This window comes from Spirosoma lituiforme (genome assembly GCF_054776635.1).
In genome coordinates, this window is the sequence record NZ_BAAHBO010000007.1 from 173,015 (window position 1) to 381,710 (window position 208,696).

Annotated in this window: 167 protein-coding genes (1 of these 167 only partly in view); 88 read left to right on the top strand and 79 right to left on the bottom strand. The window is 50.4% G+C overall.

The annotated features are described in order from the left end of the window. The 7 genes from ACYU87_RS21570 to ACYU87_RS21600 all read left to right on the top strand — a co-directional run. On the top strand, positions 1-87 hold the final stretch of the coding sequence (locus ACYU87_RS21570; protein ID WP_461136174.1) for an amino acid adenylation domain-containing protein. Its footprint begins 5,103 nt before the window's first position; the window shows 87 of its 5,190 coding nt (coding positions 5,104-5,190); its start codon lies beyond the left edge, outside the window; it ends in the stop codon at positions 85-87. A gap of 1,270 nt (positions 88-1,357) precedes the next feature. Continuing rightward, positions 1,358-3,943: a glycosyl hydrolase family 28-related protein gene (locus ACYU87_RS21575; protein ID WP_461136175.1), complete on the top strand. Its 2,586-nt coding sequence runs from the start codon at positions 1,358-1,360 to the stop codon at positions 3,941-3,943. 473 nt (positions 3,944-4,416) lie between these two features. Continuing rightward, on the top strand, positions 4,417-6,984 hold the full coding sequence (locus ACYU87_RS21580; protein WP_461136176.1) for a glycosyl hydrolase family 28-related protein: 2,568 nt from the start codon (positions 4,417-4,419) through the stop codon (positions 6,982-6,984). A gap of 682 nt (positions 6,985-7,666) precedes the next feature. Next, positions 7,667-8,143 (top strand): response regulator, encoded by a 477-nt coding sequence (locus tag ACYU87_RS21585; protein ID WP_461136177.1) that lies wholly within the window; start codon positions 7,667-7,669, stop codon positions 8,141-8,143. Between the two features lie 171 nt (positions 8,144-8,314). Continuing rightward, the gene (locus ACYU87_RS21590) at positions 8,315-9,451 is read left to right on the top strand and encodes a redoxin domain-containing protein (RefSeq protein ID WP_461136178.1); all 1,137 of its coding nucleotides are present in this window, start codon (positions 8,315-8,317) and stop codon (positions 9,449-9,451) included. Next, complete coding sequence (locus ACYU87_RS21595) at positions 9,448-10,530, top strand: PLP-dependent cysteine synthase family protein (RefSeq protein ID WP_461136179.1); 1,083 nt, start codon at positions 9,448-9,450, stop codon at positions 10,528-10,530. The genes ACYU87_RS21590 and ACYU87_RS21595 overlap by 4 nt, the downstream gene beginning before the upstream one ends. A gap of 155 nt (positions 10,531-10,685) precedes the next feature. Continuing rightward, positions 10,686-13,064, top strand: a complete 2,379-nt coding sequence (locus ACYU87_RS21600) for a GH92 family glycosyl hydrolase (protein ID WP_461136180.1) — start codon at positions 10,686-10,688, stop codon at positions 13,062-13,064. A 211-nt stretch (positions 13,065-13,275) separates the two neighbouring features. Here ACYU87_RS21600 and ACYU87_RS21605 read toward each other — a convergent pair whose 3' ends face one another. Continuing rightward, positions 13,276-13,674 carry a hypothetical protein gene (locus ACYU87_RS21605; protein WP_461136181.1) on the bottom strand — a complete coding sequence of 133 codons (399 nt, stop codon included), beginning with the start codon at positions 13,672-13,674 and terminating at the stop codon, positions 13,276-13,278. 260 nt (positions 13,675-13,934) lie between these two features. On the opposite strand from ACYU87_RS21605, the gene ACYU87_RS21610 reads away from it, so the two are divergent. Both ACYU87_RS21610 and ACYU87_RS21615 read left to right on the top strand, forming a co-directional pair. After that, positions 13,935-15,539 carry a DUF1800 domain-containing protein gene (locus tag ACYU87_RS21610; protein ID WP_461136182.1) on the top strand — a complete coding sequence of 535 codons (1,605 nt, stop codon included), beginning with the start codon at positions 13,935-13,937 and terminating at the stop codon, positions 15,537-15,539. 154 nt (positions 15,540-15,693) lie between these two features. Further along, on the top strand, positions 15,694-16,980 hold the full coding sequence (locus ACYU87_RS21615) for a DUF1501 domain-containing protein (RefSeq protein WP_461136183.1): 1,287 nt from the start codon (positions 15,694-15,696) through the stop codon (positions 16,978-16,980). Positions 16,981-17,132: 152 nt separating this feature from the next. Here the strand turns inward: ACYU87_RS21615 and ACYU87_RS21620 are convergent, their stop codons facing one another. From ACYU87_RS21620 to ACYU87_RS21635, 4 genes are all read right to left on the bottom strand, one after another. Continuing rightward, the gene (locus tag ACYU87_RS21620; protein WP_461136184.1) at positions 17,133-18,365 is read right to left on the bottom strand and encodes a methionine aminotransferase; all 1,233 of its coding nucleotides are present in this window, start codon (positions 18,363-18,365) and stop codon (positions 17,133-17,135) included. A gap of 37 nt (positions 18,366-18,402) precedes the next feature. After that, the gene (locus tag ACYU87_RS21625) at positions 18,403-19,023 is read right to left on the bottom strand and encodes a redoxin domain-containing protein (RefSeq protein ID WP_461136185.1); all 621 of its coding nucleotides are present in this window, start codon (positions 19,021-19,023) and stop codon (positions 18,403-18,405) included. Between the two features lie 66 nt (positions 19,024-19,089). Further along, a complete protein-coding gene (locus ACYU87_RS21630; protein WP_461136186.1) occupies positions 19,090-20,316 on the bottom strand; it encodes a sterol desaturase family protein in 1,227 nt (408 codons plus the stop codon). Positions 20,317-20,393: 77 nt separating this feature from the next. Further along, positions 20,394-21,215, bottom strand: a complete 822-nt coding sequence (locus tag ACYU87_RS21635) for a phytanoyl-CoA dioxygenase family protein (protein ID WP_461136187.1) — start codon at positions 21,213-21,215, stop codon at positions 20,394-20,396. A gap of 474 nt (positions 21,216-21,689) precedes the next feature. Here ACYU87_RS21635 and ACYU87_RS21640 point away from each other — a divergent pair, with 474 nt between their 5' ends. Continuing rightward, positions 21,690-24,911, top strand: coding sequence for a SusC/RagA family TonB-linked outer membrane protein (locus ACYU87_RS21640; RefSeq protein ID WP_461136188.1), 3,222 nt, complete (start codon positions 21,690-21,692; stop codon positions 24,909-24,911). A gap of 13 nt (positions 24,912-24,924) precedes the next feature. Continuing rightward, the gene (locus ACYU87_RS21645; protein WP_461136189.1) at positions 24,925-26,457 is read left to right on the top strand and encodes a SusD/RagB family nutrient-binding outer membrane lipoprotein; all 1,533 of its coding nucleotides are present in this window, start codon (positions 24,925-24,927) and stop codon (positions 26,455-26,457) included. A gap of 60 nt (positions 26,458-26,517) precedes the next feature. On the opposite strand, the gene ACYU87_RS21650 is transcribed toward ACYU87_RS21645, so the two are convergent. The 6 genes from ACYU87_RS21650 to ACYU87_RS21675 form a co-directional block, all read right to left on the bottom strand. Next, positions 26,518-27,471 carry a phytanoyl-CoA dioxygenase family protein gene (locus ACYU87_RS21650; RefSeq protein ID WP_461136190.1) on the bottom strand — a complete coding sequence of 318 codons (954 nt, stop codon included), beginning with the start codon at positions 27,469-27,471 and terminating at the stop codon, positions 26,518-26,520. A gap of 513 nt (positions 27,472-27,984) precedes the next feature. Continuing rightward, complete coding sequence (gene egtD, locus ACYU87_RS21655) at positions 27,985-29,049, bottom strand: L-histidine N(alpha)-methyltransferase (RefSeq protein WP_461136191.1); 1,065 nt, start codon at positions 29,047-29,049, stop codon at positions 27,985-27,987. Next, complete coding sequence (egtB, locus tag ACYU87_RS21660) at positions 29,013-30,182, bottom strand: ergothioneine biosynthesis protein EgtB (RefSeq protein ID WP_461136192.1); 1,170 nt, start codon at positions 30,180-30,182, stop codon at positions 29,013-29,015. The genes egtD and egtB overlap by 37 nt, the downstream gene beginning before the upstream one ends. A gap of 74 nt (positions 30,183-30,256) precedes the next feature. After that, positions 30,257-30,529 carry a UBP-type zinc finger domain-containing protein gene (locus tag ACYU87_RS21665; protein ID WP_461136193.1) on the bottom strand — a complete coding sequence of 91 codons (273 nt, stop codon included), beginning with the start codon at positions 30,527-30,529 and terminating at the stop codon, positions 30,257-30,259. Positions 30,530-30,654: 125 nt separating this feature from the next. Then, positions 30,655-32,316 (bottom strand): FAD-dependent oxidoreductase, encoded by a 1,662-nt coding sequence (locus tag ACYU87_RS21670; protein ID WP_461136194.1) that lies wholly within the window; start codon positions 32,314-32,316, stop codon positions 30,655-30,657. Positions 32,317-32,415: 99 nt separating this feature from the next. After that, a complete protein-coding gene (locus tag ACYU87_RS21675) occupies positions 32,416-33,822 on the bottom strand; it encodes an ATP-binding protein (protein WP_461136195.1) in 1,407 nt (468 codons plus the stop codon). Between the two features lie 86 nt (positions 33,823-33,908). Between ACYU87_RS21675 and ACYU87_RS21680 the strand changes: the two genes are divergently transcribed. Beyond that, positions 33,909-34,805 (top strand): ChaN family lipoprotein, encoded by an 897-nt coding sequence (locus ACYU87_RS21680; RefSeq protein ID WP_461136196.1) that lies wholly within the window; start codon positions 33,909-33,911, stop codon positions 34,803-34,805. A 72-nt stretch (positions 34,806-34,877) separates the two neighbouring features. Here the strand turns inward: ACYU87_RS21680 and ACYU87_RS21685 are convergent, their stop codons facing one another. After that, positions 34,878-35,951, bottom strand: coding sequence for a hypothetical protein (locus ACYU87_RS21685; protein ID WP_461136336.1), 1,074 nt, complete (start codon positions 35,949-35,951; stop codon positions 34,878-34,880). Positions 35,952-36,035: 84 nt separating this feature from the next. On the opposite strand from ACYU87_RS21685, the gene ACYU87_RS21690 reads away from it, so the two are divergent. The 8 genes from ACYU87_RS21690 to ACYU87_RS21725 all read left to right on the top strand — a co-directional run bounded on the left by ACYU87_RS21690 (position 36,036) and on the right by ACYU87_RS21725 (position 42,335). Beyond that, complete coding sequence (locus ACYU87_RS21690; protein WP_461136197.1) at positions 36,036-37,223, top strand: putative sugar nucleotidyl transferase; 1,188 nt, start codon at positions 36,036-36,038, stop codon at positions 37,221-37,223. A 202-nt stretch (positions 37,224-37,425) separates the two neighbouring features. Next, positions 37,426-38,547 carry a DNA polymerase III subunit delta' gene (gene holB / locus ACYU87_RS21695; protein ID WP_461136198.1) on the top strand — a complete coding sequence of 374 codons (1,122 nt, stop codon included), beginning with the start codon at positions 37,426-37,428 and terminating at the stop codon, positions 38,545-38,547. 82 nt (positions 38,548-38,629) lie between these two features. Beyond that, entirely contained in the window at positions 38,630-39,103 is a 474-nt protein-coding gene (locus tag ACYU87_RS21700; protein ID WP_461136199.1) for an ATP-dependent zinc protease family protein, read from the top strand. Positions 39,104-39,155: 52 nt separating this feature from the next. Further along, complete coding sequence (rimK, locus tag ACYU87_RS21705; RefSeq protein WP_461136200.1) at positions 39,156-40,064, top strand: 30S ribosomal protein S6--L-glutamate ligase; 909 nt, start codon at positions 39,156-39,158, stop codon at positions 40,062-40,064. Between the two features lie 128 nt (positions 40,065-40,192). After that, the gene (locus ACYU87_RS21710; RefSeq protein ID WP_461136201.1) at positions 40,193-40,747 is read left to right on the top strand and encodes a hypothetical protein; all 555 of its coding nucleotides are present in this window, start codon (positions 40,193-40,195) and stop codon (positions 40,745-40,747) included. Positions 40,748-40,783: 36 nt separating this feature from the next. After that, entirely contained in the window at positions 40,784-41,023 is a 240-nt protein-coding gene (locus tag ACYU87_RS21715; protein WP_461136202.1) for a hypothetical protein, read from the top strand. After that, positions 41,008-41,295 (top strand): type II toxin-antitoxin system RelE/ParE family toxin, encoded by a 288-nt coding sequence (locus ACYU87_RS21720; protein ID WP_461136203.1) that lies wholly within the window; start codon positions 41,008-41,010, stop codon positions 41,293-41,295. Before ACYU87_RS21715 ends, ACYU87_RS21720 begins: the two co-directional genes overlap by 16 nt. Positions 41,296-41,423: 128 nt before the next feature. Continuing rightward, entirely contained in the window at positions 41,424-42,335 is a 912-nt protein-coding gene (locus tag ACYU87_RS21725) for a TIGR01777 family oxidoreductase (protein WP_461136204.1), read from the top strand. Between the two features lie 107 nt (positions 42,336-42,442). Here the strand turns inward: ACYU87_RS21725 and ACYU87_RS21730 are convergent, their stop codons facing one another. Then, complete coding sequence (locus tag ACYU87_RS21730; protein WP_461136205.1) at positions 42,443-43,879, bottom strand: mandelate racemase/muconate lactonizing enzyme family protein; 1,437 nt, start codon at positions 43,877-43,879, stop codon at positions 42,443-42,445. Between the two features lie 268 nt (positions 43,880-44,147). Between ACYU87_RS21730 and ACYU87_RS21735 the strand changes: the two genes are divergently transcribed. The 10 genes from ACYU87_RS21735 to ACYU87_RS21780 all read left to right on the top strand — a co-directional run bounded on the left by ACYU87_RS21735 (position 44,148) and on the right by ACYU87_RS21780 (position 56,268). Next, complete coding sequence (locus tag ACYU87_RS21735; RefSeq protein ID WP_461136206.1) at positions 44,148-45,086, top strand: RraA family protein; 939 nt, start codon at positions 44,148-44,150, stop codon at positions 45,084-45,086. 112 nt (positions 45,087-45,198) lie between these two features. Further along, positions 45,199-46,131 (top strand): RraA family protein, encoded by a 933-nt coding sequence (locus ACYU87_RS21740; RefSeq protein WP_461136207.1) that lies wholly within the window; start codon positions 45,199-45,201, stop codon positions 46,129-46,131. A gap of 1,266 nt (positions 46,132-47,397) precedes the next feature. Continuing rightward, positions 47,398-48,147 carry a hypothetical protein gene (locus tag ACYU87_RS21745; protein WP_461136208.1) on the top strand — a complete coding sequence of 250 codons (750 nt, stop codon included), beginning with the start codon at positions 47,398-47,400 and terminating at the stop codon, positions 48,145-48,147. A 183-nt stretch (positions 48,148-48,330) separates the two neighbouring features. Next, positions 48,331-50,946, top strand: coding sequence for a beta strand repeat-containing protein (locus ACYU87_RS21750; RefSeq protein WP_461136209.1), 2,616 nt, complete (start codon positions 48,331-48,333; stop codon positions 50,944-50,946). A 74-nt stretch (positions 50,947-51,020) separates the two neighbouring features. Next, positions 51,021-51,416, top strand: coding sequence for a hypothetical protein (locus tag ACYU87_RS21755; RefSeq protein WP_461136210.1), 396 nt, complete (start codon positions 51,021-51,023; stop codon positions 51,414-51,416). 184 nt (positions 51,417-51,600) lie between these two features. Further along, complete coding sequence (locus ACYU87_RS21760; RefSeq protein WP_461136211.1) at positions 51,601-52,206, top strand: hypothetical protein; 606 nt, start codon at positions 51,601-51,603, stop codon at positions 52,204-52,206. A gap of 46 nt (positions 52,207-52,252) precedes the next feature. After that, positions 52,253-52,735 carry a CsgE family curli-type amyloid fiber assembly protein gene (locus tag ACYU87_RS21765; protein ID WP_461136212.1) on the top strand — a complete coding sequence of 161 codons (483 nt, stop codon included), beginning with the start codon at positions 52,253-52,255 and terminating at the stop codon, positions 52,733-52,735. Between the two features lie 32 nt (positions 52,736-52,767). Further along, positions 52,768-53,190, top strand: coding sequence for a curli production assembly/transport component CsgF (locus ACYU87_RS21770; protein WP_461136213.1), 423 nt, complete (start codon positions 52,768-52,770; stop codon positions 53,188-53,190). A 78-nt stretch (positions 53,191-53,268) separates the two neighbouring features. Further along, complete coding sequence (locus ACYU87_RS21775; protein WP_461136214.1) at positions 53,269-54,687, top strand: CsgG/HfaB family protein; 1,419 nt, start codon at positions 53,269-53,271, stop codon at positions 54,685-54,687. A gap of 42 nt (positions 54,688-54,729) precedes the next feature. Further along, entirely contained in the window at positions 54,730-56,268 is a 1,539-nt protein-coding gene (locus tag ACYU87_RS21780) for a carboxypeptidase regulatory-like domain-containing protein (protein ID WP_461136215.1), read from the top strand. A gap of 85 nt (positions 56,269-56,353) precedes the next feature. Here the strand turns inward: ACYU87_RS21780 and ACYU87_RS21785 are convergent, their stop codons facing one another. From ACYU87_RS21785 to treF, 3 genes are all read right to left on the bottom strand, one after another. Further along, positions 56,354-58,006 (bottom strand): glycerol-3-phosphate dehydrogenase/oxidase, encoded by a 1,653-nt coding sequence (locus ACYU87_RS21785; protein WP_461136216.1) that lies wholly within the window; start codon positions 58,004-58,006, stop codon positions 56,354-56,356. Between the two features lie 132 nt (positions 58,007-58,138). Next, entirely contained in the window at positions 58,139-58,756 is a 618-nt protein-coding gene (locus tag ACYU87_RS21790) for a hypothetical protein (protein WP_461136217.1), read from the bottom strand. Between the two features lie 180 nt (positions 58,757-58,936). Then, on the bottom strand, positions 58,937-60,472 hold the full coding sequence (gene treF, locus ACYU87_RS21795) for an alpha,alpha-trehalase TreF (protein WP_461136218.1): 1,536 nt from the start codon (positions 60,470-60,472) through the stop codon (positions 58,937-58,939). Between the two features lie 411 nt (positions 60,473-60,883). Here treF and mscL point away from each other — a divergent pair, with 411 nt between their 5' ends. From mscL to ACYU87_RS21815, 4 genes are all read left to right on the top strand, one after another. Then, positions 60,884-61,363, top strand: a complete 480-nt coding sequence (gene mscL, locus ACYU87_RS21800) for a large conductance mechanosensitive channel protein MscL (protein WP_461136219.1) — start codon at positions 60,884-60,886, stop codon at positions 61,361-61,363. A gap of 143 nt (positions 61,364-61,506) precedes the next feature. Continuing rightward, on the top strand, positions 61,507-63,501 hold the full coding sequence (locus ACYU87_RS21805; RefSeq protein WP_461136220.1) for a M1 family metallopeptidase: 1,995 nt from the start codon (positions 61,507-61,509) through the stop codon (positions 63,499-63,501). Between the two features lie 27 nt (positions 63,502-63,528). Further along, on the top strand, positions 63,529-64,023 hold the full coding sequence (locus tag ACYU87_RS21810; RefSeq protein WP_461136221.1) for an NADH-quinone oxidoreductase subunit C: 495 nt from the start codon (positions 63,529-63,531) through the stop codon (positions 64,021-64,023). Positions 64,024-64,099: 76 nt separating this feature from the next. After that, a complete protein-coding gene (locus ACYU87_RS21815; RefSeq protein WP_461136222.1) occupies positions 64,100-65,770 on the top strand; it encodes a hypothetical protein in 1,671 nt (556 codons plus the stop codon). A 7-nt stretch (positions 65,771-65,777) separates the two neighbouring features. On the opposite strand, the gene ACYU87_RS21820 is transcribed toward ACYU87_RS21815, so the two are convergent. The 6 genes from ACYU87_RS21820 to lpdA form a co-directional block, all read right to left on the bottom strand. Next, a complete protein-coding gene (locus ACYU87_RS21820; protein ID WP_461136223.1) occupies positions 65,778-67,229 on the bottom strand; it encodes a SusD/RagB family nutrient-binding outer membrane lipoprotein in 1,452 nt (483 codons plus the stop codon). A 71-nt stretch (positions 67,230-67,300) separates the two neighbouring features. Next, positions 67,301-70,480 (bottom strand): SusC/RagA family TonB-linked outer membrane protein, encoded by a 3,180-nt coding sequence (locus ACYU87_RS21825; RefSeq protein WP_461136224.1) that lies wholly within the window; start codon positions 70,478-70,480, stop codon positions 67,301-67,303. Between the two features lie 267 nt (positions 70,481-70,747). Beyond that, on the bottom strand, positions 70,748-72,112 hold the full coding sequence (locus ACYU87_RS21830) for a M28 family peptidase (protein WP_461136225.1): 1,365 nt from the start codon (positions 72,110-72,112) through the stop codon (positions 70,748-70,750). Positions 72,113-72,213: 101 nt separating this feature from the next. Further along, positions 72,214-72,459 (bottom strand): DUF2442 domain-containing protein, encoded by a 246-nt coding sequence (locus tag ACYU87_RS21835; RefSeq protein ID WP_461136226.1) that lies wholly within the window; start codon positions 72,457-72,459, stop codon positions 72,214-72,216. A gap of 6 nt (positions 72,460-72,465) precedes the next feature. Next, positions 72,466-72,735 carry a DUF4160 domain-containing protein gene (locus tag ACYU87_RS21840; protein WP_461136227.1) on the bottom strand — a complete coding sequence of 90 codons (270 nt, stop codon included), beginning with the start codon at positions 72,733-72,735 and terminating at the stop codon, positions 72,466-72,468. Positions 72,736-72,836: 101 nt separating this feature from the next. Beyond that, on the bottom strand, positions 72,837-74,258 hold the full coding sequence (lpdA, locus tag ACYU87_RS21845) for a dihydrolipoyl dehydrogenase (protein ID WP_461136337.1): 1,422 nt from the start codon (positions 74,256-74,258) through the stop codon (positions 72,837-72,839). A 211-nt stretch (positions 74,259-74,469) separates the two neighbouring features. Here lpdA and ACYU87_RS21850 point away from each other — a divergent pair, with 211 nt between their 5' ends. Then, on the top strand, positions 74,470-75,039 hold the full coding sequence (locus ACYU87_RS21850) for a hypothetical protein (RefSeq protein ID WP_461136228.1): 570 nt from the start codon (positions 74,470-74,472) through the stop codon (positions 75,037-75,039). Between the two features lie 15 nt (positions 75,040-75,054). Here the strand turns inward: ACYU87_RS21850 and ACYU87_RS21855 are convergent, their stop codons facing one another. Then, on the bottom strand, positions 75,055-77,019 hold the full coding sequence (locus ACYU87_RS21855) for a sensor histidine kinase (RefSeq protein ID WP_461136229.1): 1,965 nt from the start codon (positions 77,017-77,019) through the stop codon (positions 75,055-75,057). Positions 77,020-77,744: 725 nt separating this feature from the next. On the opposite strand from ACYU87_RS21855, the gene ACYU87_RS21860 reads away from it, so the two are divergent. The 3 genes from ACYU87_RS21860 (at position 77,745) to nth (ending at position 79,292) form a co-directional block, all read left to right on the top strand. Continuing rightward, the gene (locus ACYU87_RS21860; RefSeq protein WP_046577036.1) at positions 77,745-78,344 is read left to right on the top strand and encodes an RNA polymerase sigma factor; all 600 of its coding nucleotides are present in this window, start codon (positions 77,745-77,747) and stop codon (positions 78,342-78,344) included. Continuing rightward, positions 78,319-78,570 carry a hypothetical protein gene (locus ACYU87_RS21865; protein ID WP_461136230.1) on the top strand — a complete coding sequence of 84 codons (252 nt, stop codon included), beginning with the start codon at positions 78,319-78,321 and terminating at the stop codon, positions 78,568-78,570. The genes ACYU87_RS21860 and ACYU87_RS21865 overlap by 26 nt, the downstream gene beginning before the upstream one ends. A gap of 77 nt (positions 78,571-78,647) precedes the next feature. Further along, complete coding sequence (gene nth / locus ACYU87_RS21870; RefSeq protein ID WP_461136231.1) at positions 78,648-79,292, top strand: endonuclease III; 645 nt, start codon at positions 78,648-78,650, stop codon at positions 79,290-79,292. Between the two features lie 81 nt (positions 79,293-79,373). Here the strand turns inward: nth and ACYU87_RS21875 are convergent, their stop codons facing one another. Next, positions 79,374-79,793 carry a nucleoside-diphosphate kinase gene (locus ACYU87_RS21875; protein WP_461136232.1) on the bottom strand — a complete coding sequence of 140 codons (420 nt, stop codon included), beginning with the start codon at positions 79,791-79,793 and terminating at the stop codon, positions 79,374-79,376. A gap of 218 nt (positions 79,794-80,011) precedes the next feature. On the opposite strand from ACYU87_RS21875, the gene ACYU87_RS21880 reads away from it, so the two are divergent. From ACYU87_RS21880 to rdgB, 3 genes are all read left to right on the top strand, one after another. After that, complete coding sequence (locus ACYU87_RS21880) at positions 80,012-81,028, top strand: DHH family phosphoesterase (RefSeq protein WP_461136233.1); 1,017 nt, start codon at positions 80,012-80,014, stop codon at positions 81,026-81,028. A gap of 24 nt (positions 81,029-81,052) precedes the next feature. Beyond that, a complete protein-coding gene (locus ACYU87_RS21885) occupies positions 81,053-81,970 on the top strand; it encodes an FKBP-type peptidyl-prolyl cis-trans isomerase (protein ID WP_461136234.1) in 918 nt (305 codons plus the stop codon). A 66-nt stretch (positions 81,971-82,036) separates the two neighbouring features. Beyond that, positions 82,037-82,615, top strand: a complete 579-nt coding sequence (rdgB, locus tag ACYU87_RS21890; protein ID WP_461136235.1) for an RdgB/HAM1 family non-canonical purine NTP pyrophosphatase — start codon at positions 82,037-82,039, stop codon at positions 82,613-82,615. Between the two features lie 97 nt (positions 82,616-82,712). Here rdgB and ACYU87_RS21895 read toward each other — a convergent pair whose 3' ends face one another. The 3 genes from ACYU87_RS21895 to ACYU87_RS21905 all read right to left on the bottom strand — a co-directional run bounded on the left by ACYU87_RS21895 (position 82,713) and on the right by ACYU87_RS21905 (position 86,304). Further along, positions 82,713-84,833, bottom strand: coding sequence for a peptidylprolyl isomerase (locus ACYU87_RS21895; RefSeq protein WP_461136236.1), 2,121 nt, complete (start codon positions 84,831-84,833; stop codon positions 82,713-82,715). Positions 84,834-85,017: 184 nt separating this feature from the next. Beyond that, the gene (locus ACYU87_RS21900; RefSeq protein ID WP_461136237.1) at positions 85,018-85,569 is read right to left on the bottom strand and encodes a sll1863 family stress response protein; all 552 of its coding nucleotides are present in this window, start codon (positions 85,567-85,569) and stop codon (positions 85,018-85,020) included. Positions 85,570-85,686: 117 nt separating this feature from the next. Further along, entirely contained in the window at positions 85,687-86,304 is a 618-nt protein-coding gene (locus ACYU87_RS21905; RefSeq protein ID WP_461136238.1) for a thioredoxin family protein, read from the bottom strand. A 460-nt stretch (positions 86,305-86,764) separates the two neighbouring features. Here ACYU87_RS21905 and ACYU87_RS21910 point away from each other — a divergent pair, with 460 nt between their 5' ends. Then, positions 86,765-90,151, top strand: a complete 3,387-nt coding sequence (locus ACYU87_RS21910; RefSeq protein WP_461136239.1) for a lamin tail domain-containing protein — start codon at positions 86,765-86,767, stop codon at positions 90,149-90,151. A gap of 147 nt (positions 90,152-90,298) precedes the next feature. On the opposite strand, the gene ACYU87_RS21915 is transcribed toward ACYU87_RS21910, so the two are convergent. The 3 genes from ACYU87_RS21915 to ACYU87_RS21925 all read right to left on the bottom strand — a co-directional run bounded on the left by ACYU87_RS21915 (position 90,299) and on the right by ACYU87_RS21925 (position 93,709). Beyond that, positions 90,299-91,396: a T9SS type A sorting domain-containing protein gene (locus ACYU87_RS21915; protein WP_461136240.1), complete on the bottom strand. Its 1,098-nt coding sequence runs from the start codon at positions 91,394-91,396 to the stop codon at positions 90,299-90,301. Between the two features lie 61 nt (positions 91,397-91,457). Next, positions 91,458-92,639, bottom strand: coding sequence for an AIR synthase related protein (locus tag ACYU87_RS21920; protein WP_461136241.1), 1,182 nt, complete (start codon positions 92,637-92,639; stop codon positions 91,458-91,460). Between the two features lie 101 nt (positions 92,640-92,740). Next, the gene (locus tag ACYU87_RS21925) at positions 92,741-93,709 is read right to left on the bottom strand and encodes a Gfo/Idh/MocA family protein (RefSeq protein WP_461136242.1); all 969 of its coding nucleotides are present in this window, start codon (positions 93,707-93,709) and stop codon (positions 92,741-92,743) included. Between the two features lie 104 nt (positions 93,710-93,813). Between ACYU87_RS21925 and ACYU87_RS21930 the strand changes: the two genes are divergently transcribed. Beyond that, positions 93,814-94,677 (top strand): DUF481 domain-containing protein, encoded by an 864-nt coding sequence (locus tag ACYU87_RS21930; protein ID WP_461136243.1) that lies wholly within the window; start codon positions 93,814-93,816, stop codon positions 94,675-94,677. A gap of 67 nt (positions 94,678-94,744) precedes the next feature. On the opposite strand, the gene ACYU87_RS21935 is transcribed toward ACYU87_RS21930, so the two are convergent. Further along, complete coding sequence (locus ACYU87_RS21935) at positions 94,745-95,554, bottom strand: LysM peptidoglycan-binding domain-containing protein (RefSeq protein ID WP_461136244.1); 810 nt, start codon at positions 95,552-95,554, stop codon at positions 94,745-94,747. Between the two features lie 29 nt (positions 95,555-95,583). Continuing rightward, positions 95,584-96,057, bottom strand: coding sequence for a 5-(carboxyamino)imidazole ribonucleotide mutase (gene purE / locus ACYU87_RS21940; RefSeq protein WP_461136245.1), 474 nt, complete (start codon positions 96,055-96,057; stop codon positions 95,584-95,586). A 552-nt stretch (positions 96,058-96,609) separates the two neighbouring features. Here purE and ACYU87_RS21945 point away from each other — a divergent pair. Next, positions 96,610-100,665, top strand: a complete 4,056-nt coding sequence (locus ACYU87_RS21945; protein ID WP_461136246.1) for a GEVED domain-containing protein — start codon at positions 96,610-96,612, stop codon at positions 100,663-100,665. A 313-nt stretch (positions 100,666-100,978) separates the two neighbouring features. Here the strand turns inward: ACYU87_RS21945 and ACYU87_RS21950 are convergent, their stop codons facing one another. Both ACYU87_RS21950 and ACYU87_RS21955 read right to left on the bottom strand, forming a co-directional pair. Next, positions 100,979-102,583, bottom strand: a complete 1,605-nt coding sequence (locus ACYU87_RS21950) for a S8 family peptidase (protein WP_461136247.1) — start codon at positions 102,581-102,583, stop codon at positions 100,979-100,981. Between the two features lie 87 nt (positions 102,584-102,670). Further along, entirely contained in the window at positions 102,671-103,786 is a 1,116-nt protein-coding gene (locus ACYU87_RS21955) for a DUF3500 domain-containing protein (protein WP_461136248.1), read from the bottom strand. A gap of 167 nt (positions 103,787-103,953) precedes the next feature. On the opposite strand from ACYU87_RS21955, the gene ACYU87_RS21960 reads away from it, so the two are divergent. Next, the gene (locus ACYU87_RS21960) at positions 103,954-105,063 is read left to right on the top strand and encodes an LBF_2804 family protein (RefSeq protein ID WP_461136249.1); all 1,110 of its coding nucleotides are present in this window, start codon (positions 103,954-103,956) and stop codon (positions 105,061-105,063) included. A 32-nt stretch (positions 105,064-105,095) separates the two neighbouring features. On the opposite strand, the gene ACYU87_RS21965 is transcribed toward ACYU87_RS21960, so the two are convergent. The 4 genes from ACYU87_RS21965 to mutY form a co-directional block, all read right to left on the bottom strand. Beyond that, entirely contained in the window at positions 105,096-106,130 is a 1,035-nt protein-coding gene (locus ACYU87_RS21965; protein ID WP_461136250.1) for a phytanoyl-CoA dioxygenase family protein, read from the bottom strand. 101 nt (positions 106,131-106,231) lie between these two features. After that, complete coding sequence (gene gldE / locus ACYU87_RS21970; RefSeq protein WP_461136251.1) at positions 106,232-107,575, bottom strand: gliding motility-associated protein GldE; 1,344 nt, start codon at positions 107,573-107,575, stop codon at positions 106,232-106,234. A 41-nt stretch (positions 107,576-107,616) separates the two neighbouring features. Continuing rightward, complete coding sequence (locus ACYU87_RS21975) at positions 107,617-108,141, bottom strand: single-stranded DNA-binding protein (protein WP_461136252.1); 525 nt, start codon at positions 108,139-108,141, stop codon at positions 107,617-107,619. Positions 108,142-108,214: 73 nt separating this feature from the next. Next, a complete protein-coding gene (gene mutY / locus ACYU87_RS21980) occupies positions 108,215-109,303 on the bottom strand; it encodes an A/G-specific adenine glycosylase (RefSeq protein ID WP_461136253.1) in 1,089 nt (362 codons plus the stop codon). Positions 109,304-109,443: 140 nt separating this feature from the next. Here mutY and ACYU87_RS21985 point away from each other — a divergent pair, with 140 nt between their 5' ends. The 3 genes from ACYU87_RS21985 (at position 109,444) to ACYU87_RS21995 (ending at position 112,651) form a co-directional block, all read left to right on the top strand. Then, a complete protein-coding gene (locus ACYU87_RS21985) occupies positions 109,444-109,746 on the top strand; it encodes an HU family DNA-binding protein (RefSeq protein ID WP_046577075.1) in 303 nt (100 codons plus the stop codon). A gap of 56 nt (positions 109,747-109,802) precedes the next feature. Next, on the top strand, positions 109,803-110,687 hold the full coding sequence (locus ACYU87_RS21990; RefSeq protein ID WP_461136254.1) for a tetratricopeptide repeat protein: 885 nt from the start codon (positions 109,803-109,805) through the stop codon (positions 110,685-110,687). A gap of 401 nt (positions 110,688-111,088) precedes the next feature. After that, positions 111,089-112,651 (top strand): Rne/Rng family ribonuclease, encoded by a 1,563-nt coding sequence (locus ACYU87_RS21995; RefSeq protein WP_461136255.1) that lies wholly within the window; start codon positions 111,089-111,091, stop codon positions 112,649-112,651. A 92-nt stretch (positions 112,652-112,743) separates the two neighbouring features. Here the strand turns inward: ACYU87_RS21995 and ACYU87_RS22000 are convergent, their stop codons facing one another. The 3 genes from ACYU87_RS22000 to ACYU87_RS22010 form a co-directional block, all read right to left on the bottom strand. Beyond that, positions 112,744-113,859, bottom strand: coding sequence for a lysophospholipid acyltransferase family protein (locus ACYU87_RS22000; RefSeq protein WP_461136256.1), 1,116 nt, complete (start codon positions 113,857-113,859; stop codon positions 112,744-112,746). Between the two features lie 12 nt (positions 113,860-113,871). Further along, positions 113,872-114,027 (bottom strand): hypothetical protein, encoded by a 156-nt coding sequence (locus ACYU87_RS22005; protein WP_461136257.1) that lies wholly within the window; start codon positions 114,025-114,027, stop codon positions 113,872-113,874. 67 nt (positions 114,028-114,094) lie between these two features. Then, complete coding sequence (locus ACYU87_RS22010; RefSeq protein ID WP_461136257.1) at positions 114,095-114,250, bottom strand: hypothetical protein; 156 nt, start codon at positions 114,248-114,250, stop codon at positions 114,095-114,097. A gap of 188 nt (positions 114,251-114,438) precedes the next feature. Here ACYU87_RS22010 and ACYU87_RS22015 point away from each other — a divergent pair, with 188 nt between their 5' ends. Next, positions 114,439-115,449 carry a LytTR family DNA-binding domain-containing protein gene (locus tag ACYU87_RS22015; protein WP_461136258.1) on the top strand — a complete coding sequence of 337 codons (1,011 nt, stop codon included), beginning with the start codon at positions 114,439-114,441 and terminating at the stop codon, positions 115,447-115,449. A 7-nt stretch (positions 115,450-115,456) separates the two neighbouring features. On the opposite strand, the gene ACYU87_RS22020 is transcribed toward ACYU87_RS22015, so the two are convergent. After that, a complete protein-coding gene (locus tag ACYU87_RS22020; protein ID WP_461136259.1) occupies positions 115,457-116,152 on the bottom strand; it encodes a LuxR C-terminal-related transcriptional regulator in 696 nt (231 codons plus the stop codon). Between the two features lie 228 nt (positions 116,153-116,380). Between ACYU87_RS22020 and ACYU87_RS22025 the strand changes: the two genes are divergently transcribed. After that, positions 116,381-116,767, top strand: a complete 387-nt coding sequence (locus ACYU87_RS22025; protein WP_461136260.1) for a hypothetical protein — start codon at positions 116,381-116,383, stop codon at positions 116,765-116,767. A gap of 73 nt (positions 116,768-116,840) precedes the next feature. On the opposite strand, the gene dnaG is transcribed toward ACYU87_RS22025, so the two are convergent. The 4 genes from dnaG to ACYU87_RS22045 all read right to left on the bottom strand — a co-directional run bounded on the left by dnaG (position 116,841) and on the right by ACYU87_RS22045 (position 122,249). Next, a complete protein-coding gene (gene dnaG, locus ACYU87_RS22030; protein WP_461136261.1) occupies positions 116,841-118,949 on the bottom strand; it encodes a DNA primase in 2,109 nt (702 codons plus the stop codon). A gap of 165 nt (positions 118,950-119,114) precedes the next feature. Next, entirely contained in the window at positions 119,115-121,007 is a 1,893-nt protein-coding gene (locus ACYU87_RS22035; RefSeq protein WP_461136262.1) for an amidophosphoribosyltransferase, read from the bottom strand. A gap of 105 nt (positions 121,008-121,112) precedes the next feature. Next, positions 121,113-121,754 (bottom strand): phosphatase PAP2 family protein, encoded by a 642-nt coding sequence (locus tag ACYU87_RS22040; protein ID WP_461136263.1) that lies wholly within the window; start codon positions 121,752-121,754, stop codon positions 121,113-121,115. An 18-nt stretch (positions 121,755-121,772) separates the two neighbouring features. Then, positions 121,773-122,249 (bottom strand): gliding motility lipoprotein GldH, encoded by a 477-nt coding sequence (locus ACYU87_RS22045; protein WP_461136264.1) that lies wholly within the window; start codon positions 122,247-122,249, stop codon positions 121,773-121,775. A gap of 107 nt (positions 122,250-122,356) precedes the next feature. On the opposite strand from ACYU87_RS22045, the gene ACYU87_RS22050 reads away from it, so the two are divergent. From ACYU87_RS22050 to ACYU87_RS22060, 3 genes are read left to right on the top strand one after another with little or no spacing between them, the layout of a single operon-like run. Then, positions 122,357-122,716, top strand: coding sequence for a BlaI/MecI/CopY family transcriptional regulator (locus ACYU87_RS22050; RefSeq protein WP_461136265.1), 360 nt, complete (start codon positions 122,357-122,359; stop codon positions 122,714-122,716). A gap of 28 nt (positions 122,717-122,744) precedes the next feature. After that, the gene (locus tag ACYU87_RS22055) at positions 122,745-124,238 is read left to right on the top strand and encodes a M56 family metallopeptidase (RefSeq protein ID WP_461136266.1); all 1,494 of its coding nucleotides are present in this window, start codon (positions 122,745-122,747) and stop codon (positions 124,236-124,238) included. A 2-nt stretch (positions 124,239-124,240) separates the two neighbouring features. Then, a complete protein-coding gene (locus ACYU87_RS22060) occupies positions 124,241-125,200 on the top strand; it encodes a hypothetical protein (RefSeq protein ID WP_461136267.1) in 960 nt (319 codons plus the stop codon). Positions 125,201-125,409: 209 nt separating this feature from the next. On the opposite strand, the gene ACYU87_RS22065 is transcribed toward ACYU87_RS22060, so the two are convergent. The 3 genes from ACYU87_RS22065 to recQ form a co-directional block, all read right to left on the bottom strand. Continuing rightward, positions 125,410-126,606 (bottom strand): PSP1 domain-containing protein, encoded by a 1,197-nt coding sequence (locus ACYU87_RS22065; protein ID WP_461136268.1) that lies wholly within the window; start codon positions 126,604-126,606, stop codon positions 125,410-125,412. Between the two features lie 75 nt (positions 126,607-126,681). Then, positions 126,682-127,968 carry a phosphoribosylamine--glycine ligase gene (gene purD, locus ACYU87_RS22070; protein WP_461136269.1) on the bottom strand — a complete coding sequence of 429 codons (1,287 nt, stop codon included), beginning with the start codon at positions 127,966-127,968 and terminating at the stop codon, positions 126,682-126,684. 111 nt (positions 127,969-128,079) lie between these two features. After that, positions 128,080-130,290, bottom strand: a complete 2,211-nt coding sequence (gene recQ / locus ACYU87_RS22075) for a DNA helicase RecQ (protein ID WP_461136270.1) — start codon at positions 130,288-130,290, stop codon at positions 128,080-128,082. A gap of 107 nt (positions 130,291-130,397) precedes the next feature. Between recQ and ACYU87_RS22080 the strand changes: the two genes are divergently transcribed. The 4 genes from ACYU87_RS22080 to ACYU87_RS22095 all read left to right on the top strand — a co-directional run bounded on the left by ACYU87_RS22080 (position 130,398) and on the right by ACYU87_RS22095 (position 135,042). Beyond that, on the top strand, positions 130,398-131,366 hold the full coding sequence (locus ACYU87_RS22080; protein ID WP_461136271.1) for a KpsF/GutQ family sugar-phosphate isomerase: 969 nt from the start codon (positions 130,398-130,400) through the stop codon (positions 131,364-131,366). A 353-nt stretch (positions 131,367-131,719) separates the two neighbouring features. Further along, positions 131,720-132,235, top strand: coding sequence for an RNA polymerase sigma factor (locus ACYU87_RS22085; RefSeq protein ID WP_046577103.1), 516 nt, complete (start codon positions 131,720-131,722; stop codon positions 132,233-132,235). 362 nt (positions 132,236-132,597) lie between these two features. Further along, positions 132,598-134,070 (top strand): phytoene desaturase family protein, encoded by a 1,473-nt coding sequence (locus ACYU87_RS22090; RefSeq protein ID WP_461136272.1) that lies wholly within the window; start codon positions 132,598-132,600, stop codon positions 134,068-134,070. A gap of 135 nt (positions 134,071-134,205) precedes the next feature. Beyond that, a complete protein-coding gene (locus ACYU87_RS22095; protein WP_461136273.1) occupies positions 134,206-135,042 on the top strand; it encodes a phytoene/squalene synthase family protein in 837 nt (278 codons plus the stop codon). A gap of 32 nt (positions 135,043-135,074) precedes the next feature. On the opposite strand, the gene ACYU87_RS22100 is transcribed toward ACYU87_RS22095, so the two are convergent. Continuing rightward, positions 135,075-135,956 (bottom strand): cupin-like domain-containing protein, encoded by an 882-nt coding sequence (locus tag ACYU87_RS22100; RefSeq protein ID WP_461136274.1) that lies wholly within the window; start codon positions 135,954-135,956, stop codon positions 135,075-135,077. A gap of 174 nt (positions 135,957-136,130) precedes the next feature. Here ACYU87_RS22100 and gatB point away from each other — a divergent pair, with 174 nt between their 5' ends. From gatB to proC, 3 genes are read left to right on the top strand one after another with little or no spacing between them, the layout of a single operon-like run. Then, on the top strand, positions 136,131-137,621 hold the full coding sequence (gene gatB / locus ACYU87_RS22105; RefSeq protein ID WP_461136275.1) for an Asp-tRNA(Asn)/Glu-tRNA(Gln) amidotransferase subunit GatB: 1,491 nt from the start codon (positions 136,131-136,133) through the stop codon (positions 137,619-137,621). Then, a complete protein-coding gene (locus ACYU87_RS22110; protein ID WP_461136276.1) occupies positions 137,618-138,754 on the top strand; it encodes a redoxin domain-containing protein in 1,137 nt (378 codons plus the stop codon). Before gatB ends, ACYU87_RS22110 begins: the two co-directional genes overlap by 4 nt. Positions 138,755-138,777: 23 nt before the next feature. Further along, positions 138,778-139,581, top strand: a complete 804-nt coding sequence (proC, locus tag ACYU87_RS22115; RefSeq protein WP_461136277.1) for a pyrroline-5-carboxylate reductase — start codon at positions 138,778-138,780, stop codon at positions 139,579-139,581. Between the two features lie 73 nt (positions 139,582-139,654). Here the strand turns inward: proC and purB are convergent, their stop codons facing one another. From purB to nuoK, 14 genes are all read right to left on the bottom strand, one after another. After that, positions 139,655-140,995: an adenylosuccinate lyase gene (gene purB / locus ACYU87_RS22120; RefSeq protein ID WP_461136278.1), complete on the bottom strand. Its 1,341-nt coding sequence runs from the start codon at positions 140,993-140,995 to the stop codon at positions 139,655-139,657. 109 nt (positions 140,996-141,104) lie between these two features. After that, the gene (locus tag ACYU87_RS22125; RefSeq protein WP_461136279.1) at positions 141,105-142,421 is read right to left on the bottom strand and encodes a DUF1207 domain-containing protein; all 1,317 of its coding nucleotides are present in this window, start codon (positions 142,419-142,421) and stop codon (positions 141,105-141,107) included. 51 nt (positions 142,422-142,472) lie between these two features. Then, entirely contained in the window at positions 142,473-143,834 is a 1,362-nt protein-coding gene (locus tag ACYU87_RS22130; RefSeq protein ID WP_461136280.1) for a dipeptidase, read from the bottom strand. Positions 143,835-143,978: 144 nt separating this feature from the next. Then, positions 143,979-144,629 carry a glycerol-3-phosphate 1-O-acyltransferase PlsY gene (plsY, locus tag ACYU87_RS22135; RefSeq protein ID WP_461136281.1) on the bottom strand — a complete coding sequence of 217 codons (651 nt, stop codon included), beginning with the start codon at positions 144,627-144,629 and terminating at the stop codon, positions 143,979-143,981. A 171-nt stretch (positions 144,630-144,800) separates the two neighbouring features. Beyond that, complete coding sequence (locus tag ACYU87_RS22140; RefSeq protein ID WP_461136282.1) at positions 144,801-146,081, bottom strand: M16 family metallopeptidase; 1,281 nt, start codon at positions 146,079-146,081, stop codon at positions 144,801-144,803. Between the two features lie 96 nt (positions 146,082-146,177). Beyond that, the gene (gene porV / locus ACYU87_RS22145) at positions 146,178-147,383 is read right to left on the bottom strand and encodes a type IX secretion system outer membrane channel protein PorV (protein WP_461136283.1); all 1,206 of its coding nucleotides are present in this window, start codon (positions 147,381-147,383) and stop codon (positions 146,178-146,180) included. Between the two features lie 117 nt (positions 147,384-147,500). Then, positions 147,501-150,941 carry a type IX secretion system sortase PorU gene (gene porU, locus ACYU87_RS22150; RefSeq protein ID WP_461136284.1) on the bottom strand — a complete coding sequence of 1,147 codons (3,441 nt, stop codon included), beginning with the start codon at positions 150,939-150,941 and terminating at the stop codon, positions 147,501-147,503. Positions 150,942-150,955: 14 nt separating this feature from the next. Then, entirely contained in the window at positions 150,956-151,570 is a 615-nt protein-coding gene (locus tag ACYU87_RS22155; RefSeq protein ID WP_461136285.1) for a sprT domain-containing protein, read from the bottom strand. A 65-nt stretch (positions 151,571-151,635) separates the two neighbouring features. Continuing rightward, positions 151,636-151,833: a hypothetical protein gene (locus tag ACYU87_RS22160; protein WP_461136286.1), complete on the bottom strand. Its 198-nt coding sequence runs from the start codon at positions 151,831-151,833 to the stop codon at positions 151,636-151,638. A gap of 145 nt (positions 151,834-151,978) precedes the next feature. Continuing rightward, a complete protein-coding gene (locus tag ACYU87_RS22165) occupies positions 151,979-152,488 on the bottom strand; it encodes a GtrA family protein (RefSeq protein WP_461136287.1) in 510 nt (169 codons plus the stop codon). Between the two features lie 109 nt (positions 152,489-152,597). Continuing rightward, entirely contained in the window at positions 152,598-154,004 is a 1,407-nt protein-coding gene (locus tag ACYU87_RS22170; RefSeq protein ID WP_461136288.1) for an NADH-quinone oxidoreductase subunit N, read from the bottom strand. 95 nt (positions 154,005-154,099) lie between these two features. Further along, on the bottom strand, positions 154,100-155,578 hold the full coding sequence (locus ACYU87_RS22175) for a complex I subunit 4 family protein (RefSeq protein WP_461136289.1): 1,479 nt from the start codon (positions 155,576-155,578) through the stop codon (positions 154,100-154,102). A gap of 70 nt (positions 155,579-155,648) precedes the next feature. Next, on the bottom strand, positions 155,649-157,559 hold the full coding sequence (gene nuoL / locus ACYU87_RS22180; RefSeq protein ID WP_461136290.1) for an NADH-quinone oxidoreductase subunit L: 1,911 nt from the start codon (positions 157,557-157,559) through the stop codon (positions 155,649-155,651). 127 nt (positions 157,560-157,686) lie between these two features. Further along, positions 157,687-158,031, bottom strand: coding sequence for an NADH-quinone oxidoreductase subunit NuoK (nuoK, locus tag ACYU87_RS22185; RefSeq protein ID WP_046577146.1), 345 nt, complete (start codon positions 158,029-158,031; stop codon positions 157,687-157,689). A gap of 298 nt (positions 158,032-158,329) precedes the next feature. Between nuoK and ACYU87_RS22190 the strand changes: the two genes are divergently transcribed. Then, positions 158,330-159,259 carry a Kelch repeat-containing protein gene (locus ACYU87_RS22190; RefSeq protein WP_461136291.1) on the top strand — a complete coding sequence of 310 codons (930 nt, stop codon included), beginning with the start codon at positions 158,330-158,332 and terminating at the stop codon, positions 159,257-159,259. Between the two features lie 2 nt (positions 159,260-159,261). Here the strand turns inward: ACYU87_RS22190 and ACYU87_RS22195 are convergent, their stop codons facing one another. After that, positions 159,262-160,083, bottom strand: a complete 822-nt coding sequence (locus ACYU87_RS22195) for an exonuclease domain-containing protein (protein ID WP_461136292.1) — start codon at positions 160,081-160,083, stop codon at positions 159,262-159,264. A gap of 91 nt (positions 160,084-160,174) precedes the next feature. After that, positions 160,175-161,755 carry an FAD-dependent oxidoreductase gene (locus ACYU87_RS22200; RefSeq protein WP_461136293.1) on the bottom strand — a complete coding sequence of 527 codons (1,581 nt, stop codon included), beginning with the start codon at positions 161,753-161,755 and terminating at the stop codon, positions 160,175-160,177. Between the two features lie 297 nt (positions 161,756-162,052). Between ACYU87_RS22200 and ACYU87_RS22205 the strand changes: the two genes are divergently transcribed. After that, entirely contained in the window at positions 162,053-164,620 is a 2,568-nt protein-coding gene (locus tag ACYU87_RS22205) for a TonB-dependent receptor (RefSeq protein WP_461136294.1), read from the top strand. 173 nt (positions 164,621-164,793) lie between these two features. Here ACYU87_RS22205 and ACYU87_RS22210 read toward each other — a convergent pair whose 3' ends face one another. Continuing rightward, entirely contained in the window at positions 164,794-165,186 is a 393-nt protein-coding gene (locus tag ACYU87_RS22210; protein ID WP_461136295.1) for an ExbD/TolR family protein, read from the bottom strand. A 21-nt stretch (positions 165,187-165,207) separates the two neighbouring features. Next, complete coding sequence (locus ACYU87_RS22215) at positions 165,208-165,918, bottom strand: MotA/TolQ/ExbB proton channel family protein (protein ID WP_461136296.1); 711 nt, start codon at positions 165,916-165,918, stop codon at positions 165,208-165,210. 486 nt (positions 165,919-166,404) lie between these two features. On the opposite strand from ACYU87_RS22215, the gene ACYU87_RS22220 reads away from it, so the two are divergent. Both ACYU87_RS22220 and glpK read left to right on the top strand, forming a co-directional pair. Then, a complete protein-coding gene (locus tag ACYU87_RS22220; protein WP_461136297.1) occupies positions 166,405-167,130 on the top strand; it encodes an MIP/aquaporin family protein in 726 nt (241 codons plus the stop codon). A 26-nt stretch (positions 167,131-167,156) separates the two neighbouring features. After that, complete coding sequence (gene glpK / locus ACYU87_RS22225) at positions 167,157-168,674, top strand: glycerol kinase GlpK (protein WP_461136298.1); 1,518 nt, start codon at positions 167,157-167,159, stop codon at positions 168,672-168,674. A 41-nt stretch (positions 168,675-168,715) separates the two neighbouring features. On the opposite strand, the gene ACYU87_RS22230 is transcribed toward glpK, so the two are convergent. From ACYU87_RS22230 to ACYU87_RS22275, 10 genes are all read right to left on the bottom strand, one after another. Beyond that, a complete protein-coding gene (locus ACYU87_RS22230) occupies positions 168,716-169,825 on the bottom strand; it encodes a mechanosensitive ion channel family protein (protein WP_461136299.1) in 1,110 nt (369 codons plus the stop codon). Between the two features lie 87 nt (positions 169,826-169,912). Continuing rightward, a complete protein-coding gene (locus ACYU87_RS22235) occupies positions 169,913-171,370 on the bottom strand; it encodes a DUF1501 domain-containing protein (RefSeq protein WP_461136300.1) in 1,458 nt (485 codons plus the stop codon). 11 nt (positions 171,371-171,381) lie between these two features. Beyond that, complete coding sequence (locus ACYU87_RS22240; RefSeq protein ID WP_461136301.1) at positions 171,382-174,876, bottom strand: DUF1553 domain-containing protein; 3,495 nt, start codon at positions 174,874-174,876, stop codon at positions 171,382-171,384. 116 nt (positions 174,877-174,992) lie between these two features. After that, on the bottom strand, positions 174,993-176,522 hold the full coding sequence (locus ACYU87_RS22245) for a c-type cytochrome domain-containing protein (protein WP_461136302.1): 1,530 nt from the start codon (positions 176,520-176,522) through the stop codon (positions 174,993-174,995). Between the two features lie 14 nt (positions 176,523-176,536). Continuing rightward, positions 176,537-177,544: an NHL repeat-containing protein gene (locus tag ACYU87_RS22250; RefSeq protein ID WP_461136303.1), complete on the bottom strand. Its 1,008-nt coding sequence runs from the start codon at positions 177,542-177,544 to the stop codon at positions 176,537-176,539. A gap of 221 nt (positions 177,545-177,765) precedes the next feature. Continuing rightward, complete coding sequence (locus tag ACYU87_RS22255; protein ID WP_461136304.1) at positions 177,766-178,224, bottom strand: DUF4890 domain-containing protein; 459 nt, start codon at positions 178,222-178,224, stop codon at positions 177,766-177,768. A 119-nt stretch (positions 178,225-178,343) separates the two neighbouring features. Beyond that, on the bottom strand, positions 178,344-178,826 hold the full coding sequence (locus tag ACYU87_RS22260) for a GAF domain-containing protein (RefSeq protein WP_461136305.1): 483 nt from the start codon (positions 178,824-178,826) through the stop codon (positions 178,344-178,346). Positions 178,827-178,848: 22 nt separating this feature from the next. Continuing rightward, complete coding sequence (locus tag ACYU87_RS22265; protein ID WP_461136306.1) at positions 178,849-179,355, bottom strand: hypothetical protein; 507 nt, start codon at positions 179,353-179,355, stop codon at positions 178,849-178,851. Positions 179,356-179,430: 75 nt separating this feature from the next. Next, complete coding sequence (mreC, locus tag ACYU87_RS22270) at positions 179,431-180,267, bottom strand: rod shape-determining protein MreC (RefSeq protein ID WP_461136307.1); 837 nt, start codon at positions 180,265-180,267, stop codon at positions 179,431-179,433. Positions 180,268-180,341: 74 nt separating this feature from the next. Then, the gene (locus tag ACYU87_RS22275; protein WP_018619308.1) at positions 180,342-181,367 is read right to left on the bottom strand and encodes a rod shape-determining protein; all 1,026 of its coding nucleotides are present in this window, start codon (positions 181,365-181,367) and stop codon (positions 180,342-180,344) included. A 187-nt stretch (positions 181,368-181,554) separates the two neighbouring features. On the opposite strand from ACYU87_RS22275, the gene ACYU87_RS22280 reads away from it, so the two are divergent. The 8 genes from ACYU87_RS22280 (at position 181,555) to ACYU87_RS22315 (ending at position 191,079) form a co-directional block, all read left to right on the top strand. Beyond that, complete coding sequence (locus ACYU87_RS22280; protein ID WP_461136308.1) at positions 181,555-183,057, top strand: GH3 auxin-responsive promoter family protein; 1,503 nt, start codon at positions 181,555-181,557, stop codon at positions 183,055-183,057. Between the two features lie 3 nt (positions 183,058-183,060). Further along, the gene (locus ACYU87_RS22285) at positions 183,061-183,372 is read left to right on the top strand and encodes a nucleotidyltransferase family protein (protein WP_461136309.1); all 312 of its coding nucleotides are present in this window, start codon (positions 183,061-183,063) and stop codon (positions 183,370-183,372) included. Continuing rightward, positions 183,365-183,799, top strand: coding sequence for a HepT-like ribonuclease domain-containing protein (locus ACYU87_RS22290; RefSeq protein WP_461136310.1), 435 nt, complete (start codon positions 183,365-183,367; stop codon positions 183,797-183,799). The genes ACYU87_RS22285 and ACYU87_RS22290 overlap by 8 nt, the downstream gene beginning before the upstream one ends. Further along, a complete protein-coding gene (locus tag ACYU87_RS22295; protein ID WP_461136311.1) occupies positions 183,792-184,964 on the top strand; it encodes a 1-deoxy-D-xylulose-5-phosphate reductoisomerase in 1,173 nt (390 codons plus the stop codon). The genes ACYU87_RS22290 and ACYU87_RS22295 overlap by 8 nt, the downstream gene beginning before the upstream one ends. A gap of 200 nt (positions 184,965-185,164) precedes the next feature. Next, positions 185,165-186,481 (top strand): RIP metalloprotease RseP, encoded by a 1,317-nt coding sequence (gene rseP, locus ACYU87_RS22300; RefSeq protein ID WP_461136338.1) that lies wholly within the window; start codon positions 185,165-185,167, stop codon positions 186,479-186,481. Between the two features lie 82 nt (positions 186,482-186,563). Then, positions 186,564-187,058 carry a DUF6702 family protein gene (locus ACYU87_RS22305; protein ID WP_461136312.1) on the top strand — a complete coding sequence of 165 codons (495 nt, stop codon included), beginning with the start codon at positions 186,564-186,566 and terminating at the stop codon, positions 187,056-187,058. Between the two features lie 174 nt (positions 187,059-187,232). Next, positions 187,233-189,722: an endopeptidase La gene (gene lon / locus ACYU87_RS22310; RefSeq protein ID WP_461136313.1), complete on the top strand. Its 2,490-nt coding sequence runs from the start codon at positions 187,233-187,235 to the stop codon at positions 189,720-189,722. A 94-nt stretch (positions 189,723-189,816) separates the two neighbouring features. Then, the gene (locus ACYU87_RS22315; protein ID WP_461136314.1) at positions 189,817-191,079 is read left to right on the top strand and encodes an AGE family epimerase/isomerase; all 1,263 of its coding nucleotides are present in this window, start codon (positions 189,817-189,819) and stop codon (positions 191,077-191,079) included. Between the two features lie 40 nt (positions 191,080-191,119). On the opposite strand, the gene murQ is transcribed toward ACYU87_RS22315, so the two are convergent. Further along, entirely contained in the window at positions 191,120-191,929 is an 810-nt protein-coding gene (murQ, locus tag ACYU87_RS22320) for an N-acetylmuramic acid 6-phosphate etherase (RefSeq protein ID WP_461136315.1), read from the bottom strand. A gap of 125 nt (positions 191,930-192,054) precedes the next feature. Between murQ and ilvD the strand changes: the two genes are divergently transcribed. The 16 genes from ilvD to ACYU87_RS22400 all read left to right on the top strand — a co-directional run bounded on the left by ilvD (position 192,055) and on the right by ACYU87_RS22400 (position 208,501). After that, positions 192,055-193,755, top strand: coding sequence for a dihydroxy-acid dehydratase (gene ilvD / locus ACYU87_RS22325; RefSeq protein WP_461136316.1), 1,701 nt, complete (start codon positions 192,055-192,057; stop codon positions 193,753-193,755). Between the two features lie 172 nt (positions 193,756-193,927). Next, positions 193,928-194,224 carry a GIY-YIG nuclease family protein gene (locus ACYU87_RS22330; protein ID WP_461136317.1) on the top strand — a complete coding sequence of 99 codons (297 nt, stop codon included), beginning with the start codon at positions 193,928-193,930 and terminating at the stop codon, positions 194,222-194,224. Positions 194,225-194,329: 105 nt separating this feature from the next. Further along, positions 194,330-196,126 (top strand): biosynthetic-type acetolactate synthase large subunit, encoded by a 1,797-nt coding sequence (ilvB, locus tag ACYU87_RS22335; RefSeq protein ID WP_461136318.1) that lies wholly within the window; start codon positions 194,330-194,332, stop codon positions 196,124-196,126. A gap of 1 nt (position 196,127) precedes the next feature. Continuing rightward, positions 196,128-196,661: an acetolactate synthase small subunit gene (ilvN, locus tag ACYU87_RS22340; protein WP_461136319.1), complete on the top strand. Its 534-nt coding sequence runs from the start codon at positions 196,128-196,130 to the stop codon at positions 196,659-196,661. Between the two features lie 41 nt (positions 196,662-196,702). Continuing rightward, entirely contained in the window at positions 196,703-197,746 is a 1,044-nt protein-coding gene (gene ilvC / locus ACYU87_RS22345) for a ketol-acid reductoisomerase (protein WP_461136320.1), read from the top strand. A 135-nt stretch (positions 197,747-197,881) separates the two neighbouring features. Beyond that, on the top strand, positions 197,882-199,153 hold the full coding sequence (gene ilvA / locus ACYU87_RS22350) for a threonine ammonia-lyase (protein ID WP_461136321.1): 1,272 nt from the start codon (positions 197,882-197,884) through the stop codon (positions 199,151-199,153). 18 nt (positions 199,154-199,171) lie between these two features. Next, a complete protein-coding gene (locus tag ACYU87_RS22355; protein ID WP_461136322.1) occupies positions 199,172-199,483 on the top strand; it encodes a nucleotidyltransferase family protein in 312 nt (103 codons plus the stop codon). Between the two features lie 41 nt (positions 199,484-199,524). Then, positions 199,525-199,857 carry a hypothetical protein gene (locus tag ACYU87_RS22360; RefSeq protein WP_461136323.1) on the top strand — a complete coding sequence of 111 codons (333 nt, stop codon included), beginning with the start codon at positions 199,525-199,527 and terminating at the stop codon, positions 199,855-199,857. A gap of 25 nt (positions 199,858-199,882) precedes the next feature. Further along, the gene (locus ACYU87_RS22365; RefSeq protein WP_461136324.1) at positions 199,883-200,743 is read left to right on the top strand and encodes a helix-turn-helix transcriptional regulator; all 861 of its coding nucleotides are present in this window, start codon (positions 199,883-199,885) and stop codon (positions 200,741-200,743) included. Positions 200,744-200,881: 138 nt separating this feature from the next. Then, entirely contained in the window at positions 200,882-202,282 is a 1,401-nt protein-coding gene (gene leuC / locus ACYU87_RS22370) for a 3-isopropylmalate dehydratase large subunit (protein ID WP_461136325.1), read from the top strand. 84 nt (positions 202,283-202,366) lie between these two features. Further along, complete coding sequence (gene leuD / locus ACYU87_RS22375) at positions 202,367-202,963, top strand: 3-isopropylmalate dehydratase small subunit (protein ID WP_461136326.1); 597 nt, start codon at positions 202,367-202,369, stop codon at positions 202,961-202,963. Positions 202,964-203,045: 82 nt separating this feature from the next. Continuing rightward, entirely contained in the window at positions 203,046-204,566 is a 1,521-nt protein-coding gene (locus tag ACYU87_RS22380) for an alpha-isopropylmalate synthase regulatory domain-containing protein (protein ID WP_461136327.1), read from the top strand. Between the two features lie 71 nt (positions 204,567-204,637). Then, positions 204,638-205,333 carry a class I SAM-dependent methyltransferase gene (locus ACYU87_RS22385; RefSeq protein WP_461136328.1) on the top strand — a complete coding sequence of 232 codons (696 nt, stop codon included), beginning with the start codon at positions 204,638-204,640 and terminating at the stop codon, positions 205,331-205,333. A gap of 109 nt (positions 205,334-205,442) precedes the next feature. Further along, complete coding sequence (gene leuB, locus ACYU87_RS22390; protein ID WP_461136329.1) at positions 205,443-206,519, top strand: 3-isopropylmalate dehydrogenase; 1,077 nt, start codon at positions 205,443-205,445, stop codon at positions 206,517-206,519. A gap of 257 nt (positions 206,520-206,776) precedes the next feature. Beyond that, complete coding sequence (locus ACYU87_RS22395; RefSeq protein WP_461136330.1) at positions 206,777-207,916, top strand: 2-isopropylmalate synthase; 1,140 nt, start codon at positions 206,777-206,779, stop codon at positions 207,914-207,916. A 114-nt stretch (positions 207,917-208,030) separates the two neighbouring features. Further along, positions 208,031-208,501, top strand: a complete 471-nt coding sequence (locus ACYU87_RS22400) for a hypothetical protein (RefSeq protein WP_461136331.1) — start codon at positions 208,031-208,033, stop codon at positions 208,499-208,501. Positions 208,502-208,696 lie beyond the last annotated feature (195 nt).

Below are 208,696 nucleotides of genomic sequence, written 5' to 3' on the forward strand. Positions count from 1 at the left end.
CCCGGTGATCACGTTAGCTTGTTTAATCCACCCAACGATAAAGAATTTGCTCTTGCTCTTCAGAATCTATTAAATAGTAAATTATAAATTGCCCTTTCATTATTCCTGTGCGGAGGCATCTTCGGATGACGATACTCGTATAGCATACGAACTCCCCACCTGCACCGGGATGACAAAAGGGCTTTGACAGTTAAGCCTTTTATTAACAGCAAGGTGGTGTATCTGATAAATCGATTTATCAGATACACCACCTTGCTGTTAATAAAAGGCTTAACCCAATATCTACTTTAGCTTCTTATTTTTCTTTATTATACAAAGTGTATTTATGTATATATACCTACGAAGAAAATTTGATACTAAACATGCATAGTTAACTAGTGGAAGGCAATACGTAAAATTCTTCCTAAGCTGCTAAAACACTACCATTAGTAATCTATTTTTTATTTTTATAAAATTTAATGTTACCGATATATATTATTTTTAAAATAAATAATTAGCTTTGGAAGACGAGTACCCGGCGCTTTGAAACGGTTTGAATCACCCAATCAGCAAACTGCTGTTGAAACTTTGCCAAGATATTATCTCCATACTATGATCAAAATTGACTTAACCAATCCATCGAATCTGCCACAGCTAAAGCCTGTTCAATACCCTTAATTACCACATAGTGTAAGCCATCGTTTTACGCGCAAAAAAGAGGGTTCACTAGTTATGTAAAAACGTAGACAAAATTTAATGTACCATTTTTCACCTTTATCAGGTCTATATTTAGAATAGTCACATGCACAAATTGTCATAATTGAAGAAAAGTAAACGAGTCAAGAAAAAAGATTCTTAATTGATTAATTGTTTACACCTCGCAGAGTAATGCATACAGACAATACTAAATGAGTTAGTCTTTGATTTATATCTAAAGAACTAATGATGCTCGCTAATTATACATTTATAAATAAGAAATCAGCCATACTGCATAGGCTAGGAATCAGAATTTTTATAGGAAATTTCTCACCCACAAAAAACATTATTTATTGAACGGTAATTTTCCTTTATGTTTGTACAAGTTCCACGAAAAACTACTCTATATATGTAAACAAAATCGTGTACACCGCTCACTATTTATTATTAATTACAGTGAGAACTAGTTTGTTTATTCTCGTCTTCAATGCGTAAGCATACCGAGCTTGCTTAAGCTCTCTGCTTCATCTGCGACTACCCATGCCTCCTGACCTTATTCACTGATTGATGGATAGGGTCGAACTCACCAAACTATACATAGTCCTGTATATAAAATTTCGCAAAGATTTTATAGCTGGTAGAACTATGCTCATTAAGTAACCAGTGTGCCTAACATTTTCTTATGACTCATCTTCTCTCTCGTTTATTTTCGTTTCTGTTTTTGCTGTTGACGCTGGCCCTTCACTTGCCCGCCCGGGCCCAGCAACCCGTCATCCTCAACGTCAGCCCATCCATCCAGCCCGGCGAAGCCCTCAGCCTGCAGGGAAACTTCTCCAGCTCCGCCAAAGCCTTCTTCCTGGCCGGAAACGCCACCACCCCCGCCCCCCTGCCCATCCTGGTCCAGACCGCCGGACAGGCCACCGTCCAGATCCCCCCCGACACCCCCCTGGACCGATACCTGATCTGGGTGCAGGACCAGGGACTCAACAGCCCCCGGGTCAATCTCAACCAGGCCTGGCCCATGCACACCGACTCGCCCGACATCACCCCCGGGGGTAGTCTGCGCATCTTCGGGCGAAACCTGCTGCTCAAACGGGGCACCCCCCTGGTCAGGCTGGTGGAGGGTAACAACGTGCTGGAGGCCCCCGTCAACGCCAGCCAGAGCGACGCCTTCACCCTCTCGGTCCAGATCCCGCCCACCGTCCAGCCCGGACGAACCTACACCTTGCTGGTCACCAATGGACTGGGCCGCGATACGTACATCCAACTCGAACAGCCTTTGACGGCCATCGCCAGCGGTACTGACTACTTCCAGCTGGGGGTGCCCTGGGCGGCCAAACTCACCTTCTACGGCAACGTTTACAACGTCAAGACTGACCCCCGACTGTCGACCAAAGCCGTGGGCAACGGGGTAGCCAATGATCAGCCCGCCATCCAGGCCGCCATCGACCGGGCCAGCGCCGACGGAGGGGGCGTCGTTTACCTGCCCGCAGGAACCTATAAGCTACTGTACGACCACTTCGAGTACATTCACATGCGCGACCGGGTGGTCCTGCAGGGGGCGGGCAAAGACGCCACCCTGCTCAAGTTCGGCTACCAGCTCGACGCCCAGCACATGGCCCTCTACTGGCCCCCCGTCACCAGCCTGGCCGGGCTGGCCGACCTGGCCCTGATCAACGTCGACAATACGGGCAATCCGTTTGTAGGTACCATGCGGGGACAGGGGAAAGAGGTCTTTTTCCAGCGGGTGCGCTTCGAGCTCAACCAGGGCGACTGGCTCTGGTGGGCCGACTCCCAGAAAATCCTCATCGCCAACTCCGAATTTACCCAGGGCGTCGACCACCGAACCAATTACCACGGACCCCTGATGCTCAACAACTGCGCCAACTTCATCGTCCGCGACAACAAGTTCACCTACGCCGTCGATGGACTCAACCTCAACTTCGCCCACGACGGCGTCTTCCAGAACAACCAGGTCTACCGAGACGGAGCCGCCCGCTACCCCGCCACCACCGTCAACCACGTGCTGGTGGTCAACTTCACCTACAACCTGGCCGTGCTCAACAACGCCTTCAAGGTCATCAACGGGCCCACCCAGAACCGCAACGACGGGGAAACCATCATCAGCGAAGGGGGCGGGGCCGACCGCATCGACGAGGAGACGGGGACCGTCAGCTGGGCGGGCGGCACCAGCCTACGCGATGAGCGCAAGAACTGGGGGCCCTACCGACTCAACCCCGTGGTGGCCATCGTCAGCGGCAAGGGCATGGGCCAGTGGCGCCGGATCACTGGCCGCAGCGGCAACACGCTGAGTCTGGATCGGGCCTGGGAGGTGGCCCCCGAAGCGGGCAGCCGCTACACGATCTTCAACTGGGGCTCGCGCAACTGGCTGGTGCAGGGCAACTACATGGAGGGCAACCGGCGGGGCATCACCCTGTATCACAACGCCACCACCCAGGTGGCCCTGGTGAAGAACACGCTGGTCAACAGCGGCTCGATTGACCTGACGCCCATCCAGGTCGACAACGGGGGGCAGAAGTTCATCCCCATGTACACCAATCAGATCATCGACAATATGGTCAGTAATACAAATGGCTCGAACGGGGTGTTCATTGGCGTACATACCGTGCAGCATGCGCAGGAGCGCACATTTGGCACCTCCGTAATTGGCCTGGAGGTGCGTGGCAACAATGTCGTCGCCGGAAAGCCCAATACGCCCGCTATCGTGGATGATGCCTTTCCCGAGGGATACCTGAATTACCTGGAGTATCACCCCATTACGTTCTTTAACGACGAACGGGTTCCGGCCATACTGGGAAGCGTTTTTCAGAACAACACGGCAACCAACTGCACCAATGCGCTTTACCTAAATTCCGGCTCCTATAACACATACATCTGCAATATGAATCTGCAGAATACGACCAACTTGCTTAAAGACACCAACTTTGACAAGGTTACCCACGCAGCCATTGCCACTGCTTCCTGCTCACCGCTTCCATCACGGTCGGCTCGTGTGGCGGAGGCCGAAGAACTGATCATAAAAGCTTACCCAAACCCGGCTACCTCCGAACTGTACGTCAGCCTGTCCAGTGCGGGTGCCCGGATACTCGTTTATTCAGAAATGGGAATAATGCTTATGGACAGCCGCACCGACACGGTAGAGGCCAGGCTGAACATAGCGCGTTTAACGCCGGGCAATTATACACTACTGATCATACCGGATAAAGGTCCCCAATCCAGTCAGCATTTTATCAAACAAGATAGTTAAGAAGAAGCCTCTTTCTAACAGATTAATCGTCTTTGTAAACGGTCATCGGGGTGATGGCTTACCAACAGTTGGTAAGCCATCACCCCGATGACCGTTTTTAGATCGGGAGAAAACCGGGAAGGTTAAACCGGACTACCAATCGCTATCTAATCAACTGACTAACAGACTTAAACCTCAACTACCGTATAATATCTTTAGGCATTAATTATAACAATCCGTTAGCCATGAACGTGTACATTTACCTTATATTCCTCGCTTTTAGGAAACAAAAATTGGCCCGACCGAATACACGTATTCATTTTATAAACTTCGAAAACAAACTCTTGCCGGTGGTTTACCAGACCCTCTTTTCAAGATACATAAACCTGATAAGAGGAACCACGAGATGTTCGTTTCAAGTCCTTGTCCAGTAGTCGCCCTGGAGTATTTATTTGTCAGTTTCGGGGGCATTTTTCCTGCCAAAACATTTCTTTATGACTCGTTGTACGTTACGTCCTTTTCTGGTGCTCCTGTTTTTGGCCCTGGCCACTTACTTGCCCGCCCGGGCCCAGCAACCCGTCATCCTCAACGTCAGCCCATCCATCCAGCCCGGCGAAGCCCTCAGCCTGCAGGGAAACTTCTCCAGCTCCGCCAAAGCCTTCTTCCTGGCCGGAAACGCCACCACCCCCGCCCCCCTGCCCATCCTGGTCCAGACCGCCGGACAGGCCACCGTCCAGATCCCCCCCGACACCCCCCTGGACCGATACCTGATCTGGGTGCAGGACCAGGGACTCAACAGCCCCCGGGTCAATCTCAACCAGGCCTGGCCCATGCACACCGACTCGCCCGACATCACCCCCGGGGGTAGTCTGCGCATCTTCGGGCGAAACCTGCTGCTCAAACGGGGCACCCCCCTGGTCAGGCTGGTGGAGGGTAACAACGTGCTGGAGGCCCCCGTCAACGCCAGCCAGAGCGACGCCTTCACCCTCTCGGTCCAGATCCCGCCCACCGTCCAGCCCGGACGAACCTACACCTTGCTGGTCACCAATGGACTGGGCCGCGATACGTACATCCAACTCGAACAGCCTTTGACGGCCATCGCCAGCGGTACTGACTACTTCCAGCTGGGGGTGCCCTGGGCGGCCAAACTCACCTTCTACGGCAACGTTTACAACGTCAAGACTGACCCCCGACTGTCGACCAAAGCCGTGGGCAACGGGGTAGCCAATGATCAGCCCGCCATCCAGGCCGCCATCGACCGGGCCAGCGCCGACGGAGGGGGCGTCGTTTACCTGCCCGCAGGAACCTATAAGCTACTGTACGACCACTTCGAGTACATTCACATGCGCGACCGGGTGGTCCTGCAGGGGGCGGGCAAAGACGCCACCCTGCTCAAGTTCGGCTACCAGCTCGACGCCCAGCACATGGCCCTCTACTGGCCCCCCGTCACCAGCCTGGCCGGGCTGGCCGACCTGGCCCTGATCAACGTCGACAATACGGGCAATCCGTTTGTAGGTACCATGCGGGGACAGGGGAAAGAGGTCTTTTTCCAGCGGGTGCGCTTCGAGCTCAACCAGGGCGACTGGCTCTGGTGGGCCGACTCCCAGAAAATCCTCATCGCCAACTCCGAATTTACCCAGGGCGTCGACCACCGAACCAATTACCACGGACCCCTGATGCTCAACAACTGCGCCAACTTCATCGTCCGCGACAACAAGTTCACCTACGCCGTCGATGGACTCAACCTCAACTTCGCCCACGACGGCGTCTTCCAGAACAACCAGGTCTACCGAGACGGAGCCGCCCGCTACCCCGCCACCACCGTCAACCACGTGCTGGTGGTCAACTTCACCTACAACCTGGCCGTGCTCAACAACGCCTTCAAGGTCATCAACGGGCCCACCCAGAACCGCAACGACGGGGAAACCATCATCAGCGAAGGGGGCGGGGCCGACCGCATCGACGAGGAGACGGGGACCGTCAGCTGGGCGGGCGGCACCAGCCTACGCGATGAGCGCAAGAACTGGGGGCCCTACCGACTCAACCCCGTGGTGGCCATCGTCAGCGGCAAGGGCATGGGCCAGTGGCGCCGGATCACTGGCCGCAGCGGCAACACGCTGAGTCTGGATCGGGCCTGGGAGGTGGCCCCCGAAGCGGGCAGCCGCTACACGATCTTCAACTGGGGCTCGCGCAACTGGCTGGTGCAGGGCAACTACATGGAGGGCAACCGGCGGGGCATCACCCTGTATCACAACGCCACCACCCAGGTGGCCCTGGTGAAGAACACGCTGGTCAACAGCGGCTCGATTGACCTGACGCCCATCCAGGTCGACAACGGGGGGCAGAAGTTCATCCCCATGTACACCAATCAGATCATCAATAATTCGGTCTCGAACACGGACGGCTCGAACGGGGTATTCATTGGCGTGCACACTGTGCAGGCTATACAAGAGCGCACATTTGGCACCTCCGTCGTTGGCCTGGAGGTGCGCGATAATAACTTGCTCACAGCTTTACCAAACATTCCGGCTGTTGTGGATGCCCCTTTTCCCGAAGGTTATCTGAATTATCTGCAGTTTCAACCACTGAACAAGACTTACGTCGATGAGAATATTCCGGCCATACTGGGCAGCGTTTTTCAGAACAACACAGCCGCCAATTGCGACAACGCCCTGTACGTAAATTCAGGCTCGCACAATACGCTCGTCTGCGGTATGGGTTTGCAAAACACGACCAATTTACTCAAAGATGACCGGCTTGACGGAACCAGTCAAACCTCTATCGGAACAACGTTTTGCCTGAACAACCCGATTAGTACGCCCCGCACCGACATACGAATTTATCCGAACCCGGCCAGCACCGAATTACACGTGCGGCTATCTACCATCGGTGCCCGATTCATGGTCTATTCGATGGCGGGTGTGCTGGTTATTGATACCCGCTCAGCAACGAATACGATTGATCTGGACGTGAAGAGCTTACCGACCGGAGCTTATGTTCTGCTGGTTGAGTCCGACGAAGGTGGGCGGATGAGCCAAACCTTCATTAAGCATAGACTTTAACCAGCGATTGCTTATTGGGTGCGTGCCATCCTGATTACCAACTTTTTACTGAATGGAAGTTTAACCTGATTACCAACAGGTTGATGAGCGAAAGAAGGGATTATGGGCCCTACATACCTACGAATAGTATAGCTGTTAATTAGCTAACCCATAACACTGACCTGGTACACTCTAGTATAGCACTTACGATTTTTAAGAGTCCTACTTATTTACGGAATCGTACTATTGATAATATTCTATAAGCCTTGCTCCTCCGGCTTCCTCAAAACACCCGCCATCTGGCAACTAAAGTTTATTAGTTTTTACTAACAGTAACTATCTGACTTACAGTTAGTTCTCTTGTTTTATATGATCAAAATAAGTAGTCTTGTAGTACGACTTTTTATCCCTCGTTTATACTTTACCAAAGCAGACTGACTAGCTGCGGTGGAAAGCTATATAAATCCTTTTGCTCGTTATGAAACAGCCCTTTTCGGACTTCCCGCCTACTCGATCACCACTTCTAGCAAACATCCCAAGAACAGACAATCGATCAGTTCACCCTCCGCGATACTGCACCGCAGTCAGATCGTATTATACTCCCGCAACGCAATAACGCGCCGGTAGCCAGCTTTTCGTAGTAATACGCTTACCTCTCCTCAACCTACCTACCAATTAATAAACAATTTAACAGCACCAACGTATGACTAACGCCATCAACCCAAAACGTAGAAAGGCAAACCGGACACCGATTTTAGTTGTAGAAAATAACGCCGACCACTGGCTTATTATCCGCTCGGCACTAGCGCAGTGCTTTCCCGAAGTAGAGCCAATCTGGATGAATCATAGCACCCAGACCCTATCTTATCTGGACAAATGTTCGTCTGACAACACTAAATTACCCCGACTGATCTTACTGGAGCCTTACCTGCCGAGCCAGGAAGACGGGTGGGCACTGTTGAAATCGATTAAAGCCCATCCGCAGTACCAGCACATTCCGATTATTACCCTGAGTCATTCCCAGGATTACAGAGACATCGTAAAATCGTACAGTTTCAGCGTGGCCGCTTACATCACCAAACCTACGGTTTACCATAAATGGCTTTCATGCTTTTATACCTTACGGCGCTACTGGTGGGAACTGGCCATTCTGCCCACTCCTACCTTGCTGCCTGATTGATGCTGCCGGGTTCTATTGACGCCCATCCGGGCCAGCCAGCCAATGAGTATACATGACACCAATCTGCGGGTGTATGTATACTCATTGGCGTGTAAAAGAGCTTGTGCCAGTAGCTTACCGCGTCTTTTTCAGCTATGTTTGGGCATAACAACCAACAAACGTAACATTCGTATGAGACACTCTATTCTGACGGCGCTACTCGTGACCCCTTCGGTGCTTTGGGCGCAAAGCGGTTCGTTTACGCTGACCGGGAAACTACCGGCCTACAAGGCCCCCGCTAAAGCGTACTTGCGGTATATGGAAAGTGGTACGGCTCAACTGGACTCGGCCCAGATCAAAAACGGTCTGTTTTCCTTTAAGGGAACGCTGGAAAACCCAACACAGGCCACAGTATTCGTTGACAAACTGGGCACGGGTTTTAGTCGGAGCCGCCCTATAGCGACTAATAGCCTTTACCTGGAACCAGGCACAATCACATTAAGCAGCGCCGATTCGCTTGATAATGCCGTGGCGAGTGGTACCCCGCTGAACGCTGATTATCAGAAGCTGAACGCGATGATGAAGCCCACATCCGACAAGATGGCGCAACTCATGAAAGAATATCGGGCCATGACACCGGATCAGAAGAAGTCAAAAGAGGTCGAAGAAGCGCTGGACAAGCGTTACGAAGCTATTGAAGCCGACCAGAAGAAAATCCGGGCGACGTTCATCAAAGAAAATCCATCCACACTGGTTAGTCTGGACGCCCTGCAACGGTACTCCTACACGCCCGAATACGCTGAAGTAGGTCCCCTGTACGATGGCTTGTCTGCTAAAATAAAGAACAGTAAAGGCGGTCAGGACTACGCGAAGACGCTGGCGTCGATTAAAGCCACCTCCATTGGGGCAATGGCTCCCGAGTTCACCCAGGCCGACACATCGGGCAAGCGTGTAGCGCTGAACAGTTTCCGCGGAAAGTACGTACTGGTCGACTTCTGGGCAAGCTGGTGCGGTCCCTGCCGGGCGGAAAACCCCAACGTAGTGAAGAACTTTCACCAGTATAAAGACAAGAACTTTACCGTGCTGGGAGTCTCGCTGGACCGGCCGAACGCCAAAGAAGCGTGGTTGAAAGCCATTCACAAGGATGGGCTGGACTGGACGCAGGTATCGGACCTTAAATTCTGGGATAACGAAGTTGCCAAACAGTATGGTATCCGGTCTATTCCCCAGAATTTTCTGATTGGCCCCGACGGAAAGATTGTTGCCAAAAACGTTCGGGGTGAAGAGCTGGGTAAGAAATTAGAGGAAATTCTGGTGGCCAAACCATGATGACTACTCCGGTAACGTTACCGATCGAACCGGCCATAAAACCTGCCGTTCAGGAAAAATTTGAGCACCTCTGGCATTTAGTGGGCAACACGCCCATGCTGGAATTATTCTATACCGACCGGGGCCAGCCACGCTCCATCTACGTGAAGTGCGAGCACTATAACCTGACCGGTAGTATGAAAGACCGCATGGCGCTGCATGTGCTGCATCAGGCCTATCGGGAAGGCAACATCCAGCCCGGCGATCGCATCGTTGAAGCGACCAGCGGTAGTTCGGGCATTGCGTTTTCGGCGGTTGGACGCGCCCTGGGGCATCCCGTTACGATTATTATGCCAGCGGGCATCAGCCAGGAGCGAATCGACATTATTCGGAGCCTGGGGGCGGACATTGTCTTGTTTACCAAGGAAGAAGGCGGCTTTATGGGAGCTATCCAGCGGTCGGAAGACCTGGCCGCCAGCGATCCGCACGTGTTTCTGCCCCGTCAGTTTGCCAACAAGTACAATGCTGAAGCACACCGACTCACAACGGGCAAAGAAATCTGGCTGCAACTCCAGGGCGTGGACATTACACCCGACGCGTTTGTGGCGGGGGTGGGCACGGGTGGCACAGTGATGGGCGTAGGGCGTTACCTCAAATCCCGCAAACCCGACATTCGTATTCACCCGCTCGAACCAGCCGAATCACCAACGCTGTCGGTAGGACACAAAACCGGAACGCACCGCATTCAGGGCTTTTTTGACGAATTCATTCCGGACATTCTGAAACTGGACGAGCTGGATCATGTCGTGCAGGCCAACGACGGTGATTCGATTCTGGTGGCGCAGAAACTGGCTCTTCAGCTGGGCGTAGCGGTGGGCATTTCATCGGGAGCCAATCTGATCGGAGCCATCAACCTCCAGCGCGAGATGGGTCCCGACGCCCGGATCGTCACTATTCTCTGCGATAGCAACAAGAAATACCTGAGCACGGACCTGGTTCGGGAAGAACCCATAAAAGCGGGCTACGTTGCCCCCGATATCGATTTTACCGACTACCGTCCCATCAGTCGATTACTGGTAGGCCGACCAGGGGTTTTTTAACCGCAGACAACGTCCATTTTCCGATAAAGTATGGCGTGCAATAGGGTCGTTCTACCAATACCGGCTAATCCAGGGGTAGAATGACCCTATCGCATGCGTTTTAGTACCATTTCTGAAATCGGGTAAACGAAAGAATAGGGATGGTTTTGCAGGTCATGACTAAGACGATAGTTTATTTTTTATGGGTACTCGGATTCACCAGTTCGCTCCTTAGTAATCGGGGGGCGTTGGCCCAGAAACAACCCGTCGATCTGGTGAATCCGCTGGTGGATGCGTCCAATTCGCGCTGGTTCTTTTTCAACTCGGCCACCCGCCCGTTCGGCATGGTTAATCTGAGTCCCGATAATGCCGTCAACGCCGATTGGGGCGCTGGTTATCGCTACCACCTGGACAGCATCAAGTGTTTCAGTCATGTTCACGGCTGGCAGTTGTCGGGCATTCCCGTTATGCCTACCACCGGGCCGTTCAACGGCCATTTAGGAGCCAGCCAGTACGGTTCCAGGTTTTCGCACAGCAAAGAGGTTATTAAAGCTGGCTACCATAAAGTGGTCCTGGATAGCTACAACATCACTGCCGAACTGACCTCGACCACGCGCGTCGGCTTTCATAAATACACGTTTCCGGCGGCCGATCAGAGCCATATTTTGTTCGACTTTGCTACGTTTCTGGGTCCATCGGATACCCAGAAAGGACACGTAAAAAAAGTCAGCAATCAGGAAATTGAAGGGTATGCCGTCATGGCTCCTACTATCCGTCGCCCTAAAACGCTTACGGTTTTCTTCGTGGCTGTTTTCGACAAACCCTTTGCCTCATTTAACGGCTGGCGCAACGGAAAACTGGAATCCCTAGATGATCGTATCGACGGCGAGCGGACGGGGGCGTACATCAGCTTCAAAACCAAATCGGGTGACGTCCGAAAGATGAAAGTAGCGATTTCGTATGTCAGCGAAGCCCAGGCCCGCCTTAACCTCACCACCGAACTGCCCCACTGGGATTTTGACCGAACCGTACGGGAAAGTCGTACCGACTGGAACAACTGGTTGAGTCGCGTGGAGGTGCAGGGCGGCACCGATACCGAGCGCAGCCGGTTCTATACCGATTTGTGGCATGCGTTGCAGGGACGCCGGATCATCTCGGACGCCAATGGCAAGTATAGCGACATGACCGGCCCCGAGCGCCGGGTTAAACAGATTCCTCTCGATGCCGCCGGAAAGCCCAGGTTCAACCACCATAATTTCGATGCGATGTGGGGCGCACAGTGGTCGATCAACACGCTATGGCATCTGGTTTATCCTGAAGTAACGGAGTCATTTGTTAATTCGATGCTGCTCATGTACGACGACGGCGGGCTCATTCCAAGGGGCCCCGCGGGCGGCAATTACACCTTTGTCATGACCGGGGCCTCCTCAACACCGTTCATTGTTAGTGCCTACCTGAAAGGAATCCGGGGTTTCGATCAGCAGAAAGCATACGAAGGCATGCGCAAGAATCACTTCCCCGGTGGCCTGATGAGCAAGGCCGGTTACGAGCACAAAACGAGTAAAGGCGGTGGCATCGAGTACTACATGGAACGCGGCTATATTCCCCACCCGATGAGCAAAACCCAGTACGGTTTTCACCAGGATGGCTCTACCCAGACACTGGAGTATGCCTATCAGGATTACACGCTGGCGCAGATGGCGAAAAAACTGGGCAAGACGGATGACTACGGTCTGTTTATGAAGCGGGCCGAAAACTATAAAAACATCTGGAATCCCGAACTGGGCTGGATGTGGAACCGTACTCTGGACGGCAAATGGGCGGAACCCGTCGATATTCTTCGGTACGACAATGGCTGGGAAGAAGGCAATGCGGCTCAGTATTCCTGGTTTGTTCCCCACGACGTGCAGGGTCTGATCAAGCTGATGGGCGGACGGGAAGCCTTCACCAGCAAGCTGAACGCATCGTTTGAAAAAGCTCAGAAGCATGACTTCGTCGCGGGCAAATCGCACGACCACGAAACGCTCGAAGACCTGCGCCGGATATACATCAACTACGGCAATCAGCCCTGTATGCAAACGGCGTTTCTGTTCAACTATGCGGGTTCGCCCTGGCTTACCCAGTACTGGACCCGGCAGGTAATCAAGAACGTGTACAGCGGTCTGTCGACCGAGTATGGCTACAGTGGCGATGAGGATCAGGGGTTAATGGGAAGTTTGTCGGTGCTGCTCAAAACGGGCCTGTTCTCAACCAATGGAGGAACCACACCGGAGCCGTTCTACGAAATCAGCAGCCCCATTTTCAGCAAAATAACGATTCACCTGAACCCCCGCTATTACAAAGGCAAGCAGTTCGTTATCGATGCCACGAACAACTCCGCTCAGAACCTGTATATCCAGTCAGCACAGCTGAACGGCAAACCCTTGAACCGGCCCTGGATGACCCACGAAATGGTTGTTAATGGCGGAACCTTAACCTTACAGATGGGCCTCAAACCGAACAAGGCATGGGGCGCGGCTCCCGATCAGGCACCCGTATCAATGTCATCGAACTAGCGGTCTGCCCAACCTGATCTTGCCGTGATGGCAGTTAAAGTAACCGATCAACGAGGTTTTAAGAAACCTCGTTAATCGACCAATAGCGTAAAGTTGTCAGGCACCTCCCGTGTCAGATGTAAGCATCTGATACCACATCAGCTTTCCGCCCAACCAAAAACAGCCGCCCCTGTTCAGTTAGGGGCGGCTGTTTACGTTTATGTATTGTTCGTTAGTTGATGGCAACCAGACGAACGGGGGCTTCGGGTTGTTTAGTCGCCAGGGTTACCTGATGCTTTGTCGTTTCAACCCCATTCGTGATTTCTATGACATAAACGCCGTCGGGTAGTTCGTTCACATTCAAACGACCACGGTAGATTTTTTCGTTCTTGCCCAGATGCTGGCTGTAGAAAATTCTACCGTCAGCCCCTTTGAGCATCACATCGACGGGTCCGCCTTTCTCTTTATCGAGCCCAATGTTAAGCTTTCCATCAACCGATGTGTAAATGCCCGCCTTGTAGGCAGCCACCGTTGATGAACGAGTGCCGGGTTTACCTTCGGCAAAAGAAGCAACGGATGTTAGAACACCCAGTGAAAGGGCAACGACGAATGTTTTGACGAGCGTTTTCATGTTTGTATGTGTTTATTTTTTAGGAGTAAATGCTGGCCGGGTTCTTCCCGATTGGTGAAACAAAGATATAGGCTACAGACAGTACTATGCATTGCAAACTACCGGAACGGTTTATTAAGATGATGAATGGAAAAAAGCCTGTCTGGTTGAGCCAACGGCACCCGTAACATCGGTTAAACTTCTGTTAAAGGGGAGCCAGTCAGGCGCTGTTCGTGTTAATTTAGGCACTGTAAAGCCATTATCCACAACCAATGGACCCTATGGAAATGACCGAAACTGCCAATCTGCTGGAGCCATTTCGGGGCAAATGGACCGACGAAGACATAAAGCATTTACTGAAACGGACTATGTTCGGCGCTAAACCCGAGGACATAAGCCACCTGCGCACGCTTTCGATTCGCAAAGCCCTCAACGAACTTCTGTCCGACGAACCGGCTCCTTTGCCCCCCGTCAACAATTACGACGACGATAAATATACCGACGACGAGATACTACCCGGCGAAACCTGGACAACGTCCATCAACTACAATGGGATGAACAATGGTCGGCGCAGGAACTCGTTTAAAGCCTGGTGGCTGGGCCTGATGCTGAACCAGAACCGAAGCCTACGTGAAAAAATGGTCGTTTTCTGGCACAACCATTTTGTTACAGAAACCAACATGGTCGACAATGCGCTGATGTCTTATCGGCACAACGCCCTGCTGCGCCAGCATGCACTGGGCAACTTCAGGGCGTTGGTCAAGGCCGTTACGAAAGACCCGGCCATGCTCAAATACCTGAATGGTACGGCCAGTAACAAAAAAGCCCCCGACGAGAACTACGGACGCGAATTACAGGAACTATTCACGGTGGGCAAAGGCCCTGGCTCGCACTATACCGAGGCCGATGTGAAAGAAGCGGCCAAGGTGCTGACGGGCTTTCGAAACGATACCACCACGTATGTCAGCCTCTTCGATCCGGGTCGGCACGACAGCAGCGACAAGACGTTTTCGGCTTTCTACGGAAATGCGACTATAAAAGGGCGACGGGGCCCCGAAGGCGAGCAGGAACTGGATGATCTGCTCACAATGATTTTTGCGCAGGAGGAGGTAGCGAAGTTCATCTGCCGAAAGCTTTACCGCTTTTTTGTCTACCACCAGATCGACGCCAATACCGAAGCAACGGTCATTACGCCCCTGGCCGATGTTTTCCGGGCCAATAAATATGAGATCAAACCGGTATTGCGCGAGCTATTGGGGAGCCGTCATTTCTTTGACGCCAACAACCGCGGGGCCATCATTAAGAGTCCGCTCGACTACACCGTGGGGCTTTGCCGGGAGTTTGGCATCACGTTTCCCGATTCCACGAACTACGCCGACCAGTATGCTCTCTGGCTGTCCATTCAGAACCAAACGGCCGCCATGCAGCAGAATATCGGTGATCCGCCCAACGTGGCCGGCTGGCCGGCTTACTACCAGGAACCCATGTTCGACAAGATCTGGGTCAACTCCGATACACTGCCCAAACGCAACGTCTTTTCGGACGGGATGACAACCGGCAGTATTGGTCGCAACGGCAAAAAACTGCTCATTGACGTCATTGCTTTTACCCAGGCACTACCCAACCCCGCCGACCCGGTTGCCCTCATTGACGACGCCGTTCGGCGATTGTACATGCTGGAACTGCCCGGCAAAGACAAACAGTACATCAAAACCAGCATTTTGCTCTCGGGTCTGCAGGACATGATGTCGGACCATTACTGGACACAGGCCTGGCAAAACCTAACGGCTAAACCCGACGACACGGTCAACAAAACGAACGTAATCCGCAAGCTCAGGAGCCTATACAAGTACCTCATGAACTTACCTCAGTATCAACTCACTTGATGGCGAAAGAGTGAATGAGTGAAAGAGCGGATCAGCATCAGAAACCTTGCGCATCTGTATTCTTTCACTCTTTCGCTCATTCATTCTTTCGCTCTTTGTCTACCGCGCCTATTCACTCTTTCGTTCGTTCATTCATTCTTTCGCGCTTTGTCTTATGCAACGTCGAGACTTCATTAAACATACAGCCATTGCCGGGGTGATGCTGCCCCAGTTTATGAGCGGACTTTCCCTGAAAGCGATGGCGCAGACGTCGCTGATGCCTGCCAGTGGGCATGATCTGACGAATGATCGAGTGCTGGTCCTGATTCAACTGAACGGTGGCAACGACGGGCTTAATACCGTTATTCCGGTCGATCAATATGGTGCCTACCAGGCGGCTCGCCCCAACATTGCCCTGCCGCAAAACAAACTCCTGAAGCTGACCGGCACCGACGCAACGGCACTACACCCGGCACTGACGGGCATCCAGCAACTGGTCAATGAAGGGAAAGCGGGTGTTGTGCAGGCGGTGAGTTACCCAAAGCCAAATTTCTCGCACTTTCGAGCTACTGATATCTGGATGACAGGTTCTGACGCCGACAAAGTCTTGAATACGGGTTGGGCGGGGCGTTACCTGAACGACGTATTTCCGGGCTTCCCGGATAGATACCCCAGCGAAACCATGCCCGATCCGCTGGCCATCCAGGTCGGGTCGGTGGTAGCTTCTGCTTTTCAGGGACCGTCGTTTACCATGGGGCTGGCGATCAGCAACCCCGGGAATTTTTACAACCTGATTGAAGACAAGACCGATGCGACTAGTAGTGCCCGCTGGGGCGAACAACTGGCCTACCTCGAAACGGTAGCGCAGAAAACGGATCAGTACGCCGGAGTCATTAAAAAAGCGGCCCTGAGTGTCACCAGGCAATCCGACAGGTATCCGGCAGCGGGCAAGAACGCCCTAGCCGACCAACTGAAGATCGTGGCCCGGCTGGTAGCGGGGGGGCTTCGAACGAAAGTGTATCTGGTAAGCACCGGCAGCTTCGATACGCACGCCAAACAGGCCGAACCCGACGACACCACAACGGGTACCCACGCCCAATTGCTGGGTCGGGTATCCGAAGCCGTCAGCGCCTTTATGGATGATCTGAAAGGGCTTAACGTAGCCGATCGGGTCATGGGAATGACCTTCTCCGAGTTTGGTCGGCGGATAAAATCCAACGCCAGCGGGGGTACGGATCATGGCGCAGCAGCCCCGGTTTTCTACTTTGGAAACGCCGTTAAAGCGGGTATCATTGGCACCAATCCGCAGCTACCGGCCAACGCCACCGTAAACGACAACATCGCCATGCAGCACGACTTCCGATCGGTTTATGCGACCGTGTTACAGCAATGGCTCAACCTGCCCCCTAACGACGTACAGAACGTACTAATGAGCCAGTTTCCTTTACTGCCAATGGTGTAATAAGCCATCTTGCCCGCGTTACACATCAACAGACCAACAAGCCGGCGAACAGGTAGTAAGCGCTATACCAGAACTAACGCCATTCCCGGTACGTCTTCCGCGGTCCGTGAAGACACGGGCCGCATAGCCACCATGTTAAGCTGATCTATACATTATAACCTGCTCAACCGGTCGGCGGCTTCCTGCAAAACGGCATCCTCTTTGGCAAAACAGAAACGCAGTATCTTGTAGTCGTTTTTCTGATGATAAAACACCGACACGGGAATGGAAGCCACACCAATTTCTTTGGTGAGCCGTACGGCCAGATCGTAATCGGGTTCGTTGGAGATGGCCGCGTACGAAACGGTCTGAAAAAAACTACCCTCCGCCGGTCTGATCGTGAATCGTGAACCGCGTAGCCCATCCAGAAACAGATCGCGTTTACGCTGGTAAAAGGCGGATAATTCCCGGTAATGCGCTGGTTGTTTCAGGTAATCAGCCAGTGCGTATTGAATGGGCGTGACCGTGCTGAAGGTCAGATACTGGTGAATTTTACGAAACTCAGTACTGAGACTTTTGGGTGCCAGACAATATCCTGTTTTCCAGCCGGTTATGTGGTATGTTTTTCCGAATGAACCAACTACGAATGTCCGTTCCTGCAATACCGGATGCATCATGAGCGACTGGTGACTCCGGCCATCGAACAGAATGTGTTCATACACCTCATCGCTCACAATCCAGATGGTACGGTCGTAGATCAGATCCGCCAGTTGATTCAAATCATCGACCGTCCAGACGTAGCCCGTTGGGTTGTGGGGCGTATTCACTAAAATGAGCCTTGTCTTATCCGTAATCTTCCCGCGCACAACCTGCCAGTCAATGCTGTAATCAGGCGCATCCACGCCGGGCGCATCCACCGCACCGGCGGACCGGCCGGGCGAGTCCACGCTGGCGGGAGTTAGGGTAACATAGACAGGAATACCGCCATTGAGTTCGATGGCGGGGACATAACTGTCATAAGCGGGTTCAAAAACCAGTACTTCGTCACCGGGGCGCACAACCGCTGATACAGCCGCAAAAATGGCCTCCGTCGCACCCGACGTAACCGTTACTTCCGTTTCCGGATCGTAGGCGACCCCGTACTGTTCAAACGTTTTCTGGGCCAGGGCTTCGCGCAGAGCGGGCACACCGGTCATCGGTGCGTACTGATTGAAACCTTTCCGCATGTACTGCTCAACCAGCCCAACCAGTTCGGGCGAGCAGTCGAAACCCGGAAATCCCTGCGACAAATTGATAGCACCCGTTTCGGTAGCCAGCCTGGACATAACGGTAAAAATCGTTGTGCCCACATTAGGTAGTTTGGTGGTCAGCCGATCCCCTACCCTTTCTAGTTTTTGTGTACTCATTCTCCCCTGATTTAGCAGCGCACGGGCTGCCTGCTTACTACGCTACCTGATGAACAGGCTTGAGGCTCTCAATAACGGAAGAAATCGCTTCCGAGTCGAGCGTACGGTCAAAGTTTTCGTCCAGAAAATGGTAGGCAATCCGTCGATCCTGATCAATTACGTACAGGGCAGGCGTAAAGGCTTCTTCCGAAATACCCGACACCCGTTCCCAAACGGGATAATCTTCACTGTAAACGCCAAACCGCTGCGCCACCGTCGATTCGGCATCGTAGGCTACCCGAAAATCGAAGCTACCCATCTGTCGCGCCAGCGTGCCGGGCGACTCATTGGAAAATACCACTAACTCAGCGTCAACCGCCAGCAACGCCTGGTTGAGCTGGATGAGCGACTCCAGATATGGCCGAGCGTAGCGTCCCCAGCAAGGGCAGTAGAAACTAACTACCAATGGCCGTTCGTTGACCAGATCGAGCAGAGACGTTTCACCACCCGACAGCTTTTTACCAAAAACCGACGCCCGCCAGTTGTTCGGCGCGCCCGACAGACTAAAAAACGGAGCCAGATCGCCCGTTTTTAGCGGATGGACAGGTGTCGTTTTTGAACGCGGCTGGGTGCTAACGGAACGGATATCCCCTAATTCATTTTCAAATTCGAGCGTCATAGTCGTTTGTGTTTACCAGTTTTTATGTTTGTGGTGTTTCTTTTCACTTTCGGAAGCGGGATAAGATCAGTGTACGCCGTACACTAACTGGAAATAGCGTTTTTGAACGAGCGAGAAATACGCCCAGATCGACAGGCTACCGATGTACCCCAGAATAATCAGCATAGGGTCGCCTAAGGCTACATATAGCGCCATCCATAGCACGGCCAGCCGACCAAACTCCAGGTAGAGCACCCAGCGACGTTGCTCAAGCAAAGCCCCGCAGTTGATGACCGTCAGCAGGATAAACAGGCTGGTTAGTAGTTGCAGATAGGCCGGTACGGAGCGTTCAATCAGCAGAAAGACGAACAGAATGACGAGCGCACCAGCCAGTTGCCCCCCCACGTAGCCCCGAAACCGTCGGCTATTGTTATGGACCGCCGAGCGTTCCGCAGCACTGGCCGACAAAAACTGCTGTTCCAGCTTTACCCGGATAGCTGGGTCAACGGTATCCGGCCGACCAAACAACACCGCCAGTTTCGCGCGCAGACCGGGTGTCTGCCGGATAGCTACGAAAACCTCCAGCCATCCGTGAAAATGCTGCCATAGGAAACTGTGACTATCCAGTTGTTTGGTCAGGCCATATACGGGCTCCTCCTGCTCTTCAGCAAACGTTCCAAACAGTTTATCCCAGATGATGAACATATCGCCGTAGTTCTTATCCAGGTATTGCGGATTGCTGGCGTGGTGAACCCGGTGGTGCGACGGCGTCACAAACACATATTCGAGCCAGCCTAACTTGCCAACCGTGCGGGTATGGATAAAGAATGGATACAGCCCGTGAAGCAGCAGCACCCCGGTAATCATCTCGGCGGGAAACCCCACAATGGGTAGAATGGCCCAGAATCCGGTACGCACCACCGCCTGAAATACCGTGATACGGGCCGAAACGGTGTAATTGAAATCTTCGCTCTGGTGATGCACCACATGCACAGCCCAGAACACATTGATCTCATGCGCCAGCCGATGATACCAATACCAGACAAAATCGGTGGCAATCAGCAACGCCAGCCATCCCCAACCCGTCGCTCGAATGTCGAGCAGAGCATAGTGCCGATGCAGGTAGTCGTACACGAAGTAGAACGCCCCGGTTGTAAACGTATCCAGCAGTCGTTCAGCAATGCCGACGTTGATATTGGCTACCGAATTATTGAACCGAAAGAAGGATTTCCCCTGCCGTTTTGCTATGAGGTATTCCAGTCCCATAAAGAACAGAAACAACGGAACCGCGAAAGCCAGCCAGTTATAGTGCATAAATCAGTGCATCGTAGAGACGCAACCCTTTGCGTCTTCTGTTATAATCTCCTGCGCCTTTGGTTATCACAACCTGTTTACCGCAGAATTTTAGCGCCCAGCCGGTGGTAGAACGGCGTTTTGCTGGCTGCATTCTTGGGCTGATACTCGCCCGTAACCAGCGGAATGTACATAACCCGACGGCGGCTCTCTGCCCCGATACTGGGCGACTGTTCGACGCGGTGCCACAGGCTTCCGTTGTGAATAGTCAGGTCACCGGCTTCAATATCGAAGCCAACTTCGCGGGGGTCGGGCCGGTGGTCGATAAACTGACGTTTGCGGAACAGCGTTAACAGCGTGTTCTGCTTATGGGTACCGGGCAATACGCGCAGCCCCCCATTGCTCATTGGGCAATCGTCGAGATGAAGACCCACGTTGAGCATAGGCCGGATGCGCTGCCCCAGAAACAGGTCGCGCGGGCTATCGGTATGCCAGCCCATCCGGGAGAAATTGCTTTCGGGGGTGCGGACGTAATGATTTACCACCAGACCATCTTTTTCTTCTTCGCCAATGCGGCCACTGTAAGGCTGTAGCAAACCAGTCAGCCCTTTCAGGCGGTCATCCTGCAAAAACTCGTGCAATAATGGACTGAAGAGCGAGGTGAACGCAAACCGCTGAACGATACGCTGTCCGTTTTCATCGCGACCATATTTGATGGGAATCCCATTTATCTTGTCTACGTCTTCGGCAATCCAGTTTGCTTCAACACGCTGTAATTCACGAAGAAAACCTTGTACGACGTCACGACTAACAAAGTTTTTAATATGTAGAAAGCCATTTTTATCAAAGAAAGCGGTTTCCTCGGCGGTCAGGGTTTGTACAGGAAGAACAGCGGCTAATTTACCAGATAATGCTACCATTGGTTTGATCGTTAGTGTTGTTAAAAACTGAATTAATATATTTACTATACAGATTAAGTATAGTATTACAGGGAATAAAAAGTGAATTGGTGTTCACGATTAAAAAAAAGGATTTGATGGGCCCTACTGGCCCTACACAGACGGAGAGGAGTAGTCTAGCAACAACACATACCCATCATCATCATAGCTGGACGATTGGCTACCGGATGGGTCATTGAGCATAAATAGGCTGGTTGTTGGTCAAATTTCATAAGCTGACGGGCTATACCGAGCAATAGCCGCTTAGTTTGATAGACAAAGGTGAATAATGATTTTTCTTTTTCCAAATTTTTATGGGATGATCGTAAAATTGATGCCTCTCTATATCCCATCAAAGTAGATACGTCCATTAATACTCTTTGCTTCACTATCACTTAAGAAAGATAATCTTGCATTTATTTGAACAAATAATCCTCAAACCAACTAACCAATTCAATGAAGCACTTTTTACAAAAGAGGCTTATTGCCTCACTCCTATACATCTGGGTCACCTTCCTGATGAGTCAGGCAACCTTTGCCCAGGATCACCGCCTGACGGGCCGGGTACTTTCCGGTAAAGACCAGCAACCGATACCGGGCGTAACTATTCTGGTGAGAAATACGCAGCTGGGCACCACAACGGATGGCAATGGGAATTTTACACTGAACGTTCCTGCTAATGCTACGCTCGTTTTCAGCGCCATTGGGTATGCGGGAAAGACCGTCGACGTAGGAAACCAGACGCAGCTGACCGTTACGCTTCAGGAAGCCGAGCAAAGCCTGGGTGAGGTCGTTGTTACGGCATTGGGGATAAAGAAAGAAGCCAAACGGTTGGGTTATGCCACGGCCATTGTGAACCCGGAGCAAGTGACAACCAACCGTACTGTCAACTTCATGAACGCGCTGCAAGGCAAAATTGCCGGGGTCAACATTTCCAGTTTGGGCACGGGGGCGGCCGGTACCAGTAAAATCCGGATTCGGGGGCAGTCGTCATTCTCGGGGCAGAATAGTCCGCTCATCGTTGTCAACGGCGTCCCCATCGACAATACGAACTTTGGGCAAAATACGGGCAACGCAGGCAGCGACAATTCCATTGCGAACCGGGGGTCCAACTACTCGGACGGGGGCGATGGGCTTTCGTCGATCAACCCGGATGATATTGAGGGAATGACCGTGCTGAAAGGGGGTACGGCGGCTGCGCTCTACGGCTCACGGGCTAAAGACGGCGTAATTATGATTACTACCAAAACCAAAGGCACGAGTCAGGGGATCGGGGTTACCTACAACAGCAACTTCACCACCGACCACCCACTGGATTACACAGACTATCAATACGAGTATGGCCAGGGAGAATACGGCGTCCGGCCAACGGCCCCCAACCCAACATCGGGGGTCTGGAGCTTCGGCGAAAAATTTGCCGGCCAAACGCAGGTGCTTTTCGGAGGCATAACGCTGCCGTATGCGCCCGTTCGCAACCGGATCAATACCTTTTATCGGGATGGCTCAACCTGGACAAACTCGGTCGCTGTTTCGTCGGGCAGCGATAAAGGTGGCTTCAACCTGTCTATTGCCAACCTGGACAACAAAGGCATTACGCGGAATAACACCTTCAACCGGAAAACCATTAACCTCGGCTTCAGCTACAACCTCTCGCCAAGATTGACGGTTACGGGCACGATCAACTACTCCAACGAGCTGAACAAAAATCCGCCCCAGATTGCGCAACAGGACAATAGCACGCCTACCGTACTGTACACCCTGGCGAACTCGATGCCGCTGGATGTACTGGAAGCCAACCAGATCAATCCGGCCACGGGCAATGAGTTCATTTACTCCCGGTTTATGAACCGGACGAACCCCTATTTTACCCTGAATTACAAGTTCGAAAACATTCGGCGGGATCGGCTGTTCGGCAATATTTCGGCCCGGTACAACGTAACGGACTGGCTCTATGTTCAGGCCCGGGTCGGGCAGGATTACTGGTCGCGGGATCAGGACTATAACTTCCCGACCGGGCAAGCGTCGCTGGCGGCCGCTCCAGCCGGTTTTGTGAACGGCAATTACGTTCAGGAATCGCGTCGGTTCCGCGAGCTCAACACCGACTTTCTGATTGGGGCCAACCGTAAGTTCGGCGTATTTGGCATCGACATCACGGCGGGGGGTAACCAGCTCTACCGGCGCAGCGATCTGAACAGCGTTCTGGCAACCGACTTCATTGTACGGGGCCTGTATGTGCCGCAGAACGGCCGGGTTAAAGACCCTATTTACGGTGTCAGCGAACGGAAAGTAAACTCGCTCTACGCAGCGGCTGAGTTCTCTTTCCGGGATTTTCTTTACCTGAACGCCACGGCCCGCAACGACTGGTTCTCGACGCTGGCCCCTGCCAACCGGAGCATTCTGTACCCTTCCCTAACCGGTAGTTTCGTGTTCTCGCAGGCCTTCGACAAGATGCCCTCCTGGCTGAATTTCGGTAAGTTCCGGGCAGCTTATGCCGAAGTCGGCAGCGACGGCGATGTTGGACCTTATTCCAATAACCTGTTCTACTCGGTTGGGGCCAACCTCTTTCCCAATCCGGCGGGGTCAGGCCAGCCCGTTGGCAACATCACCTCCAATACTGTTCCGAGCGCCACGCTCAAACCCAGCCGTACGGCCGAAACCGAGTTAGGGCTGGAGTTAAAACTGTTCAACAACCGGGTTGGCGTAGACCTGGCGGTTTACAGCAAAATTACGAGCGACCAGATTGTGGCCGCCCAGTCCTCAGACGCATCCGGTTACACAAGCACCCTGATTAACAATGGACAGAGCCGCAACCGGGGTATCGAGGTATTGCTCAATTTATCGCCCCTTCGGACCAAAGATTTCTTCTGGGATGTAACCCTGAACGGCGCTTACAACGAAACGAAATTACTCCGGCTGCTGACGGATGACGACGGCACACCGGGGAAAGACTACAACGGCGACAAACAAGCCGAGCAAATTGTAGTCGGTACGGGTGTTTACGTTGGTGAACTTCGGCAGGTAGTTGGTCAGCCCTTGGGCCAGTTGTATACCTACGGGTATCAGCGAAATGCCCAGGGACAAATCATTCACGGAAGCGACGGCCTGCCCGTGCGTTCAACGGCTCCGATTTCGCTGGGTTCGGCCTTACCTAAATACACGGGCGGCATCACGAATACCTTTAATTACAAGGGCATCAACCTGTCGTTTCTAATCGACTTCAAACTGGGCGGCAAAATGATCTCGGGGACCAACCTGAACGCATTCCGGCACGGCCTTCAAAAAGAAACCCTGGTGGGTCGGGGCGATGCCGATAACAAGATGGTTGGCGCTGGCGTAAACAGCAACGGCGAAGTCAACACCGTACGGGCGTTTGTGCAGGACTATTATTCGGTGGGGCGCTCCAAGAGCCTTGGTGAGCAGGTCATCTACGATGCGGGCTTGTGGAAACTCCGCCAGATCAGCATCGGCTATGACTTCACCAAGTTGTTGCCCAAAACCTTGTTTATCAAAGGCGTTCGCCTGAGTGCGGTAGCTAACAACGTAGCGATCATTAAGAAATGGGTGCCCAACATCGACCCCGAACAATTCGGATTCAGTTCTGACAACCTGATTGGACTCGAATCGACGGGGTTACCCATAACCCGCAGCATTGGCTTCAACCTGAATGTTAAATTCTAAACAGCTATCCACCATGAAAAAGACAATGATTTATATTCCCCTGGTTGCTCTACTGGTCAGCCTGAGTAGCTGCGACAAAGGATTCGACCAGCTTAACGTTAACCCGACGGCGGCAACCAGTCTGAATCCGGTTTTTACGTTCAACAACGCGATTATCAATACCTCGTTTCCGGCGTCGATTCTTATTTTTGAGGAACCCATTGTCCAGCAGATGTTTTCGCCTAACTCCGGTATTCTGGCCGGTGGCAATTACAACATTGATAACCGGGGCTCGGCGGGTGCCAATGCCCAGCTCTGGCAGCGCTACTATCGAGATAACATGCGCTACTTGGTGGATGGCCTGGCCAAAACAAAGACCGACGCCAGCCGCACGAATCTGTACAACATGCTGCGGATCTGGAAAGCCTATGTGGCTATGGTGCTGACCGATACCTACGGCGACGTTCCTTACTCGGAGGCCGGGCTGGGTTTCCTGGGCGGCAACGTAACGCCCAGATATGACGCTCAGGAGAGTATTTACACCGACATCCTCAAAGAACTTCCGGAAGCTGCGGCCGCCCTGGACGCCAGTAAACCAACCGAAGCGGGTGAGGTGATGTACGGGGGTGATATCAGCAAGTGGAAAAAACTGGCGTATTCAATTCTGCTCCGGGCGGGTATGCGTTTGTCTAAAGTCAATCCTACCCTGGCCCAGTCAACGGTACAGAAAGCCGTAGCGGGTGGTGTGATGCAGTCTAACGCCGATAACTGCGCCGTTCGGAACAACGCCAATTATCAGAATTCAGTCGGAACGACCCTCAATGCGACAGAGGCCGCCAACTACTACCTCACGAGTTTCTTCGTTAACTACCTGAAATCGACCGCAGACCCTCGCCTGTCGTCCATTGCGGTTCGGTACGTCGGGGCCAAAAGCGGGCCGGAACAAACGGCAGCCAGAGCCGTTCGAACCTCGGACGTTCAGATCGGGATGCCCCTTGGGTACGACAACGGTACCATTCCGGCACGAGCCACAACCGACGGACTGGCCAGCTTTTATGATTACTCACAACTGGATCGCACGCGTATGGGTAAGTTCGATGCGCCCTGCTACCTGGTCACCTACGCCCAGACTCAGCTATTACTGGCCGAAGCCGCTCAGCGTGGCTGGACAACGGGCAGTGTGGCCGATTTTTACAACGCGGGGGTTACGGCACACATGAAGCAACTGGGCGACTACGATGCGACCTCACTTGTCTCCGATGCCAATGTCAGCGCTTATCTGCAACGCAATCCATACGTGGCCGCCAAAGGTTTGGAGTTGATCAACACCCAGTACTGGATCGCGTCTTTCCTGAACGGCCCGGAGGTATTTGCCAACTTCCGCCGGAGTGGCTTCCCGACGCTGACACCGAACCCCTATCCGGGAAAAGAAATCACAGGCAACTTTATCAATCGCCTGTCATACCCTGATTCGGAGCAGTCGGTGAACCAGGCCAAACGGCAGGAAGCCGTAACCCGACAGGGTGCCGATAACCTGGACACCCGCGTCTGGTGGGATAAACAGTAGCTCATTGTCTGTCTGATGCTTATGAACAAGCCCGACCGCAAATGGCCGGGCTTGTTTATATCAGTAAACCCGGTTTCTGATCCGGTTCAGCATTGCGTTTGGGATCAGGCTCTTAGCGACCGAAATCATCAACCCCCGAAACGCCTGAGGGAGAATATTTTTCTGCATCAGTAACAAATCCTGCGGCAGTAACGTAGACACCGACGTTTGCGGCAGCGTGACATAATCGGATGGCGAACCGAACCCCAGGTAATTCAGAATTTCCGGGTTTGTATCGTTCACAAAAGATGGGTTGATTAACAGCCGCTCCCCGTGTCCCACGTAGTTTTCCGAAACCTCATCTACCTGAAAAATAAAGGTGTATCGCCTGAACCCGGCGCACTTGAACGGTTCGGCCCGATGAACTAGGTGCGAGTTAGACAAAATCAGTGTTCCTTTTGGCGCACGAACAGACACGATCTGGTCCGCGTAATTCTCGTCGATGTACTCATCCGAAAAATAACGGTCCGTGCTCCTGTCGGCCCATGTGTAGGAATCCGGAATCAATTGAAATGGGTTAATGGCGGATACGTCGTTTAAATAAAACAGAAAGACGAGTCCAGGGAGGCTGTGCTTGGCCTTGAATTTATTCTCCGATAACAGGTTATTATCAGTATGCCACGGCAGGTGTGACTGGGTATGCGTTTCGTACAAACGCTGGCTACTTAACTTAAATGATCCATCGAAATAGTTTCGGCAGATAGCCCTTACCTGTTCGGACGTAATGATGTCATAACATTGCTGGGATACGGCTAATGTATGAGAGAGAAAATTACTCCACGACGATCGGACAACACCGACAGTATTGTTGTTTATCAAATAATCGTTTCGCTCAATTTTGTCAAGAATAGCCGATAAGGTGTCTGGTGCTATAGCGCCGTGAAATACGCGATACCCTGTTTTCCGTCTAAGCTCATTAGCGATTTCCTTAGGGTCAGCTTCATCAAAAGTTGGGGTGAATAGTTGTTGAACCATGGTAGTTAGCAGTAAAATAGAGTGAACGAGGAGCGCATTCACCAGACGCATTTTTTTACACTATCAGCCTGATGAGTAGCACTTTAGTTTCGTCAATTTTTATATTGAAAGTACCATTATTATTTAAGACTTGAGATGAACCAATTAACCGCTAAATATATTTACCGTGCGAAAAACACCCAATTAAGAGACTACTAGTGAGTTAAATAAGACACAAGTTTTTTTACCGAAAATCGCTAATTTGAATACAAAAATTTAACCTTTCTTATCTTCTTTACACTGTTACTCATTCCTATTCTCAAGCGATCTTTCTTCACGCGCTGGTAGCACAATTTCTATTTACGCACTAGCCAATTTTATTAATATATATGCAACAAATTTTAAATAAGTTATAAGTTGCTTCTTTATAAACGGTATCATAAAAAATGTCGCCTGAATCATCGCCTTTTCAGCAATGGCCCAAGCGACCTATCAGTTGTAAAAAGTAATCGATCGAATCCGGTTATTACCCGATCAACGTTCAAAGACTACGTCGGCGAAGTAGCCTTTACTATCCGTGAACCAGCCCGAAATGGAGAAACCGGTTTGCTGAGCCAGCTGCTCGATTTGCACCCGGCTGAATTTCCGGGAAATCTCGGTATGGATTATTTCACCCGGTTGAAAAGGCACCTGCATAGCCAGCGCGTTGATCGTCACTGTCTGCGCTTTCTGACTCACCAGATAGGACCGCGCTTCGCCGTTTTCAGGATTGTAGGTTTCGTAATGGTCAAACGCGTTCAGATCGAACGTGGCATCCAGTTCGCGATTGATTCGCCGGAGCAGATTCAGGTTAAAAGCCCTCGTTAAGCCTTCCCGGTCGTTGTAGGCCGTGTGGATAATTGCCGGATTTTTTTGCAGGTCGAAGCCCGTCAGTACCAGGTCGCCGGGTTGCAATCGGTCATACAGTTGCTGGTAAAAATCAATGGCATCATCGGGGGCAAAGTTACCAATGTTCGAGCCCAGAAATAAGACAACTTTACGGGTATTCGTCTCCTGAGAAAGAAGCTCCAGCGCGCTGAAGTAATCGTCGTGACGTGGGTTAAGCTGCAAGTCAGGCCACTGCTTCTGCACATCACGAACTAATCCGTCAAGTGCATCGGCCGAAATATCAATGGGTGCGTAGGCAAAATCAGCGTTCTGGCTACCAAAAAATCCAAGCAGAATTTTTGTTTTCAGGCCATCACCAGCGCCCAGTTCCACCAGCTCGAATGGCCGGTTGTCTGGCGAAAACTGCCGCAGCATATCCGCTTTGTGCGTTTCCAGAATTTCGTACTCCGACCGGGTCAGGTAGTAATCCGGCGAGTGCATGATTTCGGCAAATAACCGGCTCCCTTCGGCATCGTAAAAAAAACGCGACGATACCTGTTTGGGCATTTTCTGTAAACCAGTCCGTACTTCTTCGGCCAGAGCCGCCGACTCGGCTAGCTGCTCATCTGCCACCAGCTCCATTTCTCCGCTACGCTGCTCCGCTTCACCGGCCTTAGGCCGCGCACTTACTGCCGTTAGTTCTTCACTAAACGTATCCCCGTATACTGCCATCGCTTGTCTGGTTGAAAAAAATTGCGGTACGTAGCCCTGGAATGACCCTCGGGTGTCGCCACAGATGCCCCGCGCAAAACCATCTGTCCACTCATAAATTTACCGTTGTATTCGCCCACGGCTCCTTCGGCAGTCATGAAGCCGGGATAGGGCAGGTAAGCGGAGTTTGTCCACTCCCACCGCGCGCCCCAGCTGAGTTTCGGGGCACCTGCTTCCCACTCAAATTCGGTTGGTAACCGCTGCCCGGCCCAGCGGGCGTATGCGTCGGCTTCGTAGTGACTTACGTGGCAAACCGGCGCATCCAGGTCGATGAGCCGCAGTCCGTCGACGGTGTAATACCACCACTCGCCGTCAATCCGGTGCCAGTACAAAGGCGCCTGAATATCATTTGCTTTTACCCACGCCCAGCCATCGGAAAGCCAGTGCCGAAAATTCTGGTAACCGCCAGCCTCGATAAAAGCCAGGTAGTCTTCATTAGTTACCAGACTTCCGCTCAGCGTTGTTTTGTTGAGGTATACCTTGTGCGGCCCTACTTCATTGTCGAAATAGAAAGACCCGTCTGTCGGCGGATGGCCAATCGTATAGATTCCTTCGGCAAGCTCAACATCCGGCCCTGGCAACTGAAGCTGATGCTCCCGAAAAGGCATCTCAATGGCTGGCAACAGCGGGTTATGCCCCAGGATATATTTAATGTCTGTAATAAGCAGTTCCTGATGCTGCTGTTCGTGATTGAGCCCGAGATCAAGTAAGGCGTACAAATCGGGCGATAGCTCGGCTTTATCCAGAAACCGGCTCATCTGTTCGTCTACGTAAGCCCGGTACGCGTACACACCTGCTACCGTCGGGCGACTCAGATTCCCACGGTCAGTACGCAGGACGCGTTTCCCGACCGTTTCGTAATAACTATTAAAAACGTAGCTGAAATCGTCGTGAAAAATACGGTAGCCGGGTACATTGGGCTTCAACACGAATGTTTCCCAGAACCAGGTTGTATGACCCAGATGCCATTTTGGCGGACTAACGTCAGCGACCGGCTGCACGACATAATCTTCGGTTTCGAGGCCCCGGCATATAGCCTCAGAATGCAACCGTACGCGAAAATAGTATTCAGTAAGCGTTTGTTCGGCAATCATTCAGATTCGTCGTTATAGTTCTCCAGAAGTCTATAGAGAATGCTATTTCTTTAACGATAAATGAAGCACCTTGTTTAGTATTCAGCCATCTGTTCATCGACATAGCACCAAAGCCATTGTTCACCGGGTTCGGCGGAAGCGACAACCGGATGATTACTTGCCCGGAAATGCTTTGTTGCGTGCTTGTTGGGCGACGAATCGCAGCAGAGTGTTGTGCCGCAGGTCTGGCAGGTACGCAGATGCACCCACGAGTCACCCGTTTTCATACATTCCTCACAAACATAATCACTGGCCACACGGAGTTCCGTAAGCGAAGACAAATGGGAGCAGATAACTGGCTTGATCATGGTAGTAATATTAGGATGTATGATATACAGACAAAAGACATCGTTCGAGGTCCTTGGCTTGTGAAGACACAAACCAAGGCTACAGAAACAGCGGTGTATGCTATACAATACGCCATACCTCTCTCCTAGTTTTCTGCCAGGTACTTATGAACGAAGCTTACAGCCATAGCCCCTTCGCCAACAGCCGACGCAACCCGGTTCATGGCTCCGGCCCGGACATCGCCAGCGGCAAAAATGCCCGCACTGCAGGTTTCGAGTGAAAACGGCTCCCGGTTGTAGCGCCAGACTTGTTTAAAATCGGCGTACTTAGCCAGGTCACGCCCGGTGGCAATGAACCCTTTGGTATCTTTAATAATATCCATTTCGATCCAGTCCGTCAGGGGTTTGGTTCCGATGAAGATAAAGAGGCCACCCGACTGCACGGTCCGGCGTTCTTTTGTGTCCATGTTTTCCAGCACCAGGCATTCCAGTCGCTCATTGCCCAAGCCCTCCACCACTTCGGTACAACCAAGTACGGTAATGTTGGGCGTCTTGTCAATTTGATCGATCAAATACTGCGACATAGTTTCCGACAGATCGGGCCGACGGACACAGATATACACGTCGGAAGCCGTACGGGAGAGGTACATGGCTCCCTGCCCGGCCGAATTGCCCCCGCCAACAATGTAAACGGGCTGTCCTTTAAAGGCAAAGGCTTCGGTGGTCGCAGCTCCGTAGTACACACCCGCCCCCGTATATCTATGGAGACTCTCGTTGTCCAGCTGGTGATACGAAACGCCGGTGCTCAGGATAATCGACCGGGCTACAACTTCGTTACCCCCGCCCAGCGCGATGTGCTTGTACTGCCCCTGCGATTTAATCGATACCACTTCCTGCGGGGCCAGAAACTCGACCCCAAACCGTTGTGCCTGCGTAATGGCCCGCCGGGTCAGGTCGGCTCCGCTCAGGCCACTGGGAAAGCCCAGGTAATTTTCAATCCGTGAGCTGGTTCCTGCCTGCCCGCCCGGTGCCCGTTTATCGATCAAAATTGTTTTCAGCCCCTCTGAGCCGCCATATACCGCGGCTGCCAGCCCGGCCGGGCCCGCGCCAATGATGGCCAGGTCATAGAGCCCTTCCGATGCTTTGGGCTGCAGACCCAGTTTTTCGCCCAGTTCGGCCAGCGTCGGCTGTTTCAGCGCCGTTCCGCCATCGAGAATCACGACGGGTAAATCACTGACGCTCAACCCATGCAGATCGAGCAATTCGTGCGCCTGCGGATTCTCCTCAATATCAAGCCATTGGTACGGAAATAAATTACCCGCCAGAAAGTCTTTCAATTCATGCGAGCGGGGCGAAAATTGATATCCGACCAGTTTTAAGCCCGCGGAAGGTGGTCTGTAATCCGAAAACCAATCGCTTAGCAGATCGTCCAGTACGGGGTACAGTTTCTCTTCGGGCGGGTCCCACGGCTTGGCGATGTAATAATCCAGTTGCACCTCGTTAATGGCCCGCACAGCCGCGTCGATGTCCGAGTAAGCGGTTAGCAACACCCGTTTGGCGTTCGGGAACACCTTCCGGGCCTGGGTCAGGAACTCGACGCCCGTCATGCCCGGCATCCGCTGATCGGATAGAAAAAGGGCAACTTCTTCACCTTTTTTCTTTAGTTCGGCCAGCGAATCAATGGCTTCCTGCGCCGAACTGGTGCAAAGGATCCGGTATTTTTTTCGGTATTGCTGCCGCAAGTCATGCTGTATCGCTTGCAATACCTGCGGATCATCGTCGATGGAGAAAATTATAGGTAGTTTCATAGGAATGAGTGAATGAGTGCAAGAGCGAAAGAGTGGCCGGCGTATATCAAACTTACCGCTAAAACGGTCCGCTCTTGCGCTCTTTCACTCATTCGCTCTTTAAACTGGTAAGCAAACACGAAATTCGGTATGACCGGGTTCAGATTGTACATTGATGGAGCCGTTGTGGTGGCGCATAATACCCTGCACGATGTCGAGGCCGAGCCCGGTACCTTTGCCAATTTCTTTGGTGGTAAAAAACGGCTCGAATATTTTGTCCCGTATGTCTTCCGGAATACCGGCTCCATTGTCGGTAATTTTTGTCAGTACAAACGTCTCCCCTTCCGCCCGCCGGTCGGGTTGGCTGCTGATGTCGAGTTTACCACCGGTCGGCATGGCATCGATGGCATTGTCGATCAGGTTTGTCCACACCTGATTCAACTCGCCGGGCCAGCCACAAACCACGGGCAGGTCGTCGGCAATCGTCAGGGTCAGGTTGATTTGCTTGCTTTTGATTTTGTGGTCCAGCAGCGTAATCGTATTCCGAAGTCCGTCTGCCAGTTGAACCTCCTGCTTACCCGCGCCCCGATCCATCTGGGTGTAATTCTTGATGGAGTCGATCAGAGAAGCAATGCGCTTGGAAGCCTCCCCGATGTCGGATACCAGCTTCTCAGTCACTAAATTATTGACCAGCCAGTTGGCTACGCCCGCCAGATTTTCGTCGCCAATTTTTTCGAGTATCCAATCCAGATCATCGACCGTAAACCCATAATCGACCAATGGGCCCGCCAGATCCATATGGTCTTCAACGCCATGATCGTCCAGCCAGTCGGTTACGTCGTCTTCCAGAGTCGTCCGTTCGAGCAGGGTTAACCGACGCACATCAGCGGTTGATTGCTGGTCCAGTTTTTTGAAAAATACTTCGGCCACGCAATCCACTTGGTCACTGGTCAAATCGAGATTCATAACGACTTTAAACGCTTCGGGCGTGGCGCGCAGGTGCGTATTGAGGGTGCCCACCGATCGCACAACGGCCGCCACGGGGTTGTTGAGTTCGTGCGCCAGCCCCGCCGACAAGCGCCCCAGCGAAGCCATTTTCTCATTCTGCTGGGTCAGCTTCGTATAATCCCGAACCCGGGTCGTCATCTGGTGGACCAGAGCCTCCGTCAATTCGTAGCAATTTTTCGCCAGCCCCGGCAAGTCATCCCGATGAAGCCGAAGCAGTGTGGTTGGCCGTTCGGCTACTAACCGGTTCGGAATGCTTTTCATCCGGGAAAACGGCAATACACCCAGAATAGAGTGATCGCCATAGACAACCAGTTCATCATCGGCTCCGTTAGCCCCGGCATCAATGCGAATCCGGCCCTCCAGCAGCAGCAGTAGATAGTCGACTGGCTCATGGGGTTTGTACAGTACGGTTTCTTTTGGATAAGACACCTCTTCTCCCCGGTCAATAATCCATTGCAATTGCTCGTCCGGCACGTTGACGAAGGCGGGAAAGGCGTGTAGCGTTTCTAACAGATTCATAAAAAGGAGGGCATTAACCAACAGACTGGTAACCAATTATAAAACAGATTGGTTACAGCAGTACCCACGAACGGCCTACTTATCCGATGCGTCTTACTCTTCTGCTGCTCCTTTGTTTGTTTGCTTTCGCTTTCCGGGCTGATAAACCGGCCTACCGCATTTACACGACCGGCCTGAAAACGACCAGCTACGCCAAATTACTGCGTCAGGCCACCGAGGCCGATGTCGTTTTATTCGGTGAGCTGCACAACAACCCGATCTGCCACTGGCTGGAATTTCAACTGACAAAAGACTTACAGGCTGCCAAAAAAGGTAATCTTGTGCTGGGTGCCGAAATGTTCGAAACCGACAATCAACTGGCGCTCAGCGATTACGTACAAGGCAAAACGACCAGTAAGGAACTCGCTACCCAGGCTCGTTTGTGGCCCAACTTCGATACAGATTACAAGCCCATTGCCGATTTTGCCCGTGAGCAGCACATTCCGTTCGTGGCCACCAACATACCCCGCCGGTATGCCCGGCTTGTCTCCCGACAGGGCTTGTCGGCGCTGGATACGGTATCTGCCGATGCCAAACGCCAGATGGCGCCACTACCCATATCCGTCGACCTGACCCTACCCGGCTACAAAGCCATGATGGAGATGATGAGCGGGCACGACGATAAATCCAGCAACAGCCCACACGGAGCCCAACCCGATATGACCGCTAATTTTGCGCGGGCTCAGGCGGTTAAAGATGCGACCATGGCTTATTTTATTTTGCAGAATCGGAAACCCGGCCAAACGCTGCTGCACTTTAACGGCGACTATCATTCCAAGAATTTCGATGGTATCGTCTGGTATCTCCGTCAGCAACAACCCAATCTAAAAATCCTGACGCTCTCTTCCATCGAATTAATCGACATTGAGAAGCCCGACAACGACAACCGTAACCTGGCAGACTTCATTCTGGTCATTCCCGCCGATATGACGAAGACCTATTGAGTAGTGGTAGCGTATCAGACAATGTGTACTAGACAGGTCTATTTTAGCCTTGAAACCCTAGTAGCGGTTAGCTTACACATCCAACGGCCCCTGCGTCTTTACACTCAGGTACTCCGCTACCAGCGCCCAGCAATGGGCCTCGCACTGCCAGCGCATTTGCATGAGCGATCGGTTGGCAAACTGGCGTAGCCAGGGCTGTTCATAAGCCGTCAGTAAGCCCGCAATGAAGAAATGAAACGTGGCAAAGTCCCGCTCGATACCATCCAGATTAATTTCAGGAGTTGCCTCGCCCAATCGGTAGAGAGAGGTTGCCAGTAACAGGCGCTCCAGCCGGTTTTGGGAGGTCGTCATTAGCCAACGGGCGTCGGCAATCAGGCGTAAACGAACGGGCTCCAGTTCGGCAATCCGGAAAGCCGCCATGAGTCTCGACAGATGGTAAATAATAAGAGACGTTCGGGCGTAGTGGGGCGCGCACCGAAATGGGTCTGCCAGATACCGGCCCGACTCTACGATAGATCGCAGGTAGGTCAGTGAATCCGCATCATGCTCGTTGCGGGGTAAGTCATACTGATAGATGCAGTACAACATATTGCTCAGCGCGCAGGCGTCAAAATCAACGCCCATATGCTTGCCAAACCAAGTTGAATAGGCACGCAACTGCCGGTAGTCAGGATAGGTGTTTCGGATGCGTTGCGGCTGACTTCCGTTGGCGTGCTGCCCCAGCTTATCTTTCAGCCAAAGACGATCAACAAGGTCAGGCGGGGCGGTCAGGTACACCATGGCGGTATCGTCGATGTCGTCAGGAATCCGAAAGTGCTCGAAATGGCGAAACACGTAGCCATTGGAAAAATGTTGTGATGGACGCGTCGGCCAGAAATTATAGGTATTCAAACCGTCTTTATTCCGAAAGAGAGGGTAAGCTGTTGTGGCTAGGCTTGCCATACGGTCGATCAACTGCTGACTTTCAGATGATACGGCAGAGCGGAGCGGCTGTACCGTAAACACTGTTACAGCCGTAAAGAAAACATTGGTATCCGGACGACGGTAGAATACCGCAGGGTTATGCCGAAAAGAGGGGAACAGGCCCGTTTTGCCCTGCAAATCAGCCATTCGCCGGATAATACTGTCGATAGAAAGGACCGCCATATTTTCGCAAAAGTACCCTTTCATTCGTTCTCTTTTTCCAGATTAAGGTTGGATATTTGCCGCCTGATTACCCTGATGCCATCAATGCCAACTTTGATTTTATTCGACGACCCGGTTATTCGGACGGCTTTGTTACCGCTTACGTTTACGAGGCCAGTGGCGGGCATCCGCATCGGTGCACTCACGCTGGCCGAGAAATGGGCAAGCGCAACGGGACAAACGCCGTCGTACCTGACCGAAGCCTATTTACAGACTAAATTCCCGTTACTCGTTGATGCCGATCATTGGTACATCAACGGAGCCGTCTGCCCGACAGATGCCCTGGTCGAAACGATATCGGCGCTCCCCCCCGATACCGGCCTGATCACCCACGATGGGTTGGTTCTAGCGGTGCGGACAAGCCAGATACGAACGGCCGCCCCGACGGTAAACGACGGCTGTCCGTTCCGGACGTTCATGGAGCCGCTAACGATTGTTCGCAACCTGTGGGACATTTTTCTGCACAATGGCGATCAACTCCGGGCCGACTTTACCCGGCTAACTGCCGGGCGAACATCCGAGCCCATTATAGACCCATTCACCCGGTGTTATGCGCCGGAAAATATCTTCGTTGAACCGGGCGCTACCATTCGGGCGGCTATTCTGAACGCCGAGGGAGGCCCCATTTATATTGGTCGCGATGCGACCATCAGTGAAGGCTCCATCGTCATCGGGCCGTTCTCGCTCGGGGAAGGATCGACCGTGAACTGGGGCGGCAAGATGCGCAGTAACACCACCATAGGCCCCTTCTGCAAAGTAGGTGGCGAGGTCGGAAACTCCGTATTGATGGGGTACAGCAACAAAGGGCACGATGGTTTTCTGGGCAATTCGGTTATTGGCGAATGGTGCAACCTGGGTGCCAACGTTAATAACTCGAACATGAAAAACGACTACAGCAACGTAAAACTTCACTCCTACGCCACTGACCGGCTGGAAGATACCGGACGGATTTTCTGCGGCCTGATGATGGGCGATTTTACCAAAGCGGGCATCAGCACCATGTTCAACACCGGTACCGTGGTAGGCGTTAGCGCCAACGTATTTGGCGCGGGTTTTCAACACAAGCATGTTCCTTCGTTCTCGTGGGGTGGTGCCGCCGAAGGCATTACGCCCTACCGCATCGAGAAGGCGCTACAAGTGGCGAAAGAAGCATTTACCCGGCGCAACAAAGCTTTTGACGATGTGGAAGAATCCATTCTTCGTTTCATCTTTTCGATGATTCACGGGAAGTAGCAACTATGTATTGTCTGGTCGCTCGTTATTTTTTGTGGCATCAGATACTCATACCTGACGCGATGAGGTCTCTGGAACACCAGTCCGGTCAAAACCGACATTAACATAAACGAGGTTTCAATAAACCTCACCGTATCAGGTTTAAGGGCCTGACACCACCAGAAGTATTGGTTGTTACCGATCATTCATCACTCAAACTGACGTGCAATTCTCTGAGATTATAGGCCTTGACGAAACCAAGCAGATGCTGCTGCGGGCGGTGCAGTCCAATCACCTGGCCCACGCATTGCTGTTCGATGGGCCAACGGGTAGTGCCAATCTGGCGCTGGCGCTGGCCCTGGCGCAGTATGTCAACTGCGAGGATAAACAACGGGAAGATTCCTGCGGCCGGTGTGCTTCCTGCATAAAAGTCCAGAAACTCGTGCATCCCGACCTGCACATGGTTTTTCCCGTCACAAACCAGGGGAAAGGAAAAACATCTGAAACGTACCTGACTGACTGGCGGAAATTTCTGCTCAGTTCACCGTACCGTACCCTGCCCGACTGGCTCGAATCGGTCGGTGCCGACAACAAACAGGGCAACATTTCGGCCGAAGAAGCCCGGAATATTCTGCAAACGTTGTCGCTCAAGGCTTACGAAGGAGCGTACAAAATCATGCTCATCTGGCTACCCGAACTCATGAACGTGACCTCGGCCAATGCCCTGTTGAAAGTACTGGAAGAACCCCCGGCGCAAACGCTGTTTCTGCTGGTGACCAACCAGTCGGACAAGCTGCTGATCACGATCCTGTCCAGAACCCAGCGCGTAGCGATTCGGGCTTTCACCGACGAGGAAGTAGCTACCTATTTGCGCCAGCACCTGAATCTGGACGAAACCACGGCCCGACGAATGGCCTACCTCGCCGATGGGAACCTGGCAGAAGCCCTGCACGATGCCAGCTCAACCCAGAGCGCCGGACCCGATCAGCATGTCTGGTTTGCCGAATGGATGCGTACCTGCTACCGTCAGGATTTGATCGCAATCGTTAAACAGGCCGACCAGTTTGACGGTTTCAGCAAAGAAAAGCAGAAAGGCCTGCTCGATTACAGCATTCGCCTGTACCGGGATTTATTTCTGTGGCAACAGGGAGCGGCCGAACTGTTGAGACTACCCGATGATGAAATGGCATTCGTCAAGAACTTCGCTAAAATTCTGACCATCAACCACATCGAGCATATAGTACATGACCTCAACGAAGCTGCTTATCACCTCGAACGAAACGCCCGAGCCAAAATGATCATGCTGGATATGTCACTCACCTTCAGCAGGTTAATACGTACGTAGCCCCATTTGTGCCTACGGTTTGTGGATGCGCGTCAATTACGTTCCCGCCCGCAACAAATCGTAAGCCGAATAGCGAATCTCTATGAAAACCCGAAAGCCCAAGCAACTTATTGGCATGACCGATCTGGTCGATTTCCCGGATCTGGGCTTGTTCGATATACAGGCAAAAGTTGATACGGGAGCCTTTACATCGGCCTTGCATTGCAAAGATGTGCGGCTGGTCAAATCGCGGTTAACGACAAAATTAAGTTTTTGGCTGATCGACAAGACGGGGCTGCCAGCCCGAAAATTCCGCAGTGATCACTTCAGCCAGCGCATGATTCGCAACTCGTTTGGGGTGGCCGAGCTACGGTACGTCATTACAACCCGTATCGTTTTATTCGGGCGAACCATTCGGGCGGAGTTTACCCTGGCTGACCGTGAACAACTGAAAAACCCCGTACTTTTAGGCCGAAAACTGCTTCGGAATCGGTTTATCGTCGATGTATCCGAAAAGAATCTGTCTTACGAAGCTAAGATCGCCCGCGCATCAACTCAGCAAGCCAGCGACCAATAGCACCCACCCCTGCGTGTCGACAACCACTCACGACTAACTGATCACTGACTCAATGCGAATTGCCATTTTATCGGCCAATCCGAACTTATACTCGACGCAACGACTGCTCGAAGCGGCCAACCGACGCGGCCACGAGGGCGTTGTTGTGAACCACCTGAACTGCCATGTCATGATTGAAGGAGGTAAACCTTCGGTCCTGTACGAAGGCCAGGAATTAACCTCATTCGATGCGATTGTACCCCGCATTGGAGCCTCGGTGACCGATTACGGATGCGCTGTGGTTCGGCAGTTCGAGATGATGAACGTCTTCACCACGGGCAAATCGCAGGCTATTATGCGGTCCCGCAACAAGCTCCGCAGTTTGCAGGTACTCTCGAAAGCGGGCGTCGGCCTGCCCAAAACCATGTTTGCCAATCACCCCAAAAATGGCGACATCACGCAGCTTATTCACCTCGTTGGTGGCCCGCCTGTCGTGATCAAATTACTGGAAGGCACCCAGGGCATTGGCGTCGTACTGGCCGAGACAACCAAAGCGGCCAAGTCGACCATCGAAGCGTTTTATGGCCTGAAAAAAAATGTGCTGATTCAGGAGTTCATCGCCGAAGCCAAAGGATCGGATATTCGGGCGTTTGTGGTGGGTGGCCGCGTGGTTGGGGCCATAAAACGGCAGGGGCTGGAGGGCGACTTTCGTTCGAACCTTCACCGGGGCGGCAACGCCGTTGCGGTTGACCTCACCCCCCACGAAGAACAAACGGCCATTGCCGCAGCCCGCGCCTTGGGCCTGAAAGTGGCCGGTGTCGATATGCTTCCCTCCGACCGGGGTCTTCTGGTGCTGGAAGTCAACTCATCGCCGGGGCTGGAGGGAGTCGAAAATGCGACCGGCATCGACGTGGCCGCCCACATTATTGCTTATATCGAAGATAAAATCCGCACCGACGAAGGCGATACGGTAGGCGTATAAGTATGAATTTTGACTGAGTGACTGAGTGACTAAGCCAGAATAAACCTATTTACTCTGTATCCTTATACCTTAGCAGGCCGAGAAGCCATTCACTCATTGATGCATTCACTCATTCAACAGTAAGAAACATGCCTGCTCTCGATCCCGATCTCAAAAAAGCCATCGTTCGCATGCCGGGCGGTGAGAAAGATAAACTACTGCTTCGGCTGATTGCGAAAGATGCGGTGCTGACAGAAAAACTTCAGTTTGAGCTGGTTGAAGAAGGCCGAACCATTGACGAACGGCGCAGCCTGATCCGGGAGTTCATTGATAGAACATCCCGATTGCATGCCGACACGCCGGGCTGGCTGATGATGGATATGCGGACCGTAAGCGGGTACATCAGTCGTCACCTGAAAGTAACGAAAGATAAGTACGGCGAAGTGGAGCTAATGCTGTGTATGCTCAACACTTTTTATGAACACAACGCCCACCTGTTGCAGAAGTATAACTCCCGCTCCGACAAAGCCGCCGAGTACATCGCCAAACGGACTGACCAGGTGTTAAAAAAAGCAACCAAACTCGACCCCGATTACCACATTGAGTTTGCCGACGAGATCAATAAGCTGCTCAGTTGGGTGTCTCATACGGCCCCGGCGCACTACGCCCGGCAGCTGGGTTTGCCGAAGGAGTGGCAGGTGTAACGTTTATGTTTTATATTTGATTAAAACATCAGGACTATGATTACTGCCGATCTGAAGTCAATTTTACATGAGCAAATCGATCGCCTTGACGATCCACAAGACGTTCAGGACCTGCTCCTGACAGTGAGCGAGTTTGTTAGCCAGCGAACCAATATCTTTATTGAAACGCCAGCATTGCTTGCGCAACTGAAACAGGCATTAGCCTCAGCAGAGTCAACTAATTTAATAGCACACAACCAAGTAGCCAGCGAAGCAAAGCAATGGATTACGCAGTAGTTTGGGCAGAAGCGGCCAAAGAAAACTACCGAAACATTGCGCTGTATTTGCTGGATGCATTTGGCTTTACCATTGCTGACCGATTCACGGACACCGTCAATAACAAACTGCGCATTCTGGAAACAATGCCTTTCATTGGCCGACAACTTGACACGTTGACGGCTGTCCGGAAACTTCCTCTTCAACCTTATAATATAATCTATTACACTGTGGTTGAACGGCAGGTAATCATCCTCAATATACTCGATAGCCGATCGAGTAGCGTGTCCTAGCGGCTTCTTTTCACTACGCCCGGCAGTTGGGTTTTCCCAGAGAGTGGCAGGTATAGTCAGCCATTCTACGAACACCAGCCACCGTTGGTGTGTTATGTCGCTATACCCACCAACTAATCTGCTGACGTATGAATCAAACAGTTTTAATCACGGGTGGCACCGGCTCCATTGGCCGTCGCCTGACACAACTGCTCAAACAGGAAGGCTATCAGGTATCATTATTGAGTCGGTCACCCAAGACTATTCCCGATGTACGGGTTTATCAATGGGATATCAAAAAGGGCCATATCGACCCGCAGGCCATTGCTACAGCCGATCATATTATTCATCTGGCGGGCGAAGGCATTGCCGATGAGCGCTGGTCAGACCAGCGGAAAGACGACATTCTAAATAGCCGTACTCAATCGACCGACTTGCTGGCGCAGGCACTGGCAAAGAACCCGCACCAGGTAAAATCATTTATAGCAGCTTCGGCGATTGGCTACTATGGGGGCGACACGGCCGACCGGCCACTCACGGAAAACAGCCAGGGCGGTTCGGATTTTCTGGCTCAGGTCGTGCGGGCCTGGGAGCGTTCGGAAGAGCAGGTAGCCGCACTCGGTATTCGTACGGTAAAACTCCGCATTGGTGTCGTACTCATGTCGGAGGGGGGCGCGTTGCCCAAACTAGTACAGCCCATCAAACTGGGCGCGGGTGCCCCCATCGGCTCGGGTCAGCAATACATTTCCTGGATTCACCTCGACGATCTTTGCCGCCTGTTTATTCAGGGGCTTTCTGACGGGCAATGGCAGGGCGTTTACAATGCGGTCGCCCCGAATCCGGTTACGAACGAAACCCTGACACGAGCCATTGCCGATGTTCTTCACCGGCCTATCCTGTTGCCCAACATTCCTAACTTCGCCATCAAGCTGCTGTATGGTGAAATGGCAATCGTAGTTACCGGTGGCAACTACGTGCTCAACAAGCGCATCGCCGACGAAACGAATTTCTCCTACCAGCATTCTGATCTGAAAACGGCGTTGCAGGATTTGTTAACGTAACGTGGTGGTGCAGCATTCCGACTTCTGGTCCGCACAGTCGATAAGTTACGTTTGTCTTACGGCTATGTGAACCACAAATCGGAATGCCGAACCACCACGTTGCACAGTTAACTCCATTCGCGGTCGGCGGAGTCTTTTGTGTTCCAGGTATCGGTGGGGGCAAACCAGGTGGCGCCTTTCTTGAGGAATTTCTTGGCGACATCCTCATTCAGTTCAACACCCAGGCCGGGTTTATCGGGTACTTTAACGAAGCCTTTCTCCACAATGGGTTTCATGCCCGTAATCAGGTCTTCCCAACCAGCCACGTCTACGCCGTGGTGCTCAAGAGCAACGAAATTCTCGGTAGCCGCGGCACAGTGTACGTTTGCCATCATCGAAATAGGCGAACCGGCAAAGTGCATGGCCATCGGAATCCCTTTTTCCTCGGCATAATCACCAATCTTCTTCGTTTCGAGCAGGCCACCCGATGATGCCAGATCGGGGTGGATCATGTCAATGGCTTTTGCGTCGATGAGTTTAATGAACCCTTCTTTCAGGTAAATATCTTCACCCGTCAGCGTTGGCGTGTCGATGGCGTCGGTAATCTGTTTCCATTGGTCGGTATAAAACCAGGGCACGAGGTCTTCGAGCCAGGCCAGCCGGAAGGGTTCCATCGCCTTACCGATCTGGATGGCGGTGTTCACATCGAAATGGCCAAAGTGATCGGCGGCCAGCGGGGTGTCATACCCAACGATATCACGCACTTTACCAACGTGTTCAACCAATCTGTCGAGGCCTTTCTTCGTGACCTGTATTCGGGTAAACGGGTGCTTCGTGTTGGCATAGTTCCCTAGTTTGCCCGACTCCCGGTCGTTCCATTGCTGCTTTACACTCCAGTTGTTGGCGTTCACCAGCATACCCGGCTGATCGGCCAGCATCCCGATTCCGAAGTCCATTTTCAGGAAGGTGTATCCCTGATCCCGGCGCTTTTTCATGTTCTCGGCAAACCCTTCGTAGCTATTGGCTTCGGGCGTATCGGCATACAGCCGAATAAAGTCGCGGTATTTCCCCCCCAGCAGTTGGTAAGCCGGTACATTGTAGGCTTTCCCGGCCAAATCCCAAAGAGCCATTTCAACGCCACAGACCCCGCCAGCCGCCCGGCTCTGCCCACCAAACTGCTTGATCTGCTTGAAAATCTGCTCTACGTTGCAGGGATTCTTGCCCAGCAAACGGCTTTTCAGCATCAGCGCATAATTGGCACTGGCTCCGTCGCGTACCTCACCCCAGCCCACCAGACCCTGGTTGGTATCAATCCGGATAATAGGGCTACTGAAAGGGACACCGTTCAGAACGGCAACCCGCATATCCGTAATTTTCAGATCGGCGGGTTTCGAGTCGCGGGGTACTTTCTGGGTGATATACTCCATTTCCTGTTCGGCAGCGTATGCGGTCTGCTTATCGAACATAAAACCAAGCGATAGACCGCCCAGGCCGGCATTCCGCAAGAAGTCTCGGCGGTCAGAAGGATTGCCGGAGGACGACAATCGGGAGAAAATGTTCTTCATTGTAAAAAAAGGTTCAGTGGTTCAGGGCACTTCTGGACAGTATCTTCTCCGGGCTGATTCCCTATCGGGCGCTATGGATTATGTACCCTTGTCCAATAATTGCATAAGTATGTTCATACCAGTATTTTACTTATACCTTCGTCTTTTCGAGTGGAATTCTCTCGAAATCATCCATTTAACAACGCAACATGCGATGGCGCATTCGCCGAACGTACGGCTCAATCAAGCACTTACTCATTCCTTCAACCCGTTAACCTTTGCCAGAATTATGTTAAAGAGAACGTTGCTAGTTGCCGCAGCCATCACCCTTATGGGTAGCCTGACAGCCCGGGCTCAGCGGGTGGGTTCATCGCCCGAATACGTCAAAGCGCTGACCGCCGACTGGAAAGGCGACCGTTTACCCGACGGTCGACCCAAGATTCCGGATATTGTACTGGAGCGGCTGGCCAACTGCACCCTGGAGCAGATCTGGGGCTATCTGGGTAAAAAAGGCTACCGTAACCAGGTCGAGAAAAACTGGATTATCCTCAAACCCGGCGAAACCATGACCGGTCGGGCTGTAACGGCGCAGTTTATGCCTACCCGCCCGGACCTCGATAGTTTGGTGCGGGCGCAGGGTAAAGCCGAAGGCCGCTCCCAGAAAGGGGGTATTAACATCTGGCCCATTGATATACTGACGAAAGGAGATGTTTACGTAGCCGATGGTTTCGGCAAGATCAAAGATGGAACGCTCATCGGATCGAGTCTGGGCAATGCCATTTACGGCAAAACGGGCAAGGGGGTCATCTTCTACGGGTCTGTGCGAGATATGCAGGAACTCAAAGACACAAAAGGCTTCAACGCCTGGGTAAAAGGGCATGACCCGTCTTACATCAAAGACATGACGCCCACCTCCATCAATGCGCCGATCCGGATCGGCGAGGTGACGGTTATTCCCGGCGATGCGGTGTTTGCGAATGAGTACGGTACTGTTTTTATTCCGGCTCACCTGGTCGAAGGACTGGTCTCTGCCTCTGAAATGACGGCCCTCCGGGACGAGTTTGAGCGAGTACTATTGCAGCAGGGCAAGTATCCATCAGGCGAAATTCACGGCGACTGGTCCGATAAAATCAAGGGTGAGTTCAGGACCTGGGTTGGTAAATACCCCAAGAAATTGGCGATAACCAATAACGATATAGAGGCCTATCTGGCCAAAGAAGGGCATTAACATTTTTTGACAGGATTTACAGGATAAAACAGGCTTACTGCATCGAATCCTGTTTTATCCTGTAAATCCTGTCAAAAAAATCTGTTCTTTATCGCATTAATTAATTACACGAATGAGATTTCGAATTACTGCTTTCGCATCGCTTATGACGGCCTTTTGTGCCGCTGGTCCTCTAGTAGCACAAACCATCCCGAAGGATGAGCTGGTATTTTTAACCTCGGACTGGAAAGGAGATCGGTTTCCGGATGGGCGCCCGAAACTTTCAGATGACCTGGTCGAGCGGGCCAAGCATATCGGCATTGACGACGCCTGGACCGTTTTGAAAAACGAAGGGTATACCAATCAGTTTGAAGGAAACTGGAAACTGATTCATGACGACGTACCCGTTACGGGCCGGGCCGTAACGGCTATGTTCATGCCCAGCCGACCAGACGTTGAGAAAACGATCAAAGAACGGGGCATTACTAAACAGGGGCGTAAAGGCAACACGAATACCTGGCCCATTGAGGTACTGACCAAAGGGGATGTCTATGTAGCCGACGCTTTTGGCAAAATCGGTGGAGGAACCCTCATGGGCGCTACCCTGGGCAATGCCATTTTCAGCAAAACCGGGAACGGCGTCGTTTTTAACGGGGCCGCCCGCGATTTGCAGGAGTTACAGAACATCAAAGGGTTCAACGCCTTCGTGCGCGATTTTCACCCGTCTTTCCTGGAAGAAATGGTTCTGATGGGCCTTAACGCTCCCATTCGTATCGGCAACGTGATGGTGCTACCCGGCGATCTGGTCATTGCTCAGCGCGAAGGGGTTCTGTTCGTACCCGCTCACCTGGCCGAACAGGTGGTGAGCACGGCTGAATTCGTTACGCGTAAGGACCAGTTTGGTTTTGAGATGGTCAAATCGGGGAAGTATACCACAGGGCAGATCGACAGCCAATGGACCGATGAACTGAAAACGAACTTTCTCGCATGGCTTGGTAAACATCCGGAATTAGGCACAATGACCAAACCAGAGTTGGATAAAGTAATGAGCAAACGCACCTGGTAAGATCAAAAGTCTGAAGTAATCAAGCCAAGTCATTCACCGTAGTTGATTACTTCAGACTGATTATAGTTTATGAGGAATATTCACGAATACGCCCTTAATTATTGAGTTTACTATTTTCAATTTTCATAAATAATAAATGAGCAATGTTTCCATAAAAGGAAGCCTGTAAAAATACCTGCCTTGCCTTTGTTACTGATAATACATTTTATATCAAACGATATTTAAATAATACACAGTAATCATATAATTTTTGTTTCCATATTACCTATATCAAGTCAAAATACACACTTAAATAATTATATAAATTATTCATAAAATAGATGTGCGCAAAACCTACCGCTTGCTAAATATGAGTAGCAAAAAAGCGCAAAGAATAGGGTGTATAAGCTATACCAACTTATTAGATAAATACAAAAAGCAACTAACGATGCTCTTTATAGAAAATATGTTTAGTACTGATTATTAACTATTTATACCTTAAAAAAGAAATAATTTAGATTATTTAAAAGAAAATATTGTACAATTTAATGATTTTTTAATGTTAGTCGTCTATAGCTTCGGCAGATGACCCGCGTATTGATTTTCTGATTTACCAATCTACCTTTGATACGTCCAAACGGGAAAGCTTTTGTACTCAGTTCAGAAGGTTGATTTGACGGCAAGTATTTCCAGCACCCGCTTAACTATCCACTTTACTATGACAACACATTTTCCTTTCTCCTTCGTCAGCCAACAGCAAGGCAAAATTTCGGTTCACAGTTTCTCTGTGTTGCCACCAATAATCACCTAATTCTACGGGTGTCATTCTCAGCGTTTTTCTTCTGAAGTATTTTTGATAAGGGGGTTTCCTGCCCTTTGTTACGGATGATATATTGACCAGAAAGTCAATAACCTTCGCATGGTTATTCAGATAGAAAATCATTTAGACGACTTGTTCTTTAGACCAAGTATATAAAATCTTTCATTACGATTACGCCAAACGAGGGTTGTCAGCCAATCGACGACCTCGGGGACAGAAATGTTTCCAAACGATGATTCGAGTACCTGGCCTGCCCAACCTGGTTCAGGCCAATGCCACCGAATCTGCCCACTGCGGTTTAATACACAATGCTGGGTAACGCACACATGACACGGTGAAAACGCTCGCTGGCCAGGAGACAATCACCCACCGGAACCGCCCTGACGATACACAACGGCGTATGAATCAAATCGCCAAAAGACCTTACGTTTCAATTCATTCTTTTTAATTTTTATCGTTCAAAAACCATGAAAAAAGTAATTCTTTCTCTTGCTGCTGCATGTGCCATCACCACTGCTTTTGCTCAAAACAGCGCTTCCCTTGATCAATCTGGAAACAGCCAACAGGCTATGATCACCCAGTCTGGCCAAAACCAGGCTTTAGTTACGCAGAATAACGGCTCTGGATCGGGCGGTAACTCTTTGACATCGAGTCAGGTAGGAAGCGCCAACTACCTGGAGGCTACACAGTCTGGAACAACAAACTCGGCCAATTTTAAGCAGTATTTACAGGGTAGTTCGGCTGCCTACTCAACTCAGACAGGTACATCAAACATAATTACGTCTGAGCAGGCAAGTAACAGCGGTACATCTACTTATGCGAATTTTACCCAAAACGGCAACAGCAATCAGGCTACACTCAGCCAGGTTGACAATGTTAATGGCTATGGTGGTACGTCCGCTTATTTTAACCAACAGGGTAATAGCAATATAGCGTCTATTAAACAAGGGGACGCTAACGTTGGCGACGCGAATTACGCTAGCATTACACAACAAGGTAATTCGAACACAGCTAAACTCGAGCAACTAGGGGTTCTGAATTCAGCCAACTTAACTCAAGTTGGTGATGGCAACGTGATCAAGGGATTAAATGGCGATGTCGCTTTACAAAGCGGCATGTCGAACAGCCTGACGATCTTTCAAAACTCTAACTCCAACGTGGCTGCTGTTGGTCAGAGCGGCACAGGAAACATGGGCAATATTCAACAAGGCAACTAATACTTGGCTTGCCTAAGGCTTAAGTCCATATGATTATCATACAAGCCGCTCTCCTAGTAGGGCGGCTTGTATCTATTTCACCAAACAGGTCTTTACAACCAATCTATACCGTTTATTCCCGATCAACGTATACAACCTACTGTAAATCTGAGTACTACTAGTCATTCTTTTTAATTTATTCACATGAAGAAAAGGATCCTCACCGGCGTTGCGCTCATGGTCTTTGCCGCAGCAAGCTTCGCCCAATCGAACCAGGCTACGCTCAATCAGGTCGGTAATCAGCAGACGGGCAACGTCACTCAGCAAGGTAGTTCGCTACAATCGAACATCCAGCAAACGAGCGCTTCCGGGATTACCAATACCGGAAACTACGCCAATACATCGCAGGCACCTAATTACTATTCGTCATCGTCTAACCAGGCCAACATAAATCAGTTGGGCAACAAGTCTGGCTTTGCCAACATAGGTCAGGAAGGATCTGGGAACACGTCTACCATCAATCAAAATAACAACGCGGGGGGCAACGGCAACCAAAGTACAGCCGCCAGCGCACCGGGTGCTGTAGCCAACGCCAACAACGTTCCGAACCAGGCGGGTATCAATGCCGTAACGGGCAATGGCGGAAACTACGCCAATACCTACCAGCGGGGATTCAATGAGGTCGTTACCGTCAATCAAAACAACAATTCGACCAGCAACTACACCGATTCCCGGCAGGATGGGGGCGGTGGGCAAACGGTAACCGTAAACCAGAACAATACCAGCTCCGGCAACAAAACAACCGCCAACCAGTTCGGGCAATCCAACAACCTGTCGGTTAGTCAGTCCAGCAATTCGTCGGGTAATACGGCCGCTGTTCGGCAGGGCTTCTCGGCTGCGGTAGGCGGCCCGAACACAAACGGAGCCCTAGCTACTGTTGAGCAAAATGGTATTGTCGGTGGGGCAGCCAGCAGTGGTAACCAGTCGACAATCAACCAGATAGCAACGGGTGGTGGCACCACAGCCTTGAGTCAGCAGAACGCCGGGGCCCTGGGGGCGTCGTCGGGCAATACAGCGCAGATTGACCAAAACAACGGCGTTCAGCAGGCTACCGTTCAGCAGAACAACCGAAGTACAGGCAATAAAGGCACCGTGTCGCAACAGGGTTCGGGGAATGGCGCTACGGTGGTTCAATCCATGAACAGTGCCGGCAACCAGTCGGCTGTTACACAAACCGGTACGAATGGCCGGGCCTTTACCAATCAGTTGGGCACAGCGGGTTTCACCAGCTCTGAAAATAGAATTTCGGTTGATCAGGCGGGCAACCAGCAAACGGCAACGATCAATCAGAATTCAGGAGTTGATGGCAACAGTAGTGGCAACCGCAGCACCACCACCCAACGGGGAAGCCTCAATACGACGACCGTTAACCAAAATAACCGAAGCCTGGGTAACCAGTCGACGGTAACGCAATACGGAGCCGGTACTGCGGCTAATACGGTTTTGGTGAACCAGTCGGGTACTTCTGCTCGCCCCACTACGAACAACAAAGCGACTATTTCGCAGGGAACAGCGGCATCGGCCTGGAACAGCAATACGTCAACGACGTCGCAACTGGGCAACCTCAACGAGGTCGCGGTGACCCAGATCGGCGGCAATAGCAATGCGGTAACATCCGAACAGACCGGCGACAGAAACCTGTCTACGCACAGTCAGAACGGGGCGTCGAACTCGATTGTCGAGTTCACGTATGGCAACAACAACCGGCTGGACGTAACGCAGACCGGAACGGCCAACGGAGCCCGGATTCAGATGCTGCCAAACGGCACGGTGGGTGGTAATGATAACAACCACAGCAAGATTGCTCAATCGGGTGCGGCCAACTACGCTGAACTGAACCTGAGAGCCGCGAATTCGTCGCTGCCGGGCTCTCCCAACTTCCTGATTGATCAGACAGGCCGAAGCAATTTTGCCAAGCTGGAAGTTCGCGGTAGTTCGGGCGCCGGTTCAGGCGCTCCTGGCCTGAATAACTCGGTTCAGATCGTTCAAACGGCATCGTCGGCAGGGGGAACGTTGGGACAAACAGCCAACGGGCTGGTCTGGGGCGATCAGAACGCGGTGACCATCAATCAGTCGGGTATTGACGACAATACCATTGGCGGTACGACAACCGGCCAGTATGGTTTCGAGGTAAAAGGCAACAGCAACACGGTTGGCCTGACGCAGAACGGCAACAAGAACAGCATCAACATGGGTATTACCGGTGGTGTTGCGGGCAATGGAAACCAAGTGGCCATCAATCAGACCAACAGCAACAACCAGGTGGGTACCGGGTTCGGTGGCGGTTCGACCGTTACGGATGCGTCTCCCAGAGGGTTGTACATTACCGGCAATGGCAACTCTGTTACCATCAGCCAGGATGGTGGCGACGAAGTAAAAGCCCTTCAGGATGGCAATGACAAACTGGTCGTCAGACAGCAGAATGGTGTATCGGGCATTGCTCAGTCGAACCGGGTACTTATTGATCAGGGAGCAGGTCATCAGGACGCTGACATTACCCAGAATGGCATGGGCAATTTCGTGTACGGGCTGGGCGGAGCAGGCACATTTGCCGTACAGGCCGGTGGCTCACCCAACAAAGCCGTTGTCAACCAGAGTGCATCCAATGGCTTTACCAACGAATTGCGCCTTAGCCAGATCAGCACAGGGGCCATGAACATGGCTACTGTAACCCAGAGTGCAACCGGAGCCAGCAACCTGGCCGAAGTTAAACAAAATGGCTCAGGTAACATGGCTACCATCAATCAGGCAGGTAATTAATTCACCGAAAGGAAGGTTGGCCTATTTGGTCCAGCCTTCCTTTCTTATAACGCTTACGCATCAACTTTATCATCATGAAAAACTTCATTCTCTTAGGTCTGGCGGCTCTGGGTGCCACATCGGCTACGGCCCAAAATTCAGCCGTTGTCACGCAGCAGGGCAGTCCACACGAAGTATCCATTGTGCAACAGGGGTCGGGCAACACATCGGTCGTTAACCAGACAGGGTCAGGGTTGTCAAACAATGTCGTTATTTCTCAGTCGGGCGGCAGTAATGTTGCCACCATCAATCAGGGAGGTGAACCCACCAGCGACACCAGCGCGCCCAACACAGTTACCACAACGCAGGCGGGCGAAGGGGAAACGATCATCAACCAGACTAACGGAGGCAATACAATAAGTGTCTACCAATCGGGCCTGGCTCCCACTGGTAAAAAAAAGAAGACCACTACGAAACGGGCGACAAACTAGTTACGGCTTACCGGGCTCTGCTGCCAATCTGGTGGTACTGGGGAGAGACTGATTCCGAAAACAATACGATCCAACTATAGAGGTGCGACCCCTGTTAACCGCCCTGTCGGTTAGCAGGAATCGTACCCGTCGTACCAGCGCTACACCGAACTTAATCAGTACTATTTTGATGTCAGGTTTACCCATGAAACGTCTCTTCGTCTTACTGGTTGGCATGATCAGTAGGGCGGCCAGTGCCCAGGTAAATTCAGTTCCCGTAAACACACTGGATGCTTACTGGAATTTGACTTCGGTACCGAACCAGGCGCAGGTTCGTTTACAGCCTGGCCTGACCAGTATGGCTGGACCGGGAAGTTCCATCAACGAGGTTATTACCACCCAGAATGGCCTCAACAATACAGCGCAGCTATCCATCACGGCGGGTTTCCAAAATCAACTGGTGCTTAGTCAGTCCAGCAATGCCAATTACGCAGAGGCTACGTTATCGGGAGTGAACAATAGCGTTATGCTAAACCAGACGGGTGGAAGCAACAGTCTCTCGTTTGGGCTGGATGGAGCCAATAACCGACTGGCGCTCACGCAGGATGGCGGTGATCGTCTTCAGATGGTAGGTCTTCAGCAGACCAACACCCGCCTTGAGGTAAATCAGGGCGCTGGCACGAACTCACTGACCATTGACAACACGACGTTATTCAAAGACATCAATGGCACCGGAATTCCCAACCTACGCATTGAACAAACGGGGGGAGCTACGGCCACCATTCAGAACGGGCGGATTTTTGGCAACTAAACGAATGAATCATTTACGCAACTTAGTCCTCATTTGTCTGATGTTGATGCGTTCAATCAGCTGGGCACAAGACCCCGACCTGGAGGGTCAACTCGTGGAGGAGACAATGAACGAAGCGGTTATCACCGAAGAAGGAACCGAGACATTACTGCTCGACAACACCCGGTCAAAAATCGGGCGGGATTTTTACGAGGCTTTCTTCCGGTATTATGCCGAGTTGCCCAAAGCAGCATCGCCGTCTCTGATGCCTACTGATAGTACCGTGAAAGTAACGCCCAACCTTGAACTGGACATCAACGCGTTCATTGTTACCATTGAGGAGTTACCCGCTTTTGGCGTTGGCACAAGCATCATATCCATATCGCTGAACGACCAGCTCATCTGGCAGAATTACATCCAGGCCCGGCAGGAAGTCCTGGAAACATACGCCCTCAACGCAGCGGAAACGATCAATCAGTACGTCGTTAATTACCAGGAAGTACAACGATCACTGGAGAGCGACGACCAGAAGGGCAGTGGCATGTTCTAATTACCGAAATCCCTCTTGTACTTGAATTCACTATGAAAAAAATTTTACTGACAGCCTTTTTATTGATTGGTTTAGCCGCGTACTCATTCGCCCAATCGTTCGTTTACCACCCGAACAACCCCAACTTCGGCGGTAATACGTTCAACTATTCCTGGATGCTCAGCCAGGCTCAGGCTCAGGACCGTAACGTCGATCCAACATCCAGACGAACAACAGCCAGCAGTGGTTCGACGACTAATACGCTCACCACGTTCGCCCAGAATTTACAGAATCAACTTTTGAGCCGTATCACCAGCAACCTGTTGAGCAAGCAATTTGGGGAAACGTCTCTGCAGCCCGGCACGTACAAATTCGGCGATTTTCAAGTCGAGATTTCTAACGGTACCGATGGCATAATTCTGCGGATCGTGGATGGGAAAGGGGGCGAAACGTCCATCACGATTCCCTATTTCTGATCAACCAATGACGGTTGAATAGCCTTCTCTCTCCGCCAACAAGCTTCACCCACACGTAATTTTCTTCGTACTATTTCCATGAATGCACGCGTACCCAGAACTGTCCAGATACTCTTTCTGAGCAGTTTAGCTGGTCTTATGACCGGCTGCACCGCTTTTTTTCATCAACCGACACACGCCCGACGCGCTCGTCTGGGTGAAGAGACACCCGTAACCAGCGATCTGCGTCAACTTCCTCCCGCTAAAGAAAAGCTGGTAGCGGCCGTCTACAAGTTCCGGGATCTGACGGGTCAGTATAAGCAAACCGAAACAGGAACCGGCTTTTCAACCGCCGTTACCCAGGGAACAACCAACATTCTGCTGAAAGCACTCGAAGAAAGCGGTTGGTTTGTTCCTATCGAGCGGGAAAATGTCAGTAACCTGCTCAACGAGCGAAAGATCGTCCGCTCCAGCGTGGCGCAATTTAAAGACGGCGAAAACCTACCCCCGCTCCTGTTTGCCGGTATTATTCTGGAGGGTGGCGTCGTTTCGTACGACGCCAATATCATTACGGGGGGCGGTGGTCTACAGTACTTTGGGGCCGGTGGCGCCACCCAGTATCGTCAGGATCGGGTAACGGTCTACCTGCGGGCTGTATCCACAAAGTCCGGAAAAATTCTGAAGACTATTTACACGTCCAAAACTATCCTGTCGCAGACGGTCAACGCCAGTTTGTTTCGCTACGTCACTTTCAAACGGCTTCTCGAAACAGAAACCGGCTTTACGACCACCGAGCCAGGCCAGCTAGCCGTTACCGAAGCCATCGAGAAAGCGGTTCAGGGCCTGATCATCGAAGGCGTTCGGGATGGATTATGGTCTGCCGCTGACAAATCCGTAGGAACGATGAAAACGGTAGTCGATGCGTACGAGAAAGAAAAAACGGTGATGAGCGAAACGGATGTTTTCGGTATGCGCAACGAGATGGCCCCGCCTTTTCTCAGCCTGCATCCCTACGCTGGCGTGATGCGGTACTACGGCGACTACGCCCGACACACGATGAAAGGCAGCTACGGGGCGTCGCTGGACTTTCATATTACGCCTGCTTTTGGCATACAGGTCAACGGGGCAACCGGTGTGCTGGCCAGTGAAGGCGCTTTTTCGAGCAACATCACGTCGCTGGAAGGTAACCTGATTGTTCGCCCAACGCCCTATCAGCGCTGGACAACCCTGCTATTTGCCGGGGCCGGTGTAGTTTCCCAAAGTGGTTCATCGGCATTTCAGTTGCGCGGGGCCAGTTACCTGCAGGCGCAGGGCGGAGTCGGTGTTCAGTTTTCAGCCAGTAAGGCCATTGGTTTCCGCTCTACATTTTCGTACAACCAGCCGTTTACCGATGCGCTGGATGGACGTGTGGCAGGTAGCCGAAATGATTATTACCTGCGGGGTACGCTTGGTCTGGTTTTACACATCGGCCGATTCCAGATGAAGAGCCGTTCCGTAACGCCAGCTGCGAAAAAATAGCACCACCACACCAGAAACCAAGTCAATTGACGTCAGTAACTCATGAAATCGCTTGTTTATTTTTTTCTTTTCTCGATTGGCATCGTAAGCTTATGGAGTTGTAACGAAGACCTTTTCGTCGACCCCGTTCAGCTTACTTCCGTACGCGGACGCGTGCTCTACAATGCCAGCCAGCAACCCGCCCGCAATGCGCTGGTAACCCTTTCGCCAACCAGCCGGGTTGTGGGCACCGACTCATCCGGTTTCTTCCGATTCGATAGTGTTCTGGTGGGTGGCTATACCATCCAGGCAGCTAAAGCCGGTTATGTTACGCAGGTGGCTACCGTTTCGGCAACGGCGGAGTCGTCGCCCCTGGTTACCATTCTGCTGGTTGACGACAAAACCCAGAACCGGCCACCCACGGCCCCGACGCTGGTATCGCCAGCCACGAATACCGTGGTTCAATCAACGACGGTTACCCTCAAATGGAGCGCCACCGATCCGAACCGGGACTCCCTGACGTATGATGTGCTTTTGTTTAAATCGGGCACCTCCACGCCTACCTTTTCGTATACGGGCATTCGGATCGATTCACTGGTTGTGCCCGGCCTCGATTACAACACAACATATTTATGGCAAGTGATAGTAAAAGACGGAATTAATACCGTGAACGGGTCTATATGGTCGTTTACGACGGGAACCGTACCCGACTATGGCTATTTGTTTGCCCGCCGGATTAACGGACAATTCCAGATTTTTGCGTCCACGGCAACGGGAACCATGGTTCAGCTCACCCGCAATGGCAGCAACTGGCGACCCATTGCCAGCCCCAACCGACAGCAGATTGCGTTTATCTCTAACATAACCACCGACCTGCAACTGTACGTCATGAACGCAGATGGCAGTGCTACCCGGCAAGTTACAACGGTACCCATTGCGGGTTTGTATTCAACCGATTTATCGTTTAGCTGGTCACCGGATGGTACGCAGCTCCTTTACCCGAACAATGATCGACTCTACGCCGTTCGGACGGACGGAACGGGCCTGCGCGTGGTTAGCCAGGCGCCCAGCGGCCGTATTTTTGCGGGTTGCGACTGGACCCCGCAGGGTAACCGCATTGCAGCCCGAACAACAGGCACCAGCGTTTATGACAATGAGATCACGACATTCCTGGCTGATGGCTCAAACACCAGATCTGTTTATGTTCGTCGAGACAGCCGCGTGGGCAACCCTGTCTTTTCGGTTGATGGTCGCCGGCTGGTTTTCTCGGCCGACTCCAGCAGTTTCATGAACGAACAGGGGAGGCAACTCGATGCCCGTCTTTATTTGCTCGACCTGACCACAAACGGAATTACCAGTCTATCTTCGTTTCAGGCAGTAACTGGTTCGGGCCAGAACTCAACCAATAAACCAGCGGGTACCAACGACTTGGACCCGCGCTTTTCACCCAATGGCGCGCAGGTTATTTTCACGAACACCGACAATACCGGCACGGGTGTCCGCTATATTTATACGTTGGATTTAACGACGTCGGGGCAGAATAATACGAACAACCGCAAACTCCTGTTCACCTCGGCCGAGATGCCCTACTGGCGACAATAGCGGCAGGTAATCAGACAGGCGGGGTCTTTGTTGACCATACATCAACTGATCATCAGGGACCCCGCTTTTACGGACAAGCCGGTTATTACTTCGATGCAACTGCGGTCTGGCTTACTAATCCGGCTTGTTTACTGAACGATTCCAACAGGCGTTGGTAGGTCTGTGTCTGTTCAACCCGATGAGCGTCATCCCACTCAAGTTCAGTGGCCATCAGACTGGCTACCTGTGGGGTTAGCTCAGCGGTTAGCTGCCAGTTAGACAGTTCAAGCCGCCACCGGCGAGCCAGTACATCGCGGAGGGTAACGGCCATTTCTTCCCGCACCTGGTATACCACTTCGGCCTTGATAAAGGGCTGACTATCGGTTAGTTTTTCGGCCAGAAAAGGCTGAATTTTGATGAATTGAGCGACGCGTTCAGCCCGGTTTCCATACGTTCGCATTAAGTGCTGGCAAACATCAGCCGGCAAGCTATACTGAGTTTGCAGAGTCTGCCAATCCTCGAATCGGTATCCTTCACCACCAATCAGGTAGTGCGTTTCTGTGCGGCCAGGAACCGTTTTCTTCAGCAATTCACCCGCCCGGTCAATGGCGTCCTGGGCCATGAGCCGGTAGGTTGTCCATTTGCCACCCAGCAGGCTTAGCAAACCCGACGCTGAGTCATGCTCGACTTCGTGGTCGCGAAGCAGTGTTTTGGTATCGGCACGGCTGCTGACAATCAATGGGCGAATACCCCCAAAGCCAGCCTGCACCTCCGCCCGAAGCGGCATCTTCGCCAAATAAGGCTTTACGGTTTCCAGCAGATAATCGACTTCGTCCGGCTCCAGCACCGGTTCCTGCGCCAAATCCGAATAGTCGTTATCAGTTGTACCCACAAACACGTTATCACCGAATGGAATGGCAAAAACCACCCGGCCATCTTCCGTTTTCGGAATCAGTATGGCGTAGTCGCTCTGCAGTGTTTCGCGGGGCAGTACAATATGCACGCCCTTACTGGGCCGAATGCGCGATTCCAGGGCGGGGTTGGCCAGCAATCGAATCCCATCGGCGTAAGGACCGGTGCAATTTAAGAAGACCGTAGCTCGAACGTTTATGCGCTCGCCCGTCAGTTGATCCTGAACAACCGCCCTGTTGAGCTGGCCTTTCTCCCGCCCGAAATCGGTAACGGCGGCATAGTTAACCACCGCAGCGCTGGCTTCATCGGCCGAGTGCGCCAGGGCCAGCGCGTAACGGGCATCGTCGAACTGCCCATCGTAATAAAGTACCGCGCTGTGCATCTGACGCGTTAGCATCGGGCTTTTTGCCAATGCTTGCGCCTGGTTAAGCCAACGTCCTTTGGGAAAGGCATCATGACCAGCAATGAAATCGTATAGCGACAGGCCGATGGTCATGTACATACCCTCAAACCAGCTGAATACGGGCGTTAAAATAGCCAGCGGATGCGCCAGATGAGGAGCATTCCGGATAACGGTCCGGCGCTCGGCCAGGCCATGCCGAACCTGCCGTAGTTGCGCCAGATCGAGCTTTTTAATGGCCTGTTCCAGATACCGAACTCCGCCGTGAATCAATTTTGTGGATCGGGAGGAGGTTTCTCCGGCAAAATCACCCCGGTCAATCAGAGCCACGCGATAGCCGCGAAGAGCTGCGTCCAGAGCGGCACCTGCCCCACTGGCACCTGCCCCGATGATGCAAATGTCAAATGTTTCCTGCTGCAGCCGCTCCCAGTTTTTTTTCCGATTCATACGTAAAGGTACACGGTTAGTGGCGATGTTACTCAACGAGATACATCATCCGGCCCTCTATCTAATTAGGTATAAAACAGGGCATTTAGTTCATTAGCCATGCGAATTGAACCACATCACGCAGCTGATTCATTAACCCGAAAAACTTCGGCTACGGCCCCCAAAGAAACCACTTCGGCCACCCGATGGCCGGACAGTACGGGTTACGCGCGATGTACGAACGTTCTCGCCAACCTGCGTTGACCGCTGGTACAGACCCGGATTTGCATACACACCGGAGCCGTAACGGCGCTGATCGTCGCGGTACTGGGGCGAGTTAGACCGGCCCAGCATATAGCCTAAGCTACCCCAGAGTAACACGTTGGCCAGGCCGCTGTGGTGTTGCGACTGGTACGCATTGGGATTATTGAGGTAGGTGCTGGTCGATTTATCGGTTTCGACCAGTTTTTTGGCAGCGTCAACGCTAAGCGTATCCCGATGGCCGTCAAAATAGCTAACGATGGCTCCGGCCTTGTCTGGCCCCGTTTGCACTTCATCGGTAATCTTGAAGTTGCCGGGAGCCGTCTCGGTGATATAGGTTCGGACGCCTTGTTTGAAGCTTGTTTCGGTTCGCTCACCCGCTTCGTCGGCGTTATCGCTGCCGCAACTCTGCAGCATAGCAGCTCCGTTAAGAAGTGCCAGCGTGAGGGTGGCGCTGAGGGTAATGTCTTTCACGCGCCGAAGAACGGTATGCTGACGAAGGGGGGTCATAGCCTGAATAATATGATGTTCAGCCACTAAACTACGGCACTGGGCCGAGGGTTACAACCAGATGTGGATGAACCGTCGGCCTGACCGACCAACGGTCGATGGAAGGGACGAGAATCAATGGTAAATAAGCGAACGAGTGAATGAGCGAAAAGGCGGGTGTTCGAGCGAGCACTCGTTCGCTCATTCACTCGTTACATCCTTATCCATCGCCAGGTACACGCCGTTCGTCCAGCCGAAGCCGTCCTGGTTAGGGTATTCGCCACCGCCCGTGGTAAGGGACGCCTGGACAACGTTGTATTTTTCCATCATCTTTCCTGTTGCCCGGAATACTTTATCATTCAAACTCATCCAGCGATTCCGGCCTTCGCGTGCCGTTTCGACAAAGCCGTAATTGATCAACGCCTGATAAACAACCCATTGCAGGGGAGCCCAGCCATTGGGCCAGTCCCACTGCTGTCCTGTCTGATGAAGCGTGGTAACCCAGCCGCCCGGTTGCAGGAAGTCCGCTTTGAGCAAGTCGTGAACACGGGCTGCCTGCTCGGGTGTAGCCAGTTTGAAGAACAAGGGAAACACACCACTCAGGGTCAACGCGTCCGTTTGCCGCCCCGCCACAACGTCATAATCATGGAAAAATCCCGTGTCTTCGTTCCAGAACAGCTCCTGAATGGCCCGCGCGCGCTGGCGGCTCAGAGCAGTAAATTTTTCGTCTGGAGAGACGTCTGAATCGGGCTCGCCGGTTACGTTATGCAGGGCGCTTTCCAGAGAATAGAGCAGGCAATTCAGGTCGACGGATACAATGTCGGACGCGTGAATACTGGTCATTGTGTGCTGATCGCGGAGCCAGCGGCTGCTAAAATCCCAGCCTGATTCACAGGCCGCCCGAATATGATTGTACAGTTCGGCGGGAACAACGCCGAGGGGTTCGGCCATGTGCGCTAACTCAATTTCCTCCCGGTAAGATTCAGGCCGTGGCTCCGACGATTCGTCCCAGTACCGATTCAATACGTATTTGCCCGCCACTTTCGCGACGCGGCTGTGCAGGGTTATTTCATCTGTTAAAGCCTCCTGGTTTTGCATCCAGAAGTCATACTCCCGCAGCAGCTGCGGTTTGTAGATGGCCCACGTTTCGGGCCCGGCAATGTCCGCGAGCAATTCCACCATCAACGTGAAGAAAGGCGGCTGCGACCGGCTCATGAAATAGGTTCGGTTTCCGTTCGGAATGAAGCCGAACTCGTCGATCAGAAACGCGAAATTATTGAGCATATCCCGGATTAGATCGACCCGATTGGCTTCTTTCAGACCAAGCATGGTAAAGTACGTGTCCCAGTAGAAAATCTCCCGAAAACGGCCTCCCGGCACAACATAGGGGTACGGCAACGGTATGCGCGAATTCCCAGTTATCGGGTCTCCATCGGCCGGATGGGTGAGGTGTTCCCACAGCCGGTTAATGTGCTCCGCCGTATTAATGGACGTATCGCTCACGTACTTATCGGCTACTTTCTCGGGCTCATTAAAGTAAGCATGCACAAAGGCGCTCAGATCAAAGTCAGGCTGGTTTTTCTGGCGTTGATACTGCGCCATGATTTCGGCTGGATCGCATTTGGGCGTACAGTCGACAAATGTTTTTGAGTCGGCGAAAACATGGGCAAGCTGTACATCCGTAAACAGATCACCGAATAGCTGATCGGAGGATTGGGGGAGTGCGGAATTTATCAAAATGCAATAAAATCAGTTCAGATGCTTTCCCCTAAAAGAGTAAGCAGGCCTTTTGTGTTCAATCGGCAGAGAAAAAGGCAGGATGGCAGGACGCACTATGTATGTCTATACTGTATTAGGCCAGGGGTTGTAAGGACACAGTCCCTCTGCCGGATGGATGTACTGTAGCTTGATTGGGCTGTGAGGACATAGCCCTCGGAGTAGGCGTAATGGCCTGTATCTTACATCTATCAGCCAATACATCTTCTTCATTTTACACAACCCGACTACCCTGCGCAACGTTGAGTTGTACGAACAGACGCAGTAATGGGTCCATAGAATAAGTTATTAACAAACAGACAATTATCTATCTGTCAGATCACTACCTTTTCGTAGTACTCCCATTCTTTAAATCAATAACCTCATACGTGTATGTTGAAGGAATTCAAAGAGTTTGCCATGCGTGGCAATGTCATGGACCTGGCGGTTGGCGTCATTATCGGAGCCGCTTTCGGCAAAATCGTTGATTCGGTTGTCAACGACCTGATCATGCCCCTGGTAGGTCGGGCTATCGGCAATGTCGATTTCAGCAATTTGTACATCCCGCTCTCCGATAAAATTACGGATGGTCTTTCATTGACCGATGCCAGGAAACTGGGGCCAGTTTTCGCTTACGGCAATTTTCTAACTATTCTGATCGACTTCCTCATTCTGGCCTTCATCATTTTCCTACTTATTCGGGGTATGAATCGCCTGATGCGGGTCAAAGCCGAGGTTGAATCCGTACCCCTGGCACCTACGAAGGAGGAAGTCTTGCTGACCGAAATTCGGGATGCGCTACGGGCGAACCCACTTACGGCGCGGTCATCCACTGTAAACACGCTGGACGTGGGCGATAAACAAATTCCCTAGTCATTACGTACTTTCTATAGTAGGACTATAGGAGCCTGGGTACGGGATTTCAGCCGACTGACGGGGTTTCCGACGAAATTCATCCGGTTGCAATCCCGCCCGCTTTTTCGGTACTTAGCCGCTTGTATCGACCGACCGCGGCCATGAATCAACTTGTATCCCTGCTCCTGCTGGGTATGTCGTTAAGCAGCTTTGCTCAGCCAGCAAAGCCGATATTCCCTGTGCCCCTGAGTCCGCGTCTGGCTAATTACCAGATTGATGTGACGCTGGATCCCGTTTCGAAAAAGATCAAAGGACAGGAAACGCTGACCTGGCGTAATCCGTCCGGCGATGTTATTCGGGAGCTGCGGTTTCACCTCTACTTAAACGCTTTTCGCAATGACAAATCGACCTTTATGCGGGAGTCGGGGGGGCAGTTGCGGGGTGATGCCATTGACCGGAATGCGAAAGAAAATCCCTACGGCTCCATTGAGATAGTGTCGATGAGCAGGCGCGGTGACCAGTCGGCAGGACGCACGCTGGCGGCATCGGAACCGCTGGTCTACCAGTTCATTCAACCCGACGATCAGGCGGCCGGTACCCAAAACAAAGACGACCATACGGTTATTCGGGTGCCATTGAGCAAGCCCATTGGGCCGGGTGAGACCGTTGTCCTCGACATTGCGTTCCGGGCTAAGCTGCCCAAAATTTTTGCCCGTACGGGATTCAGCCGCGACTTTTTCCTGGTGGGGCAATGGTTTCCAAAAATCGGCGTGTATGAGCCAGCCGGAACGCGCTATGCAAAAGCAGGTCAGTGGAATTGCCACCAGTTCCATGCCCATTCTGAGTTCTATGCCGATTACGGCGTCTACGATGTGGCGATCACCACCCCGAAGGCGTATTGGGTGAGTGCTACGGGCTTGTACCAGTCCGAAAAACTGCACCGCAACGGCACAAAGACCCTTCGTTACCATGCCGAAGACGTCGTTGATTTTGCCTGGACAACCTCCCCCCATTTTAAGGTCATTGAAGACAAATGGAAACGCCCGACCGGTGGTTTTGTCAGCCTGGAGCTGGTGATGCAGCCCGAGCACGTTCATCAGGCAAAACGCCATCTTGATGCGATCAAAGCGGCTCTGGCGTACTTTGACAAACACCTCGGCCGGTATCCATTTCCCAACCTGACTATCGTTGATCCGCCCCTTCATGCCCAGGGCTCGTTCGGGATGGAATACCCTACATTTATTACGGCCGGCAGCGCCTGGTTTCTCCCCCCCGGAGCCCGGTTTCCGGAGATAGTGACCACGCATGAGTTTGGCCACCAGTACTTTATGCAGTTACTGGCCACGAACGAGTTTGAGGAGGCCTGGCTCGATGAAGGTTTCAATCAGTATTACGAAGGCCGGATAATGGATGCGACTTACGGGCCTCGTTCGTCGCAGATCGACTTACTCGGCTTCGGAATGGGCGATCTGGAAAGCTCGCGTGACAGTTATGTGCACCAGGATAACCCAGCCATCGGGTCGTCGTTTGGCAACACCTGGCAATTGGCCGAAGGGCAATACAGCGTGCTGACTTACTCCAAAACGGCAACCTGGCTGCGAACACTGGAAGGTCTGGTCGGTCGGCGGGTCATGGACGAAATCATGCAGACGTATTTTACCCGCTGGAAGTTCAGGCACCCCAGCGGTCAGAACTTCATCGACATTGTCAATGAGCTTGTGCCCAGACGACTCGGTACCAAATACGGGCCCGACATGAACTGGTTTTTCGATCAGGTCCTCTATGGCGACAACGTAATCGACTATGAACTGATCTCGCTGAAAAACAAGACACAGGCGGGGCTAAAACAGAGCATTATCACGGTTCAGCGGAACGGCGACGGGATAATGCCCGTTGATGTGCTGGTGCATTTCGACGACGGTCACGAGCTGATGCTGTTCTGGGACGGCAAGGGACGCCAGCGTCGGTTCACCGTGGCAGAAAATGCAAAAGCCATCTGGGCCCATGTTGATCCGAAGCAGAAAATATACATGGATACCAACCTGAACAACAACAGTTTAACCTTAGCACCTTCTGCTGCCCCGGCGGCCAAGTTTGCCACTAAATTTTTGTTCTGGATCGAAAACTGGATGCAGTGGCTGGCCTGGCTGGCATAGTACAACAAGTTCTATTTTTGAAAGACAATGACCTTTACCGAAATAACCACTCTTCTCCAGCATCAATTCGGCCCGGATTCCATCCAGGCCAATACCCAGAATCCACAGCCTTACCTGACGGTTCCGGTAGGTCAACTGGTTGACATTTGCCAGGTTCTGCGCAATGATGAACGACTATTTTTCGACTTGCTGGCCTGCCTTACAGCCATTGATAATGGGGTGCAGGTTAATACCATGGAGGTTATCTACAACCTTACATCCATTCCCTACGAGCACAACCTGATGCTTAAGGTTATGGTGCCCCGCATGGCTGGTAACGCAAAACTGCCCGTAGTACCGAGCATCGCCCACGTCTGGCGAACCGCCGACTGGCACGAGCGGGAAGCGTTCGACCTGGTTGGTATTCATTTTGAAGGCCACCCTGATCTGCGCCGAATTTTACTGCCCACCGATTGGGTTGGTTATCCACTCCGCACCGACTATCAGGAAGAAGAGCAATACCACGGCATAAAAACAAAGTAAGCTGTCGACATTTTAACGCAATTGTTGACTGTTTATCGATTTCGTTTGTTATTGCTTTATCTGTACGCTTAAACAAATGAAAAACAGTTTCCGGCTCTTTTGTAGTGGATTGCTCAGTACCCTTCTTTTCATCGCTTTACCAGCGCAGGCCCAAACCGACTCGGTTGTCGTTACGGGCCGTATTCGCCACCTGTCGGCCCGGCTGTACCGGGAGTCGCCTACGGTTCTAGTGAGCCGCAATAATATTCTGCAGGCCAGCCGCGAACTGGTTCGTCAGGCTCCTCTTGCGGTCGATGGTACGTTCCGGGTAGCCTTGCCATTGATCTATCCGCAGGAGGAAATGTACTTCAACTACGGGCGCATTTCAACGGCGTTTCTGGCAGCACCCGGCACCCTGACCATTGACCTGGATGCCGACTCGCTGTTCACGGCAGCCGTTCCATTTCGGTTCGGGGGCGTCAATGCGCAGGTGAATGGCCAATTTGCCCGGTATAAAGCATTCGAAGCCTCGTTTCCCGATAAACCGGATGGCAAGAAGTTAACGACACAAATAGCTGATCTATCCAGCGAACGGGCATTCGGGACACTCGCCAGAGCCTATCAAGCACCTTTTGTTGCCTTCAACCGAAAAGAGAAAGCGTTTCCGCTGGTTGGCCGCTGGATCACGTCCAGCAATCGCTACAATGCAGCCGCTTTTCTGTACGATAAAGCGACGTACGAGGCCGAACAGATTCCAGCTTCGCTGACCGATTCCCTCCGCCCGGCCAACGATAATATTCTTACGGCGGCCCGTGCCTCGGCCATGAATCGCTTCGCCAGTTATGCCACACAGCGCGTGATGACGGAGTCGTCAACTAGCCGGTCCAATGGGCTTACGGTGCGGGCATTATCTATTTTACTGGAGCGGTATGGCAAAAACCTGACCGCCGACGAGCGCCTTCGACTCAGCGATTATGCGCTGGCAAACTCAGCGCGCGCATCGGACTTGAGATTTTTCGATGGCCTGGTCAAGCGAAGTCCCGATACGCTTCAGCGACTGGTCAACTACGAAACGTTGATTCAACGCAGCATTCGTCAATTCGATAGTCTGTCCGTAAACTACATCGCAGCCTACTGGCTGGCATCGTCCCTGCCCGGCCTGACGCTCAATTTCGCCGAATTGTTGTACGACTATGGGCGTTCGCAGGTGAAAGATCCGTCGCTGGGCCAATCACTCGATGAGCTGTACCGGCTTGAGGTGAAAGACAGCACCCGTATTCGGGCGGCTATTAAAACGCTGAGAAATGCAGGAAATCTGGCGTCTTCACTGGAAATATCGCCCGGTGTATTTGTCACGAAAGCTACATCTGGTGCTGGCTTTTCGCTATTTGATCAGGTGGTCAATGCAAACCGGGGTAAGGTCATTTACCTGCTTTTCTTCTCCCCCACCGATGAAGCTGGTCGGCAGGCAGCCATCGACGCCCAGCGCCTGCGGAACGCCTACAGCTCGCGCGATTTCTCGCTCGTCTATTTACCCTTACCGGGTACCGATCAGTCGCTATGGCCCGAAATGGCTAGCCGGTACAATCTCGCGGGCGATCATCTTTTGCTGACGGATAACCAACTGATTGATGCCGTTGAACGGTTGCGTTCGGATGATGACCTCTCCGGGACAGTCATTAATCGGACGGGGAAGATCGTAAAACGAAACGCGCCCTTGCCGGGCGCGTTCGAAGAAGTCAGGAAATTGATCAATAAAAACCTCTAGGTCGTCTTTATTTTGCCCACCAGAGTCTGGTTTGCATGGTATTGGTACCTCCCATTGCGGTTAGAGCCGCTTTCAGATTGGCATTATTCAGGTTTTCTTCCGAGGAAGGGTAAGGCAGACGCGTTGGAATCAGTCCCGCGTTGTAGTTGACTTTAGGAACCGTCAGGGCAGGAATTCCTGTCCGGCGGTATTCAGTCCAGGCTTCAACTCCCTGGCCGAACAACGCAATCCATTTTTGTTCCAGCACTTGCGTCAGCGCAGCATCACCCGTTTTGAGGGCGTTTTTGGTCAGGTAATCCGTCGGTACCGTTAGTTTATAGTAAGCGATAGATGCTTTGATGCCTTCCTCGTAAGCTTTGGCAGCATCACCAGCGGCCGTAACCCCTTTTAAGGCGGCTTCAGCCTTGATAAAATTCAGTTCGGCATAGCTCATGATGACACCCGGTGTAGTTTCCTGCACAAAATAATCGCCCACTTTGGATGTGTTGGTGAAACCTAATGCCCCGGCATCGGAGTTAGGCAATCCATTCGGCACGCCTTTGTACAGACCCGTGGCAGCCGCCTTATTGGCGTAAACGGCCAGCCGGGGATCGCCCAGCGACACGAGTTTATCAACCATAGCGGCACTTACCCGGTGATCATCACGGGTGCGCCGGTTCTCATTGGTCGGGTTATTATTCGGCCGGGCCAGATAGACCAGTTGAGCCGCATCCGTATTCGACGTCATCACGGGATATTTCGTCGGATCGCTCAGGATACGGGTCATTTCCGCCTTTGGATCCATGGACAGACCCGTTTTACCAACCATCCGATTCAGTAACCGCAAGCTCAGTGAGTTGGCAAACTTTTTCCACTTGGTCATATCGCCGGCGAAGAGAATATCGGCGTCTTTGTCGACAGTACGGGTACTGATCAGGTCGCTGGCCGTTTTAAGATCATTGATCAAGCCGGCATACACATCTTTCTGCGCATCGAATTTAGGCGATACAATGCCGCCTGTTGTTCCTTTCAGCGCTTCCGAGTAAGGAATGTCGCCGTACACATCGGTTAGTACCGAGTATGTCCAGGAACGCATAATCAGACCGATTGCCTGAATATTTTCATTATTAGCCGACTTGCCAAGTTCGTATATCTTCTGAAAATCGGCCTGTGCTTCGTTGTACAAATAGCGCCAGGGCAGATCCTGTAAATCGCTGGTGTAGCTGAACTGATCGATTTCCGTGTACTGGATCCGGGCCGTGTGCTGTGCCCAGCCGTTGCCCGCATCCAGCCCTAACGAGACCGTGCTCGACGGCCCAATGATGTTGCTCACGGCGGAGTAAATGCCGTGGGGCAACAGCCGCTCGGCGGGTACGCTCGTCGGATCGTTCGGGTTGGCATTGGTCTCATCAAACTTATTTTCACAGCCACTCAACATCAGGAGAGAAAGCGTGAAGGAGAGAAAGAATATTTTTTTCATGACTGATCGTCTTTGTGTATCGCGGTGTTATATCGGTACTTTTCTGTTTAACAGCTATTTACACAAATTTTTTAAAGGCCAAAGTTGAGGTTGAAGCCCATGCTACGCGCCGAGGGCGTGTTCCCATTTTCGAACCCCTGTACGTTCCCGTCGCCGTAGTAGCTGGTCTCGGGATCAATGTGCGGCAGATTTTTGTAGAGCAGCGCCAGATTGCGGCCCACCAGCGCAAACGTAGCATTGCGGAATGGAGTCTTGCCCAACCAGCGTTGCGGAATAGCAAAGCCCAGTCGCACTTCGCGCAGCTTGACGTAGCTCGCATCGAAGATATAGTTCTCGTTAACGTTCCGATTGTAGTAGTTGTGATAATAATCATCGGCAGAGGCCACCGCTGTCGTATTCGGGGTGTACGTGAACGTGCCATCGGCGTTGGCCTTCTCCACCACGCCCTGCCCGACAATATTCCCCTCGCGACCGGGTAGTGTTTCGGCCAGCACACCCGTATAACGGCCAATGTTGATGCCCTGCGAGAACACATTGCCCCCGTATCGCACATCAATCAGCGAACTGAGCGACACCCATTTGTAGGTAAACGTGTTCTGAAAACCACCCGTCCATTTCGGCATGATGTTACCAACCACCTTCCGATCCGACGCCATAATTGGATAGCCCTGGCTATTGAAAATCAGGCTACCGCTTGGATCGCGCCGGTAATAGGTACCGTAGAAATTCCCGTAAGGATCGCCCGGACGCGCTTCCAGAATTACATTCCGCAGCAGCGAACCCGTGTTGATCTGGTACGTAGACAGGCCTCCCAGGTCGACCACTTTTGAGCGGTTCAGGGCAAAGTTGACGCCTACATCCCAGCGAAAACCACCCGCACGCTTAATGGGTGCTCCCGATAATTCAATCTCGAAACCGCTGTTCCGAATCCGTCCGGCATTGATGACCGAGTTATAATAGCCTGAACTCTGGGCTACGTTAGCTTGCAGAATCTGATTGCTCGTGTTTTTGTCGTAGTACGTAAATTCGAAATTCAGGGCATTCCGGAACAACCGCGTTTCAACGCCAAACTCAATGGCCGTTGTTAGTTCAGGCTTCAGGTCCCGATTGTAAATCAGGTTGTTCTCCGAGAAAGTCGTGGTGTTCCCCCAGGCCGTTTCGTTCGAAAAAACCTGCGTCAGGTTATACGGATCGGTATCGTTACCCACCTGCGCGTAGCCACCCCGCAACTTGGCATACGACAGAACGTTGGACGTCATTCCGAGCATATCCGTCAGAATTGCGCTGGCCGAGATGGATGGATAGAAATAGCTGCGGTTGCCAGCGGGCAACGTGCTGGACCAGTCGTTACGGGCTGTGAGATCAACGAACAAATAATCCCGGAACGACAGCGAAGCCGAGCCGTAGAGACTATTCACGCGTTTATCAGTCATCCGATTATAGACCGTCGGGCGTGACTTGGCATTCCCAATATTATAGAGATTCGGAATCGTCAGCTCTGAGGCATACATATAATCCCGCTGCGTAAAATTCCGGCGCATGTTACCCCCTACCGATGCCACAACGTGAAATTCGCTAACCCGCTTGTCGGCCGTCAACAGGAAATCACTGTTTGTTTCGCTTACATAAACGACATCTTCGGCATAGCTTCCGTTGGGCAGGCCCACCGCTTTAGCCTGTTTGGTCATTCTCCGGTCATTCGAGAAATCGGTTCCCGTGCGCCCCGTCAGCGTTAGCCAGTCGGTTAATTTATAGGTAGCGGTTATGTTGCCAATAATGCGGTCTTTATCGTTTGCGTATTTAAAGTTACTCAGTGCGTACGCCGGGTTGTTCCAGTAATTCGAATTCCAGTTCCGCTGAACCGGCCACTGGCTTGGATCGGTGCCCGTTTCGACGGGATTTGCCTTGAGGTCTTCCAGATCAACCTGACGGCCAAACCAGATCCAGTAAAGGTTTAGATTCTGTCGATTGTCGGAGCCATCCTTAATGTAATTAATGCTGGTCCGAACCGTGAACTTCGGGGTGAAATTCCAGCCGGCATTGAACGATAGATTTTGCCGTTTGTAATTCGTGTTCGGCAACATCCCCTTCTGATACAGGTTGGTATAGCCCAACCGAAAATCGCCTTTTTCAGTACCACCCGTGAGCGCAATGCTGTTGCTCGTGGTAACACCCGTATCGTAAAAATTCTTCACGTTGTCGGGTCGGGCAATCCAGGGGGTGGCGGTCCGTTTGCCATCAGCCCCGATGGGCGAGTTGTACTGCGGAATCAGTCGACCATCCAGCCGGGGTCCCCAGCTTTCATCCACGCCATCGTTAACCCCACCACCCAGGCCATCTACGTACGAAAACTGACCCTTAAGCCCCTGTCCGTATTCATTCTGGAAGTCGGGGAGCCGTAGCGGGTTGTCAAAGGTCGTATTTGTGTTCACCGTTACCCCGATGTTCTTGCTGCTCGCCCCCCGTTTGGTGGTGATCAGAATAACTCCATTGGCCGCCCGGGAGCCATAAAGTGCGGCTGCGTTGGCTCCTTTCAGAACCGAAATATTATCAATATCGTCGGGGTTGATGGACGAAGCGCCATTACCATAATCGGTCGTTACATTGTTTACGTTTCCGCCGGTGCTGCCGGGCGTTACGTTGTAGCTGCCGTTATCGATCGGAATCCCGTCGACCACGAACAGCGGCTGGTTATTGCCTCCAATGGAGTTGGCCCCCCGAATCAAGATTCGTGACGAAGCACCGGGTAAACCGTTTGTTGCCGTCACCTGAACACCCGCAATCTTACCCGACAGCGCGTTAACCAGGTTTGTCGGACGAGCCTGCGTCAGTTCATTCCCTTTCAGTTCCTGAAGGCTATAGCCCAGCGCTTTTTTATCGCGCGAAATTCCCAGAGCCGTCACCACTACTTCGCTTAACTGCGAGGCATCTTCTGTCAGAGAAATGGTCAGTTCAGTCTGATTGCCAATAGCCGTTTCCTGCGAGATGAAGCCAATGTACGAAACAGTCAGCGTGGCACTAGGCTGGGCACTAATCGAGAAGTTTCCGTCGGCATCGGTTACGGCCCCTGCGGTAGACCCTTTAACCAGTACGTTAGCACCCGGAAGGCCTTTCCCGTCGGTTTTTGAGAGGACTTTTCCCGTGATCGTGCGGCTTGTGTTTTGCGCCCAACCGACCGCCGATGTGAGCAGCCAGAAGGCAATCATCAGGCAATAATAACGTCCTGATACATTTGTTAAACGGTGTTTCATAAGCTGTTAGGAAAAAAAAGAAACAGGTATACACGCCAATCTTTCCCTAAATCTACGCAACAACCAATGGCCTTTCAATTAAAAAATAATACAATATTCTATCTTTAACATTAAATACAAAATAATATTACGTTAATACTATTTTAATAGATACCTTGCTATTGGTTGAATATTGCCGTAAATGGCCACAAAAAAAGTCTGAAGAAGCAGGTGTGTAGCCCTGTCTCTCCAGACGTATCCATTACTCGTTATCGACTTATTACCCTGCTACAATCCGTGTTGATCCAGTAAGTACACCAGAGCCGCCATCGAGGCAGCACCCAGTTCCAGTTCGCGCTGGCTAACCGTTTCAAACTTATCTATCGTGGTATGGTGGTAATCGAAATACCGTTGAGAATCGGGCTTGAAGCCAAACAAAACCGTTCCCGACTGCGCTAGTGGGCCAATATCAGCCCCACCCCCGCCAGCCCCGATTTCCAGAAGGCCGTACGGGGCCAGCAGTGGTTTCCAGGGGGTTACTTTTGCCCGTTGATCAGGCGTACCGACAATACCGAAGCCGCGTGGGGTAAACCCTCCATTGTCGGATTCGACGGCGGCAATGTGCTTTTCATTATTCTTTTTGGCTAAGTCAGCATACTGAACACCACCCCGAAGGCCGTTTTCCTCGTTCATGAACATCACCGCCCGGATGGTACGCTTAGGCTTGATACCCAGCGCTTTCATGATTCGCAGTACCTCAATGGATTGCACACAGCCCGCGCCATCATCGTGTGCGCCTTCGGCCAAATCCCAGGAATCCAGATGACCGCCCACCACAATGATTTCGTCGGGTTTCTCGCTGCCCCTGATTTCACCGACGACGTTGTATGACTTGGCGTCGGGCAATGACTCACAGCTTTGCTTGAAGTAAAAAGTCAGGCCTGGGTTCTCGGCCAGGGACTTGCTCAGCAGATCGGCTCCATTGGTACTGATGGCCGCCGTCGGAATTAGTGGAACGCCAGTGCCGTAGCGCATACCACCCACGTGTGGATTGTCGTCGTGTATGTTGGTCATGGAGCGCACAATGGCCCCAACAGCGCCCAGTTTAGCGGCTTCCGTAGCGCCATTGGCCCGCTGATCGACGGCTCCGCCGTACGCTTCGAAGGTATTGATTTTAGTGGGGTCCATGGGGCGGTTAAAAAAGACAATCTTGCCCTTTACCTTGTCCGGTCCCAATGCCCGTAATTCGGGAAAGCTTTTCACCTCAATAACGCCAGCCTCAACACCCTTGGGACCCGTAGCCACCGAACCGCCCAGGGCCGCAATGGGTACCGTAGTCTTCTGTTTACCCGTACGGATATAGGCTTCTTCTTTCGCGCCCCGCACCCAGTAGGGTACCATCACATCCTGCAGAAACACCCGATCGAACCCCTCTTTTTCCATCACCTGTTTCGTCCAGTCAACGGCTTTCTGCGCACCTGCCGATCCGCTCAGGCGCGGCCCGACCTGCTTGGTGAGGTAGCGCAGCCATTCGTAGGATTTACCATGGGCGAGGGCTTCGTTATAGATGCTCCGGATGGCGACTGAATCCGCATTTTGTGCCTGGGCATAGCCGACCAGCACGGTAAAGAGGAGAGTAATTGTTTTTTTCATTGTAAAGGCTGTATTGGTTAAGAAAGCAATATACAGAAAAGCCCGGCCGCTTTGCAGCAACCGGGCCCGTGTATTTCTGAAGCGAAGTCGTTTAAAACAAGCTAGGCGTTCTGTAAGCCTGTGCCTATATGCCATAATGTATCAGCACTTAAATCGATGTCTCCACCCAGCCATTCTACGTAGTACTGCTTGTTCTCCACTTCGCTGAATAGCTCAGGTTTTTGTAGAGGTCTGAATGCTTCAGACTGCAAATAAGGAGTAAGGTCGGCGACTTTTTTAACACCATTGTCAAACGTACAGACCAATCTATAATCGCTGAGAGGCTTTATGTATGTTAGAAACCGCATAACAGTTTATTTTAATGCATCAATTTTAAAGACGGTATTACCCTCCGTTGCTAACTGCCAGTTTGCCATCAGTTCATCTTCATGTATCTCAACCCAAGCCTGCACCAACTTCAGTTTCCCGGCCGGAAAACTACCTGTTAGTAAACTACCTTCAGGTATAGAAACAACTGCCTTTTGGCCGGAATATTCTATATGAATATGGGGTAGATGGTGTTCTTTATTATCAAAATAAAACATTCGTATAATAATACCGTAAAACATTGATAGTACAGGCATAAGCAAACGATTACAAGTTACTAGTAAATACACTATTTTTATCAAAAACAGGCCCGGCCGCTTTGCAGCAACCGGGCCCGTGTACGTTTATGTCTAGGCAATTACATATTGATTGCCCGGTTGTCGGTAGCGGCCAGACAGGCTTCTTTGAAGGCTTCTGTGTAGGTCGGGTGCGCGTGCGACATGCGCGATACGTCTTCGGCAGATGCCCGGAATTCCATGGCAACAACCGCTTCGGCAATCATATCGGCGGTGCGGGCACCAATCATGTGAACGCCCAGAATCTCATCGGTTTCTTTATGCGCCAGCACTTTCACCAGCCCGTCAACGTCCATACTCGCCCGTGCCCGACCCAGTGCCTTGAACGGGAACGAGCCGACTTTATACGGGATGCCTTCCTGCTTCACTTCCTCTTCCGTGTAGCCTACCGATGCTACTTCCGGCCAGGTATACACCACACCCGGAATCAGTTTATAGTGAATATGTGGCTTTTGGCCCACGATAGTTTCGGCAATAAACGTTCCTTCTTCTTCGGCTTTGTGCGCCAGCATAGCACCCCGAATCACGTCGCCAAGAGCATAAATGTGCGGAACGCTCGTACGCAGGTGATTGTCTACCTCAACTTTGCCCCGCGCATCAGTTTTCAGCCCGGCCGCTTCCAGGTTCAGTCCATCGGTGTAGGGGCGACGGCCAACCGATACCAGGCAGTAATCGCCGGTAAGGGTAATCTGTTCGCCTTTTGGCGTGTCGATGCTGACAACAACTTCGTCGCCCGTGTTTTCTACTTTGGTCACTTTATGGCTGAAGTAGAAATCGGCACCGAGCTTTTTAACGGACTTCTGAAGTTCTTTACCCATCGTTTTATCCATCGTCGGAATCATCGAATCGGCAAACTCCACAAACGACACTTTCGAACCAATCCGGGCGTATACCGAGCCTAGTTCCGCACCAATGACGCCCGCGCCAATGACGATCAGGTGTTTTGGGATTTCGGGAAGCTGAAGCGCTTCGGTAGACGTAATGACCCGTTTTTTATCAATGGGCATCGATGGAAACGACATCGGTTTCGAGCCCGTAGCAATCACAATGTTTTTGCCTTTGATAACCTGCTCCGACCCGTCGTCTTTCGTAATTTTAATGGTATGCGGATCAACGAACGAAGCAAAACCATGCAGTTCGTCGATCTTGTTTTTCTTCATCAGAAACGTAATCCCTTTCGTTGTCTGATCGACTACACTGGCTTTGCGGGCAATCATTTGAGCCAGATCAACCTGCAAATCGGCCAGCTTAATGCCATGCTCGGCAAACGTGTGCGCGGCATTGTAGTAATGCTCTGACGAGTCGAGCAGCGCTTTCGACGGAATGCAACCTACATTCAGGCAGGTGCCACCAAGCGACTGATATTTTTCAATAATGGCCGTTTTTAATCCGAGCTGAGCACAGCGGATTGCGCCCGTATAGCCACCCGGCCCCGAACCAATGAAAATCACATCGTATTCCATAAATGACATTAATTTTTTGATGTTTGTGGCTTGAGGTTTGTTGCTAGCTCACGGATAGATCAGTTGCCAGCTGGCGACCGAAAACCTCAAACCATACACATCAACCTGTTTACCAAGAAAGCATTCTGACTGCAAATTTGGTTCAGAATTTGATTACCCAAACCGATTTGTTAAAAATCGTGTTGGTTCTCCCGTAAGGCTCTCTTCATCAACGCCCGTTTTGTCCTGATTTATGCGTTTTGTTTATCCCGTTCTCCTCTCATTCTCCCTGTTAATCAGTAGCTGCAATGATCCCGCCCAGCAAACCCAGCCGAATGTTTATTACGACGTATTAAGCTACGTGAAAGGCCAGATTACGGACTTATCAGCCCAAAAACCACTCATCAGCAAGACGGTCGCCATTAACGAAAAGCGAAACCAGCAAACCACTCGTGACATTAACTGGACGCGCGAACTGGAGCTGTTCACGCAGGCCGATATCAACAAGCCCGCTCTTCGTAGCAGCTATCAGATCATCCGGCCAGATTCGCTGACGTATCAGTACACCCTGAAAAATTCGGAAGAGCGGTTGACGGTTCGGTCGCTTACCGTACGACTCGATTCGGCAACCCATAAGCCAAGCCGGATTGACGCTGTTTTGCAGACCAGAAATCCGCTCTATTCATCGGAGCGTCGCCTATCGCTCAATAGTGGACCTGGCACCAGCAAAGGCTGGGGCATCCGGCATTATACCGTATCGGGTTTCCAGAAACTACCGTATTTCGACAAGAATGAATTTCTGGTTGACGGGCAGATCAAGTAATCGCTGACTCAGCGCTCAGGCAATGGCCAGATTTGGCGAAACAGGAAGGATAAAGATAAACGTGGTGCCCTCGCCTTTACCAGAGTGAATTTCATAGCGCCCCTGGATCAGGTCCATCCGGGCCTGAATATTATGCAGACCCATGCCAGTGGCATCGGTAGGGTCCATACCACAGCCGTTGTCCTTCACGATCATGTTCAGTTCGTTGTTGAAACGGCGGAACAGAATGTCGGCCTCCGTCGCTTCCGAATGCCGGAGAATGTTACTGCAAAGCTCGATACAGATTGAATACAGATTGAACTCCGCCGTTTTGCCCAGACGGGGCAGCTCTTTGTTATTGAGCCGAAAGGTTATTTTCTGGGTCAGATTGAGTTTGGTGACCAGCCGGGTCAAAGCTTCCGACAAGCCTTGTTTTTCCAGTTCGTCGGGTTGCAGATTGTGCGACAGGTAGCGAATTTCAGCAAAGGCCTCTTTGGCCATATTCAGCAGATTGTGGTAAATCTTCTGTTCACCCTCCGCCATGTGTGCCGGATTCAGGGCCGACATGCTGGTTTTGATTGCAGCCAGCAAGCCACCCAGACTATCGTGCAGATCGGCCGCCATTCGCTTCCGTTCGAGTGTTTGCCCACGCAGGAGGGCTTCTTCAATCTCCCGGTTCTTGGCCCGTAACTGGTCATTGGCTAACTTCAGCTCAACGGTGCGGGCAAACACTTTGTCTTCCAGATCCCTGTTCAGTTCCTCTATTTCCCGTTTCTGCCGATTGATCAGCCGATTCTTTCGATAATAAAGTATTAGAAAGCAGAGGAGCATAGCCAGCCCACCGAACATAACAACCCGCATCAGATTCGCCTGCCGGATGTCGTGACTCAACTTATTGATGTGTGCCCGGTGTTCCAACCGGCTCTTCTGCGATTCGGCGCGCAAACGTTCCGTTTCAATTCGTTGCTGAAGCTGGCTCATGCGGGTTTGTCCGGCTAGCTGCTCGTGTTCGGCTTCCGCCCGTAGCCGGGCAATTTCTGCTTGTCGACGAATGTTGATCAGCTGTTGGCGCTGAATGACCCGCTCCCTGTCTGCAGCCAGGCGAACCTGGTTTATATCATACTTTTTTTGCACAGCCGACAGTTCTTCTATCCGATTAAGATTTGCCAGGCTATCCCGGAGCATGCTGTACTCTTCGTACATAGCCAGTGCCTGAGCGGGCTGGTTAGCCAACCGATAAGCCTGGTACAGCGATTGAGTAGCCAGTTGCTGCACCTGAATAAATTTTGACTCGCGGGCAACGGCAGCGGCTTTCTCCCCAAATTCAATGGCCAACTCAGGCTTGCTGACTAACGTATAGGCCTCCGACAGCCGGGCCCACACAACTGCCTGTCCGGCCCGATCCTTAAGTTTGGTCCAAACAGCCAGTGCGTCGTTAAAGTGATTGATGGCCTCCAGAGGCCGGTGCCGGCTAATAAAAAAATCGCCCAGGCGTTCGTTTGTATAGGCTACATTTATTTGGGAGTGCACCTCCTGGGCAATCGTTAAGCTGGTCTCAAATTGCTGGCGCGCCAGGTCATGCTGACCGCGGATTTCATACACCTCGCCCTGCTGGGTCACGGCCTGGCTAATGAGTAATTTCCTGTTTCTGGGCGTCAGCGATGTATTGTACCCCAGCAAAGTCTGGGAGAGCTGGTAGCTGCGCAGGGCATGGTCATACTCTTTCAGAAGCAGGTATATATCGCCCATGTTCATCTGAACCTGCCAGCGCGGAGAGCTTTCCTGGGGTAGCTTCACACACAGTTCAGAAGCCCGTTGATTGATTCGAAGCGCCTGGGAGAAATCACCTTTGATGGTTCGAATGTAATGTTCCTGCAACATCATAGCCCGAACCGTATACAGCCTGTTGTGATAACGCAGCGCCTGCTCTTCCAGCTGCCTGGCATACAGAAAGCTACTATCCCGTTGGCTACCCCGCATCTGCTTAAATACCAATGCCATGAACCGTATACCCTCCAACCGTAATGTGTCGTTGGACGAAGTTCGGGGTAGTTGGCTTGAAATTTGTCTATGCACACGGCCCAGACTGAGTAAACTATCCATGTAAGCGGAGTCGCTCCGTCGATCGAAGTCCAATTCCGGCAATACAGGACACGATTGCCCGAAGCAGGCCGTATAGCAGCCAAGCATTATGATTCCAGACCAACGTGATTTCATAGAATACCTATTAGTCAAACTAATAGCTTGCGAAGACTCTAAAGTAGGTATTTGCCACAGTAAATCAATAGGTTGACTAAAAAATAGAACTGACTTGGGAATTGATAGCAGCCGACTAGTAAGCACCCCCAACGGCTATGGTTGACGTACCAGACTAGTCTGACGGAATGGATACCGAACGACTTACAGAAGGCTCAAAAAAATTTTAATTTAATTTTAAACGAATAGCCTGCCAAGTGAATCTATAGGAATGTATCAAACGTAAGTACAATTAATTCTCTGAATAAGCTAGATTTGGCAAATTCCGCCCAACTCAGTAGTCTTCGAGAACAAAAAATAAGTTTTTAATCGAAATGCTACCGTTTGGCAGATTTTTTGCAACATTAATTTGCAGTTAAGCCTATTTTTTTCTTACTTTTAAGGCTGGAAAAATTAAAATATCAAAAAAACACAACTCTCCCATACACTATCGAAACACTGCTCTACGTTACATAATTGTCTTACTGAAAATGGAAAAAGCCCAGGTAAACGACAGTGAGTTGATTTCCCTGTATATCCGTGGTAATGAAAAAGCCTTTGCTAAATTAGTGCAACGGCACAAATCGAAGATTTACACGACAATCTACCTGATCGTTAAAGATCAGTACATTGCAGAAGACTTAATGCAGGACACGTTCATCAAAGCCGTGGACACCATTAAGTCGGGTAGATACAACGAGGAGGGAAAATTTCTACCCTGGATTATCCGAATTGCTCACAACTTGGCCATTGACTATTTCCGAAAAGATAAACGCTACCCCAGTGTGGTGTTTGAGGACGGAAGCAGTGTTTTCAATACGCTCGAGTTTGCGGAGGATTCAGTCGAATCTCTCCAGATTCGGCAGGAAACACACGAGCATTTGCGCGAATTGATTCAGCGATTGCCGGAACAACAGCGTCAGGTGCTTATCATGCGGCACTACGAGGAAATGAGTTTCCAAGAGATTGCCGATGCAACCGGCGTCAGCATTAACACGGCTTTGGGGCGTATGCGTTATGCGTTAATAAATTTACGCAAACAACTAAGCAAACGTTCGCCGAGTTATGATAAAAACCTTTACCCAAGATGATGTGATCCGGTATGTCTATGAGGAGACCTCGCCAGAGGAAAATCTGCTCATTGAAGACTCCCTAATGTCGGAGCCGGAATTGATGACGTTCTTTCTCGAAGCGCTCGAATTACGAGCGTTGATGAACAAGATTGAACGTGAACCCCGTCGAAATACAGTCCAGTCTATCCTAACGTATTCTAAAAACCATCCAGCCAATCCACCTGCCCGCCTGCGACAAACGTAGCGACCAGTTGAATTGGCCGGTTTTAGTGCTTTGTCCACAGTCTAATTACATAGACTGTGGACAAAGCACGTATTACTATGCAAAAAAAAGAACGGTTCAAACGCTTCATTGACTACTTTACCCAACATTACCCGGAACCTAAAACAGAGTTGACTTTTAGCAACCCGTATGAGTTGCTGGTAGCGGTCATTTTATCGGCGCAGTGCACAGACAAACGAATCAACCAGATTTCACCCGCGCTCTTTGCCCGGTTTCCCGAGCCAGAATCGCTGGCTGCCGCTTCCGCCGACGAGGTGTTCACCTATATCCGCAGTGTTTCCTATCCGAATAACAAGGCCAAGCATCTGGTTGGAATGGCCAGAACATTAATGGATACGTTTGGGGGAGAAATTCCGGCGACGGTTGAGGAATTACAGACGCTACCGGGTGTAGGCCGTAAAACGGCTCATGTGATTCTGTCGGTGGTGTACAATGAACCGACAATGGCGGTCGATACGCACGTCTTTCGGGTGTCTCATCGTCTGGGACTGGCTCCGCTCACGGCCACGACCCCCCTGGCTGTGGAAAAAGCGCTGATGGCCCACATCCCGAAACAATACGTTCCTAAAGCGCACCACTGGCTCATTCTACACGGCCGCTACATCTGCCTCGCCCGATCGCCCAAATGTACTGTGTGCGCGCTGAGGGAATTTTGCAAGTATTATGAGAAAGTAAGTAGTTAGGAGTGAGAAGCCAGGAGCAAAAAAGCGCCACCGGATACGTGCAGTAGCTATTCTCACTCCTCGCTACTCACTTCTGACTACTTAATACTGCTCCGTACCGGCGAAGAAAAAATTACCCTCTATAGCGGCATTTTCGTCTGAGTCCGAGCCGTGAATCGCGTTTGCTTCCAGTGACTGGGCATATAACTTACGAATGGTTCCTTCTTCGGCCTGGGCGGGATTTGTCGCGCCAATAAGCTTACGGAAATCAGCAACGGCGTTTTCTTTTTCCAGAATCATCGGAACGATCGCTCCCGAAGACATGTAGGTGCGCAGGCCATCATAAAAAGGACGTTCACTATGAACCGCATAAAATTGACCAGCCCGCTCGGTCGTTAACTGTGTTTTTTTGATTGCTACGATCCGGAAACCCGCTTCTTCAATCATTTTGATAATTGCTCCCGTATGCCCGGCTTCGACAGCATCAGGCTTAATCATAGTGAATGTTCGGTTCGTTGCCATTTTATATGTTTATATCCAAATATTATTTCCCTACGCGGGCTGACCGCAAATGTAAGGGTTTACCCCGTAAATGCCACTTCGTGATTCTCTCAAGCCCATCTACACAGCAACCATCGGAGCAAAGGAATCAAAGTTATTGGCAACGATGGCCAAATCATCAATAGGAATTAGTATTATTCGTACTTTTGGGTTTCGATTATGGCCAAGGCCATTTCTATATGCAAGACATTGAAGCAATTGGTGCAGTTATCGCGCAAGCCCAAACTGTACTGATTACGACTCACCAGAACCCGGATGCCGACGCGATGGGGTCATCGCTGGGGCTGGCGGGCTACCTTCGCAAAAAAGGCCATCACGTAACGGTTATTACACCGACCGAATATTCTCAGAACCTTCATTGGATGGCGGGTAACGACGGCGTAATCGCGTTCGAAGAAAAGCTGCGGGTATCCGTCAGTCAGCAAATTGCCGAAGCCGATGTTATCTTCTGCCTCGATTTTTCGAGCCTCGACCGTATTCGTGAATTAGCCCCGCTTGTGCGCCAGTCTCGTGCCCGCAAAATTCTGATTGATCACCATCTTGAACCGGAGTCCTTTGCCGACCTTGCCCTCTGGGACCCAACGGCTGCCGCCACCGCAGAATTGGTATTCCAACTGATTGTAACGCTGGGTGACAAGGACCTGATTGATGTTCCCATTGCCGAGTGTCTATACTCGGGCCTGATGACGGACACCGGTTCGTTCCGGCATCCGAACACAACGGGAAATGTTCACCGCATGGCGGCCGAACTGGTAGACCTCAACATTGATGTCAGCAGCATTCACCGGCGCATCTTCGATAACGTAACCATTGACAAATTTCGATTGCTGGGCTACGTTTTAAATGAAAAGCTGCGGGTTTTGCCGGAATACAAGTTCGCTTACATTACGCTCACCGACGCCGAACTGAAACAGTACCGCTCCAAAACGGGCGATACGGAGGGGATGGTCAACTACGCTCTGGCGGTAGAAGGTGTCGTGATGGCCGCAATTTTAATTGACCGGAACGACGAGATCCGCATCTCATTTCGTTCTATAGGAAACTTTTCCGTGCGTGATCTGGCCAATAAGTACTTTGATGGTGGTGGTCATCGCAATGCTTCCGGTGGGCGGTCCAAACTATCCCTGGCTGAAACAGAGCAAAAGTTATTAGCCGTATTGCCCGAATACCAGCAGTTACTGCTGGCAACAGTGTAGAAAAATTAAACCAAGTAATCTCTCATGTCTCTTAAAAATTTCGGGAAAGCCGCCCTACTCGTCGCTGTTGTTGCGGCCTGCGGTAAGAACCGCCAACAGGTTACGGAAAACGGCCTGAAGTACACAATTCACGAACAAACCGAAGGCAGCCGTAAAGGCAAAGTTGGGGATATTCTTACGCTCCATCTTACCCTGATGAATAATAAGGATTCTGTTCTGCGCGATACGCACAAAGAAGGGGTTCCCTTCCAGATGCTGTTGCAGGTGCCTCCTTTCAAGGGTTCGTATGAAGAAGGCCTGACTATGCTTGGCAAGGGTGATAGTGCTACGTTCTACGTAAGCGCTGATTCGCTCTTCACGCGGGCTATGCAACCCTTACCTCCGGGTGTGCAGAAAGGTACCGACATCGGTATTGCCGTGAAGCTGTTGAACGTACAGACGGAAGATGAGTACAAAAAAGCTCAGGCCGTCGATATGGAGAAGCAGAAAGGTATCGACGCTAAGGTTATTGAAAACTACGTTGCCAAAAATGGCCTGACAGGCAAAGTTCAAAAAACCGAATCGGGCGTGTACTACGTTGTTACGCAACCGGGCAGTGGGCCAACGCCAAACAAAGGCGACGTTGTGCAGGTGCATTACACGGGCAAACTGCTGGATGGTAAAGTGTTCGACAGTTCGCGCACAAACCCACAGGCAGGTGGCAAACCCGCTCAGTTCCAGATTGGGGTTGGTATGGTGATTCCAGGTTGGGAAGAAGGCGTCAGCAAGATGCACAAAGGCGAAAAGGCTACGCTGATTATTCCCTCGACGCTGGCCTATGGCCCACGTGGCAACCAGGGTATTGCACCAAACTCGGTTTTGCTATTTGATATTGACCTGATTGACATCCAGAAAGGACAGCCTGGTCAGGGGCAGCCAGGCATGCCACAGCCGGGCCGGTAAACCAGTACGCTACTTTTAGTAGAAGCCGTTTGCAGTTGCGACTGTAAACGGCTTTTTTTGTCCTCTATGGAACTCTGTTTTGCGACAAATAACGAACATAAGCTAGCGGAAGTCACGGCCAGACTGGGTGGTGCCTTCACGCTGAAAACTCTACTCGACATCGGCTGTACCGACGAGCTACCCGAAACATCAGGGACCATTCCGGGCAACTCCCGCCAAAAAGCCGATTACGTCTGGACTCACTTCGGCGTTTCCTGTTTTGCCGATGATTCCGGTCTGGAAGTCGATGCATTGCATGGTGAGCCGGGCGTCGATTCGGCCTATTACTCGGGTAGTCGAAACCATGAGCAGAACATTCAGAAATTACTGACTAATCTGGCCAGCGAGAAAAACCGGACGGCTCGCTTTATTACTGTCTTCACGCTGGTACTCCACGGGGTCGAACATCAGTTCGAGGGCATTGTTAACGGTCAAATACTGAACGCCCCTCAGGGTACAGGTGGTTTTGGTTACGACCCGGTTTTTCTTCCAGACGGCTACGACCGCACATTTGCTCAAATGACAATGGACGAGAAAGGCCTTATTAGTCACAGAGCGCAGGCCCTTACCAAGATGATTGCGTATCTGACAGCACAGATAAAGTAACGCGGACCAAAGGGAGGGATGTTGTGCCACCTCGCTACATAAAAAAGCCCCCATCTACTTTAGACGGGGGCTTTTTTATGAACGTATCGGCTGGAGACTAATAGAACTTAGCCCGACGATCTTCAACGTTGGCGGCTTCTTTAATAGCTTCATTGATGTAGAAACCGATCCGCGATGTATTATTCTGCTGAATTTGCGTTTTGTACATGGTGTAATCAGCAATGGCCGGGGCTGGCGTCAGCGCCATCGTTTCCATCACCAACACTCCTCCTTCGCCAATAAATGGCTTGGAATGCTTGCCGGGTTTCTGCCCGAACGCTTTACCCAGCGCTACCGGATCAACACCGGCACTGCGCAGGAAGCCCGTTGCCAGGTTCACATCGTCAACAACTTCTACCAGCGCACCGGCACCGAATTTCTGCGCGATGCTTTCCAGCGATCCGCTCGTATTACCCAACTTAGCAATGATCTGCTCGCCTTTCAGTTCGTTCCGAACTTTAGCGGTCAGTTCATTCCGGTAGTCATTGACTTCAACTTTGTCTTTGGATGTTTTGTTGGTCAGTACAGCGATAACGTACTGGTCACCAACTTCAAATGGTTCCGAAACCGAATTAACATCCGTTTTGTCATTAAAGGCCCACCGGACAATTTGCCGCACTTCTGTACCCGCCAATGCATTGATTTGATTGGCGCCTTCGGGAATACGATCAGCCGTCGCAACAACGAGTGATTTGTCCTCTTTCACTTTGGCATCGAACTCTTCTTTCGTATTTACGTCCGATGCGAATTGGTCGGCTTTGCGCAGTGCTTCATCACGAGTGGTCTGGCTTGGCGTAATAGACTTACCAATGGCCGCGATGCGATACAATACGTTTGTTTTGGGTTGCGTAACCTTAATGATGTGGTAACCGAATTCGGTTTCAACCAGACGGGGAATCAACCCCGCTGACGTTGCTCCGAAGATAGCTGTTTCAAAAGGTTTCACCATCTGGCCATTGTTCTTGAAATAGCCCAGGTCACCCCCTACCGAACGCGATCCATCGTCGCTGTTGGTTTGGGCCAGCGCTTCAAAACTAGCCCCTCCCTGAATCTGCTTCAGGATACCTTCTGCCCGGCGACGAGCATCGGCTTTGGCCGAGTCAGCAAGACCTTTTGTCTGAATCAGAATATGACTGGCCCGAGCCGTAAAGTTGGTATCTTTTTTGGTTCCGCTGTACTTGTAAATAAAATACGTGTTGCCTTCACGGAAAGGACCGTAGATGCCACCGGGCGCGAAGGTCGGGATAGCCGCCCGAAGTTGCTCGGGCATTTCACCGGCTGTCAGGTACAGAGGCACCCGAACATCGCTGTTCTGCTGAGCAAAGGTCGAATCGTTGGTAGCCCCACCCAATCCGCGAGCCAGCGATTTAATCTGGCCGTAGAGTGCTGCGCTATCTTCTTTAGAAGGCGCTACGGAGAAAGTCACGTACTGAATTGACCGGCTGTCGGTACCCGGAAATTCGTCTTTGTGCTTCGACAGGTAGTCCTGCAACTGAGAGTCCGTTACTTTTACCGTCGTATCATTGATCGTGTAATACGGTACGAACAGCATTTTCACATTTGCTTTCGAATTCTGAGCCTGGTATTCCTTCTGTGCTTCGGCAGTAGTGGCAAATACCGACAGGCGCATGAGGCCTTCGTATTTATCCCGGAGCCGGTTGGACGCCAGGTTCTTCTCAAAACTAGCCCAGGCAGCCTGCTGCTGAGGAGGAAGGTTTTTCAACCCTTTGAGGTAGCTGATAATGGAGCTTTTGTCGAAAATGCCGGTTTGCGGATTCGTGAAGGCCTGCCGAACAGCAGGGCTGATGTTGTTTCCCTGTACCATATCAACAAGTTCTTCAGAGGAAACCATAAGGCCCAGCTTATCGAACTCTTTCTGATAGGCAATGTCAAATAACATCTGATTCCAGGCCTGCTCACGAATTTGAGCCAGATCCTGATCCGCGGGAGCCCGTCCAGCCTGTTGCTCAAATTGTGCCCGCAGTTCATCTACCTTAGCATTGAACTCTTGATAATCAATGGATTGACCCGCAATCTCACCAACTTCCTGCTGGTTACCGCCAAACAGCAAACTACGGCCGCCCAGCAAATCACCACCCACAATGAACAGAATCAAACTGACGGCAATGATACCGACAGCTAGTCCCGAACGTTCTCTGATCTTATTAATGACAGACATTTCGCTTTTAACAGTCAATTTAGCCCGCAAAATAACAATTTTCCCTGTTGGAATACAAGTGATAACTGTATATCTATCCTCAAAACTGAGGAAAAGGCTCCACAGTATTTAAAAACAAAAAAAGTGCCGACCTCACGGGAGAGTCGGCACTTTTCGGATGATTTATGAGAGAAGCCTATCGGTACTAGTTATCGTCACGCTTGAGTTTGTCGCCTGCTTTGTCAAAAGCATCGCCTATCTCATGACCTGCTTGTTTGAAGCCAGCTTTAACGTCTTTCCAAGCATCAGCCGTTGCGTTTTGGGCGTGGTCAATGTCTTCGCCTAACTCCTTGCGCTCTACCTCAAGCTTGGCTTTCTGGCGTTCGGTTTCTGCTTTGGCCTTATCGCTCTGTTTATCGGCTTTCACCTTCAATTCTTCGATTTTAGCGTCCAGTTTATCTTTTTGGATATTCATTTTGGCAACCGCTTCGTCGCGTTCCCGTTTGAAATCAGCCGCTAACTCATCCGTTTTAGCCTCTGCTTTATCACCCGCTTCACGCATATCTTCTTTAGCATCGGCGGTCGCATCTTTCGTGTCGGCAGAGATCGCGTCACCTGTTTTTTCAAGGGCGTCTTCGGTCCGCGACTCGTTTTTGTTGTCGGAACCACAAGCTTGCAGGAGCGCCAGCGATGACACCAGCATGAGTGTACCAGCCACGTGTTTAATACGGGTCAAAAGCAATGGATGTTTTTTCATGATCATTGTGTAGTTTGATTTCACAATAGTGAATGGACAAACGATATGCCAAAAAAGGCCGAGCCCCGAAAAGAAAAAAGTCGAAAACATTTTCCTGACGGAATCAGTTGGGCCGTCTCACTTCCATTTTATGGCGCAGCCAATTGGTTTTGTAATCGGGGATTGCACTGGCCGACCGTTGAGAAGGCTGCTGACCGCTTCATCTACATACCGACGCTGTGCACTGGAGCCATCCTGTGGACTATCGTCGATTGCGCCCATGTATTCGAGGATAAACTGACCGCCTGCCTGCTTTAAGACATATACTTCGGGCGTACGGGTCGAGCCAAAAGCACGAGCGGTGGTCTGGGTTTCATCAATGGCATACGCAAACGAATAACCTTTTTCGCGCGAGCGGATTTGCATATTCTCAAACGAGTCGTCTTCGTAAGCTTTTGGATCGTTGGGCATAACAGCCAATACCGGGTAGCCTTGCGGTGCGAATTTTCGATCCAGTGCAACGAGACGGTCTTCATACGCTTTCGAGAAGGGGCAGTGATTACTCATGAAAGCAACTATTAATCCTCGCTGCGACCGGAATTCAGTCAGGGTAATCTGGCGCCCGTCTACATTCTTTAATCGAAAATCGGCGACAGCATCGCCGAGGCTGTATCCTTTTGTATTTTGAGCACGACCAGATTGAGTTAGTATCAGAACCAGCAACCCAGCCAATGACCAACTCGCGAAAGATTTCATTCCTAGTTTTTTAAATGTTCACAGATTAGATGAGTAACGACCGCGAAAGATTAATCCGGTTACCCGTTGATCTGTATCTGATCAATCTTTGCTGAACTGCCTATAAATATAGACGTTTCAATTTGTTTACAAATTTTCTATTTAGATAATTTAAGTGGATCTAAGCTTCTCTTGTGCTCTATTTTGCGTCAAATAGCTACTTGATTGTCAAGGTTCACTGAAGTCCGAACGGTTACTACTTGGTGAATACAACTGCTGTACTTTGTACACGGCTACTTCTGAGCCGAAAAAGAGATGGATTCTTGTCTACCAACTAATCATAACGTGCCGTAATAGTAAACAGAAAGCAACCTTATGTGAGCAAACGTAAAATATTTGATAACATAACAATTTGATAAGACCGAATGAAAGGAGACTAGTTTAGTTTTGTGATAGAAGAGAAACAAACTAACTCTATTTCATGAAACAAACTGTACGAACCCAAGTTGCCCGAGGACTACTCTTGTGTGCAGCTTTAGCATCGAATGTTGGCGGCTTCCTGAAAGTCCCACTTTTTGCCGGTGATAAAGTTGGCGTCAGTGGCAGCAACTTGTCTGAATCAACTCCGGTTAGTAGCAAGCCTGGTTGGTTGCGCATCACCAAATCTACCGTTTCGGATAAAGTCGGCAATCAACCCATAAGCGGAGCTAATTTTACTTCAGGTAAGTCTGGAGCATCTGTCAGCAAAGTGCGTTTAGCTAACCCGGGCGATATTGTTATTAGCCAAATATATGGCGGTGGGGGTAATAGTGGCAGCACGTATAAAAATGACTTTATTGAGTTATTCAATCGCAGCGGCTCACCAATTGACGTAACAGGTTGGACTGTACAGTACGCATCAACGACAGGTACATCGTGGGTAACTACCCCATTGAGCGGAACTATTCTAGCAGGCGGTTACTATTTGATTCAGGAACAAGCTGGTGCCGGCGGAACAACAAATCTTCCGACGGTAGATGCTACGGGAGCCATAGGCATGAGTGCGACTACCGGCAAAGTTGCGCTGGCGAATATAGCTACACCACTCAGCGGAAGCTGCCCAACCGGAGCTACCGTCATTGACTTTGTTGGGTATGGCACAACGGCGAACTGTTTCGAAGGGTCAGGGCCAACCGCAAATCTTACCAATGCAACCGCTGCCTTACGGGGCAGCAACGGTTGCACTGATGCAAACAACAATGCATCTGATTTCACAACGGGTGCTGCAAATCCTCGAAACTCATCATCGCCCGTTAGTGTATGTGGTACGCTTAGCCCGTCGATTTCGGTTACACCCAACCCCGTTGCACTAACGTACAACCTAGGTAGTGGCCCGTTGTCGCAAACAGTAACCGTCAATGCCAGTAATCTGAATCCGGCAGCCGGTAACGTCACGGTGACTTCATCGAACACCGCCGTTACTCTGTCTAATGGTGGCAATTTCGGTAGTTCGGTCACACTACCTTACACCAATGCGGGACTTACCAGCACCACGCTTGTTGCGCAATTAACGAGCGGTTTGAGTGCAGGTACTTATTCGACAACGCTGGTTTTCGCTGGTGGGGGCGCTACGTTCAACCTACCCGTTAACGGAACCGTTGTCGATAATAGTGCAGTCACGCTTATTCGCTCTATCCAGGGAACAACCCATATCTCCCCGCTCAATGGCCAGGCCGTCAACAACGTGCAGGGTATCGTAACAGGTCTGCGAAACAACGGCTTCTACATGCAGGACCCCAACCCGGACAGCGACGACCGTACATCGGAGGGTATTTTCGTCTTTCAAAATGCGACACCAACTGTTCCTGTCGGTGCATCGGTAACGGTGGGTGGTACGGTAAGCGAATTCCGTTCGGGTGGTAGCAGTGGAGGAAATAACCTCACAACGACCCAGATCAATACGCCAACGGTTACAGTTCTCTCTACTGGTAACGCATTACCCGCTGCGACGATACTCGGCAACGGCGGACGGACCATTCCAACGCAGATCATTGAAGATCAGACAGGTGACGTAGAAACGAGCGGGTTGACGTTTGATCCGGCCAGTGACGGTATCGATTTTTACGAAAGTCTGGAAGGTATGCTGGTGGCCATCAACAATCCCGTAACGGTCAGCCCCACACTCTCAGCCAATACGATTTGGGTACTGGCCGACAACGGTGCCAACGCCACGGGTCGTACGCCACGCGGTGGTGTGGCCATCAGTGCCAGTGATTTCAACCCGGAGCGGATATTGCTGTACACGGGTGGTGGTGGCAGTTTCCCGGCCACATCGCTTACGGCTATCAATGTCAATGCGGGCATCAGTTCCCTGACGGGGGTTATGGATTACTTTGGCGGAGACTACGAAGTGCTGCCCAGCACGGCCCTTACCATTACGCCCAGTACGCTGACTCGCGAAGCATCGACGTTGGTACCAACCGCCAATCAGTTAACAGTTGCCACGTTCAACGTCGAAAATCTGGATCCGAATGATGGAGCAACCAAATTTGGTAACCTGGCCAGTCGTATCGTCAACAACCTGAAATCACCCGATATCATAAACCTGGAAGAAATTCAGGATAATAACGGTGCCACAAACAACGGCACGGTCGATGCCTCAACGACGTTCCAGACGCTTATCAACGCCATTACTGCCGCTGGTGGTCCAACCTATTCGTACAAGCAGATCGATCCGGTCAACGGACAAGACGGTGGTGAGCCAGGCGGTAACATCCGTGTCGGTTTTCTCTTTAACGCAGCGCGTGTCACCTTCATTGACCGGGCGGGCGGCACCTCGACGGCAGCTGTCACGGTAACGAACGTGGGTGGTCAGCCTCAGCTTTCGTTTAGCCCCGGCCGCATTGACCCAACCAATTCGGCATTCTCGAGCAGCCGTAAACCGCTGGTTGGTGAGTTTGTGTTCAATGGTCAGAAGATCTTCGTCATCGCCAATCACTTTAACTCCAAAGGGGGTGATCAGGGTCTGTTCGGGAAGACGCAACCACCGGTATTGAGCAGCGAAGCCCAACGCAACCAGCAGGCAACCATCGTGCGGAATTTTGTATCCAGCATCCAGGCAATCGACCCAAACGCCAGCATCGTTGTCGCGGGCGATCTGAATGATTTCCAGTTCTCCAATCCACTTAATATTTTGAAGGGCAGCGGCCCAACCTCGCTAACGACACTGGTTGAGACCCTGCCAGCGAACGAGCAGTACACCTATAATTTCGGTGGAAATGCGCAGGTAATTGACCACATTATGGTTAGCAGTGGATTGAGAAGCCGATTGGATGCCTATGACGTTGTTCATATAAATTCGGAATTCTTCGATCAGGATAGCGACCATGATCCCAGCGTAGCGCGGTTTACGATAAACGGCCCTGATTTATCCCCAATTATCCGGCTTCCTCAGGCAAATTTCACCGCATCTGGCGACGATGCTGTACGCAACTTTATTGTGGAGCTGACCGAGTACGGTGGACAGGCAACCTCCAGCGGAAACATTGTCATTACCATCACGGCACCCTTGGGCTATTCGCTCGATTATGACAATAGCCGCACAACGATTAATGTCAGTGGCGGTACCACCAATCCGGTACCTGTAACTAACACAAATTGGTCGATTACATCCGGGGCGTCGGGTAGTCGGCAACTGAGCCTAACCATAAAGGCTGGTCAGGCAATTTCGGCGCTGAGCACGGCTACGCTTGGCTTTACCATTACCCGCACCTCGGCAAGCTCAGCCAGTACATCGAATCTTACGATCAATGTAAATGATGATGCCACCAAAACGTACGATGGGAATTCGACCAATAATATTTTCGTTCGAAATATCAATGCCCTGTAAGCAGCACGTGACCGTTGGCCTGATCGAATTTCGGTCAGCTGACAACTACTAGTTGATCCATACATACCGCAGCCTGGCTATCCCAATGGTCAGGCTGCGGTATTTTTATGCAGAGCCGTTACTGTCACTTATCAGGCTCTAAGCCGGCTACTGAATCAAGACAGCCACCACCTGTTTACGCCCTTTTATGTCTGCCTCGAGCCAGTATACCCCCGGCGACAGAGGTTGCTCAAACATCAGATCAGCCTCTCCTGGTCTTCTGTCGATGCGCCCGCGTAGAAGCTGACCTGTGGATGATAGCAGCCGCACGATAGCGTCGTCGGCGTTCCAAAGGCGCACATGAACCCGGTTGGGACTCGCCGGATTGGGGTATACACTGACTACGGGTTCGTCGGCTCGTATGATGGTTGATATAACGTCATACGTGTGCGCAGTTCCACTAATGTCAATCTGCGTTAATCGATAATAGTTAGCACCAGAGCAGGGATTAAGATCGGTTATGCCATAGTACTGGCGCTCGTTGGTGGTGCCGGTGGCCCTCATTTCGCCAACCAGTGTGTACCCCTCTAGATTGTCACTCCGTTCGACCCTAAAGTGGTCGGCCTTGTACTCGGTCGCGGTTGACCAGGCGAGTTGAACACGGTCACCTTCGGCCTTGGCGGTGAACGAAAGTAATGTAATGGGCAGTACGGCTGCGTTGATCTGGATCTCGTCCAGCCGGAGTGTACCATTCGATTGCGAGGCATTACAGGCGTACAGGCGAAAGGTGATGGTCGATGACTGGTTGGTAAAGTAGCCCCCATTCAGCGCAATAGATGCTGTCTGATAATTTTCGGTTGTTCCTGCCGAGAATAAATCACTACTAAAGCCATCAGCATTCGACCGGACCATGATCTGCTGAGGGCCTTCCGCAGAGCGGGAGAAAGCAAAGGAAAGTGTAGTAAGCGTAATTTGGGCCGTACCCTGAGGCTGAACCGAAAATTCGACGTATTCGCTGTTGTTGCAACCCGTAGTTGACCAGTGCTGGATGCTGTTTCCCAAACCAGCATACCCGGCAAAATACTTATTCAGTGTTTTATTAACGCCCGAATACGTAAACGAAGAAGCGTTTACCAAGCTGCTCGATGAATTTCCATTGTCCGTTCCTTCAAACGTCCAGCTGGCCGTGAAAGGGGTTGTCTGCGCGATGGCTGTAGACAACCCCAGTAAACACATCAATACCGAAGCAAGGGAAACTTTCTTCATAGGCAGGCGGATCTGTGCAAAAACACAGATTCTACCTGCAATCTAACTATTAACAAGTAACCTAGTATACGAAATTACCTACTTCACTTTGTATAGTCACTTGCTTACCATCAAATGGCTCTACGCGACCTATTATCTGCGCGTCGATGTCAAACGTTTTCGCGATGTCGATAACCCGTTGGGCATGCGCTTCGGGCAGATAGATCTCCAGCCGATGGCCCATGTTAAAGACCTTGTACATCTCCTGCCAACTGGTACCACTCTCGGCCTGAATCAGCCGGAACAGGGGTGGAATCGGAAATAGGTTATCCTTGATGATGTGCAGGTTATCTACGAAATGCAAAACCTTGGTCTGCGCTCCACCCGAGCAGTGGACCATTCCATGAATTTGGGGCCGCAGTTCGTCCAGCAACACTTTGGCGACGGGTGCATACGTCCGCGTGGGCGACAAAACAAGTTGCCCTACGGTTACGTCGGCGGGAACGCCTGGGGTTCCGGGTGAGGTAACCTCCGTTAACTTTTTCGATCCGCTATAAATCAGCGATTTATCAATGGCCGGATCGAAGCTTTCTGGATATTGATCAGCCAGATAGTGCGCCAGTACATCGTGCCGGGCCGATGTCAGGCCGTTACTACCCATACCACCGTTGTAGGCGGTTTCGTAGGATGCCTGCCCGAACGAAGCCAGACCAACAACAACATCGCCAGCCTGAATGTGGTCGTTGCTGATTACCTGATCGCGTCGCATCCGGGCAATAACGGTGCTGTCTACGATAACCGTTCTCACCAGATCACCCACATCGGCGGTTTCGCCCCCGGTGCTGTAGATTTCGATGCCATGATCACGCAGCATCTGTAATACCTCTTCGGTGCCGTTGATGATTTCGGCAATGACTTCACCCGGAATCAGGTTTTTGTTCCGGCCAATCGTCGACGATAATAGCATTGGGCCCGTTGCTCCGGCACAGATCAGGTCGTCGGTATTCATGACAACTGCATCCTGGGCAATGCCCTTCCAGACACGCAGATCGCCGGTTTCGCGCCAATAAAGATACGCCAAGGCCGATTTCGTTCCGGCCCCGTCGGCGTGCATAATGGTGCAGTATGCCGGATCACCGGCCAGCGTATCGGGTACGATTTTGCAGAATGCTTTCGGAAACAGGCCTTTGTCGAGTTGGGCAATCGCGTTGTGAACGTCTTCTTTACTGGCGGAAACTCCGCGCTGAGCATACCGGTCTGTCATCCTACTGGTAAATAATGAATAATAAATGATGACAAAGGTAAGAAAGTGTGCCTAAACCAGCGTTTACCCGTGGCTTATGGTTAAAGACAATCTGGGTTTGATCAGGCATAAACGATTCCTGCTTCTGCCCGAACAGCATCCAGCAAGGCCATCAGGTTCAGGCTATCGTCGAGTGACCAGAGCGGACTTTCAGTCTGTTTCTCGCTCAAACACTGCATTACGTGCCGGGCTTCGTAGTCGTAACCGTGCGTGGCTCGGGTGAAATCAAACTCGGTTGACGCTCCCTCTTCCGTGATGAGCGTAACCCCCATCGTTTCGTGGAAACGGCTGTGAATCCTGATCTGCCCGGTTTCGCCCTGAATCAGGCCTATGCAATCCGTTTTCGCCTGCAACGTACTGTCCAGCAGGGCGATCTGGCCATCGGCATAGGTCAGCACCATGCCACATTGCTCATCAACACCGGTCGATCCAAAAATAGCCGATGCCTTTATGGCCGTTGGCTTACCCAGAATGAGGTACGATAAAAACAACGGATAAATACCAATATCGAGCAACGACCCGCCCCCCAGTGCTTTGTCGAAAAGCCGACCGTCGGGCGAGAATGGGGCTTTGAAGCCAAAGTCGGCCTTTACCGAGACGACCTTCCCAATGGCCCCGGATTGCACAAGTTCCAGCGCTTTTTCGATGCCCGGCATGAATCGACTCCAGAGGGCTTCCATCAGAAAAACACCCTTCGTACGGGCCAAGTCCACCATTTCCCGAACCTGTTCGCTATTCATGGCAAACGGTTTCTCGCCCAATACGGCAATGCCTCCGTTGAGCAGCATCAGGGCATTCTCGTGGTGCTTGATGTGCGGAGTTGCCACATAAACAACGTCCAGATCGGGCAACGTGAGCAGGTCTTCGTAAGACCCAAGCGCATGCGGAGCGTTGTAAGTCGCAGCAAACTCTTCAGCCCGTTGCAGATCGGTTGACGCCACGGCATACAGCTGAGCATCAGGCAGGGTCACTAAGTCCTGCGCAAATTTGTGGGCAATACGGCCCGGCCCTAGAATTCCCCAGCGAGTCATGGTAAAGGGTTAAGAGAGGTTAGCTGTTGGATAAATTGACCATCTGGTCAGCCGTCAAATGTATCTTTTTTTTCTAAGTTGCGCCCTCAACAACTCAACATTCAGTGAAAAGCGGTCCATTCTTCTTTTTGTCCTTTATTTTCCTTCTTACGCATACGGCTTCGTTGGCCCAGATTGTCGAGCAACCCGATCCCTTACGTCCATCGACAGTAACCCCTGATAGCACAACGTCAAAAACCCCGGCAGACTCCAGCAAAAGGGCAACCGACAGTACGAGAACCGTCAGGAAAGACACAACGGTCTCCAGGCAGACGCATATTTTTCGTTACCGCTTTACGGCCGATGGCACCATTACGTCGGGTAACGTAAACCGGACGCTCCTGCAACTGACCAGTGCGCTTGACTATGAATTAAGTCATTATTTCAAGCTATCGAGCAGCCCGTCGTTTGTGTATGGCCAGCAGAGTGGTATACTGGCCGAGCGGGAATGGTTTGGTGATTTCCGGACAACGTATCGATATGAAAAAAAACTGTATTACCTGGCCTTCGGCTCCTACGAGCGCAGTAATCTCCGACAGATCAATAACCGCTGGACAGTAGCGGGCGGACTGGGCTATAAACTTCTCAATCGCAAACGGGCATACATCTCGGTTACCAATGTGCTCATGAATGAAAATACCGACTTTATTGAATTGCAGGACATTTATATTATTCGTAACTCCCTGCGTGTCTTCGGCGAGTACACCCTGGCGAATGATCGCGTTACTGTTACGCATACGGCTTTTTATCAGCCTGCTTTGGGGCAGTACAACATCCGCTGGAATGCCAGTTTGAGCGTTCAGGTGAAGCTGACCTCGGCCACCAGTCTGCGCACAACGCTGGCCAATGCTTACGAGAGCCTGGTGGTGCCTGGCCGTCAGAACAATGACCTTCGGTTCACGGTAGGTCTGGTGTACGAGCGAAAATAATGAGGGGTGGCAAACACGCTATCCTTCGCGTATCGGCCACCCCTCGCTCTGATTAAGTACCCAAAAGCTAGTGCTTTTCCGGGTACGGAATGATCAGCCTTTCGCCACGCAGGGCAATGTCCTTGTCTTTTTTATTGGCTCGCATGATAGCCTCCTTGCTGACACCGTATTTCTGCGCTACAACGCGCAGCACATCGCCCGGACCGACGGTATGAACGGCCATTGCTTTCACGTTCAACCTGGTAACTCCGGCTTTAATGTCGCTCTCCGTTACACCCGGATTGAGTTGTTTGAGCGTATTGATTTTCATGTTGTAGCGGTTTGCCACGCCATAAAAAGTCTCCCCTGCCCCAACCGTATATTTGCTGGCTACACCACCCGGGTTGATCTTTGGTCGGGCAAGATCGGGTTTTACAGCCGCAACCTCCGTTTTCGGTTTTTCTTTGGGTTTTGCCTCAACGGGCTTCTCCTTTGGCTTTTCCGCAGCCGGCTTCTCTTTCGGTTTTTCGTCGGGACCGGGTTTGCCATCGGTCGTTTCGCGATTATCTTCGGCTACTTCTTCGGCTTTGGCATTAGCTTCGAGTGCATCGGCGGGCGGTGTGGCCTGCGATAGATCGACGGGAGCCGGTTGAGATGAGGTATCTTTCTCTTCGGGTGCCATCAGCATTTCGGGGTCATTCTGCGAGATGGGCTGTTGCGAAGCCGTATCGAGCGCCACATTGGTCAGTTCGTCGGAACCATTGGTATCATCGGTAACATAGCCATAACCAATGTACAACAGAGCCGCAATAAGCCCCACCAAAACCACGAGCGTGATGGCCGGAAGACTGGAATTACCAGAAGGACGCGAATTAGATGGTTGATTATCAGTCGCCATAACGTAAACTATAGTGAATTGGGATGTAGTTATAACTGGCGACTCATTTCGGCCACTTTGTCTTTCAAACTCTCTTTGAATCGGGTCAGATTTGCCGCTACAGTTTCATCGAATGTACCCACGATCTGCGCAGCCAGAATGCCGGCATTTTTTGCCCCATCCAGCGCCATTGTAGCGACCGGAACGCCACCGGGCATCTGAAGAATGGATAATACCGAATCCCAGCCATCAATCGAATTACTGGATTTTACCGGCACACCAATAACCGGCAGTATTGTCAGGGAGGCTACCATACCGGGCAAGTGCGCGGCTCCGCCCGCTCCTGCCACAATGACCCGAATGCCCCGCTCGCGGGCTGATTTTGCGTACTCGACCATTTTCTCGGGTGTTCGATGGGCCGACACAATATCCATTTCCCACATTACGCCCAACTCTGTTAAGATGTCGGCGGCCTCCTGCATGACCCGTCGGTCGGAGAGGCTACCCATTATTATACCTACCATTAAGAAGACTATGAATTTGACTCTCTGCGAAATAACGCAGTTTACGGCAGATTCTGGCCGTATACCAACTAATTTTTTCTCCCGGCCCTGAATCTGATTATTTTCCTATAAAACGGTACTACGCTTCCCAGCTTTAGCGCACATACCAGCCCGGCGGCAAGAAGAATTAGCTACGTTCCGGGCGGATATTTTTCATCAATGTGCTGGACAACATCCGCTATCGTCATCGCAATGCGTTATCCGGGCATTGGCAGGATGAAACCCACGAACACAGCGTTGATTGATCGACTGGTTGACGGCACCGGATCAATTAGCGGTTGCTCTACCATCTGTTCTAGTCCCTCTATCGGACAACAGCATCTTTCATCCGGCTCACCGAGTTGATTCCCCCAGTACTTCGAGTCATTACGAAACGATCGTGCTTAACCCAGGAAACATTAAAAGTGCATAAAAGGGTTGACAAAGTCGCGTCAAAACGCAACAGAGAACACCCTTTTTCCGTATTGGATGTATGCATTCATCTCGGGTCGAGATTCGCTCTTTTTCAAGTATATGATTCAACCTTTATGGTCTCGCAGAGGCTGGCTAATCGCTTTCTTAAGTATAACGGCCAGCACGCTTCTACCCGCCCAAACACTACCGCAGTACAGCAGCCTCCAGCGTTCACAGCAAAAAGAACTGCAACGGACAATTGAGCAGGTTCAAACCGAAAATTACCGCCAGGCCGTTGCCAAAGCTCAACAGCTTAATCGCCCCGTGCGACAAATATCGCCCACGGGGCGGGTGGTTATGCTGCGCGGTATCAGCTCCACGGGCGAACTTCTCTACGACGCTACCTATAGCACCACCAAAGCGGGCATTAGTACCCATACCAACGCGCTATATGCTGGAGGGAGCCTAGGCGTTTCGCTCTCGGGCAGTACACTGACGAACAAGCTTGCCATGTGGGATGGCGGCAAAGTGCGGGATACGCACGTCGAATTTCGCAATGGTACGGGCAGCCGGGTAGCTCAGGTCGATAACTCGGCCACGCTGGTTAGCCATTCCACCCATGTGGCCGGCATTATGATGGCGGCCGGTGTCAACCCTGATGTGAAAGGCATGGCGTTCGGTACGAACCTGCGCGCTTATGATTTCAATAGCGATGTAACGGAGATGAGTGCCGCAGCCGCCAATCTGCTCGTCTCAAACCACTCCTATGGCACCAATGCGGGCTGGGTCTACAACGATACGCGAACTACAACAACGAAGTGGGAATGGTGGGGCGACACAACCATCAGCAAAACCGAAGATTACAAGTTTGGTTTCTACGATGCCACAACGGTTTCGTGGGATCGAATTGCGCAGAACGCCCCCTACTACCTGATTGTCAAATCGGGCGGAAACAGCCACGGCTCCGACGGCCCCGGTACCGGTCAGCCCTACTACCTCGGCTCAAGCAACCGGACCAGCACGGCAGCACGGAAAGATCAGGAAGGCTATGATCAGATCAGTACCTATGGAAATGCCAAAAATATTCTGGCCGTGGGTGCCGTCGGCAATCTGAATTATGGATACAACCAGGCCGGAGACGTGCCCCTGAGTGACTTTACCAGTTGGGGACCCACCGACGACGGGCGCATCAAGCCCGATATTGCGGGGATAGGCGTCGGCATTCTTTCGTCAAGTTCGGAGAGCGACAGCGCCTATGTGGTGTATGATGGCACTTCTATGTCGTCGCCCAACGTGGCCGGAACCCTCCTCCTTTTGCAGGAATTGTATTCGCAGCGCAACAGCGGCAAGTTTATGCGGTCATCGACGCTGAAAGGGCTGGCGCTTCACACCGCCGATGAAGCGGGTACCACGCTTGGCCCCGATTACCAGTTTGGCTGGGGATTACTGAATGCCGAGAAGGCCGGGCGGGTCATTCTGAACAGCAATCAGAACTACGTACTCGATGAACGAACCCTGAACCAGGCCGAAACCTATTCGCTCACGGTGGTAGCGTCGGGACTGGGGCCGCTCGTGTCCACCATTTGCTGGACGGACCCCGCCGGAACCGCATCTCCGGCATCGGTGTCTGCGTTGAACGACCGGACGCCCAAACTCGTCAACGATCTCGACATCCGCATCAGCGACGGTCAGGCCACTACCCTGCCCTGGATTTTGGACCCGAATAATCCATCGGCAGCCGCCACGCGGGGCGATAACATCCGCGACAACGTGGAACAGGTTCTGCTGGCCAATCCGATTCCGGGAAGGTCCTATACGATTACGGTGACCAATAAAGGAACCTTAAGTGGCAATAAACAGGATTACGCCCTGTTCGTTAGCGGGGTTGGTGGCAAAGCGTACTGCGCATCGGGAGCTACCTCCACCGCCGATACGAAGATCAATCAGGTTCAGTTCAGTACGATCAATCAGGCCGGCGCCAGCGGGTGCACCTCGTATAATGATTTTTCGCAGGCGGTTGCCACGGTGCAGGCAGGCCAGCAGATTCCGCTGACGGTATCGCTTGGCACCTGTGGAGCTGTTAAAAATGTGATTGTCAAAGCCTTTGCCGACTGGAATCAGAACGGCAGTTTCGACGATGCCGGTGAAACAGTAGCGACTTCGGGTGTATTGCCCAATTCGGCTCAGTTCACCGCAACGGTTACGGTTCCGGGAACGGTTCAAACGGCGCAGAATGTTCGGTTCCGGATCGTGGCTGTGGAAACCAGCGACCCCGCAGCCGTGGTTTCATGTGGCAGTTACGGCAACGGCGAAACTCAGGATTATGTCCTGAATGTGGTTCAAACGACAAACGACGTGGGGGCCACTGCGCTTCTCTCGCCCGATGCGAACTTTTGCGGCCAAACGGGCACTGATATAACGGTTTCTGTACGAGTCCACAACTACGGCACCGCCAACCAGGCCAATGTACCTGTCAGCGTTAAAATCACCGATGCCAATAACAACAACGTGACGACATTGACCGGTACTGTGCCACGGATTGCTGCCTTTCGGGATGGTACCCTTTCGCTGAGCCTACCCGCGAGTATTTCCCTGACGGCGGCACAGACGTACCAGTTTACCGTCGCAACAAGCCTTAGTAGCGATCAGAATTCGGCGAATAATTCTGTCGTTGTAGCCCGCACCACGGCACCGACCCCAGCCAACGGCATTTTCTCTGTAACCCGTTGCGGCAGCGATACCGCCATCTCGTTACGAAACATTGGCGGGGGGGTCGCCTTCTGGTACGATTCGCCAACGGGCGGCAATTTACTGGCCGCCGGTAATCAGGTTGGCATAAAGGCGCTGCCTGCCAGTGGCCAGTTATACGCGACGCTGAACGACTTCTCAGGATCAATCGGCCCAGTCGACAAAACCGTGTTTGGCGGAGGATCTTACGGAACGGGTTTTCAGCCCGCACCCCTCATTTCAACCCAGGTTCCGTTGTTGATCGAAAGTGCCCGCCTGTATATTGGCTCGGCCGGCACGCTGACCTTCACCGTTCGCAGGTACGACAACACGGCCGTATCGAGCGTAACCCTGGATGTTACACCCACGCGCACCCAAAGCACCACCACATCGACCGGCGGTACCTACCCCGATGACCCCGACGATCAGGGCGCCATCTACCCCCTGAATTTGCGCATTCCGGCAGCGGGCGACTATAAAATCACGATTGACTATGGCGACGGAGCGTCTATTTTCCGCAGTAATGCCTCGGTTACGGGTTTTCCTTATCAGTTGAAAACGCAGACGGGGCAGCCGGTCGTTACCATCAAAGGCTCGCTCTTTAACAGCGGTACGACTACCGATACGTTAAAAACGGCATGGTACTACTTTTACAACATGCGTGTCCGGGCACTTGATTGCCCCAGTCCGCAGCGAATAGCCGTTACTCCAACCACGGGCGTCGGGGCCACGGCCAGCATCACGCCGAATGGATCGACGAGTATCTGTCAAGGGTCAAGCATTACGCTTCGGGCCAACACCGGCACTGACTTTACTTACCAATGGTATCGGAATGGACAGGTCATCAGCGGGGCTACGTCAAGTACGCTGGCAACGGCTACCGCCGGGAGTTACATTGTTCGGATAGCTAACACCTGCCTGCCGGTGAACTCGACGGCCGTTACGGTAACGGTAAACGCAGCACAAGTTCCACAGATCAGCGCCAACGGCTTTACGCTTAGTTCGAACGCTACCACCAACATTCAATGGCTGGTTGATGGAGTAGCTATTGCGGGAGCGACATCGCCAACGTATACCGTTGTTAAAACGGGACGTTACTCGGTAAAAGGTAGTGTTAACGGCTGTGGAGAAGCCATTTCAAATGATGTTTATCTGACGATTCTGGCAACGGAGCCTGTTACCGACGATGGCAGCCTGAGTGTATATCCTAATCCAGTGACGCGACAGATGACGGTATCACTGGCTGCTTCGCTGGCGTTGCCAAAATCGCCCGTTGTTCGTCTGACAAATCTGAACGGCCAGACAGTACGTACGGGCACCCTCCTGCGGGATGGGAAAAATTATTCAATCCTCTTCGATGTGGCTGATCTGCCCGGCGGTACCTTTTTTGTCGTTGTTGAGGATGACCAGACGCAGAGCGTCCGAGTAAAACGGATTCGTAAGCAATAATCGGCTACGCATCTGCACCAATTATAACGGGGCATTTTACGTGTAAAAGACGGAATATCAGGCAATACATAGGACTTTCTTATCGTGGCCTGGTATTCCGTTTTTGCCTTTTGGGTGCCGTCGAGCCTACCTACGCCCAATTCTCGGATAACGACTCTTCTCCAGCCTAGCCAGTACTTACGTTTTCGCTTTTCCGACGGTCAGTGGGCGCAACAATGTGGTTTATAAAAAGACAGAACCGGTTCTTGAGGTATGACTACTCTCAAAAACCGGTTCTATGCGCCTGGCATCCCTATGGGAGACGGTCTGTTTTCTATTTTGCCTTACCGGCAGCGGCTTCTTGGGTTAATGCCAGTTTAACCGCGTCGTACAAGTTGATCACGCCACCCGTTTTCGACAAAGAAGCAAACGCTACCGTATCTGTCGATTCTGGCTTTGTGACCTTCGTTGTGTAAGGCGTTGCGGATTGCATGATAATGCGCTTAATGTCCGCGTACGTCAGCTTCGGAAAATACGATTTCAGAACAGCAGCTACTCCGGCGACAACGGGCGAGGCCATGCTGGTACCGCTGTTGTTTTCGTATTTGCTGCCTGGTACTGTCGAATAAATGTCTTTACCGGGCGCAAAAACATCGACATTCTGTTTCCCATAATTTGAGAAACTAGCTACCAGATCGGCGGTATTGGGCTCAGCGCTGGCTCCCACCGTAATGACGTTCGGAATGGCAGATCCATCTATAAACCGGGGAGATGGGTAGTTGGCAGCCGTATCGATATCTTTACCATCGTTGCCCGCAGCATGGATCATCAGAACCCCCTTCGACAAGGCGTATCGCTCAGCCTCTTCAACCGTTTTGCGCTGGGGTGAATAATCTTTACCAAAACTCATGTTAATGATCTGGGCCCCGTTGTCGACCGCGTACCGAATGGCGTTCGCAATGTCTTTATCGCGCTCATCGCCATCGGGTACCGCCCGAACACCCATAATCTGTACGGCATCGGCAATGCCCATTACACCCAGGTTATTGGTGCGGTCGGCGCCAATGATACCGGCAACGTGCGTACCGTGGTCGGGGCGTGGCCCGGCAATATCGGGGTTACCATAATCGCGCTGATTTACATCATTCGGATTGTCACCTACGATAGACCGGCTGTTGAAGTCCGGGTTATAATTGTACTCGGCGCGCGATTTGAGTTGCTCATTGGCTTTTTCGAGTTCGCTCATCACCACATCCGTATCGGCCGCTTTTTGTTGACGCAACAACCGCAATATACCCGTTACAGGACGCTTCAAAGCCGCGTCGCTGAGTGTATCGGCCGCTTTACTGAGCGTAATAGTATCGAGTTTCGTCACATTCAGCGCTTTTTTGAGGGAAGCAACCGCGCTTGAATACTGCGTGTAAAACTGACTGATACCCTGATACTGCTGCTTATACTGCGCCTGATTTTTCTCGACCTCCGCTTTCGTTTTCACATACAGGTCATATTCCTTCTGCTGATCCGGTTTGAGCGTTTTGCGATCTTTGCCTTCATACGTTGGCTTCAGCTGGGCATAAAGCCGGGTTACCTCGGCGGTTTCGTAGTCTACATTACGACCATCTTTCCCACCAATAAAATTCCAGCCATGAATGTCATCTACATAGCCGTTCTTATCATCGTCCTTGCCGTTTCCGGCTACTTCTTTCGGATTTACCCAGAGCACCCGGCGAAGATCCTCGTGAGTTGTGTCAATACCCCCGTCGATAACGGCAACGATGACCGGTGTTGGTTTACGCCCTTTGAGCAGTTCGCTGTACGTACGCTCAACGCTGATACCGGCTGTTTTATCGGTTTTGTCTCGCAGATACCACTGCGTTTCCTGCGCCGATGCTGCTACGGTGAACAGGCAAACAGACGCACTAATAAGGAGTTTCTTCATGAATTAAGAACAAAAATTCTCCACAAATTACGAAGAAACCAACTTAAGTTTACCTTAAAATTTGTTAAACCCGCCTGGTTTTCGTCTTTAGGGCTTCGCAGCGTGGCTATTTTTATAATGCTCCTGGAGCAGATCTTCACCAAAATCATTCGTCAAATCCCGGACTACGGTGTGGATGTGATTGGCATTGGTTTGGGTGTTATCGTATTCGATCAAAATAGTGGGGCCATGAATGCGGTAATACCAGCCTTTTCCTTCGCCCAGTTCCGGCGTAAGATCACCCGCCCAGGCAAACCGGAGGCTATCCAAACCCGCTTTTTCCAGTTTCCCCATTTGTTGCTTTGCCAGAGTAATCCGATAGTTGGTCATGTATATCTGCAACAAGTCTAAAAACAGTTTGCGCTGATCAGCATTCATGTCGGAAAGCATCAGGCCATCCATCTTTTCCAGTGACACTTTCCGCTTGTTGGTCGTCACGATTTCAGGGTAAGCGACGGCGGCAATAACGGCTTTCTTCCGCTGGTCGGCATCGAGCGTTTTTAGTAGAGCAAACGCCTGTTCCGTTTCTTTCTTCAATATCTGTCTCCCCTTCTGCGGCAAGTTGTTCACGCGTGGATCGGCCATGCGTTTGTCGGCCATGTGCGTATCGTAGGTAAGGATACCGGGGTTACTACCAAAGAACGTAGGCGTTTGTGCCAGCACCTGCCCCGTGAGGGATAGAAACTGGAGTGACAGGTGGTGGCCTTCAATTCGCCAGCTCCACGGATTTTTGTCCGATGGTTCGCCGAAGATCGTAAACGCGTAATTTTCGGGATCGCGGTACGTATCGTTGGGGGGGCGGTTGTCAATCACACGCAGCACATTTTCCATATCCATGATGGACATTGCTTTTTCATACCCCTGATCACTCAGCCCTGTTTTGAGCATGGCCATAGCCGCCCGGCGCTGGTCGGGTGTCATTTGTTTAAGGGGTAGCCCTTTGCGTTCTCGGGGAACGTAGTGCCAGTTAAACCGCTCCTCATCATTGATCGGATACGTAAGGAGTTTGCGCTGATCGGCCGTGAGCGTACCCATAAATGTGGTAACGGCATCGAGCATTTCATCCTTGATTCGTTGTTGGGCCGCCGTCGGTTTTTGGGCGGGAGCCGTTTGTTGAGCCAATACGGGAATGGCCAGTATCCAGCAGAAAAGAAATGATTTCATGAACGTGTTTTATGATCGGTAAAATCACAAAGCGGCTTCTACATTACATTTACCTATTTGACTGTAATCGCCGTACAATCAAACGATTTACCCAATAAACGAGCCTTTTGCCAACAACACTTGCCATTTAGCAGTTTACAGAGCAGCTCACTGTTAACATTAAGATAATGTCCACTCGGCCACCCAATGAAAGCACAGGTCCATTTGACCACTTGGCGCTTCGTTATTTGCGTCAGTCACTTGACACATCACACCCAGCCGATGAGCCCTATGTACTGAATCCAGTTGAAAGCCGTGTTATCCGGCGGACAAAAATAGTTACGCTGAGTACCGCAGCGCTGCTCGGTGTCATGGGCGTTTTGCTGCTCTACGGCCCTCAGTACATGTGGCCGGACTTGTTTTCTACCACAGCCGTTTCTCTTTTTGGTACTACCTACCAGTTACCGCTTATTACAATGCTCTACGGGGTATTGCTGGTTTATCTGGAAGTAAATGTACTGGTTATGCTAAACCTCCGGGGGGTAAAGGCCATCATGCGTGTTTGCCAGTTTCCCAATGCACACGATGCCCAGTACGACCGGCACTTACAGGCATTGGCCGATGCTGCACTCGAGAAAACGAATAGGGGCATTATGCGTTTTGGCATTGATCCCTACATGAATATGCCACGCTGGGGACTCACGATTTACTTTCTGCTGAACACGATGAAAGCAGCGCTGAGTAACCTGGCTCTCAAGTTTTTGGTGAGACGGTTTTTGGGTCGTTACGTACTTCGTCAGGTAACAGATCTGGCTGGTATGCCTATTTACGCCCTCTGGAATGCCTGGGCTTCCTGGCAGGTTCTTCACGAAGCCCAGATTCGGGTTATGGCACCGACAACCATTCGTGAGTTTGTTCAGGAGCTACACGAAGAATGGGGAAAAAACGATCAGCTGCGACCGCTGTTGTTAGAGGCACTGCAATACGTAGCCATTCTCAAGCGTCAGTACAATTACGCTCACTTCCTGCTCACTGAAACGCTCGTTGATCGTTTCGATCTGAAGGCCGATGCTGCTTTAACCGGCAACTTTCTGGAACAGGTAGCCCAGGCCCCGGTCGAGGTGCGCCAGAGCCTGGAACGACTTATCGTATTTGGCGTTTTAGTCGATGGTAAATTATCATTTATCGAAAAGAAACGGCTTCGTCAATTGCGCAAACAGGGTTTCTTGACGTATTCGGCCAGCGAGATTCAACGCATTGGCGAAGAGTATAACAAGGGTCAGGGGCTTTGGGTGTAGCCCTTTGCTTTAGTTGCATTGTAGGTCATGCCTTACATCGTTTTGCCCTTATCGAATATATCTTCTTGATCAGGCATTGTTGGATTAACGAATACATCGGCCCCGTTTATCGTGCGCCGTACCGGCTCGGTAGTAGGGCTCTGGCGGTGGTGCCTGTATGCCCTGTCCGATGAGTAATGACACACATACGACTTCCGGGTCTGTGCTGGATTACGAATCTCTTCGCCCCCGTGCGCTAGTGCAGCATGCCAGATCAATACTTCCCCTTTTTCGATAAGCAGCGTTTTCTTTTCCAGTCCAGCCTTCTGACAAGCAGCCTCGAGGTATTTAGCAAAATCAGTCGGATCCAGGGTTGACTTACTGTTGAAGAAAATACCGTTGCCAAAATTGAACTTATCGATCTTATGTGACCCAGGATAATAGGATAACGGTCCTGAATCAATGTGTACGTCTTCGAGGGCTATCCAGGCAGCCGCCAGATGGCTGGGCACTTCAGAAACAACGTACGCAAAGTCCTGGTGGGTGGGCTGTTGACTGCCGTATTTGAATAACAGGCTTTGCATGGCAATTACTTTATCCCCAAAGACAGCCTCCAGAAAAGTGACGATGTTTCTGTGAAGCATTATTTTTTTCCCAATTACCGAGTTATCGTGAAAATCGTTGAATTTGAGAAACGGCCCGTTCAACACAGACCTGGGCACATCTTTTACGGGCTGAACTGGTTTCGACTGGTATTCCGGCAGGTCAATCCGTACGTGAGTCTGGTATTTTTCGTGGTGCTCGACCAGTTCCTCAATTTCACTCCAGAGCTGATCGAGCCACCCGTGGGGAATGGCCTGCCCCAAAATGACGTACCCATTCTCGCGCCAGAATGCCAGCTTTTCGGCTAAATCATAGGGCAGACTTTTAGCGGCTGGAAACTGGTCAACGAAAGCGGCAATGTCGGCGTTGCTCTTATCGATCCAGGGCAACGTGTCATACGCAAATTCTGTTACGGGTTCCGCTTTGTGTTCTGGATGCAGTACCCGCCTGGCAACAGAGGTCAATTTTGTAAAAATGGTGGACATGGTTTGTATAGATAGATTTGACTAAAATTAAGCAAATCCACCTATTCCAAAAACCGTGACTTACTAAACGGTAGGTAATGTATACAAACGAGCCATTTTTCTTAACTGGGCTCTACAATTTCCTCACCCTTTTTGACCCGCACCTCATTGATCCGCTTATCGTCTGCCGCTAAAACATGGAAGACAAATCCGGCGTGTCTAATTTCTTCGTCCGGTTTAGGAAGCCGGTTAAACAGTTCCAGCAACAACCCGCCAAGTGATTCACTATCGCCCTGAACGGCTTCGAAGGTCGTTGCATCGACATTCAGGATACGACAGACATCCGTGAGCGGCATCTTCCCTTCAAACACCACAGTCTGATCATCTTCACGTCTGTAACCAACGGGCGTTTCGTCATCGAATTCGTCGTTGATCTCGCCAAATATCTCTTCAATAATATCCTCAAGCGTAACCAGCCCTCGTGTTCCACCGTATTCGTCAACCACCATCGCTATATGCACACGGCGTTTCTGAAAGTCCTGTAGCAGGTCATCTACCTTTTTATTTTCAGGGATGAAGAAAGCGGGCCGCAATAACGATTGCCAGTTGAACGAATCATCCTGATGAATGTGTGCCAGCAAATCCTTGATGTACAGAATACCTTCAATCTGATCGAGCGATTCATGGAAAACGGGCACCCGCGAATAGCCCGATGCGTTGATCTGCTCCATCAGTTCACTGAATACCAGATCGTCTTCTACCGCAGAAATGTCCAGTCGGGCCCGCATCACCTGACGAGCCGTCAGATTACTGAAATTAACGATCCCCTTGAGGATTTCCTTCTCTTCAACCGTTGCGTTGGTCCCTGTCAGTTCAACGGCCTGGCTAAGTTCCTCGACGGATAATTTATAGCCTTTACGCTCAATCCGCTTATCAACCTGATTACTCAAATTGACCAGCACCATGGCCAGAGGACGAAATACGGCCAAACCAATTTTCGCCAGAGCCGCTGTTTTGCGGGCTACGGTCAGATTGTTCTGACTGGCATATACTTTGGGGACTATTTCGCCAAAAAGCACAATGGCAATGGTTGTTGCCAATGTTACCAGGGGTAACATCCAGCCCAGGCCCTGCGATGCATGGGAGAACTCCCAGGTCAGATAGGTGACAATAACAACGATCGCTATGTTAAGCAAGTTGTTAAAGATCACTAAGGAAGCCAGCAGTCTTTTTGGCCGTTCGAGAAGAGTTGCAATACGCTGATCATCAGCCAGGTTACTATCTCGACAAAGAGCCCGATCATCGGGCGACAAAGAGAAGAAAGCGGCCTCGGAAGCCGACACTAAACCCGCCAGCGTAAGTAATAGGAGAATAAGCGCCGTATAGGGGCCGTATAAATCAAGATAGGTGCCCCAGCCATCTGTGGCCAGGAGCACCTGTCGGGGAAGAGGATCACTAAGGTCCATGTATATCAAATCTCGTTCAACAAATGAGCGCGTTGTGCAGATTAGAACGGTAAATCGTCATCACTACTATTGCTCTCAAAGGGTACTGGTTCTGGCTCCCGGCGCGGGGCAGCCTGTTGCCGTAGGGGTTGAGCAGCCTGTGGAGCCGGTTGCGTCCGGGGAGCGCTGGCTGGTTGTACGGGAGCGGCCTGCTGACGGGGAGCTTCGTAAGCAGGCTCATCCTGACGCCCTTCGCTTGGGCTGCTCAATAATTGCATTGTGTTGGCCCGCACGCGTAAGGAAGTCCGTTCTTTTCCTTCCTTGTCCGTCCACAATTCCGTTCGCAAACGGCCTTCAACGTATACTGAATTTCCTTTCTTTAAATATTTCTCGGCGACTTTAGCCTGTTCATTCCACAATTCAACGCGAAACCACTCCGTCTGCTCAACTTTTTCGCCGTTCCGATTCGTATATTTTTCGGTAGTTGCTACATTGAACGTCGCGACTACAGCCCCGCCATCCAGGTAACGTACTTCAGGGTCAGCGCCTAAGTTGCCGATAATTGTCATCTTATTCAGACTTGCCATACTCTTTGTTGTGTTGGTTACTTTTTAAAAATAGGTGGTGCTTATATACTTAAAGATACTGAATCAGACGGACTTATCCAAATTGCTGATCTAAATAATTTGTTATCAGGACGGGCTTTGGCAAATTACCTACTCCTGTCAGCGAGTACCACTGTAACTCGATCGGCAAGCTGTTTGTCAACTCATCCGGCACATCAATCAGATAGAATTTGGCCCGTATTCGCTGATGAGACAATAATTGTACCGATTCTACAGGAGGGGCCATCAAAACGCTCCCCTGAACAGTCTGGCTGACAAGATCAGCTAACGGTATGTCTCGCAACGCAGTTTTCGGCTCATCGGTTTCCTGCAAATAAAAATCATACAGATTTTGCCAGATATCACGGGTGGTCCGCTCCCGAAGCGCCAGGCGGTCGTTATTCCTGAATACAAAGTAGTTAAAAAACCGCTCGCGCACAGGCGCTTTCTTCGATTTGACCGGTAATAAATGCTGACGTCCGGTGAGGAACGCTGCACACTGTTGCTGAACCGGGCACAAGAGGCAATCGGGAGCAACGGGCGTACAATGAATAGCCCCGAATTCCATAATAGCCTGGTTGTAGGTTGCCGGGTCGTTGGCCGCTTGAATTAGCCGCATAGCCAGCGCTGCGAATGTTTTCTTGGCCGTGGTTGTGGTAATGTCGTCAGCGACGCCGAACACCCGCGCCAGCACTCTATACACGTTTCCATCGACGACGGGCACACGCTCGCCGAAAGCAAATGAGGCTACGGCGGCTGCGGTATACGTACCTATGCCCTTCATTTTCAATAGATCATGATAGGTATCTGGAAACTTACCCGCCAGTTTGTCCGTTACATAACGAGCTGTTTGATGAAGATTTCGAGCCCGTGAGTAGTACCCCAGTCCCTGCCACAAGCGGAGTAGTTCCCGTTCTTCGGCCTGGGCCATGCTGATCACGGTTGGGTAGGCTTCAACAAAGCGTTCGTAGTACGGTTTCCCCTGCGCCACGCGGGTTTGCTGGAGAATTATTTCCGACAGCCAGATGCGATAGGGATCTATGGTATGGCGCCACGGAAGGTCTCGTTTGTGCAATGCATACCACTGTTCCAGAATTGGAGCGAAGGTGTTTTGTATACCGTTAGAGTCTGATTGCCAATTCAAAATAAAACAAAAAATAAAGTCGTTACTTATAAAAACGGGAGTTCAGGGTTTTATAATTTATGGGAAACCCCTACCTTTGTGCTCCCATTTTTGAGACCCCAATTTTCAACAATACAGTAAACGTTAAAGTTTAAGAAGTCGTGACGAAAGCAGATGTAATTGCCGAGATCTCCGATAAGACCGGAATTGACAAGGCAGAGGTGACAAACACGCTGGAAACTTTCTTTTCAGTAGTTAAGGACTCGCTGGCCGAGGGAGAGAACATTTATGTGAGAGGGTTCGGCAGCTTCATCAATAAGAAAAGAGCCAAGAAAGTAGCTAGGAATATTTCGAAAAATACCGCTATGGTTATTGACGAGCACTTCATTCCTAGCTTTAAACCCGCCAAAGTATTTGTTGAGCAGGTGAAAACCAGCGACAAAGCCAAGGTGACGGCGGAGTAAGACAAGTAATCTGAATTGAACAGGTCCGGGCGTTTGCCTTGTAATTCGAATCTCCTATGAACAAATCTGTGTTGTTTGTTATCATAATCGCAGCGGCTCTGACGGTTGGGTTGTACACCCGTCCGAAAGTGGTTGTGCGTAATGAAGACAAGCAGCTTGCTACAGCGACGTCTGGAGGTCATGCAATGCAAGCGCCCAACACTGTTCAGTCAGGATCGGATTCTCTCAACGCACAATTGTCTAAAAATGGGGCCGACGCGTCGACGATCCATGAAAAACCGGTATCGCCTGCTCAACGGAAGCAACTAGCAGCATTGGAAACAGAATTTGTTTCCGCCAGCCCGGTCCAGAAAGAAGCACTTGGTTTGAAGCTGATCAACGTGTTCCGCGAGGCCACTCGCTATGACAGCGCTGCGCATTATGCGGAACTGGTTGCGCTGGCACAACCAAACGAGCGTACACTGCTTCGGGCTGGAGATGAGTATTTTGAAGCGTACACATTTGCCGTGGACGAGAAAAAGACAGCTGCATTAGGTCAGAAAACCCGACAGTTCTACCAACAGGCGTTGGCTAAAAACCCGAATCTGTTGTCGGCAAAAGCCAATATGGCTATGACCTATGTAAATACCGACACGCCGATGCAGGGTATTATGTTGCTGCGCGAGGTATTAAAACAGGAACCAACAAACGAATTAGCCCTGTTCAATTTAGGCCTGCTATCTATGCGGTCGAACCAATACGAGCGGGCAATTGAGCGGTTCCGGCAAATTTTGGTGAATAACCCAACGAGCCGGAAAGCGCAATTTTATCTGGGCATCAGTTTAGCGGAAGCCGGTCAGAAAGCGGAAGCAAAGCAAGTACTTGCTCAGGTGAAGCAGCAGGAGAAAGACCCGCAGATTCTAGCCGCTGTACGTGAGTACGAAGAGCGGCTATCCCATTGAGTTCTAACGTTATACGCTACTAAATGCATCGGCCTGTTCGTTTATTTTGTAGCTAAATAACGTAAAGACTCTACATTATTTAGGTCGTCCGGGTGGGTGATTCTTATTATTAACCATTAAACATTAGTTCATTATGCCTTGCGGTAAAAAACGGAAACGGCACAAGATTGCCACTCACAAGCGGAAGAAACGGCTAAGAAAAAATCGGCATAAGAAAAAGTAGGTTATAGTTTGTCGTTTACAGTTTATGAGTAGCTGACGCGCTGTATTTTTTGCGTTGATGAATGATAAGCCGTAAACGATAAACGATAAACTATTTTTGTAGAAGCCTCGGCCGGTCTGCAAAGTCCGAACGTGGCTTCTTTCTTTTTATACAGCCATTCTAACCGTACATTCATCTTGTGAGTAATGAATTAGTTATCAGTTCGACTCAGAAAGGTGATCGGATTGCGCTCTTGCAGAACAAGAGATTGCTGGAGTATCACGAAGAAGAGTTAGACAGCAGCTTCACCGTTGGCGATCTATATTTAGGAACAGTCAAAAAACTGTCATCAGGGCTCAACGCTGCTTTTGTGGATGTTGGGCACGAGAAAGATGGCTTTTTGCACTACCAGGATTTGGGCCCGAATATTAATTCGCTCAATAAACTGGTCAAAGACGTAATTGCCAAACGCATCACTACCGGCCGGCTCAGTGATGGTCAGCTAGAACCCGCTATCGAGAAAATTGGGAAAATCGATAAGGTACTGACAAAAAACACGCCCATTCTGGTTCAGATAGTTAAAGAACCTATCTCAACAAAAGGCCCACGCCTTTCCTGCGACATTTCTATTGCCGGACGCTATCTGGTCCTAGTCCCTTTCTCAGATGGGGTAAACTTATCTAAAAAAATTACAGACCGTGCCGAACGGTCGCGGTTGATGCGGCTGATGTCGTCGCTTAAACCCAAAAACTTTGGCGTCATTGTTCGGACTGTTGCACAGGACAAAGACGTTGAAGAGCTCGATCGAGACCTGCAAAACTCACTAGCCAAGTGGGACCAGGCCATTAAATCCCTTGCTGATGCCAAGCCCCGCGATAGAATCCTGGGCGAAATGAACCGTGCTTCGTCCATTTTACGGGACATGCTCAACGAATCGTTTGAGAGTATCACCGTCGATACGCGCGAGTCATTTGACGAAATTAGAGATTACATTCATACGATTGCTCCCGATAAGGAGAAGATAGTCAAGCTTCATACGGGCAAAACGAAGGTTTTCGAAGCTTTGGGGTTGGAAAAACAGCTGAAGTCGTTATTTGGGCGATCAGTTAGTTTGCCGGGCGGTGGTTACCTGATCATCGAACACACCGAAGCCCTGCACGTTATCGATGTAAACAGCGGAAACAAGTCCAATTCTGAGGAAGATCAGGAAGCAACGGCAGTAAGCGTTAACCGCGAAGCCGCCAAAGAGATAGCCCGCCAGCTTCGATTGCGCGACATGGGCGGAATTATCGTTATCGATTTCATCGATATGAAGAAAGCAGAAAATAAGAAACTTCTGCAAGACATCATGCGCGATGAAATGAAACCCGAGCGATCTAAGTTTACGATTCTTCCTCTGACAAAATTCGGCCTAATGCAGATCACGCGCCAGCGTGTCAGGCCAGAAATGAACATTGTTACCCGAGAGGTTTGCCCAACCTGTGGGGGTACGGGAACTATTCAAGCCAGCGTTCTGGTAACCGACGTCATTGAAAGTAACCTGGATTACATGCTCACGAAACAAAACGAGCGTGGTATTTCCATCTCTCTGAACCCCTTTCTCTACGCTTATTATACAAAAGGAATCTACTCAAAGCAGGTTCAGTGGTACATGAAGTATAAAGTATGGGTAAAGCTGGTACAAGACACATCACTTGGTATCGTCAACTTCAAATTTTTCAATAAATCAGGCGAGGAAATCGAGGTAGGTAACAATACGTAGTAAGTAGTAATTTTTTACTATACTCTTAGTATAAACGCGGCCATAATCATGTACATGATTATGGCCGCGTTTATGTTGAACCAGGACGCTGATTAGCGAAGTACTCCCATTTCCAGTAATTCTCCAAAAATTTCTTCTCCAACAACCTCTCTTACCGACTCAATTCCGTTCAGGTTGAGTAATAAATCACGTAAGTCTTCGGTTATCTCATACGTCTGGTAGAGCTGTCGATCAAAAAGGATGGGCGCCTGCTGAAGATCACACAGTGAATATCGCTCCTCATTAAAGGATGGCCGCATCGCTTCTTTCCGGGAAAGTCCAGTTTTAAGGACCTCAGGCTCCAGGAATGAATGTATATAGTTCCAGCCTTCCCACTGCTCGGGATATTTACTCAGGTAAGGCCAGAAAGCATCGTATAACTGCTGCATGGCTTCCTGACAATAGATCTCCCGGTCACTCTGCACAATTGGCCGAATTGGCTCCAGGCAGTGTAAGATGTTTATCATATCTGGTTGTCGGTAACTCACGACAGGTACAATTGGAATACCCGTTGCGTGAGAGAGATAACCAACTCCTTTGCGCGTTTTAACTCGCCGACCACCGAACCGCACGGACAGAAACTGTGCTTCATCGCCCGCTTCAGGCGCCGTTTCCGGGCTACCATCAACGTAAACAATCAACGATCGTCCGGCTTTTAACTCCCTCAGAACCGTCAGTCCGGCCGAGGGGCTTCCTGCCTCCACAATACGAAAAACGTTTGTGAGTCCATGTTTTTCGCGTAATCCCTGAATGTGTTCTGCCATGCCATCGCCCTGGGTCCGGTTCGTGTTACTCCCCACCAACAGTACACAATCTACACCTTGCCTAAACAGCACACTGGTAAGTAAACGGTATGATCCGAGGTGATATGTACAGTAAATACGAGGACCGGCTTCTTTCTTCAGCATTTTCTGCGCCCCGCGCATTTTCACCAAATCGCCAGCAGCTAAGCATTGCTGATCGAAAGTGGTAAAAACCTGCTGCAACAATAATTGACTGAACATCGTTGCATGGGTATCGCGGGGGATTTCGGGCAGGAGATTCCCAACGGTCGCTGAGAATGTCGTAAATTTCATCAGGTAACCTTGTTCTTTCTCGAGGTTTACCCGCTCGAAGTGATTACGGCAGTTCTCCAGCTCTTGCTTATAAAGTTGCTTTGCGGTTAGCATGGCATTTATGAATTAGCGGGTGGCTACCATTCTTGACAGATCCCACTCGCTGCAGCAAGGAGGTCCTTCGGCAAGAAATTTCAGCAGGTTGGCCGATTCTGACTTGGCAACTGATTTCGAGATTGCTTTTACAACTTGAGCTGGCTTGATAGAAAATTGCTTTTTCATGATTAATATTTTGTCAGATGATTGTTAGAAGTTGCGTTACAGTTGATGTACTAGGTCTATCTGTGAACTAGCGGGTAGCCACCATTCTTGACAGATCCCACTCGCTGCAGCAAGGAGGTCCTTCGGCAAGAAATTTCAGCAGGTTGGCCGATTCTGACTTGGCAACTGATTTCGAGATTGCTTTTACAACTTGAGCTGGCTTGATAGAAAATTGCTTTTTCATGATTAGTTATTATGTCAAATGATTGTTAGAAATTGCTTTGTTTGATCAGCGCCCGAATAGCGCCTTTTTGTTGATACAAAGCTACCAGCTGAATCAAGGGTCATCAATCACGAAAAAGTCACTATCCGCACTTGGAATTAGTTAAATATTACCAGTATATTAGTATGAGATTTGAATAAGAGGACAGCATGAAGGAAATTCGACTAACCCGGGGCTTCCTGAAAAAACCGATAAACAGTGTCTTGATATTGCTGAGCATCGTCCTATTGATCGAGGCTCTGTCATGGTCTATTGGCTATGACATCAAAGCGCACAAGGTGCAGCAACAGGGTGGCTCGGTACACTATGTTGGCATATTGCTACGCTCGCTCATTTTGCCGGAAATAGTTACCCTTTTTATTACAATCACGCTTCTCAATTACTTTCACAAGTGGCTTAAACTAAATGCCGTGGAGAATGATTGGCGATCGATTGGCCGTTACGAGGTGCGCTTTTTCCCGGTTCTGCTAATCTCATTCTGGGTTTTCAATCCGGTTACGCAGACCATTCGGTTTCTATTATCCCGATTTCCTGACTATTCGATCGGCGATTACTGGAACCAGTACATCGTTGACACGTACGCGTGGTCTGTTTATTTTACTTACTTGTTTCCCGTAGTCCTTATCGGATATACGGCGCTTAACATCTCCCTCCTCCAGGACTTTTTACATCAGCGCCGGGAAGCGCAGGAAACTGCCGAAGCAGAAGCCGCCAAGGCCGCTCAGGAAGCTCTGGCTCTGTCTGCTACCTTTCTTCCGAAACCTACGGTACCCTCTTCATTTCTGACGTACCTGAAAGGAAAGGATGCCCTTGGCGAACTTGACTTTCCGGTGAATGATGCCTACTACTTCACCATCGAAGAGCGGTTCTACTACGCCGAGTTGACTAAGGGGCGGTACATGATCAGCAAGACGCTCAATGAACTGGAAGCTGAACTGGACCCGTCTCAATTTTTTCGCATAAAACGAGATTATATTGTTAACCGGCAGGCTGTATTGAACTACGCCTACTGGGAGAATGGAAAGTACATTGTCCGCGTCAACACGCCCGAAGGGCACGACATTATTGTTCCCCGCGCACGAATGCAGGAATTTCGGGAATGGCTTCAGAACGGTCAGGGACCTTACGCCACAACCGACTCATTTATGCTAGCTACTTAAGCATCGTTTATAGGTAGTTTTTAACCGCTATCCCGTATTTTGGTAGTTGGCGACAACTGTTCAAGTCAAGTTTCTTAGCTATATGCGCTTTATGGTTTACAGCCGTTCGGTAGCTGATGTTCAATTTGTCAGCAATCTCAGTAGCGGTATATCCATTGGCAATCATTCGTAATACTTCACGCTCACGCTGGGTCAGGCGACTGAGTTCGTCGCGGGTAGAGTCGGATATAACATCCACGCCGTAGCCTTTGAGCAGGTTCATAAAACCATTGCTGTAATAGCAGCCTCCATTGCTAACCGTTTGAAAGCAGCGGTACAATTCATCCAGGCCGTCCGTAGCGTAGAGAAATCCAAAAAAACCAATCTGCATAGCGCTGGCAACCAGCTTTAAATCCGAGTTGCGCGTATACAGAATAAACTTTGTTTGCTGATTCGACTGGCGCATCTGCTCAACGATCTCAAAACTCTGCTGCCCTGAAATCTCGGCTTCCAGAATGACACACTGTGGGCGTTTCACTCTGATCTGCTGGAGGGTGTCTTCCATCTCAACCGCCCGACCGACAACATTGTAACCCTGCTCTTTCAGAAGTTGACTCAACACTTCGCAGTTGAACAGTTCTGACTGGGCAACCAGGATCGAAAAGTCCCGCCGTCGAATCGCAAATTTTTTTTTGAGTTCTTCACGATCGTCTGATTGATTCATGACCATTTGACATTTATAAGTAGAACAAGGTAACAACGCTAGAACCCCCTCAGCAACCATGCATGAATGAAATCACCATTTTCCCGGACGAAATCACCCATTTAGTCCTAACTATTTGGGTGATTTCGTCCGGGAAAATGGTGATTTCACGCAAGGCGACTTGTTTTGGGCTTAAATGAAAGCCTATTTTGATCATCCAATTCGCACAACACATATTTTGACCATCGGATGATTAATCAGGAAGAATCAGCAATATCGTTCGGATACGAAGCCTCAGAAGAGGAGATCCAAAAAGTCATTTTAGCATGGGCGCAGGCAACGGAAGCTTTTCATAATCGCTTTGCTAAATTGGATCGTCTTATCAGTGCACTGCAAGCATCGTCTCGTCGGCAACCTTCTGCAAACCGTGCTCGTTTGAAACGGCTTGTTGACTTGCGCCAACATATGGGTGATGTTCTTATGACCCTGTTACTTGATATGTCAGGTCAAAAATCAGGTCAGTCGGCTCAACTTTCTAAACCTGGTCAACTCTCTTCACACGCTAGTTTGCTGGACGAGTTGAACAGACAAATCGATGTCGAACTGATAAGCGTTACGACAATCGCTCAAGCGTAGTGTTCACCCTCCCCTCCTATAAAGGTTAGCCCCGGCATTTGCCGGGGCTTTTTTTTTCGCTACTCGCTGTACTTTATCCTGAGATTACAGTCCCGAGAAGACTGGAGATCTCAATATCAATTCGTTTAAAGTGCATGAACTCGGCTAGCAACTGATCAGCCTCTTCGGGTGGTTTATTTCTTGCTTCGCGAAGGAGCTGCTGTAAGTTTGCCATTCGCTGTTCGGCCAGCATCTTTTTTATTCGCAGGATATTTCGGTAAGCCGCATCGGCCAGAATTCCAACCTCTTCTTCTGAAGGCACCAGAATTTCATGCTTCAGCCATCCACCACTGATCTCATAACGGGGAGTGGTCAGGTGAATCGCCTGGCTCTGAAGCGCAGTGTCGTCCGATTGTCCGGTCGTGTCAGAACGATGATTCAAAAAGTCATTTGCCGTCAGAATATCACCGCGACCATAAGCTTCCCTGAACAGGGTCAGAATCAGGTCGTAAGGCGGTGTCTGAAAATCAATCTCGTGCAACTCACTCAGTACATACTGACAGAGCGTTATACCAGGCTCCAGTTCGCGTGCGCCGTAGTTAATTAACAGTCTGACACATTCCTCCTCTTGGTAGGATATGGGGGTTCTGACGGCCTTTGTACGCTCATCGGTGAAGAACTTGCCGGGTGCTGCCGGTTGGGGCGCCGATGCTGGCTCAAATGGATTATCAGTAAATCCATCAAGCAACGAATTTATGTCGTCGAAGGAGGGTTCGGACGAATCGGATGGCGTTGCGGAGGCCGTTTTTTTTCCGCCATCGCTAACCCGTTGCTGCCGTTCAGAGTCTTTTTTTGTTTGGTCCTGCTGCTTACGAAGCAACCTGTTTATTTCAGAAATAACCGATTGTTCGCTGACGTGAAACACCTGGGCTACCCGCTGAGAAAGTGTCTGACGCTTGAGTGGATCGGGTATTCTCGTAATACTGGCACAGACATCCGATATACCTTCTGCACGCTTGAGCGGGTTATCGCCAGCTTCGGTCAGCCACTGACTGGCTTTGAAGTCAATAAAGTCCTGTGAATGTTCCTGAATATACTTCCTGAATTCTTCGGCTCCTACCTTGTGTACGTAGCTATCGGGGTCTTCACCATCCGGAAGTAGTAATAGTTTTAGGTTAAGCCCTTCTTCGAGAACCATGTCCAGACCACGCAGCGCGGCTTTGATGCCAGCTGCGTCACCATCATACAAGATAGTAACATTGGGCGTGAAACGGGAGATCAACCGGATTTGCTCCGTTGTGAGCGATGTACCCGACGAGGCCACCACATTTTTGATACCAGCCTGGTGCAGCGATATGACGTCGGTGTAGCCTTCTGTCAAGTAACAGACATCTTCCTGGCGAATGGACTGCTTAGCCTGAAATATCCCGTATAAAACCTGGCTTTTGTGGTAAACAGTTGTTTCGGGCGAATTAAGATACTTAGGGGACGCCCCACCGGGCTGGCTCTTATCGACTTTCAGTATTCTGGCCCCGAAAGCAATCACCCGGCCCGATACATTATGAATCGGAAACATAACCCGGCCCCGGAACCGGTCAAATACCTTTTTATCGTTCCCCGTAGCACCATCCTTAATGAGAACCAGTCCGGCCTTTTCGAGCAAGTCACGGCTATACCCCCGGCGCTGGCCTTCTTTCAGTAGGGCATCCCACTGGTCCAGCGTATAGCCTAATTCAAAAGCGTCGATCGTGGGATTTGTAAACCCCCTTTCCCGAAAATAGCTCAGGCCAATGCTCTTTCCTTCCTCAGTGGTGCGCATGGTTTCCTGAAAAAAGGTTTTCGCGAAGTTGAGAACGATTAGCAGACTCTCCCGTTCGTTCTGACGAAGAAGGTCTTCCGGCGTTTGCTCCTGCTCCTCAATCTCGACACCGTATTTTTTAGCCAGGTAACGCAACGCTTCCCCATAGCCAATATTTTCGATGTCCATAATAAAACGAACCGCATCCCCTGCTTTCCCGCAACCAAAGCATTTGTAAATCTGCCGGGTGGGATTCACATTGAATGACGGTGTTTTCTCATTATGAAACGGGCAGCAGGCAATGTAGTTACTACCCCGTTTTTTGAGGGATACAAAATCGTTTATGACCTCCAGAATGTCGGCTGACTGACGGATTCGTTCAACTGTTTCCTCAGGAATTCGCATGGGTCAAGTACTGGTTATATCAAGTATCAAATGTACAGGAAAGTTACGTCACGTACACCGGTGCCAACAACTCAAAAGTTGGCCTAAAAACAATAGGCAGTCACAAACAAAACGGGGATGCCAAAGCTAGCTTCGGCATCCCCGTTTTGTTCTGTTCGTTATGACTTAATAGGCTCTTACCAGTTTGCCTTCCATAAAATTCACAAATGCCTTGTTAACGACCACGTTACCACCGGGAGTTGGATAATCGCCCGTAAAGTACCAGTCGCCCGAGTGATTAGGGCAGGCTTTATGCAGATTACCGACTGTCTGATACACAACTGCCACTTCGGCCTTGAGATCAGGGGGAGTGATAATCTGGGCTACTTTCTTGGATAGTTCTTCGTGGGTGAACGGTTCGAAAAGAGCCTTCACGTAATTCTGGCTCGACGCATTGCCCGTTTCTATAGCGGCTACGCATTGTCCATACACTTCATCCAGCAGTTCTTCCTGGCCTCTATCCCGAAGTAGTTCGAGGGCAGCCCGGAAACCAACGAATTCTCTGAACTTCGACATGTCGATGCCGTAGCAGTCAGGGAAACGAATTTGCGGAGCCGACGAAACAATGATAATTTTCTTGGGCCCCAGCCGGTCCAGCATACGCAGAATACTCTTTTCCAGCGTTGTGCCCCGCACAATCGAGTCGTCGACGACCACCACGTTGTCTTTTCCCTTTTTAATAACTTCGTACGTCGTGTCATACACGTGCGCCACCATATCGTCGCGCTGGGAATCGTCCGTAATGAACGTTCGTACCTTTACGTCTTTGGCAACCAGCTTTTCGATACGCGGCCGGAAAGAAAGCACGCGGTCCAGCTCCTCTTCGAAGAGGATGCCGTCCATAATCGCTTTTTTACGCTGCTTGGCCAGGTGGTCCTCTAACCCTTCAACCATTCCGAAGAAGGCCGTTTCAGCCGTGTTTGGAATGTAGGAGAAAACGGTATTTTCGAGGTCGTAATCTATTTCTTTTAGAATCTGCGGGATCAACAGTTTCCCTAATGTCTTGCGTTCGTTGTAAATATCGGGATCCGTAGCCCGCGAGAAGTAAATACGCTCGAAGCTGCATGACTTCTTTTCGATTGGCTTCACAAACTCCTGCTCCGCGTATTCACCGTATTTGTCGATGATGAGTGCATGGCCTGGTTTTACCTCCTGAATGGCACTGTAATCGACATTGAACGCCGTTTTGATCGCCGGTTTCTCCGAGGCCACGACCACTACTTCATCGTCCGCGTAGTAATAAGCCGGCCGAATACCCGCGGGATCACGCGCTACAAAAGAGGCACCGTAACCCGTCATACCAACCATGGCGTAACCACCATCGAAATCGCGGCACGACCGGTGTAAAACCCGCTGCATATCGAGGTTATCCTCAATAATATCTGACAGATCAGGATTTTCGTAGATACCCTTGAACCGTTCGAATACGCGCTGATTTTCTTCGTCCAGGAAATGGCCGATTTTCTCCATCACCGTCACCGTATCAACCTTATCTTTCGGGTGCTGGCCCAGCGAGACGAGTTTATTGAACAACTCGTCTACATTGGTCATGTTGAAGTTACCCGCTACCACCAGGTTTCGGCTGCGCCAGTTGCTCTGACGAAGCATGGGGTGGCAGTTCTCAATTTCATTGGCTCCATGCGTCCCATAGCGCAGGTGACCCATCCATACCTCGCCCGTGAAGGCAATATTTTCCTGGAGCCATTTGGCGTCTTTGGCTTTGTCTTTGTTGCCTTTGAGTGCCTTCCGGAATTTCTTGTTGACTTTTTCGAAGATGTCCGTTACGGGGCGCTGATCAACGGACCGATAGCGGCTAATGTAGCGGTGACCGGCGGGGACATCGAGTTTAATGTTGGCAATTCCGGCTCCGTCCTGTCCCCGGTTAACCTGCTTTTCCATAAGCAGGTAGAGTTTGTTGGCTCCGTAGAGCGCTGTTCCGTACTTATCAATGTAATACTGGTACGGTTTGCGTAGCCTGATTAGGGCAATACCGCACTCATGTTTGATGGCGTCACTCATGAGAGAGATTGTCGAAGCTCGTTGATTTATGTAGTACTGGGGTAACGGCACTGCACAGGCAATGGTTCGGCAGTGCTTTGAACAAATGTAATCAAAAATGGAAAGTTAATTTGCTTTTAACGGGCTCGTTTGCGTGGCCCAGCGGCTCATTAACCCGTAAATAAGGATGGAGGAGAGGGTACCAACCAGCGATCCGGCAAAGACATCTTCGACGAAATGCTGAAATAAATACACCCGCGAATACCCAGCCAGAAGCCCTAGCAACAGCCATACCCAGCCCCGACTCTTCTTCTGGTCCAGAAAAGCCAGCAGCCCAAACATGGCAAAAGCAGTAGTTGTGTGACCTGATGGAAAGCTGTTGTAGCTATGGATATCCAGGCCTTCGATGACGTGGTATTGAAAGGTCGAATGCTCGAAATATTTAAGTGGCCGGGGTGACCCATTAAAAACTACTTTCTTTAAAAATTCAGACACTAGCGACGACAGCGCAAAACTGGCCAGTGCCATCAGCCCGACCCGCCAGCTGACAAAGGCGATCAGTAACAGACAAACAGCGACAAAAAAAGCCCCATCACCTACGTACGTGATGTAAGGAAAAATCAAATCGGCCAACGGGCTATTGCGGCTGTTGACCCATTGCATAAGCTGCTCCTGCGAGTACACGGCCTGCAAGGCGCCAAACACCAGCAAAACAAACGCGTAAGGGAGAAAAAAGAGCCGGTTTTTTCGGAACAAATCGAAGACCATTAGAAACACAAAGTCGGGTTAATGGGCGGGTGTAGTCTTCTCAACGGTGATACCTACACTCATAATGTTCAGCAACGGGTCTTGCCGCATGTACTGCTTAAGCTGCATGGTGTATTTACCCGGCTTCGGAAAATGGTAGTTGCGCTTCATCAGAAACTTGTGGTCGAAGAGGTCGCCGAGGCCATCGCCGTTGGGTTTGCCGGTTTTAGGGTCCATCAGAATCAGCTCGTCCAGTCGGGATTCGATTTCTTTCCCGTTCGCATCGCGCAGGTACCGCGTCAGATAGAGGTTGTAATAGCCATAGGACAGGCTATTCCGGAGGTTATAATAAATATTGTAGGGCTGCGATGCATCCGTAATCTCGAAGGTAAACGATGGTGTATTTTTTATATACCACTTTCCGTCTTCAATATCGGTGTACTCTTTATAGACCGCATTTGTGTCGCAGCTACCAATAAACAGTGCCAGGCCCAGCAATAACCCCAATCGTTTCATATACCTCAAAAATAGTCTGCAAAGCTACAACGGTGCGACTGGCTTTTCAAGCGGCAAAAAACTACTTAACTAGTTTGCAAACGAAACAAATAGTTTTAAATTTGTTTATGGAAAAGTTAACCGCCAAGGAAGAAGAAGTAATGCAGGTACTCTGGAAAATGGAACAAGCCTATGTCAAAGACATGGTTCCCCAATTTACCAATCCACCCCTGCATTACAATACCGTTTCAACCATTGTCCGCAATCTCGAAGAGAAAGGATACATAGGCCACAAAGCGTACGGTAATACCCACGAATACTACCCAATTATCAGCAAAGAGGCTTATCAAAACCGGTTTGTGCTGACCAAAGTAGTCGATGAGTATTTCGATAACTCGTATAAGAATCTGGTCAGCTACTTCGCCAAAAACGAAAAAATTTCGGCCGATGAGCTACGGGAGATTCTGGCAATGATCGAGAAAAAATAGGCCGTTTTGTTCCGGACAGACGTCATTCATGATGGAAACTTTACGCTATATCGTGTTCGTCAACGGGCTACTCGCCGTGATTAGTGTTGCCTATTATGCATTACTCCGGCGCGAAACATTCTTTAACGCCAACCGGCTGGCTTTGTGGCTGGGGGTAGCCGGGAGTTTACTGCTGCCCCTGCTGAACCTACCCGACTGGCGTCCCCAGCCTATACGCACAGCAATGCAACAGACGGCGCGGGCTATTGTACCAAAATTAATAACTGAGCCAACGGACTCGCCATCAGGCGTTACGATTACCTTCCCAAACAAACGAACATTTGAGGCTTTTCAGGCACGGCAGAAACGCGTTGTCTGGTCATGGCAAACGCATCTTCTAGCGCTTTATACGGCTGTCGTTCTCTTTTTGCTGATCCGCTTTGGCAGCCAGCTTTTGTCCCTCAAAAAACTCATTCACCAATCGGTGTACGATCCTTACGATGACTTTATTCTGGTTCGTAATGAGACGGTTACATCACCCTTTTCCTTTTTCCACTGGGTCGTATTGAACCCCAACCAGCATACATCCGATGAACTGGACCAAATTCTGCGGCACGAGCGTGTTCATGTGCGCGATCGTCACAGCGTTGACATGCTATTCGCAGAAATGATTTGCATTGTTTTCTGGTTCAACCCCGCTATTTATCTATTCCGCAATTTACTTCATCAAACGCTCGAATTCAGTGCCGACCGGGCCGTTCTCGCCGAGGGCGTTGAGGCAAAAGCGTATCAATACAACCTGCTGAAAGTGAGTCTATCGGCGGGGCAATCGGCTATCACCAATCATTTCAGCAAGACACAACTCAAACTACGGATTGCTATGATCAACCAACCGAACTCATCCAAAGCAGCCTGGCTCAACTACCCGATTTTCTTTATTGCAGTCCTGACGGTAGCCTCAGCTTTTGCCCGGTCAAAGCCTGTAATATACTTTCCTAATCCAGTGGTAGAACCGGTGGCGGGACTAAAAGTATCCGTTAAAAAATTCGTAAAACCTGTTTTAAAAACTAAACGGATAGAGCCAGCCAAACTTAAGAACGTATATAACGATAAGAGTGCTCCACACGCACAAGACGTAGTTTACGAAGAGCTTCCTGAAGCGTCATATGACGTTGCGGTTGATTATCTGCCAATTACGGCTGATTCAACTGACGATAAAAAGATGGAAGCTATGATCTTAGAGGGCCAGCGTAAGTACGGTCATTTGGGTATTGGTCCCCGAAGGTTTGATAAGGAAGAAATAAAAAGACTATCCACTCCTGGGAGCTATTTGAAAATTAATCCTGATGGCTCTCTTTCGGTCGATGAAACTGCAAGCTATGCCAGGGTTTTTATCAATAATGAACCCGTTGCACCCCAGGCAGTCCGATCATTGACGATAAATCAACTGTACGCACTTACTGTCATATATGGACATAAGCCGGAGGGTCAAGAAAAAGTTGGGACGAGGTACATACTTTTTTACGCTGATAAGGGCAACTAACTATGTATAGCTTCACCACCCGTTTCAGCGGTCCTACCTTGCACCAGCGCGTCAGCATGATCAACAGCCAGCCTTCCGGACCGCGAGCCTGGTGGCGGTATGCTCTGTGGGTATGCTCAATGGGTATTGTGGTGCTGGCCTGCCAACATGAGACCCGGCAGCACGTTCATCTTCCGGATGATGGTTTCGTTGATAATGCCCTGCCCGCCACCAGCCCAACACGAGCTATGGTTGGCGACTTGGAGGAAAAAGGCACCTGGTATCGCCACATGGCCCTTTATCAGGATAAATTTGCGACACAGTTAGTCGAAAGCAAACCCGTTATACTACAGTTAAACGGAGACAGATTCGTATTACACGACGATTATAAGTATGAGTCGGCACTGTACATCAACGGAAAAGAGGCTTCGGTTGATGAATTAGCCAGGTTATCCCCCGAGTTTGTCCGTGAATTATTCGTGATGCACCAGTGGGAAAATTTGGCCAACGCCGATAGACAGGCCAAACCTTATCAACTATTCATTGAAACGAGTCAGAAGCCGATTCGATTTAATGGCAAGCGGAAACAGTTCTTCACGCTATTACAGGCGGCTGCTTTATCGAAATACCCACTGGGCGAATCGTTCTCCTTCAACATGAACCAACTGCTCGAAGCGACTTTTTTCCATAACAGAAATGCGCTTGTCGAGCGGACTAAAGACGAACACCTGAGCGTATATGATGACTACGCCAACGCAGTAGAAGTCGAGATCAATAACCTGCCCGCAACGCTTGCTGATGTAAAAACGATTCATGTACGGGAAGTTGCCCGTCTTTATACCAAAGAGCGGCATTACCTTGACTGGTTTCGGGCTGACAATCCCCTCCCCCGATTTCGATTGTCTATTGAAACATCCCCCAAACGAGCTAAGCGAGATAGTAGCTATTACGTTTTTAGTCCATTTTATACGGGCGACTTTTGAGGTGTCTTATGATGTTTTTGTGCTATCAGATGTAAGCATCTGACACGCAAGGTTTCTCAAAACCTTATTTATTGATTCGGTTTTGAAAACCCATCTGTCGGTTACGTATAACCGACAGCGCATATCTGTTCTGTGAGTACCTGACAGCACATATCTGTAGTACCGCATTACAACAAAACGCCCCGACCTAATTAGGTCGGGGCGTTTTGCTAAGTTTTACTATTAGGTGCAGGCCGGGGAGAACTACCCTCCGCCCCCCGCGACTTCTTTTTCTTCTTTTTATTCGCGCCCGTTCGAGCGGTGTACTTGGCATCCAGCTTTTGTAAATCACTGTTCAGCGCGGCTGCCGTAACGGGCTCTTTGGCTCCAATGGGCGTTAATACGTCGAACGATTCGGGAATGATGCCGTTTTTGTTCAACTCAACAATTTCCAGAACACGGCCAATGGGTAGTGGATACCAGGTACTTTCGGCTCCGTATCCAAACCACATAAGCTTGCGGAAGATGTCCGTCTTTTGCAGATAAGCGCGCCCCTTCTGTGTTTCCAGCGGTTTTTCAATCGTTGGAATGTCGCGCAGCGCGTCTATGTACGTATCCAGTTCGTAATTCAGGCAACATTTCAATCGTCCACACTGACCCGATAGCTTGGCCGGATTTAGTGATAGATTCTGATATCGGGCCGCTGATGTGGCAATATTTTTGAAGTCAGTTAGCCAGGTTGAACAACAAAGTTCGCGACCACAGGAACCGATGCCACCCAGCCGACCGGCTTCCTGCCGAAGGCTAATCTGGCGCATCTCGATTCGCGCTTTGAACTCACTCGCCAGCATTTTGATTAACTCCCGAAAATCGACCCGCTCCTCAGATGAGTAATAGAAGGTTGCTTTGGTATTATCCGACTGAAACTCAACGTCGGATAGCTTCATGTTGAGTTTTAACTCGCGTGAAATTTCGCGGGAACGGTAGAGGGCAGGGAGATCGCGCAGAACAGCCTGTTCGTGGCGTTCCATATCTTTCGGCGTTGCCATGCGGTGAATAACCTTCGTGTCGTCGTTAATTTTGACCGCCCGTTTTTTCACCTGTAGCCGTACCAGCTCGCCTTGCAGCGATACAGAACCAATGTGAAAACCCGATTGCATCTCAACAACCACATAGTCGCCCGTAGTAAGATCTAACTGGTGAACGTTGCGGTAATACTCTTTACGTCCCCCTTTAAATTTCACCTCAACTACGTCATATCGCAGACCTGGCATCGCAATGTCGCTCAGCCAGTCGAAAGAATTCAATTTGTTGCAGCCTCCACTGCTACACCCTCCGCTACCACATCCGGTGGTGGCTGTTTTCTCACCGTCGGATGCACCTCGCTGGGTTCCACACCCACCGGTTGCACAAGATTTGCAGGACATATATATAGGTGTTTACAGCCTGACGTTCGTGGTTCGACGTTTTGTGCCAACCAACAGCAAACCACACGCATCAAACTAGTCTGAGTACCGGATCAGGTCAAGCCCAATGTCTTTTCGGTACTGTTTTCCATCAAATTGTACTATCCGGGCCGCTTCCTGCGACTTCCGAACAGCGTTTTCAAGCGAATTGGCCTGGGCTGTAATAGCCAGTACCCGCCCGCCATTGGTCAACACGTGACCGTCTTTTTCCAGCGTTCCGGCATGAAACGCCATCACATCGTCTAAACGCTCCAGATCTGAAATCAGTTTGCCCGTTTCGTACTCAGCGGGGTAGCCACCAGAAACCAGCATTGTTGTAACGGCGGTCTGTGGCGATACCTGAATAGCAACGCTGTCCAGTGTTCCTTCGGCGGTTGCCATCATCAACTCCGCAAAATCGCTCTGAATGCGGGGCAATACAACTTCCGTTTCAGGATCACCCATCCGTGCATTGTATTCAATAACATAAGGCTCACTGTTAACTTTCATCAAGCCTATGAAAATGAATCCCTTATACACTATACCCTCCTTTTGAAGACCAGCCAGTGTAGGTTTGACAACTTTATCCTCAACTTTTTGCAGAAACGACTTATTGGCAAACACAACGGGAGAAACGGCACCCATGCCCCCCGTATTTGGCCCCTTGTCGCCATCACCGATACGCTTGTAGTCTTTGGCTTCGGGTAGAATTTTATATCCCGTTCCATCGGCCAGCACGAAAACCGATAACTCAATTCCCCGCAAAAATTGTTCGACAACAACCTTACTGCCCGCTTCCCCAAACGCCTGCCCAGCGAGCATATCCTGAAGAGCTGCCTGCGCATCCGCTACTGTTTCGGCAATAATAACTCCTTTACCGGCGGCCAGCCCATCCGCTTTAATGACAATCGGCAATGCGTGATTTTCCAGATAGCTAAGCCCCTCCTGCAATGTATCCACGGTAAACGTCTGGGACGTGGCCGTTGGAATGCCATACCGAAGCATGAATTGCTTGGAGAAATCTTTACTCCCCTCTAACTGCGCACCTTCAGCATCAGGGCCCACAATTCGCAAATCCGACAAATCGGTCTGCTTATGCAGATAATCGACAATTCCCTTCACCAGCGGCTCTTCGGGGCCAACAACAACCAGATCAATTTTTTTGTCCCGGATAGCATCAGCAACTTCCGGGAAGTTATTGTAACTAATGGGCAAATTGGTAGCTACCTGTGCAGTTCCGGCATTGCCTGGTGCAACAAACAACGCATCACACAATGGGCTTTGCGCTAATTTCCAGGCAAAGGCATGTTCGCGCCCACCCGACCCAAGTATTAGTATATTCATTTTGTTTGAGTAATGAGGAGCCAGGAGTAGGGACAGAGCATACCAATGCGTAAACCACTATGCATCAGTATGCTTACTCCCCGCTCCCCACTCCTCATTACTTTTTACTTATTAATTTGCTACTTCCGACAGGAATTTTATGCGCATCAGGCGCAAATCTTGTTCAGTGAAATCATCGCCCCCAAATTCGCGCAACGCCACGGCGATGTTATCGCTTTCGGCCCGCATGAAATACTCGAAGATTTCGTCCTGCCGGTCTTCATCCATCACCTGGTTTATGTAGTAATCGAGGTTTAGTCGCGTACCCGAGTAACAGATGTGTTCAATTTCTTCCATCAGGTCTTCCATAGTCAGCGACTTCGATTCGGCAATCTCATCGAGGTCCACTTTCCGGTCAATCTGCTGGATAATGAATATTTTGACTTTCGATTTGTTGACAGTAGACTTGATAACGACGTCTTTAGCCGTTTCTATCTCGTTGTCTTCGACGTACTTCGTAATAAGATCGATAAACTGTCGGCCAAATTTCTGAACCTTACCCATCCCAACCCCATTGATCTGCGCCATTTCTTCGCGCGTAGTCGGGTAGGTTGTCGCCATCTCTTCCATGGATGTTTCCTGGAAAATAACGTAGGGCGGCAGGTTTTTTTCTTTAGCGATCCGTTTCCGGAGGGCTTTCAGCAAGCCGAGCAGTTCTTCATCATAAGCAACCCCACCCGATGCCAGCGACGAATCTTTATCATCGTCCTCCTTGGTCTCTACACTTTGCTGTTCGTAGTCATGATCTCTGGTCAGCGAAATTGGATACGGGTCTTCAATGTAGTTCAGACCCCGCTGGGATACTTTCAGAATACCATAATTATCAACATCCTTTTCGAGGTAGCCGTAAATTGTGATCTGCTTGATGAGTGAGCACCAGAAATTACAATCGTCGTTGAATTCCAGCCCTTTCCCATACACAGCCAGGCGGTCGTGTTCGTAGCTGGTCACGTACTGGTTTCCCGTTGCCGTTAGCACGTCGGCCAGGTGGGCTACGTCGAACCGCTGATCTGTCTGTAAAACAGTTTGCAGAGCCAGCACCACTTCGTTCTGTGCTTTAAACTTCTCCGGCGATTTCAGACAGTTGTCGCAGAAACCGCAGTCTTTCTCCATGTACTCGCCAAAATAGCCAAGCAACTGCCGACGACGACATACGCCAAGGTTCGCGTAGGAGACCATTTCAGACAGTAAATGTTTGGCATTGTCGCGCTCGGTAACGGGCTTGTCTTTATTGAATTTTTCGAGCTTGACAATATCGTCGTAGCTGTAGAACATCAGGCAGTTACCCTCCAGACCATCGCGACCAGCCCGGCCTGTTTCCTGATAATAACCTTCGAGCGACTTTGGCGCATCGTAATGAATAACGAACCGAACGTCGGGCTTATCGATACCCATACCAAACGCAATGGTTGCACAGATAACGTCGGCGTCTTCATTCAGGAACGCGTCTTGGTTGTGCATCCGAGTCTGGGGGTCCAGGCCAGCGTGATAAGGCAATGCTTTTACATCATTGACGCGCAGGAGTTCCGCAATCTCTTCAACCGTTTTACGACTAAGGCAATAGATGATTCCTGACTTCCCCTTGTTTTGTTTGATGTACTTGATCAGTTGCTTTTTGGCGTCGACCTTCGGCTTGATTTCGTAGTATAGGTTTTTCCGATTGAATGATGTCTTATATAGGTTGGCATCTTCCATTTGCAGGTTTTTCTGAATATCCTGCTGCACTTTGGGTGTTGCCGTCGCCGTGAGGGCGATGACCGGTAAGTTGCCAATATTATCAACGATCCCACGAATTTTACGGTACTCAGGTCTGAAATCGTGGCCCCATTCTGAAATACAGTGTGCTTCGTCAATGGCAACGAATGAAATATTGGCTTTCTTTAAAAAATCCAAATTCTCTTCTTTCGTTAACGACTCGGGAGCAATGTATAAAAGCTTGAGCGAACTGTTGAGCGTATCTTTTTTAACCTTGTTCATCTCCGCCTTGGAGAGCGTCGAGTTAAGGAATTGCGCGTTGATACCAAACGCATTTAACTGATCGACCTGATTCTTCATCAGGGCAATAAGGGGTGAAATAACCACGGCGGTACCCTCACTGACGATAGCAGGGAGCTGATAACATAACGACTTACCGGCTCCAGTGGGCATAATAACAAAGGTATTTCGCCCCGCCAGGATGCTATAAATAATGGCTTCCTGTTCGCCCCGAAACTGGCTATACCCAAAAATTTCTTTTAGCCGCTCTTTAAGAGTTGAATGGACCGACTGATCAACCTGCATCATTCTACAAATCGTACAAAAGTTACTTTACTCAATATGCTTGCCGTATCTTTGCTATATAAAGTTAGCGAATATACGTACCAATCACTTCCTGATTACCAAACCTGACGTTGAAAGTAATAAAAAATCCTAAGACTATCGCCCGTGCGGTTTTGTTGGCCGAAGCGGAAGCAATCCGGAATGCGGTTGATTTACTCGATGATCAATTCGATGCTGCTGTTGAGACTATACTCAAAAGTTCAGGTAGATTGGTCGTTACGGGGGTGGGTAAAAGCGCGCTCATCGGTCAGAAAATTGTGGCCACGATGAACTCAACGGGAACACCATCCCTGTTCATGCATGCAGCCGATGCTATCCACGGTGACCTCGGTATGATTCAGGCGAATGACGTAGTGCTGTTGATCTCGAAAAGCGGTAACACCGCTGAAATAAAAGTACTGCTGCCGCTATTGAAGCGAACAGGCGTCCGGCTGATTGCCCTCGTGAGCGCCCGCGATTCCTATCTGGCCCAGCACGCCGATCATGTTCTTCATGCCTACGCCGAAATGGAAGCCGATCCGCTTAACTTGGCTCCGACAACGAGTACGACAGTAGCTTTAGCCATTGGCGATGCGTTGGCTGTTAGTTTGCTGGAAGTTCGCGGATTTACGCGGCAAGATTTTGCCCGCTACCATCCGGGCGGGTCACTTGGCAAGCGATTGTATCTGCGCGTAGCGGATATTTTTCCCCATAACCAATGCCCACAGGTTTTGCTCACTACGCCTGTGCGAGAAGTAATCTTTACTATCTCGGCTAACAGACTGGGAGCCACGGCTGTTACCGACGAAACTGGTCTACTGAAAGGTATCGTTACTGATGGTGATATTCGGCGTATGGCGTACGACCACGCTTCTTTCTGGGAACTCAGCGCGCAGGATGTGATGACCCCCGCCCCCGTTTGTGTAGACCCGGATGAGTACGCGGCTGCCGCCTTGCAGTTGATGCAGGAGCGTGATGTTTCGCAACTGGTTGTGTCTGAAGCCAATCAGGTGTTGGGCTTCGTGCACCTGCATGATTTGCTCAGAGAGGGTCTTGTTTGACCTTTTATCGATTTATATAGGATTTGGATGAGCCCAAAAGACTAATGCCTGTGAGCCAGCATCGGCGGAGCAATTTGCTTCGCCGATTTTTGTTTAAGACCACCCCATAATCGCTAAACAAAATCCACAGTGTGGATTCCCCACTATGGGGGAAATATTCCACACTCCACAGCTAATAATGTTCGTTCATACGTGTATCAACACAATTTTAATTGACACCAAATCGCTCATATACAGACGTTTACGCCGACGCCTAAAATGTTTAACCTTTAGCAAAAAAAGACTGGTTTTGTTTTTGTCTAAGGGTTAATTGTATTTGATTCAATAGATTCAACAGAAAAACTTAAACAGCCATGACCGCTCTCGAATTTACTAACCATATTGGCAAAGTGTCTAAATCGTTGCGTCCGTTTGCTCTGCGTTTGACCAAAGACGTTGAAGACGCAAACGACCTTTTGCAAGATACATTACTAAAGGCATTTACTAATCGTGACAAGTACACGGACGGAACGAATTTGAAAGCTTGGTTATATACAATCATGAAGAATACGTTCATCACCAACTACCAACGTATGGTGCGGAAAAACACCTTCATCGACACGACTGACAATTTACATTACATTAACTCCATCGAGAGCAGCACAGACAACATAGCCTATTCGTCTTTTGCACAGGACGATATAAACCGGGCGGTTAATGGTCTGGACGATACATACAAGACTCCTTTCATGATGCATTTTCGGGGCTTTAAATACCACGAAATCGCGGCAAAATTGAATATCCCCATTGGAACCGTGAAAAACCGGATTCACATTGCCCGCAAGGAATTGAAAGGACAACTAAAAGTTTACGCATATTTTAACGCATAAATGAGACTTTTTACGAGTTTTGCGTCTAAGGCTTATTGATTGAGTAGTTTTTGGTTAAAAAAGAGGAAGGTTCGAAAGGTTGAGTAGTTTCTACTCAACCTTTTTTTTGTTTATAACACCCTGTTTATCAGGAAAATAACTCAAGATTTCTTCGTAACGACTTGTAATAGTCTAAAAAATACGATTGAGTAGATTTCTGTAGTGCTTCCGCGCCAGTTACATGCCATTCATGCACGTCTGAAAAACCGTCTGGTGTCGTTGCATAGATAAGAGCCCATTGATCGGAAATTTTAGATAGTTTAGCCTAAACAAATTTCTTCATCAATACCTTTTTTTATCTCTTACCTACTCTTTATCCATCAATGCCCAAACGAGTTCTTGTCATAGGTGCCGGGTTTGCTGGGCTGGCAGCAGCCACAAGTCTGGCCGACAAAGGTTACGACGTTACTATCCTCGAAAAAAATGACATACCCGGTGGGCGGGCTCGCGTTTTTGAGGCCGAAGGGTTCACATTCGATATGGGACCAAGCTGGTACTGGATGCCTGATGTATTTGAAACATATTTCGCCCGATTTGGCAAGAAGCCTGCCGACTATTATAATCTCGTTCGCCTTGACCCTTCCTACACCGTTGTTTTTAGTACGACTGAAGCTGTTCATCTCCCTGCCGGACTCGATAATCTGGAAGCGCTGTTCGAACAAATAGAACCTGGCAGCGGTCCCAAGCTGCGGGAATTTTTGAAGCAGGCGGCCTACAAATATGAAGTGGGTATGAACAAATTCGTCTGGAAACCGAGCCGGTCCGTTTCCGAATTTGTCAGTCTGAAATTACTCATTGATGTTGCCCGGCTGGATGTGTTTAAATCGTTTTCCAGCCACGCCCGCAAGTTTTTTACCCATCCGCGCTTACTCGAAATTGTTGAGTTTCCGGTTTTGTTTTTGGGAGCCACCCCAGAAAACACACCTGCGATGTATAGCCTGATGAACTACGCCGAGATGGCACTGGGAACCTGGTATCCCATGGGCGGTATGCATGAAATTGTGAAAGCAATGGTTAGTCTGGCCGAAGAAAAAGGCGTCAAGATTTTGCTCAATCAGACCGTCCGCAAAATTGACATACTCAGAAACAAGGCCCAGCGTATAGTAACAACCGATGGTATTTTTGAGGCAGATGCCATTGTGGCCGGGGCCGATTATAACCACGTTGAAACCAATTTGGTCGCTCCGGAAAACAGAAACTACGACGATACCTACTGGAATACCCGCGTTATGGCTCCCTCCTCCCTGTTATTTTATCTGGGAATCAACAAACGTGTGCCAAAATTGCAGCATCACACCCTGTTCTTCGACGAAGATTTTAAGCTCCACGCCCAGGAAATTTACGAAACGCCCCGCTGGCCGTCCAAACCGTTGTTTTACGTATCGGCACCCTCAAAGACGGATCCTGGCGTAGCACCGGAAGGGTCCGAAAATCTGTTCCTGCTTATACCCGTTGCCCCTGATCTTAATGACGATGATGCTACTCGGGAACACTACTTCAACATGATTATGGATCGGCTCGAAGCCTATGTTGGTGAAGACATTCGTAGCCACATTGTTTTTAAGCGGAGTTATGCGCACAGCGATTTCAAGCAGGATTACAATGCGTTCCGGGGAAATGCCTATGGCCTGGCGAACACCCTCCGACAAACAGCCTTGCTCAAGCCATCCCTCAAGAACAAACGAGTTAATAACCTGTTTTATACCGGACAACTTACCGTGCCCGGACCCGGTGTGCCGCCTTCCCTGATCTCGGGATTAGTGGTGGCCGATGAAGTTGCTAAAGAAATTACCTAATTGCAGTAAGGTGTGTAATCAGGTTCGCCGATGTGCGTAAACCCACAATTTGCCTGGCTTCTCGTAACTTACACGCATTCCGGGCTCGTTCTCATTTGTTTCTTACCCTACTACAAATCCATACGCTTAACTTTTATGATGGCATTGTTCAATAAAACCGCACTGGAGTGCAGTAAGCTGATTACTGAGCATTACAGTACGTCATTTACGCTGGGCATCAAAACGCTCGATCGTAGATTCCATTTGCCCATTTATGCCATCTATGGATTTGTACGGTACGCTGATGAGATTGTGGATACCTTCCACGATTACGATAAGAAAACACTGCTTCTACGCTTCAAACACGATACGTATCAGGCCATCGAAGAAGGAATTAGTTTAAACCCCGTATTGCAGTCATTCCAGTTGGTCGTTGGTCAGTATAAAATTGAACATGAACTAATTGAAGCATTTCTTAAAAGCATGGAAATGGATTTGTACTGTCAGGATTATGACGCCGATGGGTACAACGAATACATCTACGGCTCGGCAGAAGTGGTTGGACTCATGTGCCTGCGGGTCTTCTGCGAGGGCGATTTAGCCGAATTTGATCGTCTGCGGGCATCGGCCCGTAAGCTCGGTGCCGCCTTTCAGAAAGTTAACTTCCTCCGCGATTTGAAAAGTGATTTTGTTGACCGGGGCCGTACCTACTTCCCTGGTGTCGATTTCAACGATTTTGGTCGTGATGCCAAACAACTCATCGAAGCGGATATTCAGCGCGACTTCGACGAAGCGTATGTTGGCATCATGAACCTGCCGCGTGGGGCCAGAATGGGTGTGTATCTGGCCTACATCTATTACCAGACCTTGTTCAACAAAATCAAGCAGTTATCCGCTACGCGCATCCAGAACGAACGGGTGAGGGTACCTAACCCGCAGAAATTCGCGCTTCTGGCTCAAACGTACCTTAAGTACCGACTGAATGTACTTTGATGCATGGATTTTGCTGAATCCATGCATCCTGTTTACCGTTCGAAGGTTCCCAGCATACCACCCAAGACTGACAAATAGGTTTGAACAGCTTTGGCTAGCACAGGTCGGCGCTGGCTCATATTCGTGTCGACTTCCTGCATAAAATTCTTCCAGTTAGACGCATTCAAGCAGTCCAGCGCTACCGATATGGTTGGCGTAAGCGAGCGCGCCGTGTGCCACCATCCGCAGGGAATGAACAGCGTTTCTCCGGGGCCGACCACAAACTTGACCGGTGTCGCTTTGGCAAATAAGGGGTATTTTTCCAGATCAGGATTCCAGATATCGTTTACTTCCGATACCCACGCATTATCCGGTTTAGGGTACACATAAGCCGTTTGGTCGGGCGGAATAACGGTAAATTCCTTATAGCCATACAACTGGGTGATGTACGCGTGCAGGCTCATGTAATCGTAATGCACGTATGGGAACTGGGCCCCCGGACTACCGAAAAACAGTTCCAGCGTATTGGCACCCGACAGCAACCGATTGGGTAACAGCCTGCTCTGAATGCGGTCAGGCTGGGCGTACTTCAGTCGGGGCAATACATCAGGCAGCAATTCTGGATAGTCACGTTCAATCTGTAATGTGCAGGGATAAGGCGCCGGATTTTCCTCGTTGCCGGTCAGCATCCAGTCAATGTATTCACCGAAATTATAGGTCTTCCCCGCTATGATTACTTCCCGATCGCTATACCTCTCCCGGAAGAACTGCGGAGTGAATTTGTTTTTGGCTGCCCATGCTTCGCAAGCATCCCCAATAACAACGGGGTAGTTGGCAAAGAGATGGTCTTTGGCAAATTCATCATAACTCATGCGGTACTTTTTCTCCACAACGATGTTATTCTCGCGTACTAATTCGACTGTTTGGCTAGCCATGGGGTTGGTGGGTTGATGTTACTGGATTTTAGACTACAGGTTTATCCGATTGGCCACTTACTATCCTGTCTATTTATTGTTTGGTAGTTTTGGCTCGTTAGGCTAAAGCTGGCTATCGTCAAGGCTCTGTTTAATTTCTGCCTATCTTTGCCTAAACTTATTTAGGTCTTGTCAATGGTGAACCAAGTGCTTATTTCGCCGGAGGTTCTGTCTCAATACGAAGCGGTTATTGGGCTGGAAGTACACTGTCAGTTGCTCACGCAGAGCAAAATTTTTGCGGCCGATGCCAACGCGTTCGGAGCCGAGCCGAACACCAACATCAGTGTCATCACGTTAGGGCACCCCGGCACATTGCCCAAACTAAATCGCAAGGCCATTGATTATGCCATTCGGATGGGCCTGGCCTGCGGCAGCTCAATCACGCGTCATAACGTATTTGCCCGTAAAAATTATTTTTATCCCGACCTGCCGAAAGGATACCAACTGTCGCAGGACAAGGGGCCGATCTGCGTTGGCGGGGGGATTCTGGTTCATGTAAAAGATCCCGTTACGGGTGAACCGTACCAGACCACAATTCAGATTCACCACATCCATCTCGAAGAGGACGCTGGCAAATCCATCCACGACGGCAACGACTGGGCAACGCAGTTGGACTACAACCGCGCCGGAACGCCCCTCATCGAAATGGTAACCGACCCCTGCATTCACACTGCCGACGAAGCGGGCCAATACTTGACCGAAGTCCGCCGATTGGTTCGGTACCTGGACATTTGCGATGGCAACATGGAAGAAGGCTCGCTGCGCTGCGACGTAAATGTGTCCATTCGGCCGAAGGGGGCTACGCATTTAGGCACGAAGGTTGAAGTAAAAAACCTGAACTCGATCCGAAATGTGATGCGGGCAGTGGACAGTGAATTTTTGCGGCAGGTCGAACTAACCGAAACGAACGGGCGCATTGTGCAGGAAACACGTACGTTCGATGCAGCCACTGGCCTGAGTTACGCCATGCGCGAAAAAGAAACGATGAATGACTATCGGTATTTTCCTGATCCGGATTTAACGCCTGTCGTTATTTCGGATGCGTGGCTGGCTGACGTTCAGGCAGCTATGCCGATGCTGCCAGCCGCAGTCTATCACAAATTTACAACCGTGTATGGTCTTCCGGACTACGATGCGGCTCTGTTGACTGATGCCCGGGAACTGGCCGATTATTATGAAGCTGTTTGCGGCCATACGACCAACTATAAAGCAGCCTCGAACTGGATCATGGGTCCGGTGAAAGGTCAGCTTACGGAAAAGAATATGCGTGATCGTCAGTTTCCGGTTTCAGCCGAACAATTGGCCGATCTGATCAACCTGGTCGACAAAGGTACGATTAGTCAAACGGCTGCCCAACAGGTATTTGCCCTGATGATTGGCCAGCCGGACGCAGAGCCTGCGGCTATTGCCAAAGCAAATGGTCTGGAACAAAATCGCAATACAGACGCGCTGCAAACGTTGGTAGAAGAGGTACTGGCGGCCTGGCCCGACAAGGTAGAGCAATACCGAAAAGGCAAAAAGAACCTGCTGGGCTTGTTTGTTGGTGAAGTGATGAAAAAATCGAAAGGATCGGCTGACCCCAAACTGGTGAATGAGTTATTAGCAAAGACCTTACAAAAAATATGAAAAATTTATTGTTTAGTGTAGCCAGTTTGGTTGCGTTGAGCCTGACCGCTAACGCCCAGACCACCAAGCCATTTACGGTAACGGGCAAAGTCAATAAAGCTACGCCGGGCAGCTACGTTTATCTGGAAACGAACTCGCAGCCGACGCACAAAATTGACTCGGCCAAAGTGACGGCGGGTAATATGTTTACGCTGAACAGTAAGGTGGCTGATGGTGGCGAAGTCTTCGTGCTGAACGTGGGCGGCAATCAGAAAATGGCCCTGCTGGTAGAGGGGGGCGAAACGTTGAATGTAGTTGCTGATGGCTTCGTGATGGACGCTAAAACTGGCCAGATCGGTAAAGCAACCGTTACGGGTTCCAAAAACGTAGAATATTACGAAAAGCTAATGGCGCTTCGTACCGGGATGGAAGAGAAAGTAAAAAAATGGAACAAAGAAGTAGCCGCAGCCACCGAGAAAAAAGACAATAAGCGCATCACGCAAATTGAACAGGCTTACCAGGCCGCTGAGCAGGATGTTGTCAGTAAAGTAAAAGCGATGCTCCCCGAAATGGGAACGTCGCTGGTTTCTTTGTTTGCGCTGAATTTTATCAACATCGAAAGCGATTTCGCTACGTACGAATCTTTGGCACAACGGTTCGAGAAAGAGAATCCCAATAGCCCACACGCCAAATCATTAATTGGTCGGGTTGCCCGGATCAAAGGGGTATCCGTTGGAGCGTCGGCGCCCGAAATTGCTCTGAACGACACAACGGGAAAACCGGTTCCGCTATCATCGTTACGCGGCAAATACGTCCTGATCGACTTTTGGGCATCCTGGTGTGGTCCTTGCCGGGCCGAGAACCCAAACGTGGTTCGGATGTACAATAAGTTCAAAGACAAGGGTTTCGCCATTTACAGCGTCTCGCTCGATCAGGCAAAAGCCAACTGGACAAAAGCCATTCGGAATGACAACCTCACCTGGACGCACGTTTCAGACTTGAAATTCTGGCAATCGGCTGCTGCGCAGCAATACGGCGTTCAGGCTATTCCGGCTACCTTTCTGCTTGACAAAGACGGGAAAATTATTGCCAAAAACCTGCGGGGGGAGGCCCTGGAACAGAAGTTAGAAGAAATTTTGAAAGGTGGTCAATAGGTTAACGGCAAGTTAGTTCACACATGAAAATTGCTATTGTTGGTTGTGGGAATATGGGCATGGCTTTCGCTAAATCGTTTTTGCAATACGATCTGGTAAAGAAAGAAAACCTGCTTCTGATTGAAAAAAGCGCCGATCGCTCGGAAGCGCTTAAAAATGAAAAAGCGGGCGTCGTTGTCGATACCATTGGCCCCCATATCGGTGAAACGGATCTGATCATTCTATCGGTTAAGCCGCAGGATTTCAACAGCGTTCATGAAGCCCTCCGAAACGTTATTCAGCCCTCACAGATTGTGCTGTCGATTATGGCGGGTATCCCCATTGCGCAGATCCAGGAGAAACTAGGGCATCCGCTGGTTATTCGGGCCATGCCCAATACGCCCGCTATGCTGGGTATGGGAATCACCGGATTTACGGCTGCCAAAGAGGTTGATTCGAGTAGTTTGCGCCGGGTTGAAAACCTGATTAATGCAACTGGCCGGTCTATATTTCTGGAAGATGAATCCATGCTCGACGCCGTAACGGCGCTCAGCGGCAGTGGTCCCGCTTATTTCTATTTCGTGGTGAAAGCCATGATTGATGCGGGTAAGCAAATGGGTTTCGATGATGCCGTATCGGCTTTGCTGGTCAAACAGACCATGCTGGGTGCTTATCACCTCATCAACACTGCCGATAAATCGCTTGATGAACTCATTAAGGCAGTAGCCTCGAAGGGGGGCACGACCGAAGCGGCTTTACGCGAGTTCGAAAGCGGTGGTTTAGCCGATACCCTCGTTGCCGGTATAAAAGCGGCACAAACCCGCTCAACGGAGCTATCGAAAGGGTAATAGTCTAAAGATGATGTATGTCCAGGCTGACCGATACAGTAGCCGCTTTATCGGTAGCCTGGACATACGTATTTTACACCCCTGTGTAAGTGAACGGTGTAATGGCACGCAACTCGGCTTTTACCGAATTAGATACGTTCAATTCATCAATAAACTGGCTGATCGTTTGGGCCGTAATCTTCTGGTTTGTACGGGTCAGGGCTTTGAGTGCTTCGTAAGGCTTGGGATACCCTTCACGACGAAGAATAGTCTGAATGCCTTCAGCAACAACAGCCCAGTTTTCTTCGAGGTCAGCCGCAATGGCGTCAGGATTTAACTCCAGTTTGTTTAGTCCTTTCAACAACGATTTCAGAGCGATAACCGAATGAGCAAACGGAACCCCAATGCTTCGCAATACCGTCGAATCAGTCAGGTCGCGCTGAAGTCGGGAGATGGGGAGCTTGCCCGACAGGTGTTCGAACAACGCGTTGGCAATACCCAGATTCCCTTCTGAATTCTCAAAATCAATGGGATTGACCTTGTGTGGCATCGCCGATGAACCGACCTCTCCTTCCTTCAGCTTCTGTTTGAAGTAGTTCATGGATACATACGTCCAAACGTCACGATCGAGGTCGATTAGGATCGTATTCAGGCGCTTGAATGCATCGAGCGTAGCTGCCAGCATGTCGTAATGCTCAATCTGGGTCGTAAACTGACTACGAACCATTCCCAGGCTTTCAACGAATGTATCCCCGAATTTCTTCCAGTCATCGTTGGGATACGCCACCGTATGGGCGTTGAAATTGCCCGTTGCCCCCCCAAACTTAGCGGCCGTCGGGATGCCGGACAAAAGCTGAAGTTGCTTCTCGATCCGCTCCACAAAGACAAGAAGTTCTTTTCCCAGACGGGTTGGTGATGCGGGTTGCCCGTGGGTACGGGCCAGCATCGGAATGTCTTTCCACTGCTCGGCCAATACCTGCAAGCGCATGAACACATCTCGGTAAAGCGGAACGATCTCATTATCAAGCGCATCGCTCAGCAGCAATGGAATGGCGGTATTGTTAATATCCTGCGATGTCAGGCCAAAGTGGACAAACTCCAGAAAGGGCTCAACGGGTGAGCCTTCCAGCTTTTCCTTTATAAAGTATTCAACCGCTTTAACATCGTGGTTCGTCGTTTTCTCGATTTCCTTGATACGCAATGCATCAGTCTCCGTGAAGTTTTCGTAGAGCGACCGTAAGGCGGGAAACTGCGACGAATCGACACCCGCCAGTTGTGGAACCTGCCACTCACAAAGCGCAATGAAATACTCGATCTCAATACGAACACGGTAATGAATCAAGCCTAGTTCAGAAAAATAGGGAGCCAGCGCGTCTACTTGTGACCGGTAGCGACCATCGACTGGCGAAATCGCCGTTAATGCAGATAAACTCATGTATTTATGTTTAATAGATAAGGTATAATGCACGACGTAGGATGTACGATATATCCAGACGGACTGTATCATACCTTATATACCATACATTATACGTCATGTATCCTTATTAAAACGGGTTCAGGTAAAGACCAATGCCTATCCACGACGTTTGTTGTTGCTCAAACTGGCTGTAAGGTCGAAAACCCGAGTAGCCTTCCAACAAAAAGGTCAGGTTGTTTTGTGTTCGACCTAACTCAATGCCAATGCCGCCATGAATACCGGGCCGGAAATCCGTTTGTTGCCAGAACTTAATATCTACTCCACCTACCAGACGAGCTGCGCTAGCCGATGGCCTCTTGTAGAATGCACCGAACTGCGCACTCAACAGCTTACGTTCCTCCGATTTCCGAAGTACGACACCCAACCCGCCATACAAACGCCAGTTGTTAACCATGCGGCTGTAAGTTGCATCCAACTGCTCATAGTTGACCGAATTAGGTGAAGGAGCTGTTATTCTGTTCCGGTAGATGTAGTCGTCGCCCAAGTGCGAAGATATGTGGTAAACCCGAAACCGGTAATTGTTTTCACCCCGGCGAACGTTGTATATGATACTGATCTTATAATCCGTATTCATGATTTGCCGACGTGCTTTATCAGCAGCATCGTCGTGATAAGCCTCAAATTGGGTGAAAGACGCTAAGTCAAGTACCCATTCTTCAGCGTGTGTGGCGTCGGTTGAGCGACGGTAGAATGGCTTGGCAAACCCAAACGCAAACGGAACGATACTTCCTTTGTATTTCTTCCCCTCCGTCCAGTAGCCGGGCAACACGCTCCCGTAGGTCTGCGCTTCCAAGGGGTCTAGCAAGATTGGGTCGAACAGGTGTCCTTTAGGCAGAAATTCCCGCCCTGGCCGAACAACACTTGCGTCACGATTATTTTCCACGGCTAATGTCTCTACGCTGACCGGCTTAGGCTTTTTCTCCCGTTTAACCCGTTCTGGACGAGGGGCAGCCGCGGGCGCTTCGGCAGGCGGTGTTGGCGAAGTGACGGGATCGACAGCGGGCACGTTGGCGGGGGCAGAAGCAGCCTCTCGCTTACGCTGTTCGCGCTTTTCCTTTCGTGTCGGCTCGGCTACAGTTGGTGCCGGGGCGCTCGTTGTTGGCTGATTGGCAGCTGGTGCAGCAGCGGGCGGATCAACAACCTTACCTGCTTTTTTGGCGGCCCGCTGACGTTCTTTCTCCGCTTGTCTGGCTTCGTATTCGCGTTGCTTTTGCAACCACTCAGCCCGAATCTGGCGTTCGCGCTGAACTTCCCGATCTATTTTTTCCTTTTGCCGCTGCTCGGCAGGTGTCAGAACGCGGGCAGGGGGCGTGGTGGGCGTTTGCGCCAGCGCTCCTGCGCCAAACAGGGTACTCAGTAAAAGAACCGACAGCGTTTGTCTCATAAAGAAAAAATCGGAGTTAATGGGTAAGCTAAAGCTAGCCAAGGAAATAGATTACTGTTTGAGTTGAGCGTAATGTTTGTAGAAGTAAGGGATGGTTTCGATACCCTTATAAAAATTGAACAGTCCGTAGCTTTCATTCGGTGAATGCAGGGCATCACTGTCCAGTCCGAAGCCCATCAGGATTGATTTAATCCCGAGTTCCTGCTCGAAAAGAGCCATAATCGGAATACTGCCACCACCCCGCGTTGGAATTGGCTTTTTCCCCCAGGCATCTTCAAACGCCTTACTAGCCGCTTCGAATTCAATGGAATCAACGGGCGTAACGTAAGGCATGCCACCGTGGTGCGGGGTAACAGTAACGGTAACACCGGCTGGCGCGATAGAAGTGAAGTGTCTCGTGAACAACTCCGTGATCTCGTCGGGGGTTTGGTTGGGTACCAGGCGCATACTGATTTTGGCCGATGCTTTGGAGGGCAATACGGTCTTGGCACCCTCGCCGATGTAGCCTCCCCAAATACCATTTACGTCGAGCGTTGGTCGAATAGAGGTTCGCTCATTGGTCGAATAACCCGCTTCGCCCATCACATCGTTAATGCCCAGATCGCGCTGGTACTCAGCTAGGTCAAAGGGCGCTTTCGCCAGTTCAGCCCGTTCGGCATCACTCAGGTCGGCCACGTTATCGTAAAAGCCGGGAATGGTTATTTTGCCGTTTTCATCGTGGAGGGACGCAATCATATCGCACAACACGTTGATCGGATTCGCAACTCCGCCCCCGTACACGCCCGAATGCAGGTCGCGGTTAGCGCCTGTTACCTGCACTTCTACGTAGGAAAGGCCGCGCAGGCCCGTTTCCAGCGAAGGGGTATCGTTCGATATTATGCTCGTATCCGACACCAGAATGACGTCCGCTTTCAGCATATCCCGATGCTGGGCAACAAAAATACCCAGATGATCTGAGCCAACTTCTTCTTCACCTTCGATCATCACTTTCACATTGCACGGCAGCCCATCCGTTGCAACCATAGCCTCAATGGCCTTCACGTGCATGTAAAACTGACCCTTGTCATCGCAGGCTCCGCGGGCGTAAATCCGCCCATCCCGAATTGTCGGTTCAAAAGGGGGCGTATGCCAGAGTTCGTAAGGGTCGGCAGGCTGGACATCGTAATGTCCATACACCAGCACCGTAGGCTTGGCAGGGTCGACAAGCTTCTCCGCGTAAACAATTGGGTGACCCGGTGTTTCAAAAAGTTGAGCGTTATCCAGACCAGCAGCCTGTAATTTCTCTTTCACAAATTCGGCCGCCCGGCGAACATCGCCTTTAAAGGTAGAGTCGGCCGAGACCGATGGAATGCGGAGCAGTTCCAGCAATTCGTCCAAAAACCGCTGTTTGTTGGCTTCAAGGTATGTCGTCATGCGAAGTAAGCTGTAGAATACAGGATGTATGATTTATGCGCGATAAGCGTATCTCCGCTCATGCATCGCAAAAAGTTCGCCCCGAAGTTACGCACTTTTTGCGCAACGTCGGGGCGTCGATGTTGTTGGAAATCGTTTTGCTGTTTACCGCTTTTTGCGTAACCGAATCAGGACAGTACGGGTCTCCTGACCACGCAGCAACCGGCCAATGTTTTTCTGGTGCGTGAGTACAACCAGTAAGAAAACAACAAAGCCGAAAACGATAAGCAAAGGGCTTTCCTTCTGACCAAAGATGCGGAGCAACAGCAGAACCGGAAAAGCCAGAGCGGCCAGAATCGACCCCAGCGATACGTATTGGGATGCGATAACGACCAGTAAGAAGATACCAATGCAGACAACCGCCATTTCGGGGTGGGTAGCCAGTATCATTCCCAGCAAAGTAGCTACGCCTTTTCCGCCTTTGAAACCGGCAAAAACGGGGTATAAATGGCCAATTACAGCGACCAGACCGAAAACAATTTTAAATGTCAGAATTTCAGTATCGGTGATCACATCCGCATACCACAATAGGGATGAGAGAACGGCAGCAGTGTATCCTTTCAGAACGTCAACGAGCATAACGATTGTACCTGCCCGTTTACCAAGTACCCTAAAGGTATTCGTAGCACCCGCATTACCGCTGCCAAACTTACGAATATCAATGCCAAAGAATCCCTGTCCATACCAAACAGCCGTAGGTATTGAGCCCAGCAGGTAGGCCACGATCACTGTAATGCTAATGATAAGGATGTTCATCAACAAATGAATAAGTTATTGCTGGATAAATGGATTGACCGATTTGTCACAACCGCCCCGCAACTGAAAGGCGAGGCCAAAATTAACATATTGTTATTAGACGGTCAATGTTTTTAACCTATGAAACAACTGTGGTAGTAAATAAATTTCAGTAAATCAGGACATAAGGCCTTATTTACCACCAACTATCACCTCGCGCAGATCATCAGGGGCTAAATAACGACTGGCCATTTCCATAATGTCTGCTGGCGATACAGCCCGGACTTTCTGAATGTAAGTCGTCAGAAAATCAGCGGGCATTCCGTCCAGCAAAATCACTTTGTAGCGATCCGCAATTTCGAAAGGTGTGTTGAGCGATCCGACAAATTCGCCAGCCATGTAGTTCTGAACCGTTTCCAGTTCATCCAGCGACACAGGCTCCGTCTGGAGGAGACTAATCTCCTTACGAATCTCGTCCAGCGTCTGCTGCGTATTTTCTTTATTGACATCAGTACCAATCAGAAAATAGCCATCCCGGCGGAACGAAGGCATGTTCGACGAGATCCCATACGTGAAGCCCTTTTCTTCACGAATATTTTTCATTAATCGCGATCCGAAATAACCACCCAACACTTCGTTGGTCACGAGCATTTTGAAGAAGTCCGGATGCGACCGGGTGAAGAGCTGACGGCCCATGCGTATGGACGACTGAATACTCTCGGGCTTTTCGGCGAGTACAGCTGATCGATCATTGGGCTGAAGAGTCCCGTCAAACGATACCAGTTCATCCGTACGAATAGCCATTTGTCCCAACTCCCGGTTAACCGCAACTACTTCGTTTTCCGTCACCTGCCCGGCCAGTACGATTTGAAATGACCGATTGTGGACCACCCGGTCAAAAAATCCGGTAACATCCTGCCGGGTAAGGTTTTCAACCGATTCCGGCCGCTGGCTACGCCCGTAGGGATGATTGGCCCCAAAAAGTACTTCCCGAAAAAGTACCCCCGCTAGATAGGCATTCTTCTCGTAATTGACACGCAGATTCTGAAGGGTGATGTTACGCAGGTCGTCCAGCTCTTTTTGCGGAAAAGCCGGTTCGGTCAACATCTCACGAAGGAGCGGCAGCAAATCCGGCAGAAACTTTGTCAGGCAGTAAACGACCACGCTGGCCCGATCGGGTCCGGAGTTCAACTCCAGAAACGCGCCGTAGCGGTCGATATATTGATTAATTTGGGCCGATGAGCGCGACGGCGTTCCTTCGGACAGCATCTTCATCGTAAAAAAAGCGCTGCCCGGTGTCTGCTCGTACCAGGTACCGGCATTAAATACGCACTCCAGACGCAGAACTGGCTGGTGCGCAACGGCGATAACGTGCAGTGGAATGCCGTTGTCGAGACGGTGCGACTGAACGGCCGGTAACTGTATTTGCTGAATGGCCTGAAAGGCAGGTGCCTGTTTTCTATCGAGAGTCATACGTTAAAAAGAGCGAACGAATGAGAGAGCGAAAGAATGATTAAAGCTTGCGCCTGTTAGTCACTCTTTCGCTCTCTTATCCGTTCGCTCTTTTATTTAGTTGTTGGAATCGTCTGAATAGGCTTCATCATCTCCGTCGATGCGGCTGCCTTTATTCAGACTTAACAATAGTGATATCCGGAAGGTCTCCGATAGCGGGCTACCTTGCTTAACGGGAAGCAGGTAAGAAAAGTCTACGCCAAACCGTTGCTGTAATTTCAGGCCAATACCGGTTGTTACATACTTACGCCCCCCTTTGGCATTCGATTCGTTAAAATAACCAACCCGTGCCGCAAACTGATCATTATACCAGTATTCGACACCGGTAGACAATGTCACTTCTTTCAGCTCCTCGCCAAAGCCACCAGGCGCATCGGCAAACGAACCGAATACTGAACTGAAGTAGTTCTTGTTGGCATTCACGTTGGTTGTTACCCCATTAACGGTCTGAAAGTTAGGCGTTGGTACCATTAGTTTATTTCCGTCCAGTACAAAGTTGAATTTGTTGTACTGATCGGCAAAAATGGTCAGCCGGGTTCCTAACCGAAGGTTTGTCGGGATGAAGTAACTCTGGGTTCCACCGTAGTTGACCCGGCCACCCAGGTTGGAGATCATACCACCAAAAGCCCAGCCAATTCCTTTGCCGGTCGCGTTATCACGCGCTTCGTTCTGGTAATAAGCACTAATGTCGGCCGCTGCGGTTGAGCCGGGTTTCAGACCCTGGTTACTGCTACCAGCCGCCAGGTTTGAGCTAAGGTATTTAAGATCGACAGCCAGGGAGAAATTTTGCGAAAGGCGCTGGGCAAACGTAGCGGTGACGGCATACTCACGCGAATTAAACGTACCGGCCGCTACGCCCGTAGCCGTTGTAAAATCGACCGTACCCAGGTCAAAATACATCAGCGAGCCACCTACTACGGAGTTTTTACCCACTTTTGAGTAACCGCTCAGGTAGGTATAATACATATCACCGATCAGGTTACGCAACCAGGGTGTGTACGAAAGCGAGGCTCCTTTATCCTGTTTGGCAAAAACCAGCTTCGATGGATTCCAGAAAATAGCGTTGGCGTCTACCTCACCCAGGGCAGCACCAGCATCACCCAGCGCGCCAGAACGAGCATCGGGGGTGAAGTTGAGAAAAGGTACCGCTGAGGTAGGAATATTTAGCTGGCCGTTAAGATTGGTTATTGTAGCTTGGGCAGAAACGACGAACGGGGAAAAACTACAAACGCCGAGAAGAAGACGGAAAAAATTGCGCTTCATATAAAGTGAGTTGGTCAACGACAGCTACTGATGATGGTGAGACTAGCAGTACCGTGTGGTCAAAATTACAATGAAAGGTTGAATTAGAAAAAGTGAGATAACTTTAAGTTAGTTAATTCATTTAGCCAGTACCAATCGGCAGGTTGTCTTGGCGACCGTGCCATCAACCGCCGAACGAACTTGGCAATGAACAATATATAAGCCGTTGGCCATAGACTCTCCCGTTTTGGTTAACCCATCCCAGTTACCAACAACCAGATTGGCTTCGCAATCGGTACACTGCCCCGTCTGCTGATACAGCAGTCGACCAGTCAGGTCATAAATGCCCGATGTCCAGTCGAGCGGCTCTCCCGAGCGATTTAGTTCAGCAATCAACGTAGTCTGGGTACTAACTGGGTTTGGACTAGCTCGCAATAGGGTCACTGCCAAGCCCGGACGTGCCGAAACTACTATGGTCAACGTGCCCTCGGATGAATTATTGTTAATATCCCAGGCTTTGACCCGAATCGTGTACGTCCCCGGTGTTACGTCCCGAAACGTGTATGAGACCTCACCCTGGCGTCCATCGGTACCCGTGGCAACGTAGCTTTCGTTCAGAATTACCGCTGGCTGGTCATTAAGCTGAACCATAAGTTCGTGTCCCAGACCAGAACGGGCGATGTTGATCCCCCTATTATCGGCCAGACCCACTCGCAGTGTTACATCCGAACCAGTTACCCGAACCAGTTCGCTATTACCTGTACCTCCAGCCACCGACATCGTTATGATAGGTGGTTGATTATCAATCGTATCAGAAAGAACGCTACCCCCAATACGCAGGTCGTCATAATTACCCACTGCGTCGAGCACACTATCGGCCTGTACAGCATAGAGGTATAGCTTTCCCAAACCAACCGTATAATTAATATCCTTGGGCATGGTAAAGCGGACCGTAAATTGGCCTTGCTGCACAGCTACCTGGCCCGTAAAAATGGGATCGGCGAAGGTCTGGTACGTCATTTTAGGACTCCCGGCTTCGGAGCCCAAGGTGGTTTTCGTTGTTTTCTTATCGTACAATGTCAATCGGAGGAGGCCCGAAAAACTCGACATCCGCTTTTCCAGTTGCTGAATTTCACCGGACAATTCGACGGTTTGCAACGCCCGCAACGTATCCGAACGGGTAGTGGTGACTGCTTTCCCGTTCACCTGCGTAAGCACAGCCCTGGCTTGTGGGTAGGCCAGCCGCATAGACGGGTCGCCGAGGAGGGCGAAATTACGGTTCACCGGTCCACTCAAACTGTTGTTTTTCGTGCTCTGCATAACGTCTCCCAGGCGGGGCATCTGCCCATTAACAGGCGCGAAAACAGCATTATAGAAAGCCTGATTCAACAACAAATTCGTATTGGCATATACAGGGCGGGCAGTAGTCAACAAACCAACGGCTCCGCCCGTCCGACTCAATAAGGTCAATTCAGCACCTGACGTAATGCTTGGATCATCGTAACGCCCGAACTGGCACGTGGCGGTGACAAAGAGAGGTAATCGACGGTTTTTCCAGGAAAGAATATCCTTGAGGGTTACAATCTGCTCGTCGGCAAGTACCAGCGTACCGCCGTGACCACTGTAATTAATGATGAGTTGCCCATCGGCTATTGACTGATCAATTAGCTGATTAACACGGGGAGCCTTCTGGAAGCCACTCGTAGTTTCCTGGGGATAATCATCCAAAAAAACCCGCTGCGGCCGGTAAGCAGGGGCATTTTTTTCCACGCTACTGGCCAGTTGATTGGCGTCCTGCTGGTGAATATTGTAATCGCCGTCGTCGGCAATAAACATAAGTCGGGTTTGCCAATCGCCGGATAACGTTGGGTCAGCGCTGTACCGAATCAGTTTGTCAACAACCGTGCTGGCTTCATCAACCGACTTTACGGGCAGTCGGCCAACGCCAATATCCATATTATAATCGCCCTTTACATCTTCCGGCCATTCCCCTTCGTCGGCCCCCATAAAGCCAAAATAATCATCCGATGAGTAACTCAGAACCGGATGAAACGACTCCCGGCTTTCGTAAACCGGCACCATGTTCGCCGATTGTGCAGCACTAATCAAGCCACCTATGTTGCGGTAATTGAACGTCGCATCGCCAAACAGCAACAGATACCTGAATTTTGTGGGTTGTTTCTGATAAAAATACCTGGCCATATCCCGTATAGCTGTCGGATCGGGCTGACCAGCGCCGAATTCGTTAAAAACCTGCGGGGTTGTTACGACCAGTACCGAAAGCTGATCATGGTCACGCCGGAATTTTGCTAATCGTTCGGCCTGTTCACGCCAGGCAACAGGCGTTATAATGAGCAAATCAGGGGCAGCCTGCGAACGAATGTCCTGATTTAATACCGTCGCCAGTGATGCGGGCGCTATAAACTGCGCTTCGGTGAACAGGAAGTAATCACTCACCCGAGTTGTTACCCAACCTGCCCCCTGTGCGGTTGATAGGGTAAAGAGTTGATTGGCAGGAGCAAGCGGATTGGTTACATCCCAAATTCGTAAATCAGTCGTTGCCTGACGAACGGTCGGTTGCCCGATAGCTAACCGACGTACCCAAGTAGGAGTAGTATACTGCCGGAGTTCCCGTTGCGTCTGCAACGACAGGAAATTGAGATATCCCTGCGCAGACGATTGGCCGTTTCGTTGAAACGTAAGTGTTAACTGAACTGTACCGGAAGCTGTCGTCAATTTCGTTGAGAATGTGTCCGTACGAGCGATAGCCTGATAATCATACTCATAACCACCTATCGCTGAAACCGGCATTATGCCAACTGCTTGGCCATTGGCCTGTAGGCGAAACTGCGTCGGCGACGTGGCCCCGGCTGCCACCGAAGCCGTTGTGCGGATTGGCACGGTTGGTATTATCCCGGTTACATCAAACGAAGCCGTTTGCGTCGTATCGAGGGTCATGTATTCCCCTAGCCATTCCCGCCCTGAACGAACAGAGGGAATTTTCAATAAATCCTGTTCATGAAACTGGTAGTCATTGAAGGTTGTGATCGTAGGCGTTGTGCCCAAGGTTCCCGCTGGTTTATCGGCGATGCGCAGGCCGGGCAGATCCCCGATCGTCAGGAAATAGAACGTCGTGTCCGAATAAACATTCAGCTGGTGCGTGAAACGACGGGCCGTTGAGTCATAGTGAATGACGTGTGGACTCTGGCCAAAAAACAGTACCGCGTCGTTTGCATCAAAGCGTCCATCGGCTTCGCCCACTACCTGAATGGCGTTTTCCGTTAAATCAGCGAGACGAGGACGAGCATTCGGCTGAGGTAGCATGCCCCCCCCATTGCCATACAACCGTAAACGTCTGGGGTCAGCCGTGGCAAAAGCCGGATTCAGTTGAGTAAGCTGCGATTGACTTAGCCGGTGAACGCCGGATTGGGTAACGCCTATTTTTACCCAGAGCCCGGTCCGCAAAACGGATTGCGCCGGGGCTGTTGAACAGGTGCAGTTTAGTAAACCGTGTATGACTAAAACCAGAGCGACCTTTGCCCAGATCGATGGTATTGGCCTTCCGGCAGGTTTTGTCATACAGTTATCGGCGCTCATGACTCGTTAAGTTCTACCCACGCGTGAGCCAGAATAGCATAAGACCTACCCGTAGATACTTCTTTACAAACGATACGAGTCCGGCGAAATATACCCCGAACATAGGTCTTTTTTGCGAACTGAAATGACTGTCCTTCCGGCACATCGCTCAACAGGATTTTTTTCTCCCCGGTTGCCTCCGGAACAGTGGCATCTTCCTGACGTAAAGCGGTCATCAGAGCAGGATTTGCATAGGTTGTAGCCGCCGGTTTAACCATATACTGCCGAAGAGGCTGCAGGATGGTTTCGGGGAAAACAGCCTCGGTCAGTAAAGGCTGCATGAGTCGTTGAAAGGCCGTTTGCCAGGCTTTGCCGTGGGGTTGCACGCGCCGTTTATACTGGCGATTAACGTCGGCGTGCGCTACTTCGTGCACGTAGGTAATCAGAAAAGCGTATGGGTTGAGATTGGCATTTACCGTAATCTGTATCTGCTGATTAGGTAATACCCTGAAATCGCCAAGCCTGGTTTGTCGTGGTCTAACGATCCGGAAGAGAAATGTATACTGCTGCCAAAGCGCCCGACAATAGGCGGCAGCGGTTGGAGGGAAATAAATCGTAAATGGGTCTGCCAAGGAATGAAAAACAAAAAAGCCTTATAAAAATAAGGCTTTTTTTAGATCTTGACGAGAAGAACTTACTACTTCGTCGTGTCAGCCGACATCGTCGAAGCTGAATCGGTAGCCATTGTCGACGCTGAATCCGTAGCCATCGTTGTTGTGTCGGTTGACATTACAGCGGTCGAATCAGTTGTTGTTTCTTCTGTTTTAGGTTTGCTCTGGCAAGCTGCGAAGGTTAGCGTGCTGCCAATGAACAATAAAGCGAATACTTTTTTCATTCTATCAGTGACTTTTAGATTTTCAGACGCAAATATAGTTTTTTCCTGGCAAATCCAAAATATCAACTGACTAATACTCTACAAACGGCAATTATCATCAGAATAATACCATTTGTAATTGACTTTATTGAAGAACCTGTTTGTATCAATATTGCTTTTCCTCCTGCTTGAGCGTACGGAAGCGGATTCTGTCGTACATGCCTGTACTACGAAAGGTTAGTAGCTTGTGACCGAAATAATTGGCTAAGAAACTAAATCCCATGCCTACCACATGCGACCCCTTTTCCCGCCAGAAAGTGCTTGCGTTAGAAAAATAAGGATTAGCAATCCAGTCCAGTGTGGCTACGGCTACACCCACCTGCACACCCCAGGCTACCAGCGCGATGATGCCAAACTTGATCATTTCACGCCCTGTATTACCCGTTTGCTTGGCCGAGAAGGCGAACAGCTTGGTGGGTACAAAACTGACGATAGTAGCCGTCAGATAACCAAGAAAAACGCTGGTCGAGTAATCGAACGATTTCCGGTAAAAAATCTGGCTGAAAAAATTAACAGACGCACCAAGCAGAGCCGTCAGAAAAAACGAGAAAAAACTTTTGTAGCTTTTGTATTTCGGCTGGTCGATACTGCTCACGTTCACTTTTTTACTGGACAATTGGTCGAATTTGTCTGCCTCCGGGCTTAACAATGGCCCAAAACTACAAACTCAGCATCAGAAACAAGTTATTTTCTAGGCTATGGCCTGCCGAACAGTTACATATAATCTAGAAAAGTCCCTGTAAAAGGCCGGGCGCCACGCCTAATCCAATTGTCAGAATGCTGGCCGCCAACAAGACGTATCGGTAGAAAGGAGCGATTCGGATGGGCTCCGTGGCACCATCGCGGAAATACATAGCAATAATGACCCGGAAGTAATAATAGATACCAACCGCCGACATTAGTACGGCAATCACCAGCAGCCAGATCTGCCCCCGTTCGACAGCCGTTGAAAACATGTAGAACTTTCCCCAGAAACCCGCTGTCAGCGGAATCCCCGCCAGCGACAGCATCGACACCGTCATGGCAAATCCCAGGAATGGGTTTTGCTTGGCAAGTCCGTTGAAGGAATCGAAACTTTCGCCAATCACACCCTGACCGGAAATCGTTTGCGTGTTGCGTTGCTGGGCGATCAGTAATAAGATACCAAATGCGGAAATCGTGGCAACAGAATAGGCGAGTGAATAAAAAACAATGGCTTGTTTAGTCATGGCACCTAAAGCAGCCAGGCCAATCAGCAGATAACCGGCGTGTGAGATGCTGGAATAAGACATCATCCGCTTAAAGCTATTCTGGTAAACCGCCGTAACGTTACCGATCACCAGAGTAATCGCCGTAATTACGGCCAGAATTGTCCACCAAAAGCTATATACGCCAATGAATGACACAGACAACAGGCGAAACAGTGCAGCGAAACCCGCCGTCTTCACCACCGTAGACATAAAGGCCGTAAAAATCGTTGGTGCTCCGTCATACACGTCGGGCGTCCAGAAGTGGAAGGGGGCCGCCGATACTTTGAAAAGCAAACCAATAAGCAACATGAGCAAGCCTACATACAGCAGTAGCGAGAGGCCTGCTTGTGGATGCGCTGCGTAGGCACCGATACCGGCAATGGTAAATGATCCGGTGGCACCGTACAGAAGCGCCATACCAAACAACATGATCCCGGTGGTGAAGGAACCCATTAAGAAATACTTCAGGGCTGCTTCATTCGAACGCAGATTACGCTTGTCGCTCCCCGTCAGTACGTACATAGCCACCGATAAAATTTCGACCCCAACGAACAGCATCGTTAAATTCTCGAAGCTGACCATCATAACGGCGCCAACCAGAGAAAACAAGATGATGCCGTAATATTCGGCGGGCTGTGATTCTTCTCCTTCAATCAGACTACCCGACAGGGCAACGACCAGAAAAGCCGACAACAGGACAATGGCGGTGAACACCATAGCCAGATTGTTGGTCCGCAACATATCGTTAAAATACAGATAGGTTTTGTTCCAGTCGAGAAAATTGACGGCCAGGGTAATGAGCAAAAACAAGAGGGTAGCCGGCAACAGTATGGCTCTTGACTTCATAAAGCCAAGGAACAGCAGGACTATGCCAAAAACCGATAATAGAACAATTGGAAACATAGGTTTACAGTTTACGCGGTTACCCGCCGGGTTTTCGGTGTATGGCTTACGGGCTGACTTTTTTGCCGACCGTAACCGGTTCACCGGAAACGTTCTTATTTCATGGACACTGCCGTTGTACCGATGTATTTCATCAGGTTTGCCACGGCAGGTTCGGTTACGTGAAGGAATGTATGTGGGTAAACGCCAATCCAGAAAACCAGTACAACCAGCGGGATAAATACCCAGCTTTCTGAGGTGGTCAGATCAGCGAACGATTCAGTACGGGGCGATGTGGGGCCGAACATGCTCTTCTGGAACATACGAAGCATATACACAGCACCAAAAATAATGGTAAATCCGGCCGCCAGCCCCAGGTAGTGGTTGTAGGTGAAAACGCCGTGCAACAGCAAAAACTCTCCGATGAATCCGTTGGTGAGCGGTAATGCCACACTTCCCAGTAGCATAATCAGGAAGTACACGGTCAACTTGGGCGTCGACTGGGTGATACCACCAAGCTGGTCGAGCTGACGGGTATTGGTTCGGGAAAAGATGATGTCTGCTACGAAGAATAAACCGACTACGTTGATGCCGTGGGCCAGCATTTGCACCAATGCCCCCTGCATACCAGTTTCGGTCTGTGAGAACACCCCGGCGGCCATGAGGCCAACGTGCGAAAACGATGAATACGCGATCAGGCGTTTCATGTCACGCTGGCGAATGGCGATGATCGCTCCGTAGATGATCCCGATAACGGACAAGATTATAGCGGTTTTACCCCAAGCCTCGACCCCGAGCGGAACAACGGGTAGAATAAACCGGATCAGACCGTAAACGCCCATTTTAAGCATGATGCCGGCCAGAAGCATGGTAGCTGGCGTTGGCGATTCGACGTAGGTATCGGGTTGCCAGGTATGAAACGGAAACACGGGCATTTTGATCGCGAAGGCGATGAAGAATGCCCAGAAAAGCCAGGTTTGTGCCTGGGGTGTAAGCTGGAGCTTATAGAAATCAGCAATGGCCGATGAGTGAGCCGATCCGTTAACGGCTGGTGTCTGGTAATACAGATACACCAGCGCAATAAGCATGAACAAACTACCAAAAATGGTATAAACGAAAAATTTGAACGTAACGGGAATCCGGTTCTCTCCGCCCCACATGGCCGCCAGAAAGTAAATCGGAATCAGGGCTGCTTCGAAGAAAAAGTAAAACAGAAAGCCATCGCGCGCCGTAAACACGCCCATCAATGCCGCCTGCATAAACAGCATCAGGGCGTAGAATGTGGCGGGTTGTTTATACGTACGGTCAAAGGTTGAGAGAACAATGAACGGAACCAGAAGGCCCGTCAGTAGAACCAGCAGCACGCTGATGCCATCAATACCGGCGCTCAGCCGAATACCCAGCGACTCGATCCACGGATAGTCGAATCCAAACTGGGATGTAGCGTCGGGCTTGAAAATAAAAAAGGAGTAACCAGCCAGCGCAAGTTCAATCAGCGCAGCGATCAACGCCACCTGCTTTATTCGCTCGCCCCCAATCAGCAAAATCAGGGTGGCCGCTACGGCAGGGTAAAGAATAAGAAATAGAGTAAGCATCTTGAACAAGTTTTCGGTATCCAGTTTTCAATTACCGACCAATCAGCCGGAAGCCAAATCAGGAACCGGCTTATAACCGAATAAAGAACCGTAGGGCAAAAATGACAACAATACTCACGACCATGGCCAGTACGTAAAAGCCAATAGAGCCGCTTTGTAACAGCCGCAATTGGGCAGATAATTTTTGAACGAGCCAGGCGACACCGGTTACAATGCCATCAACAAGTCCTTCACCGAAACTGTAGAGCGTATCGCCCAGTCCACGAATGGGCCGGACAATGATCGTTTCGTACAATTCGTCTACGTAATATTTGTTGTACACCACTTGCTCCGGCAACGACCGCTCGGTGGAATCAGGTGCCGGAACGGCCTGGCGGCTAATGTACATGATGTAAGCAATAACGAGAGCCAGCAGAGCAACTCCCGCCGAAACAGCCATCAATACATACTCAGTGCTGTGTTCAATTGTTGATTCGGCAAAAGCTTCAGGGTTCACCAGCTTCGATCCCTCAAAAATAGGTGCCATGAAGTGACTGAGCCAACCATTACCGGGTAGGTTAAGTCCGCCACCAATGGCCGATAGGACGGCGAGCACCATCAATGGCAGGGTCATTGAAAGTGGTGACTCGTGTAAATGATGACGCTGTTCCTCCGTTCCCCGAAATTCACCAAAGAAAGTCAGGAACAATAAGCGGAACATATAGAAGGACGTCAGACCAGAGCCTAGAACACCCAGTGCCCACAATAATTTATTATGTTCGAACACATGGGCCAGAATTTCGTCTTTCGAGAAGAATCCAGCAAAGGGTGGCAAGCCCGAAATAGCGATGGTACCGATCAGGAACGTAACAAACGTGATTGGCAGCGCCTTACGAAGGCCACCCATTTTGCGAATATCCTGCTCGTCGGACATCGCGTGAATTACACTACCGGCACCCAGGAACAGCAGCGCTTTGAAGAAAGCGTGGGTAATGACGTGAAACATGCCCGCCGTGTAAGCCGTGGCGCTCAGGCCCAGAAACATGTAGCCCAGTTGTGATACCGTCGAATAGGCCAGTACTTTTTTGATATCGTTTTGCAGCAAGCCGATGGAAGCCGCCAGCAAAGCCGTGGCAATGGCAATACCGCCCACTATTTCGAGCGTTAGTGGGGCGAGTGTGTAAAGGACGTTCGACCGAACCACCATGTAAATACCCGCCGTTACCATGGTAGCCGCGTGAATCAGAGCCGATACCGGTGTAGGACCAGCCATGGCGTCGGGTAGCCAGGTATAGAGGGGAATCTGCGCCGATTTACCCATAGCACCCACAAACAGGAGCAACGTGATAATCAGCACGGTACTATCATTTATCTCTAAACTGGTTGCCTGCTTGAAAATATCGATGTATTCGACGGTGCCGAAGGTGTTTATGAGCATGAATATGCCCAGCAGGAAGCCCAGATCGCCGATGCGGTTCATGACAAATGCCTTACGAGCCGCATTGTTGTAACTGATGTTCTTGTTCCAGAAACCAATGAGCAGGTACGAGCAGAGCCCCACGCCCTCCCAGCCAATGAACATGATGACGTAGTTTGACCCCATCACCAGCAAGAGCATGAAGAATATGAACAGATTCAGGAAGGCCATAAATTTACCAAATCCTTCATCGTGGCTCATGTAGCCAATGCTGTACAGATGAATCAGCGATCCAACGCCCGTTACGACGAGCAGCATCAGCAGAGACAACTGATCGATCTGAAATGAAAAATTGATGTGTAAATCGCCAACGCTGATCCAGTCGAAGAGGGTAGCTACTATTGGCTGAGAATCGCCTGAGAAGGAACTGAACAGGTAAATTGACAGCAGGAAGGAGGCCAGCACGGCCGCTGTTGCGAGTACTCCGGCCAGCCCTTTTGGTATCTGACGAAAACCAAGGCCATTAATAAGGAAGCCAAGTAACGGAAAGAGCGGAATTAACGCGCAGAGTAATTCTGTTTTCATGAGGTCTGTTTATGGTTCTCTATTTAGAGTTTACGGTTGCGCGATGCGTTCAGAAATGACAGGTTCGCTGGGTACAAAACCGCTTCGCGCCACTGCAAACAGAAAACCGTAACCTGTAAATCTTCTTTTACCATTTCAGTTTATTGAGCAATCCTACGTCAATCGAACGAGTATTTCGGTAAATCATAACAATAATTGCCAACCCAACCGATACTTCGGCGGCAGCTACGGCCATGATAAAAAAGACGAACACCTGACCCGACGAGTCAGAACGATAGGATGAAAACGCAATTAATAATAAGTTGACCGCATTAAGCATAAGCTCAATGGACATGAAGATGATGATCGCATTGCGCCGGGTCAATACGCCTATAATGCCGATAACGAAAAGCGCGGTACTGAGAATCAGGTAGTACGTGAGCGGTATCTGTTGAATGACTTCCGGAATGAGGACGTCCTGCGTGGGTTGCATGGCTTGCCGGTTAATACAAAGTTCCGCAAAGGTAAAGATTATTCGGAATTGGTATAGTGGTGTTTTTCCGTCTCTACGCGGGCTTATCGTAAAACTACAGTAAAAGTGCGTTCTTTTACACTACTACTTACGCCAGATTTAGCCAACAGGCCGATTATAGAATCGTGAAAGAACTCGTTTTGCGGAGTTTCCCTCGCTTACGTTCAGTACTTCTACGCTAAAACCACTTGTTTACAAGGACGACATTTGTTTTGCCAATATTTTGACTGTCAATCTATTACTGCAAACCATGTTGTTTATGAAACCCTTCCTTGCCTGCTTATTTATTGTTTTTGTAGCTGGTTGCAAAAAAAGTGATGATTCAACGACCAGTCCTCGAAAAACAGTCAACGACATCGTTTTAACGCCCAACCAGCTTAGCGTGCCAATAAGCACCTACGATGCAGGGGCTTATCCAATCCAATCGGTTTTGGTTGGGAACGGTATTTATTTTGGAAATTGGTCGAATACCGCTAAAGCTCAATTCTTTGTGCGGTATGACTTAACCGCCAATTCCTTCTCATCGGCACTAGCCAAGTCGGCTAATGTTTGCGGCTGCGGCTACAGCAGTCATCTGGTTAGCGACGGAACAAATATTTTTTACATCGCCAACGATGCCACGAAATACACCGCATCGGCAAACAGCTGGACAACGTTGACGTATCCGGCAACGGCCAGGGATAATGCGGGAGAAGCGGGCGTAGTTTATTACAACGGTAACCTTTACTTCGTTGGTGGACGGACGCCCAGCACTCTTTTCAAATATTACAGCATCAGTCAGGATAAATGGTTTACCTCACCCAACTATTTATATTCGACGACTAGCAGCGAAATGGCTGTTTACAAAGATCGAATTTATGTGCTCGGGGGGCAGGGGGCCAGACAAAAAATGGCTTACTTTTCATCATCCTCGAATACGTGGACAGCGGTGAACGATGTTCCCGTTGAGGTGTCCAGTACTTACGGCAATGTGTTCTCGGCGGTTCTGGGCGACAACCTGTATCTGCTGCAAGGGCAGTCGGTCTATGCGTATGACCTCATTAACGATACATGGGCGACAAATCCTATTACGCTTAGCGGGTTACCCAGCTACGGAAATCTGTTTTCGAATGGGCAAAAACTCTATGTTTCGGGTAAGAACACGTCAAATATTCCGGTCGTTACGGAACTGGTCGTTTCGACTAAGTAGGTTTATCGTTTAGCAGTTCCGTTGGTCAGCATCCGTAACCGGATTTCGGTCAGGCGACGTTTGGTATCCAGCGGAAAGTCCCCTTTTAAGATCCAGTCGTAAAAAGAAGGCTCTTTTTTCAACACCTCAAGCACCAGCGCCCCTTTGTGTTTGCCAAAATTAAAGACTTCTTCACCCTTTTCGTTGATAATCATCCGGCCAGCCAGGTCGATGTTTTTATTGGCTGTCAGGCTATGGAGCATATCGATATCGTTGTCGAATGTTACGTCAATTCCGCTGTCGGCCTTAGCCACCATACCCATATACCGCTGTACCTGAGCGTCGAGCACTTCAAGCGTCGCTATGGTGTCGGCCTCTGCACCGTGGGCTCCGATCAACTCTTTATTGCAGTAGAATCGGTAGGCTGCCGACAGATTGCGCGGCTCCATGAGGTGAAAAATTCGCTGGGAATCCACCATTCGCCGGTTCTTCATATCGAAGTCTACGTTGGCCCGCAGGAATTCTTCAACCAGCACTGGTACGTCGAATCGATTGCAATTAAACCCGGCCAGATCACAGCCATCCAGAAATTGAGCCAGTGTGCGGGCTACGGCCTTGAACGGGGGCGCATCCTGAACGTCGTCATCATAAATTCCGTGAATCAGACTCGACTCCAGCGGGATGGGCATGCCTGGGTGAACCCGCTGGTTTTTAACGACTACCTCGCCCCCCGGTAACGCCTTAATAATGCAAATGTCAATGATCCGATCCTTAACGACATTGATGCCCGTTGTTTCAAGATCGAAAAAGGCCAGGGGCTTTCTGAGTACAAGTTGATGCGTCATAACCAAACCGGTTTTCCAGGGTTTGACCACAAAGGTAAACAGGTTTGACTTTTTAGCACGTATGGCATACGCGCTAAAAAGCCATGATTTGTTACACCGCCTTCAACTCCTCAACCCAGGTAATGCCTTTCCGGACTGCTTCGACGGAAGGCATGCGGTTTTCCTGCATCAATTCTCGGATAGCAATGATGTCCTGATCGCGCTTTAAACCGGCTGCTGCAACAATTTTTCCACCCTGGCTATACAAAGCGAGGAATGACTCGTCCGTTTCGGGATTACTTTCGTAGATGATGTCATCGAACGTTGTCGCGTGACCAATGTAGTTGATGCGTTTTCCCTGCTGGTTGCTCCAGAAAAAGGGAACCAGTTGGTATGGCTCTTCTTTCCCCGCCATGTTAAGGCCCGCTATATGCCCCTGCTGACCCGCTACTTTCCAGTGTTCTATTCGCTGCGAACCGTTTTCTGTTGGGTAGTGTACAATGTCGCCGGCTGCATATAAATCATCCGCTATTTTGAGGTACGCATCCGCCATAACGCCCCCGTCATCTTCGACTGAAATACCTTTCAGAAAATCCGTCTTAGGTTTTACCCCCAGACCGAGCAGGACGAAATCAGCGGGTATCCGTTCACCGTTATCGAGGGTAACGGCGGTTACCGTTTTGTCTCCTTCCAGTTGAACCACTTTGCGGCCTAGATGAAACTGTATGCCTTCTTTTTCGTGCCATCCCTGAATAACCCGACCAATTTTTTCGCCCAGGATTTTCTCAAACGGCGTACTTTCTACCCCAACGATGCTGACATTACTGCCGAGTTTACGCAAACTCATGGCGCCCTCCAGCCCGATAAACGAGCTACCCACAATAACCACCCGCTTGCCAGCCTGCCCAAGTTCCCGTAGCGTTTGACTGTCGTGCAGACTGCGCAGTGTGTAAACGCCTTCCAGATCAGTCGCTAATCCCGGCAGGGCATTTGGTTTACCGCCGGGGCAAATCAATGCCTTATCGTACGTGATCGTTTCGCCCGATGCCAGCTCAATCTGTTTGATTGTCGGGTCAAGGCTCGTTACTTGTTGGTTGGTCCGGATGTCAATACCATAGTCTTTATAAAATTCTTCCGAGCGAAGGGTCATCCATTCATCCGGCGCTTTGCCTTGCAGGTAATCTTTCGAGCAATTGGGTCGATCATAGGGCACTTCTCCACTTTGGGTTAGCATGACGATGTTACCCGTGAAGCCTCCTTCACGCATTCCTTCCGCGGCAAAAGCGCCCGCTCCTCCACTCCCAACAATCACAAACGTTTCTGAATTGGCTTCGTCGGGCGCAGACATTGGGTTTTCCAGACTCTCCTTGTCGGTAGTCAGGCGAACGAAGACCTCTCCTCCTTCAATGCGGACCTCGTGGGTAGGCAAGCCGTTTAGTGCGGGAGCCTCAAGCCGATGGCCGTCTCTCACGTCGAAACAGGCGTTATGCCACGGACAGACAAGCCGATGGCCGTTGAGCAATCCTTTCGCCAAAGGGGCGCTGTAGTGGGTACACTTGGGGTGTAAGGCGTAGAATTGACCACCAGCGCGGGCCAGCAACACATCTGTATCGCCCACGTGGACTTCTTTCAATTCGCCATCGACTAAATCATCGACTTTACAAACGGCCGCTTCGGTGTAATCAGCTATCATGAGAGGTTGAGTTGTGTGCTATACAACTACAAAGCCGCTACAATTGATTTATGATTAGCGGGCAAGTTTGCCTATGGTCGCTTTTCTTACGGCATTACTCAACGTCAATTCATCGTTTTTAATCTGTCAGCATTATTCTGATGATGCCAGATTAATCAGAATAGATAATGGCAATCTCCTGATTCATACACACAAAATTTTATTTCTTATGCAAAAAACAGCGTCTTTAATTTCTCGAACGAACTCAGGCTGTATTTTTGCATTTTTCCAATTCTTGTCCCCATAGTTGATTGCTCAATGACTACACGAATAGCCATTATTTGTTGCCTATTATCGACAACAGTGTTTGCTCAGAATCTGCGCGGCCGGATCACCGACGCATCGAATAACAGTCCCCTTCCAGGCGCTACGATAGTCGTAATTGGCCAGCAACTTGGCACCACAACCAACGGTGAAGGCGATTTTTCCCTAAAGCTGACACCAGGTCAGTACAAATTGCGATTCAGTTCGTTAGGTTTTGAAACCGCCGAGCAATCCATCACAGTAAACGAAACTGGAAACACGGCCCTGAATGTAGCCCTGAAATCAGCGCAGACCAGTCTTAATGAAGTCGTTGTCGTAGGGTCACGTAACCTGAATCGCTCCGTTACGGATTCACCCGCGCCAATTGACATTATTGATGTGAGACAGGTAACCGCCAAAACGGGCCAACTAGACGTGAATCAGCTACTTCAGTTTGTAGCACCATCCTTCAACTCAAACCGGCAAACCGGATCTGACGGAGCTGACCACGTCGATCCGGCTTCTCTTCGCGGCCTTGGCCCCGATCAAACGCTGGTGTTAATTAACGGAAAGCGACAGCATCAATCGTCACTTGTTACCCTGTTCGGCACACGAGGTCGGGGCAATACGGGTACTGACCTGAATACAATTCCAGCAGCAGCTATCGAACGGATTGAAATTTTGCGGGATGGCGCAGCCGCTCAATATGGCTCTGATGCCATTGCCGGGGTTATTAATATTGTCCTGAAAACGAGCACTAATCAGCTGACAGCCAACGTAAACTATGGTGCATATCAGGCTAAGTATCGCTTCGACAATCAGAAATTTGATGGTGGCAACCTCAACGTGAATGCCAACTATGGCTTTCGTTTGGGAAAGAGTGGGTTCATCAACCTTACTGGCGATTACAACCAGCGCCAGCATACAAATCGGGCCAATACACCCGGTATCGACTCTACCCTACAACGGCGGCAGTATGGCGATTCAAAGATTACCAACGCATCGCTGTATGCGAACGCACAGCTTCCCATTACGACCAATACCACGATTTATGCTTTCGGTGGCCTAAACAGTCGCCAGGGGGATGGGTATGCCTGGACGCGCACAGCTGATAGCCCGCGGAACATTCCCTCCATTTATCCCGATGGATTCGATCCTATCATCACCAGTAAAATTCTTGATGGAACCTTCGCGGCCGGTGTACGCACCAATCTGCGGGGCTGGAATGTGGATTTGGGCAACATTTTTGGCTCAAACCGCTTTGATTACGGTGTAAAGAACACGCTTAATACCTCCCTGGGGGCCTCATCGCCCCGCAAGTTCAACGCGGGCGGTTTTCAGTTGCAGCAAAACGTAACGGGCCTGCATTTCACCCGATTTTATAAAGATAAATTGCAGGGCTTAAACATAGCCTTTGGGTCGGAGTTCCGGTACGAGAACTATACCATCTTTGCGGGCGAAGAAGCTTCCTATAAAGCCTATGACATTACCAAAGCAGCGGGTTCACAAGGATTTCCGGGCTTCCAACCGAGCAATGCGCTGAGTAAAAGCCGTACGAATCTGGGGATCTATGTCGATACAGAAGCTGATTTAACCAAAGCCTTCATGATTGGCGCAGCCGCCCGTTACGAGAATTACAGCGATTTCGGAAGTACGCTGAATGGTAAACTATCGAGCCGCCTGAAAGTCAGTCCGGCCTTTATGTTGCGCGGTACAGTGAGCACAGGCTTCCGGGCTCCTTCGCTGGCACAAGCCTATTTCAATTCGACCATTACGAATTTCGTAGGCGGTCAGGCCGTGCAGGTACAGATTGCTCAGAACGGTAGTGCCATTACTCAGGCCCTGGGCGTCCCTCCCCTTAAACAGGAAACCTCGGTCAATGGTAGCCTTGGCTTTACCAGCCAGTTGGGCAGTGGCTTCTCGTTAACGGTCGATGCGTATTACGTTCGCATCAAAGACCGGGTTGTTCTGACGGGTCAGTTCAGCGATGACTTACCAACGATTGCCGATGAATTAAAACAACTAAACGTTAGCCGTGTACAGTTTTTCACGAATGCCATCTCCACACGGACCCGTGGTATCGACATTGTATTAGCGCATCATACGCAGGTAGGCAATGGGCGACTGAACACATCATTAGGCCTGAATTTCAATTCATTAGACACGATCAGTGTGAACACGAACGCCAAATTAAAGCCTTATAAAGACCTTTATTTTGACCTACGGGAATACTATTTCGTAAAGGCATCTGCTCCACCGTCCAAACTAAATCTCACACTCGATTACAGTATCAACAAGTGGGCTTTCCTAGTACGTGTAGTGCGTTTTGGCGAGGTGAAATTAGCGAACTGGAATTACGATGCAACTAATCTGGACATCTATCGCCCGAAAGCCACAACCGATCTGTCTATTTCGTATCGGTTTACGCCACAGGTCGGCCTATCAGTTGGTGGCTCCAACATTTTCAATGTATATCCTGACTTACATCGGGCCGATCTTACCGAATCGGGTGGTGCCTGGGACCCCGTTCAAATGGGTAGTAACGGCGCTTACTGGTTCGGGAAGCTGAATTTCCGGTTTTAAGAAGCTACTATTTAAACGCAGAGACGCAGCGAGCACAAAGTATTAAAATCTTTGTGCTCGCTGCGTTTTCAATCCAGTTATCCACCTATAAAAAAGGCCGATACAGTTCTGTATCGGCCTGACAAAATCATGGCAATCATAAAAATCCCACGGGGCTACCCGTGCGGTTCAGACTATTTCGAAGTGGCCATCACCATCTTAATGTTAAGTTTGGCACCGGTCTGAAGCACATCCACTAAATCTTGCACCGTTAACGTTTTGTCGAAACGTACGACAACCGTCGGCTCAGCAATACCCGCCATCACTGTTTTCAACTCATTTTCCAGATTGGCCGGATCAACTGGTTTTTTGTCGATGTAGTATTTCTTGTCGGAGTCAACGGACAACGTTACCTGTTTTTTGCTCAGTTGCTGCGTCGCTGCGGCCTTGGGTAACAGCAACTTGATGACGTTCGGATTAGCCACTGTCGATATAATCAGGAAGAACAACAGCAGGAAAAACATGATGTCGTTCAGCGAAGACGTCGCGACTTCGGCAGCAAATTTAGTTTTACGTCGGAGTTTCATAGTCAGTTTACGGTCCGAATGTTACCGCATTCGGGCGGGCTCGGCCGTTGGTTTCTGGAGAACTTCGATAAACTCGAACGCATTCACTTCTAGGGCAAGGGTAAACCGTTCGATCATCATATTGAGCAGGTGATAGCCCGTGTAGGCAATAACGCCGACGATAAGCCCCGAACCTGATGTAATCATTTTTTCGTACAATCCACCGGCAATGATACCAACGCTAATGTTGTCGGACAGGGATATGTCGTAGAAGATACGGATGATACCGGATATCGTCCCGATGAAGCCCAGCATGGGTGCAATACCGGCAATAATACCGAGGTACCCCATGTTCCGCTCCAAGCGGGAGAGTTCAATCTGCCCAACGGATTCAATAGTTCCTTCGATTTCACGAATGGGCGACCCGATTCGGCCAATGGCCTTTTCGAACACACGTCCCATAGCGGTACGTTGGTTTTTGGCGAACGACTCCGCTGATTTGATATTTCCCTGTGCCACCATATCCCGAATGTTATCGATGAAATTGGCATCGTATCGGCTTTGCGACCGAATCACGAAAAACCGTTCGAAGATCAGGTAGAGCGCAGAAAACAACAGGAATGCAATGGGAATCATCACCCAACCACCTTTGGCTACTAAGTCAAATAATTGCAGCGATTGGGGTTGAGCAGCCGTTGTGGCCGACAATGAGTTGGCCGTAGTGTCAATAGCCGGAACCTGGAGCAAGAGCATACGAACGAATCGGGTAAGTGTATGAGGGTAAACCTGTAATCGTTATTGAAACAAACGTACCGTACTGTATATTGTTGTCAAAGATACACAAGCCACCTGAAATCGTGTCAGAAAATTAGTCAGCGTAATTTTTTGGCACAGCGCTTTTCAGGAAAATGGCCAGTATATATTGGTATACTTTATCTGTGGTGACCGTTTCTTAGAACGGACACGGCGAGTTTTTGAGAAACCTCCTTGCTTAATCAGCAGCATGCACCTTGACGTCGTCGTTTAATTCATCGCGACCGACTGTATCCGTCATTCCAATACCATAACTGCTTGTTAGAGGCCGACTCGTCGGCACAAGCCAGATGCCTTTGGGCACGGTAGACAAATGAATTTAACTTCCTATTTGGCATGGGGCCAAAAATATGACTTAATTCGCACAAACTATTCCTAAATCCTGAATCTGGTCAGTAGCTCATGGACAGCGACGACTAATTGATCATGCAAACCTCTCCCTTTCTCGGTGAATTAATTGGCACCACGGTACTTATTCTGCTGGGCAACGGTGTAGTAGCCAACGTCGTGCTGAAACAAACAAAAGGTGAATCATCGGGCTGGATTGTCATTACAACAGGCTGGGCGTTTGCCGTAGCCATGGGCGTTTTTGTCGCCAAAGCCTTTGGGAGCGTCGATGCGCATCTAAATCCCGCGGTTACGGTTGCCTTCGCCGTAGCCACAAATGATTTCAGCCATGTGGTGCCCTACATAACGGCGCAACTAATCGGGGCTTTTATAGGCGCAACGCTGGTGTGGTTACATTACCTTCCTCATTGGGCTGCCACGCCCAACCCGGCGGACAAACTGGCCTGTTTTGCCACGGGTCCGGCCATTCGTAAACCAGGTTCCAATTTTTTGAGTGAAGCCATGGCTACGCTGGTGCTCATTCTGGGGCTGGCGGGCATTTCGTCGAAGCACCTGGGCGAACTGGCCGTAGGCGTTGGCCCTTACCTGGTCGGGGTTTTGGTCTGGAGCATTGGCCTTTCCCTGGGCGGCACTACAGGATACGCCATGAGCCCCGCCCGTGATTTCAGTCCCCGGCTGGCGCACGCTCTTCTGCCCATTGCCGGCAAAGGCTCGTCGGACTGGAGCTATGTCTGGGTCCCTGTCGTTGGGTCATTGGTAGGCGCTACAATTGGCGGGTTGCTCATTCGGTGGTTTACCTTGTAATAACTTTACTCTTTTCACAGATTCATATGCCCTCCTACATAGCCGCCATTGACCAGGGAACGACCAGTACCCGTTGCATTGTGTTTGACCGACAAGGCAAGATTGTTTCATTGGCCCAGAAAGAACACAAGCAACTATATCCGCAACCTGGCTGGGTAGAACATGATCCGGAAGAAATCTGGCGAAATACGCTCGAAGTAATCGCGCTGGCCCGTATCAAAGGGAAACTTTCCGTGCAGGATATTGCCGCCGTCGGTATCACCAACCAGCGGGAAACAACCGTTGTCTGGAATCGCCGAACGGGCAAACCCTACTACAACGCCATCGTTTGGCAGGACATGCGGACGGCGGATCTGGTCATCGAATTTTCAGGAAATGGCCACGGACCATCCAGTCAGGGACAGGATCGCTTCCGGCCGCAAACAGGCTTACCTCTAGCCACGTATTTTAGTGGACTAAAGCTGAAATGGTTGCTGGATCACGTGCCGGGCCTTCGAGAAGATGCCGAGCGGGGCGAAGCAATCTTTGGCAACATGGATACATTTGTGGTCTGGAACCTGACCGGCGGACCAAACGGCGGCCTGCACCTGACCGACGTCACGAATGCCAGCCGCACTCAGCTTATGAACATTCAAACCCTGAGCTGGGACGATGACTTATTGAGGGATTTCACCGTTCCCCGCGCCATGTTGCCGCAGATACGCCCCAGTAGTGAAGTATACGGAACAGTATCGTCTGAGGTGCTGCCCGGCGTGCCGGTGGCGGGCATTCTGGGCGATCAGCAGGCGGCCCTTGTCGGGCAAACGTGTTACGAACCGGGGCAAGCCAAAAATACCTACGGAACGGGCTGTTTCCTGCTGATGAACACCGGCACTGAACTACGCACCTCCACGTGCGGCCTGTTGACAACGGTTGCCTACCAGTTTCAGAACGAGCCGGTTCATTACGCGCTGGAAGGCAGCGTGGCCATCACTGGCGCGCTCGTGCAATGGCTGCGCGATAACCTGGGTATTATCAAAAAGAGCACGGATATTGAAACGCTTGCCCGTTCGGTAGACGACAACGGTGGCGCTTATTTTGTCCCCGCTTTTTCGGGACTTTACGCTCCTCACTGGAAAGCCGATGCTCGGGGCGTTATTGCGGGTCTGACGCGTTTCGTTACCAAGGGTCATTTGGCCCGGGCGGTTCTGGAAGCAACCGCCTATCAAACCGTTGATGTCGTTCGGGCGATGGAACAGGACGCGGGTGTCTCGCTCAAATCCCTACGCGTCGATGGGGGCATGGTCGTCAATTCATTACTGATGCAATTCCAGGCCGATGTTCTGAACGGCCCCGTGGTTTGCCCACGCATGACCGAAACCACCGCGCTAGGAGCCGCCTATGCTGCCGGAATCGCCGTGGGGTATTGGCAGAACTTGGATGATCTCCGCCAGAATTGGGGTGTTGCCAGAACGTATGAATCGACAATGGACGATGCGCAGCGCCAGAAGCTCATGCGAGGCTGGCAAAAAGCCATTGAGCGGTCGTTTGGCTGGGAAGATTAGATAATCTGAGGTGGTAGCCTAGACCTACCACCTCAGGCTGATTAACTCTCTTTCAGCTTCAGTTCCTCGGCCAGCATCAGGCGCGTTTGCGGCAGGCTGTGCGGATACTCATCGCGGATGAAGGCAATCAGTTGCTCACGCATGTGACAGCGTAAATCGAAGGCCGATGGTGCATCGGGCGCGGATACCAGAATACGGATCACAATACAGGTGGGTTGCGTATCCGTTACTTGCACGGCAAACGTATCTCGGGTCCAGAGGGGATCGTTTTCGGCAATCTCCCGCGCCTTCTCCCGAATTTTTTCAACGGGAACGTTATAATCCAGATAAAGGAAAACGGTACCAATAATGGACGCGTCGGATCGGGTCCAGTTCTCAAACGGCGTTTCAACAAAATACGTAATGGGTAGTATCAGCCGACGTCGGTCCCAAATGCGAACGATGACACTGGTAAGGTTGATTTCTTCAATGCGCCCCCATTCTTTTTCGACTACCACCGCATCGCCTAACCGGATTTGCTGATTAAACGCTATTTGAATACCGGCCATCAGATTAGCCAGCGTTTTCTGGGCAGCAAAACCGATGAGTACCGACACCACACCGGCCGAAGTCAGGACACTCAGTCCTACTTTTCGACTACCCTGAAACGAAATCAACAGCAGTGACGCGCTGATAATAATAATAGCGGCCGTCAGTACTCGTCGAAAAAAGCGAACCTGCGTGACAAATTTTCGGTGCGATAAATTAACATCCTGAACGGTATCGTACTGTCGAATAAGCAGCAACTCGCCCACCCGCAGCAACTGAACGACCAGCCAGGTACTCGCAATTAGGAACAGCACTTCGGCCGTTTTATCCGCTACCGGGTGCCGACGGATAAATCGGGCTGACTGAACATTGGTTGCCAGCAGGAAAAACAGTGAGGGAACAAACACCCAGAATGCCCACCGAACGTACGTTTTAAGATACCCCAGTGTCTGAAATGGTCGACGCTTGACAATAAGCCGGACGATCTGCGTGATAACCAAGTCGACAATTAAACCCAGCAGTACGGCTACCGTGAGCAGTACCCAGCCCGACAAGTCGCGGTTAGGCACGTAGCCAAACCAGCGAACCAGGGCTCGTATCCATGTATCAAGTTGTTGTAGCATATAGAAGAATATAGACAAAAGTAAAGCCTATAAGGTTTGCAACCTCATAGGCCAATCATGTCTTATCCGCAACGCTACACGTTGCCTTCAGGCCAGTAGTGGTTTAACCACTTTACCATGCACGTCTGTTAATCGGTACCGGCGCCCTTGGCTTTTGAAGGTCAGCTTTTCGTGGTCGACACCGAGCAGATGCAGAATAGTTGCCTGAAAATCATGAACATGAACCGGATCACGGACTACGTTGTAGCCAAAGTCGTCGGTTTCGCCATAGACCATGCCCTTTTTAATCCCTGCCCCAGCCATCCAGACCGAGAAGGCCCTTGGATGGTGATCGCGGCCATAATTATCGCGGGTCAATTTTCCCTGCGAGTAAGCACCCCGGCCAAATTCTCCACCCCAGATGACGAGTGTATCATCGAGCAAACCGCGCTGTTTGAGGTCCATGATCAGGGCCGCCGATGGCTGGTCGACACTCTTGGCCTGCGTTTTAATATCGTTGGGCAAATTATTGTGCTGGTCCCATCCCTGGTGATACAGCTGAACGAACTTGACGTCCTTTTCGACCAGCTTGCGGGCCAGCAGGCAGTTAGCGGCAAACGTACCGGGCTTGCGACTATCGGGACCGTACATATCGAAAATATAATCCGGCTCTTTCGAGATGTCGAGCGTTTCGGGCACCGACGTCTGCATCCGATACGCCATTTCGTATTGAGCCATCCGGTTATTGATTTCCGGGTCCAGCACATGCCTGTATTGCTCCTGGTGAAGTTTGGTCAGGTAATCGAGCATGCGTCGGCGGCTGGTTTTGTCAACGCCCGGCGGGTTATTAAGGTAATAAACAGGGTCGGGTCCCGATCGGAATACGACGCCCTGGTGCACCGACGGCAGAAACCCATTACTCCAGAGTTTGGCATACAACGGCTGATCACCATCGCGCCCTTTGGAAAGGAGCACCACAAAGGCTGGCAAATTCTGATTATCGGACCCTAGGCCATAGCTTATCCACGAACCGAAACTTGGTCTACCCGCCTGCTGGCTTCCCGTTTGAAAGAAAGTGACGGCGGGATCATGGTTGATGGCTTCGGTATGCAGGGACCGAACAAATGTCAGGTCACCGGCGATGCGGGCGGTGTGGGGCAATAGTTCACTGATCCACATCTGACCTGGTCCGTGTTGCGCAAATTTATATTTCGATGCGGCCAGTGGAAAACGACTCTGACCGGCACTCATCCCCGTCAGGCGCTGGCCGTTGCGCACGGAAGCCGGTAAATCCTGCCCCCACATGGTTTCGAGTTTCGGCTTGTAATCAAACAATTCCAGCTGCGAAGGAGCCCCGCTTTGGAACAGGTAGATAACCCGCTTCACTTTGGGCGAGAAGTGCGGCTTACCCACGGCAGGATTTTCGCCTGGCGTGGAGGATCCCCCACCAAACAGCTTTGTCGGATTGAGTAGCGAAGCCAGCGCAATCGCTCCCAGCCCCGCACTGGATTGGCCCAGAAATGTCCGACGACTGAGTTGATCGTGTATTTCGTCCTGAATATCCATTGTTCGCTCCCCTATCGTTTGATAATCGCTTCGTCGAAATTCATTATCGTGCTGGCTACCACCGTCCACGCGGCCAATTCTGCTCGGTCTACCTTCTTGTCGACGGGGTATTCACCCACCGACAGTAGTTCGTTTGCCCGTTTGGGATTCCGCTTAAAATCAGCCAGTTCTTCGGCATAGAGTTGGTTTACCAGCGCGCGTTCCGCTGGCCGCGCCGGACGGCTGACAACGGCTTTAAAAACAGCCTCAATACCAGCCGATGCATTGGTAACGGGCTGTATATGCTGCGCCAGTACCCTAGCGGCTTCAACAAACTGTGGGTCATTCAGGGTAACCAGGGCCTGAAGGGGCGTACTGGTTTTCTGCCGTTTTACGACGCAGGTATGCCGTTCGGCCGCGTCGAAATTCAACATCATGGGCGCGGGCGAAGAGCGTTTCCAGATCGTATACATAGACCGGCGGTAGAGACTATCCCCTTTGCTTTGGGTGTATTTTACAGCATTCCGGGTAGCCAGAGCCTCCCAGATTCCGGCGGGCTGGTAGGGACGTACGCTGGGACCGCCCACACGTTGCGTCAGTAATCCACTGGCCGCGAGCGCATTGTCCCGCACCTGCTCTGCCGACATTCTATAGCTTGGTCCACGGGTCAGAAAAGTATTGTCCGGATCAACCTCTCGCACCGTCTCGGGCACACTCGATGCCTGCCGGTAGGTTGCAGACATTACGATCAGCTTATGCATCGCTTTCGCGTTCCATTTTCCGCCCGATTTTGGATCACCCGTATCCCGAAATTTTACGGCCAGATAATCCAGTAGTTCTGGATGGCTGGGCAAAGCGCCCTGATTACCAAAGTCGTCGCTGTTCTTAGCGAGGCCCTGCCCGAAGTACTGCTGCCACATCCGGTTCACCATTACCCGACTGAACAGCGGATTTTCGGGGGCCAGTAGCCATTTAGCCAGACCAAGCCGGTTTTTAGGCAAATCCTCCGTCAGTGGATTAAGGCTATGTAAAACAGCGGGGGTAACCACTTCGCCGGGTGCATCGTAAGCCCCCCGCTTCAGCAGATGCGTTTGGCGCGGCACCGATCGTTCCTGCATGATCATCACCTGATCGGAATTGGTGTAGAGCTTGATTTGCTCTCCCCGCAGTTTCATAGCCTTGGTGTAGGCCGCCCGGTAAGCAGGATCTTGGGTTCTGACATAGTAGGTGTATAGGCCCATCCGTTGTGCGGGTGTTCGGTTCGCAACCGGCGTCTGTAACGCAGCCGTCAACGCATCAGGCTGACCCGCCAGCTGGGGCATTTCCAGTGATGTCAGGCAACGTTGATAAATTCGAAGTTCATCGACCGCAAAATCTTTGTAGAAATTATCGTGCATCCGCCCAACGTAGAAATTATGCTGCGCCCAGTGGGTTCGGTCTTTGCCAAATACCATGCTGTGCAGCAGGTTGTCCGTGATAACCCTTGTCCGAACAGGCCGGCCGTTCAGGTAAATGCTGACGCCCCTGGCCTGACCCTTTCCATCGTAAGCAAACGCAACCTGAAACCACTGATGCACCGGCACCTTCTCAACTGACTCAATATCGATGGCATTGGCTGGCCAAACATGGTTGAGGGTAAGCTTCAGGCGCCCATCGCCCAGTAAATCAAGCTGGTAGCCACGCTGCCCATCCATTGGTCCGGTTGTTCGTCCCAGTAATGTCAGGGCCATGTCCGGTTTTGCCAGATTAAACCAACTGCTGATCGTGAACGGTTCATTTTGCTCGAAGGCCCCAAAATTGCCCGGCAGTTCAATGAAGCTGTCGCCCGCCAGGTAACGCGCTTTACCAAAGCGGCCGGGCACCGGATACGGTACTTTATCGGGGTCGCCACCCAGGCGGGCGGGCAGCGTGTCATTTACACTATTGGCAAAGGCATTACGCGGATCTTTCCAGAGTTCTTCTTTTGTTTTAGGCTTGGCAGGTTCTTTTTTCTCCGGCTTTTTGTTGTTGGATTTACCAGATTTGACGACGCCTTCTTTTTTCCGTTTGGCTTCGTCAACTATTTTCTTCTTTTCGTCTTCCCGCTTCTGTTCCTCATTTTTAGCTTTTACGAAAGCACTGATGTCAGTTCGGTCGGCCTCATCAAATGTGTAATGAGCCAGTAATCCTGAGTCGATTGATGAGACAGCCTTTGTTTTACTCAGCCATTGCCCAAAACGTTGCTGGTAATCGGGTCGATTAGGATTAAGTTGTTGTTGAACAGGGGTTAACTGTTCGCGGATAAAGCGCAGCTTCGCTTCCGTTTCGGGCTTTGTCAGCGTAATGGTCGGAGCCGCTTCGCCATTGTAGGGAATCTGTCCCCGATCATTATTGCTGTTGAAAAACGCAAAAAGCGAGTAATAATCTTTCTGACTGATGGGATCATACTTGTGATCGTGACAGCGGGCGCATTCTACGGTGAGGCCCAGCATGGCTTTCCCAAACGTGTTGGTCCGGTCGGCAACGTATTCGGTGCGGTATTCTTCATCGACAATGCCGCCCTCCTGGCTTTGCTGGTGATTGCGATTAAAAGCCGTAGCAATCAATTTATCGCGTCGATCCTTCGAGGCCGACAGGTTGGGCAATAAGTCACCGGCCAGCTGCCAGGTAATAAACCGATCGAACGATAGGTTTCGGTTGTAGGCCCGGATAACCCAGTCACGATAGGGCCACATGGTACGCAGGCCGTCGTCCTGGTAGCCGTCCGTATCCGCGTAGCGAGCCACATCAAGCCATTCAACGGCTTGCCGCTCGCCATAATGAGGGCTGTTGAGCAGGCGGTTCACCACTTTTTCGTAGGCATTCGGCGATGTGTCAGCCTGAAATGCGTCCACTTCGGCAGGTGTCGGTGGCAGGCCCGTCAGGTCAAGGCTTACCCGCCGAAGTAGCGTTGATTTGTCCGCTTCGGGTGCGTGGCCCAGCTTTTTCGCTTCCTGTTTGGCCAGAATAAACCGGTCAATGTCATTGATCGCCCATTTCTGATCGATCACCTTCGGAATTTCGGGCATTGTCGGCGCAACGAGCGACCAATGTTCTTTGTACTCCGCACCTTGTTCAACCCAGCGAATAAGCATTGCTTTTTCTTCCGCCGTGAGCGTCAGGTTTGATTTCGGCGTCGGCATTACCACCTCGGGATCATGGCTGATGATGCGATTCACCAGTTCACTGTTGGCCAAATCGCCTGGAACGATCGCTTTGTGACCACTTTTTACAAGAGCCTCATAGGCTCCCTCGGGTGTATCCAAGCGCAAACCCGCCTGTTGTTTGGCTTTATCAGGACCATGACAGGCAAAGCAGCGGTCGGACAAGATGGGTTTTACGTGCAGATTGTAATCAACTTTTTCGGGTAGGGTTGCTTCAGCCGCCACGAGTTCGGCTGGTTTCTCGACTGAATTATGGCAGGCGGTTAACCAGATAGACACACCGAAGAGGCCAGCCGCTACGCTAAGAGAAATGGATCGAAATCGTCTGTCTGACCAGTAACCCATACCAACGAACCAGTTGATTATGAAACTAATCTACAAAAATAGCCTTAGAAGAAATGTAAAAATCGTACTATCTTATCTTGTTGATAGACTATTTTGTCAGGTTGCTGGGCAGATACCTATTCCTCTTTCGCTTCGCTAGCTTTGGGTTCAGTTGGGGCTATTTTTACGAAGTCACTAATGGCCTGTTCACCGATTCCGCCTACTACTTCCAGTTTAGGCAGCGACTTTTTCAAGGCTGCGATGCCTTGCTCAGTGGCTTTAGTCTGCCAGAGGTAGATCGTCTTTAAGTTTTTCAGCCCGGCCAGTTCGGTTAATCCAGCGTCGGTAATGGCTGTTCCATACAGATTTAAATACTCCAGATTAGTCAGTTGCCTTAGCTGTTTCAGCCCCGCATCGGTCACCTTTGTTTCTTCCAGATGAAGTTTTTGCAGGTTTTTCAACTTGGCAATGGCGGTCAGAGCCGCATCAGAAATCTCCGTATCACCCAGTTTGAGCCACACAATCTGGTTACTCAATTTGGGCAGGATAGCAGCCTGCGTATCATTGAATGTGCGGGCATTTACAGCACTGACTTCCAGTTGATTCTGCTCTTTCGACAAAGGTAATACCAGCAAGTTCAGCTTTTTCAGTTCATCAACTATTTCAGGGTTGGCGGCTGGTACCTTCATGGTCAATACCTGCGATTCAGGCGCAGGTCCTGATGCAACCCGTAGGCCCTCGGTTTCAACTGGACTACCCGCCAAAGACGCCAGCACAGGTCGAATAGCTTCGTTTACAGTAAGGTCGGCTACCTTTTTGTCGAAGGGCGCCCCCTGATCTATCCACCAGGTGAGCAGGGCGATATCGCTCTCTTTTAGCTGGGTTTTACCTTTGGGCGGCATATGATGATCGTCGTCGTCGGGCAACAGGCAAACCTTCACCAATGCACTCGCGGTGCCTTTGCCCGCTACGAGTACCGGCCCGTCTTCATACCCCTTTTTTATCATTTCGGGGGTATCCAGTCTCAGCCCTGCCTTAGATTTTTCCGCATTATGGCATTGTACACAACGGCTGTGCAGAATCGGATTCACAATCTGCTGAAATACCATCGCCTGGTTGACATCCGTAATTGGCTGGAATTTGATTTCTTTCTGCTTCGGTTGCATACCGGCCAGCGACCGCATGGTTTCCGGCATGTACTGGGTCAGGTAGTCGTCGCCGTGGGTCAGGTTACCCCCCAAATGCCCGGCGGCCAGCAGCAGTACCAGCGATACGCCCAACGCAGGCAAGTAAACGAGCGACGCGAAAGGCAAAATACGCCCCAGATTTTCGGATTTTACTGACCAGGCCAGCCAGGCAAACACCGCCACGCCAATCCCCTCCCACTTGTGGCTGTTCAGGGTTTCGGCTTCGTACCCGCCACCCAACGACAGCATGTACCCGAACACACAGGCCAATGTAGCACTCACCGCCGACCAAAATAGAATTAACGTAATCGTGTGCGGATTTACCGAGTTGTGCCGGACAAGACGGTCAATTTCGAGCAGGCCGGCAATCAGCAAAAAGCCAATGGGCAGGTGAACAATAAGCGGGTGAAAATGACCCCAGAACAACACCCAATCGGCGGGAGATGACGGTGTAGCTTGCAACAAAATCAACTGGTGCATAAATCGGGACGACATTAAGCAACACGCTCTAATTTAATAGGATACGTTTTTTTAGACGCCCACTGAGCCACATAAATGCTATCATCTTCATCAACTAGTACGTCGTGCGGATGTAAAAAAGGCGAGTTCGTAAAGTCTTTCCGTTGCTCAGCCAGCTTGTTGTCTTGGTAAATCGGTGCCGAACCGCCGGGCGTCGAAATCACTCGGTCGTTTTTATCCAGAATCTGAATGTAGCCAGAATCAGGATAAGCATCGGAGGTACTCCGGAACACAGCCCCGTAAATATTATCACCATGAATAACCGGGCGGCAGATGTACGAACCCGGCAAGGCAATGGTCGACACGTATTTTCCATCGAGCGTAAACCGTTTTAGTGCATTATGCCGACGGTCCGTAATAAGTAAGGTTGGCTTGGCCGCTACACGACGGTCAACAACAATACCGTGGCAGCAATCGAATGTGTCATCACTTTCGCCTTTACCGCCCCAATACCGAATCAGTTTACCTGCTTTGTCATACTGGGTCACGTAATTCAGCCCGTATCCATCCACCACATAAATATCCCCATTGGCTGGGTTGACTGCCGTTTCGGTGGGTTTATACTGGGATGGGTAATCGTATTTCCCAGTTTCTTTCGGGTACTCCAGTTTCATCAATTCGCGGCCTTTCAGATCGGTTTTTATAACCTGATGCCGGTCGGTATCGCAAATAAGCAGATACTGATCGTTGCCCTCACCACCTAATGTCAATCCATGACCGCCGGGATAACTGTGCCCCCAGGTTTCGAGTAATTTACCCGATTTGTCGTAAACAAGGATGTTGTTTTTCGTTTCATTGGTCAGAAGAATAATACGTCCCCTGGCGTCCTGTACCATCTCGTGGCAGTCATTAACGGGATTCTTACCCGCGTCTAAAACACCCCAGCCCGGCACAACCCGATACCGGAAACCATTGTGGCCAATTACGGCTGGCTCAGTATTGAGCATGCCCGATTTAGCTGACATCTGTGTTGGAACTATCATGCTAGAGGCTCCTATGAGCGCAGTTTGTTTAATGAATAGTCGACGGGATACGGACGGTGCCATGGAACAATTGACCAGTTTTAAACGAAAAGGAGAACGTATATAAACTTTACTGTAAATCAGGTAAGTAAGGCGCGCCCCCTGACGCATAAAGAGGCCAGCTATAGCGCATTTGCGAATGCGCTATAGCTGGCCTCTCAAAAACTACGACTGGAGCTGACTTATTTCTGATCGTCCGTCTGGTCACTGGTGTCGGGACCGCCCCGGCCATGGCGCCTATTGCCTTTACCCTTCATAGACTCAAACTTAGTGAACTGGTCAGGTGTCAGAATGCCCTTCAGTTTGGTCTTAAAATCATCCGCGTTGTCTTTCAGCGCCTGCGCTTTGGCCCGGTTATCGTCGGAGCCAGCCTGAATAGCATCGATTTTCTGAGCGCGGGCCAACGTAATAGCATATACTTTTTGCGACGTAGCGGGATCGAGACCCAGCTGCTTCGTCATACGGTCAGTCATTTTCTGAGCGCGGGTGGCCGGATCGCCCTTCTGGTGCGGCTGCATGGCCCCGTTTTTACTCATCCGACGTGTATTGGCGGGAGCATCGGGGGTAGTGGCCTGCTGTGCTAGTAAAGGAAATGAAAACAGGGAGAGCAGCAAGCCACTCAAAGCGATTTTCTTAAACATGGTTCTTCGTTGTTAAGTCCGATCGTAAGACGGCGGAGTTTACCAATGGTTTAAGAACAGGCTGAACTTTAACGGCATCTTAACGGCTGCAGGCTACCCATGAAAACGCGGTTTACCCATTAAAACGTCATGATCAGCCCAGCAATCTTTTCCAGTTCCCTGGCGTCAATTTCGCTGAAGTCGTTCAACAGATCACTGTCAACATCAAGCACCATCGTCACGTTGCCCGACCGATCAAAAATGGGAACGACAACCTCCGACTTCGAGGCCGAACTACAGGCAATATGTCCCGGAAATTGCTCGACATCCGGGACCAGAATCGTTTCCTGACGTGTGTAGGCTGCCCCGCAAACGCCTTTGTTGAACGCTATTCGGGTGCAGGCAATTGGCCCCTGGAATGGCCCAAGAACGAGCTGATCATCTTTTTTGAGGTAAAAACCAACCCAAAAGAACCCAAAGGCTTCTTTAAGCGCAGCAGCAATATTGGCCAGATTGGCGATCAAATCCGGCTCACCCTCGACAAGGGCAGCAATTTGTGGCACCAGACTATCGTAAATGGCCTGACGGTCTTGTGTTTGAGGAAGTATGAGCGTTTCGGCCATGTTATGGTAGGCGAATGAAAGACTAATTTCTTGTGAAGAACTGAATCAGAACGATACTTACTGTGGTAAACAGTGTGCTGGCAGCTACCCGAATAAGGGTCGGAATAAGCAATGACAAGCTACTCGCTTCGATAAAGAACAATGCACTGTGATGAATAAGCGCCAAAATCAATACGTAGCGAAAAAACGGCCATACCCCAAGTTGCTTTAGCGAAAATTCAATTCTGGTTTCAAGACCTGGTACATCAATCTGTGCCCGTATAATCAAGGGTCTGCAATAGGCCATCAATACACTGGCGGCTGCATGCATCCCCAGCGTATCATAAAATGTGTCTACTACAATACCCGTTACAAAGGCAATAAGTAACAGCCAGGTAAGACTGGTTTCGTTGGGCAGAAGCAGAATGCAGGCAATGTAGATAAAGCAGAAAGCGTAATCAAACAGCACAAGATTCCGCACCAGTAGAATTTGCAGAATGAGATACAGCAGGAAAAGAAATACAGAGGATACAATTTCGCGAAAAGTCATTTTTAATAGTCGGTTGTCGATCGTTGCCCATCATCAGAAGCCACGTACACATGACCGATGAAACCAACATACAACTTATTTTTCTGTTTCAACCTGCTTCTCTAGTTGATCCTGTTCATTCTGTAACCGGTTTTCTACCACGTACACGAAGGATAAGCTACTGAAATTTGTCGCCAGATCGAGGGTAAGGTCATGAAATACCTGGTTGGGCTGCACGCCAATGGTTCGAACACGACCAACCAGAATACCAGGCGGAAACGTAGAGTTACGGTCCGAAGTCACAACAGAGTCTCCTTTACTAACGGGTTTCGTCAGCGAAATATCATTCAGTTTTATTAAATGTGGATCTATGCCATTCCACGTAGCGGTTCCAATTTCCCTTGCTTTGACCAATTGAGAAGAAACCAGGTATTCGGAATGCAGAATCGAGGTAATAACCGAAAAGCGTCGGTTGCAAATTTTCACTTTACCGACAATACCCGTTGGTGAAATAACGCCCATACCTGGTCGAATGCCATCGTCGGTCCCTTTATCAATTGTGATGTAGTTATTGGCAAATTGCGTGGTGTTGTTAACCACCTTCGCTACCACGAATTTGAATCGGTCGGCAAAGGCAGAGTCGGCCTGATATTCTGCCGGAGCGGCTGGCTTACTCTGGAGCGATTTTGTCAATTGCGCATTCAGGCGTTGATTTTCCAGCGCCAGATCGGCATTGACCTGACGAAGCCGGGCGTATTCATTCGCGGCATTCGACAACGCCAATACTTTAGCCGCATACTGGTTCGAGGTGTTGAAGTACGTAACACTCCAATAGTTGCTGGTATTGATGATGAAGTAAAAACAAAGTACTTCCAGCAAGATAAACAGAATGAAGTTCCGGCTTCGAACAAAAAAATCGACTAACTCTCCCATATACAGGAATGCCGGGCCTATGGCCCGGCTGTATGGCTGATTCTATACAGCCGGGCCATAGGCCCGGCATTACATTAACTGATCAGTACGGACCGGTACATTTCCAGATTTTTGATGACTTCACCCGTGCCTTTCACCACCGCTTTAAGTGGATCGTCGGCCACGTGAATCGGCAATTTGGTTTTGGCACCCAGCCGCTTGTCGAGGCCGTGCAGCAGGGCTCCGCCACCCGTCAGGTGGATACCGTTGGTGTAAATATCGGCCGACAATTCCGGTGGCGAAATTTCGAGCGCTTTCATGGTAGCCTCTTCGATTTTCGAGATGGATTTATCGAGGGCGTAAGCGATTTCGCTGTAGGTAACTTTTATTTCTTTAGGAATACCAGTCATCAAATCGCGGCCCCGAATTTCATAATCAGCCGGCGGGTTATCAAGCTCAGGCAACGCCGAGCCCACCTCCATCTTGATCTGTTCCGCCGACCGTTCGCCGATGAGCAGGTTGTGCTCCCGGCGCATGTAATCCACAATATCGCGGGTAAATACATCGCCCGCAATGCGAATAGACTGTTCACAGACAATGCCCGACAAGGCAATCACGGCAATCTCGGTTGTTCCCCCGCCAATGTCGACGATCATCGTCCCGTTCGGCTGGGTAATATCGATACCAATGCCAATAGCTGCGGCAATTGGCTCGTGCACCATGTATACTTCTTTCGCACCGGCATGCTCAGCTGAATCCTTTACGGCCCTTTTTTCTACTTCGGTAATCCCCGATGGAATGCAAATAACCATCCGGTGCGAAGGTGAAAACAGTTTGCTACCGGTATCAATCATTTTTATCATGCCCCGAATCATCAGTTCGGCAGCCGTAAAGTCGGCAATAACACCGTCTTTCAGCGGGCGAATTGTCTTGATGTTTTCGTTGGTCTTTTCGTGCATCTGCATGGCCTTGTGACCAATGGCCAGTACCTTGCCACTGACTTTGTCCATGGCGATGATCGAAGGCTCATCTACCACAATCCGATCTTTGTGAATGATCAGGGTATTGGCCGTGCCCAGGTCAATAGCAATATCGCTGGTTAAAAAATTGAAAAGTCCCATTATAGGTTGACGCAGAACGCCTTATTACAACTACTGTTTTATTGAAAAGTGTGCAAAAATATAGATTATTAATCAGAATGATGAATAATGAATTATGATTCATGCCGGGAATAACCGCTAAACTCGGGAATCGATCATTTTTCGTTGGTCATCCATCCTTGTGATTAAGCCTTACCTTTGTGTCATTATGGGAATTCGTTCGGTCGTCAGTAAGCCATTAGCCAAATTTATCGTAGAGCGGCAACAAGCCTGGATGTATCAGCCGGCTGACGCTCAGCAACGCTGGTTTCAGCGTCTGGTGGAAGTAGGCCGTCATACCGTTTTTGGCCGGGATCACCATCTGAAGGATGTGCGAACCGTTGCGGAATTTCGGCAAGCGGTGCCCGTCCGCGATTATGAGGAACTAAAGCCCTACATCGAGCAGATTTTGAGCGGTGGGACCGACGTACTCTGGAAAGGAAAGCCTCTTTATTTCGCCAAAACATCCGGCACAACATCCGGCACCAAGTACATTCCCATTACCCAGGATTCGATTCCAAATCATATCAACTCGGCCCGCGACGCGCTGCTGAATTACATTAACGAAACGGGGAACGGGGCTTTTCTCGACAAGAAGTTAATCTTTTTATCGGGTAGTCCCGAGTTGACCCAGAAAGCGGGTATCAACATCGGGCGGCTGTCGGGCATTGCCAACCACCATGTTCCGGCTTATCTGCGCACCAACCAGCTGCCCAGCTACGAAACCAATGTCATTGACGATTGGGAAACCAAACTGGAACGCATCATCGACGAAACCCTGGCCCAGCCGATGTCACTGATTTCGGGTATTCCACCCTGGGTGCAGATGTATTTCGACCGGATTCAGGAACGAACTGGTAAATTGATCAAAGATGTTTTCCCCGATTTTTCGGTGTTTGTCTATGGGGGTGTCAACTTCGAGCCCTACCGCGCCAAACTCTTCGATAGCATCGGCAAACGGGTCGACTCCATCGAGACCTATCCGGCGTCGGAAGGATTCATTGCGTTTCAGGACAGCCAGACCGAAGAAGGGTTGTTGCTCCTGGTAGACAGTGGTATCTTTTTTGAATTCATTGCGGCCGACGAGTACTTCACCGAAAATCCGCGTCGGCTGACCATCGATGAGGTGGAGTTGGGAAAAAATTATGCGGTCATCATCAATAACAACGCGGGCTTGTGGGGGTACTCTCTCGGCGATACGGTCAAATTTGTGTCGCGGGAGCCGTATCGGCTTTTGGTAACCGGGCGCATTAAGCACTTTATTTCGGCTTTCGGCGAGCATGTAATTGGCGAAGAAGTGGAGAAGGCGTTGCAGTTTGCCATGCAGAAACACCCGGAAACCGAAGTGGTTGAGTTCACCGTTGCACCCATGGTTAGTCCGCAGGAGGGATTGCCTTATCATGAGTGGCTGGTGGAATTTGCCACGCCCCCGCACGATGCACATGCCTTCGCCCGCGACGTAGATAACCACCTGATCAAGCTCAACGTTTACTACGACGACCTGATCACTGGTTCGATTCTGCAACCCTTAAAACTGACCAGTCTGCCCCGTGGTGCCTTTCAGCGGTACATGAAATCGCAGGGCAAGCTGGGTGGCCAGAACAAAGTACCCCGCCTGGCAAACGACCGGAAAATTGCGGACGGATTATCGGAAATGGGACAAACAGTGTAAACGATGGAAGCAATATCTGTTGATCAGGCATACATTCTGGAGACGCTCCGGGTCAATCGCGACCGCCTGCGAAACGAGTTCGGCATTGAGCGCATTGGCCTGTATGGCAGCTTCGCCCGGAATGAACAGACAGAGAAGAGCGATATTGATCTGGTATATGAATTACAATTTGAATTTACCTTACCGTGGAGAGAGCGTGAACGACTGTACCGAGTATTGAGACGTAAACTGCACCGAAAACTAGATTTGGTTGAAGGGAAGTATATGAATCCGATAATTGGATATTACATGAAAAAGGACCTCATCTATGTATAGCCACCGTAATTTTATTTATCTCATCACTATTCTCGAATGCATTGAAAAAATAACCATATATACTTATCCTTTTGAACAAGTTGATGAATTCACGGAAGCTAACGATCAAATGAATTATAATGCATCGTGTGCTCTTTTATTAGTTATTGGAGAAGAGGCAAAGAAGCTTTCCAAAGAGTTGAAAGCAGAATACTCAAAAATCCCCTGGTCATCGATTTCAGCTACACGTAATTTTTTAGCACATGAATATCGGGAACTCAATCGGCAACCGGTTTTTGATATAATCAGACAGGAGTTGCCACTATTAAAAAGTGTCATTATCAATATGTTTGATAAGGTAGATTATTCTAAGGAAGCATTGAGCATAGCCCTATTGTCTCCTTACTATCGGCACGTTCAATACCTCCGCGAAAAACTAAATGACTGAACAGAAAAAACGCCATATCGCCATCCTCGGCTCAACGGGTTCTATTGGAACACAAGCTGTTGAGGTGATCAAATCGCACCCCGACCAATTTCAGGTGGAGGTACTGACAACCAATAATAATGCCGATCTGCTTATTCAGCAGGCTGTCGACTTGAAACCCAATGTGGTGGTTATCTGCAACGAGGATCGTTACAATCAGGTGTTCACGGCCCTCGATCCACTAGGTATTAAAGTTTACGCAGGGTCCCAAGCCATCGCATCGGTCGTGCAGATGGATACCGTAGACATGGTGCTGACCGCCATGGTAGGCTACGCCGGGTTGCTGCCGACCATCAAAGCGATTGAAGCAGGGAAAGCCATTGCGCTGGCTAACAAAGAAACGCTGGTCGTAGCGGGCGAACTCATTACTCGCCTGGCCGCCCAGAAAGGCATTAATATCTACCCGGTCGATTCTGAACACTCGGCTATTTTTCAGTGCCTGGTGGGTGAATTTCATAACCCCATCGAGAAAATCATTCTGACCGCTTCGGGTGGGCCGTTTCGGGGAAAGACAACAGACTTTTTAGCGACGGTGACGAAGGCGCAGGCGCTCAAGCATCCCAACTGGACGATGGGCGCAAAAATTACCATCGACTCGGCCACGCTGATGAACAAGGGGCTGGAAGTTATTGAAGCCAAATGGTTATTTGGACTAACCGCCGAGCAGATTGACGTCATCGTTCATCCGCAGAGCATTATTCATTCGCTGGTGCAATTTGAAGACGGTAGCCTTAAAGCGCAGATGGGTCTGCCCGATATGCGCTTGCCCATTCAGTTCGCGCTGGGTTACCCGAACCGGCTGAAGTCCGACTTTCCTCGGTTCAACTTTATGGATTACCCATCCCTGACGTTCGAGCAGCCCGATCTGAAAACGTTTCGTAATCTACAACTGGCCTTCGATGCCCTGAACCGGGGCGGCAACGCGCCCTGCATGATCAATGCAGCCAACGAAGTAGCGGTTGATGCCTTTCTGCACGACCAGATCAGTTTCCTGGAAATTTCGGAGGTCATTGAATCCTGTCTGGCCAGCACGACCTTTGTTCAGCAGCCAACCTACGATGACTACGTTAATACGGACGAAGAAACCCGGCGGCTGGCTACCGAGCGAATTAAAACATTGGTTTAACTGTTTATATTGTATCAACCACGCTCAACGTTTTCATTCACGTGACTTACTGGATTTGGTTTATCGTAGGTATTGTGCTCGGCATCCTACTATTTCGCGCCCTCAAAAGCCGACGCTAAAAAAGCGTAGTTTTACAACCCACAAGTTAGCATTATCACAACGGCCCGCCTTAGCGGTTTAACTACATGGAACCTAAGTATCTGGAGATTTTAATAATGGCAGGCCAGCTCATTCTTGGCTTGTCCATACTGGTTGGCTTACACGAACTAGGTCATTTACTGGCCGCCAAAGCATTCGGCATGCGCGTGGAGCAATATTTTATTGGTTTCCCACCCAAAATATGGAGCGTGAAACGGGGTGAAACGGAATACGGTATCGGCGCGATTCCACTGGGCGGTTTTGTGAAAATTTCGGGCATGATCGACGAATCGCTCGACACTGCGCATACGGATACCGAACCCAAACCGTACGAATTCCGCGCCAAGCCAGCCTGGCAGCGACTGATCGTTATGCTCGGCGGTATTATCGTCAACGTGATTGTCGGTATACTGATTTTTGTGATTATTGCCTACAAAAACGGCAATACGTATCTGGCGGCAAAAGACGCGAAATACGGTATTGTCGCCTACGATCTGGCCAAAAGCATTGGCTTGCAAACGGGCGATAAAATTGTGAAAGTCAATGGGAAGACGATCTCCGATTTCAATGAAATCCGCAGTTCGGACGTATTTCTGGGCAACAACAGTTCGTATACGATCGAGCGAAATGGTAAGCTGGAAGACATCTTCATCCCCAACAACTTTGTTGACAAACTGGCGGACAAGAAAGCCGCAGGTCAGTTTATCGAACCCATCGAGCCGTTCAAAGTAGCGGAACTGGTACCGGGTCAACCAGCAACTAAAGCGGGCCTGAAAGCAGGCGACGTTATCACGAGTGTCAATGGCACGCCAATCCGGTTTTACCACGAATTTACGGACATCGTGAAACCGCTCAAAAGTAAACCGCTGACCCTCGGCATCAACCGCAATGGTCAGCCAACAACGATCACGGTCACAACCACGGCCGATGGCACCATCGGGTTTTATCCGGAGTTTTTGCTCCCCCTAACGAAGCAGGAATATACGTTTGGCGAAGCGATAGGCGTTGGCAGCAAAAAGGCCTTTCAGGTAGTGTACGATAACATCAAAGGGTTTGGCAAAATTTTCCGGGGCGAAGTCTCAGCATCGAAGGCCCTGAGTGGCCCGATCGGTATTGCCCAGAATCTCTTTGGTGGTGTGTGGCTCTGGGATCGGTTCTGGACCGTTACCGGCGTGTTGTCGATGGCGCTTGCGTTTATGAACGCCCTGCCTATTCCCGCTCTTGATGGTGGCCACGCCACGATTCTGAGTTATGAAATTATTTCGGGCCGGAAACCATCCGATCGTTTTCTGGAGGGGGCTCAAAAAGTTGGCATGGTCATTCTGCTTGGCTTAATGGCTTTTGCTATCTTCAATGACGTTTTCAAGGCCGTTTTCTAACCAACCAATTATAACGGGCACAACGCTACTCAACCTTGGTTGAGTAGCGTTGTGCCCGTTATGGTACAATCCATTGTTCACTGTGCTAAAAAAAATACTCGCTGGTCTTCTGCTCATGAGCCTGATGGCCAGTCGGCCGGCGCACGATTTCCATGCCAGCGTAACGCAGATGCAGTACAACGCAAAGGAGCGGGCTTTCGAAATCAGCATCCGAATTTTTACCGACGATTTTGAAAAAACACTCGCGGAAGCGTCGAAAAGCCGGGTAAATCTGAGCGGAAGCGTGAAAAATGACCCGTTGATCGAAAAATATGTGCAGTCACATTTTTCATATGTAAACTCGCAGAAGCAAATAAAGCCGATTAAATACGTGGGTTACGAAGTAGAGACTGACGCTCACTGGATTTATTTGGAAATGCCCTTCGCCGAGCCATTTAAAGGTGGCTTATTGAAACAAAATGTATTGATGGAAATGTTTGATGATCAGGTAAATATGGTTAACGTTCAGTACCAGGGCCATAAAAAAACCTTCGTCTTCCGGAAGAATCAGCCCATTCAGGACATTTCGGTCGAATAATAAATTTATAGGCTACAAAGTAGCCTAATTACTTAATTTTGTAGTTGTAACGACAAGACCGCCAATTCGTCACAATGTAATGATTGGCACGGACCTTGCGAACACCTCGTATCCCTTGCCTTTCCCATATTTCAGGCACCAAATATTCAATGCTGCCAAACCGGCAGTGTACTTATGCATTCAGACCAAGATTTAGCTACCCGCCTGTTGATGACTGATTTCGATTCGGACAACTTAGAAATTGTCCCGCTTGGGTCGCCAGAAGGGTTAGATGATGATTACGAATTACCCGCCAATTTACCGATTCTGCCTGTTCGAAATACTGTGTTGTTTCCGGGTATGGTGATTCCCGTTACAGTGGGGCGGTCAAAGTCGATACGTTTAGTTAAAAAGGCATATAAAGGAAACCGGATCATAGGTGTAGTAGCGCAACTGAATCAGCAGAAAGATGAACCCACCGCGGATGATCTGTATCGATTTGGTACCGTAGCGTACATCATAAAGATGATTACCCTGCCCGATGGCAATATCACCATTATTATTCAGGGCAAGAAACGTTTTGAAATTCAGCAGTTTACGCAGGAAGAACCGTTTATGACGGCTCAGGTACGGCAGATTGATGACTCCTTTACAAACGCCAATAAGAAAGAAGGCAAAGCGCTGCTCCAATCCCTGAAAGACGCTGCCTATAAAATGTTGCGGCTCAATCCGGAAATTCCGCAAGAGGCCCGCATCGCACTCGATAATATTGAGAGCCCAACGTTTCTGCTGCATTTCCTGTCGTCGAACGTTAATGCCGAAGTAGCGGATAAGCAACGCCTTCTGGAAATGCTCGAAGGTAATCAGCAGGCCAGCCTATTGCTGGAATTCATGCTTCGCGAGGTACAGCTCCTCGAACTGAAACGCGAAATTCAGTCCAAAGCCTCATCGGATCTTGACCAGCAGCAGCGCGATTATTACCTGCGTCAGCAGATGAAGGTATTACAGGATGAGCTGGGTATAGAGAATCCGGACCGCGATATTGACGAGCTGCGAATAAAAGCTGATCGTAAAAAGTGGCCAGCTGACGTTCGGGCGCATTTCGACAAGGAACTGACGAAGTTACAGCGTATCAATCCAATGGCTCCGGAATACCCGGTAACCATGAATTACGTTGAGCTGATGGTGGACTTGCCCTGGAGTGAATACACAAAGGACAATTTTGACCTGAAACGGGCGCAGAAAATTCTGGATACGGACCATTTCGGTTTGGAAAAGGTGAAGGAGCGGATCATTGAGTACCTCGCCGTTCTGAAGCTGAAAAACGATATGAAAGCCCCTATTCTATGTCTGTACGGACCTCCGGGCGTGGGAAAAACCTCGCTGGGAAAATCAGTAGCGAAGGCACTGGGCCGTAAATACAGCCGCATGGCCCTGGGTGGCGTTCACGACGAGGCCGAAATACGTGGTCATCGGAAAACATATATCGGCGCTATGCCCGGCAAAGTTATTCAGAACATCCGCAAGTGCGGCACGGCTAACCCCGTATTTATTCTGGATGAAATTGACAAAGTAAGTTCCGATTTCCGGGGCGATCCCTCGTCGGCCCTGCTCGAAGTACTTGACCCTGAGCAGAACTCAACGTTTATGGACAATTACCTCGAAACGGAGTTCGATCTGTCGCGGGTGCTGTTTATCGCTACCGCTAATTCACTCGATACCATTCATCCCGCCCTGCGCGACCGGATGGAGATTATTGATATTGCGGGCTACACCGTAGAAGAGAAAGTTCAAATCGCCAAGAAGTACCTCATTCCGAAGCAGCGCCGGGATCATGGCCTGAAGCCCAAAGATCTGGCGTTCGACGACAAGGCCGTTTTGCGCATTATCGAAGGCTATACCCGCGAATCGGGTGTTCGGAATCTGGAACAGAAAATTGGTGCTCTCATTCGTAAAGTTGCCAAATCTATTGCTATGGAAGAGGAATATAATCACACCATTAAGGTAGGTGATATTCCTAAAATGCTGGGCGCCGAAATCTTCGATAAGGAACTCTACGCCGACGACGATATCGCGGGTATCGTTACGGGACTGGCCTGGACCCAGGTGGGTGGCGAAATTCTATTGATCGAGTCGAGTTTGAGCCGGGGCAAAGGTGTTCTTACCTTATCAGGCCAACTGGGCGATGTCATGAAGGAGTCGGCAGTGACGGCACTTTCCTACCTGAAAGCCCATGCCGACGATCTGGGTATCGACTACCGTATATTCAGTCATTACGATTTACACATTCACATTCCAGCTGGTGCCGTTCCAAAAGATGGCCCGTCGGCCGGGATTACGATGCTTACGTCAATGACGTCTATTTATACCCAGCGTAAAGTGAAGCCTTACCTGGCGATGACGGGCGAGGTGACGCTTCGGGGTAAGGTATTGCCCGTAGGCGGTATAAAAGAAAAAATTCTGGCGGCCAACCGGGCTGGCATTAAAGAACTGATTCTCTGTTCGAAGAACCGCAAGGACATTGAAGAAATCAATCAATCCTACATCAAGGATCTGGTTTTCCACTATGCCGACACCGTTGATCAGGTACTCGATATAGCCCTACTACCGGGCCAGGTAGGTAAACCGATGAAGTTCGTATTACCCGAAGACAAAGAACAGCGAGAAGTAGAGAAAGTATATTAAGGGTATGTATGGTATAGGATGTATGATATAGCCGGGTGCACTACCACATACATCGTATATCATACATCCTATATTTCCTGTCATACATCGTTTTGTGCTTGATTTTCAGAACCTATCCACCATCTACCAGCAGGCCTTACTTAGGCAGGTTGTGCCCTTCTGGTTAAAAACCAGTCGGGATGAACGCTGTGGTGGTTATGTTGATCTGCTGGCAGCAACGGGCGAGCCCATTGAAGGCGACAAATTTGTGGCGTTGCAGGCTCAGCAGACCTGGTCTTTCGCCTGGCTCTACACCTCTCTCGATGGCCAGCCGGCCTGGCTCGACCATGCCAGTCATGGAGCCAACTTTCTCAGTCAGTTTGCCCACGACGATTCGCTGGCCTGCTATGCGCAGCTTGACCGGCGCGGTCGGCCGGTTTTGCAATCCATCGATCTTGTTCCGGCCAGTTTTGCAACCATGGCGTATGCACAAATGCACCGCGCCACCCGGCAGGATGAATGGGCCATGCTGGCGAAACAAACCTACTCGGGATTACTGGAACACCGTGCCAGCCTGCATACCGAACAAACGAATACGCTTGGTGGCCTCCGGCAAGTACGACAACTGAGTGAGACGACAGCTGTACTGAAAATGGTTTTGGTCATGCAGCCGTTACTCGCCGAAGATAGCTGGAAGCAAACTATTGACCTGGTTGTGCAGGATATTCTGCATGGCTTTATGGATAAGCGAACCGACACCCTGCGCGAGTTTATTTTACCCGAAGGGGCCTTCGTCAATACGCCCGAAGGCAGACGACTGAACACGGGGCTTTCCTTTCAGACAGCCTGCTATCTGCTCGACTTTTATGCCACAAGTACATCGAGCAAAACGGGATCGGCCATTACGGCTAATCGCCGATTAGCCATGCAAGTTGTCTCCTGGTGTCTACGCTTGTGCGAACAGGCATGGGACGAAACCAACGCGGGGCTGAATCAATACGTTGATGTCAAACAACAGGCATTTATTTTTCCTGACTGGCAGCAGAAATGGGCCTGGGTGCAACTGGAAGCGCTGGCTGCGCTGCTAAAGGGATACGAGCATACCCGCCACCCCGATTGCCTGAAGTGGTTCAAGCGGATACATGATTACACCTTCCAGCACTTCCCGGATGCACAACAGGCTGGCTGGCACCTGGCACTCGACCACTACACCCAACCCTTGCTAATGGCCAAAGCGACACCCGCAGTAGGTTGCTTTTCATTGATTCGCTGCCTGGGCGAGATAAGTAACCTGTTGACAACCTTGAGACAGACAAGAGAACGAACCAGTCGGACGGGTGTTCCGCTCAACCCAAGGCGCTCTGCCGAAGAAGCATAAGGATGAAATTCTGATTTTGGCCTCAGAAGTCATCCCTTACTTATTTTTCAGTCTTGGCAAAGCCATCAATTGCCCCCCGCACATTCCCGAACTTAGCGAGTAACGCTTCAGCCTGTTCCCGATCAACACCGATTTCGCCCATGACCATCTTGGCAGCCCGATCCTGCAACTTGATATTGGTCAGCATCATATCAACCATTTTGTTACCCTTCACGCGCCCCAGTTGAATCATGACCGAGGTAGAAATCATATTTAGGGCAAGTTTCTGAGCAGTTCCAGCTTTCATTCGTGTGCTACCCGTCACAAACTCCGGACCTGTCACGACTTCTACCGGAAACTCAGCCGCCTGCGCTACCGCTGACCCGGCATTACAAACAAGGCAACCTGTCAATAAACCCGCTTTCCGAGCTTCATTCAGTCCACCGATTACGTATGGCGTGCGACCCGATGCAGCAATGCCAATGACGGTATCATGTTCATCGGGCTGATACGGTGCAATATCTTTCCAGGCCTGCTCTGCATCGTCTTCCGCATACTCAACCGCTTTTCGAATAGCTCCATCGCCACCGGCCATTAGCCCAATGACCAAATCATGCGGAACGCCGTACGTTGGCGGACATTCTGATGCATCCACTACGCCCAGCCTGCCGCTTGTACCGGCACCGATGTAAATAAGCCGTCCACCTTTACGCATCCGGTCAACAATCTGCGTTACCAGCGCTTCAATCTGTGGAATGGCCCGTTCAACGGCCAGAGGCACAGACTGATCTTCTTTATTGATATTAATCAGCAAGTCATGAACCGACATTTGCTCCAGATTGTCGTAATGGGAAGTTGTTTCAGTTGTCATGCATCAAAAATAATACAGCTTGATTTTAGCAAACAAATAATGCGCTTTTTCTTGCCTTTTCCAGAAACATCGGCTTTATTTACGGCGTTATTACACTATCAGCGAAATTTCGCTAAATGTTAAATATGATTACCGAGCAGCCTACAACCGAACTCAACCGCTTTAGCCGTACTCTAACCCAGGAAATCAGTAATCCAGCCGCCAAAGCTATGCTCTACGGAGTTGGTCTGAGCGAGGACGACATGCAGAAGCCGCAAATTGGGATTGCCAGCACAGGATACGAAGGGAATACCTGCAACATGCACCTGAATGGCTTGTCGGTTTACGTAAAACAGGGAATTCAGGCTAGCGGGCTTGTCGGGTTAATTTTTAATACAATCGGTGTATCAGATGGCATGACCAACGGCAACGATGGCATGCGCTATTCACTGCCCAGTCGGGATCTGATTGCCGATTCGATTGAATCAGTCGTAGCGGCTCAATGGTACGATGGTGTTGTAACGGTAGTGGGATGTGATAAAAATATGCCGGGTGCCGTTATGGCCATGGCCCGCCTTGATCGGCCGGGTATTATGGTATACGGAGGTACTATTCGGTCGGGCCATTACAAAGGACAAAAATTAGATATCGTTTCGGCTTTCGAAGCACTCGGCAAGAAATACGCCAATAACATCTCGGATGAAGATTACGAAGGTGTAATCAAAAATTCCATTCCGGGTGCGGGTGCCTGTGGCGGTATGTATACGGCTAACACGATGGCCAGCAGCATTGAAGCGATGGGCCTGAGTTTACCCTTTAGCAGCAGCTATCCGGCAACCCATGAAGGCAAGCAGGAAGAGTGCAAGAAGATTGGGGCAGCTATGCGCCTGTTGCTCGAACGCAACATCACCCCCGCCGACATCATTACGCGCAAGTCGCTCGAAAACGCGTTGACCGTAGTTATGGCCCTGGGAGGATCTACCAATGCCGTATTGCACTTTCTGGCCATCGCCCGGGCGGCTGGCATTGACCTGACACTCGACGAAATTCAGGCCATTAGTGACCGGGTTCCCTTCCTGGCCGATCTGAAGCCAAGCGGTAAGTATTACATGGAAGATATGCTCGAAATTGGGGGCGTACCGGCCGTGATGAAATACCTGTACCAGAACGGTATGCTGCATGGCGATTGCCTGACGGTAACAGGAAAAACCGTTGCGGAAAACCTGGAGGAAATATCCGACCTGAACTTTGAGACCCAGCATATTGTACGGCCATTGAGCAATCCGATCAAGTCGACCGGCCACATTCAAATCATCCGTGGTAACCTGGCCCCAACAGGGTCGGTGGCAAAGATCACGGGCAAAGAGGGCCTGCAGTTCGATGGTACGGCCAAGGTGTGTGAGCACGAGAGCGAAGTGATCAATGCGCTCCAGAAAGGCGAAATTCTACCGGGTCAGGTAGTGGTTATTCGCAACGCTGGCCCCAAAGGTGGGCCGGGCATGAGCGAAATGCTGAAACCGACCTCAGCCATTATGGGCGCAGGACTTGGCGATAAAGTTGCGTTAATTACCGACGGCCGTTTTTCGGGTGGTACGCACGGCTTCGTGGTGGGCCACGTTACACCAGAAGCCTTTGAAGGCGGACCGATTGCCCTTGTCCGCAATGGCGACCGGATCACGATCGACGCCGTCAACCGCGAACTGACGCTTCATATTTCGGACGAAGAGATGGCGCAACGGAGAAGTGAGTGGAAAAAACCCGCGCCCCTGTTCACGAAAGGTACGCTGGGCAAATACATCCGCAACGTAAAATCAGCGAGTGAAGGCTGCGTAACGGACGAAGCGTAGCTTAGAGAATCAGTAGCGTGTACTTGTCCATTTTTATAACTCAAAATAGATAAGTACGAGTTGAGGGCACAACTTCCCCGTCATGCCGAACTTGTTTCGGCATGACGGGGAAACCTCGAATACCACCAAATTGACTGTAAGGCATCATAAAACCTTCATTGTTAGCAAGTATATGACAAAAGGCGGTTATGTGTACATTATGAGCAATGTCAACCGTACCACATTTTACATTGGTGTAACCAGCAACATTGAACGTCGTGTCTTAGAACACAAAGCCGGTGTAGGTTCTGAATTTACCAGTAAGTACAACCTACATGACTCGCTTTTAGCCGGGCGATTGCCAGATATTGAAGCAGCGATTCAACGCGAGAAGCAGTTGAAAAACTGGCACCGGGACTGGAAATTGAATTTGATAAGGCAGGAAAATCCTGAGTTGAGTGATCTGGCCAAAGACTGGTTTTCGAAATAGGATATTCAGGATATAAAAGGGATTAAATAAAATACGTTTCGTATCAATGATACGAAAAACAGTACAACAACAAACTGAATACGACTTTAAAACTGATCATACATCATGGAAGCAATCGCCAGTAGTAAACCGGAAATCGCTCACGCAGTAGCCGTATCCACTGGGGCAGTATCCACTGGGGATATAACGGCTACGGATGGGCCAACTCCTACATACATCAACGGCTCGCATGCCCTGATGAAAGCCCTGTTAGCGGAAGGTGTAGACACTATTTTTGGTTATCCGGGGGGGGCCATCATGCCCGTGTATGACGCCCTTTACGATTACCAGGACCAAATAAACCACATACTGGTTCGTCACGAACAGGGCGCTGGCCATGCGGCACAGGGCTACGCCCGCGTAACCGGACGGGCGGGTGTTTGTCTTGTTACGTCCGGGCCGGGGGCAACGAATTTGGTAACGGCCATCGCCGATGCCCTGATCGATTCGACTCCGCTGGTCTGCGTTGTTGGCCAGGTCGGCAAAAAATTGCTGGGTACAGACGCGTTCCAGGAAGCTGACATCATGGGGGTTACCATGCCAATCACCAAATGGAATTACCAGATCACGGATGCCGATGAGGTCCCTGAAATACTGTCTAAAGCGTTCTACATTGCCCAGTCTGGTCGGCCAGGTCCGGTCCTGATCGACATCACCAAAAGTGCACAGCTGGAATTAATGACGAAACCTTACGTGTACGAACGCTGCCAGAGTCTGGTCAGTTACCGACCACGGCGCATTCCGAAACAGGAACAAATTGACGCTGCGGCTGTCCTGATCAATTCAGCCAAACGTCCATACATATTTGTCGGGCATGGTGTGCAGATCGCCAAAGCAGAAGCAGAACTGCTCGAACTGGCGGAGAAGGCTGGCATCCCTGTGGCAACAACCCTGCTGGGGCAGTCGACTATTCCAACCAATCACCCGCTTTACGTGGGCTGGCTGGGCATGCACGGTAATTATGGCCCGAATGTAATGACCGACCAGGCCGACGTGATTATTGCCATCGGTATGCGCTTTGATGACCGGGTAACGGGCGACGCCAGCAAATACATCAAACAGGCCAAAGTCGTTCACATCGAAATTGATCCTTCGGAGATTGACAAGATCATTCGAGCCGATGCGCCCGTTGTGGGAGATGCCAAAGAAGCGTTAAAAGCACTGCTGCCGCTTGTTAAAGCGAACGATCACACCGTCTGGCGGAATGAGTTCCGGAAATACGATGCCATCGAAAATGAAACGATTACAGTACCTGAGCTGACCAGCGTTGATGGTAAAATCAGAATGGCCGAAGTAATTGACATGCTGTCGAAAAAGACGAAGGGCGAAGCTATTCTGGTGACGGATGTTGGCCAGCACCAGATGATGGCCTCCCGTTATTATCAGTTTCGGCGGCCAAACAGCCTGGTAACATCGGGCGGCATGGGGACCATGGGGTTTGCGTTGCCAGCCGCTTTTGGGGCACAGGTGGGCGCGCCCGACCGGCAGGTAGTCGCCATCATTGGCGATGGCTGTTTTCAGATGACCCTCCAGGAACTTGGCACCATCGTGCAGAACAAGCAGCCGGTTAAAGCGATCATCCTCAACAACAATTTCCTGGGAATGGTACGCCAGTGGCAGCAGCTTTTTCACCAACGGCGTTATTCGTTCGTTGAGCTGCAAAATCCTGATTTCATTACCATAGCCCGCGGCTTTGGCATGGATGGACAAACCTGCGACGAACGGGCCAGTCTTTCCGATGCCCTTGATACACTGCTAGCGCATGACGGACCATTTCTGCTCGAAGTAATCGTGGAGAAAGAAGAAAACGTATTCCCGATGGTTCCCGCGGGAGCCAGTGTTTCGCAGATTAGACTGAAATAAAATGACTACCTACACGATCTGCATATTCACGGAAAATACCATTGGGCTGCTCAACCGCATCACCATTATTTTCACCCGTCGACGCATCAACATTGAGAGCCTGACCGTTTCAGAAACGGAGCGAAAGGGCGTATCTCGGTTTACGATCGTGATCAAACATGAATCACGGGAAGATGTCGAAAAACTTGTTCGTCAGATTCGCAAGATCGTTGAAGTAATGGCTGTATTCGGCTACCTCAACGATGAGATCGTTTACAATGAAATTGCGCTGTTCAAGATTTCGACGCCACTGGGCAGTAAGTCGCTGGATGTTGAAACCATTAACAAAGAGTACAAAGCCTGGGTCGTTTACTGGGGTCTGGACTACGTTGTTATTGAAAAAACAGGCAACGACACTGATATTTTCGAGTTTTTCGCCTACCTAAAGAAGTACGAAATCCTGGAGTTCGTCCGCTCCGGTCGGGTAGCTGTCGGAAAAACGGAAAAGGGTCTGGTTGAGTACCTGCCCGAGTACGAATGGGCGTATTATTTATAACCAATCACAATTACACAGTACGAGTACAAAACCAATTAAACATGGCAACGATTAATTTCGGAGGAGTTGAGGAACAAGTTGTAACGCGGGAAGAATTTCCGCTGGAGAAAGCCCGTGAGGTGCTGTCTACCGAAACCATTGCGGTAATCGGCTATGGCGTACAAGGCCCCGGTCAGTCGTTGAATATGCGCGACAATGGCTTTAACGTTATTGTTGGCCAGCGCAAAGGCAAAACATACGACAAGGCCGTTGCCGACGGCTGGGTACCGGGTGAAACGTTGTTCGAAATCGAAGAAGCGCTGGAGAAAGGTACGATTATTTGCTTCCTGCTTTCCGATGCTGCTCAGATCGAACTCTGGCCAACGGTGAAAGCCGCCCTCAAGCCCGGTAAATCACTGTATTTCTCGCACGGATTCGGCGTAACGTATAAAGAGAAAACCGGTATTGTTCCCCCTACCGATGTTGACGTGTTCCTGGTAGCGCCGAAAGGGTCGGGCACATCGCTGCGCCGGTTGTTCGTAGAAGGCAAAGGGCTGAACTCCAGCTTCGCCATTTATCAGGACGCATCGGGCCAGGCACGTACCAAAGCCATTGCTATGGGTATTGGTGTAGGCTCGGGCTACCTGTTCGAAACCGATTTCTACAAGGAAGTAACGTCTGACCTTACCGGCGAACGGGGTACGCTGATGGGGGCTATTCAAGGCATTTTTGCTGCCCAATATGAAGTACTACGGGCCAATGGTCATAGCCCGTCAGAAGCGTTCAACGAAACCGTTGAAGAACTGACCCAGTCGCTGATGCCACTCGTTGCCGAAAACGGGATGGACTGGATGTACGCGAACTGTTCGACAACCGCACAACGGGGTGCTCTCGACTGGTGGAAGCCTTTCCACGATGCAACTAAACCCGTATTTGAGCAACTATACAACTCCGTAAAATCGCAGGAGCAGGCCGAAATCAGCATCACCCGCAACTCGCAGCCCGACTACCGCGAGAAGCTGGAAGTAGAACTGGCCGAACTGCGCGATTCAGAAATGTGGCAGGCTGGTAAAGCCGTTCGGTCACTACGGCCAGAACGGAGCTAGGTTTCACATCAGCTCACGGCTGACTGACTAAATTGAGCGGATTAAACAGACAAAACCTGTTCTAATCCGCTCAATTCGCGTTAAGCGCATGCCAGCAATCGCGCTCCTATCTCTTAGTTTGTTTAACTTTACGTTATGAGCCCTGTAGTAGACGACAAGAAATTGACCTTTCCTGATCTTGACAATATCTATTTAGCCGCCGAACGACTTCGTGGTGTGGCGGTGCATACCCCCCTTCAGGAGAACATTAATTTATCAGACCGCTACGGAGCCACCATTTTCCTCAAACGGGAAGATTTACAGGTTGTCCGATCTTACAAGATTCGGGGCGCTTACAACAAGATGGCCAGCCTGCCCAAAGACACACTGGCCAATGGCGTTGTGTGCGCCAGTGCCGGTAACCACGCGCAGGGTCTGGCGTATGCCTGCCGGAAAATGGCCGTTCATGGTACCATTTTTATGCCAACGACCACGCCCAACCAAAAGGTAAAGCAGGTAAAACTGTTTGGGAAAGAGTTCGTGGAAGTCGTTCTGGTAGGCGATACGTACGACGATGCTTACCATGCCGCCATGGAGTTTGTCAATACCCATGACAGCGTCTTCATCCACCCGTTCGACGATGTGCAGGTGATGGAAGGCCAGGGAACCGTAGGGCTGGAAATCTTCAAAGATTCTAACTTCAGGATCGACTACCTGATCATGGCTATTGGCGGGGGTGGTTTAGCCTCGGGCGTTTCGACCGTTTTTAAACAGTTGAGCCCCAAAACCAAGCTTATCGGCGTAGAACCCGCCGGCTCCCCATCCATGAAAGTGGCGATTGACGAAGGACACGTCGTTACGCTTGATCACATCGACAAATTTGTGGATGGAGCCGCCGTGAAGCGCGTTGGAGACACCACGTTCGAGATCTGCCGGAAAAACCTCGACCGGGTCCTGCTCATTCCGGAAGGCAAGGTTTGCACGACCATTCTACAACTCTACAATGAAGAAGCCATTGTGGCTGAACCGGCGGGTGCGTTGTCCATTGCTGCACTGGACTTTCTGAAAGATGAGATCAAAGGCAAGAACGTTGTGTGTCTGGTTGGTGGGGGCAATAACGACATTACCCGGACGGAAGAAATAAAGGAACGTTCGCTTTTGTACGAAGGGCTGAAACATTATTTCATTATTCGGTTTCCGCAGCGGGCCGGCGCTTTCCGCGACTTTCTGAACGTACTGGGCCCCAACGATGACATCAGCCGTTTCGAATACGCGAAGAAAACCAATCGGGAGATGGGTCCCGCCGTCGTGGGTATCGAACTGAAGCATCGGGAAGATTTCGAGCCGCTCATCCAGCGCATGCAGGAACAGAACATCGTATTTGAATACCTTAACGACCAACCGGATTTATTTCAGTTTTTGGTATAGATTGACCGAACAGAAGCTATGATAACAGCCGTTCAAAATAAACAGCAAGCCTTCGAGCGTATTCAATCGCACCAATCGGCCTTAAAATTATTTGGTGCTGCCAGACTGGGTCTGTTTGGGTCTTTTGTTCGGGGCGAACAAACCGAAAGAAGTGATATTGATTTTGTGGTAGAATTTCAGGAAGGCAAGAAGACATTCCGAAATTTCATTAATATGGTTTATTACTTGGAGAAAGTGATGTGCCGGGAAGTTGATTTGCTTTCCTGGGATGGTGTTACATATGGATTGAAACGGCCAATAGATGGTGAAGTTGAGTTATTGATGCCTTAAAAATTCCCTTTTACTATTTACAGGCTATTTGTTATATAAAAATGACAAGAAAACGTGGGCAGACCGCATTCCGCTTAGCATTGTTAGATACTACTACAGTTAGTAGTTTATTTCTATTAACTACAGCTTTACAACGGGCAGAGAGCCATGCTTCAATAGTCAAATTTGGGGGATTAATTGGAATAGGTACTATAGCGGGACTTTTCTTGTGCCTTGTAAGTTTAGTGATGGGTTTATTAGGTGTTCGTACCTCTGACCGCTATGAACAAAGAAATTCACTCTTTGCAATTGGTATTAGTCTAGTTGTTTTAGTAGCCTTCGCTATTTATACATATATGGGAATGCAGTCGCCTAATTTCGGGCCTGTTCATTAGATAGTATCATGCTTCAGATATTACCATGCTTCGTGTTCCCTCCTCCATCCAGCCCAATCAGTTCGAATCTCTGAACATCCGGCGGTCCGACGCGTCCGAGATGAAATTTGTGGCTTATCGCAGTGACGTATATCCCGAACGGAACGAAGTATTCTTCGAGGAACATGCCGTCATTGTGGTTCTGGAAGGCGAGAAAAAATTCAGTTCGCCTACCCAGGAACTACATGTACGCAAAGGACAGATTTTATTCTTTCAGCGGGGTTGTTACTCCATGAACGAATCCATTGATTCGAGCTACCGGAGTCTGGTGTTTTTTGTCAATGAAAAACTCTTGAAAGAATTTGTCAGCCAGCACCTGCCTTTATTTCAGGCGCTGCCTACCCCCCTACCGACCGATCTGATCCTCTCTTTTTCGTCGTCGCCCACCTTTACCACGTTCATTGACTCACTACTTCCTTATTTCGGTGCCAAAACACCTTTTCTGAATGAGCTGCTACGGCTCAAATTTCAGGAGTTATTACTGCACCTGCTCGAACTAGACTCGTCAGGCCATCTACGGGCGATATTACTGCACATTTATCAGGGACAGAAAACGGATCTTGACTACCTGATGAACACTTATTTCCTCAAACCGTTGTCTATGAACGAGTTGTCTAAACTATCCGGACGAAGTTTATCGGCCTTCAAGCGAGAGTTTGAGGACCATTTTCATACGTCGCCGGGTCACTGGATACGCCAGAAGCGGCTTGAACACGCTCATTTTCTCTTACGCAATACGGCCAAAAACGTATCGGAAGTGAGTATGGAGATTGGTTACGAGAGTGTATCGCATTTTATCAAGGCGTACAAGCTTCAATACGGTTTTACACCCAAGCTGACCATTTGAACTAAAATCGCTATTTAGTGGACGACTGGCGGGATAGACGATCCAACAAGATTAGTCAATTTTGTAGCCACGTTTCTCAGCCGTGCTGATTCATAGAAACGCAATAGGAATTACCGCGACTAGTTATCCTTTACAGCTATGAGTACCCCAACAACCCTGTTCGATAAAGTGTGGGATGCCCACGTCGTTCGGCACGTTACCGATGGCCCCGATGTGTTATTCATTGACCGTCATTTCATTCACGAAGTAACAAGTCCGGTGGCCTTTCTGGGTCTCGAAAGCCGGGGCGCGTCGGTTTTGTTTTCCGAACGCACTTTTGCCACCGCTGACCACAATACCCCAACCATTAACCAGCATTTGCCGGTAGCAGATCCACTGTCGGCCAATCAGTTGGCGGCACTGGAGCGGAATGCCAATCAGTATGGCATTTCCCATTGGGGCCTGGGCCACGTCAAAAACGGTATCGTACACGTAGTTGGTCCCGAAAATGGCATCACCCTACCCGGTATGACCATTGTTTGTGGTGACTCTCATACGTCGACGCACGGCGCGTTTGGTGCCATTGCCTTTGGTATCGGCACCTCAGAAGTGGAAATGGTTCTGGCTACGCAGTGCATCATGCAGCCCAAACCAAAGAAAATGCGGATTACCGTAAACGGGAAACCGGGTAAGGCTGTCTTGCCGAAAGATGTCATTCTGTACATCATTTCGCAAACCTCAGCGAGCGGAGCCACGGGTTACTTTGTGGAGTATGCCGGTGAAGTATTCGAGAACATGAGCATGGAAGGCCGTATGACGGTCTGCAACATGACGATTGAAATGGGCGCTCGTGGTGGTATGATTGCCCCCGATGAAACAACGCTCAACTATTTGAAAGGCCGTGAGCTCTCGCCCAAAGGCGAGCAGTGGGATAAACTGGTTCCTTACTGGTTATCGCTCAAAACCGACGAAGGTGCTACCTTCGATGTAGACCTCACGTTCGATGCCGCCGACATTGAACCCCAGATTACGTATGGTACAAACCCTGGTCTGGGCACTGGCGTAACGCACCAGATTCCAATGGCCGAAACGGTGAAAGACGGTTCGGCGAGTTACAAAAAATCGTTGCAGTACATGGGCTTCGCCGAAAACGAGACCATGATCGGTAAACCTGTTGATTTTGTTTTCCTGGGTAGCTGCACGAACGGCCGGATTGAGGATTTCCGGGCGTTTGCATCCATCGTGAAAGGTCGCAAAAAAGCTGACAACATAACGGCCTGGCTCGTACCCGGATCACACATTGTTGAGAAGCAGATTAAGGAAGAAGGTATTCTTGATATTCTGACCCAGGCCGGTTTCGAACTGCGCCAACCGGGTTGTTCGGCTTGTCTGGCGATGAATGATGACAAGGTTCCAGCGGGAAAATACGCCGTGTCTACCTCAAACCGGAACTTCGAAGGTCGTCAGGGACCGGGAGCCCGTACTCTTCTGGCGAGCCCGCTGGTCGCTGCTGCCGCGGCCGTTACGGGCGTAGTAACCGATCCAAGACAGTTCATCTAAACAGGTTGTGGTTTGTCGTTCGTAATTAGTAACTGATCTGCCTCAGCAATTGCGAACGACAAACCCAAAACAGACAAACCTCCCATGGCTTACGACAAATTCACTATACTTCGCAGCAGTGCCGTTCCAATGCCCATTGAGAACGTAGACACTGACCAAATTATCCCCGCTCGTTTTCTAAAAGCCACCGAGCGGAAAGGCTTCGGCGATAACCTTTTCCGCGACTGGCGTTACAATAACGACAATACGCCCAAAGCGGATTTCGTGCTGAATAACCCAACCTATTCTGGAAAAATCTTAGTTGGCGGCAAAAACTTCGGTAGCGGATCGAGCCGTGAGCACGCAGCCTGGGCTATTTATGATTATGGCTTCCGGTGCGTTGTGTCGAGTTTCTTCGCTGACATTTTTCAGAATAACTCAATCAACGTCGGTATTCTGCCCGTAAAGGTCAGCCCCGAATTTGTGGAGAAGATCTTCGCGGCCATAGAAGCCGATCCTAAAACTGAACTGGAAGTAAATCTGCCCGCTCAAACGATTACGCTGCTGGCCACGGGCGAAAGCGAAAGCTTTGCCATCAACGAGTACAAGAAGCACAACCTCACCAATGGTTACGACGACATCGACTACCTGTTGTCCATGAAAAACGAAATCGGAGCCTTTGCTGAAACGCGTCCATTTTAAAGAGTGAATGAGCGAAAGAGTGCATGAGCGAAATTAACGCGCTATCCACCCTTTCACTCATTCCCTCTTTCGCTCTTTGAACATGAAACGTCGCTACATTGAAATAATGGATACGACACTCCGCGATGGGGAACAAACCAGCGGAGTGTCGTTTTCTGCGTCTGAGAAACTGGCCTTAGCTCAGTTGCTTCTGACTGAAGTTAAAGTAGATCGGGTTGAGATTGCTTCCGCACGTGTGTCGGCGGGTGAGTTAGAAGCGGTTCAGCAAATTACGAGCTGGGCGGCTGGAGCGGGTGTGCTTGATAAAATAGAAGTACTCACCTTCGTGGACGGCCAGGCCTCCCTCGACTGGATGCAGGCATCGGGTGCCAGGGTCATGAACCTGCTTACCAAAGGCTCGATGAACCACCTGGTTCATCAGCTAAAAAAAACGCCCGATGCGCACTTTTTCGAGATTCAGCAGGTAATCAGCGAAGGCAAACAGCGGGGCTTTCAAGCTAATATTTATCTGGAAGACTGGAGCAATGGCATGCGCAACTCGCCCGACTATGTCCTCCAATTTCTGGATTTCCTCAAAACTCAGCCCATACGCCGGGTCTTACTGCCCGATACATTAGGCGTTCTGACACCAAACGAGACCTACACATTTGTCGGCCAGTTGGTCAATCGCTATCCTGACTTACATTTCGACTTCCACGCCCATAACGACTATGACCTTAGCATAGCGAATGTCATGGAAGCGGTTCGGGCGGGCGTTCACGGCATACATCTCACCGTTAACGGACTGGGTGAACGAGCAGGGAATGCGCCTATGGCCAGCGCGATTGCCGTACTACGCGACTTTATGCCCGATGTACGGACGGGTGTCGTTGAGAAATCATTGTACCAGGTCAGCAAAATCGTGGAAACCTTTTCGGGGCTGCGCATCCCGGACAACAAACCCGTTGTTGGCGACAATGTATTTACCCAAACGGCGGGTATTCATGCTGATGGCGACAAAAAGAATAACCTGTATTTCAATGCGTTACTGCCTGAACGCTTCGGTCGGAAACGGAGCTATGCCCTTGGCAAAATGTCGGGCAAGGCAAACATCGATAATAACCTCCGCGAACTGGGCATCCAACTGTCGGAGGGTGATCTGAAGAAAGTAACCCAGCGCGTCATCGAATTAGGCGATCAGAAAGAAGCCGTCACTCGTGAAGACTTGCCCTACATCATTGCCGATGTACTGAACAACACCGCTGTTACTGCCAGTGTGGAAGTACTCAACTATGTACTGACACACTCAAAAGATCTTAAGCCTTCGGCCACGTTACGCGTCAGAATTGCGGATGAACAATTTGAGGAAAGCGCCCAGGGCGACGGACAGTACGATGCGTTTATGAACGCGCTGAAGAAAGTGTATAGCCGAAAAAAGCTGACGTTACCGGTTTTAACCGACTACGCGGTTCGAATTCCAACCGGTGGCCGTACAGATGCCCTCTGCGAAACCATCATTACCTGGAAACTGAATAACCGTGAATTTAAAACGCGCGGCCTCGATTCTGACCAGACGGTGTCGGCAATAAAAGCAACGCAAAAAATGCTCAATACCTTGGATTAAATATGACGATTCGTTTAATATCTTAGTGCTCCACAAAAGAGAACAGGAACTTTAAACGCGAAATTCGTCTCATGAGTCAGGCTAAACAAACCGCCGAAAAAGTAGAGTACAATGGAGCTGACAATCTGGCTATGATGAGCCACGCCGTCAACTACAACAGTGGTCTTTATCAGTGGGTTGCGCAGGATGTTCGACCTGGTGAAGCCGTACTGGATTTTGGCGCCGGCAACGGCGAATACGCCAATCGGTTTCCAATCGGTAGCGTCGATGCTGCCGAAATAGACCCGGACTTATTACCGCTCATTAAACAACCTGTTTACACAGACATCAGCCAGTTAGCAAAGACCTATGATTTGATTTATACGATCAACGTGCTTGAGCACATCGAGCACCACGATGCCATTGTCAAGGAGCTTTACAAAAAGCTTAAGCCAGGTGGGCGTATCAAGGTTTTTGTGCCAGCCCGTCAGGAGATTTTCAGTAATATGGATGAGCACGTAGGTCATTACCGGCGCTATGACAAAAAGCTGGTTTGCCAAATTCTGGAAGCGGCTGGGCTACAGGTTACTTATTGCCGCTATTACGATTTCGCAGGTTATTTTATTTCCCTGCTTTATAAATGGTTGGGTAAAGATGGGCGGATCACGAAGGAGTCAATAATTTTCTACGACCGTGCCGTTTTTCCCGTGAGCCGATTATTCGACAAAATAACGACTGGTCGAATTATTGGCAAGAACGTTATCGCCGAAGCCGTTAAACCCAATTGAGGCAGTTTTTTCACCCTCTGATAGTTAATTTTATTTTTTTTCGCTCGCTTACTGTAGCGGGTGACTGCCCAAAAGCATCCGTCACTCGTTTACCTTTTAGTTTTTTAAAATGAAAAAACACATTGTAGTTATTGCCGGTGATGGCATCGGTCAGGAAGTGACAACGGTTGGCAAACAAGTTCTGGAAGCAATTGCCAGCAAGTACAACCACGAATTTACGTACGATACCGCTCTGATTGGCCACGAAGCCATTGAAGCTACAGGTAATCCGATTCCCGACGAAACCATTACCAAATCAAAAGCGTCCGATGCCATTCTGTTTGGCGCTGTTGGCCATCCTAAATACGATAACGACCCATCGGCCAAAGTCCGGCCGGAGCAGGGTTTGCTGGGCATCCGCAAAGCACTGGGTTTATACGCTAACCTTCGCCCCATAAAGCTCTTTGACGAACTTTTGAGTGCGTCGAGCATTAAGCCGGAAATATTGAAAGGAGCTGATATTTTGTTCTTCCGTGAATTAACGGGTGATGTTTATTTCGGGGAAAGAGGCCGTAAGGATGAAGGCAATACGGCTTACGATACCATGATTTACAGCCGGTATGAAGTAGAACGAATCGTTACGAAAGCATTCGATGCCGCCATGACCCGGCGTAAAAAACTATGCTCGGTAGATAAAGCCAATGTACTGGAATCGTCGCGTTTATGGCGTGAAGTGGTACAGGAAATAGCTCCTCGTTATCCGGAAGTAGAGGTAGAGCATCAATTTGTGGATGCCGCGGCAATGCTGTTGATCAAAGATCCCAAGCGTTTTGATGTTGTTGTGACCGGAAACCTATTTGGTGACATTCTAACGGACGAAGCCAGCCAGATCGCCGGTTCTATGGGCATGCTGGCATCAGCTTCGGTGGGCGATACCACGGGCCTATACGAGCCGATTCACGGTTCAGCGCACGACATTACGGGTAAAGGTGTCGCCAATCCTCTGGCATCCGTATTGTCGGTAGCGTTGATGCTCGACATATCGTTCGGTATGAAAGAAGAAGCAGAAGCCATTGTGAACGCTGTTGATGCTGTGCTAAAAGCAGGTTTCCGTACCAGAGACATTGCTGATTCCAGCACACCCGCTGACAAGCTTTTGGGAACCGAGCAAATGGGTGAACAGATTTTGCAACGCCTTACCGCTTAGAACCCATTAAATTTTGTAAAATTGCTTTTTCTGTAATTTGTAAAATTAACAGAAACGCTTACTTTTGTAGCGTATTTACGCGAACAGCGAAATTTCGCAAATTACTTTATGACTGACTTACTAACCTGCCGACTGCAAATTCTAAACGTTTTTTAAGACGGAGAAGGTTATGCTATATCAAGAAGCCCTTTCTCTGACCAGAGGAAGGGCTTCTTTTATAATCAACGAATTAGTTCTATTTCAATCAATACCGAGTTATGAGCCAGCGAGTTTACATTTTTGATACTACTCTGCGCGACGGAGAACAAGTTCCGGGATGCCAGTTAACTACTGAAGAGAAAATTGTAGTAGCGAAAGAACTAGAGCGGATGGGCGTTGATGTTATCGAAGCAGGCTTTCCGATCTCCAGCCCAGGTGATTTCCGCTCTGTTGTTGAGATATCAAAAGCTGTAACAGAGCCAACGATCTGCGCGCTTAGCCGGGCCGTAAAGGGCGATATTGATGCCGCCGGCGAAGCCCTCAAATGGGCCAAACGAGGACGTATTCACACCGGTATTGGCTCGTCGGATATTCACATTCGGAATAAATTTTCCAGCACCCGTGAGAAGATTCTGGAGCAGGCCATAGCGGCTGTTAAACACGCCAAAACGTATGTTGAAGACGTTGAATTTTACGCCGAAGACGCTGGCCGTGCCGACTTAGCCTTTCTTGCTCAACTGACCGAAGCTGTAATTAAAGCAGGGGCTACCGTCGTTAATATTCCTGACACAACAGGCTATTGTTTACCGGACGAATACGGTAAGAAGATAGCCTACATCTATGAGCATGTAGCTAATGTTCACCAGGCTACCATTTCTATACATTGTCACAACGATCTCGGCCTGGCTACGGCCAACACGCTGGCAGGCATAATGAATGGAGCCAGACAAGTGGAGGTTACCATGAATGGCATCGGAGAGCGCGCCGGAAACACCTCACTCGAAGAGGTTGTTATGGCGCTGAAGGTAAAGAAAGAACTGGGACTGCATACCAACATTGATGCGACGCGTCTATTTCCGGTAAGTAATCTGGTCTCGCAGATGATGCGGATGCCTGTACAGGCCAACAAAGCAATCGTCGGCCGAAATGCCTTCGCTCATTCGTCAGGCATTCACCAGGATGGCTTCCTGAAACACTCGGAGAACTACGAGATTATGAATCCGCATGATGTGGGCGTACCAAAGTCCTCCATCGTCTTAACTGCCCGCAGTGGTCGTCACGCGTTAAAGCATAGGCTTGAATTGCTCGGTTTCCGCTATGATAAGCCAACGCTCGATGGCATATACACCCGCTTCCTCGATATGGCAGATATCCGCAAAGAGGTCAATGACAAAGACCTGATGGAACTGGTTCGGTAAACAAAAAAGCCCGCGTTGATGCGGGCTTTTTTGTGTATATTCCCGTATGAACAAAATAGGTATAACGACTGTTTCGCGGATAGTAACGTGAACTACAAACCAAATTTAATAGATATGGCCCGCCCAACTCCTGAATTGATTCACGCCCTCCGGCAAACAGCCCTTAACCTCCAACATGGCGCTCCTTACCAATGGGGGCACATGGGCGGATGTAATTGCGGAAACCTCGCCCAGCAGTTAACCAAACTCAACAAAGACCAGATTCACCGGTATGCTATGCAACGACATGGTGACTGGAATGAGCAAGCTGAAGACTACTGCTCGACAAGCCAAATGCCCATCGATTTATTGATCAATGAACTACTCAACGTAGGGTTGATGCTTGAAGATCTAAAGCACCTTGAAAGACTTGATGATCGTGAGGTTCTGCTCCGTTTTCCGCTTGAGAAAAGGTATTTGAAGCAAAATGTGCGGGAAGATGTCGTTGCCTACATGAATGCATGGGCGGAAATGCTTGAGGAGCAACTATTGGAAAAGATCACCTTGCCAACTATGGATCAATTAGCTTTTATGTCTCTGGCTTAAGCGCCTTTTAAAGACTATCAACGTGTACTGTACTGAAACTACGCCAAATGCAAAAAGCCTGTCCTTGTGGGACAGGCTTTCGCTGTTTCAATAGGTGGCATCTTCCTACTCTCCCGCTTATGACAGCAGTACCATCGGCAGTGCGGGGCTTAACGACTCTGTTCGAAATGGTAGAGGTGAACACCCGCCTTAACT

What these genes read in the sequence shown, in the direction of transcription:
- ACYU87_RS22100 (WP_461136274.1), bottom strand. Translation starts at nt 135,956, where the DNA reads ATGGCTAGCCAAACAGTCGAATTAGTACGCGAGAATAACATCGTTGTG.
- gldE (WP_461136251.1), bottom strand. Translation starts at nt 107,575, where the DNA reads ATGGACCTTAGTGATCCTCTTCCCCGACAGGTGCTCCTGGCCACAGAT.
- egtD (WP_461136191.1), bottom strand. Translation starts at nt 29,049, where the DNA reads ATGGCAGTATACGGGGATACGTTTAGTGAAGAACTAACGGCAGTAAGT.
- ACYU87_RS21590 (WP_461136178.1), top strand. Translation starts at nt 8,315, where the DNA reads ATGAGACACTCTATTCTGACGGCGCTACTCGTGACCCCTTCGGTGCTT.
- ACYU87_RS22355 (WP_461136322.1), top strand. Translation starts at nt 199,172, where the DNA reads ATGATAACAGCCGTTCAAAATAAACAGCAAGCCTTCGAGCGTATTCAA.
- ACYU87_RS22045 (WP_461136264.1), bottom strand. Translation starts at nt 122,249, where the DNA reads ATGAAACGATTGGGGTTATTGCTGGGCCTGGCACTGTTTATTGGTAGC.
- ACYU87_RS22360 (WP_461136323.1), top strand. Translation starts at nt 199,525, where the DNA reads ATGACAAGAAAACGTGGGCAGACCGCATTCCGCTTAGCATTGTTAGAT.
- ACYU87_RS22160 (WP_461136286.1), bottom strand. Translation starts at nt 151,833, where the DNA reads ATGAAAAAAGTATTCGCTTTATTGTTCATTGGCAGCACGCTAACCTTC.
- ACYU87_RS21765 (WP_461136212.1), top strand. Translation starts at nt 52,253, where the DNA reads ATGCGTTCAATCAGCTGGGCACAAGACCCCGACCTGGAGGGTCAACTC.
- ACYU87_RS21630 (WP_461136186.1), bottom strand. Translation starts at nt 20,316, where the DNA reads ATGCACTATAACTGGCTGGCTTTCGCGGTTCCGTTGTTTCTGTTCTTT.
- ACYU87_RS21715 (WP_461136202.1), top strand. Translation starts at nt 40,784, where the DNA reads ATGATTACTGCCGATCTGAAGTCAATTTTACATGAGCAAATCGATCGC.
- ACYU87_RS22295 (WP_461136311.1), top strand. Translation starts at nt 183,792, where the DNA reads ATGACTGAACAGAAAAAACGCCATATCGCCATCCTCGGCTCAACGGGT.
- ACYU87_RS21635 (WP_461136187.1), bottom strand. Translation starts at nt 21,215, where the DNA reads ATGGTAGCATTATCTGGTAAATTAGCCGCTGTTCTTCCTGTACAAACC.
- ACYU87_RS22275 (WP_018619308.1), bottom strand. Translation starts at nt 181,367, where the DNA reads ATGGGACTTTTCAATTTTTTAACCAGCGATATTGCTATTGACCTGGGC.
- ACYU87_RS21855 (WP_461136229.1), bottom strand. Translation starts at nt 77,019, where the DNA reads ATGGCATTGGTATTTAAGCAGATGCGGGGTAGCCAACGGGATAGTAGC.
- ACYU87_RS21975 (WP_461136252.1), bottom strand. Translation starts at nt 108,141, where the DNA reads ATGGCAAGTCTGAATAAGATGACAATTATCGGCAACTTAGGCGCTGAC.
- ACYU87_RS22380 (WP_461136327.1), top strand. Translation starts at nt 203,046, where the DNA reads ATGAAACGTCGCTACATTGAAATAATGGATACGACACTCCGCGATGGG.
- ACYU87_RS22015 (WP_461136258.1), top strand. Translation starts at nt 114,439, where the DNA reads ATGAAGGAAATTCGACTAACCCGGGGCTTCCTGAAAAAACCGATAAAC.
- ACYU87_RS22095 (WP_461136273.1), top strand. Translation starts at nt 134,206, where the DNA reads ATGATGGCATTGTTCAATAAAACCGCACTGGAGTGCAGTAAGCTGATT.
- ACYU87_RS22170 (WP_461136288.1), bottom strand. Translation starts at nt 154,004, where the DNA reads ATGTTTCCAATTGTTCTATTATCGGTTTTTGGCATAGTCCTGCTGTTC.
- ACYU87_RS22265 (WP_461136306.1), bottom strand. Translation starts at nt 179,355, where the DNA reads ATGACTTTTCGCGAAATTGTATCCTCTGTATTTCTTTTCCTGCTGTAT.
- ACYU87_RS21600 (WP_461136180.1), top strand. Translation starts at nt 10,686, where the DNA reads ATGACTAAGACGATAGTTTATTTTTTATGGGTACTCGGATTCACCAGT.
- ACYU87_RS21780 (WP_461136215.1), top strand. Translation starts at nt 54,730, where the DNA reads ATGAAATCGCTTGTTTATTTTTTTCTTTTCTCGATTGGCATCGTAAGC.
- ACYU87_RS22050 (WP_461136265.1), top strand. Translation starts at nt 122,357, where the DNA reads ATGGAAAAGTTAACCGCCAAGGAAGAAGAAGTAATGCAGGTACTCTGG.
- ACYU87_RS21945 (WP_461136246.1), top strand. Translation starts at nt 96,610, where the DNA reads ATGATTCAACCTTTATGGTCTCGCAGAGGCTGGCTAATCGCTTTCTTA.
- recQ (WP_461136270.1), bottom strand. Translation starts at nt 130,290, where the DNA reads ATGATGCAGGTTGATCAGTCGGTCCATTCAACTCTTAAAGAGCGGCTA.
- ACYU87_RS21815 (WP_461136222.1), top strand. Translation starts at nt 64,100, where the DNA reads ATGAAAAACAGTTTCCGGCTCTTTTGTAGTGGATTGCTCAGTACCCTT.
- ACYU87_RS22255 (WP_461136304.1), bottom strand. Translation starts at nt 178,224, where the DNA reads ATGTTTAAGAAAATCGCTTTGAGTGGCTTGCTGCTCTCCCTGTTTTCA.
- ACYU87_RS21610 (WP_461136182.1), top strand. Translation starts at nt 13,935, where the DNA reads ATGGAAATGACCGAAACTGCCAATCTGCTGGAGCCATTTCGGGGCAAA.
- ACYU87_RS21745 (WP_461136208.1), top strand. Translation starts at nt 47,398, where the DNA reads ATGAAAAAAGTAATTCTTTCTCTTGCTGCTGCATGTGCCATCACCACT.
- nth (WP_461136231.1), top strand. Translation starts at nt 78,648, where the DNA reads ATGCAAAAAAAAGAACGGTTCAAACGCTTCATTGACTACTTTACCCAA.
- ACYU87_RS22000 (WP_461136256.1), bottom strand. Translation starts at nt 113,859, where the DNA reads ATGCTAACCGCAAAGCAACTTTATAAGCAAGAGCTGGAGAACTGCCGT.
- nuoL (WP_461136290.1), bottom strand. Translation starts at nt 157,559, where the DNA reads ATGAAAACAGAATTACTCTGCGCGTTAATTCCGCTCTTTCCGTTACTT.
- ACYU87_RS21575 (WP_461136175.1), top strand. Translation starts at nt 1,358, where the DNA reads ATGACTCATCTTCTCTCTCGTTTATTTTCGTTTCTGTTTTTGCTGTTG.
- plsY (WP_461136281.1), bottom strand. Translation starts at nt 144,629, where the DNA reads ATGAACATCCTTATCATTAGCATTACAGTGATCGTGGCCTACCTGCTG.
- ACYU87_RS21605 (WP_461136181.1), bottom strand. Translation starts at nt 13,674, where the DNA reads ATGAAAACGCTCGTCAAAACATTCGTCGTTGCCCTTTCACTGGGTGTT.
- ACYU87_RS22215 (WP_461136296.1), bottom strand. Translation starts at nt 165,918, where the DNA reads ATGCTCTTGCTCCAGGTTCCGGCTATTGACACTACGGCCAACTCATTG.
- ACYU87_RS21790 (WP_461136217.1), bottom strand. Translation starts at nt 58,756, where the DNA reads ATGACCCCCCTTCGTCAGCATACCGTTCTTCGGCGCGTGAAAGACATT.
- murQ (WP_461136315.1), bottom strand. Translation starts at nt 191,929, where the DNA reads ATGACAACTGAAACAACTTCCCATTACGACAATCTGGAGCAAATGTCG.
- ACYU87_RS21645 (WP_461136189.1), top strand. Translation starts at nt 24,925, where the DNA reads ATGAAAAAGACAATGATTTATATTCCCCTGGTTGCTCTACTGGTCAGC.
- ACYU87_RS22210 (WP_461136295.1), bottom strand. Translation starts at nt 165,186, where the DNA reads ATGAAACTCCGACGTAAAACTAAATTTGCTGCCGAAGTCGCGACGTCT.
- ACYU87_RS21865 (WP_461136230.1), top strand. Translation starts at nt 78,319, where the DNA reads ATGATAAAAACCTTTACCCAAGATGATGTGATCCGGTATGTCTATGAG.
- ACYU87_RS22010 (WP_461136257.1), bottom strand. Translation starts at nt 114,250, where the DNA reads ATGAAAAAGCAATTTTCTATCAAGCCAGCTCAAGTTGTAAAAGCAATC.
- ACYU87_RS22385 (WP_461136328.1), top strand. Translation starts at nt 204,638, where the DNA reads ATGAGTCAGGCTAAACAAACCGCCGAAAAAGTAGAGTACAATGGAGCT.
- ACYU87_RS22195 (WP_461136292.1), bottom strand. Translation starts at nt 160,083, where the DNA reads ATGACGCATCAACTTGTACTCAGAAAGCCCCTGGCCTTTTTCGATCTT.
- ACYU87_RS22090 (WP_461136272.1), top strand. Translation starts at nt 132,598, where the DNA reads ATGCCCAAACGAGTTCTTGTCATAGGTGCCGGGTTTGCTGGGCTGGCA.
- ACYU87_RS21990 (WP_461136254.1), top strand. Translation starts at nt 109,803, where the DNA reads ATGAACAAATCTGTGTTGTTTGTTATCATAATCGCAGCGGCTCTGACG.
- ACYU87_RS21720 (WP_461136203.1), top strand. Translation starts at nt 41,008, where the DNA reads ATGGATTACGCAGTAGTTTGGGCAGAAGCGGCCAAAGAAAACTACCGA.
- ACYU87_RS21625 (WP_461136185.1), bottom strand. Translation starts at nt 19,023, where the DNA reads ATGACGCTCGAATTTGAAAATGAATTAGGGGATATCCGTTCCGTTAGC.
- ACYU87_RS21875 (WP_461136232.1), bottom strand. Translation starts at nt 79,793, where the DNA reads ATGGCAACGAACCGAACATTCACTATGATTAAGCCTGATGCTGTCGAA.
- nuoK (WP_046577146.1), bottom strand. Translation starts at nt 158,031, where the DNA reads ATGCAACCCACGCAGGACGTCCTCATTCCGGAAGTCATTCAACAGATA.
- ACYU87_RS22175 (WP_461136289.1), bottom strand. Translation starts at nt 155,578, where the DNA reads ATGCTTACTCTATTTCTTATTCTTTACCCTGCCGTAGCGGCCACCCTG.
- leuC (WP_461136325.1), top strand. Translation starts at nt 200,882, where the DNA reads ATGAGTACCCCAACAACCCTGTTCGATAAAGTGTGGGATGCCCACGTC.
- ACYU87_RS22005 (WP_461136257.1), bottom strand. Translation starts at nt 114,027, where the DNA reads ATGAAAAAGCAATTTTCTATCAAGCCAGCTCAAGTTGTAAAAGCAATC.
- ACYU87_RS22285 (WP_461136309.1), top strand. Translation starts at nt 183,061, where the DNA reads ATGGAAGCAATATCTGTTGATCAGGCATACATTCTGGAGACGCTCCGG.
- rimK (WP_461136200.1), top strand. Translation starts at nt 39,156, where the DNA reads ATGCGAATTGCCATTTTATCGGCCAATCCGAACTTATACTCGACGCAA.
- ACYU87_RS21700 (WP_461136199.1), top strand. Translation starts at nt 38,630, where the DNA reads ATGAAAACCCGAAAGCCCAAGCAACTTATTGGCATGACCGATCTGGTC.
- ACYU87_RS21690 (WP_461136197.1), top strand. Translation starts at nt 36,036, where the DNA reads ATGCCAACTTTGATTTTATTCGACGACCCGGTTATTCGGACGGCTTTG.
- ACYU87_RS21725 (WP_461136204.1), top strand. Translation starts at nt 41,424, where the DNA reads ATGAATCAAACAGTTTTAATCACGGGTGGCACCGGCTCCATTGGCCGT.
- mscL (WP_461136219.1), top strand. Translation starts at nt 60,884, where the DNA reads ATGTTGAAGGAATTCAAAGAGTTTGCCATGCGTGGCAATGTCATGGAC.
- ACYU87_RS21730 (WP_461136205.1), bottom strand. Translation starts at nt 43,879, where the DNA reads ATGAAGAACATTTTCTCCCGATTGTCGTCCTCCGGCAATCCTTCTGAC.
- ACYU87_RS21835 (WP_461136226.1), bottom strand. Translation starts at nt 72,459, where the DNA reads ATGCGGTTTCTAACATACATAAAGCCTCTCAGCGATTATAGATTGGTC.
- ACYU87_RS21810 (WP_461136221.1), top strand. Translation starts at nt 63,529, where the DNA reads ATGACCTTTACCGAAATAACCACTCTTCTCCAGCATCAATTCGGCCCG.
- ACYU87_RS22200 (WP_461136293.1), bottom strand. Translation starts at nt 161,755, where the DNA reads ATGATAGCTGATTACACCGAAGCGGCCGTTTGTAAAGTCGATGATTTA.
- leuB (WP_461136329.1), top strand. Translation starts at nt 205,443, where the DNA reads ATGAAAAAACACATTGTAGTTATTGCCGGTGATGGCATCGGTCAGGAA.
- proC (WP_461136277.1), top strand. Translation starts at nt 138,778, where the DNA reads ATGAAAATTGCTATTGTTGGTTGTGGGAATATGGGCATGGCTTTCGCT.
- ACYU87_RS21595 (WP_461136179.1), top strand. Translation starts at nt 9,448, where the DNA reads ATGATGACTACTCCGGTAACGTTACCGATCGAACCGGCCATAAAACCT.
- ACYU87_RS21805 (WP_461136220.1), top strand. Translation starts at nt 61,507, where the DNA reads ATGAATCAACTTGTATCCCTGCTCCTGCTGGGTATGTCGTTAAGCAGC.
- ACYU87_RS22250 (WP_461136303.1), bottom strand. Translation starts at nt 177,544, where the DNA reads ATGATAGTTCCAACACAGATGTCAGCTAAATCGGGCATGCTCAATACT.
- ilvA (WP_461136321.1), top strand. Translation starts at nt 197,882, where the DNA reads ATGAGCCCTGTAGTAGACGACAAGAAATTGACCTTTCCTGATCTTGAC.
- purE (WP_461136245.1), bottom strand. Translation starts at nt 96,057, where the DNA reads ATGGTAGGTATAATAATGGGTAGCCTCTCCGACCGACGGGTCATGCAG.
- ilvC (WP_461136320.1), top strand. Translation starts at nt 196,703, where the DNA reads ATGGCAACGATTAATTTCGGAGGAGTTGAGGAACAAGTTGTAACGCGG.
- ACYU87_RS21840 (WP_461136227.1), bottom strand. Translation starts at nt 72,735, where the DNA reads ATGCCTGTACTATCAATGTTTTACGGTATTATTATACGAATGTTTTAT.
- ACYU87_RS22020 (WP_461136259.1), bottom strand. Translation starts at nt 116,152, where the DNA reads ATGAATCAATCAGACGATCGTGAAGAACTCAAAAAAAAATTTGCGATT.
- ACYU87_RS21740 (WP_461136207.1), top strand. Translation starts at nt 45,199, where the DNA reads ATGAGATTTCGAATTACTGCTTTCGCATCGCTTATGACGGCCTTTTGT.
- ACYU87_RS21620 (WP_461136184.1), bottom strand. Translation starts at nt 18,365, where the DNA reads ATGAGTACACAAAAACTAGAAAGGGTAGGGGATCGGCTGACCACCAAA.
- ACYU87_RS21825 (WP_461136224.1), bottom strand. Translation starts at nt 70,480, where the DNA reads ATGAAACACCGTTTAACAAATGTATCAGGACGTTATTATTGCCTGATG.
- ilvN (WP_461136319.1), top strand. Translation starts at nt 196,128, where the DNA reads ATGACTACCTACACGATCTGCATATTCACGGAAAATACCATTGGGCTG.
- ilvD (WP_461136316.1), top strand. Translation starts at nt 192,055, where the DNA reads ATGATTACCGAGCAGCCTACAACCGAACTCAACCGCTTTAGCCGTACT.
- porU (WP_461136284.1), bottom strand. Translation starts at nt 150,941, where the DNA reads ATGACAAAACCTGCCGGAAGGCCAATACCATCGATCTGGGCAAAGGTC.
- ACYU87_RS21920 (WP_461136241.1), bottom strand. Translation starts at nt 92,639, where the DNA reads ATGACAGACCGGTATGCTCAGCGCGGAGTTTCCGCCAGTAAAGAAGAC.
- ACYU87_RS21650 (WP_461136190.1), bottom strand. Translation starts at nt 27,471, where the DNA reads ATGGTTCAACAACTATTCACCCCAACTTTTGATGAAGCTGACCCTAAG.
- ACYU87_RS21750 (WP_461136209.1), top strand. Translation starts at nt 48,331, where the DNA reads ATGAAGAAAAGGATCCTCACCGGCGTTGCGCTCATGGTCTTTGCCGCA.
- ACYU87_RS21885 (WP_461136234.1), top strand. Translation starts at nt 81,053, where the DNA reads ATGTCTCTTAAAAATTTCGGGAAAGCCGCCCTACTCGTCGCTGTTGTT.
- leuD (WP_461136326.1), top strand. Translation starts at nt 202,367, where the DNA reads ATGGCTTACGACAAATTCACTATACTTCGCAGCAGTGCCGTTCCAATG.
- ACYU87_RS21955 (WP_461136248.1), bottom strand. Translation starts at nt 103,786, where the DNA reads ATGAAATCATTTCTTTTCTGCTGGATACTGGCCATTCCCGTATTGGCT.
- rdgB (WP_461136235.1), top strand. Translation starts at nt 82,037, where the DNA reads ATGGAACTCTGTTTTGCGACAAATAACGAACATAAGCTAGCGGAAGTC.
- ACYU87_RS21615 (WP_461136183.1), top strand. Translation starts at nt 15,694, where the DNA reads ATGCAACGTCGAGACTTCATTAAACATACAGCCATTGCCGGGGTGATG.
- ACYU87_RS21685 (WP_461136336.1), bottom strand. Translation starts at nt 35,951, where the DNA reads ATGGCGGTCCTTTCTATCGACAGTATTATCCGGCGAATGGCTGATTTG.
- ACYU87_RS21820 (WP_461136223.1), bottom strand. Translation starts at nt 67,229, where the DNA reads ATGAAAAAAATATTCTTTCTCTCCTTCACGCTTTCTCTCCTGATGTTG.
- ACYU87_RS22240 (WP_461136301.1), bottom strand. Translation starts at nt 174,876, where the DNA reads ATGGGTTACTGGTCAGACAGACGATTTCGATCCATTTCTCTTAGCGTA.
- ACYU87_RS22110 (WP_461136276.1), top strand. Translation starts at nt 137,618, where the DNA reads ATGAAAAATTTATTGTTTAGTGTAGCCAGTTTGGTTGCGTTGAGCCTG.
- ACYU87_RS21665 (WP_461136193.1), bottom strand. Translation starts at nt 30,529, where the DNA reads ATGATCAAGCCAGTTATCTGCTCCCATTTGTCTTCGCTTACGGAACTC.
- ACYU87_RS21895 (WP_461136236.1), bottom strand. Translation starts at nt 84,833, where the DNA reads ATGTCTGTCATTAATAAGATCAGAGAACGTTCGGGACTAGCTGTCGGT.
- ACYU87_RS21770 (WP_461136213.1), top strand. Translation starts at nt 52,768, where the DNA reads ATGAAAAAAATTTTACTGACAGCCTTTTTATTGATTGGTTTAGCCGCG.
- ACYU87_RS22235 (WP_461136300.1), bottom strand. Translation starts at nt 171,370, where the DNA reads ATGGATATTCAGGACGAAATACACGATCAACTCAGTCGTCGGACATTT.
- ACYU87_RS21860 (WP_046577036.1), top strand. Translation starts at nt 77,745, where the DNA reads ATGGAAAAAGCCCAGGTAAACGACAGTGAGTTGATTTCCCTGTATATC.
- ACYU87_RS22290 (WP_461136310.1), top strand. Translation starts at nt 183,365, where the DNA reads ATGTATAGCCACCGTAATTTTATTTATCTCATCACTATTCTCGAATGC.
- ACYU87_RS21915 (WP_461136240.1), bottom strand. Translation starts at nt 91,396, where the DNA reads ATGAAGAAAGTTTCCCTTGCTTCGGTATTGATGTGTTTACTGGGGTTG.
- purB (WP_461136278.1), bottom strand. Translation starts at nt 140,995, where the DNA reads ATGAGTTTATCTGCATTAACGGCGATTTCGCCAGTCGATGGTCGCTAC.
- dnaG (WP_461136261.1), bottom strand. Translation starts at nt 118,949, where the DNA reads ATGCGAATTCCTGAGGAAACAGTTGAACGAATCCGTCAGTCAGCCGAC.
- ACYU87_RS22190 (WP_461136291.1), top strand. Translation starts at nt 158,330, where the DNA reads ATGAAACCCTTCCTTGCCTGCTTATTTATTGTTTTTGTAGCTGGTTGC.
- ACYU87_RS21735 (WP_461136206.1), top strand. Translation starts at nt 44,148, where the DNA reads ATGTTAAAGAGAACGTTGCTAGTTGCCGCAGCCATCACCCTTATGGGT.
- ACYU87_RS22395 (WP_461136330.1), top strand. Translation starts at nt 206,777, where the DNA reads ATGAGCCAGCGAGTTTACATTTTTGATACTACTCTGCGCGACGGAGAA.
- gatB (WP_461136275.1), top strand. Translation starts at nt 136,131, where the DNA reads ATGGTGAACCAAGTGCTTATTTCGCCGGAGGTTCTGTCTCAATACGAA.
- porV (WP_461136283.1), bottom strand. Translation starts at nt 147,383, where the DNA reads ATGAAGCGCAATTTTTTCCGTCTTCTTCTCGGCGTTTGTAGTTTTTCC.
- ACYU87_RS22025 (WP_461136260.1), top strand. Translation starts at nt 116,381, where the DNA reads ATGATTAATCAGGAAGAATCAGCAATATCGTTCGGATACGAAGCCTCA.
- ACYU87_RS21680 (WP_461136196.1), top strand. Translation starts at nt 33,909, where the DNA reads ATGCGTCTTACTCTTCTGCTGCTCCTTTGTTTGTTTGCTTTCGCTTTC.
- ACYU87_RS22085 (WP_046577103.1), top strand. Translation starts at nt 131,720, where the DNA reads ATGACCGCTCTCGAATTTACTAACCATATTGGCAAAGTGTCTAAATCG.
- ACYU87_RS21905 (WP_461136238.1), bottom strand. Translation starts at nt 86,304, where the DNA reads ATGAAATCTTTCGCGAGTTGGTCATTGGCTGGGTTGCTGGTTCTGATA.
- ACYU87_RS21670 (WP_461136194.1), bottom strand. Translation starts at nt 32,316, where the DNA reads ATGAAACTACCTATAATTTTCTCCATCGACGATGATCCGCAGGTATTG.
- ACYU87_RS21910 (WP_461136239.1), top strand. Translation starts at nt 86,765, where the DNA reads ATGAAACAAACTGTACGAACCCAAGTTGCCCGAGGACTACTCTTGTGT.
- purD (WP_461136269.1), bottom strand. Translation starts at nt 127,968, where the DNA reads ATGAATATACTAATACTTGGGTCGGGTGGGCGCGAACATGCCTTTGCC.
- ilvB (WP_461136318.1), top strand. Translation starts at nt 194,330, where the DNA reads ATGGAAGCAATCGCCAGTAGTAAACCGGAAATCGCTCACGCAGTAGCC.
- ACYU87_RS21830 (WP_461136225.1), bottom strand. Translation starts at nt 72,112, where the DNA reads ATGAAAAAAACAATTACTCTCCTCTTTACCGTGCTGGTCGGCTATGCC.
- ACYU87_RS22130 (WP_461136280.1), bottom strand. Translation starts at nt 143,834, where the DNA reads ATGACGACATACCTTGAAGCCAACAAACAGCGGTTTTTGGACGAATTG.
- egtB (WP_461136192.1), bottom strand. Translation starts at nt 30,182, where the DNA reads ATGATTGCCGAACAAACGCTTACTGAATACTATTTTCGCGTACGGTTG.
- ACYU87_RS21675 (WP_461136195.1), bottom strand. Translation starts at nt 33,822, where the DNA reads ATGAATCTGTTAGAAACGCTACACGCCTTTCCCGCCTTCGTCAACGTG.
- ACYU87_RS22140 (WP_461136282.1), bottom strand. Translation starts at nt 146,081, where the DNA reads ATGACTCTCGATAGAAAACAGGCACCTGCCTTTCAGGCCATTCAGCAA.
- lon (WP_461136313.1), top strand. Translation starts at nt 187,233, where the DNA reads ATGCATTCAGACCAAGATTTAGCTACCCGCCTGTTGATGACTGATTTC.
- ACYU87_RS22205 (WP_461136294.1), top strand. Translation starts at nt 162,053, where the DNA reads ATGACTACACGAATAGCCATTATTTGTTGCCTATTATCGACAACAGTG.
- ACYU87_RS22060 (WP_461136267.1), top strand. Translation starts at nt 124,241, where the DNA reads ATGTATAGCTTCACCACCCGTTTCAGCGGTCCTACCTTGCACCAGCGC.
- ACYU87_RS22365 (WP_461136324.1), top strand. Translation starts at nt 199,883, where the DNA reads ATGCTTCGTGTTCCCTCCTCCATCCAGCCCAATCAGTTCGAATCTCTG.
- ACYU87_RS22055 (WP_461136266.1), top strand. Translation starts at nt 122,745, where the DNA reads ATGATGGAAACTTTACGCTATATCGTGTTCGTCAACGGGCTACTCGCC.
- ACYU87_RS21850 (WP_461136228.1), top strand. Translation starts at nt 74,470, where the DNA reads ATGCGTTTTGTTTATCCCGTTCTCCTCTCATTCTCCCTGTTAATCAGT.
- ACYU87_RS21785 (WP_461136216.1), bottom strand. Translation starts at nt 58,006, where the DNA reads ATGAATCGGAAAAAAAACTGGGAGCGGCTGCAGCAGGAAACATTTGAC.
- glpK (WP_461136298.1), top strand. Translation starts at nt 167,157, where the DNA reads ATGCCCTCCTACATAGCCGCCATTGACCAGGGAACGACCAGTACCCGT.
- ACYU87_RS22245 (WP_461136302.1), bottom strand. Translation starts at nt 176,522, where the DNA reads ATGCACCAGTTGATTTTGTTGCAAGCTACACCGTCATCTCCCGCCGAT.
- ACYU87_RS22330 (WP_461136317.1), top strand. Translation starts at nt 193,928, where the DNA reads ATGACAAAAGGCGGTTATGTGTACATTATGAGCAATGTCAACCGTACC.
- ACYU87_RS21760 (WP_461136211.1), top strand. Translation starts at nt 51,601, where the DNA reads ATGAAACGTCTCTTCGTCTTACTGGTTGGCATGATCAGTAGGGCGGCC.
- mreC (WP_461136307.1), bottom strand. Translation starts at nt 180,267, where the DNA reads ATGGGAGAGTTAGTCGATTTTTTTGTTCGAAGCCGGAACTTCATTCTG.
- ACYU87_RS21965 (WP_461136250.1), bottom strand. Translation starts at nt 106,130, where the DNA reads ATGTCCACCATTTTTACAAAATTGACCTCTGTTGCCAGGCGGGTACTG.
- ACYU87_RS22280 (WP_461136308.1), top strand. Translation starts at nt 181,555, where the DNA reads ATGGGAATTCGTTCGGTCGTCAGTAAGCCATTAGCCAAATTTATCGTA.
- ACYU87_RS21755 (WP_461136210.1), top strand. Translation starts at nt 51,021, where the DNA reads ATGAAAAACTTCATTCTCTTAGGTCTGGCGGCTCTGGGTGCCACATCG.
- ACYU87_RS21880 (WP_461136233.1), top strand. Translation starts at nt 80,012, where the DNA reads ATGCAAGACATTGAAGCAATTGGTGCAGTTATCGCGCAAGCCCAAACT.
- ACYU87_RS21640 (WP_461136188.1), top strand. Translation starts at nt 21,690, where the DNA reads ATGAAGCACTTTTTACAAAAGAGGCTTATTGCCTCACTCCTATACATC.
- ACYU87_RS22230 (WP_461136299.1), bottom strand. Translation starts at nt 169,825, where the DNA reads ATGCTACAACAACTTGATACATGGATACGAGCCCTGGTTCGCTGGTTT.
- ACYU87_RS21925 (WP_461136242.1), bottom strand. Translation starts at nt 93,709, where the DNA reads ATGACTCGCTGGGGAATTCTAGGGCCGGGCCGTATTGCCCACAAATTT.
- ACYU87_RS22400 (WP_461136331.1), top strand. Translation starts at nt 208,031, where the DNA reads ATGGCCCGCCCAACTCCTGAATTGATTCACGCCCTCCGGCAAACAGCC.
- ACYU87_RS22035 (WP_461136262.1), bottom strand. Translation starts at nt 121,007, where the DNA reads ATGAGTGACGCCATCAAACATGAGTGCGGTATTGCCCTAATCAGGCTA.
- ACYU87_RS22040 (WP_461136263.1), bottom strand. Translation starts at nt 121,754, where the DNA reads ATGGTCTTCGATTTGTTCCGAAAAAACCGGCTCTTTTTTCTCCCTTAC.
- ACYU87_RS21900 (WP_461136237.1), bottom strand. Translation starts at nt 85,569, where the DNA reads ATGAAAAAACATCCATTGCTTTTGACCCGTATTAAACACGTGGCTGGT.
- ACYU87_RS21580 (WP_461136176.1), top strand. Translation starts at nt 4,417, where the DNA reads ATGACTCGTTGTACGTTACGTCCTTTTCTGGTGCTCCTGTTTTTGGCC.
- ACYU87_RS22220 (WP_461136297.1), top strand. Translation starts at nt 166,405, where the DNA reads ATGCAAACCTCTCCCTTTCTCGGTGAATTAATTGGCACCACGGTACTT.
- ACYU87_RS21935 (WP_461136244.1), bottom strand. Translation starts at nt 95,554, where the DNA reads ATGGCGACTGATAATCAACCATCTAATTCGCGTCCTTCTGGTAATTCC.
- ACYU87_RS22260 (WP_461136305.1), bottom strand. Translation starts at nt 178,826, where the DNA reads ATGGCCGAAACGCTCATACTTCCTCAAACACAAGACCGTCAGGCCATT.
- ACYU87_RS22125 (WP_461136279.1), bottom strand. Translation starts at nt 142,421, where the DNA reads ATGAGACAAACGCTGTCGGTTCTTTTACTGAGTACCCTGTTTGGCGCA.
- ACYU87_RS21960 (WP_461136249.1), top strand. Translation starts at nt 103,954, where the DNA reads ATGTCCACTCGGCCACCCAATGAAAGCACAGGTCCATTTGACCACTTG.
- ACYU87_RS22065 (WP_461136268.1), bottom strand. Translation starts at nt 126,606, where the DNA reads ATGTCCTGCAAATCTTGTGCAACCGGTGGGTGTGGAACCCAGCGAGGT.
- ACYU87_RS21710 (WP_461136201.1), top strand. Translation starts at nt 40,193, where the DNA reads ATGCCTGCTCTCGATCCCGATCTCAAAAAAGCCATCGTTCGCATGCCG.
- ACYU87_RS21585 (WP_461136177.1), top strand. Translation starts at nt 7,667, where the DNA reads ATGACTAACGCCATCAACCCAAAACGTAGAAAGGCAAACCGGACACCG.
- ACYU87_RS21775 (WP_461136214.1), top strand. Translation starts at nt 53,269, where the DNA reads ATGAATGCACGCGTACCCAGAACTGTCCAGATACTCTTTCTGAGCAGT.
- ACYU87_RS21950 (WP_461136247.1), bottom strand. Translation starts at nt 102,583, where the DNA reads ATGAAGAAACTCCTTATTAGTGCGTCTGTTTGCCTGTTCACCGTAGCA.